The organism is Pedobacter sp. MR2016-19 (assembly GCF_014947265.1).
In the GTDB taxonomy this organism is placed as follows: domain Bacteria; phylum Bacteroidota; class Bacteroidia; order Sphingobacteriales; family Sphingobacteriaceae; genus Pedobacter.
The window spans coordinates 57672-251138 of the sequence record NZ_JADCNK010000006.1 but is presented as its reverse complement, the minus strand read 5'-3'; the positions used below and the strand labels follow the sequence as shown (position 1 = coordinate 251138).

Genomic DNA, 193467 nt, shown 5'->3' with positions numbered 1-193467 from the left:
ACGAGCGAGGATTTGAAGCGATAGCAAGGCTTTTGCAACCGAAATGCACAGATCCCTGTTTTCCTAAAAAATATTTTGACCACCTAAGTCAACTGAGCGTATTTAGGTCTTGTGATTGGTCGTATTGTCATCAGTTATGCTTTCATAGCAATGATCGGTGCTTTTCGCTACAGGGCTTTAAAAACTTTTATTGCATCAACATGGTTTGTTAATGGATTTACACATTGGCAAATTTCGTATCTTTGCTACAATTACATGGGAAAACAAAAAACATACGATACTGCCGTAGTGCAGGAACGGGCAATTTTAGTTGGAGTGGTTACACCTGGCGAAAAAGAAGCCCAAACGAAAGAATATTTAGATGAGCTGGCTTTTTTGGTTGATACAGCTGGAGGAAAGGTAGAGAAGGTTTTTACGCAAAAAATGCTTAAGCCGGAGCGTGCCACATTTGTGGGTACAGGTAAGCTGGAAGAAATTAAAGCTTACGTAAAATCAGAAGAAATTGATGTAGTAGTTTTTGATGACGAATTGTCGCCGTCGCAATTGCGTAATATCGATCGTGAGCTTGGGGTTAAGGTTTTGGATAGAAGTAATTTAATTCTCGATATTTTTGCCAACAGGGCCCAAACTGCACAGGCAAAAACTCAGGTAGAACTGGCACAATTACAATATGTTCTACCGCGTTTAACGGGTATGTGGACCCACCTGGAACGCCAGAAAGGTGGTATCGGAATGCGTGGCCCGGGTGAAACCCAGATAGAAAGTGATAGACGGATTATTTTAAATAAAATCTCTTTGTTAAAAGAGCGTTTAAGGAATATCGACCGTCAGAATGAAACGCAGCGCAAAAATCGTGGTCAGCTGATTAGGGTGGCCTTGGTTGGTTATACCAACGTGGGTAAATCGACCATTATGAACATGCTGTCGAAATCGGAAGTATTTGCAGAAAATAAATTGTTTGCCACTTTAGATACGACAGTTCGTAAAGTGGTGATCGAGAATTTGCCTTTTTTACTTTCTGATACCGTTGGGTTTATCCGCAAGCTGCCTCACCATTTGGTAGAATGTTTTAAATCGACGTTAGATGAAGTGCGTGAAGCTGATTTGCTGATTCATGTGGTTGATGTATCGCATCCAAACTTCGAAGATCAGATTAATACGGTTAATGAAACCTTAAAAGATATCGGCGCAATTGATAAAGACATGATTTTAGTCTTCAATAAAATTGATGCTTATGTTTCGCCAGAGGTTGATGATGAAGAGGATGATGGCAAGCTTACTTTAGAAGACTTCAAAAAAAGCTGGATGAGCCATGATAAAGTGCCGGTTTTGTTTATATCTGCTACAGAAAAAGAAAACCTGGAGGAGTTTAAAACATTATTGTACGATAAGGTTAAAGCTGCGCACGTGGCCAGATACCCGTATGATAGTAATTTATTGTATTGATAGCAAAGAAAGAATAATTTGTCGATTAATAATCAATAACCAATTTTCAATGATCAAACTGTAGCGATGAGCTTAGAAGGATGAGTAAATAAATAACCAAAAAAAAATGTCTTTTCAATTGTAATTTGGTAATTGTGATTTGATCATTGCTAATTGAATATTGTGATTTGTTTATTGTGATTTTTTAATGATCGCATTAAATATCAACATCAATTGATTTGCTTCACTCACTAAAAGTAATTTTGTAGGTTCCAGGTCTTTTTTATCTTCAATATCGATCAGGTTAAGCCAAAGTTTGGTTTCTTTTGCTTCTTTTCTGCAGACTTTTATCCTATAAATAAAATCTGCTTTGCTTAAAGATTCATTGGCTTCGATGTAATTTGCAGAAACAGAGCCAGAGGATCGGACAACTGTTTGATGTCTTGAATATTAATGATACTATGCGTAACCTTTTTGCAATATGACCTAACAGATTGAGCGAATAGAAAAGTTCTTTCTTCGAGATTAAAGTTTGTTCCGTTGCTCATTAATTAAATATAAGTATTTTTACAAAATGCTGAAGGAATACGATCAACTTCAGTTTAATATTTTTTTGAACTTTTATTATCTTTTCCATTTGATATTAATCGGCTATTGATGGTCTGATAATTGATTATTGGCTATTGATAATTTTAAAACCTTATCAATTTAATATTATCTACCTTGTATGGTTTGATAATTGATTATTGGTAATTGATAATTATAACATTATGGAGAGTAAACGTCAGCAGAAATTTGCAGGAGTATTACAAGAGGAGTTGGCACAGGTTTTTCAGCGCGAAGGTGCTGCATTTTTGCCTAATACATTGGTAACCATTACCCGCGTAAGGGTTTCGCCAGATCTGGCCGTAGCCAAAGTTTACCTGAGCTTTTTTAATACCAATAACACTACGCTTTCTATTAATACGGTTAATGCACATTCAGGCGAAATCAGATATAAACTGGGGAGCAGAATCCGTCACCAGGTAAGGGTGGTTCCAGAACTTACTTTCTTTGTGGATGACACGAACGAGTATGTTGAGCGTATGGATCATCTTTTTGATAAAATTGCCAAAGAGCCCAGACAAAAAGACGAAGACAGCGAATAATTTTTTGTGAGGAAGCTAAGGGAACCCGTTAATTTCTTCACACACTTTATCCCGGCATTAATTGCAATTCCGGCCGGCTACATATTGCTTCGGCAATGCAATACGCCTGTTGAATATACTGCTGCCTGGATTTATAGCATTGGCACCTTTATCCTCTTTGGTGTAAGTGCCATGTACCATGGTTATCCTGCTACTGATTATGGTGTGCGCTTTTGGCAAAAATTCGATCATTGCTGCATCTACCTGATGATAGCAGGCTCTTACACGCCAACTGCTTTACTGGTTTTTGATGGCTGGCTGCGATGGGGCTTGTTCGTCATTGTATGGATTATTGCCATTGTAGGCTGTCTGCTCAAAATCTTCAACCGGTTAAAAAGTACAGCCATATCGTTATCCATTTATATCTTAATGGGTTGTTTGATTGTTCCTTTGCTACAGAAAATGCTTGGGACTTTGCCCATCGGTGCAATTTTCTGGTTATTGCTTGGAGGCATTTTTTATATTGGCGGAACTTATTATTATGCGAAGGATAAACAGCTTTCCAGGTGGATGCACAGTCATGAATTATGGCATCTGTTTGTAATCGGCGGAGCTTTATCGCATTACATTTATAACTTCGTATATATCTTTAAATAATTTCAGATGCAAACTTTCGCTCAGGTTATTCAATCAAATGCTGCATTGATCCAAAAAGTTGTTGATTTTGATGTAAAACACGATCGGCTTCTGCCCTTGGATTTTACAGCGGCCAATACGGAATTAACAGACGAAATTTTAGATGATACCGATCTGTTTTCTAATTGGGTAAATGAAAAGCTGGCTAAAAACAATGCCCTTTATGGAATTGGCGGATACAACGAACACCGTACCATCTATTCGAGAAGCGTACATTTTGATACTGAAGAAGAACCCCGCAGGTTACATTTAGGTGTTGATATTTGGGCTCCGGTTGGAACACCTATCTATAATTTTTATGATGCTACCGTTCAGAGCTTTGCAAATAACAACAACTTTGGCGATTACGGCGCAACGATTATTTTAGCTTATGAAATAGATGGTTTTAAGCTTAATGCTTTATACGGGCATTTAAGTTTGGATTCGTTAAATGACCTTAAGGAAGGTAAATTCATCCCTGTGGGAGCCAAAATCGCAACCTTAGGCTCAAAAGAAGAGAACGGCTACTGGCCGCCACACCTTCATTTTCAATTGATCGAAAGTATGGGAGGACTAAAAGGAGATTATCCTGGTGTTTGTAAGTTTAGCGAAAGGGAAAAGTATTTAGCCAATTGCCCTGATCCGAATTTAATTTTAAGGAATACTTTTTATTAGTTTTTAACCACAAATATATTATAGATCTCTCCATTCCGCTACGCTACAGTCGAGATGACGGCTCTGTGATAAAGTTTATCGATGATTTTTCTGTGTTTCCGTGCCTCCGTGGCAATATGATGTTAGAAAATTTAACCACGAAGAACACAAAGTGGAAGGCACTGAGGCCACAGAGAGATTTGTTTGTGATGATGTGCTGCGAGGATCGTCAATGCTGAGAAGGCTTTTTCAACTGACAGCTTGTTCCGATTTTGGGGTAGCTATCTTACAACGATAGCCACCAGCTCGCGCTTTAAGGTTTCCGACTGCGCGGGATGACGATTTTACTATTTAAATTAATTTCTCATTTTCTCTGTGAAAAACTCGGTGTTCCTCTGTGGTAAAATGCTTTCAGCTTTTTTTAGTAAATTAGTACAATGAAACACCTGTTCACCATTAGTTTACTTTTCTGCTGTTCATGGGCCATTGGCCAGGTTCAGTTTAAATCTGGTAAAAGTGGTTTTACAAACTTCTTAAGGGAGAATACCATTTATCCTCAGTTTTCTAAAGATAATTGTATTCAGGGAACGGTAAACGTGAGCTTTAAGCTTAATGCACAAGGCAAGGTTTATTTCTCAAAAGTGAGCAAAGGAATACTGTCTGACCTGGATGAGGAAGCATTGCGGTTAGTGCGTTTAAGTAGCGGTAAATGGCAGGTTCCGGTGGGTTACGATACAACGGTTTCGATTATAGCACCCGTAAATTTTGTGCTATCGGGTTATAATTGTGAAGGGAAATCAAGCGAAGCCATTCAGGAAGCAATCCGCACTTATCTGGCTGAAGAAGGTTTAACGAATTCGGTAATTAATTTCTATAAAAACATCGATCAGGCAAAACCTGGGCAGGAAGCTCAGTTTATTGCCATTAAAAACCAGCTGTGCATTGATGATGAGTATCTGAGCGACCGGATAAAAATGGCGCTAAAGAAAATCAAACAAGGCGACAATCAAGGTGCCTGTGAGGATTTTTTATTTGTTAAATATATGGGGAGTAAAATGGCTGATGATTATTTAGCAAAGTATTGTAAGTAAATGAAAAACGCCAGCAGATTTTTTGCCTTATTGGATATGATCAGTATCCTGTTGCTTGCTAAACAGTTTTGGCAGATTTTAACACACCTTAACGAAATCCCCGATCAGATCCTTTCGCAGGCCAAAGTTATTTTACTGTTGCCTTTGTTTGTCTCGCTTTTTGTATCGGCAGCAGGTTTAATCTTATTTAAGAAATTCGGTTTTATTACCTATTATATTCAGTTTCCATTCCGTTTGGTGGTATGGGTGTTTTCTATTGGCTTTATTACTTATTTACCTGAAGTGTTAAACCTTGGCGAAAGGTGGTTTGATATTTTATTTCGGATCTGTTTCATTGCCGAATTCTTCAGATTGTATTTTACCATTAAAATTCACCGCTCATCTTTCTGATACACTAGGTAGAACCACCGTTATGGCTGCAGGGAGAATTTTTGCTTCTACAGTATTTACGCTGCCAATGTATTCTCCATCAACCTGGAAGTGAGCTTTGTGTTTCGAAGAAATCTTTACTTCAGCAGTTTGAAATACTTCTATTTTTTTAGGGTTGAAAGGTAATTTGGTGATCCAAATTTTTAAGATTTCAAGATAGGAGTAATCTTTTACCAAAACCACTTCGAAAAGTTCGTCGTCTAATTTTCCGTCTGGGTTTATCTTTAATCCGGAGCCATACATAGTTGCGTTGGCAATGGCTACCATGGCTGCTTTAGAGGTAATGGTTTCGTTTTTAAGTTTCAGTTGCACTTCCATTCTGCTGTGGTTCCATAAGGCATGCCAGGTGGCTTTTGCATAACCCCACATACCGCGCTGGGGCAGGGTATCAAATTTCTTCACCAGGTAGGCATTAAAACCTAAATCGGATAAATGAATGCAGATTTCATCGTTAAGTTTAACCACATGGATTTTTTGCAAACTACCTTCATCTAAAATGGCTAAAGCCAGTTCAATATCAGTTGGTATGCCTAATTCTTTCGCCATTCCATTAGCAGAGCCGGCAGGGATAATACCAATGGGAGTTTCGGTATGCAACATACATTCAGCTACCAGTTTTAAGGTGCCGTCGCCACCAACTGCTACCACACGATCTGCTTTTGAACTTTTAATCCGCTCCTTTATTTTTTCTAAAGAGCACTCTTTTGGTAGTTCAAAAAGATCGATTTCTGTATTTTTTGATTCGAAATGGGTAGAAATTACTTCCTTCAAGTTAATGTCATGACTGCCTGAGCCTGGGTTGATGATGAATAATAATTTCATGTGCTACCTAATGGTTTATACATCAACAAACAACTTTTGGTAAACTCTGTTTTAATACAGATGAATAAATCTGTTAGTGTTAAAGTATATCACGGCTATGGCCACACGCATAACCTGGTTGTTTATGGTCATGTTTTTAAACGCAAGGCGAAAACAAAGCAGGTTTATAGCAATAATTTGTTTATTAATATTGTACATCTTTTAAAGCTCTTTATCCTAAAACCTTATGCTTTTGTTGAGGTGCGTTTGCAATTTTTTGATCAGATTGTTTACAATAAAACCGAAGGAGATGGCTTTTTTAAGTTCGAATGGAAAGCCGGGCACGATGTGCCTGCAGGCTGGCATTTTGTAAAAGTGGAAGCTGTTGATAAAGACGGAACAGTTTTAAGTGCCGGAGAAGGCAAGGTATATGTGCCACACATTACGCAATATGCTTTTATTTCAGATGTGGATGATACCGTGATGATTTCTCATTCGGCAACTATAGGAAGAAGGTTGAGAGAATTGTTTATCAAAAATCCACATACGCGTAAAACCTTTCCGGATGCAGCCACCCACTACCAGCAATTGGCCCTGTCGCATACCGAAGCAGGTCAGCCCAATCCTTTTTTTTATGTAAGCAGCAGCGAATGGAACCTCTACGATTATCTGGTTGAGACTTTCAGGTTTAATAAACTGCCAAATGGTGCTTTCCTTTTAAATACCTTAAAACGATGGAAAGATTTAGTTAGAACAGGTAAAACGGGGCATGAGGGTAAATTGTTGAGGGTAATGCGGATTTTAGATGCCTTTCCTAATCAGAAGTTTGTGTTTTTTGGAGACAACTCGCAGCAGGACCCAACAATTTATTCCAAAATAGTGGAGAAATATCCTGAAAATATCGAAGCAGTTTATATCCGTAATATACGTCCTGAAAAAGAATTAGAAACAAGACAATTGCTTAAAAAAGTTGAAGATAAAGGGGTGAGTGCGTGTTTATTTAATAATAGTGAGGAAGCGATTGAACATTCTAAATCCATAGGGCTTATTCAGTAGTTTTTGGAGCGCAATTGTTGTGCGCTTCGGTCGCGGTAGTCCCGCTTTCCTTCCTGCCCCGATGAAATATCGTGGGCATCCATTCAATCGGGGCTAAGCACAGTATTTTTTGCCAATGGGAACAGGCCAAAGTTCAATAAACCTGACAGGAGCGGGCACCGAACGCAGAGCGGTAAAGCGGATGGCAGGACTTTCTGATCCGATAAACACAGAACCCTGCTTTTCAAAAATACAAGAGATATACGACGAAATGTCGTGATTGCAAGGCTGGGATTGGGAGAGCTGAAGCAATCTTATATGTAATTGACAATTGAAATTGCTTCGTCGGCTGAAAAGCCTTCTCGCAATGACGAATAAGTCGTAGAAATGACGGAACTACCTGGATTTATTCAGATTAAGAAATCGATTTCCCAAACGGTGTAAAAGCTAAATTCATCAATTTAAAATGCTGGCGGCCGAATGGAATACCAACAATGGTAATGCAAAGCAGGATTCCGAAAAACAAATGGGTTAAAGCTATCCAGAAACCACCGCATAAAATCCAGATCAAATTCATGACGGTAGACAGGCAGCCCGTATTCGAAGATGTATCGGTTATTTTAACGCCAAAAGGAGCCAGGCCTACAATGGCAAATTTAAAACATTGAATGCCAAAAGGAATTCCTACAATGGTTAGGCAAAGGATTAAGCCTCCGATAATGTATTCAAAGAAAATAAAGATACCACCAAAAATAATCCAGATAATATTGCCTAAAAAGTTCATTGTGTTTTTAGTTTAAGATTTAATACGGAGAATTTTGTTACAGCCTGTTAATGCTTTCTGCTTGTTTTCTTCGTAATTTAGAATCACACACAAATGAAACACAATATGAAAAAAATTATTCTTGCTGCGACATTCGTCGCTTGCTTTGGACTGTCGCGTGCCAAAGCCCAAAATGTAAATGGCGTGAAATTGACCGATATCCATGTGGACTATATCCAGATTCGGGCAACAAAGAGTTTTTTAGCAGACAAACAATGGATAGCGTTGGAGTACGGGCAAAAGGTTGGCGATTATAGCGAACAGTACATCAGAGATGATAATGATAAAAAACTCGAATTTAATTCAGCAATTGATGCGGTGAATAAGATGAAAGCTTACGGATATGCGTTGTTTAGTGTTTACACAGAGCAGGTAGACCAGTCATCAAACCGGCCTGTATACGTATTGAAAAGAAAATAAATAAAAAAGAAGTCAAGTTTGATAGCCAGTTGGTTATTAAACTTGACTTCTTTGTAATAGCTATATAAAATCCAGCGTATTGAATTTTTTGTTCAGGATATCAGCGTTGTTTACATCCAGCCATTTATCTAAAATGGTACCATAAACCTGCCTAAAATCCAGTTGATATTTTAAATCGCCGGTATCGAGATCGCTCAAGTTTGGTGCGGCGTTAAAAATCCCTTGTTTCTTTAATTTTCCACCGAAAACAAACATATTATTTGCCATTCCATGGTCGGTACCGTTACTGGCATTTTGTTCTACCCTGCGGCCAAATTCGGAGAAGGTAATCACCAAAGTATCCTCCAGTTTATTGTTCGATTTCAGATCTTTTAAGAAAGCAGCCATGCCCTCACTATACTGTTTAAGCAGATTACCTTGTTGTCCAATCTGATTCACGTGTGTATCGAAACCGCTTAGCGACACATAATATACCCTGGTTTTTAATCCAGAAGAGATAAATTTAGAAACCGTTTTCAATTGGTTAGCAAAACCCGAAGTAGGGTAAGTAGATTTCGATTGATAAATTTTGGAGGTATTCTGTATATAACTGGCAGAAGATGAAGTTTCAATCATCGTTTTATACAAATAACCTAAATTATCTTCATCTAAATGTTCCTTATCATTCTGCAGCATGGCCTTAAAAAACGGATCGTTCGTATTGCGGAACAAAGCTGCAGGATCTTTTAATGCAATTCCTTTTTTGGTTTGCCCTTTCATGGCCAGAGAAAGTGAGTCATCAACTTCTATTGCCGTATAAGGGAATTTACAGGTTTGGCAATTGCTATCCAAATAACGGCCAATCCATCCGGTTGATAAAAATTGATTACTATCGCTACCGGTTTGCCAGATATCCATGGAGCGGAAATGCGAACGGTCGGGATTTGGGTAGCCAACATCGTTAATGATGGTCATCCAGCCTTGATCGTAAATTTCCTGCAAGGCAGCCATGTTGGGATTTAAGCCCTGCATGTCATTCAGTTTAATTACCTCCTCAGGTTTAATGGCAATACTATTCCTTTTTTGATAATAAATGTCGTTTCCAAAGGGAATAACTGTATTTAAACCGTCATTTCCACCAGAGAGCTGAACCACAACGAGGTTTTTGTAAAGGCTTAACTCATCAAGTGCCATGGCCTCAAGTGGTTTCATAAAAGCCGGAACGAATAGCGAACCTGCTGCAACAAATCCTGTATTTCTTAAAAAATTTCTTCTGTTCATGGTGTAAAGTTTTTTTGTTGATGGTTTATGGCTTGGGCGTTTAGCTAAGCGGCTATTAACCATAAGTCATCAAACCATTAATCAATATTCATCTAGCACAACTGATATTCTGGCATACTGGTAATTTCTACTGCTGTACTTCGCAATCCTTTGTTATCGCTTACCATTGTGGTTATTTTAGTGTTTAATTTCGGTTGCAGTAAAAACTCGGTAAGCGCTAATGGTGTTAATCCTTTTGGTAAAGTGTTTAAAAATTTAGGCCAGTCTGCATTTGCGTTTACATACGATTTTGGTTTCATATTGGCATTTGCATTGGTGGTAGCCGTGCGACTTAAAGCAATTACGGCTTCATCTTCAGGATCGGCTTTACCACTAAAATCGATTTCTCCATCATTTAACACAAGCGAAGGAATGCGCATCCTTAACATTAGCGATGAACTATCAATCCAGCTTTGTCCGCCAGGCCAGCCCGCAACATTAGGCGGGTTAAATAAATATTGCCCTAAACTGCTTTGCAACTGTATTAAAACCTGTGGTTTATTATAAGTAACATAAAACTCACGACTTAAGCCCACTAAAAATTCAGCTGGCGATTTAATTTTTGTGCCTACATTTTCCGGGCTATAAAACCAATCAGAAGTAAACATTTTCTTCATCATTGCAGCAATGTCGTATTTCGAATTGTAAAAATGTGTGGCGAGTTCTTTAACATGTGCTTCATTGGGCTTATCATTAACAAAAAATTGATACACCTTCCTGGCAATAAACTGCGCGGTTTCTGGTTTTTCGAGAATAATATCAATGATGTTTTCGCCTTCAAAATTCCCGATTTTACCAAAAAAGGTTTTTGTTCCGGTATCGTGTAGATTTTGTCTGAAAATAAATGAGCCATCTTTATCATACATCCAGCCTGTAAATGAGCGGGCAGATTCTTTAATATCCTGCTCGGTATAATTTCCCCTTCCTAAAGTGAAAAGCTCCATCAGTTCGCGGGCAAAATTCTCATTTGGCTTCCCTTTTTTATTCTGCTGATTATTCAGGTATTGCAGCATCGCTGGCGACTTCGAAACCTCTACCAACAAGGTTTTAAAGCTACCTAAAGCATTTGCTCTTTGGATATTGTTTAGTTGTTGTGCAAAGAATGGATTATTACTGCGGCAGGCAAAATGACCATGCCAAAAGAGCGTCATCTTTTCCCTCAAGGGAGCATCTGTATTAATCATCTTGGTAATGAAGGCAATATTCAGGTCGCGGCTCACTTCATTTTGCTCGCGTATAATCTGCTGACGCATTTTCTTTTCATCATCCGTCAGGTCTTTTTTAGCATATAAACCTGCCTGTACCAAAAGCTGCCGTTTTGATTCAAAATCGTTTATTAAATTAATTGGATCATCTTTTTGTGAATCTTTAATCAAGTTATCGACCACTTTATCGAGACTTTTTTTGCTTAATTTTTGTAAGTCGGTATAAGAAACCCCGAAGCAGGCCCGGTTGTAAAGATGTTTTACTTTTAAGAAATTATCTTTTGTGCTCATCATAGACTGTTTTACAATATGACTAATTTAAAACGTCAGGGTTTAATCTTTGTTTTCTTTCTTATTTTTGTATATGTTTTTTCAGTTACTTGATGATCACCCAGGCTTTCCGGATCCGGCTTTGGCAGAAGAGGATGGTTTGCTAGCCATTGGAGGCGATTTAAGTACCGAGCGGTTGTTAATCGCCTATTCTAATGGTATATTCCCATGGTTTAGCGAAGGTGAACCAATCCTTTGGTATTCGCCACATGAGCGTTGCGTAATTTATCCTGATAAAATCAAAATCAGTAAAAGCATGCAGAAAATTTTAAAACAGGAGGTTCTCAAAATTACTTTTAACCAGGCTTTTGCCGAGGTGATCCGGAATTGTGCAACTACTGAAAGAAAAGGACAGGATGGAACCTGGATTACCAATGAAATGCAAGATGCTTATATCAATCTCCATCAACAGGGTTATGCCCACAGCGTAGAAGTTTGGCTGGAAAATCAATTGGTGGGTGGATTATACGGCCTAAAAGTTAACCGTGTGTTTTGCGGCGAAAGTATGTTTAGTCATGTAAGTAATGCCTCAAAAGCTGCCCTTATTTTTTTAAGCAAAATGAATATCGATTTAATCGATTGTCAGTTGCCAAACGATCATTTGATGAGTTTAGGCGCTGAAATGATCAGCCGGGAGTTGTATATGGAAATGCTTCAGGCTCCTTGAAGCTAATGTCGGCTTTAAGTTTTAATGTTTCTCTTACTGTCTATGTTCAATAAACCCGGTAGTAGCGTTTCCGATTCTTTACCGATCAATCGGCACTAAATTAGCATCGGAAGTAGCGGATAACGGGACTGCTGCTTCAGAAGCATTACTGAACGCTCATTTTCAAATGAAAAACAATAAATGATATCTCATTTATTGTCATCAGTTAAACCTTGCTCACGCATGGCATTTTCAATTCTTCTATCCGGAATAAACCAGATGCAGGCGACTACGAAATAAAGCGCAACGCCAATCCAGGGGTTGATAAAACTTAATCCTATACCTGCAATATAAAATAGCAAAGAGAATTTTCCTTTAGCATCATTACCGATGGCGTGTACCACCAAAGAGTGCTGACCTTCTGTTTTTTTTATCACAATTACCAATAAGGTATAGGAAATGGCTGCAAGAAGTAATGCAACACCATATAGAATAACAGGCCATAAGGCAAAGTGATGTTCGCCCATCCAGCCGGCTGCAAATGGAAATAGTGAAAGCCAGAAAAGGAAATTTAGGTTAGCCCAAAGCATTGATCCATTTACTTTTTTAACGGCATGTAATAAATGGTGGTGATTATTCCAGTAAATGCCAACATAAATGAAACTGAGGATATAACTGATAAACTTTGGTAAGAGCGGTTTTAAGGTTGCTAAAGTTTCGCCATGTTCTGGTACTTTAATTTCCAAAACCATAATGGTGATGATAATTGCAATTACACCATCGCTAAATGCTTCTAATCTGCCTTTGTTCATAAAAATCCGACCTTAAATAATCTGGTTACAATTATCAGTCAAATTATTGTATAAAACAAAACCTGCAAGCTTTTGGCCTGCAGGTTCCTTATTGTTGTTTTGTTGAAATTATAATTCGCTATCGTCACCGTTTGCGACGGGGATGTATGAGGTTCACATTTTAATGTGACTATTATTCCTTTAAGCGATACAATCGCAATTCTCGTCGATCCTCGTTACAAACGAGGACCATCTAATTATAGTTCTCTAACCCAAATGTTTCTGTAGCTGATTGCAGGGCTTGGGTCTCCGTGATCTTGTAATTTGATTGAAGAAGGGCCATGTTTTTTATATTCAGGAGCACCAATATACCTCGTTGCACCCTTTAATATAAATCCGTTCTGTAAAAGTACGCCATTTAAAAATACGGTAACACTTGCTGGTTTTTGTACTGTTCCATCTTCATTAAAACGTGGCGCGTTCCAAATGATATCATAATATTGCCATTCGCCAGGTTTTTTGTTGGCGTTAGCTAAAGGAATTGCTTGTTTATAAATGCTACCTGTTTGTCCGTTCACATAGGTTTTGTTATTATAAACATCTAAAATCTGGATTTCATAACCATCATCACCACCACCTGTTGAAGCTAAAAATACCCCGCTATTTCCGCGTGCCTGACCTTCGCCAGAAATGTTTTCAGGGATTTTCCATTCCAGATGAAGTTGGTAATCGGTAAACTTTTTATTGGTTTCGATGTTTCCTGTTCCTTTTTTTACGGTGAAAAATCCATCGTCAATTGTCCACGCAGCCGGTTTAGTTGGATCTTTAACAGAATGCCATGCATCTAAATTTCTACCGCTAAAAAGAATGATCGCATCAGATGGTGCATCTTGAGGCAATTTACCTGGTGTAACAATTTTAGGAACTGGCTCCCAAACCTCCGTTGTTTTTGGATCATTGGCAGGGTCTGGTTTCTTATCTTGCGCCATAGCTTGTCCTGCAAAAAGTGCAGGAATAAATAATAGTGTGTACTTGTTCATGATTGTGGTTTAACTTTTTAAAGTTAACCAGTTTATTAAGAAATGGAAATTTAGTATTTAAAATTTTACCCTAAATCGTCAACAACATAGGTTTCACTGATAATTACTTCGTCAGGTGCAACATCTTCCCTGCGTTGTTCTGCTAAATCACGCATTGGGCAATAGCCTGTAATGCCACGGTATAATAGTCCTGCACCAATTGCAGCACCAGTTAATCCAATTACAGGATGTGAAAAAATGCTGGTAATGCCTTTAAAAAGTAAATATGTTCCTGCTGCGCCTGATAACCAACGCTCAGATTTTGAAACATTTTCGAATAATTCCGGGTATTTCCAGGCTTCTTTAACATTATTTACTGCAGTATTAAAATCTTGATTTGTCATGATGGTAGAATTTATGTTCTACTGTATAACAAGTAAGGAGGGAATGAGTTTGAAAAGAATTTTAAATTGTAACGGAGCTATTAATGAGACTTCTTAAAATCTGGCGTCATTTCGACTGAAGCGTAGCGGAATGGAGAAATCTAATTAGTGATCTGCCATCCTGAATGCAATGAAGGATCTATAAACCTGAGTTCGATTAATAATGTGCTTTAATTTGGGTTCTTTGGCGCCTTACATGAACGGTCGTCACCCTGAACTTGTTTCAGGGTCTTTATAGTAAGGCGGTTTAACAGGAAAGATGCTGAAATAAATTCAGCATGACGAAACGGCTAGCCAATTCGTCCTAATAAAGTACATTAATTTTTAAACATTAATCGAACTCAGGTTATAAGCTATGAAATACAGGATCTGAACCTATTCAATAAAGATCCTTCATTGCATTCAGGATGACAATTCAGCTTGTTAATTCAGTATATCCCTAATATCCTCTTTACTCAGCGATTTAAAGAAACTTTCCTCGGTGGTAATTAGAGAGTTTGCCAACGATTTTTTACGGTTCTGTAAAGCCAGGATTTTCTCTTCAACAGTATCTTTTGCAATGAATTTATAAATGAAAACCTTTTTGTCCTGACCGATACGGTGCGTTCTGTCAATAGCTTGTTGTTCTACAGCAGGGTTCCACCATGGATCGAGGATAAAAACATAGTCTGCTTGTGTGAGATTCAGACCTACACCACCGGCTTTTATCGAAATCAGGAAAACCTTTAAGTCCGTATTTTGCTGAAATTCAGAAACGATCTCGCCACGGTTACGGGTTGATCCATCCAAATAAGCAAATGGTATATGCTCTGCTTCAAAATGTTTTTTAAAGATATCCAGGTGTTTTACGAACTGAGAAAAAACCAAAACTTTATGTCCGCCCTTAAGCACATTATCTAAAGTGTGGATTACATTTTCAAATTTGCCCGAATCAGAGATGTACTCTCCATCGATCATCACAGGGTGGTTGGCCAGCTGGCGTAAAGCGGTTAAACCCTGTAAAAGCTGCACCTGTTTTTTCGCAAAAGTTCCATCATCCATACTCTGCAATAGATCGTTGCGGTAGGCCGATTTGGTTTTTTCGTAATAAGCGGCCTGGTCCTCACTCATGTCGCAATAAATTACCTGTTCCGTTTTAGGCGGTAACTCTGCAGCCACTTGTTCTTTCGTTCTGCGGAGTACAAAAGGTTTGATGATTGATTGCAGTTTACGTGCTTTTTCTTCGTCCTTTTTCTTTTCGATCGCCTGCACATATTCTTCGAAGAAAAATGCCTGTGTGCCCAATAGCCCTGGATTTAAGAAAGTTAACTGCGACCATAAATCGCTTACTGAATTTTCTACCGGTGTACCGCTCAAGATCAGTTTGTTTTTCGATTTTAAGCTTCTAACGGCTTTGAACGATTTGGATGCCGGGTTTTTAATGTTCTGACTTTCGTCGAGAATAATATAATTGAAATAGAAATTTTTCATTTCATCTACATCAACTCTCGTAACGCCATAAGTGGTAATGATAATGTCGTAATTGGCAAAATTAGCGACATCTTTATTGCGGTTGGTGCCTGTATGGGCTAATATTTTAAGCTTTGGTGTAAACTTTTTTGCCTCTGTTAACCAGTTATAAATTAAAGAGGTGGGCATAATGATCAGCGAGGTGGTTTGTGTGTCCAACAGTTGATCGTCTTCTTTAACTTTTTGCAGCATGGCCAAGGTCTGGATGGTTTTACCCAAACCCATATCATCAGCTAAACAGCCGCCAAAATTATACTCGCGTAAAAAGCTGAACCAGTTATAGCCTGCCTTTTGGTAATCGCGCAAAGTTCCTTTAAAATGAACGGGCATCTGCGTATCGGCAATATCTTCAAAATCCGAAAGACGCTGAAGTTTACGCTCGAGGGTAACATTAGCCAAACTATCTTCGGCCAGATCGTTGATTAAACCGATATGGTGTTTTTTTAATTTGAGCGTTTGTCCGGCTTCTGCCAAACTAAACAGGCTGCCGTATTGAGTAAACCATTTATCAGGGATAATGGCCACTTCTCCATCAGGTAATAAAAACTCACGCTTTTTATGTAAAATATGCTGTTTTAACGATAGAAAAGGAATCTGATATTTGCCAAACCAAACCACGGCGTGGATATCGAACCAATCGTTTCCTTCCTTAACTTCCAGATCGATTTTACTGGCGCCTAATACAAATTTTTTCTGCCCGGTAGCCTGTTCAATTTCAAAACCTGATGCCTCTAAGATTTCGATATGTTCATTTACCCAATTTATTGCTCCATAACTTGGATTTTCATCCGCTGAAGCTACTTCAAGGTTACTGAATAATGAACTCGTTTTTTTAAGTCCTAAGGATAACAATAAATTAAACTGTTTTTTCTCCCATTCAGCTGAACGTTTAATGCGGTGAAAAATATAGTTATCGGCCGTTTTTTCTAAACGCACGGTTACTTTATGTGCGTTTTCGACAGGGAAAGTATATTCTCCGTATTTAAAGTACAACTGGATTTGCGAAAGACCGCCATCTACATATAAAACCTTGATTACAGGCGTAGCCTCGAACTGTTCCGTCCTGATTTCGAAACCTTCTGCATACACATGGTGTTTCTCGATTAAAGGGGCAACAAATTTTTCGAAGTAGGTGGCTTCGGTTGTTTTCGGTATGGCAATAAAACGTTTATTTAAAAACGGTTGTAGTTTTTTTCCTTCAATATCCTGATCAAAAAAGTATAACACATCGTTCAGCAATAACCAGGCAGGTTTGTTGCTGATGATCTGCGCTTCTTTAAACATAAATTCGATGCGCAGGTTCTGGTATTTGATGGTTGGAAAATAACGTGTTTCAGTTTCATTTCTCCGGAAATGGAAAAGGATAGATGCGGGCTCATCAGCAAGTTCGATTTTGCGTTCTACCGGCCAGCCATCTTTGTCCATTACATAAAGCTCATTTTTGACCTTTAAGATTTCTAAAGCTTCGGCAAGTTTCTTTTCAATTTTAGGACGAACATTTTCATAAAACTTATCGTCGAAAATTTTGGTAAAGAATTCAGTTGGCCTGATTAATTTTTTGTAATACTTTTTAATCAGCGAATCCTGCTCAATATCATCTAAAATTTTAATCAGCTTATAATCGATGTCACTTAAGCAGGCATTGAACTCTTCTGCCGTGTGGGTAAAAATCCGTTGATAGGTAAAAGAAAAGTCGCCCTGTGGATTAAGCTGAACTACGTGTGGTTCAATTAAATAGCCAAGGTACTCATGTTTGCACAAAGAGTATACGACTTTACAGGCTTTAGAGCTATCGACACGTAACATTGATGAATATAAAAATTTTTGAAAGCTAAGCGCTTAAAAAACTTTAAACTTACAATATTTTGAGATTAGATCAAAAGAACTGACCGTTTTTGGGATAAAAAATATATGGATTTTAAACCTGAATTATTCGTATGAGGTAAATACTTCTGGTTTATGCTAGGTAAGTGACGGAACTCATGAATTGCATTGGATATTTTATAAATAATTTCTTAGGGTTAGCATCCTCATTTTTAGGTAACTACAAAAAAAAGGCATCCTGAAATTCAGAATGCCTCAAATGTGCTTGTTAATTTATGTTTATTTCCAGCCACCGCCTAATGCACGGTAAAGGTTAACAACCGACTGTAATTTTTGTAATCGGTCATTAATCCCGCTTAATTGAGCTGTTAACAAACTTTGTTCTGAAGTTAACACATCAGTATAGTTAGTTGCCGAACTGTAACGCAATAACTCTTTGGTAAAATCTACCGCTTTGGTTAATGAGGCGATTTGTTTTGCCCTTGTTTCCTCTTTTTCTGCAGCAGTTTGATAAGCATACAATGCATTTGATACTTCCTGTCCACCAGTTAACAGCGTTTGTTGAAAGTTGTAAAAAGCAATCTGTTGATTAGCTTCAGCTGTTTTTAGGCGGGCTTTATTCGCTCCTCTTGCAAAAATTGGCTGCGTTAAACCTCCTACTAAATTATAGAAGATAGATTTGCTGAAGAAATCCTGTAATTGTAAGCTTGATAATCCGCCTGCTGCAGTAATCGTTAAAGCAGGGTAAAAGTAAGCTTTAGCTACATTGGTATTTTCAAAAGCCGATCTGAAACCAAATTCAGCGGCTATCACATCCGGACGGTTTTTTAGCAATTGTGCAGAAACCCCAGTTTGTAAATTCGCATAAGGGGTTTGCTGATCTAAAGTGGTGCGGTTAATCATGTTTGGTGCTTTGGCAACCAAAACACTTAGTGCATTTTCGGCCTCTTTGATGCTTCTTTTTAAATCAGGCACAGTTACCTGAGCTGCATATAAATTGGCCTCACTTTGTACAACTGCCGCACCATTTACTACCGCTCCCTGTTTTAATTCCCTCATGGTTTCCACGTCCTGCGTTCTAACCTTAATGGTTTGTTCGGTAATGGCCAATTGTTTGTCGAGTGCCAATAAAGTATAATAATTGTTGGCAATAGTGGCAATTAATTGCGTTTGGACAGCTCTTTTTGCGGCATCACTTTGTAATAAAGTTGCATATGCACCACGTTTTGCACTTGTCAGTTTTCCCCATATATCAGCTTCCCAACTGGTACTTAGCTGTGCTTTATAAGTTTGGGTTTCTAAATTAATGTTAATCCCAGGAGGAAAGTTTAAGGAGGCCTGCGATTGTTTATTATCCGTTACGTTTACATCAGCCTGTAGGCTTGGCAATAATGCCCCACGACTCTGTATTAGTGTTGCTTCGGCAATTTTAATCCGCTCAATCGCCTGTTTAAGGTCTAAATTTTCATTTATCCCTTGTTGGATCAGCGATTGTAAAGTGGTATCCGAAAATAATGTTTTCCACTGCAGATCTGCCATCGTAGTGGTATCTGTTGTACTATTATCGCGGTATAAACCTTCGCTTGTTACCTGGGGGCGTTCGTATTTTTTAGTTACGCAGGCACTCAGGGTAATAATGGCTAAACCGGTTAAAAGGGAATGCTTATATCTAAAATTCATTTTCTTAGTATTAATGTTTGCTGTTCGCAGTAGCCAATTCATATTCCTCTGGCGTTTGTTCATGGTCAATACCTTCGTTAAAAGGCGATTTATTACTGATGCGCTCCTGTAAGGATTGGAATATGATAAACAGAGCCGGAATTACGAAAACTCCAAATATTGTTCCGATCAACATACCCCCAACAGCACCTGTACCAATTGAAGTATTACCCGCTGCACCAACACCTGATGACAACATTAAAGGTAATAAACCAAGGATGAAAGCGAACGAGGTCATTAAAATCGGGCGTAAACGGGCTGTTGCACCATCAATTGCCGCATTGGCTATGCTCATGCCTTTTCTTCTTCTATCTACCGCATATTCTACGATCAAAATGGCGTTTTTGGCGAGTAGTCCCACAAGCATGATCAGGGTAATCTGCGTATATATGTTATTGTCTACCCCGAAAATTTTGTCAAACACGAATACACCTGCTAAACCAACTGGTAAAGAGAATAAAACTGCTAACGGTAAAATATAACTTTCGTATTGTGCGGCAAGTAGGAAATAAACAAAGATTACGCAAAGTAAGAAGATGAAGACTGTCTGACTTCCGCCAGCCATCTCCTCACGTGATAAGCCAGAAAATTCATAGCCATATCCTGCCGGAAGATTTTTAGCAGCCTCTTCCTGAACAGCCTTTAAAGCATCACCTGAGCTATAGCCTGCATTTGGATTACCTGTTACCGCAATAGAAGTAAACAAATTGAAACGCGAAATGGCCTGTGGTCCGTATACTTTGGTTAACGTAATAAATTCTGATACCGGAGCCATTTGTCCTGCAGAATTTCTAACAAAAATACGGGTTAACGTTTGCTCGTTTGCACGATACTGGGCATCTGCCTGGTACATCACCCTGAATTGTTTACCGAATTTATTAAAGTTTGATGCATAAACACCACCATAATATCCCTGCATTACACCCAATACATCACTAACCGTTAACCCGGCCTGTTTAACCTTTGCCACATTTACATCAATCTGGTATTGTGGGAAATTTGGGTTAAAAGAGGTAGAAGCATATTGGATCTCAGGACGTTTACTCAACGCGGCTAGAAATCCATTTCCAACTTCGTTGAATTTTTTGATATCTCCGCCAGTTTTATCCTGCAACTGGAACTCAAAACCGCCACTGGTACCAAAACCCTGGATAGTTGGCGGAGCAAAGAAGATAATTTTAGCACCTTTAATACCTGCTGTTTTTGCAAACAACTCGCCAATTATGGCTTTTACATCGCGGCCTTTACGTTCATCCCATGGGGTTAATCGCGAAATTACCATACCATACGAACTGCCCGAACCACTGATCATACTACGACCCACAACCCTTAAAGTGTTTTTAATTTCAGGTATTTTGTGTGCAATACTATCAATCTTTGCAATTACAATATTGGTTTCCTCTTGCGAAGTTCCTGCTGGTAATGAGATATCGCTCATGATGGTTCCCAAATCCTCATTTGGTACGAAACCTTTCGGCGTGGTATTCATTGTCCAAACCAATACTACAGCAAAGAAGGCAATAGCCAATCCAACAATCCATTTTTTTCTGGAAAGAAAGCTTACCGATTTTTTATATTTTCCAGTTACGGCATCAAATGAAGTATTAAAAGCATCGTAAAAACGGTTTAAAAAGTTTTTAGATTTTTTGTGTTCTTCTTTGTGCGGTTTTAAGAATAAAGCACATAATGCCGGACTTAATGTTAAGGCGTTAATGGCCGATAAAATGATCGAAATGGCTAGTGTTAAACCAAATTGTTTGTAAAATACACCAGAAGAACCGGAGATAAAACTCACCGGGATAAACACGGCAGCCATTACCAAAGTGATCGAAATGATCGCTCCACTAATATCGTCCATGGCATCAATAGTTGCTTTTCTGGCATCTGTATAACCTTCATCCAGCTTGGCATGCACGGCCTCTACTACTACAATCGCATCATCCACCACAATACCAATGGCAAGTACTAGGGCAAATAAGGTTAATAAGTTGATGGTAAATCCAAATAAACTCAGGAAGAAGAACGTTCCGATAATCGCCACCGGTACACTAATTGCCGGAATCAAGGTTGAACGGAAATCCTGTAAGAAGATAAACACTACAAGGAACACCAAAATAAATGCTTCGATAAGGGTGTGAAGCACTTTTTCTATCGATGCATCCAAAAAGTCGTTTACGTTAACCAAAGTTGAGTAATGCACCCCTTTTGGAAAAGATTTTTGAGCTTCATCAAGGGTTTTGATAGAGTTTTCGATCACCTCTTTTGCATTTGAACCTGCTGTTTGGTTAATCGCAATACCCAAAGCCTGTTTTCCATTAAATTTAACCGAACTGGCATAACTCTGTGCACCTAATTCGATCCTTGCAATATCTTTTAAACGGAGAATCTGACCGTTATCGGTGGTACGGATAATAATATTACCAAACTGGGCCTCATCTTTTAACCTACCCGTATATTTTAGGGTATATTGAAATGCCTGATCGCCAAGTTCTCCGAATTGACCTGGAGCGGCCTCCACATTCTGATCGGCTAGGGCAACGTTAATATCGTTAGGAACCAATCCGTAGGTTGCCATCACATCAGGTTTTAGCCAGATACGCATGGTATAATCCAACGTTCCGAATGCACTTGCATCACCCACACCATTGATACGTTTAATCTGAGGGATGATATTGATGTTTGCATAGTTTTGTAAAAACTTCTGATCGTAAGAAGGGTCATCGCTATATAAACCAAAGATCAATACGTTACTCGCCTGTCTTTTAGCTGTAATTACCCCCGATTTGGTAACCTCTGCAGGTAATAAACTCGTTGCACGCGCCACCCTGTTCTGTACGTTTACTGCTGCAAGATCGGGGTTGGTGCCCAGCTTAAAGTTTACGGTAATGGTTGCGGTACCATCGTTACTGGCACTGGAGGTCATGTAGGTCATGTCTTCCACACCATTGATCTGCTCTTCCAGCGGAACAACAACGCTATTCATTACCACATCGGCATTTGCACCCTGGTAAGAAGTAGAAACCTGCACCGTTGGTGGGGCAATTTCCGGATATTGTGAAACCGGCAACGTAGCTAAACCTAAAACACCGAGTATAACGATGATGATGGATATAACCGTTGATAAAACCGGTCTTTCTATAAATTTCTTAAACATAATTAATATTGATTACACTGCAATAGTGTGATTGGCAACATGATATTGTTATTTCTTGATATCAGCATAAACTGAATCGGCACTTTTCTCTTCAGGTTTAATTTTCGTTCCGTCTTTTAACGATTGGAAACCCTCTAAAACAACTTTATCTCCAGCCTTAAGTCCTTTAGTTACGACATAGAATTTGCCTTTGGCCAAATCCATAATCTCAATTTCGGTGTTAATGGTTTTAGCAGAATCACCCAAAACATAGACGAATTTTTTGCCCTGTAAATCAATGGTCGATTTCTGAGGAATTAAAATTGCATTCTCAATGTGCTGAGGAATCCTTACAGAAGCACTTGCGCCATTTTTTAATAAAGAAGTAGGGTTGGGGAAGGTTGCTCTTAAACTTGCAGAACCCGTGCTGGTGTTAATCTGTCCGTTGATGGATTCGATTTTACCATTTTGTGCATAAACTGTTCCATCGGCAAGCACCAAACTCACCGCAGGGATGTTTTTCATCTGCTGGGCCAAAGTATTCCCTTTATAGGTTTTAGAAAAATCTAAAAGCTGTTTCTCATTTAAAGAGAAGTAAGCATAAACCTTTGAGGTGTTAGAAACTGTTGTTAAAGGTTGTGTACTGGTACTGCTTACCAAACTTCCATTTCTGAAAGGAATACTGCCAACTACGCCGTCAACAGGGCTTTTAACAGAAGTATAGCCTAAGTTAACCTGCGCATTTACCAATTCGGCTTTTGCCTGTGCCAATGCTGCTTTTCTGCTTTGAAGTGTTAATTGAGCAGCATCAAGATCATATTTGCTGATGATGTCTTTTTCTACCAAAGGTCTGGTTTTATTTACTGTTAACTGGGCGGCATTAACATCGGCTTCGGCACTACTGATGGCTGCTCTTGCTGTGCGTACCTGTTGTTCATATTGTGGCGCATTAATGGTGAAAAGTAACTGACCTTTTTTAACCACTGCACCCTCATCTACAAAAATCTTTTCGATAAAGCCGTCAACTTTTGGGCGGATGTCGATATTTTGGATACCTTCAATCGTTGCAGGGTAATCAGAATCTAAAGTGGTGTTTTGTGTATTTACGGTAAAAACCGGGTAAGCTTGTGGACCAGCTGCTGCTGCAGCTGCGGCTTTTTTAGCAGCATCGTTGTTTCCGCATGATGCTAAGAGCATACCCATGCTCATGCTAAAAAAGAGAGTTGTTACTTTTCTCATGGACTATTTCTGTGTGTGTATAAATTTGAATTTCCGGAATTAAGAGCGTCGTTAAAACTTAGGACTTCAATTTCCGCAAATAATTGTCCAAAAATAGCGCCTAACCAAAAATAAATCTGTCCAAATTCTGTCATTTAATCAATCGATTGATTTATTTCATGTTCTAAACTGCGCTTGTCTTGCTTTAAATTGCTGTTTTTTAGATTTTTAAGTATTATTTTTAACCAGAAATGAATGTGTAAATATCTTGAGACAGATGTTAAATGCTGTTAAAATTGCTTGTATTGATGCATTTTATTGTGATAAATGTTGCGAATTTTGATCAGTCTAACAAGATGTAGTGTCTACGTATCATTCATTTTCATGTTTAAGAAATAGAATCTATTTGTTGTAGTTTTTTGAGATGATTTTGATATCTTCCAGATTATAGCTTTTAAAATAATCAAGACCTAAAACTGAGTTATATTCTTTTGGTATTGATTTTAGATTTTCTGATCTTTTTTTCTTTGATTGAGAATAATGACTTTCATTAGATCTCACGAAGGAAATTTGAATAGTATCGCTTAGGTTAGGATAAATATATTCTATGGTGTCGAGATTTAGTTTATTCCATTTAAACTTATATAAAGAAGCGAGTCCGGGATGATCATAAGTAACGCCTCTGATTGCTTTTTCATTTGAAAAGAAAGTAGGGTTTACAAGCTCAATTTTTGTTGTAGAAATTTCATCGACTTTGGAAATATAAAGATCAAAAATATTTCTCATGCAGCACCCTGATAAAGGGTACCAGTTAATTGAGAGATCTTTTAGCCCATCATTATTTACATCTTTGATTGACCAAATTGGATAGGCATCAGTCATCAAAATTTGGTCGATCAGTTTTTTGAAACCAAGAGCATTAACAGAATAAATAGTTATTTTTGTATAAAGCTTTGAAGAACTTGCAATGAACAAATTTTTATAGTTCTGAGAAAACAGGTGACCGAATTTAACTTCTACATCAACTTTATTATTTAAATATTCGCTTCCTGTAGAAAATTTTTTTCTGAAACTTTCTTTTCCAGCAGTTTTGGCGAGCATTAGTGATTTTTCTAAAGCATCGTGAAAAAGTGATTCTATTTTTTTAGTAGTAGAATCTTTTTTTGACTTTAGTGGGCTGTTTATTTTTTTGATTTCGAATTTTTTGACCTGATTTTTCTGTTTGCATGAAAAGCAGTAGGTCAGACAGAAAAAAAGGAAGATCAATCGCATCACAAGAACCGAAATTTAGTATTACTCTATTTCTCCCTCAAAAACCAATTTGGCCGGGCCACATAAAAATACATTGGTGAATGCTTTACCATCGTAGTCGAATTCTATTTTAATATCACCGCCCAAAACCTTAATATCAGTTTTAACATGGCCGGTTTGGTTTTTATGTTGTGCCATAGCCATGGCCACCGCTGTTACGCCGGTACCACATGCATAGGTTTCATCTTCAACCCCGCGTTCGTAAGTACGAACAAATAAATGATCACCTTTATCTTCAACAAAGTTTACATTTATGCCTTTTTCTGCATAAGTTGTATTGTAACGTATGTTCTTTCCTTCGGTAAAAACGTCAAAATCTTTTAAATCACTTTGCAGAGCAACATAATGTGGCGAACCCGTATTCAATACGTAAGCTTCGCCATCTTTGGTAATGGTATCTACATCAATCATTTGTAAATCAACCCATTCTCCATTTTCTGAAATTCTGGCATAATGAGGGCCATCTACTGCCAAAAAGTTTGTTTCCCGGTCGATAATGCCAAGCTGTTTGGCAAATGCAACAATGCATCTGCCACCATTTCCGCACATGCTGCCCAGTTTACCATCTGCGTTAAAATAATGCATCTCAAAATCATAATTCTCGTGCTTTGTAATGAACATTAATCCATCGGCACCAATGCCAAATCTTCTGTGGCATAATTGTTCAACTAATTGATTGTCAATGTTTTTTAATGGACTGGTAGTGTGGTCTATTAAAATGAAATCGTTGCCTGCGCCCTGATATTTATAAAAATTAATTTTCATGAAAGCTTCATTTTTTAATGCAATATTTGAGTTGCAAAAGGTAATAAACGGATTGTGTTTTTTAATTTAACATTTTTTAACACAAAACTAAGTGCTTTGAGGATACAAATATCGTTTATATGGTATTAAATTTGAATAAACTTACTAAAGAAAATTTAAGCAGATAAAACTGCTGGAGCATCCTGCTTAGATCAAAATGAAAAACGCTCCCGCAAACAATAACATTTAACAAATGAAATATGATAAGCTAAACCATTAGCTAGCAAATTAGTTTATAATAAATCATGGCTTTAAATAAAACAATATACAGACACATGAAACCATTAAAAGCTAACAATTTTAAAGCAATACTAAGCTTTTAATAGCTTCATGACCATTTACAAACAATATACAAACACATGAAAAAAATATTAGGAATTACCGTGTTAGCTGCTTTTATAGGTGGGGCAGCAGCAATTGGAGGTTACAAATTATTTGAGCGTAACCAAACAGGCAGTACCATTACTGAAAAACAGAATTTGTATTTCGCCAATAATCCATTAAAAGTATCATCAGCAGGCGCTACAGATTTTACACAGGCCGCAGCAGCAGTTGCACCAGGTGTGGTTCACATTAAAACAACCTACGCAGCATCGAAAGGGCAGGGTTCTTCTTCTCCTTTTGATATGATGGAAGATTTCTTCGGCGGCGGTGGCCGCCAGATGCAGCGTCAACCAAGGGCTGCGTCAGGTTCCGGTGTAATTATTAGTCAGGATGGTTATATCGTTACCAACAACCACGTAGTAGAAAATGCAGAGAAGGTTGAAGTAGTATTAACCGATAGACGTAAAGTAGAAGCTAAAGTAATTGGCCGCGATCCGAATACAGATTTAGCTTTAATTAAAGTAAATGCAACAGGTTTGCCTGTCGTAAAAATGGGTAATTCGGATAATGTGCAGGTTGGAGAATGGGTATTAGCTGTAGGTTTCCCTTTAGATTTAAATACAACAGTAACAGCTGGTATTGTAAGTGCAAAAAATCGTAGTATTGGTATTATTGGTCGTGAACAACAAGGCAATGAAATTACAGAAGAGGAATACCGCGAATACCAACGTACTGGGAAAAGACCAGATCGTCCGGCAAATACCAGCATAGAATCATTTATCCAGACAGATGCGGCCATTAACCCTGGTAACAGCGGTGGAGCCCTTGTAAATGCAAATGGTGAATTGGTAGGTATTAACTCAGCAATTGCTTCACAAAGCGGTTATAACCAAGGTTATGGATTCGCAATCCCAGTTAACTTAGCCCGTAAAATTGTTGACGATTTTATGAAATATGGTTCAGTTAAACGTGGTTACATTGGCGTTAACTTTGTGCCATTAAGTGGTGAGGAAAAACCTGAAGGTATTAAAACCAACGAAATCAGTGGTTTATATGTGAATGATGTGGTTGCTGGCGGCGGTGCTGCTGCTGCGGGCATTAAATCAGGCGACGTAATTAAAAAAGTTGATGGTGTGGTAATCAACGATTCACCTGATCTTCAGGAAAGAGTTGGTCGTTTAAACCCTGGCGATAAAGTTAAATTAACTGTACTGCGTAATGGTGCCTTGAAAGACTATACGGTTACCCTTAAAGGCGAAGCCAGTGTAGGTTTAACTGCAAATAATAATACAAGTAAAGGTGCCGAAGTAAGTAAATTGGGCGCAACTTTCGCTCCGGCTACTCAAGCGCAGAAATCGAAATATGGCATTAACAGTGGTGTGGTTGTAACATCAGTTACCACTGGAAAAGCTTTCGACAATATTGGGGTGGAAAAAGGTTTAATTATTACCAAAGTAAATGGACAACCTGTAAATTCTGTGACCGATGTTCAAAAAGCATTGCCTTTAGGAAGAAACAATATGGTTAGCATTTCTGGTGTTGGTGAGCAAGGTTCATACAACTACAGTTTCCCTGCACAATAATTATTTTTAATAAATAGCTTAAAAGGCTTCCCAGGATTAAATCCGGGAAGCCTTTTTTTTAGTCTTGTTTTATAGGTTCGTGATTAGCATGGCAAGCGGTCGGCACATTCTTCGCAGGCCACCGCACATTGTCTGCAGTGCTCATGGTCATGTTTGCTACATTCAGCCGCACAAAGCCTGCATATTTCTTCGCAAAGTAGTAGATATTGGTGGCCAATAACTGAATCTCTTTGTAGCAATCTGGCTGCCTGGGTACAGATATCCGCACAATCCCTGTCGAGTTTAATACAATCAATCATCATGTTGATATCTTCTTCTTTTAAACAGGATGATGCGCAGTGTTCGCAAGCTAAAGCGCAATCCAATAAAGCCTTGATCAAAGCATGGTTGTTTCTCGTTTCCATATCTGTAGTTATTTTAGTTATAAATGTTTTGTATAGTAATAACCTGCTGGCAGTTAAACTGTTTTTTAAAAATGAATTGGGGTAATCTCATCGAGTTATTTTTTGCCACGGATGAGCACAGATAAACACAAATTTTAAACATACGCGTTTTGTCACCCTGAGCGTAGTCGAAGGGTCTTTTTTTCTATGGCTTACTATCACTCCATGGCCTGTTTCCTACAGGCTATCGCTTTTTTTTGCCACAAATGAACACGGAGAATTTATTATCCTGCATGTTAATAAAAGAATTGCATCAATTTGTTCAGGTTCGGTATCTCATATGGCAGAGATTCTTCATTGCGTTCAGAATGACAATTGATTTGAGTGTAGTGGAAAGGCTATTTGTTAAAATATCTTAAATCTTTGTTGGTCAGCAACGTTTCTTATACGGAAACTAATATTCATCCGTTTTTCATAATCAAGATTTAGTTTCGCTACTACCGATTGATAATCAACCTTTACCGATACGCTAAATTATTTTTTTATAGTTCCATTTGAATCAGCAACAAAAACCGAATATTATGGCTTTAGCTAAAATTAACCTAAGTGTAAAACAATATTTCAATTTCATGTGCAGAACGGATTTTGAAAGGCGGATATTTCATGATACTTACAAAGAATTTCAAAAAAAATCCAAAATATATAGCTTAGATCAACACCTGCATACCTTTTCTCAGATGCAGCAAGCGAATGATAAGGCAAATACGCTAAATCAAAAACTTCAGTATTCAGTTATGGACAGCATTGCAGCTTTAGAATATAAAATACCTGTTTTAAATGATATTGAAGATCATCCGGTCCTTTTCGATTGGGCCGAATTACATATTTATAATTCTGATCTGTTAAATAAAGCAGCGCATATAGTTTCGATCACCTATACAAGTCCGGATTTAATTTTACACGAAATCGTTGGTGATCTGCTCACCCTAAGCTATACTGCTAAAGCCCACGAAACGTTAGTTGTAAAAATCACAGAAAACCTGATGGTGAATTATGAGCAGCGCGAAAGTCTTGTTTATAGTTAAATTTAAGCTCGGTTGCTATAAGGTAACTTTTGGTTCTGGATTTTCAATGTTATTCATCAATAATTAACAGTCGGAAAAAGTAGTTCATTTTGTTGTTTATGTTTTTTTTACGCAGAAAAGCGATTAGAAAAAGCCTGTTTTGAACATATTTTATGGATAAAACCGGGTGGTACATCAAAAATTAATGGATTAAATTTGGCCGCTAATAGGGCTTAAAAGGCAAATAGTCAATGTATTTAGTATATATTCTACAATAAAAAAAATAAAAAATTGATTTATAGGTATTTAACTCTATCTTTGGTTCAAATTAAAATACAATATAATGCAACAAGGAACAGTAAAATTTTTTAATGAAACTAAAGGTTTCGGATTTATCACTCCATCTAATGGCGATGCCGAAATTTTTGTTCATGCTTCAGGCTTAATCGATAACATTCGCGAGAATGATACCGTAAACTACGATGTAGAAGAAGGTAGAAAAGGCCTAAACGCGGTAAATGTTAAAGTAGCTTAAGAAAACTCGAACACATAAATCGTAAAAAGTTCCGATGCAAATCGGGACTTTTTTTATGCCATTATTTTTTGAAAAGTTAAGTCTTCTTATTATCTAATTTTTCACCATTAAGAAATTAAGATAGTTAAGAGGATATTTGTTATTTTAGTATTAGAATAAGTTCTCAATACCAATTTATTTTATTCATCCCGTAATCATACATACTTAAAAGTTAACGTTGAAAGCATGTTTCAACTAAATTAAATAGGGAATGACTAAAAAAGAGGTTACGCAGTTATCCTATGAGATAACAGGATTCGCAATTAAAATTCATAAAATATTAGGTCCAGGTTTATTGGAAAGTATATATGAACGCTGCTTAAAATATGAGTTGGAAAAAAACGGATATACTGTTGCTCAACAATTTGTGCTTTCGGTAGTGTATGATGAATTGGAAATGGATTTAGATTTACGTCCGGATCTATTTGTTAATAATTGTGTTGTAATAGAAATAAAAGCGATATCGAATATTCTACCTGTTCATCACGCACAACTCCAAACCTATATGAAACTTCTTAATGCTCCTCAGGGATTATTAATTAATTTTTTCACAGAAAATATTACAAAAAGCATTGTACCAATAGTAAATGAATATTTCAGTATTTTACCAGACAGATAACTTTAACAATCTTTACATACACTTAATGCTCTTAATTCCTTAATGGTTAAAAAACGTTAGGTCATGCTGCACATTTAACCAATACTAATAATCGAAACTCAAAATAATCTCCTATTCTTTCGATTAATTCCGAATATGCTTTAGAATGTTTCTAAATAAATGTTTTATCGCTGTTTTGTCATAATCGTTTATAAATTAAACTCATAATTAGATACTTTTGCAAGAAATTTAGATATAAATCCTAATCAAATGAGTGGTTTCGGAAATGCGTTTTCTTCATCAATAGGGAAGAAATTCATAATGGGTATTACAGGTTTGTTCCTGATACTTTTTTTAATTGTACACTGCGGTATTAATGCTTTAATTTTTATTAGCGACGGTGGTTTGACATTTAACGTAGGCGCACATTTTATGGCCACCAACTGGATTATCCGGGCTGGCGAGATTGTGTTATTTATTGGTTTGCTTGCACACATTTTTCAGGCTTTACGTTTAACATTGCAAAATCAGAAAGCACGTCCGGTTAAGTATGCAGTAAACGATGGTAAGGCAAACAGTAAATGGTACAGCCGTTCTATGGGCTTGCTAGGTACGCTTTTGCTGATCTTTTTGGTGGTTCACCTGAAAGATTTTTGGGTAGTTTCCCGTTTTACAGGCATCCCAACAGTTGATGCCAACGGACATGAAGATCTTTATGCGGTAATGAAAGAAAAATTTCAGGATCCGGTAAGGGTTGCCGTATATATTTTGGCTATGTTTTCTTTATGCTATCACTTATTGCATGGTTTTGCTTCTGCATTCCAAACATTAGGATGGAACCACTCAAAATATAATGGTATAATTAAAGGAGCTGGCGTTTGGTATTCGATTATTATTTCGATCCTTTTCGCAGCCATGCCGATTGCAGTTTATTTCGGTCTTATTCAATAATTTTTAGCACAAAAGATATGTCAGATATTAATTCAAATATTCCAGAAGGCGAATTAACCAGCAAATGGACAAAATATAAGTCTTCTGTGCCTTTGGTTAACCCATCGAACAAAAGAACTATTGAAGTAATCATTGTAGGTTCGGGTTTAGCAGGTGCTTCGGCAGCGGCTACTTTGGCCGAGATGGGTTACAAGGTAAAATGTTTCTGCTTTCAGGATTCACCACGTAGGGCACACTCAATCGCTGCTCAGGGTGGTATTAATGCCGCAAAAAACTATCAGAATGATGGTGATAGCGTTTATCGCCTTTTCTATGATACGATTAAAGGTGGCGATTACCGTGCCCGCGAAGCCAATGTGCATCGTTTGGCTGAGGTAAGTGCTAATATTATAGATCAATGTGTGGCACAGGGTGTGCCTTTGGCACGTGAGTATGGTGGCTTGTTAGATAACCGTTCATTCGGTGGTACACAGGTACAACGTACGTTCTATGCTGCAGGTCAAACTGGGCAGCAGTTATTATTAGGTGCATATTCTGCTTTAGAACGCCAGATTGGTATGGGTAAAGTGGAAATGTATACCCGCCACGAAATGCTTGAGGTTGTTAAAATCGATGGCAAAGCACGCGGCATTATTGCACGTAACTTAATTACAGGAGAAATCGAACGTCATTTTGGTCATGCAGTAGTATTAGGAACAGGTGGTTACGGAAACGTATTCTATCTTTCTACCAACGCGATGGGAAGTAACGTTACAGCGGCCTGGAAAGCGCACAAACAAGGTGCTTATTTTGCAAACCCTTGTTATACGCAGATCCACCCAACCTGTATCCCGGTTTCTGGCGATCACCAATCTAAATTAACCCTGATGTCTGAATCGTTACGTAACGATGGACGAATCTGGGTGCCTAAAAAGAAAGATGATAACCGTAAAGCTTCAGAAATTCCTGAAGATGAAAGAGATTATTATTTAGAACGCCGTTACCCTGCTTTTGGTAACCTGGTTCCTCGTGATGTGGCCTCTCGTGCTGCGAAAGAACGTTGTGATGCAGGTTATGGAGTAGGTGCTTCTAAATTGGCAGTATATTTAGATTTTAAAGCAAATACAGAACGCTACGGAAAAATCGAAGCTTCTAAAGCAGGTAACCACAATCCTGACAAAGAAACCTGCATGCGCTTAGGTACTGCGGTAATTAAGGAAAAATATGGTAACCTGTTCGATATGTATGCGCAGATTACAGGTGAAAACCCTTATGAAACCCCAATGCGTATTTATCCTGCTGTTCACTATACCATGGGTGGTTTATGGGTTGATTATAACCTGATGACCTCTGTACCTGGTTTATATTGTACAGGTGAGGCTAACTTCTCAGATCATGGTGCTAACCGTTTAGGTGCATCTGCTTTGATGCAGGGTTTGGCTGATGGTTATTTCGTTCTTCCTTACACTATTGGAGCTTACTTGTCGAAAGAAATTTCGGTAAAAGCAATTCCTACTGATCACCCTGCCTTTGCAGAGGCTGAAGCTAGAGCAGTAGGCATTTTAAATACACTGATCAATATTAAAGGAACTAAGTCGGTAGATCATTTCCACAAACGTTTAGGCCACATTATGTGGGAGAAATGTGGTATGGCCCGTAACGAAAAAGGTTTAAATGAAGCAATTCAGGAAATCAGAGCACTACGCGCTGAGTTTTGGAGCGATGTTCGTGTACCTGGAACAGCTGATGAGTTAAATACCGAACTCGAAAAAGCAGGTCGTGTAGCTGATTTTATCGAACTGGGCGAGTTGATGTGCATTGATGCTTTGAACCGTAACGAAAGTTGTGGTGGTCACTTCCGTGAAGAGTATCAGACAGAAGAAGGTGAAGCATTACGTGATGATGAGAACTATGCTTACGTAGCCGCCTGGGAATTTAAAGAAGGTGTAAACTTCGAACTTCACAAAGAAGAATTGAAGTTTGAAAATATTAAAGTTGCACAAAGAAGTTATAAATAGTAGCAAGATGGTAAGTATCAAGTATCAAGACTTGAATTAAATCTTGATACTTGGTTCTCATTACTTGATACTTAAATCTCAATATCATGAGTACAGGAAATATGAACTTAACGCTAAAAGTTTGGCGTCAAAAAAATAACAATACCAAAGGTGCTTTGGTAGATTATAAATTGGCCGATATTTCACCGGATATGTCTTTCTTAGAGATGTTCGATGTATTGAACGAACAATTAATTAACAAAGGTGAAGAACCAGTTGTATTTGACCACGATTGCCGCGAAGGAATCTGCGGAATGTGCTCGATGTTTATCAACGGGCGTCCACACGGGCCAAAAGATCTGGTTACTACCTGTCAGTTGCACATGCGTTCTTTCAAAGATGGCGATACCATCGTTGTTGAGCCATGGAGAGCAGCTGCTTTTCCGGTAATAAAAGACTTAACCGTAGATCGTTCTGCATTTGATAGAGTTATTGCTGCTGGTGGTTTTATTTCTGTAAATACAGGTAATGCGCAAGATGCCAATAACTTACCAATTCCTAAAATGCAGGCAGATGCAGCTTTCGAAGCGGCAGCTTGTATTGGTTGTGGTGCTTGTGTGGCAACTTGTAAAAATGCTTCAGCAATGTTATTCGTTTCCGCGAAGATCTCTCAGTTGGCGTTATTGCCGCAAGGCCAGCCAGAGCGTTACCGTAGGGTACAAAGCATGGTTGCACAGATGGATGCTGAAGGTTTTGGTAACTGTACGAATACTGGTGCTTGCGAGGCCGAATGTCCTAAAGGAATCTCTTTAGAAAACATTGCTCGTATGAACCGTGATTTTGCATCTGCAAAATTTATTTCAGAAGAAACCATTTAAAAATATACTGTGCACCTGGCTTAAGTGCCGGGTTCTTAAGCCTCCACATTGTGGGGGCTTTTTAGTTTACCAATTCATCGCCGCTAGGGGTACTATCATATTCCTTACTTTATCAGATGGAAATATGCGAATTAATATTTAATGGTTTATTCGTAACCTGGTGATTAAAACTGATACATATTTGACATCTGCCAGCTGTTATGAAAACATATGAAACTTTAGGTTTGAAAATCGAAAGCTTATATAATCAGATTGGCTCGAAATAAAAGTTTGCGAAAGTGGCAATAATCTTATGTTTGCATATTAAATTTTTGCGTATTTGGAAATTTTATTCTGTAATATTTGTATATACATTAAAATTTTTCTAAATTTAGTCTTCCGAGACAGGAGAGAAAACATAAAACCCCGGTAATTTTGCTGGGGTTTTGTGCGTTTAAGCCAATTTCGGATTTACTTCATACTAAAGTTAATATTGATATTGTATTTCACACGAACAGGTTTTCCATTTAACAACCCAGGATTCCATCTTGGCGATTTGTTCAATACTCTTAAGGCTTCGTCATCCGTTTCTTTTGTCAGGCCCCTGGTAATTTGAATATCTGTTAGCACCCCATTTTTCTCTACTACAAAAGAGGCAAATACTTTTCCCTGTGTGCTGTTTTTCTTTGCTATTTCAGGGTACTTAATCTCACGACCTAAGAATTCATAAAATTTCTTAATTCCTCCAGGATAATCTGGTACCTTTTCCAGGGAGGTAAAATCATAAATTTTGTCTGAATTGTCTTGTGCTTTTGCTTGATTTAAGCACATAGCGATGCCAGTTAGGGCTAAAAAGATTAGCTTTCTCATTGTTTTTTTTGTTAAAATGTTGATTATTTAGTTTTTCCTTGGATTTGCTTTTGGTTTTTTGCTGGTAATAATCACCACTCCATTTTTGCCCTTATCACCATGTAAAGTCATAGCAGACGAATCCTTTAGCACTTCTATTGACTCAATAGAATCCTGATCCAAATTGTTTATTCCTGAAACTTCTTTCCCATCTACAACGTAAAGTGGTTTGGCTTTATCATCGAAATCTCTGTTTAGCAAGTATCGCCTTATTACTGGAGTTTCACTATTGGGTAAAGGACGGATGTTTAATCCTGATACTTTTCCTTTCAAATTAGGTTCATCAATTTTTATAGGGGCGGCCTTAAGACCATAATTATTACGCAGAGAACCATTTTTGGTTTTAACCTCTATTACACCAGCAAAACCATCTGCGCCATACCGCGCTGTTGCTAAACTGTCTTTTAAGATATTTACAGCTTCGATGTTATTGGGGTCTACATCGCTAAGTGATGATGTGCCTCTTATATATTGTTTGTTCCCATCAATTACAATTAAAGGTTCAGTACCTAATGTTGAGATTCCCCTGAGTGTAACTTTAGGTGTTCTGGTACTATCTGCCTTTTGGGCAAAACCGGCTAAACTAAAGCCCATCAGCATGGTAAATATAATTACGTTTTTCATATTGAATTTTAGTTAAAATTTTCTTTTGAGTTCGAAAAAATCAGTGTTCTTATCTATCGAAAGCTCTTTTGAGTTAAGTGGCCTGAAAACATTGCTTTTTGCGCCTTTGCTGGTAACTAAAATTACACCACCCCTGGCTTTTGGCCCGTATAGATTCATTGCAGTTTGGTCTTTTAAGACTTCTATTGATTCGATACTGTTTGGGTTTATGGTATTCAACTGACTGTTATCTGATAATTTAACGCCATCTACAATGATTAGCGCATTAAGAGTTTTGCCATCTTTTAATCTGATCTTGTCGGCGGGAATGCTACTTGTTTTAGTGTCTTTTATAAGTACAGGGTCGTTGAGTTTGAAATTAACGTTAATATTATATTTAACTCTTACTGCTAAGCCGTTCCGGATGCCTGGGTTCCACTTTGGCGATTCTTTTATAACCCTCATTGCTTCTTCGTCTGTACCACTTCCTAAACCCCGTGTAATTTGGACATCTGTTAATGAACCATCCCTTTCAACTATAAAACTGAGGAAAACTCTACCTTGCACATTATTATCCAGCGCCATCTTCGGATATTTAATGCTGCCACCCAGGTATTTATAAAATTGGGTTATGCCACCCGGAAATTCCGGCTGTTTCTCAATTGAAACGAAATCATATACTTTATCTGTATTTTCAGGTTTAATGACATTGGTTTCGGTGTCAGTAGTTTTAGGCAGAAAAGACATGATATTAATCCTGTTCAGATTTACATATTCGCCAGATTTAGGTAACAATTTATTCCTGAACGCTTTTGAAGATTCTGGAATTCTAAAGCTAATCGTTAAAGCATATTTACCATCAGCTACAGTTTTAAATCCTTTATAAGATAAAACTGCTTTCATCACTTCTTCATCACAGCCAGCGCCTAGTTCTACATTTGATGTAACATTGGTAACTCTACCACCTTTTAAATTAAACCTTATCTGGGCATTTCCCTGAATCTGATCGCTATTGGCTGCAGTTGGGTATTTGATGTGTTTGCCTAGAAACTGATAAAATCCTGCCCAGTTTGGATCTGTTTTGCCATCAACCGAAATTTTAGGTGCTATAGTTATCTTCTCTGGAGCTGTAACCATGTTTTCAACCAGTTCAATGGGCTTATCCATAGGGATTTGATCGGTAATGGACAACAATTTCTCGTTTTTACGAACAGTAGCCGATGAAAATACAATGAGAAGGGCAAATAGCGGAATAAAGATTCCATACTTCACAATCGCTATCTTTTTAGATCGCTCCTTATGAAGCATGAAAATTCTTTTTTTGATCAATGATTTTTCTAAGAAGCCATTTGTTAAGGTATTTGGTGAAATACCAAATGACTTGCTCAATAACAGCATCGCATATTCAGCTTTATCACCCTGAAATTCGGCGGCAAGTTCATCCGCTAAAAATTCGTGGATATTTTTAATGGCTTTCTTATAAAGATAAATCACCGGGTTTAACCAGGTAATAATCCCTATAATCTCGAAAAATAAAACATCCAGGGTATGCCATTGTTTGATGTGTGCTTCTTCATGAATATCAATCACATCCATTTGTGGTAATTCCTGATCAATTACTTTTTTGCCAAAAAAAGAGAAAGCTGAGCCAGCCTTATTTATAGTAATGAGTTTTTTAACTGCTAATAAATTAAATACCAATCTACCTAAGAAGAACAAACTACCTGCGCAATAAATATAAACGAATGCATTTCCCCAGTTAAAACCGGTATTACGTTCTGTTACAATTGTTGCTTGTGCTAATACAGCCTCCCAATTAACTGAAGTGTAAACCTGTTGCGCTGCCTTCTGTTCGGTAAGCCATTCTAAACGGATAAATGGTATGCAGAGGGATAATGCGCCCGCAGATACTAAATAAATGCGGTTTAAAGTAAAATAGGTCTCCTTATCTAACAGTAATTTGTAAAAGCCGAAAAAAACAATTAAGTATAAGTTCACCTGTAATAGGTAGTGGGCAAAACTCATTTTGGCTTATGTTTAATTTTATTAATCATTTTTAAAATTTCATCAACATCGCTTAAATCCAGTTTTTCTTCTTTAACGAAGAAAGAAAACATACTTTCTACCGAATTTTCGAAGTAATTGCCTAACAACTTTTCTGTTGCATGGCGCTTGTACTCTTCTTTACTGATTAAAGGGTAATACTGATGAGCCTTACCAAAAGCTTCGTGACCAATAAAACCTTTGGTTTCTAAAATTCTAATAATGGTTGATACGGTATTGTAAGCCGGTTTAGGAAGGGGTAGTTCATCAATAACTTCTTTAACGAATGCCTTTTCCAATTGCCATAAAACCTGCATAATCTGCTCTTCGGCTTTGGTTAAATCTTTAATTTCCATAATAGTTAATAATAATAATAATAAGGATGATGGCAAATGAATTGCCTTAACTAAAGTTAAAACTAATTAGTTAGTTATCCAAATTTTATTTAATAATTATTTTGAAAAGTAAATTCGGTGCAAATTTCTTTTACTTAGGGATTATTCTTTACAAATAAATTGTATAATTTTAATTGTATTTATCTGTAATACAGTTCTTTGATTGTATGTTGGGCTAGATGTTAATCAGGTTGTTTTTAATGCCATATACCACTAATCCGGTGCGCGACTTCATGTTTAGTTTAGCAAAAAGAGATTCCCTATAGTTGTCAACGGTGCGCGGACTGACATTCATGAGGTCAGCAATTTCTTTATAGGTAAGCTCAGTGCTGCAATGTTGCAGAAACGTAAGTTCTCTTTCAGAAAATGTTGGTTTAATTCCATTGTCTTTTAAAGCCACCAAAAGCCTGCCTGATACGAGCTCATTTACATAGAACCCTTTATCTATGATTACTTTAATTGCCCTTAATAAATCAGACGGGGTAGATTCTTTCAGCATATAACCTCCGGCGCCAGCTTTGAGCATCCCAATTATTGCTTTTTCATCTTCGAGCATGCTTAGTGCAAGTACATGAACATTTGGATGGTTGGCTTTAACCCATTTGGTGGCGGCAAAACCATCCATTACAGGCATGTTAATATCCATTAAAATAAGCTGAACTTCAGCATGCTGATTAATTTTAGTTTGAAGATCGATTCCGTTCATGGCTTCGAACATAACTTCTATTTCATCAAATTCTGCTAATAAACTAGCTAATCCGGAGCGGAAGAGGGTGTGGTCATCAACAATTGCAATAGAAATACTTTGGTTCTGCATAATTAAGGGTAGGGGATTTCAATTGAAATAGATGTGCCTTCGCCAGGCACCGAATTTAGTGCTAATTTTCCATTGATCATCTCAATTCTTTTATAAATTGAATTTAGCCCCATTCCCGATTTTTTAGCTTTAATCATATCTGGGTCAAAGCCTATACCATTCTCGCTCACCTTTAAATGTAAAGTGCTATTCTCGAGATAAGAATCGATCTGTATATGTTTTGCCTGAGCATGTTTTATAATATTATTGATAATTTCCTGCAATAAACGAATAATGATCAGATCCTTATCAGGAGATGTGATCTGAAGATCTACCAATTGGTTATTAACTTTTAGTTCATACGTTCCTGCTTTATTAAGCCAGTTAATTTCCTGATCTATCGCATGGCCAATGCCATTTTCTACCAGTTGCTCTCCATGTAACAGCTTGGCCAACTCTCTTAATTCTTTGATAGATTTACTAACTAGTGTTAGTGAATTATCGATTTTATTTTTGGCCTTTTCCCCATCATTTAAATTTATAGAGTTTAAGGTGAGTGTGGTAAGACTGAGCAACTGGCCAACATTATCATGTAATTCTGTTGCTATACTTTGCATTGTTTGATCTTGTACTTCAATGCGGGTTTGAAGCATTTCGGACTCAAATTTTTGCTGCATATGCTGTTTTTCCAGAAAATGGTTCTTTTTATGCCGGTTGTAAGACCTGATGTAAATGAGAAGAAATATCGGCATCAATAGAAAAACAAATGATGCCAATAGTATTAATGACATGTTTTCCGTTGACGAGCTCTGCATATAAAAGAATAGGCCCAAAAGCCATATAAAAAAAGGTTTAATGTGGTATAGATGATCAGGCGGGTATTATATTTTCCTAAAAATTTATCCTGGATAATATCGTCAAAAAAATTGGCAAGCGTACTCCCGAAATAAAATATCAATGTTCCGCCAACCCACCAAAATGCAGGATGAAATTTTAAATCAATAAAATCTTCATCTTTAAGTAGCAGGAGAAAATATAATAATCCATAAATAACAAAGATTACTGACATCACGCTTACTGTTAAAACATTATATACATTTATTCCATTTACAGAGGTATAACCAATGTAGATGAGCATTATTGCCGAGTATGTTGCAATTAGCCAATACTTTATATTGGTGTACTGTTTTATAAAATTATATAAGCCGTATGTAATATAAGAAATTTCAAATACGGTATAAATATTATAAATGAATAAATTGGTGTGATATCTTATCGCAAAATACCTTCCAACTATTTCCGTTAGCATTACTAGCACGATGTACCACATGGTTACGCGCCAAAATATTGACTTATCTTTTGCTAAAAAATAGATGGCAAAAAAAAAGCACAGTAGCTCAATGTATGAGCTACTGGTTGGTACAATAAGTTTTAAAGCTGTTGGTATATCAAAATGTAAAACGGTTTTTTCCGTCATTTTAAATTATAGCATTAATCTACTTTCATCATCACATACCTGTGGACATAGTTGAGCCCTGTTATCTGGATCGGTTGGCTGTGATATTGGATCACCGTATTCGGTGGCTTTGTTTATAAAATAATCAGTGCGGGGCTTGCCATCAATTATTTTAGTTACCACAAGCAGTAAAGTATTCATTCCTGCATAGGTTGAAGGGATTTTGTCTCCATAGCCGAGTTTGTTGATCTGGTTAATGATGTCGTCGGTGTATTGGCCAAAGTAAATTCTAATGCCGTCGCCACCAAATTCAGTCATCTTTTTTGTTAAAGATGTAATTTGTTCGGCGGGAAACCAAGCTGCTTCGGTAAAAGTACCTTTTTCTGCGTTTTGGTTTTTGCGAAAAACGGCTGTCATTTGGCTGGCAATGCTTATTGGTATTGTGTTTGTTGTGTTGTTACTGGGATCTTTTTCTAACATTATTTGATGAATTAATAAACTAAATTATAATTTTTTAATTTATTGACAGTAAATATTCAGTAGCTTGATTTAAATATTTTTATTAGCAAGATATTAACTTGCAAAAAAATAATTTGTTAAAAAAACCCAGATAGACTAGCACTCTCGTCGGGTGGATACACACAGCCCCTGTTCTCTAAATATACATTTTTTGTAGATTTAAAAACAAATACTGTGTTTTTTGTTAATTTATTGATTTTTGGTGTGGGCTCAAAATAATCGCTTTTAGCTATTCCATCTATATTTTTAGTTACGGCAAGTATTAAAGTGTTCATATCTTTGTAATTCTCTGGAATTTTCTTGCCGTAAGGCAGTGCATTAATTTGATCGATTATTTCTTCATTATATCTTCCAAAATGAATTCTTAAGCCATCACCTCCATGTTCGATAATATTCTGAGCCATTTTAAGTATTTGGTTAGCAGGAAACCAAACATGCTCTGTATAGCTACCTTTTGGCCCAATTTGATTGCTTTTATAAGCTGCTTTCATCTGTTCAGCAATCTCTAATGTAACAGGATTAGACCCTTCTTCCTTTAGGTCTTCAATAAATTCAACTGAATTGCCAAAAGATCCCTCTTTATCAGTTAGATCGCTCCTCAACTGTTGGTCTGTTGGACTTAGTAATTCATCATAGAGGATAATTTTTTCAAGTTCTTTTATCATAGTTTAAGAATTTAAGTTTCTATAAATTTATGTAAAACAGATGATTTAATCAAGAATTTAATAAAACACAAAATATACCGTAAAAATACCCTTTTATTTAAGGTTTTTTGCGATATCGGTGAACTATGGCGTAGCACTACTTTTGGTATACAGTAGCAGATCAAAAATTTGCACTGCGAAAAACAAACTCAATCTATCCTTAATAAACTCAATTTTTGGACTTATTTAAAAATAAGTCTATTTGATGACGAAGCCGATTAATCTTATAATTAAAATTTAAATTCTTTCAAAAATGATAAACAATATCCTACTACAGGAAAATCATGGTTCGATCAGCGAAAGGGAGGTTGAGATTGTACACCTGTTATCACTGGGTTACAACAGTAAAGAAATTGGCTCAATGCTTTTTATTAGTGAGCATACGGTTAATACACACAGAAGAAACATGGTAAGAAAGCTCGACCTTAAAAATTCTTATCAGTTAATTGTCTGGGCATTCAAAGAAAGAATATTATCTCTATAAGAGTTAAAGATACGTATAACCTCTCATTCTAAACAGCAAAGCCTGCTATTTGATACTAAAGTCAAATTAGCAGGCTTTTGTTTGTAGGTATGTTTATTCGGTTATACTTTGAATTCTGTTGATGATTTAAGCGGGATTACTTTATACTCTTTTTGGTTACGATAAAATAGCCAATGATGAAAAGAACCGAAGCATAAATCAAACTTGTCCATATTTCTTGCGTAAAAACAGGGAAAGCTAATGGATCAGCACCTTTTTTCACTTTCGTTATTCTTAAAGCCAGTGTTGGTAGCGAATAGGGGATAAGGTAGGCATATTTCCAGCCTACATTTGCCGTAATAATGCCCATAATGGTGCCAACAAAACCAATGCCCATTGGTTTAAGGAAATCGCTCCATAACAAACTTAATATAAACTGTAGCGATAAAATGCCTAAAGAAGCTAAAAATAATTTAGCGTAGGAGTTAATCAGAATATTTGATGGGTTGTATTGATTAAAATTAAACTTAGGGATTAATACCTGTAATATGTGGCCAAATGTGTAAGTAAGTGTAGCAAATAAGAATAAGCAGATGAATATTAACAATATTGCATAAAGGTATTTTGCCGCATAAATCGAAAATTTATTTAAGGGTTGGGCAAATAACATTTTCCAGGTATCGTTTTTATGCTCGATATTATTGACTGAAAAGGCCATGAATATGACATAAAAGGGCATGATCAAAAATCCCATTACGCCGAGTGCTGCACCGCTATAATTAGCCCATAAGAGCATTGGAGGGTAATGGTTGGCGATGATTTTTTCAGCGTCGTAATAAAAGCCAAAGCTGATTAAACTGCAAATAATAATAGGTAATAATATGGCTGCCCAGAAAGCTAAAGTTTTTCGGGATTTGTAAAATTCTGATACTAAAGAAATATAAAGAGCGTGCATGTTAGTTTGTTTTAGTAATATCCAGGAATAAATTTTCCAGATCTTTTCGTTGCTGATAAAGACTGCTCACCGTAAAACCATTTTGGATCAACAATGTGTTTAGTTCTCCACTTTTTTGTGATGAAGCATATGGCAGGGTGATCATCTTATCTGTTTTTGCGACAATTTCATAACCAGAATTTGTTAAAAAAGTACCTGCACTTTCGGTATTATCGACCTCGATTTGGAGCATCGGTTTGCTGAGTAGATGAAGTTCGTTAATCGTGCCCTGAAATAATAATTGACCTTTGTTTATAATGCCAACATGGGTTGCTGTTCTTTCTATTTCGGCCAATAAATGGCTTGAAACCAATATTGTTTTTTGGTGTTTTGTGGCTAAATCGATCATCAGGTTCCGAACTTCGATAATGCCATTTGGATCTAAACCATTGGTAGGTTCATCCAATAGCAGTAATTCAGGATCTGAAATTAGTGCCTGCGCAATGCCTAGCCGCTGTTTCATACCCAACGAATATTTGCTGGCTTTTTTATTTGCGGCTTCTGCCAAGCCCACTAGCGATAGCATTTCATCAGCTTTTGCTTTTTTAATGCCTAACAGGATACAACGGTTAACCAGGTTTTCTTTTCCTGTTAAATGACCATAAATGGCTGGTTGTTCAACCAAAGCACCTATGCGTTTAAGAATCGCGATGCGATTACTGTTTATTTCCTTACCAAATATAAATACCTGGTCGGCTGGCGACTTCAGCAGGTTCAACAGGATTTTTATGGTTGTTGTTTTCCCTGCCCCATTAGGGCCTAAAAAACCATAAATGCTCCCTTTTGGTACTTGTAACGATAAATCTTTTACTATAGCCTGGTTGCCAAAGTTAAAGTTCAGACCTACGGTTTCGATAGCGTAATTACCCATTATTCCTATTTGAAAATAGCAGTTGCCTGTTTCACAATAGAACCAGATGTTTTTGTAGTTTTTACAGCTATTTCGGCATCATTCTGATTGGTGTTAACGGTAAGCGTTAAAATAATCATCATAAATACAGGTAATAATAAAAGTAAAAATGGCGAGGTGTTTGCTAATTTTTTCATGATCGATAGTTTTATTTGAGAGGTTGCGAAAAGACCATCAGTAATTACTGTTTGATTTTTGAAGTTGATTGCTGATGATGTTTTCATTTTGTTTTCGTTTTGATGATTCAAAGAAACTGAAGAAAAACAACCTGCTAAAATCTATTATACCAAGTGTTCAAGATTATAGATCAACAGACGTTTTTGGCGTTTGTCGATAAAATTTGCCTATTGGGCCGTTCGTAGAAAAAAAATGCCTGTTGGTAGATTGTATGAGTAAATCGATAAAACTTTATTTATTTTGTGGCTTGAATGATATGCTTTTTGTTAGTGCATATTGGCATTCATTAGAATTTAATAGATATCGAATGAAACAAAGTAGGGGACCTTTAATACTACATGCTATTTTTTGGGGATTTATATGCCTTCTTATTATAGTTATATCTATGATGGGGAGCGAAAAGCGTACCATGAAAGATTACTTTCTGTCGTATTTTGTTTTTGGCATCGTTAATGTTTCTGTATTTTATATCAATTATATTTTTCTGATCCCATCACTGATCAAAAAGAGAAAAAAGTACTGGTTATATGTCCTGTCATTTATTCTTTTAATTGTTGTTGCAACACTTGTTAAAACTGTTATCGCTGTTTTAAACCCCGAGGAGATGCTTCGTTATACCTTCGATGGCAAAAGCCATAATATGTCTGTTAATAATTTTGCTATCAATACGGTTTTTATAATTGGTTTTTTCCTGGTCTCGAGCTGTATAATTAAATTCACTATTGATTGGTTTGCAAGTGAAAGAATTCAGCGCAATTTAGAAAGTGAGCGCCGCGAGATGGAGCTTCAGTTTTTAAAGTCGCAGTTAAACCCACATTTTCTTTTTAATTCGCTTAATAACATCTATTCGCTGGCCTATCAAAAATCGGATAAAACAGCCGATGCGATTATGAAGCTTTCTGAGATTATGCGTTACATGATCTATGAAAGCAATACACCAACTGTAGCATTAAGCAAGGAGGTAGATTATTTAACAAGTTATATTGAACTGCAAAAAATAAGGTTTAAAGATGGTGCCTATATAGAACTTACTTTAAACGGCGAAATTGACAATCAAAAAATCGTTCCTTTAATGCTGATTTCGTTTGTGGAAAATGCATTTAAACATGGTGTGGTAACCGATCCGGCTGAACCGGTAAAAATCAATATTATTGCCAATCAGAAAATTTTGCATTTTAGTGTATTGAACAAAAAGAACCAACAGAATAAAGATGCACAGGGTGGAGTTGGTTTAACCAATGTAGAACGACGATTACAATTGGTTTATCCTGATAGATATAAATTAAATGTTGTAAATTCGGCTACCCATTATACCTGCGAACTGATGATTGACATATAATCCGGGAACTAACCTTACCTGGATTAAAAATCATTAATTAAAATAATAACCTAAAATGAACTTAAACTGCATTGTTGTTGATGATGAGCCTCTGGCGCTTGACATTCTACAGGATTATATTTCGAAAGTACCTTTTTTAACCATGGTTAAAAGATGCGAAAACCCTATTGAAGCTTTACAGATTGTTCAGGGCGGAGGGATTGATCTTGTGTTTTTAGATATTCAGATGCCTGAATTAACCGGAATCCAGTTTTTAAAAATTGCCGGTAATAAATGTCACTATATATTAACTACCGCTTACCCACAGTATGCTTTAGAAAGTTACGACCTTAATGTTTCAGATTACCTGTTAAAGCCAATTGCATTCGACCGTTTTTATAAAGCGGTAGAAAAAGTTCACAATCAGGTAAAACCGGTTGAAACTCCTGCCAGTGTGGCCCAGCCGATTGTTACTCCAGCACCATTTTCTGGCTCACCAAACCCTGTTCAGGATTATATTTTTGTGAAAACGGAACATAAGATTCAAAAAATCTATCTGCACGATATTTTATTCATAGAAGGTTTAAAAGATTACATTTCAATTTTTACAAAGGATGAACGTGTAATTACGTTACAAAGCATGAAAAAGATGGAGGAAGCTTTGCCTCAAAGTCAGTTTATCCGGGTGCACAAATCTTATATTGTAGCGGTAGATAAGATTGAAAGTATTGAGCGTAGCCGCATTACCATCAACCAAAAAATTATTCCGGTTGGAGATACTTACCGCGATGAATTTTTCAGGGTGATTGGAAATAAGAATATTTAGGAAATATGTAAGATGTGAAATGGAAGAGGGAAGGCCATGGCCACGAATCGTCATTTCGACCGTAGTGGAGAAATCTTTAAAGTTGATTTCAATACTTGGTACAAAAGATCTATCCATTTCGCTGCGCTACATCCGATAGATATAGGATCGATAGGACGACCATTCTATGGAAATCTATCTATGGTGTCGAAATTGAAGGATCCTTAATGAGATTAATAAAATTATAAAGTAGCTGGTTGCGCCATTGGTTGACCTAGAACTTTCCTGATTTCGTTTTCTACTTCCAAAGTAATATCGTTTGCTGTTTTTGCGCCCGGTTCTATTGGTTTTAAAACGGTCCATTTTAAGACATTACCTGTGGTTAGGGGAAACATACCAAAGCGGACAATTTTCCATGAATTTTCTATCGCCACCGGAACGATCAAAGCATTAGGAACTACTTTTAATATGGTAGCAATACCTCCAAATTGAAAGGTTTTCAACTGACCGTCTTTTGCCCGTGTTCCCTCTGGGAAGATAACAGTACTCCAGTTATTTTCTTTCATTCTTCGGCCAAGTTTTATGATTTCAGAGATGGATTGCTTATTGTCTTTCCGGTTGATGTTTGCCCCACCGCCTAAGCGCAGGTTAATGGATATGGATGGAATACCTTTAGTAAGCTCAATTTTAGAGATGAATTTTGCACTGTGTTTCCTTAAGAACCAAATTAACGAAGGGATGTCGTACATGCTCTGGTGGTTTGCAGCAAAAATAATCGGTCTATCTGTTGGCAGATCGTATTCATTTTTAAAACTGACTGAATTGAAAAGGAAAATCTGGCAGTAGGTTAGAAAAAAATTAAGGATATCTACCGAAACCTTGTGCGCTTTATATCCAAAAAGCTTAAAACAAAGCCATTGTATAGGATGGAAGATGCAAAGTGTTAATCCAAAGAAAATATAAAATATAGGGCTTAAAATATATCCGAAAAGCTTGCTCATTTGGTTGATTAATACGTGGCAAAGATAATAATAAATTATTCTGGTTCTTTGAAGATATATCTTTCTTCGTATTCAATCTCAAACGTTTTTAAGAAACGGGTGTACTCCTGTAAAAAGCTCTCCTTTTTATGGTGCTGTTCCTGGTTTTGAATGTATTGAATGACCTGTTGAATATGGCTTTTCGAATATGAAAATGCAGCATAACCTTCTTGCCAGGCAAATTTTGTTTTACAAAATCGCTGGTCATTAATCCATTTAGAACTTTCTGTCTTTACATTTTGAATAAGGCTAGAAATAGACTGATGTGGCCGCATACCAATAAAAATGTGAATATGATCGGGCATACAATTAATCTGTATCATTTTATGGTTATTTGCCTGAAATATTCCTGTGAGATATTTTAATAGCCTTTCTTTCCACTCCGGACGAATTAATGAAGCACGAAATTTAACAGCAAAAACAAACTGAATGTGTAGTTGGGTATAGGTATTTGGCATGGCGTTCTAAATTTAAATCATAATCAAACGTTCCTACGGAACGAAAATTGCCGTCTGCAATTTCTACCGAGGAAATGTCCATACTGGACATTAATAATTTTTAGGATGATTTAATATTTAGGGATTGCACTAGCAATTTAAAACAAATGGCTTTATAGAACAAGTGTTAATGCAATATTTTTAGGTATTAGGCAAATTTTATAACAACCCACTGTTAAAAGGACTAATAAGTCGACATTTCTCTGGAACATCAATAATTTTTGGAATGATTTAACATTTAAGGATTGTACCAGCAGTTTAAAACAAGTGGCTCTATAGAACAAGTGCTAATGCAATATTTTTAGGTATTGGGCAAATTTTATAACAACCCACTGCTAAAAGGACTAATAGGCAGATATTTCTCTGGGGCATCAATAATTTTTGGAATTACTTAACATTTAGGGATTGCACCAGAAATTTAAAACAAATGGATCTATAGAACAAGTGCTAATGTAATATTTTTAGGTATTGGGCAATTTTAACCCACTTTTAAGGGGCTAATAAGCCGATATTCCCTGGGATAACAATAATTTTTTGGGATGACTTAACATTTACGAATTGCAGCAGCAATAAAAAAAATGGCTTTATAGAACAAGTGCTTACGCAATATTTTTAGGTAATAGGTAAATTACAACAACCCACTGTTAAAAGAACTAATAAGCCGATATTTCTCTGGGACATTAATAATTTTTAGGATGATTTAATATTTAGGTATTGCACCAGAAATTTAAAACAAATATCTTATTAAATAAGGGTTGATGCATTGTTTTGCAATCTTAAATTAGGTGCAATTTTTGAATTATAAAAGATGTACAATTTTTTATTTGACACGAAACGTTCCTACGGAACGAAAATTGCAATTTGTATTATTTCTACCTAGGATTTGTTCCTACGGAACAGCTTTTGGATTTAGTAACAAAATAATAAGCACTTGGATTAGATATAAAGGTGGACCATTTTTAAAAAGATTTTATAATTCACCCAGATTAACCCTAATGTTCCATAGGAACATATGCCCGGTAGAAAAAATATATAATATTTTTTATGTTCCGTTAGGAACATTTGGTGGTTCACCTGGTTACAATTCACCATTTAGCATCATCAGTTTAGCTTTTAAGATTGCAGCTACGCTCATCGAGTCAGTAATCTGTCCGTTCAAAACCATTTGATAAGCCTCATCAAATGGTAATTTTTTTACCACGAGTTGTTCCGTTTCTTCTGGCATCGCGATACCTTGAATTAAACCAGTGGCAACATAGATTATACTCAATTCATCGCTCACAGAGTTAGAAAGATGCATCCTTTGTATCTCTTTCCAGTTTCTGGCACTCATTCCCGTTTCTTCCAGTAATTCCCTTCTTGCACTTTCTAATGGCGCTTCATGGAATGGCCCACCGCCTTCAGGAATTTCCCAGCTGTAGGCATTTAGTGCATACCTGTACTGACCAACCAGCCAGGTATTGTAGGTTTCATCCAAAGGAAGAATTCCGATGGCCAGATTCTTAAAATGGACTGTGCCGTAAATCCCTTGGCCACCAGATGGATTAATGACCTGGTGTTCGGTTAAACGAATCCAGTTGTTGTCGTATTTTACCTCGCTTTCCAGCGTTTTCCAGGGGTTAATCTCTTCCATTGTCGCAAGATAACAACTTGTTATAATTTTAAGAAGAAAGGACTTGTATTGAAGAAAATTTAGGACAAAAAAAAAGTGCTTAGATTTGTTCTAAGCACCCTTGGTTAAAATTAAAACGATCCTTCATCAGGGCGGTTTTCCTGCTCTTCTTTCTTCTTTTTGTTCGTACCGGTAAATGTAGTTTTTCCAAAGCGGTAAGAGAAGGTTAAATTCCCCATTGTTCCCTGAAACTGGCGTTCAAAATCAACAATTGTTGCTCTATCTTCAGTGGTCATGCTCCATCTTCTGGTATTAAATACATCTCTGACATTGAAACTCAAAGATGCTTTTTTGTTCGGGAAATCATATTTGGCTCCACCGTCAATTCCATACATCGCATTACGTTTTCCCTGTGCCATCACTTCTGGTGCCCTATAGTCGCCGCGTACCTGTAGCGATAGACTTTTAACTACTGTTAAATTTCCGGTTAGGTTGGCGTTCCAGCTAAAGCCACTGCTTGATGGAATGTCAAATCGTGCATCACCAGCAAACTTGGCCTGGTACAAGTTTACGTTGGTAGTGAAGTTTAAAGCTTTAACAAGGTCAAAACGGCCAATTAATTCTAAACCGCTATTAATCTGGTTTGTTAAATTTTGAGGGGTTGAAGTAATAATCCCATTAACTGGTGTACTTCTTACGCGTTGGATCACATCATTGGTCTGACGGAAATACAAGCTTGAAGTTAAGGTTACTTTTTTCCAGTATTTACTATAACCCAATTCAAAAGAGTGTACATCTTCCGGTAATAAATTAGGATTACCGCCTCTGTAGTTTAATGGGTCAGAAACATCTAAAAATGGATTGGTATCCCAAGGCCTTGGACGGTTTACGCGACGGGTATAACTCAGTTGAAGCTGGTTATCGCCCTTCAGTTTCTGTGTTAAGAACACACTTGGGTATATTCTTTTGTAATGGATGTTTCCTTCCGCAGTGGTTAATACATTGTTGGTGTAGCCTTCTAAATGTGTATCTAAACGTGCATCTTCCCCCCTTAAACCTATTTGATAACCAAAATCTTTAATCTGGTTCTGGTAATTAAAATACAATGCATGCACCTGATCTTTGCTATCAAAACCATTAATCAACTTATTGTTGCTGATGTAGATACTGCTATTGGTTAGGATTGAATCTGCATATTGATCATTCTCCCCTAAGCGGATCTGGCTGCGGTAACCCACTTCAATTTTACCCGCTTTACCTACTGGCAATGCATAATCCGTTTGAATATTGTAATTGGTGTTGTTCCCGGTATTAAATACACGTTGTAAACTTAAGGTCTCATCAATGGGTACACCATTGCGGTTAGTGGTGTTTGTGCTATAATACTGATTACTATTATTGGTGCCATAAGAATAACCAAAATTAAAGCTTAGTTCTTCCTTCGGTTTCTTAAACTTTTGCACATAATCTAAATTTGCATCATAACTTGTTCCAAAACCGTCCGTGCTGTTCGCTCTGTTGCTTAGCAGAACTGGCGAATGGTTTTTATCTAATTGTCTGATGTCGAGCTGATCGTTACGCTCATTATCTCTTGAATTAAAACCTCCTGATAAGCTGATTACACTTTTAGGGGCTAAATAATAATCAATACCCGCTTTGGCATTATGTCCTTTATCCAATGATTTGGAAACTGTATTTTGACTGGCAAATCTTGTTCTTAATGAATCTGATTTATAGGTAATATCCTGAAAACCACCTCCAACACGATAGCCGTAACGATAGCCGTAGTTTCCATAAATATTAACTTTACTATTTTGGAAACTTAAGTTGGTATTGGCATTATAGTTATCGCGGTTACCTGCCGTTAGAGCAACTGAACCATTAAACCCAAGTTTTGTATTTTTCTTAAGTACAATGTTAATGATGCCTGACTGGCCTTCAGCATCGTATTTTGCAGATGGATTGGTAATAACCTCCACACTTTCTATGGAGCTGGCAGGGATTGACTGCAGGATTTGCGCAACGTTACCGCCGGCAATTAAAGAGGGCTTTCCATCAATTAACACTTTAACACCTGAAGAACCACGTAAACTAACATTGCCATCCATATCGGTAGAAACAGAAGGAACATTCTGCAATAAATCGCCGGCAGAACCGCCTTCGCTGATCACACTCTGATCTACTGCGAAAATCTTTTTATCAATCCCCATTTGCATGCCCTGTTTTTGGCCGGTTACGGTAATTTCGCTTAATACATTACCTTTTGCAGCATTCATTTTAATGTCGCCAAAATTTAAGGTACCAGTACTGGCAGTTATCGTTACATTGTCCCTAACCATGGTTTGGTAACCAACAAAGCTGATTTTAAATGTAAAAGTCCCGGTAGGGATTTCAGTCATTACAAATGCACCATTCACATCTGTTTGAACTATTTTGGCGTTTTTTGCTGTGGCTTTATTAATTAAGACTGCTGTGGCAAAAGGAATGGTTTCTTGTGTTTTGGCATCTTTAAGTACTCCGGTAATTTTTGCCTTTCCGCCTGTTTGTGCAAAAAGACTAAATGAAAGGGTGAGCAGTAATAGGGTAATTTGTATTGTTCTTGATTGTAAAATTCTCATTAAAAATAAAATTTCGTGTGTTTTATAAAGGGAGACAAAGTAACGGCAAGTAAGTTTAATAAATGGGCCGTAACTATTTTATTACAGCCATTTTATAGTAATATTTTTGTGGGTTAATTTACAGTTGGTAGTTCGTAATTAGCAGTTTTCAGTTTTGCCTAAAACAATGATGGAATATTACAATTGGTGAATGTGCAAAATGTTACTTTTGTTCATTATGAATAAAATATTAATTGTTGATGATTTGCACCCTGTATTTAAAGAGCAGGCCATTGCCATGGGCTACCAGGTTGATGATGAACCTCAGATTACGCGTCAACAAACTTTAGATAAAATAAAAGATTATACCGGTATTGCCGTAAGGACGAAATTTAGGATCGATGCCGAAATTTTTGCTGCTGCGCCGAATTTAAAGTTTGTGGCCAGGGCGGGGGCGGGTTTGGATAATATCGACGATAAAATTGCCTTTGAAAGAAGTATAGAGCTGATTAATGCACCCGAAGGCAACTGTGATGCTGTTGGCGAACATGCCACAGGCTTGCTTTTATCTTTGATGAATAACTTCCGTAGGGCGGATATGGAGATTAGGAACGGTATTTGGGATCGGGAAGGAAACCGCGGTTACGAACTGAAAGGCAAAAAAGTCGGGATTATAGGTTATGGCTTTATGGGGCAGCGTTTTGCGAAAAAACTGGCAGGTTTTGAGGTTGATGTAATGGCTTACGATAAATATAAAACAGGTTTTAGCGATGCTTTTGCCCGTGAGGTGAGTATGGAAGAAATTGTAAAATACAGCGATGTGCTTAGTTTGCATATTCCACTAACTGCTGAAACCAAGCAGATGGTTGATGATGAATATTTCTTCCACTTCAAGAAGCCTATTTTTTTTATTAATACCGCCAGGGGTGAAATTGTGAACACGTCAGCGGTACTTAACGCGATAAAAACAGGAAGGATATTAGGGGCAGGGCTAGATGTTTTACAGACAGAAAAATTCCCTGCTTTAGGTGAACAGCCCTGGTATAATGAATTAAAGAATAACGAAAAAGTGATTTTAACTCCACATGTGGGGGGCTGGACGTTTGATTCTTACCGAAAAATTTCGGAAGTTTTAGTTGAGAAATTAAAGAGGCTTAGTTTTAGCTAATCAAGACCTCGCAGGTTTTTAAAACCTACGAGGTCTATTCTGCAGACTTCGTTAACTAAACCTGATAGAGCGGAAAGCCCACAGCGCAGCGAGGACTTGGAGAGATAGCAGGGCTTTCAGAACCGAAGCACCACCAAACCCTGCTTTTCAAATATTCACCACCTAAGCCATCTTAGTGATAAAAAGGTTAATGTCTTGTCTGGAAGTAGGCGCAAAAACAGGAAATCTCCATTTTATTTTCTTAAATTGGCAATACAATCTAACCAATTTTATCATGCCGAAAGATCACTTATATTCTACCACAGTTACCTGGACGGGCAATAAAGGCTCGGGTACGATGGATTACCGTTCGTACGATCGTGATTATGTAATTTCAGTAAAAGGCAAAGCCGACATTTCCGGTTCATCAGATTCTTCATTTTTGGGCGATAAATCTAAATATAACCCTGAAGACCTCTTGTTGGCCTCAATTTCGAGTTGCCACATGCTTTGGTATTTGCATCTATGCTCTAAAAACGAAATCGTAGTTATCGATTATAAAGATGAAGCAGTAGGTACAATGGAAGAATTGGCTGATGGAAGCGGTAGGTTTAGAGAAGTTACCCTTCATCCACAGGTCTTAATAGCCGATAAAGCACATTATGAACTTGCAGCATCGCTGCATCATGAAGCCAATAAAATGTGTTTTATTGCCAATTCATTGAATTTCCCGGTTAAACACCAGCCGGTTCTTAGTTACTAGTTAGCAGTTTTCAGTTCACAATTTTCAGTTGGCAGTTATATCAAACTGCCAACTGAAAATTACAAGCTGTTAATTATTTTGCTTCCCAAACATTGTCTCTCGGCGTAGCATCTACATAAATGCCGTTATCCAGACTGATTGACGTTATTTTTTTAGTGGTGTTGATAGTGATATTAACTTCTTTCTGGTTTGCTTTCCAAACCGCTGGTGTTTGGTGTATGGTATTAACTTTTCCATCAGCATAAGTGACTACCACATCAAAAGGGATTGCAAAACCACCGACATTTTTAACAGCTACTGTCGATTTTCCTTGTGCAGACGTTACTTTGTTAATCGCTAAATCAAGATAGTTGTTGGTAAAGAACCAGTTTTGGAAAAACCAGTTTAAATCCTGCCCAGAACCTGCATTCATCGAATTAAAATAATCCCATGGAATTGGGTGCTTGCCATTCCAGTTGCTCATATAAGTATGTAATGCTTTTTTGAATAAGTCGTCTCCAAGCATATCCTTTAACGCAAGGTAAGATAATGACGCTTTTCCATAAGAGTTGTTCCCATAACCAGCTCCCGAAACCTGGTCGGACATTGAAATTACCGGTTGGTCTTCTTCTGTAGATTTATCATTAATGTATTCATCAACTCTAAATTTCTTGTAAAAATCATCAGCAGCTTGCTTGCCGTGCTCGGCAATACCAATTAAATATTCGAATGTAGTGGCCCAACCTTCATCCATATAAGCATAACGGGTTTCGTTAATGCCCATGTAGAAGGGAAAGTAAGTATGTGCTACTTCGTGGTCTTGAACCAACTGTGCAAAAATAGGATCGCCAAATTGAGAATCGTTTACCATCATTGGGTATTCCATATCGGCAAAACCCTGAAAAGCAATCGTTTTTACATAAGGGTAGGGGATGCCCGGCCAATTATTTGAGAACCAGTCTAAAGCGTTCAAATTGTATTTAACCGAGTTAACAAAGTCTTTACCGGTGGTTGGATTATAGGCCGCCTGAGCGCTCGATCTGCGGTTGTTTTTTTTATCTACAATTACACTTGCGCCATCCCAAACATAGTGGTTACTTAAGGCAAAAGTAACATCGGTAATGTGGTTAACCGCAAATTTCCAGGTATTCCAGTCTTTTTGCTGGGTTACTTTACCATCTTTCATTTCCTGCTCGGTAGCAATATGGATTACTTCATCACCGTTATATGATTTCTTTAAACGCGCAGAAATTTCAGGTTGTAATACTTCATCCGGATTCAGGAAATCGCCTGTGGCATATACCACATAGTTTTTAGGTGCTTTAATAGAGAATTCGTAATCGTTAAAATCGTTATAAAACTCGGCTCTATCGGTGTGAGGAATGCGGTCCCAACCATTATAATCATCGTATACCGATATGCGTGGATAGCTATAGGCTACAAAAAACGAGTTGGGATCAATCTGCCCTTCGCGGCCACTTTCTTTTGATAATGGGTAATCCCACTCTATTTTAACTGTAATTTTCGATTTTGGCAATAAAGGTTTCCTTAGCGGTACATTACCTACTGTTCCCCAGCTTTTACTATCCACTTTATAGGTTTCGCCATTTACCGAAAAAGCGATAATATTTAGACCCGTACTCAAAAAGTCTTCACTTACAGCGCCACTTCTTGGCGAAGTTGGTTTATGCAGATTGTTTACAAAGCGGATGGCCAGGTTTTTTAAGGTATCGGAACTGTTGTTGCTGTATAAAATTTCTTCTTTACCGCTAACCACTTTGGTTTCAGCATCTACCTTAATATCCATGTTGTATTTACCATGGTTCTGCCAGTAATTTTGACCGGGTTTTCCATTCATTGAGCGTGTGCCTTTGGCGTATGCCGCTTTGATATTTCGAGGCATATAGAGCTCCTGGGCCGAAGCCATATACCCGCCCAGACTGAGGAGCAGAGCGATAGAAAATAACTTTTTCATTTTTTAAGAATAATTTAAGCTAAATTAAAACTAATGATTGGATTTTAAATGGGTTTATATTTAATGTTACGTTTTTAATGGTAAAGTATTAAGGGTAGGTGTTGATTCGTATCTGTTCTCAACTGTCCTATTTTGGGTATATTAAGTCCTATTAATCCTTAAATCGTAAAAATCATGAGTATTTATTTGCTTTTGTAATTTCCACATTTTATCTTCGTTATAATTGAAGCAAGACTATGTAGCAAACCAACTATATAGTCTTGTTTGTTTTTTATAGCGTTTGAATAAAATTAATAGAGCAATGACAGAGGTAACATACTATACCCAAGAAGGGTTAGATAAATTAAAAGAGGAAGTTCATTATTTAACAACTACCGGTCGTCAGCTTATATCTAAAGCAATTGCAGAAGCAAGGGATAAAGGTGATTTATCGGAGAATGCAGAATACGATGCTGCTAAAGAAGCGCAAGGTTTGCATGAAGCTAAAATTTCAAAATTAAAAAATACGCTGGCAAATGCACGTTTAATTGATGAGTCTAAATTAGATTTATCGAAAGTATTGGCATTGTCTATCGTAAAAATAAAAAATGTTAAAAACGGTGCAACCATGACTTACCAGTTGGTGGCAGAAACAGAGGCTGATTTAAAAACCGGGAAAATTTCTGTTAAATCGCCGATTGCGCAAGGTTTATTGGGTAAATCGGTAGGCGAATTTGCCGAAATTGAAGTACCTGCAGGTAAAATGCAGTTTGAAGTGCTCGAAATTTCTAGATAAGCGAATAGCGTTTGGCGGTAAGTGATTATTAAAACGCCTGTCGCCAAACGCTTAACCCTATACCTTCCACCTTTTAACCTTCCACCTTATGACTATCTTTTCAAAAATCGTCGCAGGCGAAATCCCTGCACATGTTGTAGCCGAAACCGTAGAATATTTAGCCTTTTTAGATGTTCAGCCATTAACTGCAGGGCATGTATTGGTGATCCCTAAAATTGAAACCGACTATATCTTCGATATGGATGAGGATTTATATGTTGGTTTATGGATGTTCGCGAAGATTGTAGCCAAAGGTGTAAAAATTGCTTTCCCTTGTAAAAAGGTAGGTGTTTCTGTAATCGGATTGGAGGTTCCGCACGCACATATCCATTTAATACCGATGAATAGTGTAAGTGATATGAACTTTAGCAAAGAAAAATTAAAGCCAACCAATGAAGAGTTGGCCGAGGCTGCTGAGAAAATTAAGCAGGCTTTATTAGCAGTATAAAAAAGGCCGGCTGATACCATCAACCGGCCATTCTACCCGCCTAATTCAATTATTTTTATTGTGCTAGCGCAGCTTTAGTTGAACAAATAATCCTTTCTGTGATAGTCTTATAATCCTACTATCACATAAGTTCTTAATTCATCAAAACTAATCTCTGTAGTTGCCATGCTATTAACCCAATCTCTAATGCCATAGGTATCTAAAACAAAATCATCGTGTATTGCATAGGCAAGTTTACGTTTAGTAGTTTTAATTTTATTGCCATCTGTGTAATCTATGTAAGAGACATCGCCATTAAATAAAAGATAAGTAATATTATTTTTTGGATTTCTGAACTTTTTCATTTGTAATTCATTAATACCGTTCAGTCTTGCAAACCCAGCCACTTTAGTATTGGTGATATCATTCACAATAACATCATCATCATTCGCGATTATGTTTATTTTATAAAAGTTTTTTTTCGACTCTTTATATTTATTGGCCATTCTCATAAAATCATCATGATCACGTGTTAGGTAAGAATTATCAATATCATTATCTGCAATAGCAATATAGTCGCCAAACCTTGTTACGAGATACACACCTAGAAAACCTCCTGCTTCTGTTTTTATTTCTATTCTTGGTTCTATGAAACTCTGTTGATTAGTAGGCCCTATGATATGTCTTCTAATACTTTCCTTAAAGTTTTCCTCTAAAATAAAATCAGAAATAGGTATTAATCCTCCTTGGTTAAATTCAACCAATACAGATTTGCTTTTATCATTTAAAGATGAAGCCCAAGAATTTAAATTAATATTAATGTCGTCTATTTTCTTAGGAATTGTGAATGTCCCAAATCCAAATTCCCCACCATAAGTTTTAACGGATGCTACAAAATCAGAAATCCTATTAGAGGATGCTATTGTACTACCGTTGATGTTACCTATGCCAAAATTAAGACTTCCTCCGTCGGCCCCTTCTTTTTTAAACCCATAAGATGCGCTGATCGAGTTATCCATTGACCGGGCCTTTGTTGCAGAATCATCATTGGAAGTAGAAATACCCGTGAATAGGGCAGTTGCTCTTCCCCCAGAGTTAAAGTTTGTGATGACATAAGAACCGAAATTTTCTATTAATTTACCCATCGGGTTATTATATAGCTCGTCTATGAAATCAGGTCTTAAATAATCTTCTGTTATTTTACTTTTAACATTATCTGTCGTTAAGATTTTATATGAAGCATCTCTTATATATGCATTAAGCTCTCCAAATACTCTATTTGTTTCATTAACTTTGCTTGAAGAAAATACATTTTCATATTTATGTTTTGCACCAAATTTAAAAAGGCCTAAGTTTAAAGAAAATCCACCAGTTGTGGTGGTCGTCTTATTACTTAGTTCAGTATATTTATCAAAACTTGTGAAAGAGAAAGAGATTGCCTCTGCTTCCCGTAAACTTAAGGAAGAATAGTAATCAGGATGATCTGTTAGTAATCTCTCAATATCTATAACCGGAAACCCTACGCCATCAGGGCTCCCAAAATCATTATTCGTGAAATTATAACTTCTGCCTAAATAATACCTTATATCTAATATATCAGGAATACCCGCTAATCCCATTATTCCTTTGCCTTTAGCTGAAAGAACTTTTTTGGAATTAAATTCTTTGTTTGACAAATAAAATGGAGTGTTTGATGCTCTTTTTTGCAAGATTGTTATACCTGGCTGGCCGGAAAGATCACCATTCGATTTTGCATGATTATTTTCTTTTTTACATGCAACTGAAAATAGTAAACCAAAAATGGCTACGGGGGTTAGAATTTTTTTCATAGGAGATATTGTGTTTATTTAATTTTTTTTAAAAAATTAAATGCATTAATAGGATGTAGATGTCACCCTTTTGCATTTGTTAGGAAGTGTTTTATTATAGGAACCTAGTTGGGTGCTACAGTAGCATTTAGTTGTAATACAGGCCAAGTTAAACCTGGCCCTCTTCCGATTACTATGCCCAGGTTATCGCTTCTTTTTACATCTGATATCCAGTAGTATAATGGCCATCCTTTATAGGTTAACTGTTTTTTGCTAATTGTAGCTACAGTAATTACACCAACATCGGTTTTTGTTATCGCAGAAGGTACGTTAAGCACTTCAGATTCATACACTGGCCAGATACCTTCTTGTGTTGCACTCTTGGTGTATGTATTTACGCCATTTTTGTCTGGTGCAAAAGCATACAACGTACGTCCTTTGCTATCGGTTAAATAAATGGTTTTTCCGTCGCCAACAGCATAAGTACTGGTGTAATTGATATTTTTGCCATCAACTACTCCAACCAATTGTGCATTAGCCAGCATTAACGAATAATCGGGTTTGGCTACAAACCAGATGCCACCAACACCATCACCTTTAATTTCACCTTTTGAGGCATCACCAGCGTAATAATAAAGCGGGTAACCACGGTAAGTGCTTTGTTTACGGCCGTCAGCGCGGGTAACCTCACCAACTTCGGCTTTGTTCAGGTTTAAATCGGTACTGGCATCTGCTGAGTAGTAAAGTGGCCAGGCGGTTTCACAACCATCAGTACAGGTTGGCGTACCTGCAGCATCGTTTGCAAAAAAGTATAAGGTTTTGCCGTCTTTGTCGGTTAATACTGATCCGAATTTCGCATCTGTTGCCAGTTGGATACCTTTTTTGTTATTACCCGCGGGTGTAGGGTCTTCTGAATTATTTTTTTTGCAGGCCATAAATACCATGGCTACACATACAACAGCCAATAGGTTTCTTTTTAAGTAGATTAGCATAACATTTCGTTTTTAGTTTTAACTTTAATAAAAATTGATATGCTGCTATTACGCCCTCAAGTTGTAAATGGTTGCTTGCATAATGGAGATTTTTAGACCAAAATGAATAATATAAAATTTTTTAAAAAAAGTAATTTTTGAAGCAACCTTTCGTTGTTCCTCATCGTAATCTATTTTGAAAGGAGAACTTGTGACCGCTAGCCGCGATAGTGAAGGAATTATACAAAAATACATTCAGGGCTGCATTAGAAATGAAAGAGATAGTCAGAAAGCACTATACAAGCATTTCTATAGCTTTGCTATGGGCATTTGTTTGCGTTATACAAACGATCGGTTAGATGCCGCAGGTATATTGAATGATGGATTTTTTAAAGCTTTTAAAAATATAACCAAGTATGAGCCTTCTAAGGCTTTTTTGCCCTGGCTTGGGCGCATAATAACCAATACTGCCATTGATTATTATCGTGCCAATTTAAAATTTGCTGATCACGTAGATATTGAGGATCATGAAAATATTGTGCAGGTAAGTTCTATATACGATAAGCTTGCCTACAATGATTTATTAACCTTAGTTCAAAAGCTGAGTCCGGCATACCGTACCGTTTTTAACCTTTTTGCAATAGATGGTTACAGCCATGAAGAAATTGCCGAAATGCTTGGGATATCGGTAGGTACATCAAAATCTAACCTGTTTAAGGCAAGGCAAAAATTACAGGAAATGTTAAAAGCTACAGATGCGAAAACTTACCAGGTAAGGAATTCGGAAGTAGATAGAAACCTTTTACAGGTAAGGTTAAACACAAATATGCAATGAAAGAGGGAAAAGATATTGATAAATTATTTAAGGATGGATTGGAAAACCCCGACCTGCCTTTTAATGATTTAGATTGGGATAATCTGGAGGAGAGATTGCATCCAACACCAAAAAGGAGGGTTGTGCCCCTAATTTGGTTAACTGCTGTGGCTGGTATAGCCGCAATGTTGCTGCTGGTGTTTTTATTGGTTAAACCGAAAGCTGATCAGTCTGAGAACAAGCCACTGGTTAAAACAAAAAGAGAAACAAACAAAAAAAGTGATAAGCTTTTAAATGATAAAGACAATTTAATTAATAAGCCAGCAGATGAAACCACTTCAAACGAAAATGGGGGAATAAGTTTATTGGCAGGAAATAATAATAAAAATAAAGCCAGGAATTCCCAAAAAGGAGCCGAAATAGGGTTTACGAATCAAATTTCCATGAAATCTGTAGAAATGGGTAGCAGTAATGCGATCAACTATTTAGCCAATGTTATTTATAATCCTGAAATAAGTGCTGAAACAAAACTAGTAGAATTTGAAAAACAAAATCTTACAATTGAACCAGTCAAAGGAAAAATACCAAGGATTAAAGATCCAATTTTTAAGAAAAAATCACGGTTTGTGTTGAGTATTCTGGCTGCGCCAGATTTAACCAGCGTGCAGAAATCCGGGCAAAGTAGCTTAAGTGGTGGTTTCGGCATAGAAGCGACTGTAATCCTGACGAAAAAATTAAGTGTTACTACCGGGGCTTCTTATGCAAAGAAAATTTACGATTCGAACTTTAGTTTATATAAACCCAATACCGACTATGTATTCGGCATAAAACCAACAAATATTCACGCCAATTGCGATGTCATTGATATCCCGATTAATTTAAACTATAAAGTTTTTAATGGCCGTAGAAATTCTATTTTTGTAAGTACAGGCCTATCCAGTTATTTAATGTTAAAAGAAAAATACAGCTATTCTTATAATGGCGCTTATCAAGGTCCTGCAGATTTCGAAGTAAGAAATCAGAACCAGCATTATTTAGGTATAGCCAATGTAGGTGTGGAGTTTCAGCATAAAATAAATAATAATTTAAGTATAAGCGCTAAACCATTTATGAAAATCCCGTTAACGGATATTGGTTATGGAAACTCTAAATTATCATCCACAGGTGTTGCCGTTTCGGTAAATATGAACCTGTTTAAACGGAACTAATGTTTAATGTTTTTAATAGGATCTGGTAAAGGCACAAAACCTGTTTCACCAGGAACGGGTTTGAAACTTTGCTCCAGCCATTTAATTTTGGCTTTTTCAATTAATTCCCTATCCGAGGCAACAAAGTTCCAGTAGATAAAACGTTCTTCAGGGAAAGGCTCGCCGCCGAAAATGTAAACTGTGGTATTTGCGTGCATGGTAAATTCGCACAGTTTGGCATCGTTGGCAATTAAAATCTGGCGGGGTTCGAAAATATGCCCATCGCTCTCTATTGCGCCTTCTAAGATATACAGAGCACTCTCACCGAAAAGATAATCGCCAATATTCACTTTCTGACGATCAGTGCTTTTTAACTCTAAAAAATACAGAGGGCTGTATACCGGAACCGGAGATTTGTGACCAAAAGCTTCTCCTGCAATCAGTTTAAAATTAACGCCATCTTGGGTCCAGCTTGGAATGTCGGCCCCTTCAACGTGGCAAAACTCAGGTTCCATTTGTTCTAAATCTTTAGGTAAAGCCACCCAAATCTGTAAGCCATGGAGCATTTTATCGGTATGACGAAGGTATTCAGGGGTTCTTTCTGAATGTACAATGCCACTGCCCGAGGTCATCCAGTTTACCTGGTCCGGTTTAATTACAATATCTGAACCCAAACTATCCTTATGTGTAATCTCGCCCTCAAAGAGGAAGGTTAGGGTAGATAAGCCGATATGTGGGTGAGGTGGAACGTCGAGGTTTTCGTGATCGCTCATTGCAGCTGGCCCCATGTGGTCGATAAAAGAAAAAGGACCAACCATACGTTTCTCTCTGAAAGGCAACAACCTGCCAACCATAAAATTGCCAATATTTGCGGGTCTTTCTTCAATAATGAGTTTAATGTTCGACATGTGATGATCAATTTTAAAGAGGTGAATTTAAGGAAAAAGGATGGGATTTAAATTGAAATTCTATTCGTCACGTCATTTCAAGCGAAGTGCAATGGAGTCGAAAAATCTGCCTAGATAGATCTCTCCATGCAGCGATGCTCCAGTCGAGATGACGAAACCCGGTACCAAGAGGAGGACCTCTTTTGGGTTTTGGAAAGCAATTGCAGAAGCTTTTGGGTGGTTGTAGTCCCGCTTTCGCTTCTGCCAATTTGAAGGAATTGGCATCCCGCTTTAATCGGGTTTAGGTGGCCACGGCACTGCTGCTGTCAGAGGTCAAATAAACCCGACCGACAGCGTTATTCCGACTTTTTCAGTCGGGATTAAGCAAAGGGCGGGGCTGGAGCAACCGAAGCATTGCAAGCACTGCTTTCCTAATCATAGAGAAAAAAAATCTATTCATTTATCATACAACTCACGAAATTTCTCTTTCGTTGCTGAAAAGCCTGCTCGTAATGACGGACTAGGCGAAAGTGCAACTAACTCCGTGATTTCTGTGCTCTCCGTGGCAAAAACTCTAAATGTCAGATGGTAACATCTGACATCACAAACAAAAAAGCATCTCGAAAGAGATGCTTTTCTAAGTTTAAAAAGAAAAAATATGGTTTTATACCAATTCCATTAAAGCCTCTTTGCTAAAGCCTTTCAGTTCTTCCATGCGGTTATGCTTAATTTTTTCTACCCAGTTTGGATCTGCTAGAAGCGGGCGACCAACGGCTACCAAATCGAAATCACCACGGTCCATTCTGCGTACCAGTTCGTCTAGTGAACTAGGCTGTGAACTCTGACCTGCGAAAGCACCAAAAAAATCGCCGTCCAAACCAACTGAGCCTACTGAGATTGTCGATTTTCCGGTTACTTTTTTGGCCCATCCTGCAAAATTTAAATCAGAACCTTCAAATTCCGGTTCCCAGAAACGGCGCTGCGAACAATGGAAAATATCAATTCCGGCTTCAGCAAGTGGGGTTAACCATTGTTCCATTTCCTGCTCATTTTTAGCCAGTTTAAAATCGTAGGCAGCAGGTTTAAATTGTGATAAACGGATAATTAAGGCGAAATCTTCACCAACCCTTTTCCGTACCTCTTTAATTACTTCAACAGCAAAACGGGTACGCTCGGCTAAGGTTTTACCACCATAAATATCGGTGCGGTTATTTGTACCATCCCAAAAAAACTGATCGATCAGATATTGGTGTGCACCATGTATTTCAACGGTATCAAAACCTAAAGCTTTGGCATCAGCTGCTGCCTGACCAAAAGCTGCAATGGTATCGGCAATAGCCGCATCTGTCATCGGTACACCATTTTCGAAACCTGGACTGTTAAAAGATGACGGGCCTTCAAATGGAGCACTTGGTAACCAGCCAGACGCATGGTTTGCATGAATACCCTGGTGCCAGATCTGCGGCCCCATTTGCCCGCCAGCCTGGTGAACTTCGTTAATTACATGCTGCCAACCTGCTAAAGCTTCAGCACCGTAAAAATGGGGAATGTTGGGATCGGCAGAAGAAGATGGACGGTTAATTACGGTTCCTTCTGATAAAATTAAGCCTACTTCGCCTGTTGCTCTTTTTGCATAATAAGCTGCAACTTCGGGTGTTGGCACTCCACCTGGAGAGAACGACCGCGTCATTGGAGCCATTACTATTCTATTTTTGATATTTAATGTTTTAAGGCTAAAAGGCCTGAATAAACTATCTGTGTTCATATGTTTCTAAATTATAATTCGGTATTGATGATTTCGCTTAATTTTTTTAAGCCTTCTTTATTGCGTTTGTAATAAGTCCATTGGCCCAGGCGTGTTGAACTGATTAAATCGGCACGTTGTAAAATAGACAGGTATTCGGAGATGGTACTTTGTGATAAACCACTTTTAATCTGGATCTGCCCAACACAAACACCAACGTTTTCAAAATCTGCATTTGGCTGTTCTGGAAAATTAAGCTCGGGCTCTTTTAGCCAGCCTAAAATCTGTAAACGTGTTTTGTTCGAAAGGGCTTTAAATATTTCTACCTGATCCATGACACAAATTTATATCGACTTTTCCCGATATGCCAATTAAAAGAATAAAGTTTACAATTGGATGTAAAACTTGATGATGAATAAAAATGAATTATGGTACAAGCTGAAAGATTCTTTGCTGCCTATTATTGACTGATTTTGGAGAACGGTCGTCATTCCCGTGCAGGCCCTATCGTGGGGACACATCTTTTGGTTTGGGTTTTTTATACGTTTTGGTAGCTTGCTTTAATAAATTACAGGTTTTACCGAGGAACGCCGTCAATCCCAAGGGCCGGAGAAATCAAAAAAACAGTTGTAAAAAAGAACAAATACTACTGCCAAACCTAAACGCAGTGGTTTTGTGTTCATAAACGCTAATTTAAAACTTTAAATAATTATGAACACAAAACGAAGTGCGGCTGTTTTTTTGATGCGTGTAGGGCTGTGTAAAAGGCCCATTGCTGGATTGACATAGCGCTTTGGGTACTTTGGCGCTCCAAAGTACCATGCCCCCGCGGCAAAGAGCAGAAAAGACAATGTTTATGTATTAACTTGAGTTCGATTAATAATGTGGCTTTTAGAGCTATTCTTTAGGTATTTTAGTATTAGTGTCGTCACCCTGATCTCGATAGCTATCGGATTCATTTCAGGGTATTAATAGCAGGAAAGATGACCGACTTAATGAATGTGTACTAAAAAAACAAATATGGAATTAACAAAGATGTGTCCACACGATAGGCGCAGGCGGGAATCTTAAAGCACTTGCATTAAGATTCCCAATCAAGTTGGGAATGACGATCTCTCGCAGCCTACCATTTGCCAAAAAGATCTGTCTTTAATATTGATTTTATGAAATAATAATCCCTCAGAATGACAAGGAGATATGCAAGGGCAAAAAACGGCTAAAAAAGAACGGGGATAAATCATACCGACCTATCCCCGTCATCTAAATTAACGCTCTCATATATATAAACAACCAAAAAGGTGATTTATTATATTTGATGTAAAATATTTTTTATTTTTTTGCTGCTGGCTTTTTTGCGACTGCTTTTGCTTTCTTTTCGGCTACTGGAGTCTCTTCAATTGCTTCCGCTTTTTTCTTTGCAGGTGCCTTAGCTTTTTTAACTTCTACAATCGGCTCTTCAACTGCTTCCGCTTTCTTTTTAGCAGGTGCTTTTGCTTTTTTAACCTCGGCAGGTGCTTCTTCAGTTACAGCTTCTTTTTTCTTAGCTGGAGCCTTCGCTTTTTTAACTTCGGTAACTGGTATTTCAACAACAGGTTCTTCTTTAACCTCTACTGCTTTCGGAGCATGATCTTGTTGTAGATAATTTGCCAGGATCTGTCTTAAATATACCTCTGGTTTTGGCATATTGATGATAGTTCCAGGCTCTTTATCCTGAGATTGTTTAATATAAGCTGATTTTATTTTGCCCCAATCTTTAGAGTAAAGTCTGATAAACATCTCTACAAATTGTTCGTCTGTATATTTTTTAGGCAACCTACCCAGCACTGCCTGAATTTTTTCTTCTTTTTTATGTAATACCGCCATCGATTTTATTTTGTACAAAGATAGCCGAATTTTATCATTATCAGTTTTTTGCTTTTTTAGGTGAAAATAGATGGTCTGGAACGTTTAATTTAACTCCTAAATAGAAGCTGTTATCTCTGCTACGGCCGATTCGGTTTTTCTGTTCTTAACTAACCGTTCGCGATGTTTTAGTCCCCAATCTCTTAATTCATTAATTACTTTATCTAATGATTCGCTGTATGGAGTAAGTTCGTAGGTTACGGTAACCGGAGTGGTAGAATATACTTTGCGGATCACAAATTCATTTAATTCCAGATCTTTAAGTTCTTTCGATAATATTTTGGGTGTAATTTCTCCAAGCGATTTTTGGATCTCATTAAAGCGCTGCGGTCCTTCTTGCAAAGAAATAATCAGGGGAAGTTTCCACTTGCCATTTAACACGTAAAGCGCGTCTTTTACCGCGTTTAAACTTGCAGTACAGGTTTCTTTATTGTGGTGTTCTTTTCTCGGTTCCATAATACAAAGGTATAAGCTTTCATAAAGGATATCACTATCCTTTGGGATACTAGTATCTTTTAGATAGTAAAACAACATAGGTTTGCACAAAAAAATAATATGAAGACAAAAACAATCAAAATTATCTACTGGACATCAACCGCTTTAGTTTCGTTAATGATGACTTTCTCAGCCTATTCTTATCTCACTAATGAAACCATTAAACAGGCTTTTCATCACTTGGGCTTTCCTGATTACTTCAGGGTAGAATTAGCCATAGCCAAAATTTTGGGTGCTGTTTTATTACTGTTACAGATAAAGGGGCAATGGAAAGAATGGGCATATGCTGGTTTCGCATTTACATTTGTTTCGGCATTTATTGCACATACGGCATCAGTCGATCCAATCAATAACCGCGTTGGTCCGGTTGTATTTTTAATGGTGTTATTGCTATCTTATTTTACTTATCACAAAGTTAAGGTCAAGTCTGTTTAAATTGAGTGCTGAGAAAATGATTCAGCTTTAAAAGATGTCATTCTTTCTTACTAAAAAAGATAATGAGCTTTTTAACAAAGTAAATTGAGCCTTAAAGCAAAGCTTTGCCTTGATTATCGACCTACCTTTGATTCATAAAATATAGAAAAAATGAAAAAAGTTTGGTTTATAACCGGTAGCTCACGTGGATTAGGACGTGACCTAACCGCACAGGTACTGGCAAAAGGTGATTTGGTTGCTGCAACAGCAAGAAATACTGATGCTTTAAAAGGCTTTGTAGAAAAATATACCGATCAGATTCTGCCAATTACATTAGATGTTACCGATTACGATCAGGTTCACTTGGCTGTTGAATCTGCCATTGCACACTTTGGTAAAATAGATGTTTTAGTCAACAATGCTGGTTTTGGTATTGTAGGTGCTGCCGAAGCTTTTACCGAAGATCAGGTTCGCAGCCAGCTCGAAACAAATTTATATGCACCGATAGAGATTACCAGGGCAGTATTGCCATTTATGCGCAAACAACGTTCGGGCAGAATTCTTCAGATCAGCTCAATAGGCGGACGTGTAGGGAATGCCGGGGTGAGTATTTATCAGGCAGCAAAATTTGGCCTTAGTGGTTTTAGTGAAGCGCTGGCGAAAGAAGTAATTGAGTTGGGTATTTATGTAACCAGTGTAGAACCTGGTGGTTTCCGTACTGATTGGGCAGGCGCTTCTATGTCTTATGCACCAAATATCGAAGGGTATGAAAATACGGTAGGGAAAAGAGCTGATTTTTTTCAGAGTGGTAATTTTGTACCGATGGGTGATCCGGAAAAGGCGGCCAGAGCAATGCTGGATCTTGTGGAAAATCCTGAACCACCGGTACACCTGGTATTTGGAAGTGAAGCCATTGGTATGCTTAAACATGCTGATGCCGCCAGAGCTGCAGAAATGGAAAAATGGATGCAGGTAAGTTTATCAACAGATCATGATGAGGCCGAGAATTTTTTAGCTACTGATCTGGGTAAATCTTTTATCAAGAAGTAACTGGTTGTATCGTCATTTCAAATGGTGTGCAACGCAGTATGGAAATCTATTAAAGATCCACTCATATTTTGAAGTGCTTAATTATAAGCTTTATTGGGAGTCTTAATGCCATTGCTATGGCTTATTGCATTAAGATCCCCATCTGCACGTGGATGACAGTATCTCACTATAAAATCTTAAATTTGATCAACATGCCAAATCAAACCAAACGTCCTGAGATCCTGTATTCCTGCTATTCACAAAAAAGTAGCGAGGGCGAACAGTTTATTCCCAATCATTCGGTAGGATTAGTTATTGCAGGTACTTCTGAGATTTTTATCGGTGGAGAAAAATTTGTTTTCTCTGATGGCGATTTTAGATTTTTCAGGCGTAACCAACTGGCAAGGTATACTAAATATCCACCTGCAGGTGGGGAGTTTAAATCTATCAGTATCAATATTAATCAGGATATTTTGCACAGCATTAGCAACGAATATGATTTGCACATGCAAAAGCCTAATCACGATGTTAAGGGTTTAGCACTCGAGGCGAATAGCTTGCTGAAGAATTATATTGATTCGCTATGGCCGTATTTAGACGGAAATAACGGGTCTAACAAAGCTTTAGTTGATTTAAAGGTTAAGGAAATGGTCATGATTTTATTGCAGACCAATCCGGTGCTGAGAGATGTGCTTTTTGATTTCTCTGAACCTGGAAAAATCGATCTGGAAGCTTATATGAATGCCAATTATAAGTTCAACGTAGATATTAACCGGTTTGCTTATTTAACCGGCAGGAGTTTGGCTACTTTTAAAAGAGACTTTGAAAAAATTTTTAACCTTTCGCCGAACCGCTGGCTACAGAAAAAGCGTTTAAATGATGCCTATTATCTTATTACAGAAAAGGGCTGGAAATCATCAGATGTTTACCTCGAGGTCGGTTTTAAAGATTTATCGCATTTCTCTTTTGCATTTAAAAAGGCTTATGGCAGGTCACCATCACAGATTGGTAATTAATTTTCTTCGTTATACCTGAAGCAAAAAGCACCAACCTTGTAAGATCGATGCTTTTAAATGATTTTTATTAAACTTTTTTAGGAGGAAGATCGAATGCAATGGCTTCATGCTCAAAGTGGCCATTGTGTGCGCCGTCGCAAAAAGGTTTGTTTTTGGATAAACCACAACGGCAGATCGAAAGAACTTCTCTGCCCTGTAGGCCATAAACGTTTCCGTTTCTATCTACAATTTCGAAATCGCCCTCAATTTTAACAGAGCCGTTATTGTTAATGGTAAGTTTTGTTTTAGACATGTTTTGTTATTTGTCTGGCAAAACTAAGCCATAAAAACCGTAATTTTTTTACTGATTTCTATTTAGAAACATTCTCTCTTGAATCTAAAGCCTCTTTTTTGATCACGTAGGCAATCATATCGGTCCTAATTTCGAAACCCAGTTTCTGATAAAGCTTGATAGCAGCCTCATTATCGTTCCTCACGTGCAGAAAAGGGATTTCGTTGCGGAGCAATATGCGTTTGATCTGCTCTTGCAGGATCTTAAAGGAATAACCTTTCCCTAAATGATCGGGATGGGTACAAACCGCGCTTACCTCGCGGTAGGGGCTGGGGAAAAAGCGGTGACCAGCCATAGATGCCAGTTTCCCATTCACGAATATGCCGGTATAATTGCTCAATTCTATGGTTTTGGACAGGAAAGGTCCTGGTTTAGTCAATTCCACAAGATCAATCATCTCGGCAACATGCTCCTGATCCAGATCTGTGAGCTCCGCTCCATCTGTATCAGGAACCTTTACTCCACGGAAAATAAACTGGTACATATCGATATGCGTCAATAATTTCCACTGTCCTGGAATTTCGACCGGTGTTTTTGCGAAAAAAACAAAAAGGCTTTCGGGTGGGCTGATCTGATAAAGTGTATTTAAATTCTCCTGCGAATTATCTTTTAAACCAGCGAAGGCAGTAACATCTTCGGTATAATACTTTACTGTTTCTACACCTTTTGCCAGGTGGTTATGGCCAGAAGTTAAGGCATAATATATGGGATTATCCAATACGTGTTCCATCCGGCAAAGATATTAAATGCTAAATCAGATGAGGGTAATTTTTGGGCGGATTAATCGAACATACTCATCGCCACATCACTATTGGTTTAAAAAAGTTTCCACCAGATGTGCTGTAATCTCAATCGTTTTGTCGCTTACATCCGGGTTCAGGTTTTCGCCGATCATAGCGCCATGCATACCCGGTAAAATAACCAGCTGCGCATTTGCAATCAATCTCGACATTTTAACCACATGTTCCGGCTTAATCACATCTTTATCTGCTACCATTAAAAGCGCATCGGCGGTAATGCCTCTCAAATCATCATCGCTCAGGTCAGTAAAATCGAGCATACGTTGTTTGTCCTTTTCGAACATGGTCTGCAGCGCGTTTTGATCTGTGTTTACTGCTAAAAAAGCTGTTTTAAGCGGTTCTGGCATATGATCGATAGTGGCGTCTCCAAATCCATTATAAAAACCATCAATTAAACCTTCACGTTGGTAATTGGCCGAAATCACAATGATTTTATTCACCACAGTCGGATGGTGTGCTGCAATATGTAAAGTTGTTGTTCCGCCATTGCTGAAACCTAGAAAATTGGCTTTTGTTATTTTTAGCTGATGTAATAACGTAGTCACATCCTCTGCATCCTGCTTAAAAGATTCGGCCTGGTCCCGGTCGCTGGTACGGCCATGTGCTTGGAGCTCAACTGCAATAACCTTCCCCCAATTTTCCAAAAGAGGGATAAGTCTGCCAAATGATGATTGAATGGTAGAGCCACCACCATGTATCAAAACAAGAGGTATTTCTCCTTCACCATAGATTTCGTAATACATCTTAATGCCGTTTACCTTTTCATGGTCTGCTTTTTTATATGTTCCCATCAGTTTCGGTTTAAATAGTTGCTGCACAAATCTAATTAAGCTACCCGAACAATCAGGTACAGATAACAGACAAGTTTAGGGCTTTTTGAGCCAATTAATGCAGTACTTCGTCCATCTAAGGCTTTTATAAAGAAATGGCCGAAGCGGATGATCAGCAATTGGCTATGAAATAATGGCAATTTAAAAGCCCTATTTTTTAAACAGGGCTTTTAAATGATGTGAAAAGTTAACAAAGAAACTTTGTTGCGTCTCAATAGCAATTATGCTTACCATGGACTTATTCCTGTATCAGGCGCGTTGTCATCACTAAAAAATTGACCTGTTGGCCCATCTTGTCCTAGTGTTGCCGCTTTTACTACTCTTGTAGCTGCATCAGGCACCGTTCCCGGACCAGAGTGATGATTAAAATCTGTAGCAGTATAGCCAGGATCAACCGCATTTACTTTAAAAGGGGTATTCAACAGGTTATTGGCCAATAGAATGGTATACGCATTAAGTGCAGCTTTCGAAGAAACATAACCGGCTGGCTTTACGCCATAATATTTCCAGGTCGGATCATTGTGTAGCGTAAGTGAACCTAAACCAGATGTAACGTTCACGATTCTTGGTGCTGCCGATTGCTTTAATAAATCCATAAAAGTTTGGGTGACTGTAATTACTCCAAAAAAATTAGTTTCAAATACCTGCCTGAAGATATTAATATCTGTTTCCAAAGCGGGGTGCATAGGACCACTAATACCTGCATTATTGATCAATACATCAAGCACCTTAATTTTCTTTGTGAGTAGCGTTCCGGCAGCCTGTACAGATTCGAGGTTATCTACATCAATTTCTATAGGCGCTACGTTGTTTAAGCCTTCTAATTTTAACTGGCTTACGGCTTCTTCGCCTTTTTTAATATCTCGGGAGCCTACATATACGTAGTATCCTTGCTGTAATAATTGTCTCGCGGTTTCAAAACCAATACTTTTATTTGCTCCTGTAATCAGTGCTGTTTTCATAATTTCAAATATTTATGGTACAAATGTAGGCGTATTGGTTATCCCGGGTGGAACACATCCAACGGTATTAATGGTACATTTCGCGGATGCTGGCCCTGTAGTCTGCAGGTGTAATGCCCGTTTCGCGTTTAAAGAAGCGGTTAAAATAGGAAGTATCCGAGAAACCCAAATCGAAGGCAATTTCTTTCAAAGGGTTTTGAGTATGAAACAAGAAGCGCTGGGCCTCGAGTATCAATCGTTCGTGAATATGTTTAATTGCAGGTTTACCACTTTGTATTTTCACCACCTCGCTTAAATGTCCGGCAGAAATATTCAATTTCGAGGCATATTCGCCCACTTCGCGCAGTTCGCGATAACATTCATTTATTTTTGCCTGAAAACTTTTCAATAAAAGTTTATCTGCGGAATGATCACCTCCTTTAAACTGTTCAGTATACAGCCGGCTTAAATAGGTAAGCAGCACAGTAAGGTGGGCGGTAAGCATACGCTGTTGCCATTCGCCGGGCTTTTGATATTCTGCATTGATTTTTGCAAGGACGTCCTCAACAAAATTAAGGTCAGCTTCGGTTAGGGCTAATTCATGTCCATTGTGCAGGTTTTCTATAATGGGTAGTTTACTTAATGAAGCATTTTCCTGGAGGGAAAGAAACTCTTTTGTAAAAGCAATGCCGGTGCTCCATAACTGCTTAAAGCCTTCTTTTACAATGATATGGCTTGGCCCCGAAAAGTAGACTGTGTTATCTTTAAGGGTATAAGGCGTCATGTCGATCCATTGTCGGCTATCTGCATGTCTGATCAAAACAACAAGATAATGATCTTTTCGATGGGGGATAAGCAACTCCGACTGGTTTGGTAAAGTTCCTTCAAATTGATATAGCCTAAAGTTTTTATTGCCCGAAATTTCATCGGGTTCTAGCGTGTAAATAGGTAGTTGTTGATTTTGGTTGAATGTCTGCATGGCTTAATACAAATTGAAAGAAAAATCAAATAGGGCACATAAAAATATGCGTTGATTTTTTGTAAAACTTTAGGCATTACCTTTTTTAAAATGTAGCGCTAAAAAAATGATCATACTAATTAAATAATTGGTATGATATATAATACTAAATTGTAATTTCAAATGTGTTTATGTGTAATTTAAAGATATATTTATCACGTCTATTTTTTAATAAAAATAAATTCCGTATCTATGTGTAAACAAAATCTACCTCAATCGTCCCAAACCTTAAAACCGCTCATCAAAATGCAACACGCACTTTCATCAGTTATTCCAATTATTAGATTTTAATTTAATTTTTAACTGTAAATATTTATATATCAGTTATTTGATTTGTATTTGCTTAATTATCGTATCTGAAATTTTGATGTGGTGATAACAGGCTAATTCCTCCTATAGGCTTCGACGTTAAAACGAAATAAGAATATTTTTATCTGTATTAATTTACATTTTTAATAAACCATAAACCAAACAATTGTGAAAAATTTATTATCAGTTATTATTCCTGTGCTCGAAGGGATGGAAGAGTCTCCATTGAAGCACCAGCTCCTGGCCTATTTCCCTCAACAGGCCGAACATTTTGCAACAATAGAAGAAAGTTTTGTGAAACTTACGGCAATTCTGCATGATAGGGATCACCTTAAACCTTTTTTTCATAGCTGGAGCCAAACCAATAATAGTGCGGTTACTGTTGCCGGATTGAGTAACCGCATGACGATGCTGATCCATAAAAACATACCTGTGCCAGATGAAGCGCAGCTTTTCAGATCGGTAGCAAGCCTGAACAGGATTGTTGATGAAGACCTGGCTGTTGTTGGTAAAGTATTACATTCCGATCTATTCTATACCATGGCCACAAATACCTGCGGCGATGATGGATGGTTGCTGAGGCAATACCTTGATCCAAGTGCCCGTGCTTTTAAATATTGGAAAGACCAGAATTCGTTGCGCAATAAAGATTTATTGATTGGCCTTTTAACCACATTGGTACACGAAATTTATACTCATGGCGAAGTGGAATTTATATTGCCAAAGTTTACGCGTTGGCTGGAAGATGATTTTGGCTTTGACAAAGATACCCTTAAGCATACTTTGGCCTGGATAACTGTACACTGTGGACCAACTGAGAAAAACCATTTCTTTTATGCCGTAAATGCCGTTAATTATTATGTTAAGGCGATGGATGTTAATTTGGCTGATTACGACTTACGAGAAATCGTTGCCGATTATTTGAGTAAAAAAGCAGCAGTAATGGAAACCATTAGCGCTAGTTTAGAACCGGTGATGTCTGATGAAGAAATGGCATAAATTATGACGGGGGAACTTATAGAAGAACAGACGATCTGTAGCAGGGAAACACTGAATGAATTGCTGATGAAACACCTCGGCGAAATACCCTGTAATGGTGCCGATTCATTTTCTCCAGTGCCAGTTGCTGTAAACCGTGACGAAATTGTGCGGATGGAGGAACTGTGTCAGGTTTTGAACAAAGCATTAACGAGTGTTGTAAGGGCCTATTTTTCCGATGAAAGGATACGTGCAATCTATAATTTTGATGAGCACCTGAACAATATTTTGAGCATCGCAAACGCGCAGCCATATGAAGTGGGTATGTACCGCCCAGATTTTTTGCAGGCAGAAGATGGCAGTATTAAAATCTGCGAAATAGGAGCAAGGTACCCAATTAATGGGTGGATGTTGAGTTATTACCTTAATGTGATTTCTGAAGATAGTAGTTTGCCTTTATTGGAGGCTGTTCCTCATCAGCGCGACTTCATTAACACCATTTTTGACCGGTTTAACAACAATGAACCTATCGTGCTGGTGCACGAGAAAGAAAAGGGTACAGAGGTATTTTACCTGTTAAATGAATTCAGTAAACAGGGCTTGAATTATATTTCTGCAAGCCCTGATCAGCTAAGCTGCCAAAATGGTGAATTAATGTTGCAAGGCAAAGCTGTTAACCAGTTTATATTGGAAATGGATCGGGAAGAACTGCGTAATTTTGATCCTGAAGTATTGAAATTGATCATCAATAAGGGAAATTATTTTAACGATGTGCGTACGTTAATCCTGGTGCACGATAAGCGTATACTTGCTGTTCTTTATAATGAAGCGATTATGAGGGATCACCTTTCTGAAGAAGAATACCTCTTTTTACGCTCTTTTTTAATACCTACTTATGCCTTGCATACCGCCGAAAAACGGATGGAGGTGAGCAATTCTTCATTAAACTGGGTATTAAAGCGCAACAGTGGTGGCCGTGGTATCGATATGTATGTGAAAAGTGATTGTGAAGCTGCAGTTTGGTCTGATATTATCGCCAAACAATGGCCTGAATACATGATACAGCAATACGTGCCCCAACGCTGGTTTAAATACGGTACTGGCCCTGAGAACAGCCTGATCAACTTAGTAGGGATGCTGCTATGTTACAATAACCGGTCTTTTGGCCCTGGTTTGTTCCGCGGTTCGGCAGAAAGTGTGGTGAATGTTCACCAGGGCAGGGGAGTTATTTTTCCTGCAATGATGTCTACATCATAAAACATGACACATGCCATCGTTATCCCCCTGTTTAATAAAGCTGATTATGTTAGCCAAACGTTAAATTCACTCATTCGGCAAAGTAAACTGCCGGATGAGTTGATTATTGTCGACGACTTAAGTACAGATAATAGTCTTTCTATAGTTCATGATTTTTTGCGTGATCATATTTCCCGCTTCGGTAATTGCAGAATACAGGTGATTGAACTCACCGAGAATAAAGGTCCGGGTAATGCGCGGAATATTGGTTTTGCCGCTACCAATTGTGAGTTAGTCAGTTTTTTAGATGCTGATGACGAATATCATCCAAAGCTGCTGGAAATAGCTTCACATGAATTTAAAGCGCATCAGCTCGATTTTATGGTGCTCAATATCGCTTTTATGCCAGGTAATGAAATATATCCAGATCTGGAACCATTAAAAAAGTACCTGGAGCCGCTTGATAAAGAGCTATACCTGGTTAAAGATCCTTTGATGGCAGTTAGCGCTCCACATTTTATAATGGGGGTTGGCAGCAACGTAATCGTAAAAAGTAAATGGATCGCCAATAACCAATACCAGGCAGAAGCGCAATTAAATGAAGGTATCGATTTTTGGTACCGGGTATTAAAAGGAATACTGAACTCGGTGCCAGGTAAAATAGCTTTGCAAACAGGAGGTTATCTTCATGTTAACGAGGTTCCGGGGAGCCTTTCGCGGAAAAAATATAGCCATTTTAAACAAATCGAATTGCCGCCGGTAATTTCAAGGTATGTAAATAGTAAAGATAAGCACGACCGCCTGTTGATGGGCATGATCGGTGAACGCTGGTATAAACACGCCCTGCAAAATTTGCCGTCAAATACCCAAAAAGCACGGTTTTTATGGCATTATCGTAGCTTTTTGCCAAAATACATTCGCTATCTGCTCATCAAAAGATAAATTTTAAAAATGATCTATTCCCTCCTTAATCAATACTATCAGATTGTTAGGCAGTCTGAGCTTTTCAAATCCTATTATCTTAACCACGAAAATTATCAAAATGCCCCCTTAATAGGTAAAAAGGAATTGATTAATCTGTTAAATGATCATTTTGACCTGCATAGCCAGAAACAAGGTGTTTATTTGGTGCGTTCTGGCGGATCTACCCAAAAACCGCTGGTTTTTCCGGTTGATATTGTAGAAAATCTGGAACAGCGTGCAGCACTTGCTGCCGCACTAAAACAAGCTGGGGTATTTACCCCAACAACCATTGCACTCAATATGTTTGGTTACATGGATATGTACCGTACAGCTGCTATTATGGACGATCTTTTGGAGCGCTGCAGTGCAACCACACTGGTAGCAAGTGCCAGTTTACCCTACGAAGATGCCTACCAGATGGCTTTAAATTTTAAACCCGATTTATTACTGGGTACACCTTCAAAATTATTCCTTTTTGCGCAATACCTTAAAAAGCATCAGCTTAGGTTGTCCATCACCAATCTTGTATTTGGTGGCGAGTTTTTGCCATCCTCACACATCAAACTTTTCGAGGAGGTTTTCGGAACCCGGCAGATCTATTCCTTATATGGTTCTGCAGAAACGGGGATATGGGCCTGGTGCGATTATAGCCGATCGCCATCATTGTTCAGGGTAATTGATGGTTTGATTGTTGAAATCCATGCTCCAGATGCTGATGGTTATGGCAATTTGCTGGTAAGCAATTTGTTCCGGAAGCGTTTCCCTGTTTTTAGATACAATACCGGCGATACAGGTAAATGGCTTGATATTGACAGGCAACTCTACCTGGAGTTAAAAGGACGGGAACATCGGTCGTTTATGTTTAATGAATGCAATTACGAACTGGATGATTTTAATATTGTTTTAGCGGGTGTGGAAAGGTTTCAGATCCAGATTGTTCCTGGTGAAGGACATATGGGAATAAAATTTTTACTGGTAACCGACTTCATGGATAAGGTCAAAGAACAATATATTGAACTAAAACTTCAGCAGCTTTATGAAATATTTGGTTACCAGGTGAAAAACTTAGAGGTATTAGCAGGTAGTGATTTAAATCTTTACACTAATGCTACTACGGGTAAAACACCTGTGATTATTGATCATCGGGTATGATATTGATTGGCAAATTCCATATCCATTTTCTAGATGGAATAAACAAAAAAAAAGCCGCATCAGGTAGAAGCGGCTTTCGTAGCATGGACGGGAGTTTGTTCTAACTTTTTCGGAGCTTTACAGGAATTTTCGATTTTAAATTCTGAATAGTGGAGTTTCTTTATTGATGATCAAAATTTAGGGTATAAGCTTCGCCAGACGCAATTGCTCAAACAAATCATAAAAACTTTCTTCGGTATTTTGGAAAACGGTGAAGCCAAGTTTACGGCTTTTAGACATATCAGTCATCACTTCGATCGGCCTGCTAAGATCAAGATCGGTATGCCATGCAGTTGCTAATCGGCTTAAGTCTTTCTCTTTTAGGTTGTATTTTTTAGCAATCTTTAACCAAACCTGAGCATCTTTAGCCATTTCTTTTTCTAACGATTGAATTGGCCCATTAAACCCAACAGGTGTTATATTAAAGTAGTTTGCTAAACGGTTCCACAAACGGCTCCACCTAAAAACATCGCCGTTTACAATGTTGAAAGCTTCGTTTTGCGCTTGCTCGGTAGTGGAAGCCCAAATCAAGTGTTCGGCTAGCACACGTGCATCAGTTACATCTGATAAGCCACTCCATTGTGCGGCGGACCCTGGCCATATAAATGGTCGACCAGTTTCTTTGCAGATACTTGCATACACAGCTAAAGTAGTTCCCATGTTCATCGCATTTCCGACGGCCTTTCCAATCACCGTATGTGGTCTGTGGATACTCCAGGTAAAACCGTCTCTTTTAGCTGCTGCATAAACCTCATCTTCCTGTGCATAGTAAAAGTTCTCCAATTCTAAACGTGGATGTTCTTCCCTGAGAGGTGTTTCTGGAAGAAATCCTTCTTTTGCATAAGCTTCAAAAGGGCCTAAATAATGTTTAAGCCCGGTTACTAAAGCAACATGTTTAACGGAATTATGGTGTGATAATGCCGCTAAAAGATTACGGACCATCAGACTATTTACCCGAATGTTTTCTGCTTCGGTATCGTTACGCATCCAGGTAGCGATATATACATGTGTTGGTTTAACATCTTTTAATGCCTGTTTTAAGCTATGCAAATCAAGTAGATTGGCCGCAACAGATTTAAGGTTTTTATTTTCTAAATTGTGGTTACGGGCAAGGCCATAAGTTTCCCAGCCTTTGGAAATTAGTTTTTCTGCCAGATTACCTCCTGCAATACCACTGGCTCCAACTACTAATGCTATTTTACTCATCGTGATTAAATTATTTTGCTCCAAAATTAGGATCGCTCACTGTAAAGGCTCTTGACCTGCGTCAAATAATGAACTTGATCTGAGTCAAGATTTTGTTTAGTCCTTAACAGGGAATTTATGTTTGGAAAAAGTATCTTTGTTCCTAAATAGCTAAATGATCGATATTCTTTTTAAACACATTCAAGAAAAGGTTTCGCTCACAGAAAAAGAAAAAGAACTCATACAAACTTTTTTTATTCAAAAGCGATTGAGGAAACACCAGTATTTGTTGCAAGAGGGAGATGTGTGTAAATACCTCGCATTTGTAGCTAAGGGTTTATTACGCACCTACAATATTGATGAAAAGGGCGATGCACACATGAGTGTTTTTGGATGGGAAGGGTGGTGGCTATCTGATTTCAATAGCTTTCTTTCTAGCGAACCGGCAGTATTTAATATTGATGCGATTGAGGAATCAGAGCTGCTATTGATTTCTAGGTTAGATTACGATGCCATCACTATTGAAGTGCCGATTATGGATCGTTATTATCGGATTCTTTACCAAAATAGCCTGGTAACCAAAGAGAGGCGATTGATGAGTTCAATTACGCATACTGCGGAAGAAAAATATTTGCAACTGCTAGCATTAGATCCAAAGATTGTTGAGCGTATTCCACAAAACCTAATTGCCTCTTACCTAGGTATTGCACCTGAAACGCTCAGTCGTATTAGAAAGAATTTAGCATTTAGAAAGTAAGTGGAAGCGTGTTTCAAAATCTGTTATTGTGCTCTTTTCTGCTGATCCGTTTTCTCCAATTTTTATCTTTTACTTCGTTTAATAGCGACTACCTCTTCTACTTGGACAAGTTTAATAATGGAGGTCATAATGAAAGATATACTTGTTGCCGATCATCAAGCATTTGTTCGAAATTCCCATCCTGGTAGAGTAAGGGAGCTGAGTACTGAAAAGTATTTTAATTAATTGATTTTCATTTATTTAATGAATTATTGAAGATCCCTTGATTCAAGGGAATTCATCCAACTCCTTATTAATCAAAAAAGCCGCTCTACTTTCGTAAAGCGGCTCAGTAGCCCGTAGGGGAATCGAACCCCTGTTTCCAGAATGAAAATCTGGCGTCCTCACCCCTAGACGAACGGGCCATTAAATAATTAGAGTGTCTTTCAACTCTTTGGTAGCGGGGACACGACTCGAACGTGCGACCTTCGGGTTATGAGCCCGACGAGCTACCAACTGCTCCACCCCGCACTCTATAGCTTCAAATTTTCTTTGTTTGAAGGAGTGCAAAGGTATATAATATTTTTGCTTTTCAAAAGGCTTCACGAAGTTTTATTGAATTTTTAAATTATCTGCTTGATTTATAGTGAATTATTTTTGCTGTGGCTGACTTTTGTTTTGCTGTTGTAAAAGGGAATAAAGAAAGAACTTGCATCTCAATTGATTATCAATCTTAATCTCATCGGAATAATTTTAATTTCACATCAACTGTAAAGTATTTCTTGTGAACCTCAGTTATACTTAGAATGGCATTAAATAAACTGTTATATAGGGGATTAATTTTTGAATAATTAATAATACAATAAAAGCTAAGTTATAGATGTTTTAATTTGTTCGAGTGCTGATGATTGGAGTTAATGGTTGTTGAACATTTGAACTGAAAATTTAATAAAAATTGCCATATACTAAAATGATAAGCCAATACATTTGAACTGCTAATCAATAGTTAATTTGGCTTTTATGTGTATTCAATCCATTTGGCGATAATTTTGATATCCGTAATTACCTGTGTTAGTTAAAAAATATATGCTTTAAGTTTAAAAGTATCCAGTTTTAGAGATGAGAAATATGTATTATTTGTTTAAATTATTTGTGTAATAAAAAATGTATTATTTGTATTTTAATATTAGCTATATAGTAAATTATTGTTTGAACATACTTTTGAGAGAATGCCAAAACGTATTTTTTTATGGAGTGGTAAAATTATGCAGCGTTTGAAAACTGTCCTTTATAGTTTGGCATAAGACAATGTTTTATAATGATAATGCAGATTTAACAATTGCATAAGATCAGCTAACAATCTACGAGAGAAATACATAGGTTGTAAACATTTTCAATAGTCAATGCCAAAAGAGACCTTTTGGAAATTGTAACAAAATAAAAGGAAACATTTACAGTTATAGCGTTAATGAATTGTTGCGTAAGCTTAATCGAAGATATTTTAGCCAAAACCTTTAAAAGGCTGGTAATCTCAAATAAAACAGGTTATGAACGATTACACATATTCACATACATCATTTACCAATGATAGCCAGGCAGAAATATCAAATATATTTTATTCAACCAAATTGCAGACACTAAAAGAAAGGAGGACATTCAAGTAAGTAACCTTTATATGATTTATTCAAAATAAGTGACTATCTACCTTTAAAAAACCTAAAAAAACAATCATGAAATTTAAAATTTGTGTTATCGCTATTACGCTATTTTTACTACAAGGCTGTGCAAAAGAAAAACAGCAAATTGAAGAAAATAAAGAAAAAAAGCAGATTGAAGAGAATATTGAACCACAGTTAAAAGGGGCGGCAACTATTGATGGTAATACCTATTATCAAACCATTGATGGGCTTGGCTTTTCCAGTGCGTGGTGTGGTACGCTTACTACAGCTAAAAATGATGCACTTTATAATACACTTGGCTTTTCTTTGTTAAGGGTTCGTTTCGACCAGGATAATGCATGGACAGATGAAACGAACAATGCCGCTGCGGCACATGCCCGGGGCGCTAGAGTGTTAGGCTGCCCCTGGAAAATACCTACCGCTTACCGGTCTGGCAATACTATTCCATCTAACCAGTACGTTAATTTCTGCAATTGGCTGGGTAGTGCTGCTTCAGCCATAAAATGTGATTTTGTGTCTATAAAGAATGAGCCTGATGGTTCTTCGGAAGATGGAAATTTGGATGGATCTCAGATACGTGATATTATTAAAGCTGGCGGATCAAATATTGGCAAACCCATTGTTTGTGCTGATGCTATTAATTTTAATGATACCTATACTGACCCAACACTGAACGATGCAACCGCTGTGGCTAAAATTTCTTACGTTTCAGGACATCTTTACGGTGGTGGTAATTATGTACACCAAAATGCACTTAATAAAGGAAAACGCATTTGGATGACAGAATACTATGTTGAAAATAGCCGTGACAATATGGATAACTGTTTAGTTTTAGCTAAAAACATTAATGATTGTATGAACAACCAATTTAGTGCTTACTACTTTTGGTGGGTTAATGACAATGATGCAAGCGTTAACCTGGTTAATCAAAGTGGTACAATTTACAAGGCCGGCTACACCGGTGGTCAGTTTGCCAAATGGATAAGACCAGGAAAACAAAGAATTGCCTGTACCTATAATCCTACCCCTAACATTTATTTAACGGCCTACCGGGGAGGTGGATTGGTAATTGTGGCTGTTAATACAGGCACTTCGGCTGTAAGCCAATCTTTTTCGGTTGCTAATGTTAGTGGTGTTACTTCACTGAATATTCATCGCACATCGGGTAATGAAAACATGTCTTCAATAGGATCAGTTGCTGTTTCAGGTAGTGGATTTACGTATACGCTTCCTGCTAAAAGTATTACTACCTTTCACCAATTTTAACCGGTAGTACGGCTTATTGCTTAGGCCACAAAATGCCGGATACCACCTTCAGGGGCATGAAACATTATTGTTTCATGCCCCTGATATTTCCATAAAGATTTAAGAAAAAGCAAATTTTTATTCATTACGGTATATGCGGCGTATTTTTATCTTGATATATTTATGAAGCTTATCCGCAATTGTTTTTTAGTATTGCTGTTAGGTGTAAAATCTCAGCTGGCCGGAACTTTTACTTTACACTGAAATCCATTCTTTGGTGCCACGCACCCTGTCCGCAAAATCTTCTTTGGGAACCAATTATGCTTTTTAGTATGCCTGTAAATTTAAAAAGGCTGCAAATTTATGATTTACAGCCTTTTTAAATGTTTTGATGTAATAAGTGTAGCCCGTAGGGGAATCGAACCCCTGTTTCCAGAATGAAAATCTGGCGTCCTCACCCCTAGACGAACGGGCCATTTCTTCAGTTTTTAATTTCCAATTTTCAGTGTGCAATTAAAACTGCCAACTGATAACTACCAACTGAATTGGTAGCGGGGACACGACTCGAACGTGCGACCTTCGGGTTATGAGCCCGACGAGCTACCAACTGCTCCACCCCGCACTCTATACAACTCGTTTTTTCTTTGAATTAAATCCTTAACTCTGTTTCCGAATTGGAATGCAAAGATATAATTCGTTTCTTTGTGCTGCAAATTTTTTTTTAAAAAATATTTTAATGGCGCATAAAGCAGGTTTTGTTAGTATAATAGGTAAACCAAATGTAGGTAAATCTACCCTCATGAATGTGCTTGTAGGCGAGCGACTTAGCATTATCACTCCTAAGGCACAAACCACAAGGCACCGCATTTTAGGGATCGTAAATGAAGAAGAATATCAGATCGTTTTCTCTGATACACCGGGTATAATTAAGCCAAAATATAGTTTACAAGAGAGTATGATGAGCTTTGTAAACGGATCTTTGACCGATGCCGACGTACTTTTATTCGTAACCGATATCAACGAAGCGCACGATGAGGAAGACGTTCTGGAAAAAATTCTGAACCGTAATATCCCTACAATTGTACTCATCAATAAAATCGATAAAGCATTACAAGAACAGGTTGATGAGAAGATTGCCTACTGGCAGGAGAAGCTAAATCCGGTTGCTATTTATGCTATTTCAGCTTTACATAAACACAATGTTGACGGGTTATTGGATCGCGTGCTCGAAATGCTGCCAGAGCATCCACCATATTACGACAAAGAAGATTTAACCGATCGTTCAGAGCGTTTCTTTGTTTCAGAGATTATTCGCGAAAAAATCTTTCTTAATTATCAGAAAGAAATTCCTTACAGTACCGAGGTAATTGTGAAGAGTTTTAAAGAAGAGGAAATGAAGAATGGTAAAGGTGCTTTGATCAGGATTACGGCAGAAATTGTGGTCGAACGCGATTCGCAAAAGAACATTTTAATCGGTACAGGTGGGAGTATGCTAAAAAAGGTTGGTACCGAAGCCCGTTTAGAAATCGAGAAGTTTTTAGATAATAAGGTTTTCTTAGAAATGTTTGTGAAGGTAATTCCAGACTGGAGAAGTAAAAAGAATTACTTAAAAAGCTTTGGTTACGATAATTAACCGTACCTTTGCAGCCCGAAATGAATCGGTTAGTAGTTGATAGTCAATGGCTGATAGCCAAATAGTTTGAGCAGCTTGCCTGAACACCACGACCATTAACTATAAGCCATTAACTATCAAAAGAACACCCATGAGTAATATTATAGCCATCGTAGGCAGGCCAAACGTAGGCAAGAGTACCCTTTTTAACAGATTAACAGAAAGCCGTAAGGCAATTGTAGATGATATCAGCGGCGTAACCCGCGACAGGCATTATGGAGTAGGTGAGTGGACCGACAGACAATTTACCGTAATTGATACTGGTGGTTATGTAGCCAACTCAGAAGATGTTTACGAAGCGGCAATCCGCGAGCAGGTAATGATTGCTATCGAAGAAGCCAGTGTATTAATCTTTATGGTTGATGTAACTACAGGTATTACCGATTTAGATGATGATATTGCTCAGGTATTGCGCAGAAGTAATAAGCCCGTTTATGTTTGTGCAAATAAGGTAGACAATACCGCTTTATATAACGAAATCCATACTTTTTATGGTTTCGGATTAGGCGAAGTATATGCATTATCATCAATGACTGGTTCCGGAACAGGAGAGTTGTTGGATGAGGTGGTTAAAAATTTCGAAGATATTCCTGAAGAAGAAAACCAACTGCCTAAAATTACCATCGCAGGTCGTCCTAATGTGGGTAAATCTTCTTTGGTTAATGCATTAATTGGTAAAGAACGTAATATCGTTACCGCAAATGCAGGTACCACCCGCGATTCAATTAAAATCCACTATAACCAGTTTGGTCATGAGTTTATGCTGATCGATACTGCCGGATTACGTAAAAAAACAAAGGTTAAAGAAAACCTGGAGTTTTATTCGGTAATGCGTACCATTAAGGCTTTAGAAGAAGCTGATGTGGTGGTATTAATGATCGATGCCGTAGAAGGAATTGAAAGTCAGGATATCAATATTTTCCATCTGGCTGAGAAAAACAAAAAAGGGATTGTAATTCTGGTTAACAAATGGGATTTGATCGAAAAAAATACACAAACGATGAAAGCTTTCGAAGAGCAGATTCATGAGCGTATCCGCCCGTTTACCGATGTGCCGATCATTTTCACTTCCGTAATAAATAAGCAGCGTATTTTTAAAGCAATCGAAGCCGCTTTAGAAGTTTATAAAAACCGGAGCAAGAAAATTCCTACATCTAAATTGAATGATGTAATGTTGCCGCTGATTGAGAAATTCCCACCGCCGGCATTAAAGGGAAAACACATTAAGATTAAATATATCACCCAGATTAATGCTACTTCGCCAATGTTTGCCTTTTTCTGCAACTTGCCACAGTATATTAAAGATCCGTATAAACGTTTCATCGAGAATAAATTGAGAGAAAACTTCGATTTTTCCGGTGCACCGATCCAGATTTATTTCAGACAGAAATAAGTTTGAGGAGGTAGAAGGTTTAAAGGTGGAGGGCGTAAGGTCGATATGCCTAAAAAACCAATCTTATTTAAAACAGGGCTGTTATGGAATACAGCCCTGTTTTATTTTAATCGACCGTCATTTCGACTGTAGTGGAGAAATCTTTGAACTGTCCAATAACATAGTTTAAAGATGTCTCCACTTCGCTACGCTCCAGTTGAAAGGACGATCCTTCTTATCAGGGGTCAGAAAATACCCTTACCTTTACTTCATGCAATTACAAGTACAAAATAGCCAGTCAGCTGACATCAATACCATTTTCGATTTTTACGATATGGCTATTGAACATCAAAAGAAAGTGTTTAACAAGCACTGGCAGGGCTTTAGTAGAGAAATGGTGCAAACTGAAATTGATGAAAACCGTCAGTATAAAATCTTGGTAGATGGAGTTATTGCCTGTGTTTTTGCTGTTACGTTTAACGATCAGTTGATCTGGGGAGAACGGGATCACGACGCGATTTATATCCACAGGATTGTAACCCATTCCGCATTCAGGGGCTATTCTTTTGTAAAAGAAATTATTAAATGGGCTAAAGTTTTTGCTGCAGAAAACGACATTAAATTTATCAGAATGGATACCTGGGCAGATAATGAAAAACTGCTCGAATATTACACGGGTTGTGGTTTTAATTATGTTGGGGTAGTAAGCATGGAAAAAACCGACGGACTGCCGAAACATTATGAAGGAATCAGTTTAAGTTTGTTTGAGATTGTGCTGTAGCGCATTGCAAAGGTGCATCAAGGTGTCTTGTAACGAAATTTATTCTGTGATAAAATCATCAATAGACTAGAGGATAGTCGTCCTGCTGAACTTGTTTTATTAGTAGTATTTATGTTTTAAAGGCCTAATAGCTACTTCGTGGACAGCATCTTTCATGTAAAAATAACCTTGTTGGATAGATCCTGAAATAAATCCGATAGCTATAGGATCAGGATGACGGTAACAACGTAGATTTCTATCAAGACATATTATAATCCGGGTTGGTATAACTTACTTCAATTCAATTTTCCAGCTTAACATATCGTCTACTTCTCCAATATGGATAAAGTTGTTTTTTTCTAAAATGGAATAAGAGGCCACATTGTCTTTAGTCGTGGTTGCATAAACCGATTTCACTTTAGGTTGCTCCCTTGCCCATTCTATTAATCTTCCAACAGCTTCGGTCATAAAACCCTTGCCTCTAAACTCCTCGTAAGTGCCATAACCTATTTCGATTTCACCATTTGGATCTGGTTCGCCAACAAAACAAATATCACCTACCATCCTATGGTCGGGTTTAGATATGATGGTCCATAAAGTATGGTATAGATAATCTTTATCTTTATCAAAAACGTTAGGTAAGATCGTTTGTTCCAAAGCTTCCTGAAGTGAAGGAGAAATGTTTTTTTTGGTCGGTAGAAGGTCAAATTCTTGTTCTAAAGAGTGATCATCTTTGATATATTTTAAAAGCTGATCGTGCGTTAATGGTTTTAAAATGAGGCGTTCGGTTTCTATCATGCTTGAGTTTATTATATAGACTAATATAAAACTTTGGGTTTTGAATAAGCTAAATTTTACAATAAGCTTTTATTAAAAAAACGTCTTGTTTTTTCGAAATACCGAACATTATTAATAAACCTTTATTACCTGACCTGATAAGATGCCCAGTACACTTTTCTCATAAGCTTTAACCACTTTCTCCATGCTAACCGGAATTTCCCCGGGAAAAGAATCGAAATATGCAGGAGAGTCTTCAACAACATTAGGGCTAATGGCATTGATACGAACGCCATTTTCAAGTTCTGGAGCGGCAGCCAAAACAAATGCATTTAAACCTCCATTTATAGTGCTCAATGCTGATCCTGCAGCAACCGGATTTTCGGCTAATATCCCGGAAGTTAATGTAAATGAACCACCTTTATTGATATAATGCTGACCTATAAGCACCAGGTTAATCTGTCCCAATAATTTATCCAGTAAGCCGCTCTTAAATACTTCGCCCGTCATCTGATTTACAGGCGCAAAGGGGCCTTTACCGCTAGTACTGATCAGGGCATCGAAAGCACCAATCTGCTCGAACATATTTTTAATCGATGTTTCATTGGTAATGTCAACCTGGACATCCCCCTTGGTATTTCCTACACGGATAATCTCGTGTTTTTGCGCAAAAGCTTCAGTTACTTTTTTGCCCAGTGTGCCTGTTGCGCCTACAATTATTATTTTCATCTAAGCTGTTTAATGTTTAATTACTGATTTAGCATTGTTATTAAACATCAGGGTGTATTGAAATGTTTGTATGGTGTCAATCGTGCAATACCATTTCAGCTTTGAGATTGGTAATCAATAGGTCAATATGCAGGGAGGTTTACGGTGATAGCATTCGCATTTCGCCACGCAGTAATGCCAATCTCTTTATGTCTGTTTTATTGAAGGTTAAGGAGTGCTTGTCTTACCGCATTATCGGTTTGGTTTGCAGCCTTATAATAACCAACATCGCCCAGATAATAGCGACAAAGCAGAGCTTTGAGATCATTTAAAATTACATTTTTCGAATTGTACAGTTGAAAGCGATCTATTGTTATGTTTTTGCGCTGAAGAAATCCGATAAAGTCCTTAAAGTCGTTATCGTTTATGGTGAAGATATTGATATTCTGTTCTACAAAACTGGCGCTGTATTTATTGGTAAGTACATTAAACACGTAATCAGAAAGTATTTTCTTACTCACCAGATTACTGTAAAACTTATTGTAGCCATTTGTATCTAATTTCACAAATATATCTGGTTGGATACCGCCAATTGGTTTAACTTTTTTGTTCGACTGAATATTTACGCCTTCAGTTTTCTCAATAGAATCCTGAAAAGAGGTCCGGTCTCCGGTCAACTCTCCATCGGTCATACGTTCATCCAATTCGTGTTTGTAGGCGTCGTAACCTTTTTTATAAGATTTTTGGATACTCCGGCCAGATGGGGTATAATATCTTGCAATGGTTAAGTTCAGTGCAGAGCCATCGCCAAAAGCAAATTGTTCTTGTACCAGTCCTTTTCCAAAAGAGCGGCGGCCAACAATAATTCCGCGTCCTAAATCCTGAATGGCTCCAGCTACAATTTCACTGGCTGATGCGGTATTTTCATTAATCAGTACAGCCAATTTGCCATTTTGAAAGGCGCCTGTGCCGGTGGAGAAATAATCGGTACGTGGCTCATGCTTGCCCTGTGTATACACGATGAGTTTGTTCTCGCCCAAAAATTGATCGGCCAGGCCGGTTGCTGCTGTAAAATAACCACCCCCGTTATCGCGCAGGTCAAGAATCAGTTTTTTCATGCCCTTTGCTTTTAGGTTATTGGCTGCAGCAGAAAAATCGTTGTCAGTATTGGCGCCAAACTTACTGATCCGAACATAACCAGTTTCGTTGTTAATCATATAGGCTGCATCAATACTGCTTACGTTTACTTTACCACGGGTAACCATAATGCGGTTACTTTGTGGCGCTCCCGGGTGTAAAAGCACTACGCTCACGCCAGTTCCAGATTTACCTTTAAAACGACCTGTAAGTTGATCTTTGGGTAGGTTTCGGCCACTTACTACTGCGGTATCGATACTCAGGATCTTATCGCCCAGTTTAATTCCCGCCTGGTATGCTGGTCCATCTTTAACCACACCGGTAACCATCATGGTATCGTTAAGCATGTAATATTCTATGCCTACGCCTTCAAAATTTCCTTCCAGGTTATCGGTCATATCTTGCGCATCAGTCGGAGGCAGGTAAACACTATGTGGATCGAGTTGATGTAGAACACTATCGATAGGTAAGTTTTGAAGCGAATCGGTATTGATGTCATCAACATAATTGCCGTTGATGATGTGTAAGATTTCGTTTAATTTTTCGTCGCTGTTATTGGCTAATTGAGGACTTTTTTTAACGCCAAAGCCTTGATCTTTAATGAATTTTAAGCCCAAAAACATCCCCACTATTAAAATTACAGAATAGCTTACAGCGATCAATATGTTGTTGCGGGTGTTTTTTTTCATTGGCGTTAACGCAAATTTATGAAAATTAGCGAGTTGATATATTTTTTAACCGCATTTTCATGTCTTTTGTTTATAATATTTAACATTAATTAATGCAATGAAGTGATTGGTTAAAATTTATGTCAGATTTTTTGAATGTATAGCGTAGTTTTTAAAAAGAATTTACCGAATTTTATCAAAATTAAATTTATGAATAGAGTTACCGAGCAAGAATCTAACTATGACCACATTGATCAGATGTCGGTGTTAGAAGTTTTGCAGGGCATTAATAACGAAGATAAAACGGTAGCGTTTGCAGTCGAAAAATCTTTGCCTCAAATCGAAAAATTAACATCGGCCATTGCCGGGCGAATGAAAAAGGGCGGCCGTCTCTTTTACATAGGTGCAGGTACAAGTGGTCGTTTAGGCGTGGTAGATGCTTCAGAATGCCCGCCTACTTATGGTGTTCCTTTTGATTGGGTTGTAGGGATTATTGCCGGCGGAGATACAGCGATTAGAAGAGCGGTAGAATTTGCTGAAGATGATGCCGAACAAGCCTGGAAAGATCTTAAGGAATTTGATATTAATGAAAAAGATTGTTTAGTTGGCCTGGCAGCGTCAGGTACTACGCCATATGTAATCGGTGGATTAAACACGGCACGTAAGCATGGTATTTTAACAGGCTGCATTGTTTGTAATGCAGGCGGACCTATTGCTGCAGAATCGGATTTTCCGGTTGAAGTGGTGGTTGGCCCTGAATTTATTACCGGCTCCACCCGCATGAAATCCGGTACGGCGCAGAAAATGGTATTAAATATGCTAAGCACTACTGTTATGGTTCAGCTGGGGCGTGTAGTTGGAAATAAAATGGTCGATATGCAGTTAACTAACCATAAGTTGGTCGATCGAGGTACACAAATGGTGGCCGACGAACTGAATATTGGTTATGATGAAGCCGCCGAGTTGTTAACCCGTTATGGAAGTGTGCGAAAAGCAGTTGAAGCAGGGCACTAAGAAATGAGAGAAGGATAGATTGAGTGAATGAAAGAATTAGTGAGTGATAGCATGTAAGAGTAGCATTAATCATTCCCTCATTCAAAACTCGCTCATTCAATAATTAGAAAATTATGCACGAAATTGAGCCTTATTATCAGTGGAGAGATGATTATATTTCGGCAGAAGATGAGCGTTCGCCATTTTACAATACCGAATATTCAGAACTTTACTTCGATAAGCAGATTTACAATTTTTTACTGCACCCACAATGGGATGAGTTTGGTTCGAATACGTTATACATGAAGGTGTTATATGCTGATTATGACCGCAGTTATGCCATTATCGAATTTATCGGCGAGTGGAATGATGCTATTAACAACGATATTATGCTGATGAAGCGCGATATTTTAGAGCTGATGATGGATGAAGGCATTAATAAGTTTATCCTAATCGGTGAAAATGTCCTGAATTTCCATGCCTCTGATGATAGTTATTACGAAGAATGGTTTCAGGAAGTAGAAGATGGCTGGATTGTTGGGGTGAATTTTCAGGATCATGTAATCACAGAGTTTAGGGATAATAACATCGATTATTACATTAACTTTGGTGGTGCATTTGATGACTTGCCCTGGCGAACATTAAAACCACTGCAGTTCTTTAAAAAAGTTGAAGAATTGCTGACAAAAAGATTAAACTAAATATTTATTTTTATATAGTTAAATACACAAAATTTAAAATGGAACAACAAAATTATCAATATCAGGACAACAGTGTTTTTGTACAGGAAAAATCTGTTTCTAAAAAATTCTTTGCAAACGTTTTCTTATGGATGTTTGTGGCGTTGAGTTTATCAACTGTAGCAGCTTATTTATTTGGCACCAATGAGCAGTTAATGCAATACCTTTTAAATATTAATCCAGCAACTGGTAAAGTGAGCATGTCGATTTTCGGTTATGTAGCGATGTTCGCACCACTCGGATTGGTTTTATTAATGGGATTCGGTTTAAGCAGATTATCATTGCCAGCATTAATTGGCGTTTTTGTCCTTTATTCATTATTGACTGGAGTGAGTTTAAGTTTTATCTTGTTAACCTATACTTCAGGTTCAGTAGTGAGCTGTTTTGCAGGAGCTGCCGGAATATTTGGAATTATGGCATTCATGGGCTACACCACCAATATTGATCTAAGTAAATTTGGGCCGATTTTAATGGTTGGCGTAATTGGTTTAGTGATTGCCAGTGTAATTAATATGTTTGTTCAAAGCGAACAATTCAGTTTGTTTATGGCATTTATTGGTATTGCAATATTTACGGCATTAACAGCCTATGATGTACAAAAAATAAAAAGAATTGGGGAAGGGATCGAAGCTAGCGGCGAACAGGTTCTTCAGATTGAATCTAAAAAAATGGCAATTGTAGCAGCGTTGTCTTTATACCTGGATTTCTTAAATATCTTCCTTTTCTTACTTCGTATTTTCGGAAGCAGAAAGTAATCACTAACAGAACAATATTCTTAAGGCTGCGCAGTTTTGCGCGGCCTTTGTAATTTTATTTGGCAGCAAGGCGATAAATTTTGGAATTGATGTTGCTTTGTTGCATTTTTGTATGCTTATTAAGAAAGACGGAGGGATTAGACCCAACGAAGTCTTAGCAACCTGTAACCATACAAGGTGCTAAATTCTATTCTGCAAATAGCAGAAACAGATAAGTTTAGGATTACGATTCACGTACCAACTTTTTAAATAAGCTATTTAAGTATCAGGTATAAAGTATCAAGTATCAATCAAATCTGGTTAGGTACTATGCTTATTATCTGCGGTTAGGACGCATATCAGGAATCTTGATACTTGCTACTAACCACTTGCTACTATAACAAATGAGCATAAGAGAAGAATTAGAAAAACGTATTTTGGTGATTGACGGTGCAATGGGCACCATGATTCAGCGATATACCTTAACCGAAGAAGATTTTAGAGGGGAACGATTTAAAAACCATCCCTGTGATGTAAAAGGCAATAACGATTTGCTCAACATCACACGTCCGGATATTATTAAAACAATACACTTGGAGTACCTGGCCGCTGGTGCCGATATTATTGAGACTAATACATTCAGTACGCAGCGCATTTCCATGGCCGATTACCAGATGGAAGACCTTTCTTACGAAATGAGTTTTGAAGGTGCACGCGTGGCAAAAGAAGCTGTTAACGAGTTCATGGCTGCAAATCCAGACCGTAAATGTTTTGTTGCCGGTGCCATTGGCCCAACTAACCGCACCCTTTCCATGTCACCAAATGTTAACGATCCTGGTTTTAGGGCAGTTTATTTCGATGAGTTGGAAGCAGCTTATTATGAACAGGTACGTGGTTTAGTAGATGGTGGTTCTGATGTATTATTAATCGAAACCATTTTCGATACCTTGAATGCTAAAGTGGCTATTGTAGCCATTAAAAAATACGAAGAAGTAATTGGGCGTAAACTGGAGATCATGATTTCTGGTACCATTACCGATGCTTCCGGTAGAACACTTTCGGGGCAAACTGCCGAAGCTTTTTTGAACTCTGTAATGCATGCAAAACCATTAAGTATCGGTTTTAACTGTGCTTTAGGTGCCAAAGAAATGCGTCCGCACATTGAAGAGTTAGCGGCAAAAGCAGGCTGCTATGTTTCCGCCTATCCAAATGCGGGTTTGCCAAATGAGTTTGGTGCTTACGATGAGCAGCCGCATGAAACCGCACATCTGGTTGATGACTTTATTGCTTCCGGTTTTGTGAATATAGTAGGAGGTTGTTGTGGCACCACGCCAGATCATATTGGCTGTATTGCTAAAAATGCCCGAAAAGCTGAGCCCCGTAAAATACCGGTTCTTGAACCATACATGCGTTTAAGCGGATTGGAGCCTGTAACCATCACCCCAGATAGTATTTTTGTAAATATTGGTGAAAGAACCAATATTACCGGATCTCCAAAATTCTCCAAACTGATTTTGGGTGGCGATTATGAAGCCGCATTAGCCGTTGCTTTGCAGCAAGTTGAAGGCGGTGCACAGGTAATCGACGTAAACATGGATGAAGGGATGCTGGATTCGGAAGCGGCAATGACCAAATTCTTAAACCTTATTGCGTCTGAACCAGATATTGCCAAATTGCCGATCATGGTCGATTCATCTAAATGGTCGGTTATTGAAAATGGCTTAAAATGTTTGCAGGGAAAAGGAATTGTAAACTCGATTTCCTTAAAAGAAGGAGAAGATAAATTCCGCGAAAGTGCCCGCAAAATTATGCAATACGGCGCCGCGGTTGTGGTAATGGCTTTTGATGAGCAGGGACAGGCCGATAATTACGAGCGTAGAAAGGAAATCTGTAAAAGAAGTTATGATATTTTGGTACACGAAATTGGTTTCCCGCCAGAGGATATTATTTTCGACCCAAATATCTTGACCGTTGCAACCGGATTGGAAGAGCATAATAATTATGCCGTCGATTTTATAAATGCCACCCGTTGGATCAAAGAAAACCTGCCTCATGCGAAAGTGAGTGGTGGGGTTTCTAATATTTCATTCTCTTTCAGGGGAAATAATACTGTCCGCGAAGCAATGCACTCCGCATTTCTTTATCATGCCATTCAGGCCGGTTTAGATATGGGGATCGTAAACGCTGGAATGTTGGAGGTTTATCAGGAAATTCCACCCGAATTATTAGAAAGGGTAGAGGATGTGCTTTTAAACCGAAGAGACGATGCCACGGAGCGATTGGTAGAATATGCCGATACCGTAAAATCAAAAGGTAAAGAGGTGGTTAAAGATGAAGAGTGGAGAAAAGGCCCTGTTGAAGAAAGATTATCCCACTCTTTAGTAAAGGGAATTGTGGAGTACCTGGACGATGATGTGGAAGAAGCCAGACAAAAATATGCCCGGCCGATTCAGGTAATCGAAGGACCATTAATGGACGGAATGAATATTGTCGGTGATCTTTTTGGTGCCGGAAAAATGTTCTTGCCCCAAGTGGTAAAATCGGCAAGGGTAATGAAAAAAGCGGTGGCCTATTTATTGCCGTTTATCGAACAGGAAAAACTGGATAATCCTGATCAGGATCAGAGTTCATCTGCGGGAAGGGTCTTAATGGCCACCGTGAAAGGCGATGTGCACGATATTGGTAAAAACATTGTGGGTGTGGTATTGGCTTGTAATAACTTCGAGATTGTTGATATGGGTGTGATGGTTCCGGCACAGGAAATCATCAAAAAAGCCAAAGAAATAAAAGCTGATATTATTGGTTTAAGTGGATTGATTACACCATCATTGGATGAAATGGTTCACTTTGCAAAAGAAATGGAGCGCGAAGGTTTTACCATTCCATTAATTATCGGTGGAGCTACTACTTCAAGGATACACGCTGCAGTAAAAGTAGCACCGAATTATTCAGGTCCTGCCATCCATGTACTGGATGCTTCCAGAAGTGTTACCGTTTGTAGTACTTTAATGAATCCTGATACGAGAGATGAATATATTGCAGGAATTAGAGCCGAGTACGATAAAGCCCGCGAAGCACATTTAAATAAGCGATCTGATAAGCGTTTTAAAACGTTGGAAGAAGCCCGAAATAATAAGTTTAAGATCGATTTTCAACCCAACTTACCTGTTCCGGAATTTACAGGTACAAGGGTTTTTGATAATTATCCATTAGAAGAACTGGTTCCCTATATCGATTGGACGCCATTTTTCCATACCTGGGAGCTACGCGGAAGTTATCCGAAAATTTTCGATGATAAAAATGTTGGTGATGAAGCAAAGAAACTTTTTGATGATGCACAGACTTTATTAAAACGCATCCTCGACGAAAAACTATTAACAGCAAGAGCAGTAATCGGCTTTTGGCCGGCAAATGCGGTAGGAGACGATATTGTTTTGGATGTAAGAGGTAAAATGGAAAATGGAAGTGAAGACCCATCATCCATCTTACATCAACCATCTTCCGTTACGATTCACACTCTTCGCCAGCAGGCCGAAAAAGTAGATGGGCAGCCTTATTATGCTTTATCTGATTTCATTGCACCGAAAGAAAGTGGTATTCAGGATTATTTTGGTGGTTTTGCTGTAACTGCTGGTATCGGGATTGATGAACTGGTAAATGAGTTCGAATCCAATTACGATGATTATAACAGTATCATGGCTAAAGCACTGGCCGATCGTTTAGCTGAAGCATTCGCTGAGCGGATGCACGAACGTGTGCGTAAAGAATACTGGGGTTATGCACAGGATGAAAACCTGAGCAATCAGGAACTGATAAAAGAAGAATACGCAGGTATCCGTCCGGCGCCAGGTTATCCTGCCTGCCCTGAGCATACCGAAAAAGGCACTTTGTTCCAATTGCTTGATGCAGAGAATAAAATCGGATTACACTTAACAGAAAGTTATGCCATGTATCCGACAGCTGCGGTAAGTGGATTTTATTTCGCACATCCGGATTCGAGGTATTTTGGATTGGGAAAAATTACCAAAGATCAGATTGAAGATTACGCCATCAGAAAGAATATGCCAATTGAAGAAGTGGAGCGGTGGTTAAGTCCAAATTTAGCATATTAGCCCCGGCCCATTAAGGGGAGGGAATTACATACAAATTAAATTTAAGGCCCCTTTAGGGGTTGGGGTATGAAGATTACAGACCATATAAAAAACGCAAAGGGTAAAACCTTGTTCTCTTTTGAATTATTGCCACCTGTTAAAGGGCAAAGCATACAATGGATTTATGATGCCATAGAGCCACTATTGGAGTTTAATCCTCCTTTTGTTGATGTAACCTCGCTCCGCGAGGATTACATTTATAAAGAACAGGCAAATGGTTTGCTACAAAAGGTATCTTATCGTAAACGTCCGGGTACCATTGCCATTTGTGCAGCCATTATCCATAAATATAAAGTTGATGCCGTTCCGCATCTTATTTGCGGTGGATTTACCAAAGAAGAAACCGAAAATGCATTGATCGATCTACAGTTTTTGGGGATTGATAACGTTTTGGCTTTGCGTGGCGATGCCCGTAAGGCAGATGGGAATTTTGTACCAACTCCAGGCGGACATTGTTACGCTACTGACCTGATCGAGCACATCAAGAACCATAACGAAGGTAAATTTCTGCACGAAGATGTAGAAACTTTTAAAAGTGATTTTTGTATCGGTGTCGCTGGTTATCCGGAAAAACATTTTGAGGCCCCTAATATGAGCACGGATTTCAAATACCTTAAAAAGAAGGTAGAGGCAGGTGCGGAGTTTATCGTAACGCAAATGTTCTTCGACAACCAGAAGTATTTCGATTTTGTAAAGAAATGCAGGGAAAACGATATTAACATTCCGATTATTCCTGGATTAAAGCCGATTAGCACCTTATCGCAGTTAAATGTGTTACCTAAGATTTTTCACATCGATTTACCTGATGAATTAACCGATGCGCTATCTCACGCTAAAAACAATAATGAGGCAAAAGAAATTGGTACGGAAGCGATGATCAAACAGTGTAAAGAACTGATCGATTTCGGTGCTCCGGTGCTTCACTTTTATACGATGGGCCGCCCTGAGCAAACCAAAAAGATCGCGAAAGCTATTTTTTAATAAAAGACCACGCAGTTTTCTAAAACCTGCATGGTCTGATCCAAACCATAATTGGAAGCTAGCCTTGTTCTCGTAAACTTGTGGATAGTATCTGGCCAATATTTCAAATTCTTACAGAACTTTAACCTTAAAATTATTGTTTTAAAGCTGAGCAGCTTTATATTTGTGACAATGAAATTGAATGCTTTTAAATATGTGGTCGTTATCTGTGTTACTTTAGCCTTGTTTTTTAAGGTAAGTAATATGATCTCTTATTTAAGCTATTCTACCGATAATGTTGAAGTTTTATCTACAAACGATGACGCGACAGAGAAGGAAGAAAAGAAAGTAGAAACCGAATATGTAGTACAACAGATTGTGTTTCATGAAACGTTATATTTTCCGCTTCAAACTTCAAAAAAGATACTCATTCCTGGTCATTTTTTCCAGTTGGCATACTTCCCTGAAGTTCTAACTCCACCACCCTCCGTATAAACATATTTTGGTGTTTATTTTTTCTGCAAGTCCTGTGGAATAAAGAGTCTATTTTAAAATTTCAAAATTAATATATATGAAACGAGCAATTTCATTTGCAGTGTTATTAGTTGCTGCTTCTTTAAAAATCAGTGCACAGGAAGTTGTGCAAAATAATGTTAAGCCGGTAGAAAATGCCCTTATTCAGGTGACCAAGTTGCAGCCGGTAAGTTTTAATTACGATAAAGCCTGGGCCGAAAAACTAAAGCTATCTGCCAAACCACAGTATGGTTTTGTAGGCGCTGAAGCTAAAGACGCTTTTCCTGAAATTGTTTCTGTACAGGCAAAAAGTTATGCATCAGGCAAAAATGCATTTAAAAATGCTACTATTACCAAGGTAGATTACGAGAGTTTAGTTCCGCTTTTGGTAGCCAGTATTAAGGAGCAACAGCAACAGATTGAAGCACTTCAGCGGGAGCTGAAAAGGCTAAAATCACAACAAAGTGCTAAATAATAAGGAATCCCGATGAAAATCGGGATTTTTTTATTTCAAGTTGATCCAGATTTGTAATCTGGTTTTAGGTAAATTGAATAGGTTTTTTTAAGGAGGATCCTTAGCTCAAAGGACGAAATTACAAATCCCGACTAACCATATATTTGTTTTCGGGTGTTGGTCCGGATTTGTAATCCGGACTGATTGCACACCAGATTTATAAACTTCTAATCATAAATAAAGAACCTCCAATAATCCTAAATCGCCAGCATAGTTTACAGCCGAACTATAGTTATAATGTTCTGCTTCCAAAACAATTCCCGACTCAATGGGATTATTATGAATATAATCTAATTTTTGATCTTTAAATTCATTTGAATATAAAGCAATTGGATGGAAGCCATCCTGTCAAAATTTATATTCTTTGTTTTTGATATTGATTCGGGCAGCAAATGAAAACTTATCTAAGAGCCATTCTCTACTTTCATTAATTTCTCCAATCGTTTTTATTATCTTTTTAGAGGTGAATTTTTTAAAATCCCTGATAATGTCCGAAAGTTTGTAATTTTCTTTAGCACTAACAATCATGTGTAAGTGGCTTGGCATTAAACACCATGCATGAATAATTAACCCCTTATTAGATTGACAGTATTTAAGACTTTCAATAATAACTTCTTCAAGTTCTTTCCATGTAAAAACATCAATCCATCCAATTACTGTTGTAGTGATGAAGTAAATGTCGTTTTGATCAGTTATGGAATATTTGAAAGCCATTGTCAATACCTATTTGCCTGTAATGATAAGGATTACAAATCCTTAGTTCAAAAGTCGGGATTACAAATCCCGACTAACACTAAATACTTTATATTACCCTTTAAGCAAATAACTTTTAAATCCTTCAAAATCCACAGCTAAATGATCAGCGTGTTTAGGTTTACTTTCTAAAGCTTTTACCTGCTCCGGGATTTCGATTTTAGCCGCAATATCTGCCGGAAAAATATCCGGGAATTTACAGGCGTGTGCAGTAGATAAGAAAACTGCGGCACTTTCATCTGTTGGGTTTTCGCTTCTGTATTTTTCAATTGCCAAATACGCAATCGCTGTATGCGGACAGGCAACATAATTTAGTTTACTGTCAAGTTCTTTAATACCTGCTAGTGTTTCATCATCAGTAAAACGATAAGCTGTAACCACATTTTTAACCGCTTCTATATCCTGATCAAAAAGGTCCATAATGCGGACCCAATTACTTGGCGCACCAACATCCATCGCATTCGAATAGGTTTGTGTTGATGGTTTGGTTTCGTAAAAACCACTTTCTAAAAAGCGTGGAACGGTATCGTTAACATTAGTAGCTGCAATAAATTGTTTAACCGGCAATCCTAATTTATAGGCCAGTAAACCTGCACCAATATTTCCGAAATTTCCACTGGGCACCGAAAATACGATATCTTTAAAACCTTGCTTTTTCAGTTGGGCGTAAGTATTGAAATAATAAAATGTTTGCGGAATTAATCTCGAAATGTTAATTGAATTGGCCGAAGTCAACCTGAATTTCGCATTCAGTTCATCATCTGCAAAAGCCTGTTTTACCAAAGCCTGGCAATCATCGAAAGTACCTTTAACCTCAACTGCCCTGATATTTTCGCCATTCGTAGTTAACTGCAGTTCTTGTATAGGGCTCACTTTTCCTTCTGGATAAAGAATCGTTACCCTGGTGTTAGGTACGCCCAGGAAACCCAAAGCCACTGCGCCGCCAGTATCACCCGAAGTAGCAACTAACACATCTAGCAGCTGTTCGCCATCTTTCAAAAAATAAGCCATCACACGGCTCATAAAACGGGCACCAAAATCTTTAAAAGCTAAAGATGGACCATGGAATAATTCGAGTACAAAGGTTTTATCATCCAATTTAACTGCAGGAGCTTCAAAATTAATGGCATCATCAATTAAAGCCTTTAAATCTTCGGCCGGAATTTCATCTTTTAATAGTGTTGAAGCTACTTTGTAAGCAATTTCCGGTAAAGAATATTTTTCAATATTTTCGATAAAATCGGCATCAAGCTGCGGGATTTCTACAGGCATGTATAAACCTTTATCTTGCGGCATGCTATTAAAAACGGCTTCTTTAAAAGAAACGCGTAAATCTTTATTGTTGGTTGAGTATAGTTTCATTGTTTAGAATGGATGAGGTAAGATGGATGATGGGAAATGTGGTTTACATCATCCATCTCCCATTTTACATATTTACATAACTTTCGGTCCTTCCGCATTAACCGGAGAAACAAAAGCTTTGCTGTTAATATTTATTTTATGTAAGTGTTGCTGTTGCGATTTGGTTATTTTTCTGGCTGTTTCTTCATCTTTGGTCAATGCGAAAACAGAAGGACCAGAACCTGAAATTCCGAAACCGATTGCGCCGTTTTCCATCGCCAGTTTTCTCATTTCTTCAAATCCGGGGATCAGGATTGAGCGGGTAGGTTCTACCAGGACATCTTTCATGCTTCTTCCAATTAAGTCGAAATCATTCATGAACAATCCACTTACTAATCCGGCAACATTTCCCCATTGGGTAACCGCATCCTTTAGGGCAACCTTACTGCGGATCATCTGGCGTGCATCTTTCGTCGGTACATCAACTTCCGGGTAAACAATTGCCGCATACATTCCGGCAGGAGTTGGTAAAGAAATTACATCAAGCGGTTCGTAACTTCTTACCAGAACAAAACCGCCTAATAATGCAGGGGCTACATTATCGGCATGGCCGTAACCACAGGCAAGTTCTTCACCTTTCATCGCAAAGGGAACTAATTCAGTAGGTGTTAATAAATCGCCCATTAATTTATTAATGGCGAACAAACCTGCTACTGTACTGGCTGAGCTTGAGCCCAGTCCACTACCAATAGGCATTTTTTTGTGCAGTTCAATTTCTACACCAACATCTAAACGGTTAATGTGCTGCAGGTAATGCTGAACACTTGCACTAACTGTATTTTTAGCGGCATCTAGAGGCAGGCGGCCATCATCACCGGTAATTTTTTTGATCACCACTCCGGGTGTGTCGGTAAAACGCATCTCAACTTCATCGCCCGGTTCGTTTACGGCAAAACCCAGTACGTCGAAACCGCACACTACATTTGCAACCGTTGCCGGAGCGAAAACTTTTATACTATTTTTCATTATTAATTGGCTTAGCTCGTGTTAAGCAGTTATTTGGTTTAAATGATATTTTAAATGCACAACATAATCTTCAATAAAATAAGAAAGTGTGTGAAGTTCTGATTTTCCTTTTCCGGTATCGCAGTTATTCTGAAGCTTTTCTTCCGGGATGTTTTCAATTACCCGGCTAATCTGATTATTCAACAACTTCCAAAGCATTTTAACATCGGCGATAGCTGTCTCCTGATACTTTTGATAAAGTACCCATTCATCCTGATGATAAACAATTTTAACGCCTTGCTCATACTGACCAATAATTAACCGACGGATATTATTCGATGCACTATCGATCAAATGACCTAATAATTCTTTTTTAGACCATTTTGAGGGGTGTGGTTTATCATTCCATGCTTCTTCCGTGAGGTTTTCAAAATCAATCATTGACTGATCAACCAGTTTTTGTATTTCATCTTTATATGCTAAAACCGGATTCATTGTACTAGTTGTTTAAAGTACCTACGTTAATGATATCGGCAAAAACACCGGCGGCGGTAACTTCAGCACCAGCACCTGGACCTTTTACCACCAACGGGCGTGATTTGTACCGATCTGTAGTGAAAGAGATAATATTATCACTTCCCGATAGCATATAAAAAGGATGAGTATCATCCACCATTTGCAGGCTGATTTCTACATTGCCACCTTCCAGTTTACCGATATAGCGTAAAACCTTTCCTTCATTGGCTGCAGTATTCTTTAGATTTTCGAAATAAGCAGCGTTCGCTTGCAATTCAGAATAGAAATCCTCTACAGAATTTGCATTTAAACAGGCTTCAGGTAAAATGTTATCGATTTTCACATCGCTGGCTTCCAATGGATAACCTGCATCGCGTGCCAGGATCAACATCTTACGCATAAAATCTTTTCCGTTTAGGTCGTCACGTGGATCTGGCTCAGTATACCCTAGCTCCTGTGCTTCTTTTACCGTTTCGTAAAAACCGGCTTCACCCTTAAAATTATTGAAGATGTATGAAATGGTTCCTGATAAAATAGCCTCAATCCGGGCAACTTTATCGCCGCTCATCATTAATTCTTTTAGCGTGCGTATAATAGGTAAACCAGCACCAACATTGGTTTCATAATAAAAATCGACACCAAATTTACGGGCGGTATCTTTGAATGATTTATATTGAGCATAATCTGCCGAATTTCCTTTTTTATTGCAGGTTACTACTGAAATGCTGCTTTCGAATATACCCTGATAAAATTCAATTGGCGATTCTGCTGCGGTGTTATCGACAAAAACACAGTTGGGTAAATTTAAAGCTTTCATTTTGGCTACAAAACCGGCTAACTCTGCTTTTTCACCATTCATATCTAGTTCAGTTTCCCAATTTTCGAGGGATAAGCCGTCTGCACTAAAGATCATCTTTCTTGTATTGCTAATGCCTGCAACCTTAACCTGTAAATCATTATTGGCTGCCAGGAAAGGCATTTGCTCCTTCAGTTGATTAAATAAGGTTTTACCAATGTTTCCTGTGCCCAGGCAGAAAACATTTAATGTTCTTTTCAGGTCGGTAAAAAAGGCGTCGTGTACCGCATTAACCGCTTTCGATAAATCATCTTTGCTGATGATTACTGAAATATTATATTCAGATGAGCCTTGTGCAATAGCCCTTACGTTGATACCATTACGCCCTAATGCATTGAATAAACGACCGCTCATGCCTGGCGTACGTTTCATGTTTTCACCTACAATAGCCAATACAGCTAAATTATTTTCAACTTCTGGTAGTTCCAGTTTTTTAGCATCCAGTTCCAGCTCGAATTCTTTTTTGATCAGGGAAATGGCTTGCGAAGCGTCTGTTGGTTTAACCGCGAAAGTAATGCTATGCTCTGATGAAGATTGTGTAATCAATACCACATTGATTTGTTCGCGCGAAAGTAGTGAGAATAATCTTCCGCTAAAACCTGCCTTACCCACCATGCCACTTCCGGTTAGGTTGATAATGCTGATCTGATCAATAGAAGAAATTCCTTTTATAGGTAGGTTTGAAGTTTTTACATCACTTTTAATATAGGTGCCTGCAAAATCCGGTTCGAAAGTATTTTTAATCACAATCGGGATTTTTTTCATAAAAGCAGGAATCATGGTGGGCGGATAAATCACTTTTGCACCAAAATAACTCAGTTCCATGGCTTCTGTATAGCTTAGCTCTGGCAAAGAGAAGGCTTTTTTTACGATCCTCGGATCAGCCGTCATCATACCATTTACATCCGTCCAGATTTCTATTTCCGTTGCATTTAAGGCTGCTCCCCAAACGGCTGCTGTATAATCAGAACCCCCGCGACCTAATGTAGTTACCCTACCTGCCGCATTACTGGCAATAAAACCGGTTACAAAAAGTACCTTATCCTTATTTTCCTGATAAAAATTGTTGATCAGCATTTCAGTCAATTCAGTATCTACTTTGGCCTGACCGAAGTTGTTGTCGGTTTTAATCAATTCAGAACCATTTACATAAAGCGCATCGCCAAAATTTTGAGATGCAATATGACTGATCATAAAAGTAGAACAACGTTCGCCGTAACTTAAAATCTGGTCTTTGGTCTGCAAGCTCAGTTCACGCAGATTGGTCACTGCCTGTAGCAGATCTTCCAGTTCGTTAAAAAAGATCTTTAATCGCGTAAATACAGGGTTCTGTGCCGCCGCAGGCAAAAGCGATCGGATTACCGCAAAGTGTTTTGCTTCAATTTCTTTTAAATGGGCATCGTAATCTTCACCCCGTTCGGCCATTTCGGCCATATCGGTAAGCAAATTGGTTACGCCGCTCATTGCCGATAATACAACTACCGGGCTGTTCTTCTGTTTTTCTTCGCCAACCAGGCGTAAGAGGGTCTTAATGTTCTCGGCCGAACCTACGGATGTGCCGCCGAATTTGAGTACTTTCATTAGTTTATATTGGGTTTAACTGTTTGTTACTGCACCGATCTGTGGTTTAAAATGCTCTTTTGTACAGGTTTCATTCAGCATGGTTTAAAAAAAAAGCGTCCCGACTTTCATCGGGACGCTCTCTGTGTTTTATATTTTTTCAATTTACAACAAATTAGCCCCGCTGGTTTATACCGGTGGTAATAATAATCGTTGTAATAATCGAAGTGTTAAAATTCATCTTGTCTTTGTGTACTTTGTACACCGTAAAGTAGAAGATTATTTTTTTAAAATGCAAATGTTTTTTCAATTTTATTTCGAAATTTCTATTAAAACGTTTAATTAGATAAAATAGCGGCATTTTCTGAACCCGAAACCAGTATTGTTTTTACTGCGATGGCTCCAACTCCCCTCCTTTTTCCAAGGGGGGGTGCCCGTAGGGCGGGGTGGTTGATCAGTAAATTTTAATCATTAGAAAATATGCTGTAGTACTTCTTTAGATAGTGCAACCCTGCTAACCGCTTTAGTCCCGATGGTGGTGCTGTTTTGTTGTTGGTGAGATCGGGAGCTGCCGCTTTTATCAGGTTTATTTAATGCGGGTTGGTGCTACTATTGAAGTGCGTTGCCTTTCCGGCGTCTAATTATTCCCTTCCTTTTTCCAAGGAGGCTGCCCGTAGGACGGGTGGTAAATTGATATTTTTTACCTAAGAACTTCAGTTCGGTTAATATTTATTTATACTGACCAATTTTAAGCCTGTGAAACTAGCGCGATCGTCATGCTGAATTTATTTTACAAGTAGAAATTGTGTTTTCAATTGTCTTGTAGCTACTACGTGGTCAGCATCTTTTCTGCTAGATAGACCCTGAAATAAATTCAGGGTGACGGCTATGAGCGAAAAATGTCTGCAGTATACCTTTAATGGAATATTAATAATCGAATTGAGGTAAGAAGCATAACTTATATTCAATCCCTTATAAGTAGGTATGTATTCAGAAGAATTCAAATAGTAAAACCATTTACCAAATTTAACTTAGTGTATTTATTTAAAATTTTTTATGATCAAAAATTATTTTTAATATGTTGTAAATGAGATATTTAAATCATAGTGTATTTGCTACAATATGTAAAAAATTATGTTTTAAAACTCGTTTTTGTGCAATATAAGTCTTTACCTTTGCTCCACTAACTAACTTATTGTTATGAGCAAAAAGAAACTGCAAACGCCAGATTTAAGCTATTTAAATCTAGGCGAGAACATTGCTGTAAAGTACCAGTTGTCTCCAAAAGAGTTGATTGATGAAGCATTATTAAATAAAGAAGGTACAATGGCAGCGTCGGGAGCGCTGGCCATTGATACCGGTAAATTTACCGGACGTTCGCCAAAAGACAGGTTTATCGTGTGCGACGAGGTAACCGAAAACCAGGTTTGGTGGGGTGATGTAAACATTAGAATCAGTCCTGAAAAATTCGACCAGTTATTCAATAAGCTGACCAATTACCTTGAAGACAAAAAAATCTATGTGCGTGATGCTTCGGCGTGTGCTGATCCGGATTATGCAATATCCATCCGCGTAATTACTGAAACAGCATATCAGAATCTTTTTGCTCACAATTTATTCATCCGTCCTGATGAAGATGCTTTAACAGGCAGTCCAGAGTGGACGATTATTGCCGCTCCGTGCTTTCTGGCCAATCCTGCTGTTGATGGAACCCGTCAGGAAAATTTCTCCATCATCAATTTCACTAAAAAAATGATTTTGATCGGTGGAACCGGTTATACAGGCGAAATTAAAAAGGGAATCTTCTCCGTGCTGAATTTCATTCTTCCAGTATATAAGAATACACTTTCCATGCACTGTTCTGCAAATGTGGGGAGAGATGGAGATACTGCCATCTTCTTTGGCTTGTCTGGAACGGGTAAAACCACTTTGTCTGCCGATCCCGAACGTGGTTTAATCGGAGATGATGAGCATGGCTGGGGTAACGTTTCCGTATTCAACTTTGAGGGCGGCTGTTATGCTAAATGTGTTGATTTAACAGAAGAAAAAGAACCTCAGATTTTTAAGGCCATTAAATTTGGCTCATTATTAGAAAATATCAACTTTTTCCCAGGAACAAAAGATGTTGATTACTCCAATATCGATAAAACAGAAAATACGCGTGTAGCTTATCCAATAGATTATATTGATAATGCTATCCTGCCCTCTGTTGCCGCAGTGCCGAAAAATATTTTTTTCTTAACTGCTGATGCATTTGGTGTATTGCCTCCAATATCAAAATTAAACGTAGAGCAGGCCATGTTTCACTTTATGAGTGGCTATACAGCAAAGGTAGCAGGAACTGAAACCGGGGTAACAGAACCTCAGTTAACGTTTTCGGCTTGCTTCGGAAAAGCTTTTCTTCCATTGCATCCTTCAAAATACGCTGCTTTACTCGGCGAGAAAATGAAAAAGCACCAGGTAAACGTTTGGCTGGTAAATACAGGATGGAGTGGGGGAGCTTATGGTGTTGGTAAAAGGATGAAATTAAGTTATACCCGGGCAATGATCAAAGCTGCATTAAACGGAGATTTAAATCACCACCATTATAAACAACATCATGTGTTTAAATTAATGATGCCCTTAATTTGTCCGGGTGTGCCAGATAATATTTTAGACCCTTCTAAAACATGGGGTAATCAGGAAGAATATTTTTTAAAAGCTTATCAACTGGCAGACGCCTTCTCAGAAAATTTTAAGCAGTTTGAACTGACAAAAGTACCAAAAAGCAGACACGAAGCGTTAAAATTATGTTAAATGCACTTTAAAATGCATTTTTTGAACGAAAAATTTGCAATTCGATTTTTTTTTAGTTTTTATTGTGAAAGAATTGCCTCGGCTGGGGCAATTTTTTTGTTATACACCTATGGTGAATTACCGAAACAAAATTCTAAGTAACGATTTAATTGCTTATTGATTTATTAATTTGTAATTTAAAATCAATTTATAAATTTGTTTTTCGCAACAATTTCGGATATGAAACGTTGAGTGTTGTACAAAAGAAAAAAAACAGCTAAAAATTAAAAACAAGAACTAAAACTAAAATTTCAAAAAAAATGGCAAACGCACCAAAACCAACAACTGTTAAAAAAGAGAGCTCTTCTAGTGCTTCAAATGTATTTGCAACATTCGTTATTCCAATTTGTATTATCATTGGATTCTGTGTTTGGAGATTCGTATTCGGAGAAGGAAGTAACTTTATCGATGGTGACAGAGAGAAATTACCATTACCTGGTAACTATCTTGGAACAGCTTACAAAGGAGGCCCTATCGTAGCAATCTTAGTTGGATTACTATTAGTGGTAATTGTATTCTCTATCGAACGTTTCATCGTTATTGGTAAAGCAAGTGGAAAATCTAGCTTAGATACTTTCATCCGCAAAGTACAAGGTTTATTAAGCGCAGGTAACATCGAAGCTGCAAAAGCTGAGTGTGATAAACAACAAGGTTCAGTTGCTAACGTAATTAAATCTGGTTTGAAAAAATACAGCGAAGTTGAAGCTGATACCAACATGGATGTTGAGCAATCAATTGTTGCCATCCAAAAAGAGGTTGAAGAAGCTACAGCTTTAGAAATGCCAATGTTAGAGCAAAACTTAACCGTAATTGCAACTTTGGTATCAATCGGTACATTGGTAGGTTTATTGGGTACAGTAACAGGTATGATCCGTGCATTCGCCGGTTTAGCAAACTCTGGTGCTCCAGATCAGTCAGCGTTAGCGGTAGGTATCTCTGAGGCGTTGATCAATACTGCAACAGGTATCTTGGTATCTACTGTGGCAATTATCATGTACAATATATTAACTTCTAAAATTGACAAGTTAACTTACGCAATCGATGAGGCTGGTTTCAGCATCGTTCAAACATACGCTAGTTCGCATAAATAAGAATTTTGAAAAAATTTTTACCGGCTTTATGGAAAACCGGAAAAAAGATCATCATTATTAAAAACTAGTAAAAAATATTATGCCTAGAATTAAAGTTAAAAGAACAAGTACAGTAACAGATATGACGGCCATGTGTGATGTGGCATCATTGTTACTTACTTTCTTCATCTTAACTGCTACAGCGAGGCAACCAGAACCACTAGCCGTTTCTACACCTTCCTCAACGTATGAGTTTAAGGTACCAGTAGAAAACAATGCGATTTTAACCATTGGGCAGGGGAAAGTTTTCTTTGAAGTAGCAGGGGTCAAAGTAAGAGCGAAAACATTAGAACTAATGGGCGAACAGTACAAAATATCGTTCACTCCGTTAGAAGTACAACGCTTTTCTTCGATAGGAAGTTTCGGTGTTCCGATCCAGAGTTTAAAATCTCTTATTGCCTTGAATGGAGCTGATCGTATGAAACCAGGGGTTCAACCTGGAATACCTTCAGATTCGACTGACAATCAGTTGAACGCATGGGTGTTAAATGCCCGTAGAGCAACTAAAGAGATTAATAATCAGGATATGCGTATCAGTATTAAAGGTGATGCCAAAGAAGAATATCCGGTAGTTAAAAAGATTATTGATGTACTTCAGAAACAAAGTGTAAACAAGTTTTTATTGGTTACCAACTCTGAAGCTAAAAAGAAATAAGAAATGGCAGAATTAAACACAGGCGGGAAGAAAGCCACCCCAAGGGTTGATATGACTCCGATGGTGGATCTAATGTTTCTTTTGGTAACATTCTTTATCTTAACAACAGTAATCTCTACGCCACAAGCGATGGATATTGCAAAGCCGGATAAAAACGAAAAGTTACCTGAGAACAGATTGGAACTGAAAGCAAGTAAAACAATGACTATTTTATTAGGTAAAAGCAATAAAGTAGCATGGTACATGGGAGTAGCTGGCGAAAGTGCACCAACTATAGAATCTGGTTCACAAATCGAAGATGCTATTGTTAAAAATAGAAAAGCAGCTGATGCCTCAGGCGTTGCTGGAGACTTTGTTGTACTGGTAAAACCAACATCAGGTTCTACATTCCAAAACTTTGTAGATATGATGGATGAGTTGGAAATTCTTAAAGTTAAGGTTCGTCAGATCGACGATGATAACATCCTTGACAATGAGAAGCAGTTCATGAAAGAAAAAGGAATTTTATAATCAGTAAAACCAATTTTATGTCGAAGTTAGATATATTCAGAAAAGAATGGCTTGAAGTGGTTTTTGCAGATAAAAACAAAAACTATGGTGCGTACCAATTGCGTAAAAGTAATGGTGCAAATACCACCAAAGCCTTAATTATTGGATCTATTATCTTCCTTGTATTATTTTTCTCTCCAAAAATCTATAGCCTGATTAAAGGTTCAATGGATCAACAGGAAGATCAGGTAAAAGCACAGGAAGTAATTTTAGCTCCACCACCACCGGTAAACCCGGAAACACCTCCACCGCCACCGGTAGAGCCACCTCCACCAAAGATTGACCAGGTGAAAATGCCACCTCCAATTGTAAAACCGGATATCGAGGTTCGTGATGAACCACCTACAGTTGAAAAATTGAAAGAAGCTGATCCAGGCCAGAGAGATATCAAAGGTGATCCAACAGCTGATATTGTTATCGCTGAACCAGTAGGTGAAGGACCAAAAAGAGAAGCTGCAGTTGCGGTTGATGACAACAAAGTTTATGACTTTGTTAGTATCGAGAAACAACCAGAATTCCCAGGAGGTATTGCTAAATTTTATGGCTACTTAGGTAAAGCAATAAAATACCCGCCAATGGCACAGGAGAACAACGTACAAGGTAAAGTGTTTTTATCTTTCGTTGTTGAAAAAGATGGTAAATTAACAGATATCACAGTTACCCGCGGTTTAGGTAGTGGAACTGATGAAGAAGCCATTCGTGTATTAAAAGCGAGTCCACGTTGGAACCCAGGTATTCAAAACGGTAAGCCTGTAAGGGTAAAATACAACATCAACGTTAACTTTACATTGAACTAATAGTAGATGTTAAATTTTGATATTTTTAAGCAAAAATCGCCTAAACAGCGGTTTTTGCTCATTTTAGGCCTTATCATGTTTGTGTTTTACGTGGTATTGGGTTTGGCGTTCATATTTTATGAACCTATTGCACTTCGTTTAAGCACTATTCCGGAATGGGGTCGTATCGCAATCGGTATCTTCTTAATTATTTATGCTTTTGTAAGACTTTTAAGCCTTGGTAGGCGCGATTAATCATTTTGAATGAAAAATTTCCTTTTAATATTTTGTGTACTAACTTTACTCGTATCCTGCAAACGTAAAAACAAGGCAGATGCAGTTAAAGAAACCAGAACAAGTGGTACCTTAAAAATATTGGTTGATGAAAGTGTTGGACCAATAGTTCAAGATCAGATCGATATTTTTGGTTTAGATTACCCGGATGCAAAATTTGAGGCTACAGTTAAACCTGAAGAAAAATTATTACCTTCATTCCTGAATGATAGCGTAAGGGTAATTGTTTTACCAAGGTTATTAACTAAAGCAGAAGAGAAGTATTATAATCAACGTAATATTAAGATCAACTCTTCACGTTTTGCTATTGATGGTATTGCTTTAATTACAAATCAGGGCAATATCGATAGTACAATTAACGTTAATGAGGTGATTGATATCTTACAAGGGAAGAAGTCAGATAAAAAACTGGTCTTTGATAACGCCTATTCTAGCACCTTTCAGTATTTTAAGGAGTTGGCCCATATCAGCCAGTTTCCAGCTACGGGTGTTTACTCAAAAAATTCCAGCAAAGAAGTAATTAAACTTATTGCTGAAGATAAAAAATTTATTGGTATTTTGGGCGTGAATTGGATCACGGGAAAAGATACAGAGATGAGCGAATACCTTTCTAAGATAAAAGTATTGGGTGTAAAGAATGTAAAGGGAAAGGTAGGAGATGATCAGTTCTATAAACCAACTCAAGATAACTTGATTAACGGCGTTTATCCTTTCTTAAGAAATATAAATATTATAGATTGCGAAGGAAGAGATGGTTTAGGCACAGGATTTGCAACATGGTTAAGAAGTCAGAGGGGACAACTGATTGTACTTAAATCTGGACTTGGCCCACATAAGTTAATGCCAAGACAAATTAACCTGACTAAAGGAAATTAAATTAAAATTTATAAATTGAACCACGAAGTAAATCTAAAGAGACACTTCATTTTTATTAAATAAAAAACAGAATATCCGATGAAAATTTTAAAGAAAGCAATAACCTTAAATGTAGGTTTGGTGTTGATGGGTTCTGCAGTTTTTGCTCAAGATTTAAATGACGCGAAAAAAGCCATCGACGCGGAGCAGTATCAAAAAGCATCATCAATGCTTAAATCATTGGTGAGTTCAAAAGCTTCAGATGGTGAGAACTATTACAATCTTGGATTGGTTTACTTAAAAACCGGTTATATCGACTCTGCAAGAGCTGTATTTACCAAAGGTATTACCGCAGATCCTAAAAACAATTTAAATTTAATTGGTTTAGGTGAAGCAGATATGTTATCTAATAATCCAACCTCTGCGAAAACAAACTTCGACAAAGCTGTTGAACTTGATAAAAAGAATTACAAAACTTATTTGTATATCGGTAAAGCTTATTTAGCACAGGATAAGCCAAGTGACGATGTATCGAAACCTGATTTCACTAATGCTTTAGCTAACATTACTAAAGCAGACGAATTAGATTCTAAAGATAAAGATGCTGAAGTTTTCCTTGCACAAGGCGATGCCTATGCATTACAAAAGAAAAATTCTGAGGCATTAGGTCCATACATGCGTGTAGGTGATATTGATCCTAACAACAGAAGAGCTAAAACGCAGATCGGTAAAATGTATAAAGAATCCAGGGCTTTTCCTGAGGGAGAAAAAGAATTACAGGATGTGATTGCTGCTGATGCAAACTATGGCCCTGCTTACCGCGAATTAGGTGAGTTATATTTACAATGGAGTAGCTTTGGTACAGATAAAGAAAAAGCAGCCAAAGCGATTGAGAATTATAAAAAGTACATGGATTTAACAGATAAGTCTTTGGAATCTCAATTGCGTTTTGCTCAATTCTTATTTTATGCAAAAGATTTCAAAACCTTAGAACAAGTAGCGACTGCATTGCAGGTTCCTGCAAATGATCCTAAAGGAATTGTTGTTTCAAGATTAAAAGGTTGGGCGGCTTATGAGAATAAAAATTATCCTCAAGCCCTGACTTATATGACAGAATTCTTTGCTAAAGAAAAGGATAAATCTAAGATTTTGGGTAATGATTATCTATATCTAGGTAAATCTCAGTTGCAAGCAGGACAAGATAGTTTAGCCGTAATGAATATTATTGAGGCTGCAAAAATTGATTCAACAAATGCAGATGCCTTGGCTGAAGCTGGTTTGTCTTTAATGAAGGCTAAGAAGTATAGTAAATCTGCTGAACTTTTTCAAATGGCTATTAAGTACAATCCAAATGGAAAAGGGTCATTAACAAATTACTATTACCTAGGTCAAACTAGATTCTACGAAGCTTACATCGCTCAGAAAGAGAAAAAACCGTTTAATACTGCTGCATTAGTTGAGGCTGACTCTGCTTTAAGTCATTTAGCTAAAGTTTCTCCAGAATTTGCTTTAGGATACTTTGTAAGAGGAAGAATTGCAAATCTAGTAGATGACAAAGCTAATCCAAAAGGAACCGGAATACCGTACTTTGAAAAATATGTTAGCCTGGTAAAACCTGAAGAAGTAGCTGCAAATAAGACTAACTTATCAGAATCTTATAATAATATTGGAGCTTGGTATTCAGATAAGGATAAAGCTAAGGCCATCGATGCTTTCACTAAAAGTTTGGCATTAGATCCTGCAGACACTTATGCTGCGGCTAGATTAAAAGAGTTACAATCTCCTGCACCTGCTGCAAAAGCAAAAGGTAAAGGCAAATAATTAAAAAGTTAAATAATTTAGAAAAGGCAGAGTTTGGTTACTCTGCCTTTTTCTTTTACTTTTGCATCACAAAATAATAATTATGCAAGCGCAAAGTTCCTCTATAGATTTTTTACCAATTATATTTCAAGTAATTGTTGCTTTAGGGTTTGTGGTAACTACATTGGTTGCTACTCACTTTTTAGGTCCAAAACGCAAAACGAGTGATAAGTTAGAAACCTTTGAAGCGGGTATAAAATCAGTAGGTAATGCCCGTCAGCCTTTCTCTATCAAATATTTTGTCGTAGCCATATTATTTGTGCTGTTCGATGTAGAGGTGATCTTTATGTATCCATGGGCAGTTAATTTCCGTACATTACGGATGGATGGAATGATTGAAATGTTCATTTTCATGGGTACGTTATTGCTTGGTTTTATCTACGTAATCAAGAAAAAAGTTTTAGACTGGAACTAGTCAGTTCACAGTTATCAGTTTACAATTGGCGGTTAATAGTTCTCGGTTTAAAACTGTAAACTGAAAATTGCCAACTGAAAACTGAAATGTGTATCACTTACACTAACTTATGGTGGTTTTGTTTATTTAGAAAGGTTCTAAATCAAGTAAAGCTAGTTTATTTGCCTTTAAAATATTGTAAATTTGTTGCTCATTCTGTAGGGATGAGCGTTTTTTGTTTATAAACATGAGTGAAATTAATATAGTTGATGCGCCTCCAGGAATTGAAGGATCTGGCTTTTTTGCCACTTCTCTTGACAAAGTGATTGGTTTGGCCCGCTCAAATTCATTATGGCCATTACCTTTCGCAACTTCTTGTTGTGGAATTGAGTTTATGGCAACCATGGGTTCTCATTACGATTTAGGTCGTTTCGGTGCTGAACGTTTAAGCTTTTCTCCACGCCAGGCAGATGTTTTAATGGTTATGGGTACTATCGCTAAAAAGATGGCTCCTGTATTAAAACAGGTTTATATCCAAATGGCAGAGCCACGTTGGGTAATGGCGGTTGGCGCCTGCGCAAGTAGTGGTGGTATTTTCGATACTTATTCCGTATTGCAAGGTATTGATGAGGTTATCCCCGTGGATGTTTACGTTCCGGGTTGCCCGCCAAGACCTGAAGCTATTTTAGATGGTTTTCAGCGTATCCAGGATTTAGTGAAAAGCGAATCGGGCAGACGAAGAAATTCTGATTATTACAAAGAACTTTTAGGTCAATACGGCATTAAATAATGGAAGAAACGACACTAAATAACGATATCCACGTTAAGCTGACTGAAAAGTTTGGCGAAAAAGTTACTGCCGTTTCTGAGCCTTATGGCTTACTAACCTTTGTAACTTATAAAGATGTGATCATCAATGTGCTTTTGCATCTTAAAGAAGAATTAAAATTCAATTTCCTTACTGATATTACAGCAGTTCACTATCCAGGTAAAGACCACGGTATTGCTGTTGTTTACCATCTGCATAACATGGTAGAGAAAGTCAGGGTTAGGATTAAGGTTTTCATTTCAGAGCAAAATCCAACTATCCCTACAGCGACAACCGTTTGGAAAGGTGCCAACTGGATGGAACGCGAAACTTACGATCTGTTCGGAGTTAAATTTGAAGGTCACCCGGATTTACGCCGTATTTTAAATATGGATGATTTAGGTGTTCACCCGATGTTGAAGCAATATCCATTGGAAGATCCGAACAGAGTAGATAAAAAAGACGAATTTTTTGGAAGGTAAACTATGAATCATAACCATCCGGTATTTACAGATAACGACCCGCAAAGTGAGCTGGTAACCCTAAACTTAGGTCCAACACACCCTGCAACACACGGCGTTTTTCAAAACGTTTTACAATTAGATGGTGAACGTATTGTAAGCGGCGTTTCTACCATCGGTTACATTCACCGTGCTTTCGAAAAGATTGCCGAGCATCGCCCATTTTATCAAATTACACCGCTTACCGACCGTTTAAACTATTGCTCGTCACCTATTAATAATATGGGATGGCACATGACGGTTGAGAAGTTGTTAAATATTCAAATGCCGAAACGTGTAGATTATCTTCGGGTGATCATTATGGAGCTTTCGCGTATTGCCGATCACATTATCTGTAACACGATTATTGGTCAGGATACCGGAGCAACCACCACTTTCTTATATCTTTTTCAGTTCCGTGAGCACATTTACGAAATCTTTGAAGAAGTTTGTGGCGCACGTTTAACAACAAATATTGGTCGTATTGGTGGTTTCGAAAGAGATTTCAATGATATTGCCTTTGCTAAAATCGATAAGTTTTTAAAAGAATTCCCTAAGGCGTTAAAAGAGTTCGAAAATCTGTTAACACGTAACCGTATTTTTATTGACAGAACGGCTGGTGTTGCAGAAGTAACTAAAGAAACCGCTTTAGAATATAGTTGGACTGGCCCACTTTTACGTGCGACTGGTGTAGATTATGATGTGCGTGTAAGCGATCCATATTCTTCCTATCAGGATTTCGATTTTGAGGTTCCTGTAGGCACAAGCGGCGATATTTATGACAGGTATTTAGTGCGTAACGAAGAAATGTGGCAAAGTGTCCGCATTATCGAACAAGCGCTTGTGAAGTTAAAAACAGAACCAAAAGGTATTTTCCATGCCGATGTTCCTGAATTTTACCTTCCTCCAAAACAAGAAGTTTACAACAATATGGAAGCATTAATCTATCACTTCAAAATTGTGATGGGTGAGATTGATGCCCCAAAAGCAGAAGTTTATCACGCTGTAGAAGGCGGAAATGGAGAATTAGGTTTCTATCTCATTAATGATGGAGGACGTACACCATATCGTTTACACTTCCGCAGACCAAGTTTTATAAACTACCAGATGTTTGCACCAATGAGCGAGGGCATGTTGTTGTCTGATGCCATTATCAACATGAGTAGTATGAATATTATTGCAGGAGAATTAGATGCTTAAAGTAGAAGAACAAACACCTGTAGTGTTTTCATCAGAATTGCTGGCCAAATTTGATGAAGTTAAAGGCCGTTATCCGGCAGATAAAAGCAAATCAGCATTGTTGCCACTTTTGCACCTGGTACAGGCTGAATACCTTTGGGTACCAACATCGGCTATGGATAAAGTTGCCGAATATTTAAATATTCAGCCCATTGAAGTTTATGAAGTGGCCACATTTTATACCATGTACTTTTTAAAACCACAAGGTAAATATGCTTTAGAAGTTTGCCGTACTGGCCCTTGTTGCCTGGTTGGTGCCGAAAAAATATTAAGCCACCTGGAAAACAAGTTAGGTGTTAAAGAAGGTGAAGTTACTGCCGATGGTTTATTCAGCTTTAGAGGAGTTGAATGTTTAGCTGCCTGCGGTTACGGACCGGTGTTGCAAATAAGCCCGGAATATACTTTCTACGAAAACCTGACTGAAGCAAGTGTAGATAAATTGATTGAAGATTTGAAAAATAAATAAGATTTGAGAAACTAGATATGAGATATGAGAATAGGCAATTGGTCTAAAATCTCATATCTCACATCTCATATCTATAAATAATGAGCCGTAAATTACTACTAGAGCATATAAACGTACCAGGCATCAACACGCTTGAAGTCTATCGCCAAAAAGGCGGGTATCGTGCTGTGGAAAAAGCCCTGAAAACTTTAACACCTGAAGAGATTGTTGAAGAGGTTAAAAAATCAGGCTTACGCGGTCGCGGTGGTGCGGGTTTCCCAACGGGGATGAAATGGAGCTTTTTGGCTAAACCTGAAGGTGTTGCACGTTATTTGGTGTGTAATGCTGATGAGTCTGAGCCAGGGACTTTTAAAGACCGTTATTTAATGACTTACATCCCTCATGCTTTAATTGAGGGAATGATTGTTTCGAGTTTCGCATTAGGTGCAAAGGTTTCTTATATCTATGTACGCGGAGAAATGATGCCGCAGATCCGCATTTTAGAAAAAGCAATTGCTGAAGCTAAAGCTGCTGGATGGTTGGGAAAAAATATTTTAGGAACAGGTTACGATTTAGAATTATATGTTCAGCCAGGTGGTGGCGCTTACATTTGCGGTGAAGAAACTGCTTTGTTAGAATCGCTTGAAGGTAAAAGAGGTAATCCACGTATTAAACCACCATTTCCGGCAATTGCAGGTTTGTATGGTTGTCCGACTGTGGTGAATAATGTTGAATCGATTGCTGCTGTTGTTCCGATTATCAATGATGGTGGTGATGAATATGCTAAAATTGGTATTGGTAGAAGTACTGGTACAAAATTAATATCGGCATCTGGTAATTTGGTAAAACCAGGTGTTTACGAAATCGAATTAGGTTTACCAGTAGAAGAATTTATCTATTCTGATGAATATTGTGGTGGTATCGCTAATGGTAAAAGATTAAAGGCAACGGTTGCAGGTGGATCATCTGTGCCTATTTTGCCTGCTAATTTAACCTTAAAATATGCTAACGGCGAACCTCGTTTAATGAGTTACGAATCATTATCTGAAGGTGGGTTTGCTACTGGTACCATGATGGGATCGGGCGGTTTTATTGCTTTTGATGAAGATCAGTGTATTGTTAGAAATACCTGGAATTTTTCTCGTTTTTATCACCACGAAAGCTGTGGACAATGTTCGCCTTGTCGTGAAGGTACCGGATGGATGGAAAAAGTATTACACAAAATCGAACATGGTCATGGCAGCATGGAAGATGTTGATTTATTGTGGGATATTCAGCGTAAAATTGAAGGAAATACAATCTGTCCGCTAGGTGATGCAGCAGCCTGGCCAGTGGCCAGTGCAATTCGTCACTTCAGGGATGAATTTGAATGGCACATTAAAGAACCGGTTAAAAGCCAGAGCCAAAACTACGGTATTGCTAATTACGCAACACCGATTGAGAAAGCTCCGGTAGCGGAAGAGAAATAAAATCATAAGGTCGCAATTTGCGATCAGTTGAATATTTAATTTAAAACCTAAGATCACAATTTGTGATCTTAGAAAATAAACTTGTAAATGCCGAAACAAGAGACATCAATAATTCCTAATGAGGTAATTGTAAACAAAATTTATCTTTTTAGAGGGGTTAAGGTGATGTTAGATTCTGATTTGGCAGAACTCTTTGGTGTTGATACTAAGCGATTAAAAGAACAGGTTCGAAGAAATATAGAAAGGTTCCCTGAACATTTTATGTTCGAATTAACAAAAGAAGAAAATGAAGTCTTAAGGTCGCAATTTGCGACCTTAAGACACGGACAACACTCAAAGTATCTTCCGTTTGCATTTAGCGAACATGGTATTTTGCAACTATCAAACGTTTTAAAAAGTAAACAGGCGGTAGAAGTAAGTATTAAAATTATTGATGTGTTTGTACAGCTTAGAACGATGGTTTTAAGTAATACAGAAATAAGATTAGAGGTAGAAAAAATAAAAAAGAAGGTAGATAATCAAGATAAAAATATTGAAGTTATTTTCAGATATTTTGATGAAATATTAGAACAGAAAGCACAGCCAAGGAAAGAAATTGGTTATAAAATCTCGAAAGAGAAATAATATAAATAGAATTGGTTCATGGAGACACGAACCAGGGCGAGATAAAAAAATAAAAGAATATCATTAACCATGAGTGAAAAAGTTAAGGTTACGATAGATGGGATAACAGTAGAGGTTGATAACGGAACAACCATTCTGAATGCTGCAAGGCAGATCGGAGGGGATATTGTTCCGCCAGCTATGTGCTATTATTCTAAGTTAGAAGGAAGTGGTGGCAAATGCCGTACCTGTATCGTTAAGGTAACAAAAGGTTCGGAAAAAGATCCTCGCCCGATGCCTAAGTTGGTGGCTTCTTGCCGCACAACCGTAATGGATGGGATGGAAGTGCTTAACATTACTTCACCAGAAGTTTTGGAAGCACGCGCAGGTGTTGTAGAGATTTTATTGATTAACCACCCCTTAGACTGTCCTGTTTGTGACCAGGCAGGAGAGTGCGATTTGCAGAATTTGGGCTACGAACATGGCTTGCAAAAAACACGTTATGAGTTTGAACGCCGTACTTTCGAGCGTATCGATATAGGCGATAAGATCCAGTTGCACATGAATCGTTGTATTTTGTGTTACCGTTGTGTTTTCACGGCCGACCAGATTACAAACAAACGTGTTCATGGTATCTTAAACCGTGGCGATCACTCCGAAATTTCTACTTATATCACCCAGGCTGTTGATAACGATTTCTCTGGAAATGTAATCGATGTTTGCCCTGTAGGTGCTTTAACCGATAAAACTTTCCGTTTCAAAAACCGTGTTTGGTTTACCAAACCTGTTGATGCACACCGCGATTGCGATCACGAAAAATGCAACGGTAAAGTAACCCTTTGGTACAAGGGAGCAGATGTTTTACGTGTTACGGCCCGTAAAGACCAGTTTGGAGAAGTAGAAGAATTTATCTGCAATACTTGCCGCTTCGATAAAAAAGCAACTGCTGATTGGGTAATTGAACATCCAACGCACATTGATGATACTTCGGTAATTGCATCAAACCACTACGAAACATTGAAACCTTTGCACGTAATTCAGCCAAATGAGGCGTTACAGGCTGCGAATGAAATTGAATTACATAAAACAGTTAAATACTAATGGATAGCGCTTTTGTTATAGAAAAATTTATCCTGGTAGCTGTAATTTTCGGTATCAGTTTAGTTATTGCCATGTATTCTACTTATGCAGAACGTAAGGTTGCTGCATATTTACAAGATCGTTTAGGACCAGATAGAGCTGGCCCATTTGGTATTTTACAACCATTGGCCGATGGCTTAAAAATGTTTATGAAAGAGGAAATTATTCCAACCTCATCAAACCGGTTTTTATTTATTGCTGGCCCTGGTTTGGCTTTACTTTGTGCCTGTATCGGTACTGCAGTTATTCCATGGGGTAGTCCTGTTTTAATTGCAGGCAAAACAGTTTCTTTACAAGTTGCGGATATCAATGTTGGTGTTTTATACATTTTCGGAGTCGTTTCTTTAGGCGTTTATGGTGTAATGATCGGTGGTTGGGCATCCAATAACAAATATTCTTTGTTGAGCGCCATCCGTGCAGCTTCTCAGAATATCAGTTATGAAATTGCAATGGGATTATCAATCATCGCTTTGCTTTTAATGACGAATACCTTAAGCTTAAAAGAAATTGTTGATCAGCAACATGGCTGGAGATGGAATGTTTTATATCAACCACTTGGATTTTTAATCTTTATGGTTTGCTCATTTGCTGAAACCAACCGTGCGCCATTCGATTTACCTGAATGTGAAACAGAATTAATTGGTGGTTACCATACAGAATACTCTTCAATGAAATTAGGTTTTTACCTATTTGCTGAGTATATCAATATGTTTGTATCATCGGCTGTAATGGCAGCTTTATACTGGGGTGGTTATAATTACCCTGGCATGGATTCGATGGCAGTATGGTTAGGCCCAACCTGGGCACCACTTTTTGGTACAGCAGTTTTCTTCGCTAAAATATGTGCGTTCATCTTTTTCTTTATGTGGGTACGTTGGACAATTCCTCGTTTCCGTTATGATCAATTGATGAATTTAGGTTGGAAAGGTTTAATACCTTTGGCTATTGCCAATATTATAATAACAGGTGTTGTGATTGCGATTATTGAGAAGTTTTAATTATGGAATCATTAAGTAATAAGAAAAAAGTACTGGAACAAAAGCCATTGAGCTTTATGGAAAGGATGTACCTGCCAGCAATTGCTAAGGGTATGGGCATTACCATCAGTCACTTATTTAAAAAAGAGGCTACTATAAGATATCCTGAAGTAGAGCGCGAATTCTCTACCAACTTTAGAGGAATGCATTCTTTAAAACGTGATGAGAATGGTAAAGAGCGTTGTACTGCATGTGGTTTATGTGCTTTATCTTGTCCTGCTGAAGCCATTACTATGATTGCCGCTGAACGCAAACCTGAGGAGAAAGATTTATACCGCGAAGAAAAATATGCAGCAACTTACGAAATCAATATGTTACGCTGCATTTTCTGTGGATTATGTGAAGAAGCTTGCCCTAAAGAAGCAATTTACTTAGATGGACCGATTGTACCTGCTGATTATTTACGTAAAGATTTTATTTACGGAAAAGATAAGCTGGTAGAAGCACCATTAGAAATGAAAAAATAATTATTGTTATCCTGAGCCTGTCTAAGGACTAAACAAGAAAAGCCATTAGGCCTCGGTTCGTGTCTTCACGAAACGAAAGATAAGAACATAAATAAATAAACAATTAATGAGTACACAAGTATTCTATTTCGTAGCCACATTAAGTATCATCTTTTCGCTGCTGGTGATTTTTGCAAAAAATCCGATCCACAGTGTATTGTACTTAATCCTTACCTTTTTTACTTTCACTGTTCACTATGTGCTTTTAAATGCACAGTTTTTGGCAGTAGTAAACTTTATTGTTTACATGGGGGCAATTATGGTACTTTTCCTATTTGTACTGATGTTGCTTAACCTGAACAACGAAACCGAACCAAGTAAATCTCCATTGATCAAGATTGTAGGCGTAATTGCCGGTGGGTGTTTGGTAGTAACTTTAATTGGTTCTTTAAAATCGGCAAGTATTACCAGTCCATTAATTTTGAAAAATCCAGGATTGGGATTGGTAGAAAATCTGGGCAAGGAGCTTTTTGGGCCATTCTTATTGCCATTCGAATTGTCATCTCTATTACTATTGGCAGCAATGGTTGGAGCCGTTTTATTATCTAAAAGAGATGAGGTAGAAGCATAATGGAAAATTTAACATCACAACTTCAGGGCGTTCCGCTAAACCACTACATCTATTTAAGTGCCATTATTTTTTCTATTGGCGTAATAGGTGTACTTACCCGTAGAAATGCCATCGTAATTTTTATGTCAGTTGAGCTGATGCTTAATGCCGTTAACTTACTTTTAACTGCGTTCTCTGTGCATAGCAACGACCCATCCGGACAGGTTTTCGTGTTCTTCATTATGGCTTTGGCAGCTGCAGAAGTTGCAGTAGGCTTAGCGATTATTGTAATGGTTTACCGCAATACGAAATCGATAGATATTAATGTTTTAAATCGCCTTAAGTGGTAAATATATAATAAGAATGACAATAGAACAATTGATTTGGTTGGTTCCGTTACTTCCTTTTTTAGGGTTTGTAATTAATGGACTAGGCAGAAACTCTTTATCTAAAGGACTTGTTGGCATCATTGGAAGCGGAGTAATCTTGGCATCCTTTATCATCAGCGTAGTTATTTTCTTTAGTTTACAAGGCGATACACAAAGATCTCACGAAGTATTTTTATTCGATTGGATTAGCGCAGGCGCATTACACATTCCATTATCTTTCCTGGTTGATCCATTAAGTTCAATCATGCTTTTGATCATCACCGGAATTGGTTTCCTGATCCATTTATATTCAACCAGCTATATGCATGATGATGCAGGGTTTGGTAAGTTTTTCGCTTATCTGAATCTTTTTGTGTTCTTTATGCTTTTATTGGTATTGGGTTCTAACTACATCGTCATGTTTATCGGTTGGGAGGGTGTTGGTTTATGCTCATACCTGTTAATCGGTTTCTGGTATACCAATAATGCTTATGCATCAGCAGCTAAAAAAGCTTTTGTAATGAACCGTATCGGTGATTTAGGCTTTTTACTAGGAGTATTCTTAATCTTTACCACTTTTGGTAGTGTAGAATTTGCTAAAGTTTTTCCTCAGGCAGCCAATATGTTGCCAGGCAATGATACGCTGGTTTTAATCACCATTTTGTTATTTATCGGTGCTTGCGGTAAATCGGCTCAATTGCCTTTGTTTACCTGGTTGCCAGATGCAATGGCCGGACCAACGCCAGTTTCAGCTTTAATCCACGCTGCAACGATGGTTACTGCTGGTATCTATATGATTGCCCGTTCGAGCGTATTGTTCGATCTTGCGCCGCTTACTCAGCACATTATTGCCATTATAGGTGCAGCAACTGCTTTAGTTGCAGCAATTATCGCCTTAACACAAACTGATATTAAAAAAGTATTGGCTTATTCAACCGTGTCTCAATTGGGATATATGTTTTTAGGTCTTGGCGTTGGTGCTTACACAGGCTCGTTTTTCCATGTATTAACCCACGCATTCTTTAAAGCTTTATTGTTCTTGGGTGCAGGTTCGGTTATTCATGCCATGCATCATGAGCAGGATATGCGTCACATGGGTGGATTAAGGCGGAAACTTAAAACTACTTTTGCCACCATGATGATTGGTACCATTGCCATTGCAGGTTTACCACCGTTCTCGGGTTTCTTTTCTAAGGATGAAATTTTAGCACATGCTTTCCAGGCGAGTCCGATTTTATGGGGAGTAGGGGTATTAACCGCATTCTTAACCGCATTTTACATGTTCAGAATGATGTTTTTGACTTTCTCTGGAAAGTACCGTGGAACACATCACGAGGAAAGCCACATACACGAATCGCCAGCAGCGATGACTTTACCTTTAATCATCTTAGCTGTACTTGCTGCAATTGGTGGAGCAATTAATCTTCCTCATGTTTTTGGTGGAAACGAGTGGTTAGCACATTGGCTAGCGGGAGCAGGTGTTGCACAACACGAATTAGATTTAAGCCATACTACAGAATATTCGTTAATGGGTGTTTCGGTAGCAGCAGCTGTAATAGCTTTATTATTTGCTTACACCAGATATGTACAGGGAGCACGCGTTCCTGTTGCTGATGAAGCGCCACGTTCACCGTTGGCAAAATTATCTTATAATAAATTCTACCTTGATGAGATTTATGATTTCATCATCACTAAACCTTTAGATGCATTGTCGAAATTCTTTTATAGGATTATCGATAATAAATTTATCGATGGAATTGTGAACGGACTAGGATGGAGCACAAACGAAGCGAGTAAAGGTGTACGTTTGTTACAGAGTGGAAACGTAGGTTTCTATATATTTATGATGGTATTTGGTATCATCGCATTGCTTGCATATACATTTTATTACATATAAAAAGGGTTCAAAATTAAATAATGGAACAACTTTTACTACTTATATTTATTCCGCTTGTAGGTGCAATTGTTACTGCATTTGCTGGTAAGTCGGCTAAAATCGTTTCTACCGTATTTTCGGTGGCTTCTTTGGTGCTGGCTTTGGTTATCGCCTGTAATTTCATTCCAAATGCAAGTACCCAGTTTGAGGTTAACCTGCCATGGATTGCTGATCTGGGCATTAATTTCCACGCGGGCATTGATGGCATTAGCCTATTGGTGGTATTGCTAACCAATTTATTGGTGCCGATCATCATCTTATCCAGCTATAAACACGATTATAAAAATCCTGCTGCATTTTATGCCCTGATTTTATTCATGCAAACTGGTTTATTATTGGTATTTACCGCATTGGATGCTTTCTTGTTTTATATCGGATGGGAAGCCGCATTAATACCAATTTATTTCATCTGTGCAATATGGGGCGGAAAAGACCGTATCCGCATCAACATGAAATTTTTCGTGTATACCATTGCAGGTTCATTATTTATGTTAATGGGGATTATTTACCTATATCTTCAAAACCCGGCACACAATTTTGATATTCAGGCATTTTACGCTTTAAATTTAGATAGTGTACAACAGGGATGGATTTTCTGGGCGTTCTTTATCGCTTTTGCCATTAAGATGCCTATTTTCCCTTTCCACACCTGGCAGCCTGATACTTATACTGCGGCACCAGCACAGGGAACGATGTTGTTATCGGGTATTATGTTGAAAATGGGTATTTATGGTGTAATCAGGTGGTTATTGCCAATTGTACCATCAGGAGTCCATGACTGGGGACAGTTAGTTATTATTTTGTCGATTATTGGTATTGTTTATGCCTCGCTAATTGCTTTTACGCAGAAAGATGCGAAACGTTTGGTAGCCTATTCATCAATTGCACACGTTGGATTGATCGCAGCCGGTATATTCGCGTTCAACCAGCAAGGTATGCAGGGCGCTATGGTGCAGATGTTGAGTCACGGTATTAACGTAGTAGGTTTATTCTTCGTTTTAGATATCATCTTTAGCCGGGTAAAAACAAATAAAATTGAAGAGTTGGGCGGAATTGCGAAGGTAGCACCTCAATTAGCCATTGCATTTTTAATTATCGTGTTAGGAACAGTTGCTTTACCGGGAACAAACGGATTTATTGGTGAATTTTTATTACTGATGGGCGTTTATAATTATGGTATCTGGGCAGCTGCAATCGCTGGTTTGACCATCATCTTCGGTGCAGTTTACATGTTACGTATGTATCAAAATGTAATGCTCGGCGAAACCAATAGCTTAACCATCACTTTCACCGATATTAAAGGAACTGAAAAATTGGTTCTTTATACAATTTGTGCACTGATTATTGTTTTGGGTGTTTATCCAAAACCAATTTTGCATTTAACAGAGGCATCTGTACAACATTTATTAGAACAGGTAAATCAAAAATTAAACACAGTAAATTAAGCAATGAATATTATTATAACCATTAGTATAACAGCTTTTATAGTGCTTTATGCAGGTTTGTTTAAGGCAAATAAAGCATTACTACCACTTACCGTTGTTGGCTTACTTACTGCATTGGGGTTTACTTTCTGCGCCTGGAACGGCAATGCTGTTCATTTCGGAATGATGCAGACGGATAATTTTGCCCTGGCCTTTTCTGGGATCTGTATTATCGGTACACTATTAATCTTTTTATTAACACAGAACTATTTTCACAGCAAAAGCGATAACATAGCCGAGTATTATACCTTAATTCTTTTCGCACTTGCGGGAATGATTATGATGGTATCCTATAAAAATATGGCCATGCTGTTTGTGGGTTTGGAAATCATGTCGGTGAGTTTATACATCCTGGCGGGTATCCGTAAAAAGGATTTTGCCTCTAATGAAGCTTCTTTAAAGTATTTCCTGATGGGAGCTTTCTCAACAGGCTTCCTGTTATTTGGTATTACCTTAATTTATGGCGCTTCAGGCTCATTTGATTTAGATAAAATACAAGCTTATCTGGTAAACAGTCAGACAGTTTCTCCAATATTTTATCCTGGTGTTATCCTGATGATGATTGGTTTATGTTTCAAGGTTGGTGCTGCCCCTTTCCACTTCTGGACTCCGGATGTATACGAAGGTGCTCCGTCTTTAATCACCACTTTTATGAGTACCGTGGTTAAAACTGCGGGTTTTGCTGCATTCTTACGATTATTTGCTGGTGCATTTGCGCCACTTCATGATTTTTGGGTTGCGCCACTTATGGTGATTGTTTGTTTAACTTTATTCATCGGAAACGTAACTGCACTGTTCCAAAAGAACTTCAAGCGTATGTTGGCATACTCAAGTATTTCCCATGTGGGTTACCTGTTGTTTTCGCTGATTGTACTGACCAAAAATTCTGGCAATAATGTGTTGGTTTATGCAGCGGCTTATACCTTCGCATCAATTATCGCTTTTGCGGTATTAATATTAGTGAAACAAAAGACGGGTAGTGATAGCTTCGAAAATTTCAATGGTTTGGCGAAACGGAATCCATTAGTAGCATTATGTTTAACCGTAGCCATGCTTTCATTGGCGGGCATTCCGCTTACTGCGGGCTTTATAGGGAAATATTTAATGTTCCTGAATGTAATGACCGAATATAAAACCCTTCTTGTTGCATTTGCGATTTTAAATGCGCTGGTTGGCTTCTATTATTATTTTAGGGTAATTGTAGCCATGTGGTTTAAAGATGGTGCAGAAACAGAACTTTCAACACCGGCACAGTACAAAGTGGTTTTATTGGTTTCTGTTGCAATTACATTAGTTTTGGGTATTTATCCGGCAATTATTTTAAACCTCATATAGGTATGCTGTTGTTTAATAATTATTTGTAGTTTTACGAATAATTGAATATGCACGATTTTTGGAATAACCTGCATCAGCTACTTGATCCCGAGAAATTATTGAGGGAAGGCGGATTCTATCTAGTCGTATTCGTTATCTATGCAGAAACTGGCCTGTTTTTTGGTTTTTTTCTTCCCGGTGATTATTTATTGTTTTTAGCGGGAATGTTTGTGGCGACAGGCAAGCTTGATGTGAACATCGCGGTACTCTTGGCTGGTTTATGCATAGCGGCCATTTCTGGGAATTTTACCGGCTATTGGTTCGGTCGGAAAACTGGCCCGGTATTATACACCAGAAAAGACAGTTTCTTTTTTAAGAAGAGATATTTAAAAGCTGCAAAGGAGTATTATCAAAAACAAGGTGCCTTTGCATTAATAATGGGAAGATTTGTACCTATTGTTAGAACTTTTGCACCGATTTTTGCTGGTGTTGTAAAACTAGACTTCAAAAAATTTGCTTTATATAATATCTTAGGTGGGGTACTTTGGATCTGTTCCTTAACTTTGCTGGGTTATTTTTTAGGCAGAAGATTTGAAAAAGAAATAAACGATTATTTATTATATATTATTATTGGCTTTATCCTTATTACAACTATACCATTATTAATTACCTTTGTAAAAAGTAAAGTAGTAAGTGGCCCTGAAGAGGATAAAACAGATTTAAATTAAAAATGGCGAAAGACGATCATCACGCGTGGCATAGCGTATCTCCTGGTTCAAACCTTCCAGAGATTGTAAATGCAATTATTGAAATTCCAAAAGGTTCAAAAGCAAAATACGAAATAGATAAAGAATCAGGTCTGATTAAATTGGATAGGGTTCTTTTTTCGTCAGTAATGTATCCTGCAAATTATGGTTTTATCCCACAAACTTATTGTGATGATAAAGATCCATTAGATATTTTAGTGCTTTGCTCAGTGGATGTATATCCAATGACATTGATTGAGGCTAAAGTAGTAGGTGTAATGCACATGGTTGATAATGGAGAACAGGATGATAAAATCATTGCTGTAGCTGCTCACGATATGTCTGTAAATTACATCAACGATTTAGATGAATTGCCTCCGCATCAAATGAAAGAGATTGTTCGTTTCTTTCAGGATTATAAAGCATTAGAAGATAAAAATGTAACTATCGAACATTTACTTGGTGTTCGTTATGCGCATAAAGTAATTAAAGAAAGCATAGAACTTTATAACACAACATTTAGAGAATTGGCTTAATGGATTTACCCACGGTATGTTTGTTTTTAAATTTTGAGTTAAGTGCAATCCTGCCCACAAACGTAGTTTTGGTTGCTTTACAAGAACCTGATACAGGTTCTGTTGGCTGGCGATTGTTCTTTGCATTATTTTTGGTGTTACTTAATGGTTTTTTTGTTGCTGCAGAGTTTGCAATTGTAAAAGTCCGCGCATCACAAATCGAGATTAAGGCAAAAACAGGCAGCCGTGTTGGCAAAATGGCCAAAGGGATTATTCATAATCTCGACGGATATTTGGCCGCCACACAGCTAGGTATAACGCTTGCATCTCTTGGCCTTGGTTGGGTAGGTGAAGGCGTTATGCATACTATCTTTAAAAATCTTTTCGATAGCTTACAATGGGGCTTAAGCGATGCTTCCATCCATACCTCATCAACAATCGTTGCTTTTTCGCTCATTACCATTATGCACATTGTATTTGGTGAGCTTGCTCCGAAATCGTTCGCTATCCAAAGACCAGTGGCAACAACGCTTTTCGTTGCCATTCCCCTTCAGATATTTTACGTAGTATTGCGGCCTGCAATTTGGACACTGAACAGTTTGGCTGCAATAATCCTTAAACCTTTCGGTATCGATACCTCAGGTGGTCACGAATCAATTCACAGCACTGAAGAATTACATTACCTGCTCGATCAGGGTAAAGAAAGCGGTGCATTAGATAATAATGAACATGAGCTGATTAAAAACGTATTCGATTTTAATGAGCGCGTGGTTAAGAATATCATGGTACCTAGAACCAAGATTTCGGGTATTGAACTCACTTCTCCAAAAGAGGAAGTAATTGATACCATTATTAAGGAAGGATATTCGCGTTTGCCTGTTTATGATGAGATTATGGATAAAATTGTCGGGATTATCCATGCGAAAGACATTCTACCACTAGTTGCAGCAGGTAACCAGCACTGGACATTAAATGATATCATACGTAAACCATATTTCGTTACAGAAACTAAAAAGATTAACGATCTGATGAGCGAATTGCAAAGCAATCGGATACAGATTGCTATTGTATTAGATGAGTTTGGCGGTACAGCGGGTATGGTTACCTTAGAAGATATTGTAGAAGAGCTTGTAGGAGAAATACAGGATGAATACGACGAAGAAAAACCACTTGTAGAAAAGGTTTCTGATAATGAATTTATCGTAAATGCTTTCGCTACCGTTTATGATGTAAATGAACATTTGCCTCACGATTTACCAGAAGATGAAGATTTTGATACGGTTGGTGGATTGGTTTCTCACGTCTTCGAACGTATTCCCGAGGTAGGTGAAAGTAATGAATCATACGGTTATCTATTTACTATCCTTAAAAAGACAGAACAGAACATAGAAACCATTAAATTAGAATTGGTGATTAATAAAGCAGATATGGTTGATAATCATTAATTTCAACTATGCATATTTTTTATACACCAGATATAACCCACAATACTTACACACTAAACGAAGAAGAGAGCAAACATTGCATTAGGGTACTTCGCCTTACTACTGGCTCAATTGTTAACTTAGTAGATGGTAAAGGTGGCTTTTACACTGCTGAAATCACCTCAGATAATCCAAAAAAGGTTTCTTTATCCATTTTAAAAGTAGAAACTGAGTTTCATAAAAGAAACCACTATCTGCATATTGCCGTTGCCCCTACAAAAAATATCGATCGGATAGAATGGTTTTTAGAAAAAGCAACAGAATTGGGCATTGATGAAATTACTCCAATTATTACTAATCGATCGGAGCGCAGAGTAATTAAAGAAGACCGCTTAAACAAAGTGATTACTTCTGCCGTAAAACAGTCGATAAAAGCTTATCATCCAAAATTAAATGATGCTGTTTCTTTCGATACTTTTTTAAAAGTTCCTTTTGATGGTGAGCAATTAATAGCCCATTGTATTGATAACGGTGAGAAGCAATATATTTCCAATCTTGTAACTCCTCATCAAAAATATTTGGTTCTTATCGGTCCCGAAGGCGATTTCACACCTGATGAAGTTAATTTAGCTTTGAACAAAGGCTTTAAAGCATTAACTTTAGGTGATAACAGATTACGCACAGAAACTGCTGCTTTATCTGTTTGTTTTGAAATCAATTACCTTAACCGATAATCAATTTGAAGTTTTCAGTATTTAGTTTTCTTTTTTCCAGGTTTCAGCTTTGGTCTTTAAGCTTTGGTCTTTTAGCTTTCAGCTTTGTGTTTTTCGCTTTCATTCCACCTACTTACCGTATGGCAAAATTAAAGTATAGTGGTGGCGGCGACTGGTATGCAGACAGAACAGCTTTGCCCAATTTAATTGCGTATTGTAATACCAATCTGAAGACTAATTTTTATGCTGAAGAAAGCATCGTAGAAGTAGGCTCAAAAGAGATTTTCAATTATCCTTTTATTTATATGACTGGCCACGGAAACGTCGTTTTCAGTGATCAGGAAATCAAAAATTTAAGACAATACCTCACTGGTGGAGGATTTCTTCATATAGACGATAACTATGGTTTAGACAAATTTATCAGACCACAGATGAAAAAGGTATTTCCTGAACTTAGTTTTGTCGAATTACCTGCCAATCACGCCATTTATAATCAGAAGTTTAAGTTTCCGGGAGGCTTGCCAAAAATCCATGAGCATGATAATAAACGTCCGCAAGGATTTGCTTTGATTTACAAGGGAAGAGTAGTTTGTTATTACACCTATGAGTGCGATTTGGGCAATGGTTGGGAAGACTTTGGTACTTATCCTGAGGATACTCAGGAAACGCGGACAAAAGCACTTAAAATGGGCGCTAATTTAGTTCAGTATGCTTTAACTCAATAAGCTTATGTATAAAGTAAAAGTAAACGATCAGTTTTTATTTGAGATTGAGAATAAGGATTCAGCTTTTTTAGTGAATGGAGAACAGGTTCAACTCGATCTGAGTTCAATTGCGAATAATAGTACGCATGTTATATACCAGAATAAATCTTTTAATACAGAGTTGGTTGAGCTGAACCAAACGGATAAAACCTGTAAAATAAAGGTTAATGGTAATATTTATCAGATCAGCATCGAAGATCAGTTTGATGTTTTATTAAAACAACTTGGTCTGGATAATTTAGCAGCTAATAAAGTTTCAGAAATTAAAGCACCTATGCCTGGTTTAGTACTTAAAGTTTTGGTTGAAGAAAACGCTGAAGTAAAGAAAGGCGATAACCTTTTGGTGCTGGAAGCAATGAAAATGGAAAACATCCTAAAATCATCAACCGATGGTACGGTAAAGAAGGTTTTGATTAAACAGGGGGATAAGGTAGAAAAGAACCAGAACTTGATTCAGTTTAGGTAAACAATCTTTTTACCTCGGAATATCGTCATTGCGAGAAGGCTTTTTCAGCCGACGAAGCAATCTTACACCTATGGGTTATAGCGATCGTTTTAAGGTTGCTTCGTGCCTTACAATTGCGAGAAGGCTAAATAAAAGAAGAGGAGTGCAACGCAGTCGAGAACCACAAAGTGCTCAGCGAAGCTAAATCTATCTATATAGATCTCTCCATTCCGCTGCGCTCCATCCGATACCTAGCTATCGGATGGAGATGACGATTTTTCTTTGAATCTGCCAAACTTCAATTATCTAACAAAAGTATAATGCATAAAAAAGTCCCGATTTTATCCGGGACTTTTCTTTTTTATTTACCTCTACTTACCCTGTAAGGTTTTTGAGGAGGATTTTTAAAACTTCTTTTGCCGACAGTACTAATTTCTGGAGCACCAAGCATGGTCATCGCACAACGGAAGCCGACTTCAGCAGATGATTCATCCTGTTGCATAAAGCGACGGGTTGCCGGGTTTAACCAATAAGCCATATCATTCCATGAACCACCTTTATAAACTCTTGATTTATCGTTTACAAGCGTCACACCTTCTTCATTAAGTAAAGTGTTTTGTCTATCACGATAACCTCTTTGATCGGCTTGATAACTGGTTGAGGCTACTGGAGATTGTGGATCAGTTGATTTTGAAATCGAATCAGAACGCTTCGCTTGTGCCTGTTTTTCGGCCCAGGTTTGTTTTCTTCCAGCGTAAGCATTTTCCTTAATCGGATTCCCATATTTATCTAATGCAATTTTACCGCTTTGAGAATCTTCTAACTTTTTATTGGTGAAATAATTACCTCGGTAAGGGTTAAAGGCATCTGCATCAGTAAATGTTGCTGTTCTGTAAACATCATTCACCCATTCATTCACGTTTCCTGCCATATTATATAAGCCGAAATCGTTTGGTGTGTATTGAATAACCGGAACGGTTAAATCTCCTTTATCGTTTAGCGAACCGCCAACACCCATATAATCACCAGGAGCTCTTTTAAAGTTGGCCTGAATCATACCTCTGGTTTTCTTTTTAGCAGAACTAACACCTAAACCATTCCAAGGGTAGATTTTATTCTGATTGATATTCTCGTATTCCGTATTACCAATTAAACCTAAAGCAGCGTATTCCCATTCTGCTTCTGTTGGTAAGCGGTAAGGTTGCATAATTACACCATCTTCAAGCGTTGCAGTTCGTCTCGGTTGGTTATTTTTTCCAGCTGTTGCAGCTCCGGCAGTTGCTGTAGCAGCACCTGATTTGGTATTATAATCGATCGGTGCATTTTTGCCTTTGTCATCATACTGGCCATTTAAATAGGCATCAGTATTAAAAGGTTTGTCTGGTTTTGGAGCCGCTGCAGCTGTAGTAGCGGCATTCCCTTTTCCGTTACCAGCTAAAGTTTTATAGTCAGTTAAGATTCCCTTTTCGCGTAGAATAAATTCGTTGGCTCTTGAAGTTCTCCACTCACAATAACGGGATGCCTGCTCCCATGAAACACCTACAACAGGGTAGTCACGGTAAGCCGGGTGCCTTAGGTAGTTGTCTACATAAGGTTCGTTATAAGATAATGCACGGCGCCATACTAAAGTATCAGGAAGCTCATTGTAATAAAACTCACGATCTTCAGGATAGTTGTATCTGATCCAGTGTAAGTATTCTAACCAATCGGTATTCGATACTTCAGTTTCATCCATATAAAAGGATGGAACAGTAACCTGTCTTTTATAATTGTAAATATTTGGCTCAACACCAGGAACATCGATGGCACTACCACCAACAACTAAAACCCCGCCTTCAATTGGGATTAAACCAGGCCCTGGTGCTCTTTTATATTGGGTAGCCACAGCAAAAGCACCAGATTGGTTGTTTTTACTTTTCCTATTGGCATAAGGAATACCTGTTTTGCTGGAACTCTCGCTTTTTGAGCTACAACCCGAAAGCAAGGCGGCTAATGATAAACAAGTAAAAGAATATAGTAATAGTTTTTTCATATAGTAAATCGGAGAATATCATCCCTACAAGGATTCAATCGATAAAATTAAACAATTATAAATGAATATATAAATAATATGAGAATAAAATATTGATTTATATACTAAGCAGTAATGTATCTTTTTTTATGATATGGTGTCTGTTTTCTTTTCAACGAAATTTTTGCTAAATAATTATAAATAAGCAAGATGAATTTTTTAAATTAAAATTATTGTATTGTTTTAGAGGTCAATTAAAACTTGCTTAGATGTGAAATTTTACAACATGATAATTGATTAAAATTGGTTTGGCAATTTAATACATGAGCTTTGATTAAGGTTGTGATAATTAGAAAGTAAGATATAATTCACTAACATTTTGATAATGTTATTAATGTTTACTTATTGCTTAGCCGCGATTAAATCGGATAAAATAATAGAATAAAGATGTGGAATCGTAAAAAAAATAGATTAAATTATTTACTAAATCGCTATTAATTTGTGCTTATAGCTTTTCACTAACACCCGTGTGTAAAAAATCGTAGGTTTAATTAGTAAATAATCATAGAATTCGTATTTTGGTGAAATATAAGTTTTGGTTTTACGTTACTGATATATTCTCCAGTTATTGCTAAATACCAAGATCTAAAATTACGTACCTTTAAAGGATGAATTTCAAGTACATCAGTAAACTTGCTTTTTCTGCACTCTCTATGGCCTTGGTGTTTGGTAAAACAAACGCGCAGGTTACTATAGGCAATACCCAAACAAATGGTAGCGAGGCAAACAACATTGTAACAGCAGTTCCATTTCTGCTCATTACGCCCGATGCCCGTGCCGGTGCAATGGGTGATGCTGGCGTAGCTGTAGCTGGTGATGTAAATTCAGCCAGTATTAATGCTTCTAAACTTGCTTTTCTAGATAAACCTTATGGTTTTTCAGTGTCATATAGTCCATGGTTAAAAAGTTTGGTGCCCGATATTAATCTCGCTTATTTAAGTGGCTTTTATAAATTAGATGACCGTAATACCATTGGCGCATCTTTAAGATATTTTTCTCTGGGCTCCATTCAGCTTACAGATATTAACCAGCAGGATCTTGGGATCTCCAATCCAAATGAATTGGCTTTTGATGTTTCTTTTGCCCGTAATTTTGGTAAAGAGTTTTCACTGGGAACTTCATTAAGATATATCTATTCAAATTTGGCTTCCGGTCAGTTTTCTTCTACGGGGCAGGTACATAGTGGAAATGCAGTAGCAGTTGATGTTTCTGGTTTGTATAAAACAGCCACAACGTTGTTTGGTAAACAGGCTATTCTTTCTGCTGGTGCTAATATTTCCAACATCGGAACAAAAATGAGCTATTCCGATGGGGGAGAGAATTTCTTTTTACCTACCAATTTTAAAATCGGAGGTGCATCTACATTTACTGTAGACGATTTGAGTACTTTAACCTTTGCGCTTGATTTTAACAAATTGCTGGTACCAACCCAGCCTATATACGATTCGAACAATAACATTGTAAGTGGAAAAGATCCGAACCGTTCGGTACCCGCCGGAATTTTTGGCTCATTTAGTGATGCACCGGGTGGTTTTAGCGAAGAATTGAAAGAAGTCGGAATCTCAACAGGCCTTGAATACTGGTACAATCAACAGTTTGCGGTTCGCGCAGGCTACAACTATCAGAGCCCAATGAAAGGTGATAGCCGCTATTTTACCTTAGGACTTGGTTTAAAATACAATGTTTTTAACATTGATTTCTCTTATTTAATTGCAAATGCACAGACTAGTCCACTTGCAAATACCCTTCGTTTTGGTCTATTGTTTAACTTTGGCGAAAATAAAAGCAAAAGATAAAAAAAGATTAAAGCAAATAAACATGAAAATTAGAGTAGGTTTCGGATTTGATGTACATCAATTAAAAGATCAGCATCCTTTTGTTGTTGGTGGTGTTACGTTAGATCATCACAAGGGTGCTTTTGGACATTCGGATGCTGATGTTTTACTTCATGCCATTTGCGACGCACTTTTAGGGGCGGCCAATTTACGTGATATCGGTTTTCATTTTAAAAATACAGATGACAGGTGGAAAGGTATTAGCAGCTTAATCCTGCTGAAAGAAACGGTTAAATTACTGGCTGAAAAAGGGTGGCGTATTGGGAATATTGATGCCATGCTTTGTTTAGAAGCGCCAAAAATTAATCCACATATTCCTGCTATGCAACAAAACATTGCTGATGCCATTGGAATTTCTACTGAAGATATCTCAATAAAAGCAACCACCAACGAGCAAATGGGCTTTCTCGGTAGAGAAGAGGGAGTTGTTTCTTATGCGGTTTGCTTAATCGAAAAGTAAAAACTGCTGTTTTTAGATAGTGCAGGAGTTTGGTTAAATGTCTTTCCATTAATAATGATGTTATTATTATGGATAAGGTGGTAGCCAAAGAAGTCAAGTTTTTTTATAACACATTGGCTATTAAACTTGACTTCTTTTAAAAGATCGAAGGTGTATTAGGCTATCTAAAAAATAATTGCTGCCAGCCATCCCATGTTCCGGTAATAAGTGTAGTTAAGAAACCTCTGAAGGGAAATGGATTCTGGTTAAATATCTTTCCATTAATAATGATGTTATTATGGATGAGGTGATAGCCAAAGAAGTCAGGTTTTTTATAACACATTGGCTATAAAAAACTTGACTTCTTCTAATCGATCGGAGTGTATTAGGCTGCCTGTTCCTTAACATTTCCTGTTCTTTTTATGGTACCCCAGGTTTCCAGTTCGCCCTTTATTGCTTTCCTGAACGAACGGAATAGCACAACATACATTAATTGTCTCCAGAAAAAACGCTGAGGGAAAATGTAAAGTAAATTGGTATACTTTTCTTTCTCCATTCGGAAAGCAATTGCAGCAAAGATCATATCTACAAAGATGAAGATAATGTAATAGAAGAGTACCTGGCCAAAACCATTATGAAGGCTTAAAATTCCTGAAAATCCGGTTAACGTTAAATTATTAATGGCGCTTAGTGAAAAAATACCGCTGATTAAAGAAATAAGCATAAAAAGATCGGCAAGCGGCGAAAATAGTGGTAAAATAATCTGATAGATCAGAATATTTGGCATTCCTACCATTCCAAAATAGCCATACTTCTTGTTAAGCAACGTTTTTCTGTTTTTCCAAAAACTTTGCATTACCCCAAAACTCCAGCGGAAACGTTGTTTTAGCAGCATATTTACTGTTTCTGGTGCTTCGGTATAGGCAATTGCACTGTCACAATTCTTAACTTTGTAACCTGCCCTTAAAATGCGCATGGTTAAATCACAATCTTCAGCAAGGGTATCGATAGTAAAACCACCGATTTCAAGGATGACATTTTTTCTAAAGGCACCTATTGCCCCCGGTACAACAGTAATCGTATTTAATAAATCGAAGGCCCTTCTATCCATATTTTGAGCTGTGATATATTCTATTGATTGCCATTTAGTAATGATGTTGTTGGCATTCCCAACCTTCACAGTTCCGGCTACGGCTGCTATTTTATCGCTATAGAAATAGCGCATGAGTTCAGTAACCGCATCGTGTTTTAATTGCGTATCGGCATCTATACAGACTACAAATTCAGCAGTAGCTTTTGATATACCATAATTTAATGCAGACGCTTTACCTCCATTTTCTTTACGGAAAACCTTTACCATAGGGTGATTGCCAAAGTGTTCATGAATGATATCAAAGGTTTTATCTTTTGAGCCGTCATCTACAAAAATCAGTTCAAAATCAGGGTAAGTGGTTTTTAAAAGACTGTTAATGGTTTGCACAGCAGTAACTTCTTCGTTGTAAGCCGGAATGATAATGCTTACCTTTTCTGAAGGATGCTGGATTAATTTATTCACAGTGCGTTTTGCTCTTTTTCGCTGTCTTATAGCTAAATAAGTGATAAATATAGTCCTTAAGATCGCAAGTACAATCGCCACAGAAAATACAATGTTTAAAATCATGTTTCCGTAGTAAAAGAAATTGATGAAAAAGTAATCACCAGAGCCAGAAAAGCCACTGTTTGCGGTAGATTTTACTGCAGGCATGAGTTCTGATCTTTTTTTACCCATTAAATCGCCTACCGTGGTAAATGTATAACCCTTTGCTTTAAAGAATTTTATAATTCGGGGTAAAGCCGCAACAGTCGCTTCACGGTTTCCGCCGGCATCATGCAGTAAAAGGATATTGCCATTATCCTGTTGCTTCACTACTTCATTAAATATCTGATCGGCAGTTTTACCCGGCTGCCAATCTTCGGGATCGATATATTCACCGATATTGATGTAATTCTCTTTGCGGCTTTGAGCAACGGGTAAAATTTCAGAAATGTTTTGTGGCTCGGCATCGGCATTAAACGGAGCGCGGAAAAGGATTGTGCTGTGTCCGGTAACGGCCTCAATTAACCTACGGGTTGCATTCAGCTCAAATTTTACGCGGGTTGGACCAATAGCAGACATATCTGGATGAAAAAAGGTATGGTTTCCAATTTCGTAACCATCATTATATTCCTGCCTTAACAATTCCATGTTCTTTTCAGCCATAATGCCAACCACAAAGAAACAGCCGGGTACTTTTTCCTGTTTCAAAATATTCAACACCTGTGGGGTATAAACAGGATCGGGGCCATCATCAAAAGTTAAAGCAATTTTTTTGTCGGCCTCTCCAAACCTTTTAATTACGTATTGTTCCGGAAGTCTGGTATACTTTTGATCGGCAATAGAGAAATTTTCTTTATTTAAAGTGAATTTCACACTACCTGGCGTAGGAGTAGAAATGAGATCCAGTATTTCGCCATCACCTAAATAGGAAATCCCGCCCATATTTAAAGAAGCAATTTTGCGTAAATCGAAAGGCTTTTTCTTTAGTGTATCCAGACTAAGATCATTAGAAATAAATGACCATAAACGTTTATCTTCCGAACCTAAACGCCATAAGGCTATACCAGCAATATCCCAATCATCAGCTTTTCGGATTAAATTAAAATAGGTTGCTGCATCGGTAAAGTAAACTTCATGTTTAATCCCACTGCCATCGTTGTAAGTGTAGTTTAAATTGGCAGAAGCTGGATCGTAGTTTATTTTACTTTTATAATTAACAGCCGTTGTCATGGCCTGCTCGTAAGTAACCGGTTGCCCAATTCTATTTTTTGGCCAATCGTAACCGTAGCAAGCTAAGGCAAGGATTACTTTACTGGCATCAACTTTACTGCAAATATCATCAAGTTTTTCTTCTACCCATTCCTGATGGGAAATATCGCCTGCATTACTTTGTTCGGTGTGCTGATCATAAGCCATTACTACAAGGTAATCATTGTATTTTTGAAGGATTTCTGGCTGATAATCGTCGTTTTCGGGTGAAATATCCTGAGAAACAATCAGTTTTTTAGCGTGAAACTGGGTATATAGATTCTTCATAAAAGCGTTAAAACCATCGTTATTTTGGAGGTTTAGTTCTTCAAAATCTATGTTGATCCCACTATAGCCATATTTTTTGGTAATTGCTATTAGATCGTTGATCAATTTTTGCTGAGCAGGTTGATCATTTAATAATCTTCTTACTGCTGCACCATCCCAATGATCCTTATTATAATTTGAAACCACTGCAATAGCCGATTTTTTGCCTGCATGTATTACTTTTAACGCCGCTGTATCTGCCTTATCTACAATAGAATCACCATTTAAAAAGAACGATTCTGTAGCCACCATATCCAAATGGCTGATGTTGCGTTTTAGATCGGATATTGATGATTCTTTACTTGCCGCCCAACTTACGTAAAAGGCCATGTTGATACGCTTGTAATTGCCACGATGGGTTAAAATGCGGTGTTCACGATCTTTTTTGATCTTTTGCAGCTTAGATTTTTCTATGGTGAAATCTTTATACCGCTGCGATTTTTTTAATTTCTCTAATTGTTTTTGTGTTAATGGCGTATTTGTGTTGATAAAAGGCAAATTGGGTGCCTGTACTGAAGACAGCGTATACGCTACGCAGATGATTGCGATAATGAAGACTAAAAAAAAAGTACGGCTTACCCATGTAAATGCATGCCAGCGCCTTTTAGTCTCAGTTTGAAATATTTGTTTTCCGGACATTTTTCTTTTCTGATTTATTAATCAAATGTCACTAACGAGTATGAAGATTGGATGAATGATTTAAAATTAAGCGCCGTGAAATTAGATCGTTAGTTCTACCCGAAGATACTATTTTATTGATTGAAGAATGAATTTTTGCATACTCTTTATCATTAATAAATTAAGGATTTTATAATGTGAATTAAAAAGCAATAATAGGAAAACAAGCATGGGCTATGATAGTCCAACTATTCATTCTAGCCGATGAGAAATAGGTATTGGTACGGGTTTAAATTATTCCGGGTCTTGCCACTATGAAGAGTTTTCCTTGCCGGAGGCCTAACCTGTTTAGCCCTTGGCGAAGCGGTACCCTGCAGGCCAGGAGGTACGATGGCCGAAGCGTACAAGCACAGCAAAGGAATAAACGATGTTTCTTGCACGGTACTTGCGCTCCTAAAACCATTTTTGCAGAAAACAATTTAATTAGCGCCATATAACTTCCCGCGCCAATTGGATAAAAGTTTTTTTGAAAATGTACAGTTCTGTGCTTGTGGAGGACCGCAGCCCCGCTATCCCTACTGCCGATAGAAAAATCGGCATTCGTACTATCGGGTTTAGATTACTCCTGTTCTTGCTACTATGAGGGGGATTCCTTGCCAAAGGCCCAACCAGTTTAGCCCTTGGCGGAGCGGTACCCTGCAGGCCCGGAGGTACGACGGCCGAAGCATACAAGCATAGCAAAGGAACAAACGATGTTTCTTGCACAGTCCTTGCGCTCCTAAAACCATTTTTACAGAAAATAATTTAATTAGCCACATAACTTCCCGCGCCAATTGGATAAAAGTTTTTGGAAATGTAAAGTTCTGTGCTTGTGGAGGATTACAGCCCCGCTATCCCTACTGCCGATAGAAAAATCGGCATTCGTACTATCGGGTTTGAATTACTCCTGTTCTTGCTACTATGAGGGGTTTTCCTTACCAGAGGCCCAACCAGTTTAGCCCTTGGCGGAGCGGTACCCTGCAGGCTTGGAGGTACGACGGACGAAGCGTACAAGCATAGCAAAGGAACAAACGATGTTTCTTGCAAGGTACTTGCGCTCCTAAAACCATTTTTACAGAAAATAATTTAATTACCGACATAACTTCCCGGCCAATCGGATAAGAGGCTTTTTGGAAATGAACAGTTCTGTGCTTGTGGAGGAATGTAGCTTATCATAACGCAATGATTGGACTCTGTTGTAAAGTCACAAAAAAGCCGACAATTACAAAAATGCCGGCTAATTTTATCTATTCAGTATGATGGGTGCTGAAACCAATCCGATAACTATCGGATCAGCATGATTTTCCGTTACTCTTCTAAATAACCAAACCTGCCTTGGTTATAATCTTCAATGGCTTGATGGATTTCGGCTTCAGTATTCATTAAAAAGGGGCCGTACTGAGCAACTGGTTCGTCGATTGGTTCTCCGCTCAAAACTAAAATTACACTGTTTTCCAAAGCTTCGATGTTAATTTCTGTGCCTTGGTTGCTGAAGTGGACAAAATCATCTGCTCCTGCGGTTTCCAGTCCGTTTATTTTAATCGAGCCTTCAATCACCATAAATCCGGTATTAAAATTCTCAGGGAAGTTAAACGTAACTTCGCCACCTTTCTTTAGCCGGGCATTATACAGTTCTATGAGACTAAAAGTGTTTGCATTGCCTTTTATGCCTTTATAATTACCTGCGATAATTTCAATTTTCCCTCCATTCTTCGGTAAATCAAAATGGGCCATATCTGCCTGATTAATTGCCTGATATCCTGGTTTACCCATTTTATCCTTCGCAGGAAGATTAACCCAAAGCTGAACCATTTGAAATGGGCCGCCATTAAGGCTGTATTGTTCTTCGTGATATTCTTTGTGTAATATGCCACTCGCGGCAGTCATCCATTGTACATCGCCAGGATAAATCACGCCACTGTTTCCAGAGCTATCGTGATGGGCAACCGCGCCGTGATAGGCAATCGTTACCGTTTCGAAGCCCCTATGAGGGTGAACACCAACGCCGCGTGGTTCTTTCCTTGCTGAAAATTCGATCTTTGAGCCATAATCCATCAGGAAAAAAGGACTCATATCGATTTGATATCCGCTTGGAAAAAAATTGTGTACCCTAAAACCATCGCCAACCATATGTGGCGCCGGAGCTTTTAGTACTTTTTCTATTTGTTTTGTTTCCATTACCTTCAAGTTAAATAAGGCATGGCGCATAGGGCATGGAGTAATAACCCCATGCTTAAATTCCCTTTGCTCTATGCTTGTTTCACAAACTGTAATTCGCCTAAAATGCGAACTTCTTCACTTACCATTACGCCACCAGTTTCTAACGCAGCATTCCAGGTTAAACCGAATTCAGAACGGTTAATTTTTCCACTTAAGGTAAACCCTGCTTTGGTATTTCCCCAAGGGTCGGTAGCAATGCCACCAAATTCTGCGGTTAATTTTACAGGTTTAGTTTCGCCTTTAATCGTTAAATCGCCTTTAACGATATAATCGCCGCCATCTTTTTCTACTGAACTGGATTTAAATTCGATGTGTGCAAATTTTTCTGCATCGAAAAAATCACCACCTTTTAAATGGTTATCGCGGTCAGTATTTCCGGTGTCAAGCGAGCCGATATCACCTTTGAAAGAAATCTCTGCATTTTCAAATTCATCACCTTCAGACAATAATTCTGCTGAAAAAGATTTTAAACTACCTGTTACAGTAGTAATCATTAAGTGTTTTACTTTAAATTGTAATTCGCTGTGGGTTGGATCTAATGTCCATTTCTGTTGTGCCATATCTTTTGTTTTTTGAGCTGTTTAATATTAACAACACAAAAGTACAGCGCAGGTTTTTATTACATATTGATGTATGATAAGAAAGGGAAATTAATTGAATGAGAGAAGGATATAATGATGGAATGATAGAATTATGGAATGTGAGAAAGGTTGAAAGGTTAGATTTAATAATGCCATTCACTCATTCAAAATTCAGTCATTCAATAACTCAGTCTAAGGTCTGAAATGTTTATTCGCAAGTTCCTTTCTCACGCGGCTAAGTGATTCGGGTGTAATGCCCAGATAAGATGCGATCATCCATTGTGGTACACGGAGTGTAAGGTTAGGGTAAAGTTTAATAAAATCAAGGTATCTTTCTTCCGCTGTTGCGCTTAATAACATGTTAATTCTTTTCTGCATAAAGCGGATCGAATTATTTAACAGTTTGATTTGCATGGGTTGTAAGCAAGGTACCTTTCTGGCTGCTTCTTCCATGAAATTGTTGGGCATTAATACCGCTTCGGTTGTTTCAATAGCATCGATAAAGAATATCGATGGCTCATTGTTCATGTTGTTACGATCAGAGACCAGCCAGTTTTCTGGGGCGAACTGAAGGATGTGTTCTTTACCTTTTGCATCAATCGAATAGGCCCGCAACAAACCTTTACCTACAAAATATCCGTGTTTGAAATTATCGCCGGTATATTGAACTATTTCGTTCTTCTCGAATTTTTTAATCTTTAAAACAGACGATATGCTTTCGAACTGTTCATCAGTTATTTCTATTTTTTCCTGTAAGTATTTTTGAAACTGATGAATCATAAAGATGGAATGTTATTTTTTTACGGGCTTAATATCGGAAAAATCTACACCACATTTGCAATTACCGCCACAACCATCTTTTTTTACCTGTAAAGATTTGAAAACCAAACGGCCAACATATACCAGTGCTACCGCAAAAAGTAAAAAGACTAAAATCGTTTGAATATCCATAATGCAAATATAAGGGCTTTTAGCATTTTGGTGTTCAGATGAATGTAAATATATTGGAGTATTATTAATAGTTAACCGCAAAGCGCGCAAAGCATTTCGCAAAGAAACGCTAAGTTTTACCACAGAGATAACCGAGTTTTACACGGAGTTAACAGAGCGGATTTTGAGGTGTTTTGCCACGGATTCACACGAGAGATTGTAACACTGTGCTTTTTTCTTTAACACATTTTTACTACAGCATAGTTTTCCTTGCCATCCGTATTTCCGTAGCTGATGATTATTGAGTTAATAATTGTTTATGTTCGTGGAGACACCAACCTTGGCTTAAGAAAGATTACTCTTTGTGATCCTCTGTGCCTCTTCTCTGTGCGCTCGGTGGTTAAATAAATAATCTTTGGGTCTTCTCTTGACGGTCTTTGCGGTTATAACGAAGAGTTATTCCATAAATCCTATTGTGCCACCAACCCAATCAAAGTCGGCATTGTAACGGACGCCAATCATTTTTCCTTTGCTTAACCTTGCCAGATTAATACAAAGCTGAGGCTCACCACCGTCAGGCCATAGATACATCATCCTGATTTCGGCCTTTACCCCACCATCCGGCGCCTGAACGGCTGGTTCGTAATGTACTTTCCGCTGCAAAATCCAGTTTTCAGGATCTTTGATATTGGTAATATGCGTTTCGCTTACATCGATAATTACGCCCATGCCGGCGAAAGAAAATAATGGCTTTAATACGTAGTTTTCTAAATCGCCGGGAATCGTTTTTACCTCATTTAAAAAACGTGTTTCGGGTACAAATTCGCTTTTTAAAAATGGCATGGTGTACTTGCTGATGCGATAGAACCAGTTGGGGTGCGTTACCCATTCCACATCGAGTTCTTCACGTGGATCGAAACTGTTGTTGAAGATTTTGGTGTTATCGGCAACTTCATCAAATATCAGGCGGTTATAAATTCTTTTTAACTGAATCTGTTGGCCATCTTCTTCATAAAACAATTGTTTTCCTGCTTTTTTAATGTCTTCGAGAGCCAAAATCTTGATGCCTAATAATTTTTGCGTGACAAAAAAATCGATGGCGGTTTTTTGATTGGGTGCATCCACATCCATCAAAGCCACCTCTTCCGGCTGATGTTTACCAATAATCACTTCTTTAAGCAGTTTAATGTATTTTTCTTCGTTAAAGCCGTTCAAAAAATAATTTACGGAAGGATCTATATCGAAATTTGTTTTAAAAGTTTTAGCCAAATGGTGCTGAAAACCATATAACGAGGGGAAACCCTGCATTTCGATCAACATAGGGGTGAGTTCTCCGTTTTTATCTTTACAAATGCCGAAATCGAAGGTTAAAAAGTGTGGCTGCTCATTTTCATTAGGTACGTTCCATTCTGAAGGGATTGCCTTTTGAGTTAGCGCTTTAAAATTGGGTTGCTTAATCAGATTTATAATTTCTTCTCCTGCTGCAATTAATTTTTCTTTTAAAGCTTTCGGAACAAAAACAGGTGTTTCTGCGACCCTGAATGGAATTGAAGGGTAGCCATTTTGTAGTTTAGCGAGGAAGGTTTGGTATTTCTCGTCCGTAAATTGTTGGTTATATTTTTGGCGTTGAGCAGGTATCATAGGTTTTTGTGTTTGATTTCTGTTGCCGAATCCGTCATTACAAAAGAGTGATCGTCATTTCGACCGTAGTGGAGAAATCTATCGACGTTTATCATATACTTTTTTAATAGATTTCTCCATTCCGCTGCGCTCCAGTCGAAATGACGACTAAGCAAAATGCCGGCCTTTTTTACACCGCTTTCAAATCCCCAATTGCTTTTTGTAAAAAATTAGGTAAAATAACGCTTTGCGTAAGCACAATCCTTGCCGGATCGTCTAAACTGTTTAACATATCAAGGTATTTTTGTTCGCCATGCATGTCAACAATTGCTTTTTTCTTTTCTTCCTGAAGCAAATACATTTTCATGCCCACTGGATCGGCTTCTGGATGGAACTGTGTGCCAATAATTTCATCAGAAAAGCGGATCGACATCATGCAGCGTTCTAAATCGACATGTTTACGTTCCTTTTCGATGGCCAACAATTTTGCACCTTTTTTCTCAAAAGCAGCAAAATCTGGTTCTATTACTTGCCAATCTCTACTGTCGACCGAAAAGAAAGGGTTGGTGATGCCATTAAAAATTTCATCTTTTTCTCCATCTTCGGTCAGTGTAATCGGGAAAATCCCAAAAGCATTAGACCGTCTTTCAGTTACGTTACCCAATTCATATTTTCTACAAGCCAATTGAAAGGAATGGCAGATTAAAAAAGCATATTTTTTTCTTTCGTCGCTTTTTTGGTTAAAAACTTCAATCTGATCGAGCAAATTAAAGAAATCATTTTCCCATTGTTCGCCTTTACTTTCAATTGGGCTCCCTGGTCCGCCACTAGAAATATAGGCATCGTAACCAATACCCGGTATTTCGCCTTTTTGCCTTAAATCAAAAATATCAAAGCTTAAATCAACATTGTTTTCCTTTTTAAAACGGGATAAAACTTCCTGAATTCCCCGCATACCCTGATTAGGTGCGCCGTTATTCATGTCAATAACGGCTACCTTTAACGCTCTTTTATCCATTATAAAATTACTTTGCACCAATAAGTGTTTGAGTAGTAATGTAATCTACCACTGACTCAAAGTTACCGGTTTGCTGGTAAACAGCCAACTGTCTGTCTGCACCTGTGCCATGCTCCAGTATTTTATGCACATAACTAATGTCTTCGCGGCAGCCCAAATCGTCCACTACGTCATCTACAAAATCCAATAATTCTAAAACGAGATTGCGGCAATTAACTTCCATTTCTTTACCAAAATCGATCAAATTACCATCAATACCATAACGTGCAGCCCGCCATTTGTTTTCATTGATCAATGCTCTTGAATAACTGATAAACTCCATATTCTGCAAACGCAGTTTATACAGTTTAGCACATAATGCCTGAAATAATGCCGTAAAAGCCATGGTTTCATCAATCAGCATTGGGCAATCGCATATTCTGAATTCTACTGTATCAAAAAATGGATGCACACGGATGTCCCACCAAATCTTCTTTGCATTGTCCATGCAATTGGTTTTGATCAGTAGTTTTACATAGTTGTCATAATCCTCAATGCTATTAAAGATATCTGGAATGCCTGTGCGCGGAAATTTGTCGAAAATTTTAGTCCTGAAAGATTTATAACCTGTGTTCCGCGATTCCCAGAATGGAGAATTGGTGGACAAAGCAAAAACGTGCGGTAAAAAATACCTCACCTGATTGGCGATGTGAATGGCCAACTCACGCGATTGAAAGCCTACATGCACGTGCAAACCAAAAATAAGGTTAGAACGCGCAGCCTCCTGTAATTCGTTCACAATCTCGTTATAACGGGGATGTTCAGTAATTAACTGTTTTTCCCAGTGCGAGAAGGGGTGTGTACCAGCAGCTCCAATTCTTAAGCCTTGTTCTCCGGCAAGTTGAGATACGGTGTAGCGCAATTGAGAAATCTCTTTGCGCGCTTCTGTGGTGGTTTTACAAATACCCGTTCCAACTTCTACTACCGCCTGGTGCATTTCTGCTTTAACCTGGTCTTTGTGAATCTTTTGGGCTGCTTCAACAATTTTTTGATCGTGGGAAGTAAGCTCTCTGGTAACGGGATCAATTACCATGTACTCTTCTTCTATGCCCAGCGTAAACTCGTTCATGTTAATATTGATTAGAATTTAAATCCCAATTATTTTTTTGCTACTGCCTTTTTAGGCTTTGCAGCTTTCTCTGTTGCTGCAGTTTTAGCCTTTTCAGTAGCGGTAACTTTCTTTGGTGCGGCTACTTTAGCAACATTTGAGTTGGCTATTAATGGTTTACCACCAACTGACGATTTGATGTATTCACCCCAGGTTAAATTGTCTTGTCCGTCTTTTTGTGCTTTAGCCCTTTCAATGGCATAATTTGCAGTGGTTTCTACTACCCAGTCAAAATTTTCCTGACCAACACTTTTAATGTCCGCATCAGGTGCAGGGTTACAGAAATCGATTGCAATAGGCACTCCATCGCGCACAGCGAATTCAACAGTATTAAAGTCGTAGCCCAAATATTTGCATAATTTTAAGGTGTATTCTTCTACTGTTTTAAGCAATTTCGGATCCGGCGATTTACCTTCTGTTGCATAACGTAAATGATGTGGATTGCGTGGATCGTACTGCATAATACGAACGTATTTGCCGCCTATACAATAACACCTAAAGTATTCTTCGAAAATAATTTCTTCCTGCAAAAGCATCACCAGTTGTTGGGTGCCACTGTGTTTATCAAAAAAATCTTCTTTATCATGAAGTTTATAAACATCTCTCCAGCCACCACCATCGTAAGGTTTCATATAGGCGGGAAAACCAGTATACTCAAAAATGGCATCCCAATCTAAAGGCATGGTGAGGTTTGAAAACGATTCCCCGGTTGTTCCTGTAGGATGCTCGCGTGATGGGATTAAAGCTGTTTTGGGCACGGGTACACCAATCTGTTCGGCCAGCGCGTTATTGAAAAATTTTTCATCGGCACTCCACCAAAATGGGTTGTTGATTACGGCAGTTCCGGTAATGGCAGCATTTTTTAACGAGGCGCGGTAAAATGGTACATCCTGCGAAATACGGTCGATAATTACGGAATAACCCAGTGGCACATTCTGAAATATTTTGTCTATTTTAACCGCTTCTGCGGTAATGCCTTTTTCTGCTTTTTGATTGATCCTTTCGATTACTGCTTCAGGAAAAGAACGCTCCTGTCCGAATAAAATCCCTATTTTTTTCATTGGTATATTTTAAGTTTAATTGTTTAAGCATTATGGTTAATTGCTTAACTGGTTAATCGATTAATTGTTTGATGATTATATCCTAAATCGACTCGGGACTTAAGATTGCCGACTTTAGACTAAACTAAAGCTGTGCAATATAATTAGGAAACATTTCTCTCCAGATAGGCCAATCATGATCAGCATTTTGTCTAATATCTAACCAGTGGTCAATGCCCTTCTTGTTTAAAATATCCGATAGGCGCTCATTATCTGGTCTGCACATATCACGGTCTGTTGTACCCAACACAATTTTCATGTAATGCAGTTCTGGGTTGCTGTTGTTTAAAAGGTTATCTACAGGGTTATTGAAATAAACATCATCGTTGTAAAAGCCGTCAAGTTGGCCAGAGATATCGAAAGCGCCACTCATGCTGAACATATGGCTAACCAACCAGGGATGCCGGAAAGCGAAATTTGCTGCATGATAACCTCCAAAACTGCAGCCTGCTGTAATAATTTTACTATGTCCGGTTTCGTGCCTTGCCAAAGGCGCTACCTCTTCCAGTAAATACTTGTCGTACCAAATGTGGTTTTTGACCCTGTCGGCAGGATGGATACCTTTGTTGTACCAACTCAATTTGTCAACGCCATCAGGACAATAAATTTTGATTTTTCCTTCGTTGATAAATCCCTCAACAGAATCTATCAATTTGAAATCTTTAGTTTCAAAATATCGACCCATACTTGTTGGGAACAGTAGGATAGGTATACCACCGTGACCAAAGATGAGCATGTCGATTTCGCCGTTTAAATTCGGACTATACCATTTCTTATGTTCTTCTTTAACCATAATAAAAATTGAATGATTAAGGTATAAATTAAAATCTACAAAAGGAATTGTTTAAAGAGTAAAATAATACAAATTAAACGCTATTGTAAAAATTAACCCATGATAATTAATAGTTTACAGAGATTTGTACCTTTGCAGCCTAATTCTGAGGCAATAGCCACGTGATAGGGGATTTGATTATGATGTACACCACAATTTTATCGGTAAAAGTTAACACCAGCAACTTTAAAATACCCTCTGCTTACTTAAAGCATGAGGTAGAAATAGATATTTATACACCTGAAGGTATTTTAGGGAATGAGAAAATAGAGCTTCTTTTATTAAATGACGGGCAGGATGTGGCCAAAATGAATTTCCGCCGGATTTTGGAAGAAGCGCACCATGGCAAAAGAAACCATAGGTTAATTGTTGTTGCCATTAAGGCTTCAGAAGAACGACTGATGGAGTATGGTGTCGCGGGGGTTCCTGATTTTAAGGGCCGGGGTGCAAAGGCTGATTTATACGCCGATTTTGTGATTAAGGAACTTTTACCTTTCGTTAAAAAGAAAATTGCGATGCCGATAACAGGCAAGGTAGGTTTTGCAGGATTTTCTTTGGGTGGCTTATCTGCGTTTGATATTGCCTGGAATAATCCTTCGGCTTTTGATGCTATCGGTGTTTTTTCGGGTGCATTCTGGTGGAGAAAAAAAGACCTGGCCGAGGGTTATACCGATGCTGACCGCATTATGCACCAGCAGCTGGAAAATACTTCTACCAAGCCGGATATGAAATTCTGGTTAATGACGGGAACAGAAGACGAAAAGGCCGACAGGAATAAAAATATGATCATCGATTCGATAGATGATACCATTGATGTTGTTAAAATCCTCCTGAATAAAGGTTACAAAAGACCAGAAAATGTTTTTTATTATGAAAAAGTTGGTGGCAAACACGATGTTCCAACCTGGGAAAGTGTAATGCCAGCCTTTTTGGACTGGGCGTTTGAGGTTTAGTTAGAACTTCGTCAAATCCCAGGAGGTCTTCATCTCTCCATTCCATTGCGTTTCAGTCGAGATGGCGCGTGTTATAAAAAAGTTATTTACTCATACTTCAAAAAAATGCCGGTATCAAATATCGTCCATAAACAACTGCGTTGACCGCAGGCTTTTAATGCTGCATTTGCCCAGGTATTACAGGTTTTAAAAATGCTGTAACTCCCCTCTGCTTCATAAAACGCATCGCCAATATCATAATGGATGTTTGATTTCACGTTGATCAAATGGCCTGCTGCATCTTTTTTGAAACTATTTAAGATATACTTAATAAGTTGTTTGTATTGCGAATGGCTAATCATAATTTTTTTGCAGCTGGCATCTTCCCGTATGTTTTTGTAATAAGTGGTGTGCATCGCCGATGTGCTTAATCCGGATATTGCCCTTAAGCCATTGCTTAATTTAAGGTCAGAAAATTCCGGCGTTTCGAGGTAGAATTTTTTATCACCCCAGCCTATAGCCAGGAATTGATAAGTGCTATCGGCTTCAAGCGTATTTAGATAATTTATTTCTTTTGTCCAGTTGATTTGTTCGGTAACCGCAGGAAGCACAATATCTGTGTGTACGCCATTTGTCATAATATAAATGGCAATTTCTTTTGGGTTTGTTGGATTGGCATTTACGGTAATACGTGAGCAGCAAAAAGCAGTGAGGAAGTAAATCCCAATCAATGCGATAAAAACCATTAAAAATCTGCCTGTATATTTTAAAACCTTTTTATTCATTCTGATCTGTTTGTTACGATTAATACACCAGCGGCATTTTTGGTAACCCAATTTGCAGAATAATTTTGTCTATCGATTTTATTGATGGCAGTATCGAAAAACATGATTTTTTGCGGCTTTAAGTTATTCCTATCTTAACAGCATGATAAAAGGATTATTTGAAACACACATTTACGTAGAGAACTTAGAAAGATCGATCGAATTTTATAGCAATGTTTTAGGTTTAACACAATGCCATTATGAAGAAGAACGCAGAATTGCCTTTTTCTGGATCGGCAAACCTCGGGAAGCCATGTTGGGGATTTGGGAAAAACCAAAAGCCGAAATTGATATCAGGCATTTTGCATTCCGTTGTGAGGTGGATGATGTGCTGAATAAATCAGTTCAATTTCTCGAATCTAAAGGCCTTCAGCCTTATAATTTTCTTAAAAGTGGAAATCACGAACCTATGGTTTTCGCCTGGATGCCGGCTTTAGCTATTTATTTTAACGATCCTGATGGGCATGCATTGGAGTTTATTGCCATTTTGGAAGGAGAATCGAAGCCGGAACTGGGGGTGATTTCTTATTCGGAATGGATGAGCGCTAATTAAGGCTGATTAGCACTTGGTTTGAAAACATTAATAGTATGAGTAGCCGAGTGATTTAAACCCGATGGAAACGGCAGCTCCGAATTTTTTATGAGGACTATAGTGCACAGCGGGGCCGAAGCCAACCTAAGTGCTACTACAATTGCTTTTCTAATTAAAGATGAGATAATTACAACATTATCATAGCATTAAATAGCGAGCCATATAGTAGAAATACCATTTTTAAACACTATCTTTGCGCCAAATTTATAGGCGCATTTTATGCAAAAGATTAGAAATATAGCTATTATAGCACACGTTGACCACGGTAAAACCACTTTGGTTGATAAAATTTTACACTCTTGTTCTGTTTTTCGTGATAACGAACAAAAAGGAGAATTGATATTAGATAACAACGATTTAGAGCGTGAACGTGGGATCACTATCGTATCTAAAAACGTATCGGTACAATATAAAGACGTAAAAATTAACATTATCGATACACCTGGTCACGCGGATTTCGGCGGTGAGGTTGAGCGTGTATTAAAAATGGCTGATGGTGTACTTTTACTTTGCGATGCTTTTGAAGGTGCAATGCCTCAAACACGTTTCGTAACGCAAAAAGCTTTGGCATTAGGTTTAAAACCAATCGTGGTGGTAAACAAAGTGGATAAAGAAAACTGTCGCCCGGAAGAGGTTTATGAGCAGATTTTCGAATTGTTCTTTAACCTTGAGGCAACTGAAGATCAATTGGATTTCCCGGTAATCTATGGTTCATCTAAACAAGGATGGATGAGTACTGACTGGCAGAAACCAACTACAGATATTTTCGCATTGTTAGATGCGGTTGTGGCTAATATTCCACCTGCACCAATTAACGATGGAACTTTACAAATGCAAATTACTTCGTTAGATTATTCTTCTTTCGTAGGTCGTATTGCAATCGGTCGTGTTCACCGTGGTACAATTAAAGAAAACCAACCGGTTACTTTAATTAAACGTGATGGCAAAATCGTTAAAACAAGAGTTAAAGAACTTTACACTTTCGAAGGTTTAGGAAAAATCCGTACTCAGGAAGTTAGTTCTGGCGATATTTGTGCAGTTGTGGGTATTGATGGTTTTGATATTGGTGATACCATCGCTGATTTCGAGGCGCCAGAGCAATTACCAGTGATTAGCATTGATGAGCCAACAATGAATATGTTGTTCACCATTAACAACTCCCCATTCTTTGGTAAAGAAGGTAAATTAGTTACTTCTCAACGTATCAAAGATCGCTTGATGAAAGAAATGGAAAAAAATCTTGCACTTAAAGTTGTTGAAACCCAAGGCGCAGATTCATGGTTAGTTTATGGCCGTGGTATTCTCCATTTATCGGTATTAATCGAAACGATGCGTCGTGAAGGTTACGAGTTACAAGTTGGTCAGCCACAGGTTATCGTTAAAGAAATCGATGGTAAAAAACATGAGCCAATTGAAACTTTAATCGTTGATGTACCGGGTGAGGTTTCTGGTAAAGTAATTGAATTGGTAACCCAACGTAAAGGTGAGTTGCTGATTATGGAGCCAAAAGGGGATTTACAACATTTAGAATTCGAAATTCCGTCTCGTGGTATTATCGGTTTACGTAACAACGTATTAACTGCTACTGCTGGTGAAGCGATTATGGCTCACCGTTTCAAAGCTTACGAGCCTTGGAAAGGTGTAATTCCTGGTCGCTTGAATGGCGTTTTAATCTCTATGGATAAAGGTATGACTACTGCTTATTCTATTGATAAATTACAGGATAGAGGTCGTTTCTTTGTAGATCCAGGAACTGATATTTACGAAGGTCAGATTTTAGGAGAGCACATCCGCGATAACGATTTAGTTATTAACATCGTTAAAGGAAAAGCATTAACCAACATGCGTGCTTCTGGTACAGATGATAATGCTCGTATCGCACCTGCAATTAAATTCTCGTTGGAAGAGGCTATGGAATATATCCAGGCTGATGAGTATATCGAAGTTACGCCGCAAAGCATGCGTTTACGTAAAATTCTTTTAACAGAGCAGCAACGTAAAAATAACGGTAGATAGTACACTTAACCCCTAAATTCCCTAAAGGGGGATTTACAATATAGCTTACTAAAGCCTCGATGTAAATCGGGGCTTTTTTGCGTTTACCAATTAGTATTAATAATAGAGCATAACAAATTGCTGTCTGTTTTACCACCTGAGGCATCTAAGAACATCTGAGCTGGGTGTCTATTTCTAGTGTGAACTAAGATGGCTTATTAGGTGGTCAGAAAGAGAAAAACAAGTTTGCTTTTTGTTTAATCAAGTCTTGGGCGAATTAAGGTGTAAAAATTAATTAGGAAAGCAATTTGAATACCTTTTTTAAAGTCAGTCCTTCTTTTCGCTAAATCCCCGATGAAACCTGTGAAACAATCAAGTACACCATAAAAAAACAAAAAATAGTGCTTAAATCGGGGATACCGCTGCAATAAGGTTTAGAATCGTCAGGGCTGTGCTCATAGGTTTGGCTGTCATTAAGTGTATGGCCTTAGGATTTTAATGGGAAGAACAGAACTTGAGGTGCCTAGTTTGCCAATTGATTTTTAATCAGATCTGCCATTTTCTGTCAGCATTTTTTCATAAAACTTATGGGAATAAAAAACTAACAATCGGATGGCAATTAATTTTGCCCTCTGCTTTAATTTTGTGTCTTTCCAAGCAAACTAATCGTTCCCATCATGATTAATAAAGGGTTATCCAAAATGGGTATATTTTTATTAAATATGCTCTCGCTGTTTCCGCTATTTATTTTATATAGATTGGCAGATGTATTTTATGTGTTAATTTTTTATGTTTTTGGCTACCGTAGAAAAGTGGTTAAAGAAAATCTGGTTAATGCTTTTCCAGAGAAAACCACCGCTGAAATTTATGCTATAGAAAAACGGTTCTATAAATTTTTGGCTTCACTTTTTATCGAAGTGATCAAAATGAAAAGCATCTCCAAAAAAGAGCTTAATAAAAGGGTGAAATTTAAAAATACCGATCTGGTAGAAGCCTATCTTAAAAATAACGAAAGTGTAATTTTCTGTTCATCACATTATGGCAATTATGAATGGGTATGCATGGCTATTGGTTTAAACTTTTCCGGCAAACATTACCCAATTTATAAACCGCTGAGTAGTGAAGCTTTTGATAGTTGGTTCCTGAACATGAGAAGTAAATTCGGTAACAATATGGTGTCGATGCGTCAAACTTTGAGGGCTATTCAATCGAGTAAAAATGAGGCGACCATGTTTACTTTTGGAAGTGACCAGGCTCCTTCAAAAGATGAATCAAACTACTGGACCATGTTTTTAAACCAGGAATCGTCGATCCAATTGGGTGTAGAAAAAATTGCTAAAAAAACCAATCGTCCTGTTTTTTACCTAAAGATAAATCATTTAAAAAGGGGCTATTACGAAGTAGACTGTGTTCCGATCTGTTTAAATCCTGATGAAACTGCTGAATTTGAAATCACTGAAATGCATACCCACTTTTTGGAAGATATGATCAAAGAAGCGCCGGCTTATTGGTTGTGGAGTCACCGAAGGTGGAAATATAAACCAGTGCCGAAAGTTTCGAAAGTTACTGCCGAAGATCAGATTATAATGGATACAATGGCTTAAGGCATTACTTTGTTTTAAGTGATATCTAATATTGTACAGCATAATTTTTAAATATTTTATATTTGAGAACATAAATGCTGCTGATGAAAATCTTCAAAAAAACACTCTTAATCCTGATATATTCCTTCTTTTTATTGCTTTTTATGCTCCTGCTCTGGAAACCATACCTCAGAAGGGTATTAAGATATAGAACGCCCAGTGCCGAAACTTATAAAATTTTTCCACAGGAAGTTTCACATAAAAGTGATTCGGCTTTTCATTTTATCAGACCTATAAAACAAAGGAATGATCTGGATACACTTCATGTATTAGATGGAAATAACCGATCCATTTCCTTAAAAGACTATTTAAAAAATGGACAGGTCAATGTTTTTATCGTAATTAGGAATGATAGTGTTTTATATGAACGATATGATAAGGGTTATAGCGATAGTACCTTAAAGAGTATATTCTCGGGAGCTAAGAGTATGATTTCTATTGCTATCGGTCAGGCATTGGCAGATCATAGTATTAAGAGCTTAGATGATAAAGTAACACAATACATTCCTGAATTAAAATCGAACCCTGCCTTTGCGCAAATTACTTTAAAAAATCTCCTGGAGATGAAATCGGGACTTGAATTTCAGGATGCGTTGGGTGGGATTGTAAAGGCATTTTTCTCTGATGAAGCCAAATATTATTATACTGATGATATGAAAGCGCAGTTGATGAAAGTTAAACTGGTAAATAAGCCCGGTACGGTTTGGGTCTACAAAAGTATCGATCCGATTTTATTAGGCTGGGTTTTAAAGAAGGCAACGGGTAAATCAGTAGCGCAGTATTTTGAAGCAAATGTGTGGAAACAGATCGGCACTCAATATAATGCTACCTGGGGGCTAGATCAGGTAAACGGTTTAACCAATACTGCCAGCCGGTTTCAGGTAACGGCTATTGATTTCGCTAAAATCGGGCGTTTATATTTGAATAAAGGGAAATATCATGGAAAGCAGGTTGTGCCGGAAGATTGGGTAAATCAATCTGTTAATATTGGTGCTGAAAAACCAGCATCCGCAAAAGGCTGGCAAAAATCAGCTCATCATTACCTTTGGTGGATTCCGCAGGAAGGGAACAAGGGAGATTATGCTGCTGAAGGTATGCTGGGGCAAAGGCTGTATATTGATCCGAAAACGAATACTATTATTGTGCAATTCGCCGATCATAGAGCAGGTAATTATCCTTACCGGAAAATCAGCAGGTATCTGAGTGGATTCCCATTCAGTTATCCGAAGGGTTAATAACTACTGAGAACACCGAGTTTTCAAAGAGAAAGATGAGTTAAGCAGACTATTCGTTCGCTACGGACTCAGGAATAGATAATATTTCCGTGTGTTCCTTGCTTTCGTGGCCAATATATTATTTCACATTTAAACATTCTCTGTTTTCTCTGTGATATTTATTCGTGAACTTTGTGATAAAAAAATATATACATATTTCCATAAAACAGTACATTGCCTCTGCATGGAAAACAACGATGTAAAAATTTCAAAAAAGAAGCCGATTTTTCCGGTTACACCTGCTTTGCAGAAATATTTGCGTACTTATCAGCGCGAAGCCAAACTGCCCATCGGTTATAATGATCTGATGCAGTTTAACGAGGCTTTCCCTTTAATGGATAAGTTTGGTAAAGATTCGCTCTGGGAAGGGCCGATTTATGCGCAGGATCTAATTGAAAGATTGCACGATGGTTTGAAAGAAATTTATGCAAATCTTAAAGCATCGGGTAACCTGCGTATTGTTGAACATAAATACATCGATAAAATAGAGTATTGTACTTTTGGCAATACCCATCCTTTCCGTATCCGGATTGTAAACCGTTTGAATGATGTTTATGATTACTTCTACATTAAAAAAGCGGATGCCTCTCGGATTTACGGTTTAGAGATGGAAGAAATCCTGTCACCAAATCAGGTAAATTACCTGGTAGATGGCAATACCTTGGTAGAAGAGCATATTGCCGGGATTCCAGGAGATGTTTTTACAAAAGGACAGTTGTATACTCCAGAGTTTAACCCAACCCGTATTGCAAAAGAGTTTGTGAAGTTTAACGAGCGTTGTTTGATTATGCTTTTGGGCGACATGCGTGCTTATAATTTTGTAGTACAAATTACACCAGATTTTGATGATATCCAGTTCCGTATCCGCGCTATAGATTTTGATCAGCAGTTTTACGAAGGCAACCTGAAGGTTTATTTGCCCCAGTTTTTTAAAGAGAACCTGCCTTATGTAAAAATGAGCATGGAGCAATTGACGGAGAAAACCGTATTGCAATACCAGCAGGAAGAACGCTCGTCTATTGTGCACCGGGTGAGGAGTGAGCGACACCGATTAACTGATCTCCGCGACGTTTCGAACAAAGAAGAACTCACCACGCCGGAAAATATCGCTTTGTTAAAACAGGGCATGAGCGATTATTTTAAGGATACGAATTATCTGCGCTGCAAAACCATGACCGACATTATCGAACTGAATATTAAAAATATCATCAGGCAGGTAAAGCTTTAAGAAATAATTGGTTAAATTACATCTCAAAATCAAACCTTTATGTTATGAAAAATATAATTCTTTACAGTTTTTTTATTTTATTCGTTAGTACTGCTTTTAAACCTGACGTACCACCTGCAAGTGCCGATGCGATATTAACCAGCGCAATTGCCAAAGCGAAAAAAGAAAAGAAGTATGTTTTTGTATTATTTCATGCTTCCTGGTGTGGCTGGTGCCATAAAATGGATGATAGCATGAACGATCCGGAAATTAAAGCTTATTTTGAGAAAAGTTACGTAATTGAGCATTTAACGGTATTGGAATCGAAAGGAAAAGAAAATCTTGAAAATCCTGGTGCTGCCGAATTGTTGAAGAAGTACAAAAGTGATGGTTTCGGCATTCCGGTGTGGTTTATTTTTGATGCCAATGGCAAATTAATTGTTGATTCACATCTCCGTCCCGAGGGCACTGGATTGGAAGTAAAAGGTCAAAATATCATTGGTTGCCCTGCTTCTAAGGAGGAAATAAAGGCCTTTACAGATGCGCTCAAAAAGACCTCTAAATTAAATGATGCAGAATTAGCAAAAATAGCTGAACGTTTCAGAAAAAACGATCCAAAATATAAAGGGTAATTACAAAGAATTGTTTAATCCTCACTGACCTTTTTAGTGGTGTTGGATGTTACATCCAATATTGAAAACGGTTCTGTCAGGTAATTCCATTTTATAGAGAATAATGCTCCATCAGATGGTAACATCTGACGGCACAAAAGAACAGGTTAAAATAAAAACGGCTGGCAATTTGCCAACCGTTTTTGAGTGAATCTAGAAAGAGCGTCCAAAGTTTTTAGGCGTGTTGCCCTTCATGAACACCTTCGGCAAATTCCTCTACAATTTTATCATTAAAAGCAGGTAAATCTTTAGGTGTACGGCTCGTTACCAAACCCTGATCTACCACAACTTCTTCATCTGACCAGACTGCGCCTGCATTGATTAAATCCTGTGAAATGTTTTTCACTGAAGTCATTTTTCTGCCTTGAACCACATCTGCATTAATTAAAGTCTGAGGTCCGTGGCAAATAGCCGCGACAGGTTTTCCATCAGCAAAGAACGATTTTACAAACGCGATCGCATCTTCGTTAACGCGTAACTGATCAGGATTGATTACGCCGCCTGGTAAGAGTAATCCGTTATAATCATCAGCATTTGCTTCTGCAATGGTTTTATCTACATCAACTTCTATTGACCAGTGGTCTTGATCCCAGGCTTTTATTTTTCCGCTTTTTGAGGAGATAATGTGAACGGTTGCTCCTTCTTCTTTTAACCTTTTAACTGGTTCGGTTAATTCTACTTCTTCAAATCCGCTTTCTGAAAGTACAGCAATAGTGCGGTTACTTAATTGTCCCATAATCTTTAATGTTTTTAATAGGTGATGTATTAAAGACAGCTAGGGAAAATTATTGTTTTAGAAATTTGAGATTAGGACGGCATCTTATATAGTCCAAACCATTTAACAGGATCTAATGGGGCGGCGTCATCTCGACTGAAGTGCAACGAAATGGAGAGATCTTTGAACTAAATTAATTTACATAGATTTCTCGGCTGCGCTCGAAATGATACTTCGATATTAACATATTGGGCTAAAATACCTAATCATTTGTCTTACGGTGTTTAACAAAATACAAGGCCAGATTGCCAGCAATAATGATGTGGTTAAAAATATTAGGTATCAAGCCATAATATTTAGTAAATATTTTAAACCGCTCTTTTAAGCTCTCGCGGTGTTTTTTCTTACTCATGCCACCAACCAGGTATTTGGCTACATAACGGTGAACATTAACAATGTTTGAAGCTTTTTTCGCTGCTTTAATAATCCAGTCTACATCGGAACTGTATTTATAGGTTAAATCGTAAGGAGTAATAATGCTGCGGCGGATATAAATTGCCTGATGGCTGATGTTCATGCCATATTTAAAGCTGGTCCAATCAAATTCCTCGGGTGCTTCATGTCTTCTGCGGCCAAGATTTTCCCAGTTATCGTTGTACATTTCTGTTTCCCCGTAGTAAATATCGGCACCGGGAGCAGATGCAAAAATATCTTCTACTGTTTGTTCGTCATAAATCTCATCACCTGAGTTCATGAATAATACATAATCGCCTGTTGCCAGAGCCAAACCTTTGTTCATGGCATCATAAATGCCTTTATCGGGTTCTGATACGATTTTCGAAATCTGATCTTTATAACGCTCAACAACCTGTAGCGTACCATCAGTTGATGCGCCGTCTATTACAATATATTCAATTTTTTTATAGGTCTGGTTAAGAACAGAATGTATGGTACGTTCAATATCGCGAACGTTATTATATACAATGGTGATGATTGTTAATTTGGACATGGGTTAATCCATTAGTTTTTTAAAAGTTTCAGCATCTGGGATTAAACCTTTAAATGCTTTAGGTAATGTTGCACTGGTTTTGTAGGTAGAAACACCCATTGCTTTGTTAAAATCGCGGAATGAAAATTCTACAATTTTGTTTTTCTTTTCTTTGCAAAGTATGATGCCGATTGATGGCTGCTCGTGTGGCTGTTTAACATATTCATCAAGAGCAGATAAATAGAAATTCATTTTGCCCAGATACTCAGGTTTGAATTTTCCGGTTTTTAGTTCGAAAACAACCAAACATTGTAAACGGCGGTTAAAAAACAAAAGGTCTAAGAAATATTCTTCGTCTTCAACAATCAATCTATACTGGTTGCTAATAAATGCAAAATCGGTACCTAACGACATTAAGAACTTTTTGATGTTCTGCACTATGCCACTTTCTAAAACCCGTTCATCTTGCTCGTCAGTATCTTCTATATTAATAAAATCTAACAGGTATTCATCTTTGAAAGATTGTAGCGCTTTGTTCCTTATCTCTTCGTTAGAAATCGTTTTTAAAAAGTTGTTGGGTAAACTACCCGAATTGCTAAAAGATTTGTTTTTAAGTTGATGTTTTAAGGTAGCTAAGCTCCAGAATTCTGTAGCTGTTTTTTGGATGTAGTATATCTTTTCCTCTAAAGTTTCAGTAGCTTGGATGAGCTCTACATGATGTGAAAAGCTTAGTTTAAAAAAATGATTTTCAATTTGGTCCAACAGTGTTGGTCTAATTTTAACTATCTCATTATCATGGTTTTGTATTTGGTCCAACAGTGTTGGTCTAAATTCAATTTCTTCAATATCAATGATGGATAATTGTCCCTTTGCCGATGGCTTGGTGAGGAAATATTCTTCCCAGGATTCAAAAAAGAACCTCATTCTTTTTATGCCTGTAGCTGAGAATCCTCGTAAACCTGGTAGTTCGGCCTGTAAATCGGTAGAAAGGTTATCAATCACCTTTGCTCCCCATTTCTCTTTTTTTGTCTTTTCTGAAATAAACTTACCAACCGTAAAATATAACAGCAAAAGTTCTTTATTTACTAAAGTAGCAGCTTTATACCGGCTCGATAAAATAGCCGATTTTAATGCCTTAATACTTTCAGAATAATTTGCGATGCTTTCCATTAAACAGTTTCAGTTGGTATAAATTTAATAAAGATTGACCAAATTTTTATTTATAGAAAAGAAAATGTGATTTTGCCAACCGAATTGTAAATAGAAACCGTAAATTTTATTAAGATATTGAGTTATTTTGGCTGTAAATCAATCATTGTTTCGTAAAGATGGATATGCTCTGCAGCAATAACTTCTTCAGAGAAATCGGTTAAAATACTCAACCTTGCTGCCTTTTGAATATCTTCTTTATTTGGGCGGTGATACAGCCACTCAATGCCATTTGCCAGATCTTCGGCATTCTGGTATTCGGCCAGGTAGCCATTCTGCATGTGTTTCACCATATCCGGAATCCCACCGGTGGTAAAAGCAACAACAGGCGTAGCGCAGGCCAAGCTTTCCATTACTGTATTGGGTAAATTATCTTCAAGGGAAGGTGTAATAAAAGCATCGGCGGCAGAATAACACTTCGCTAAATGATCGTCTTTATTAATAGTGCCTAAAAAGGTAGTTTTGAAAGGGAATTCTGGCATTTCTGCATTTTCCTTGTTTCCGAAAATAACAAGTTCAATATTCTCTTTTTGTATTCCGGCCCTGCGCGATAGAATTTCCAACGCCTCGATTAAATAGGGCGTTCCTTTGTGTTTGTCGTTTTTTGAAGGCATAAATCCACTCATCAATACAAACTTATCAGGATTGATTTTTAAGATTTTTTTCGCCTCTGATTTCACATAGGGCTTGAAAATTTTAGTTTCGATGGTATTAGGGATAACAGTTGCTTTTCTGGTACCCAATAAACTGCTAAACTTTACTGATGCAGCCATCCATTTGCTCGGTGCCACAATATGAAAATTTAATTCGGTATAAGCTTTTTGTTTACGTAGCCAGGTTTTGTGAGAAATATCGTTTTTTCCACTGATTTTTAAAATCGGGCAATTACCACACTGGTGATGAAAGTTTTCGCAGCCATAACGCACATGGCATCCACCCGTAAAAGCATTGCTATCATGAAAAGTCCACACAATCGGTTTTTCCAGTTCATCAAGTTGTGCTAAAAATTTAGGATTAAGAAAGCCGTGGTTTATCCAATGTAAATGGATAATATCTGCATTTTTAACATCAGGATGGTTTATAACCGAACGGCCAAACCATTGCAGACTAAAGGGTGTTTTCACCGATTTGCTGAGCCATTTGGCGAAATATCTTTCTGATAGGATGTTATAAACGGCCTTGGCTTTTTGAAAGGGTGAATTGCTGAAAGTATCTATTTTGGGGTTTTGACCAAATTTATAGTAAACCAATACTTTTGAATCGATTCCACTCGCCTTTAGGGCGTCACTTAAGCGCAAACAGGCCCGTCCTGCTCCGCCATTTCCATCATAGGTATTTAGGTGTACTACTTTCAAATCGATCAAAAATACATTTTATTGTTTACGAATATAAAATCTGTTGTGTAATTTCATCCTAATATTTTTTATTGCTTTTTAATTGTAGGATGGAGCCTTTGATGTTTATAATCATATCTGAATTTAATGATTATTTTAACAAGAAGGGTTCAGACATCCAAAGCCAAACAAAATAAATCATGATCAAATCCCTGCTAAAATCGCTTGCGACACTCGCATTTTTACTGCCCGTTCATTCATTTGCCCAAGGTCAAACCTACTTTGCAGCATACCCTGCTTTAACGCCCGATGCACAAACAATAGTATTCAGCTATGATGGCGATATCTGGAAAGTGCCGGTAAAAGGAGGTGTAGCATCGCGGATTACCGCCATGCAGGGAGAAGAAATTAATCCAAAAATATCTCCTGACGGTAAGTGGCTTGCCTTTTCATCCAATCAGTTTGGTAATTATGATGTGTATGTTATGCCTTTAACAGGTGGTGACATTAAACAGTTAACTTTTAACGATGCCGCAGATGAAGTAGACAACTGGAGCTGGGATTCGAAAACAATTTATTTCACTTCTGGGCGCTATAATTCTTTTTCAAGCTATAAAGTAAGTGTAAGCGGTGGTACTGCTGTCCGCTTATTCGACAATTATTTCAATACTACGCACCACATTGCCGAATCGCCAACGGGAGAACTGTTTTTTAACGATACCTGGGAGAGCTATCGTTTTACCAACCGTAAACATTACAAAGGGGCTTATAACCCAGATATTCAATCATACAATCCAAAATCAAAAAGCTATAAGCGTTACACCGATTACATTGGGAAAGATTTCTGGACGAGTGTTGATCAGAAGGGAAATGTATTTTTTGTGTCGGATGAGGGAAATGATGAATATAACCTATATACTTTCATTAATGGCAAGAAAACAGGTCTAACCAATTTTGATACCTCTATTAAACGTCCATTTGTTTCTGCCAATGGAACTACCGTTGTGTTTGAAAAAGATTATCAATTGTACATTTATGATGTAGCTTCAAAAAAGACAGAAAAAGTAAATATCAGCACTTCGCGCAATCAAGTGTTGAGTAAAGAGCAAGAGTATGATGTCCGCGGAAATATTTCTGCATTCGATGTTTCTACTGATGGGAAAAAAATGGCTTTTATCTCACGTGGTGACGTGTTTGTGAGTGATGCCGATGGAAAGTTTATTCGCAAAATTACCAATAGTGGCGAACGTGCTCTTGAATGTAAATGGCTGGCCGATAACAAAACGATTTTGTTCAGCCAAACGGCCAATGGTTATCAGAACTGGTTTACCATTACTGGTGATGGCAAAGGATCGGTAAAACAGCTTACCAAAGATAAAGCAAATGTGCGCGACATCACTTTAAATAAAACCAAAACGATGGCGGTATATCTGAGCGGAAGAAATGAGCTCAAACTGATGGACCTTAAAACTTTCGACGCAAAGACATTGGTCACCGATGAGTTTTGGGCTTTACAGAACGCTGCGCCGAGTTTTTCGCCTAATGATGAATACGTACTTTTTACCGTTTACCGTAATTTTGAGCAGGATATTATGGTGCATAATATTAAAGGCAATAAAACCATTAACTTAACCAATACCGGCGTTACGGAAACCGGTCCTGCGTGGTCGCCAGATGGCAAGTATATTTTTTTTACCAGTGCCCGTACAAAACCAGCTTATCCAACGGGGATGCAGAATGCGCATATTTACCGCATGGCCTTAAACAATTACGATGAACCTTATCGTTCTGATAAATTCGACGATCTGTTTAAAGAAAGCAAACCAGCACCAACAGATGTTAAGCCTGCTGCACCTGAAAATAAAAATGATAAAAAAGCAAAATCCGATACGGTTAAAAAGAAAACCGAAGTTAAACCTACACCTAAGCCTGCCAATATAATTACCATTAATACTCAAGATATCCTTGATAGAATAGAATTGGTTGGTCCTTCGTTTGGCGGCCAGTACGGAACTGATGCTTATGCCAAGGGCGATAAAACCTATGTCTTTTATTCCTCTAACCATGAAGGTGGTTCCCCTGGTCTTTATCGTACCACCATTGAGCCTTTTGAAACCAATAAAACTGAAAAAGTTGCCGATGGAGGTGATTACTCCATTATTTCGGCAGGGGATAAATTTTTCGTTTTATCAAGAGGAACAATCAACAAATATAGCTTAGAAGGAAATAAACTTGATCGGGTAGACCACGGTTATAAATTTACCAGAAACCTAAATGCTGAATTTAACCAGATGTTTTATGAAACCTGGGTAGGTTTAGACGAAAATTTTTACGACGAAAAATTTCATGGCGTAGATTGGGATAAAATGAGGACACGTTATGCTGCTTATTTGCCCTATGTAAATAACCGGAGTGATTTGAGAATTTTATTGAATGATATGCTTGGCGAGCTGAATTCTTCACACATGGGTTTTAATAGTGCAGGTACAGAGGAACGCAAAAACCTTAATTACATTACCAATGAAACAGGGATCATCTTCGATAACGAAAATCCTTTAAAGGTAGAACGTATTGCCGCTAAAAGTAATGCTGCCCGTACCGGAACAAATATTTTAGCCGGGGATATTTTAACAGAAGTGAATGGCGTTAAGGTAGACGAAAAAATAGACCGCGATTATTATTTCAGTAAGCCATCATTGGATCGGGAAATGACGTTAACCTTTAAACGCAATGGAAAGGATGTTTATGTAAATGTACATCCTGAAAGTTCTGGCACTTTGCGCGGAAATCTTTATGACGAGTGGATTAGCCAAAATCATAAGAATGTAGACAAATGGAGCAATAACCGGATTGCCTATTCTTATATGAAAAACATGAGCGGTGGTGAGCTGGAAACTTTCCTTTTGGATATGGTTGCACAGGAAGAAAATAAAGAGGCCATCATCCTTGATCTCCGTTACAATACCGGCGGAAACGTGCACGATGATGTGCTGAAATTCCTTTCTCAGCGCCCTTATTTAAAATGGAAATACCGTGGCGGTAAAATGGCACCTCAAAGTAATTTTGGTCCTGCAGCAAAACCGATTGTGCTCCTCATTAACGAACAATCTTTAAGCGATGCAGAAATGACGGCCGCAGGTTTTAAACAACTGAAACTGGGAAAAATTATCGGTACGGAAACTTACCGCTGGATTATTTTTACCTCTGCTAAAGGTTTGGTTGATGGTTCTTCTTACCGTTTACCATCGTGGGGCTGTTATACTATGGATGGCAAAAACATTGAAAAAGAAGGTGTAAAACCCGATATTTTTGTGAAAAACACTTTCGAGGACCGTCTCGCGGATAAAGATCCTCAACTCGAAAAAGCAGTAGCAGAGATTTTGAAGGATTTGAAATAGGTTAATCGGGCATGCTGCAGATTGTTTTATTGCTGGATTGTTATATTGTTGACTACCGATCATAAAGCAATTTTCGTTTTCTAGCTATTTGCCGAATAATCTAGCAATAAAACAATTTAACAATCGAGCAATCGAAACCTTTCAACTTTAACATACTTTCCGTTTCTTTGAGGTTGGAATTATTTAATACATGGCAAATTTATTAACCGACAGGGCTTTTTGGGTAAATTATTGGGAAAGTAAAAAAGGACTCGCGGTTCAGTTACCTTCAAACTATTTATTTCATAGCCAGCTGGCAGATGTTATCCAAAAAGATCAGGTTAAAACGGCCATAGAGCTGGGCGGTTTCCCTGGTTATTATGCTGTGTTCCTGAAAAAGTATTTCAAACTTGATGTTACCCTTTTAGATTATTTTGTTCACCCGCCTGCAGTAAATGAACTTTTGGAGAAGAACGGTTTAACCGAAAAGGATATCCACATTATCGAAACCGACCTGTTTAATTATACGCCTGAGAAACAGTATGATCTTGTACTAAGCTGCGGTTTAATCGAACATTTTAATGATACTGCCGACATTATTAACCGCCATATCGCTTTTGTAAAACCTGGTGGTACTTTATTTATCACGCTGCCGAATTTTAAGGCCGTTAATGGTTGGTTCCAAAAGAATTTTGATAAGGAAAACTACGATAAACACAATATCAATAGCATGGATCCGGCTTTGTTGAAATCAATCTGTGAGCAGGCTGGCCTTAAAGAGGTAAAATCAGGTTATTTTGGCCGTTTTAGTGTATGGCTGGAAAATGAGAGCCAGAAATCTGCTGGTGTTCGTTTATTTAAAAAAGCTGTTTGGCTGACCGGAAAAGTATTTACAAAGATTATCCCATTCGAAAGCAAAAGTCTATCACCTTACATTATCTTAGTAGCGAAAAAAATCTAAATGCACTATGTCAATTAGTTGGGGTTACTCGCCTAAAATTGAAAAATTTATTCCTCTGGCCGATTTTCCGGCAGACAAATATTTAATCGTAGCTAAGCAGGCTATCGAAAATTTGGGCTGGAGCCTTAGTCATGTTTCTGAAAATGGGTTAATTGCATACACGCCCATATCTTTTCAATCGTATAGTGAAGAAGTATCTATCCGTATCCATGGGAATTTCGCTGTAGTAAAGAGTGAGTGTGTAGGTCTCCAGATGTGGTTTAACGATTATGGGAAAAACGATTTAAATCTCGAAAAATTTTTCCATGAGTTTGAATATGTAGAGTTTCACCTGAAAGATGTTTGGGAAGAAAGTTTGTCTAAATTTCAACAGTTCATCTCAACTCAAGATGATTATTATTTCGAGAAAGGGCCTTTGGCAACGAAAAACAAGGTCAAAAATGTTTTCTTCCTGTTTTTTCCTCAAAAAGGCTATGCCGTAACACCAATTATTGTTCTTCTCAATACCTTATATTACCTCTCAATTATCTTTTTTTCGGTTGTGTTTATTGCTCATTTTTCGTTAAAAACCGGAAATGCATCCCAAGATGATTATATTGAAGAAATAAAACAGTTATCGCTAAACTTTGGTGTTAATCAACGAAATCTGGTTCTTGACGGCCAATATTGGCGCTTAATTACCTATCAATTTATACATGGATCGGTTTCGCACTTGTTTTTTAATATGTATGCCCTGGTTTATCTGGGTTTAATGATCGAAAATAAACTGGGCTGGAAAAAGTGCCTCTTCATTTATCTAATGAGTGGAGTTTGCGGCGGTTTAGTGAGTTTGATTTTTCACCAGGAAGGGGTGATGATGGGCGCCTCAGGGGCAATTATGGGCTTATACGGGGCTTTTATTGCTTTATTGGTTAATAAATCTTTTGAGCGCAGGGCAACCCAGGCTTTATTGGTAAGTACGCTTATTGTATCATTATTGGTGCTTATAAATGGCGCATTTGGTAAAAGAGTAGATAATGCAGCACACATTGGTGGCTTTGTTTCAGGCTTTATTTTTACCTATTTGCTTAACTACAAATGGGACAAAACATTCGAAGTTAAAACCTGGGCAAGATATGCGGTATCAGTACTTTTATTTTTAATGTTTTTTAGCGGAGTGCTTCATTTTAGTCCAAAGTATGGAACAGAGGAATACCGCAAATTAAAAGATACTTTTAACGGGAATCTGGGTTCTCTGAACGGTATTATGAATTTAAAAATCTCTTTGCCTAAAGATGTTAAGCTCGCTTCTATCAAAGAAGACGGTATCATCCCCATGGAGCGGAATCTGGCTGTGATTAAGCAAATGCAGGCCTTAAATTTAAAGCCTGAAGATGCTAAAGAACGCACTGAAAAAATAAAACTGAGTAAGGCATCACACCGGGCCGTACTGTTAATGTATAGAGACATTAAAGCCGATAGTACTTATCGCTACAGCAAAGAAACTTCTACTGCGTTGGCTAAAGTATTCGAAATCCTGTATAAAGTAAAAGAATAACTTGTTTACCCAGCTTTTTTATACAGTCCGATTTCGCTTAAAGTAATGCAAACAGGTGATTTAATAATGTTTATTTTTACTTTATTGGTAGTAACAGGGCTATCCAATTTAATCAGGCGTTTCGCACCAATGCTCGTGCCATTGTAAACATTTTTCCAGGTATTATTTTCAAATATTTCAATAGTATACGCCTCTATGCGCTGACCCAAAGGAATGTACTCTTGCAGGCTGATGATATCAAAGGTTTTAGCAGCTTTCAAATCCAATTCTAAACTTGCCTGATGGATCTCGTCCTGAGTGGCCCAGTAGCTCGCTTTTTTACCATCAAGCAGCTTGGCAACATCATACTTTTTTCCTCTGTTATTGCTCGCTTTAATCGATGCATTTTTCGCCAGGTTATTCTCGAAAGTATGTTTAACCATGTTGCCAAAAGTTTTCAAAGCAGTTACATCATCATCATGAAGTTGTCCACGGGTATCGGGTGCTAAACCCAGATCTAAACCTGCCCCACGACCAACACTTTTTAAATACAGATCGAATAAAGTTTCCGGTGTTTTTGGCTTTTCATTAGCATGATAGAACCATCCTTTCCTTAAAGGAACATCGCATTCTGCCGGCATCCAGAATTTACCGTTTCTAATTCCTTCAGGGCTTTGCGGGTAATTGGCTTGTCCGGGTACTGCTACACTTTTGCCATCCGGTGCCATCGGAGTGAAGGTTGCCCAAGAGGTCGGTGCAGCGTGCCCATCTTCATTGCCTACCCAGCGGATATCTAAACCAATGTCGCTAAAAATATTTGCCATGGGTTGCATTTTGCGCGTAATAGCCCAGGTGTTTTTCCAGTCGTAATAAGTTGTATTATCTATCGAGCGTTTTTCTTTTGCTCCACCATAATAGCCATCGCCACCGTTAGCACCATCGTGCCAGCTCATAAAAAGTTCCCCAAAATTGCTGTAAAGCTCTTTTAACTGTGCCTGATAGATGGGCAGGTATTTATCTGTCCCATAGCTTGCATTATTTCTGTCCCATGGCGAGCAATAAACCCCAAACTTTAAACCGTTTTTACGTACTGCCTGTTCTACTTCTTTAACTAAATTTCCTTTTCCCTCTCTGAATGGGCTTTTACTAATATTGTATTCTGTAGTTTTAGTTGGCCATAAGGCAAAGCCATCATGGTGTTTGGCAACTAAAATAATCCCTTTCAATCCACCTGCTTTAGCGGCTTTAATAATCTGGTCGGCATTAAAATCTGTCGGGTTAAATGTTTTAGGGTCAGCATCACCGTAGCCCCATTCTTTATTTTCGAAAGTAGTTGGTGTAAAATGGATTAAGCCATAAACTTCGATATCATGCCAGGCCAATTGCCTTTTTGAAGGTAATGCACCATAAGGTTGAGGCGGTGTTTGGGCGTAAATAGCAGTTGAAAGGAGTAAAAAAAGGATAAATAATGGTTTCATAATTATATAGCTTAGATAAAACTAAAGTACAAATAATTAACCTTGGTAAGGTAAGCGTTATCCCATATTTAACCTCTTGAAAATGCAAGTGCAAGATTATTTTTACATCTTGATCGTTACATAGATCCATGAAACATTTAATTTCTCCTTACGTTATTTATTCATGAGCGCTTTTATCCAGAATCCTCCTGATGGAGGTGCAGTATATACAGAAACCAATCTGAACCAGTTATTTCCAGAGCCTTTTAATACCATAACAAGTTGCTTTTTCCTCGCTATAGCGGTGTATTGGACAATTAAGCTATGGGGTAATTTTAAACAACACACGTTTTTAAGTATTGCGTTGGTGCTGCTTTATATTGGCGGAATTGGCGGTACCACTTATCACGGCTTAAGGCGCTGGCCAATCTTTATCATGATGGATTGGATGCCGATTATGCTTTTATGCCTTTCAGCAGGTGTCTACTTTCTTTCCAAACTAACCGAATGGTATTTTGCCGTTTTAATTGTAGGGGTTTATGCTTTCTTTCAGTTTTATGTGCGGCGACTCTTTAGCAATGGCGATTTTCAGATTTTTATCAATATTAATTATGCTTTTATGGCGGCGCTGGTTTTATTTCCGGTGTTTGGGTACTTACTTAAAACAGACTGGAAAAATGGCAAATGGGTTGGGTTTGCCCTGATTACTTTCATATTTGCTTTAACTTTTCGAATTGCAGATAAGTGGGATATATTAAGTATCGGCACTCATTTTTTGTGGCATACTTTCGGGGCTGTAGCTTCTTTCTGTATGCTGAATTATATTTATTTGGTTAACCAGAAAAAGAATAAGTCTTAAAATATCGTTTTATTATTATAAAGATAGATTAGGCTTGCTGGTTAATTGTTTCAGCAAGCCTAATCTAATTTTAGAATTTCGAATGGGCTTTACTGTAATCTAATTTCTTTTGCCCGCCTATTGCGTATTCAATGCCACCCCATAAATGGTTCTGAAATTTATCATCAGCCCAGCCTTCTTTAGTATGGCCCATACAGGTGTAGAAAGCTCTTCCACCGTCAAAATTGTGGTACCAGCTAAAAGGATGGAAATCGCCATTTTTACCACCAGTATACGATTTCTCGTCTAAATTAATCAGCACTTTAATATCCGGGTTGATATCTTTAAAATTATACAGTTCATCTTTTCTCATCCATATCGAATCGGTAAGGAATTTGGTTGAAGGGTGCTTTTTATCTTTAATGATAAATCTGGCTTCCTGAACAGCAGGGTGACTTATAAAATAAGCGCCAACCAATTTACCATACCAAGGCCAATCGTACTCCGTATCCGTTGCTGCATGGATACCCACATAGCCTCCGCCGGCCTGGATATATCTTTCGAAAGCAACCTGTTGTTTATTGTCCAATACATCGCCTGTGGTATTTAAGAAAATAACAGTGGCATATTTTTTAAGGTTATCTTCTGTAAAAACATCGGCATTTTCGGTAGTATCCACTTCAAAATGATGTTCGGTGCCTAATTTTTGGATTACTTCTTTTCCGGTTTCGATGGAGTTGTGCCTAAACCCCTTTGTTTTGGAGAAAACTAAAACTTTTGCCGATTTCTTTGCTACGGTATAGCTTTGAAATAAAATTACTGTTGCAACTAATAAACATAAGGACAGGTACTTTTTCATTTCTTTAACTTGGTTAGTGATGGATAATGTGCCTTAAATTTAAGAAAGTTGTTTGATAATTTCCCTACATCTTTCTTCAACCTGCTTGCAAACAGGGCTAAACAGCGCATTATCCCAATATGGGTCTGTAACTTCGCCGTTATCAAGGAAAAGTTTAACCTTTTTTCGTTCCTCATCGGTTTTAGCGAGACTTTGTACGTCAGCTAAATTATTCCGGTCCATAACAAAAATAAGATCATACCTGATAAACATTAAGTGGTTAAATTGTTGCGCCCGTTGTTTGCTGATATCGTAACCCAATGCCCTGGCAGCAGAAATACTTCTATGGTCAGGTGCTTTGCCAATATGCCAATTGCCTGTTCCTGCCGAAGCGATTTCCCAGTTTAAGTTTTGTTCATCTGCCAGATGGCGCATAATGCCTTCAGCCAATGGCGAACGGCAGATGTTACCGAGGCAAACCATTAAAATTTTCAATGTTATCTGGATTTATATACATAAACAAATGTATAAATAATTCCTGCTGCAGGGGTTGAAGTGGTCTGGATTAGCCTGTCGCCTTTTAATGTCATCGGCGATTTAGGCATGGCCGATAAAAAAATCTGATCGCCATCTCTTTTCCAGGTTTTTATGCTAGTATCAGATAACATATCGCAAAGTGCTCCATTTGAACTCCAAACGTAAGTTCCTTCCGATGAAAAAGAGATCATTGAATTACTTTCACAACTGCTTAGTCCCATCAATTCCATATAGTTGGTACTCGTTTTTTGGCCAATGGTCATTGCCGGGCTAACCGTAATCGATTCGATGCGCCAGTCTTTTTTTGTTAATGTTTTGTCGAGATCTTTTTTGCAGCCGAACGCTAAACAAACAGTTAAAATAAGTATTAATTTTTTCATGGTTTATAATTGGTTTTGTCTAATTAAACGGATTTTATAGTTGATATGCTACACTGGCAAAAAAAATGCCCCAAGCCTGGAAGCATTGGGGCATCTGATATTTAACAGAAAGGCTTATCCGTAGATATCGTTTAACATTTTAGCCAAACGCACGCCACCTTTTAGTAACTGCTCATTAAGGGTATCCACCCAGTCAAAGTTGTAACGGTAGCTTAATTTAGCATCTGGTTTTGTATTTGCGTAAATTTTGTTGCAGATACCGTACGATTCATAAATACAATCTCTAAGACTTGTATTTTGCCAGTTGCTTAACTGAATAGCCGATGGGTGATTAATTGCCTTAGCATATTCTGTATAACTTAACTGTTGATATTCGATAAGCTGTTCATCCCAAACCCTATGGATATTGGATTTTTCATTGAACCACAATACCGAAATTCGGTTACCGCCCAAATCATCTTTACGGGCAACATGCATAGGTTGGCATAAATCTCCTGCCAGGTGAACCAACATGCGCAAAGCCAGTTTTTTTTCAGTTGCCGAGCTGCTTGTTTTCTTAAGTATAGCAATTAGGTCAGGAATTTTGTTGTAAAGGTTAGGTGATTTTTCAGTTTCTAAAAAGTTGTAAACGCCATCTTTGTTCAGCCCTGCCGGAAGATTAACAAAATGCCAGTTGTACATATAGTTATAAGTAGAATCTGATTTAATGAAATCGCCCCAATTGGCGCTCATGGCCAAAGTTTCATAACCTAAAATACTTTGAATAGCCTTGCGTGTTTTAGCCTTTAAATAACTATCGGCAATTTCGCCAACAACACGATGGCCGATGGTACCCCATGCATTTGCCCGAATAGGTAAATAGGCTAAAAACCCCACTGCTAAAGCAAGGATTAATTTTTGTTTAATTGATGTTAAAATCATTTTTATAATTCTTTTGGTATGCAGGTAATTTTCTCTTTAAGTGTTAGTTTAATTTCACGCTGATCGCTTAAACTTTCTAGAATTAAGGTATCTGCAGATTTTTTTTTGATGAGGAAGTTTTTTTCGTAGCGACCGATGCGGTAACATCCCGATATTTTTTGTTTATAATTAGCGTGTGTAAAGGTTGCGCCTATAAATAACGTATCACCTTTAACCACATAAACACCTTTGGCATATTCTTTCCAAATGCCATTATTATAGCAAGAATCCTCGTAAAAATTTACTTTGCTATGGGTAACCATATCAATATAAACCGAATCGCAGGTGAACTTGAAATGGTGTTGTGTGTAATTGCTCAGTTTATTACTAAAAGCGACTGAATCTTCATTCCAAATACCTTGCATAAACTGTTCGCCTTTGCCCTGCACATTAGGCCGCGGACTACAAGCTATATGTACGATGGATAATGTAAAAAGGAAAATATAACAAAGCCTTAATCCTGATTGCGGTCTAATCATGGTTATAATCGGTGCTTTTAGGGAATTGATTGTGGATCACTGGCTGTTTTTTAACGGTATTGATAACCAGAATTAAAAGACCTGCTGCAAAACAAAGGCTGGCAATTAAACTGATAATACCCACAATAGCATAGTATTTTGAAATTTCTGTATAAGCTAAATGTTGTGTGGATATTATTAATGGCAAAAAACTATATAATATAGTAATCAGCAGGCCAATACCCGATCCAATGGTCATTAAAATGGCTTCAACTGAAGATTTTTTTACTAAAAAAAAGCAGCAGGTTCCAAATACAATACAAGGTGAAATGATAGATGTCAAGCTTAAAAGATTAGAAAGTATTGAATTCATATTGCCTATATTTTAATTAACCCTATTGTATTGTAAAGCCGGAACGTCATGCTGAACTCGTTTCAGCATCTTGGGTACTGAAAAAATCCTGAAATAAATTCAGGATGACGACCGTTATGTAATTAACTTATTTCAAACTTCCAACCATGTCTTCCGGGCGCACCCACTCATCAAACTGTTCGTTGGTCAGCAAGCCCAACTCTACAGCGGCTGCTTTTAAAGTTTTATTTTCTTTATGTGCTTTCTTCGCAATTTTAGCTGCATTTTCGTAACCTACATGTGGATTTAAAGCCGTAACCAACATTAAAGAATTTTGAAGGTGTTTTTCAATTTCAGGTAAATTAGCGGTAATTCCTTCTGCACATTTATCAGTAAAAGAAACGCAGGCATCGCCAATTAAGCGGGCCGACTGTAATACATTGGCTGCAATTAAAGGTTTAAATACATTAAGTTCGAAGTGGCCACTCATACCACCTACTGATACGGCAACATCGTTACCGATTACCTGTGCACAGACCATTGTTAAAGCTTCTGGTTGTGTAGGGTTAACTTTACCAGGCATAATAGAAGATCCCGGTTCGTTATCTGGAATTACAATTTCGCCAATACCACAACGAGGGCCAGAACTTAACATTCTCACATCATTAGCTACCTTCATTAAAGCAACCGCAGTACGTTTTAATGCACCAGAAAGTTCTACCATAGCATCGTGTGCAGCCAGCGCCTCAAATTTATTTGGAGCCGTAACAAAGGGTAAACCAGTTAAATCTGCAATTTTTTTAGCTACTAAAACATCGTATCCTTTTGGCGTATTTAAGCCTGTACCAACAGCCGTTCCGCCCAAAGCCAGCTCAGCAACCATAACCAAAGCATTTTTAATTGCCCGGATGCTGTTATCAATCTGTTGTACATAACCAGAAAATTCCTGTCCTAAGGTAAGTGGGGTCGCATCCATAAAGTGTGTGCGGCCGGTTTTAACTATCGTGCTGAATTCTTCTACTTTTTTGGCTAGAGTATTTCTTAATTTCTCTAAACCTGGGATGGTATTTTCTACTGTAAGTTTATAGGCTGCAATGTGCATTGCAGTTGGATAAGTATCGTTTGATGATTGTGATTTATTTACATCATCATTAGGGTGAAGTACTTTTTTATCGTCAGCTAATGAGCCACCGTTTATTACGTGAGCACGGTTTGCAATCACCTCGTTGCCATTCATATTACTTTGTGTACCTGAACCCGTTTGCCAGATCACCAACGGAAACTGATCATCCAATTGACCAGCAATAATCTCATCACAGGCTTTAGCAATTAAATCGGCTTTTTCTGCAGATAATACACCCAGTTCGGTATTGGCAAGCGCTGCTGCTTTTTTCAGGTATCCAAAAGCATGGATAATTTCTTTTGGCATCGAACCTTCCGGACCGATTTTGAAGTTATTGCGTGAGCGTTCGGTTTGTGCACCCCAGTATTTGTCGGCTGGTACCTGCACCTCGCCCATGGTATCGTGTTCTATTCTGAAACTCATTATATTTTTGATTTTTGTTGTCGCAAATTTAGGTTTTTTGCCTTTTAAAGCGTTGTATTTATGTAAGATATTTGGTAGATAACAAAGAATATAGTTAAAAGTGCTTGTTCTTTTTGCCTGTACGCAAACTTTTATCCGGCAAGGCCACTTCTACCAATGAAATCATATTCATACCTTTACCGCAAATATGCAGGGATTAGTTATTAAATCTACAGGGAGCTGGTATAGTGTTTTGGCCGATAATGGTGAACGCTATGATTGCCGGATTGTAGGCAAATTCAGGATTAAAGGACTTAAAACCACCAACCCGATTGCGGTTGGCGATAGGGTGAAATTTGATCTGGAAAAGGATAGCAATCAGGGTTTGATCAACGAAATGCTGCCGCGTAAAAACTATATCATCCGCAAATCGATCAACCTGAGCAAACAGGCGCAAATACTGGCCGCCAATCTGGATATGGCCATGCTGGTGGTTACACTGGCCTCGCCACGTACCTCATTGGGTTTTATCGACCGTTTTTTGGTTACTGCCGAAGCTTATGATGTACCAGCTGTATTGGTATTTAATAAACTCGATCTGTTTAGTAAAGAAGGATTGGAAATTCTTCAGGAGTTTAAAGATATCTACGAAAATATCGGCTACGCCTGCTACGAAGTTTCAGCCTTAAAAGGCATTAACATTCCGGTTATCCAGGAATTGATTACCGATAAAATTACATTAATATCGGGTCATTCAGGAGTGGGAAAATCAAGTCTGATCAATGCTTTAATGCCCGATCGCGATTTAAGAACAGGCGAAGTTTCAGACTGGAGCGATAAGGGCCAACATACCACTACGTTTGCCGAAATGTTCGAACTGCCGCAGGGCGGTTTTATTGTAGATTCGCCAGGTATCAGAGAACTGGGTGTAATCGATATCGAAAAAGAAGAACTAGGTCATTTTTTCAGAGAAATCTTTAAAACTTCGCACGATTGTCGCTTTAATAACTGCAAACATGTTAACGAACCGGGCTGTGCCGTTATTGAAGCCGTAAACGAAGGTGAAATCGCTGTATCAAGATATGAAAGTTACCTGAGCATTTATCATGGTAACGATACAAGACATTAATTGAGTCAGAAGTCGACAGTCTGGAGTCCGAAGATATGATGTGTGATACTACATCTCATGATTGAATCAATGAATTAGATTGAAAACCCCTGCCAAAAAGCTAAATGATCAAAAGAGTAAATAGCTTCATGCACGACATTTTAATACAAACTGCTTAAAAATCTTTGTGTACTTTGTGCCCTTGTGGTTAAAAAATAATAGAAATGAAATTTAAACTGGGAGATTTTGTGCGTTTTGTTGATGAAAAACGTGAAGGTTATGTAACCAAGATTATCGATAGCCAAACTTTAGGTGTTACCGATGAAGATGGTTTTGAGATTCCTGTTGCGGTAAGTAATTTAACTTCTGTACATGGTCATGGTGTAGTAGCCGAAGAGTTAGATGCACCCAAACCTATCCAGGTGAATATTCCAAGCGTCAGTAAAATTGAAAATGGCATTTACGTTGCTGTTGCTACCGATGATAAGGCTGGTAATGTAGTGCATTTTCATCTGCAAAACCATTCTCCAAATACTTTATTGGTCAGCCTAACCACTGAACGTAAAGAAAAATATGCTGGTGCTTTTCATGGGTTAATAGAATCTTATGGCTCCACTTTAGTTTATTCTGCATCATTGGCTGATCTTGATCTTTGGCCGGAATTTAACTTTCAGGTTTTGGTATTTAGCAAAGCTGATGTGAAACCTATTGATCCATTGGTAATCCGTAAGAAGTTTAGGGCAAAAGATTTTAGTATCGAACAAAAGGAATTGCCTCAATTGAGGAATAAAGGTTGGTTCATCCGTTTGGATGATCTCGTTCCGGTATCCATCGATCCACAGAAATTAAAGGAAAGTTTTTTTAAATCATCAGAAGAGAAAAGAACGGTTGAAGCTCCTCAAAAAGAAATTGATCTGCACATCGAAAAACTGAGGGACGATCATCATTTCTTAGAAGCAGACGAAATGTTGCAGATACAGATCAATCATTTTCAAACGTCGATGGATGCTGCGGTTTTACATCATTTTGATAAAATTGTCTTCATTCACGGCTCAGGTAACGGTACCTTAAGAGATAAAATCCATAAACTGATCAGCAAAAATCCACATGTAAAAACATACATGGATGCGAGGAAAGAAAAATTTGGTTATGGTGCCACTGAAGTAGTGTTTAAATAACATTCAGTTGTCATTCTGAATGCAATGAAGGATCTCTATTGTGTTGGAAGCATTACTAATGTAGGCAATGATTTTAGTGTATTGGTTAAGGTTATGATATTCCTCGATGAAGGATTTTTCACTGCGTTCGGAATGATAAGAAGATTGAGGTACACTTTTTGCTAAGCTGTAATTTCTTTTTATAAAAGATTAAAACTAGCTTTGCCGCTATTAATGAAACACCTCGTTACCATATCACTTGTATTTTTTAGCTTAACACATTTGGCGAAAGCCGAACGCGTTGAAGGGCTAAGGATATTAAATGAATATTGTAATGAGCATAATATCAGCGTAAACGCTACAGGTAAAAGCTCGGTCCAACTAAACGAAGACCGCAATCCTTATTTGTTATCCTATACCAGGCTTGCTTTAATTGGAACTCAGGCTCCGGTAAAAGTTGCAAAATATGTAAGCGTAAATCAAATTATTGCCGATTTAACAATCAGGAAGAAACCAAAGAATAACAGTCCATAGTTATCATTTCCTCAAAAAGATCTTTTACAAGATTTAAGCCCCATTTATACCAATAACTGCCAAACTGACTCAAGGAAGACAATGGCTTGGTTGTTGTAACACACCATTTTTTTAATAATAAATACGATTTAAAATATAATGTTAGGATTTTTAGCGAAGATTTTCGGAAGTAAATCAGAAAGAGATATAAAGGCTATTCAGCCATTGGTTGTCAAAATTAACGAGCAATACAGTAAGCTGTCTGCATTAAGCAATGATGAGTTACGTGGTAAAACCGTAGCGTTTAAAAGCAGGATTTCTGATTTCTTAACCGAGATTGATGGAAAAATTGCAGCTTTAAAAGCTGATGCAGAAAGTGAAAGTTTAGATCTTCACGAAAAAACTGCTATTTACGATCAGGTTGATGCCTTAGGTAAAGACCGCGATACAGAATTGGAAAAAGTACTTTTGGAAATCCTTCCAGAAGCTTTTGCTGTAATTAAAGAAACTTCACGCCGTTTAAGTGAAAACGATTATTTAGAGGTTACTGCTACCCAGTTTGACAGAGATTATGCTGCAAGAAAAAACAATGTTAAAATTGTTGGCGATAAAGCCCAATGGGCAAATAAATGGGATGCTGCCGGAACGGAAGTAGCCTGGAACATGATACACTACGATGTACAGTTAATTGGTGGTATTGTATTACACAGTGGTAAAATTGCCGAAATGGCGACCGGTGAAGGTAAAACCCTGGTAAGTACCTTGCCAGCTTATTTAAATGCATTGGCCGGACAAGGCGTACACATTGTAACGGTGAATGATTACCTGGCCCGTCGTGATAGTGAGTGGAATGGTCCACTATTCGAATTTCATGGTTTAAGTGTTGATTGTATTGATAAACATGAGCCAAATTCTGAAGAAAGAAGAAAAGCTTATGCCGCGGATATTACTTACGGAACCAATAACGAGTTCGGTTTTGATTACCTGCGTGACAATATGTCGCAAACACCAGATCAATTGGTACAACGCAAGCTGCATTTTGCCATGGTGGATGAGGTCGATTCAGTTTTGATTGATGATGCCCGTACCCCTTTAATTATTTCTGGTCCGATTCCACGTGGTGATGAACATGAGTTTTATGAGTTGAAACCACGCATTGAGCGTTTGGTTAATGCACAAAAAGCTTATGTAACCCAGGCATTAAACGAGGCGAAGAAATTAATCAACGCAGGTAACAGCGGAACTGAAGAAGGCGAAGGTGGTTTAGCCTTATTGCGTGCATACCGCGGTTTGCCAAAAAATAAAGCTTTAATTAAGTTTTTAAGTGAAAGTGGTGTTCGTGGTTTGTTATTAAAAACCGAAAACCACTATATGGCAGATCAATCTAAGAATATGCCTAAGGTAGATTCTGAATTGTATTTCTATATTGATGAGAAAAACAACCAGGTTGAGTTAACTGAAAAAGGTATTGAACTGATTACCCAATCAGGCGAAGATCCACATTTCTTTGTATTGCCTGATGTAGGTACTGAAGTTGCCGAATTAGAAAAATCTGATCTGCCTTTAGAAGAAAAAGTGGTTCAAAAAGATGCTTTAATGCGCGATTATTCGGTGAAAGCAGAGCGTATCCACTCGGTAAACCAATTATTAAAAGCGTATACCTTGTTCGAAATTGATGTAGAGTATATCATCGACGAAGGAAAAATCAAGATTGTTGATGAGCAAACCGGTCGTATTATGGATGGCCGCCGTTACTCTGATGGTTTACACCAGGCAATTGAGGCTAAAGAAAATGTAAAGGTTGAAGATGCTACCCAAACTTATGCAACAGTAACCTTGCAGAACTATTTCCGTATGTACCACAAACTTTGCGGTATGACGGGTACTGCAACTACAGAAGCTGGTGAGTTTTGGTCGATCTATAAATTGGATGTGGTAGAAATCCCGACCAACAGAAATATTTCGAGGATTGATGAGCAGGATTACGTTTACCGTACCGTTCGCGAAAAATATAATGCTGTTGCTGAAGAAATACAATACCTGGTTTTCCCGTATTCTCATTACGAGACCGAATATGAAACCGATAAAGAAGGTAATGTAAAACAGAAAGATGGCAAGCCGGTTGTTAAATACGACCAAACAGGTAGAGCTGTACCTAAATTGGATGCTAAAGGTGCCTTAATTCCTGCGGTTAATCCTGAAACGGGGCAATTAGAGCCAAAAGCTGGCCGTCCGGTATTGGTGGGTACCACTTCTGTAGAGATTTCAGAGTTATTAAGCCGTATGCTTAAACTCCGCGGAATTAAACATAATGTATTAAATGCGAAAATGCACCAGAAAGAGGCTGATATCGTTGCCGAAGCTGGTCAGGCAGGAACCGTAACCATTGCAACCAACATGGCTGGTCGTGGTACCGATATTAAATTGGGTGCAGGTGTTAAAGAAGCTGGCGGTTTAGCCATTGTAGGTACTGAGCGTCACGAATCCCGTCGTGTAGACAGGCAGTTACGTGGTCGTGCAGGTCGTCAGGGCGATCCGGGTTCATCTCAGTTCTTCGTTTCATTAGAAGATAACTTAATGCGTTTATTTGGTTCAGAGCGTATTTCTGGTATCATGGTGCGCATGGGTATTGAGGATGGTGAGGTGATTCAACACTCTATGATTACCAAATCTATCGAGCGTGCACAGAAAAAAGTAGAAGAAAACAACTTTGGTATCCGTAAACGTTTATTGGAGTACGATGATGTGATGAACTCACAGCGTACCGTAATTTATGCTAAACGTAAAAACGCTTTATTTGGCGAACGTTTAGATGTGGATATGAACAATATGGTTTTCGATGTTGCTGAAGATATCGTAAGCGAATATAAACAAGAAGCAAATTATGATGGTTTCAAACTGGAAGTCATTAAAAACTTCTCTTTAGATACGGCAATTACCGAAAAAGAATTCTCTTCAACCAATATCCCTCAGTTAACTGAAAAGTTATTTGAAGAAGCAGAAGCATTTTATGCACGTAAATCAGAAGCCATTATTCAACAATCGTTACCGGTATTAACCCAGGTGTACGAAGAGCGCGGAGAGCATATTGAACAGATTGTGGTGCCGTTTACAGATGGGATCCGTGGTATCCAGGTAGCGGTTGATTTGAAGAAAGCAATCGACAATAAGGGAAAAGAGGTCGTTCGTTCATTCGAAAAAACCATTGTTTTAGCCTTGATCGATGATAGCTGGAAAGAACATTTACGCGAAATGGACGATTTGAAACAATCGGTACAAAACGCAGTTTATGAGCAAAAGGATCCATTGGTAATTTATAAAATGGAAGCTTTCAACTTATTTAAAAACATGCTTAACGCGGTTAATAAAGAGGTAGTAAGTTTCTTATATAAAGGTGGTATCCCGGTTCAGCAAGAGCCAGACCAGGTTAGAGAGGCACCAACCCCGGTAAAACAACCGAAGTTGCAAACTACTAAACAGGAATTTGGCAGAGAAGAGCCAGGTATTGAGTTTGGCGATACGCGTGAGGCTGTTCCACAACAACCAATCCGTAAGGAAGCAACTGTTGGTAGAAATGAACCTTGCCCTTGCGGTAGCGGTAAAAAATACAAAAACTGCCACGGCGCGAATTTATAATCAATACATATAATAGCTTATTGAGCCCCGATATTTTTGTCGGGGCTTTTTTTTAAACTAAATTTTTAATTCTCAAATTAACCCTTATATTTAAGGACGGTTAATTTGAAATTGGTAGGCAATTTCTTGCTGACTAATAAACTTAAAAATGGAATCCGGAACCATAAAAAACGGGGCGTAACTGAAAAGCCATAAGAGTAGGAAACACACACAAACACACACAAAATGAAAAGAATTTTAAACATTGCCGCTGTTTCAGCGACATTGCTGCTATCGAGCTGCGCCACTGTTTTTACGGGTACAAAACAAACCGTTCAAATCAATTCTAATCCTCCGGCCGCTACTATCGAAGTAGATGGGGTTAAAGCAGGGGTAACACCTATGGCAGTACCCTTAAAAAAAGGATTTACCGGACAAACCATCTCGTTGAAACTTGATGGTTACGAAACCAAAACATTTAATCCCGTAACTACCTTTAATGCCGTATCTGTGGTAAATGTATTATTCATTCCTGGTTTTATTGTTGATATTGCTACAGGTGCAATGATGAAATACGACCCGACAGTGTACGAATTTACCTTAGAACCTAAAAAGTCGAATTAATCATAACTTACTTGAAATAATGCTAAAAACCCAGGTTTCGAAAAAGAATCTGGGTTTTTTTATTGGAATCATCGCATGGTTGATCGTCATTTCGACTGAAGCGTACCGATTTTTTATCGGCAGCGGAATGGAGAGATCTTTAAATTAACATTAAGAGCCTTTTTAAATTTTTATAACAAATATAATGGCCTTTTGCTGTCACCCTGAGGGATAATTTATTTTATAAAATCAATATTAAAGATATATCTTTTTGGCAAATGGTAAGTTGCGCGAGATCGTCATTCCCAACTCGATTGGGAACCACGGAGTGCTCATGAATGCCTTTGAAACAAGGGAAACTTATGAATAATCTTAAAGCGCTTGCATTACGATTCCCGCGCATGCCTATCGTGTGGACACATCTTTTTATTTACTTTGCGCTTGATATGCATCGAGAATTTACAGATTTAGGGGATCACCGTTTACTTTTAAGATGGAATAAGATTTTAAATGACCTTTTTAGCCGGAGTGTTCATTCGATACGGCAACTTACAGATGATGATTCCTCTGCGAAAGGCTTCTACCGTTTTCTCCTGAATGAACGGATAAGCGAGGATGAACTCTTGTCCAACCTTATTTGGAACTGTAAAGCAGCATGTTCAGGCAGATATGTTATCTGCTTTCAGGACACTACAGAGATTAACCTTAGCAGTCACGGGAATAGGATAAATAAAACCAGTGGCCTAGGTACCACCAATGCAAACAAAGTTAAGGGGCTTGGCTTTTTTATACATCCAAGTCTGGTTGTAGATGCAGAGAACTGCATTCCCTATGGTTACTCTGACATTAAGATATGGAACCGACCGCTTGAGTTTAGCTCAAAATTTGAGCGTCAGTACCAATCGCTACCTATAGAAGAGAAGGAATCCTATAAATGGATCGAGGCTTCGAACAATACCAAATCTGCATTAAGCGATGTTGTAAAGGGTATGCTGATCGTTCAGGACAGAGAGGGGGATATATATGAACAGTTTGCACTCATTCCAGATGGACACACCGATCTATTGGTCCGGGCAAGATCTAACAGAACGCTGGCCGATAAGACCAAGCTTTTCGATTGTCTTTCCGCCTATGAGTCAGCAGGATACTATGAACTTCCTGTAGCCGCCAAGGGAAAACGGAAAAAGCGGACCGCTAAAATAGAGGTCAGGTATAGACCTATCGAAATAAAAAGTACAAAGGGTACCAGCAAGGGGCTGCCCACTACAGTACCGCTCTTTATGGTAGAGGCAAAAGAGGTTGGCTATGCAGGAGAGGACAGTATCTGCTGGAGGTTGCTGACTACCCTTCCTATAGAAAGTATCGAAATGGCAAAGGCCTGTATAGAATGGTATAGCTGGCGATGGACTATAGAGGAGGTATTCAAAATACTTAAGAAAGAGGGATACAACATAGAAGCATCGGAACTTGAATACGCCTCTTCGGTTAAAAAGCTTTCTATATTGATCATGGAAGTGGTGATCAAACTGTTTCTCATGAGACTCTCCTATGCAGAGCCTGAAATAGAACTGTCAGCAGATTCCTGTTTTACTGCCCAGGAACAGGAGTTTCTTGATCATCGGATAATCCGTCTTGAGGGGAAAACGCAAAAGCAGAAAAACCCATATCAAGCAAAAGACCTAAAGAGATATGTATGGGCAATAGCCAGACTTGGTGGATGGAAAGGCTATGAAAGTAAGAGGCACCCAGGAATTACTACCCTTTGGATAGGTATGAAATATTTTAAAGCCTCAATGCAGGGCTGGGATATCCACAGAGATGTGTCCACACGATAGGCGCAAGCGGTAATGACGGCCGTGCTAATGGATTCTCTGTCTATGGTAGCGTAGTCGATTGCTTTATTAATGCGTTTAAATAGTCTTCGACTACGCTCAGACTGACATACAAAATAAATTTTATTTAATTTTTAAACGGATCTAACTATTTAAAAGATTTCTCGACTTCGCAGCGCTCCGCTCGAAAGGACGAACCAAAACCTCCCAAATAATAACTATTTGCTTAACCCATAAAGAATGCCGATTTTTGCAACGATTTCGGCATTCTTGTTGTTAAGAAGAAGTGAGACGATACATCTCCTCATCAAATGCCAATTATTTTGCTCATGAAAACTACAATAACTTTTATATCTTGCTTATTTCTTACCATAACTGCTTTTGCACAAAAGGGCGAAGTAACCGTTATAAAAGATCCTTTAATCGATAGTTTAATTGCCAAACGGTTGCAAGTTTATAAAACTTCAGGTGAGGTAAAACCAGGCAAACCAATTGTTTCTGGCTATGGTTACCGCGTACAGATTTTTTATGGATCAGACCGGCGTGAAGTTTTTAATCAGCAGGCACGTTTTAAAGGACTATATCCTCAGTTAAATACTTACCTCACTTATAAAGAGCCTAACTATTACGTTCGGGTGGGCGATTTTAGAAGCCGTTTAGAGGCACAGCGCCTTATCAATGAACTCAGACCAACTTTCCCTACTCTGTTTATTTTTAGGGAAAAAATAAATGCACCAACTTTAGATACCACTACAACCAATGATCAAAAATAAAGTACAGGAACTGGCCGCTCACATTTTTAACGATGTAGTAGGTTATCGTCAACATATTCATGCCAATCCCGAATTATCGTTCAAAGAATTCGAAACCTCATTGTTCATCAAGGATAAATTAAATAAATGGGGAATTGAATATACCGACTGTGCCAATACAGGCGTAGTAGGTTTGATTAAGGGAAACCTGGCCTCTGACAAAGTTATTGCCTTACGTGCCGATATGGATGCATTACCTATCCATGAAGCAAATGATAAACCTTACCGTTCCAAAAATCATGGCGTAATGCATGCCTGTGGACACGATGTTCACACTTCGTCACTTTTAGGGACAGCGTATATTTTAAACCAGCTGAAAGATAATTTTGGAGGTACCATTAAACTGATTTTTCAACCCGCTGAAGAACTTTTGCCAGGTGGAGCAAGCATCATGATCAAAGAAGGTGTACTTGAGAATCCAAAACCAAATTATATTGTTGGTCAGCATGTAATGCCATTAATTGATGCCGGTAAAGTGGGCTTCCGTTCGGGCATTTACATGGCTTCGACAGACGAACTTTATGTTACCGTAACCGGGAAAGGCGGTCATGGCGCACAACCACACCAAAACATTGATCCGGTTGTAATCGCTTCACATATCATTATTGCTTTGCAACAGGTGGTGAGCCGCAATGCCGATCCACGTATTCCATCAGTGCTGTCTTTTGGTAAAGTAATTGCCAACGGTGCAACCAATATTATTCCGAATGAAGTAAAAATTGAAGGAACATTCAGAACTTTGGATGAAGACTGGAGGGATGAAGCGCACAAACGCATGAAAAAAATGGCCGAAGGCATTGCCGAAAGCATGGGCGGAAGCTGCGATTTTGATATTCACAGAGGATATCCATTTTTAATTAACGAAGAAAAATTAACGGCAAATGCAAGAGCCTTTGCTGAAGAATTTTTAGGTAAAGAAAATGTAGTCGATTTAGATATCTGGATGGCTGCCGAAGATTTTTCTTTCTACTCGCAGGTAACAGATGCCTGTTTTTATCGTTTAGGTACTGGGAATGCAGCAAAAGATACACAATATTCAGTACATACACCAAGGTTTGATGTGGATGAAGACGCCTTAAAAATATCAACCGGATTAATGGCTTATATTGCTTTAAAACAACTAGGAAATTAGGATGGAAAATGTAAATAGTTAAGATGGATGATGGGGGAGTTCAAGTTCCATCATCTATCTTCAATCATTCGTTTTACATTTTCCATCTCACATTTTCCATTTTATATACCTTACTTGCATGAAAAAAGTATTTCTGTTTTTACTGTTAACATCGCTCTTTTATAAAGGTTTTACGCAGGAAATCAACCGTTTTAATCCGGATACCATTAAAACCATTGTACTCGATTCAGCTGTAAATATTAAGGCCGAAAAGTTGAATGTAGAAACATTTATCAGAAAGGTGATGTATGATACTTCCTTTTATCAGTCGTTTAGGGATATGAAACGTTATACTTTTATAGCCGAAAACCGGATTTACAGTTACGATAAAAAGAACAAGGTTGATGGGAAAATATACCGTAAAATCCGTCACAACAATAGCGGACCTTATAAAATGGAATACCTGGTAAAACAGGATACCGGAAAAATTTACAAGAAAAACGGAAAGTACCAGTTATATACCGTAGAAATGTTCGATTACATTTTTATGAATGCTTATAATACTGATTTTGTACCTAATGCACCCAAACCTGATGGAAAAGGTGGAACAAATGAAAGTTATAAAGACAAACTGAAAACCTTGATTTTTAATCCAGGCAGACCTGTAAAAGTGCCCTTTATAGGCAGTAAAACTGAAATATTTTCGGCCAATATGCGTCAGTATTACGATTATGGATTCACTAGTGGTACTTATTTAGATTCTATTCCGGTGTACCGTTTTAAAGTTTCGGTAAAACCCGATTTAAGCAGTTGGACCAAGGATGGTATAATGATCAAAGAACTGGTGACCATTTTCGATAAGCGCAATTTTAATATTCTCGGGCGCTATGTCGACATGAAATACAGCAACATGCTGTTTAATTTTGATGTGCAGATGAATATAGAAATGGGTTATTTTGGAGAGGATAAATTACCAACCAAAATAACCTATCAGGGTAACTGGGATTACCCTTTTAAAAAAGAAGAAAGAGCAAGTTTTTTAATCGTACACAAAGATTATAAACTCGAAAAGGGCAAATAAGGATTCAACTATCGCCTAAAAGATTTATTATCTTTAAACGATTATTTAAACCGATTAATATGCAACTTTTTTCTTCTGTAAAATTCAAAATATCCATTGCTTTATTGCTGTTTTTGGGTATCCATGTGCATGCACAGGTGCTAACTTCAAAACAGATCGATAGTGTTGTGGAAAAAACACTTACCACCTTTAATGTTCCCGGAATTGCGGTTTCTGTAATCAAAGATGGTAAGGTTATTCATTTAAAAGGTTACGGCGTAAGTTCCATCAAAACAAATAAAAAGGTTGATGAAAATACTCTTTTCGGCGTCGCATCCAATACAAAGGCTTTCACCGCAGCCGCTTTAGGTATGCTGGTTGATGAAAAGAAAATTACCTGGGATACTAAAGTGACCGATGTAATTCCTGAGTTTAAAATGTACGATGCCTATGTAACCAGTGAGTTTACCATCCGCGACCTGCTTACTCACCGCAGTGGTTTAGGTTTGGGTGCAGGCGATTTAATGATCTGGCCCGATTCATCAACGGTAGATAAAAAGCAACTGATTCACAACCTTCGTTATCTAAAACCTGTTTCCTCTTTCCGTACCAAATTCGATTACGATAATCTGATGTATATTGTTGCAGGCGATATTGTATCCAGGGTTTCAGGAACAACATATGAAAATTTTATCGAAAGCAGAATCATAAAGCCCTTAGGTATGACGAAAACTGCGGCTTCATGGTATCGTTTAAAAGATAAATCGAATGTAATTGATGGCCATGCACCATATGAGGGCAAGTTAATCCCTGTGGGATTAAGTTTTGGCGAGATTGCGAACGCAGCAGGCGGTATCTATTCAAACGTAACCGATATGAGTAAATGGGTTCAGGCGATGATTAACGGCGGTAAATATGGCGAGAAACTTGATCAGAAATTATTTAGCGATGCTGTATCCCGAGAACTATGGACTCCTCAAACCATTATAGTAGGCGGCAATCAGGGCAGCTTTAACAGCTATGGATTGGGTTGGTTTCTGAGTAACGTGAATGGTAAGTTCCAGGCTAGCCACACCGGTGGTTTGTCAGGGATCGTAACGCAGGTAACGATTTTACCAGAATTAAAATTAGGCATTATTGTTTTAACCAATCAACAATCTGGTGCAGCTTTTAGCGCGATCACCAATTCCATTAGAGATGGTTATCTAGGGATAAAAGGTCGGGATAGAATTAAGTCGTCTAATGATAGCCGCCTTGCCGATGAAAAAGAAGCTAATGAAATGGTGACCAAAGTTTGGGCAGATATTGCTGCTCAACAAAAAGCAATTTCAACCAAACCTGATGTTAAAAGCTTTTATGGAACCTATCATGATACTTGGTTCGGTGACGTTACTATAAGCGAAATAAATGGCAAAATGCATTTTCAGGCTAAAAATGCACCAAAACTGAGAGGTGACATGACTTACTATAAGGGAAACACCTTTATTGTAAAATGGTACGACAGAAGCTTGGATGCTGATGCCTTTGTTAATTTCAGTTTAGATAACAATGCCCTGGCCGATGGTTTTAAAATTGATGCTATTTCTCCATTAACCGATTTCAGTTTTGATTTTCAGGATCTGGATTTTAAAAAGACCGATAAAAAATAACCTAACCAATTATACACGATGAAAACAGTAATAAAAACAAGTATTTTACTAAGCTTTTGCTTAATTGCATTAACCTCAATGACATTTAAACCAAAACGAATTATCTTTTTCGGCGATTCGATTACCCAACAGGGTGTTTCTAAAAATGGATATGTAACCCTGATCAAAAAATCACTCGATTCTACCAAATACGACGTAATTGGTGCAGGTATAGGTGGCAATAAGGTTTATGATCTTTATCTGCGTTTAGAAGATGATGTTTTGAACAAGAAACCCGATTTAGTAGTGATTTATGTGGGTATTAATGATGTGTGGCATAAACAATCTTCTCATACCGGAACCGATTATGATAAATATTTAAAGTTCTATCAGGCTTTGATCAATAAAATCCAGGGTGTAGGCAGCAAAGTGGTATTGGTTACTCCATCAGTTGTTGGCGAGAAAAAAGATGGTACCAATGAGTTAGATGCCGATCTGAATAAATATGCTGCTGGCATCAGAGAATTGGCTGCAAAAAACAACCTTCCGGTATGCGATTTAAGGAAAATTTTTGCTGAATACGAGGCGAAAAATAATCCTGAAGATAAAGAAAAAGGTATTTTAACCGTTGATAGAGTACACCTGAACGAAACCGGTAATAAATTGGTGGCTGATCAGTTATTAACTTTGGTTAAATAATAGGGTTTTAAACCGCAGAGCCCGCAAAGCATTTCGCAAAGAACACAAAGAAATTTCTCTCTGTTCTTTCTCTATTATCTTTGTGGTTAAACAAGCCGATTCGTCATTGCGAACCGAAGAAAATATATTTTACATTAAAAAGAAAGGTAAAAGCCCCTTAAGGGGTTTGGGGTTATGATAAACCGCGAAACGATAGATAAGATAATGGATACCGCCCGTATTGAGGAGGTAGTTGGGGATTTTGTGCACTTAAAAAAACGCGGAACCAGTTTAATTGGCAATTGTCCTTTCCATGGCGAAAAAACCCCTTCCTTTCACGTATCTGTGACTAAAGGCATTTATAAATGTTTTGGTTGTGGTAAAGGGGGCGATTCGGTGCGCTTTATTATGGATCATGAAAAATATTCATATCCGGAAGCACTTAAATTTTTAGCCAATAAATACAATATAGAAGTTGAGGAAGCCGAATTAAGCCCGCAGGACGCCGAAGCACAAAGCGCTAAAGAAAGCCTTTACGTAGTTTCGCAATATGCCGCTGCGTTTTTCGTAAAACAGCTTTGGGAAACAGATGAGGGCAGGGGCATAGGTCTGAGCTATTTTAAAGAGCGTGGTTTTAGAGAAGATATCCTAAAAAAATTCGAGGTTGGTTATTCTCCTGATGTGTGGGATGCGATGACGCAAAGCGCAACCAATGCAGGTCATAAATTAGAGTTTTTAGAAGCCACCGGATTATCGATCAAAAACGATAATGGTAAAATTTACGATCGCTTTCGCGGTCGGGTAATGTTTCCTATCCATAACTTTACTGGCCGGATTATTGGTTTTGGTGGAAGAACGTTAAAAACGGATAAAAACGTTCCAAAATATGTAAATTCTCCTGAAAGTGAAATTTACCATAAATCGAATGTGCTTTATGGTTTGTTCCACGCCAAAAAAGCCATCCGCGATCTGGATAACTGTTACCTGGCTGAAGGTTATGCTGATGTACTTTCTGTCCATCAGGCCGGAATAGAAAACGTAGTGGCCTCATCAGGTACTTCGTTAACGGTAGAGCAGATTAAACTGATTGGCCGTTTTACCCAGAATATTACCATTTTATTTGATGGCGATGCTGCTGGTATTAAAGCCTCACTCCGTGGCTTGGATATGATTTTGGAAGAAGGACTGAACGTTAAAATCGTTTCCTTCCCCGATGGCCACGATCCTGATTCTTATATGCATCATGTGGGGGCCGGGGCATTTAAAACCTATCTTGAGGAGAATAGAAAAGATTTTATTTTATACAAGGCGAATGTGCTGCTTAAAGATGCGGGCAACGATCCGATCAAACGGGCAGGTATTATTCGCGATATTGTAGAAAGTATTGCTAAAATTCCAGATCCTATCAAAGCATCTGTTTTTATCCGTGAGTGTAGCAGTTTGCTCGAAATTGATGAGCATATCTTACTGAGCGAATTAAATAAAATGCGTTCGGCTAAGCTTAAGAAAAGTTTTGATAACAACCAGCGTGCAGCACCTTCTTCAAGCCCAAAGCAATATTCTTCGGGTGCGCCAGAACCGCTTGGTCCGCCAGATGATTTATGGGATGACAGCGTAGGGCCATCAGAACAACAAGCTGTTGATGATGATGAACCTCAAGAAAAAGAAATTCTACGTTTAATGTTGGCTTATGGACATATGCTAGTTACTTGGGATCAGAACGAAGATTTATACATAGGATCTTTTATATTACAAAATCTTACTGATGTTGTATTTAAAAGAAGTCTTCATGATAAAATTATCAAATTGTATTGGGAAAAGGCTGAAAAAGGTCGTTTGCCTACAGAAAAAGATTTCACTCAAAATAGTGATCGGGAAATTTCTGATCTAGCAATAACATTATCTACTAGTAAGTATCAATTAAGCGAAAATTGGTTAAACAGACATCTTATCTATGTTAAAGATGAATCAATGGACTTAAAAAAAACAATTCTTGGAGGGATTTATCACCTTAAAAAAAATAAAATACAAGTGATAAAACAAGGTATTCTTTCAGAATTGAAGAATGAAAAAGATTCTTCTAAACAGGAAGATTTAATGATTAGGTATTCAAATATAAAAAGAATTGAGAAAATTATAGCTGATTTCATGGGGGCTATAATAGTTGAATAATTAGTTGCTAAAGATGATTTAATAAAAATGATCAATTTTTATAGATTATTTTTTGGATATATGTAGTATCGTCACCCTGAATTTATTTCAGGGTCTTTATAGCAGGAAAGATGCTGACCACGCAGTAGCTATTAGGCCTTTAAAACAATAAAAACTGCTAATAATAAATTCAGCATGACGATAGACTAGAATGAGAAGCTAAATATCATTATAGTGAAAATATTAATCAAACTCTAATATTTAATTAGATATGGCACTTCACAATGATTTAGGTAAAGAAGGCGAACGGATTGCAAGGCAATATCTGGAAGATAATGGATACGAGGTTTTAGATGAAAACTGGACACATGGTAAGGCTGAGGTCGATTTAATTGTATATAAAAACGGCATTATGGTTTTTGTAGAGGTTAAATCCCGGAGCTCAATTGCTTTTGGTGAACCGGAAGAATTTGTACACAAAGCGAAACAAATTCAGATGGAATTGGCCGCTAATGCCTATATTGACATCATGAATCATCAAAATGATATCCGTTTTGATATTATTGCGATTACCTTTACAAAAAATAAAAATTATAAATTAAACCATATAGAAGATGCGTTTTGGCCTGAAGATTAACCCCATTAAAAGTTTCTTATTTATCGGAATTGCACTTGCATTCGTGAGTTCTTGTAAAGACAGTTCTACCACAACTTACCGTAGTTTTCTTTCTCCGATGACTGGCCTTAATGTGCCATCAGGAAACGAATTTGATGTAAAAGTGCAGTTTGGAGCTGAACCCAAAGTAGATTCTGTAGTTTACCTGATCGATACTGTTAAAGTAGTTTCAAAAACCGATACTTCAGCCATCAAACTTAAAACAGCGGGTTTAAAATTGGGTAATCACCTGTTAACGGCTAAAATATTTGGAGATGGGAAGTCAGAGGAGTTAACTTCAAATATTAATGTTTTAGCGGCTCAGGCGCCAGTTGAGTATACTTATAAAGTGATTAAGACCTTGCCTCACGATACCTCTTCGTACGTAGAAGGTTTAGAATACCATGATGGCTTTTTCTACGAGAGTGCCGGCGATTATGGCCATTCGAGTCTGCGTAAAGTAGAACCATTAACAGGTAAAATCCTTCAGAAAGCAGATTTGGATAAGCAATATTTTGGTGAGGGCATCACAGTAATCGGCAATAAAATTATTCAGTTAACTTATCGCGAAAAAGTAGGCTTT

Annotated in this window: 174 protein-coding genes, 4 tRNA genes, 3 pseudogenes and 1 riboswitch (1 of these 182 cut by a window edge); of the genes and pseudogenes, 100 read left to right on the top strand and 81 right to left on the bottom strand. The window is 37.9% G+C overall.

Translation table 11 applies throughout. The annotated features are described in order from the left end of the window. Positions 1-255: 255 nt before the first annotated feature. Positions 256-1446, top strand: coding sequence for a GTPase HflX (gene hflX / locus IM793_RS11350; RefSeq protein WP_057931523.1), 1191 nt, complete (start codon positions 256-258; stop codon positions 1444-1446). A gap of 171 nt (positions 1447-1617) precedes the next feature. Here hflX and IM793_RS25125 read toward each other — a convergent pair. After that, positions 1618-1848 (bottom strand): annotated as a pseudogene (locus IM793_RS25125) (four helix bundle protein); the annotation flags it as partial. A 347-nt stretch (positions 1849-2195) separates the two neighbouring features. Here IM793_RS25125 and rbfA point away from each other — a divergent pair. From rbfA to IM793_RS11320, 5 genes are all read left to right on the top strand, one after another. Then, a complete protein-coding gene (rbfA, locus tag IM793_RS11340; RefSeq protein WP_029274533.1) occupies positions 2196-2573 on the top strand; it encodes a 30S ribosome-binding factor RbfA in 378 nt (125 codons plus the stop codon). A 6-nt stretch (positions 2574-2579) separates the two neighbouring features. After that, positions 2580-3209: a hemolysin III family protein gene (locus tag IM793_RS11335; RefSeq protein WP_193421359.1), complete on the top strand. Its 630-nt coding sequence runs from the start codon at positions 2580-2582 to the stop codon at positions 3207-3209. Between the two features lie 6 nt (positions 3210-3215). Further along, a complete protein-coding gene (locus IM793_RS11330; protein WP_193421357.1) occupies positions 3216-3902 on the top strand; it encodes a peptidoglycan DD-metalloendopeptidase family protein in 687 nt (228 codons plus the stop codon). A gap of 416 nt (positions 3903-4318) precedes the next feature. Continuing rightward, positions 4319-4972: a TonB family protein gene (locus IM793_RS11325; RefSeq protein WP_193421355.1), complete on the top strand. Its 654-nt coding sequence runs from the start codon at positions 4319-4321 to the stop codon at positions 4970-4972. After that, positions 4973-5362, top strand: a complete 390-nt coding sequence (locus IM793_RS11320) for a hypothetical protein (protein ID WP_132399345.1) — start codon at positions 4973-4975, stop codon at positions 5360-5362. Here IM793_RS11320 and IM793_RS11315 read toward each other — a convergent pair. Beyond that, positions 5351-6223, bottom strand: coding sequence for a diacylglycerol kinase family protein (locus tag IM793_RS11315; protein WP_193421353.1), 873 nt, complete (start codon positions 6221-6223; stop codon positions 5351-5353). The genes IM793_RS11320 and IM793_RS11315 overlap by 12 nt on opposite strands. Positions 6224-6283: 60 nt before the next feature. On the opposite strand from IM793_RS11315, the gene IM793_RS11310 reads away from it, so the two are divergent. Then, a complete protein-coding gene (locus IM793_RS11310) occupies positions 6284-7258 on the top strand; it encodes an App1 family protein (protein WP_193421351.1) in 975 nt (324 codons plus the stop codon). Positions 7259-7652: 394 nt separating this feature from the next. Here the strand turns inward: IM793_RS11310 and IM793_RS11305 are convergent, their stop codons facing one another. After that, a complete protein-coding gene (locus IM793_RS11305) occupies positions 7653-8021 on the bottom strand; it encodes a YccF domain-containing protein (protein WP_121284390.1) in 369 nt (122 codons plus the stop codon). A gap of 105 nt (positions 8022-8126) precedes the next feature. Here IM793_RS11305 and IM793_RS11300 point away from each other — a divergent pair, with 105 nt between their 5' ends. Then, positions 8127-8480 carry a hypothetical protein gene (locus IM793_RS11300; protein ID WP_193421349.1) on the top strand — a complete coding sequence of 118 codons (354 nt, stop codon included), beginning with the start codon at positions 8127-8129 and terminating at the stop codon, positions 8478-8480. Positions 8481-8540: 60 nt separating this feature from the next. On the opposite strand, the gene IM793_RS11295 is transcribed toward IM793_RS11300, so the two are convergent. Together IM793_RS11295 and IM793_RS11290 are read right to left on the bottom strand one after the other, a co-directional pair. Next, positions 8541-9740 carry a DUF1501 domain-containing protein gene (locus IM793_RS11295; protein ID WP_193421347.1) on the bottom strand — a complete coding sequence of 400 codons (1200 nt, stop codon included), beginning with the start codon at positions 9738-9740 and terminating at the stop codon, positions 8541-8543. A gap of 92 nt (positions 9741-9832) precedes the next feature. Further along, the gene (locus IM793_RS11290; RefSeq protein ID WP_193421345.1) at positions 9833-11275 is read right to left on the bottom strand and encodes a DUF1800 family protein; all 1443 of its coding nucleotides are present in this window, start codon (positions 11273-11275) and stop codon (positions 9833-9835) included. 73 nt (positions 11276-11348) lie between these two features. Between IM793_RS11290 and aat the strand changes: the two genes are divergently transcribed. Next, entirely contained in the window at positions 11349-11981 is a 633-nt protein-coding gene (gene aat / locus IM793_RS11285) for a leucyl/phenylalanyl-tRNA--protein transferase (protein ID WP_193421343.1), read from the top strand. A 188-nt stretch (positions 11982-12169) separates the two neighbouring features. On the opposite strand, the gene IM793_RS11280 is transcribed toward aat, so the two are convergent. From IM793_RS11280 to dapF, 9 genes are all read right to left on the bottom strand, one after another. Beyond that, positions 12170-12772: a TMEM175 family protein gene (locus IM793_RS11280; RefSeq protein ID WP_132399331.1), complete on the bottom strand. Its 603-nt coding sequence runs from the start codon at positions 12770-12772 to the stop codon at positions 12170-12172. A 236-nt stretch (positions 12773-13008) separates the two neighbouring features. Continuing rightward, positions 13009-13791 (bottom strand): DUF1080 domain-containing protein, encoded by a 783-nt coding sequence (locus IM793_RS11275; protein ID WP_193421341.1) that lies wholly within the window; start codon positions 13789-13791, stop codon positions 13009-13011. 65 nt (positions 13792-13856) lie between these two features. Continuing rightward, positions 13857-14174 carry a DUF2892 domain-containing protein gene (locus tag IM793_RS11270; RefSeq protein WP_121284384.1) on the bottom strand — a complete coding sequence of 106 codons (318 nt, stop codon included), beginning with the start codon at positions 14172-14174 and terminating at the stop codon, positions 13857-13859. A 462-nt stretch (positions 14175-14636) separates the two neighbouring features. Further along, a complete protein-coding gene (locus tag IM793_RS11265; RefSeq protein ID WP_132399327.1) occupies positions 14637-17528 on the bottom strand; it encodes a DEAD/DEAH box helicase in 2892 nt (963 codons plus the stop codon). Between the two features lie 297 nt (positions 17529-17825). Continuing rightward, positions 17826-19226 (bottom strand): efflux transporter outer membrane subunit, encoded by a 1401-nt coding sequence (locus tag IM793_RS11260; RefSeq protein ID WP_193421339.1) that lies wholly within the window; start codon positions 19224-19226, stop codon positions 17826-17828. A 10-nt stretch (positions 19227-19236) separates the two neighbouring features. Further along, a complete protein-coding gene (locus IM793_RS11255) occupies positions 19237-22419 on the bottom strand; it encodes an efflux RND transporter permease subunit (RefSeq protein ID WP_132399323.1) in 3183 nt (1060 codons plus the stop codon). A gap of 48 nt (positions 22420-22467) precedes the next feature. Further along, the gene (locus tag IM793_RS11250) at positions 22468-23637 is read right to left on the bottom strand and encodes an efflux RND transporter periplasmic adaptor subunit (protein WP_121284380.1); all 1170 of its coding nucleotides are present in this window, start codon (positions 23635-23637) and stop codon (positions 22468-22470) included. 381 nt (positions 23638-24018) lie between these two features. Continuing rightward, positions 24019-24717 carry a hypothetical protein gene (locus IM793_RS11245; RefSeq protein ID WP_193421336.1) on the bottom strand — a complete coding sequence of 233 codons (699 nt, stop codon included), beginning with the start codon at positions 24715-24717 and terminating at the stop codon, positions 24019-24021. A 192-nt stretch (positions 24718-24909) separates the two neighbouring features. Next, positions 24910-25692: a diaminopimelate epimerase gene (gene dapF / locus IM793_RS11240; protein ID WP_193421334.1), complete on the bottom strand. Its 783-nt coding sequence runs from the start codon at positions 25690-25692 to the stop codon at positions 24910-24912. A gap of 398 nt (positions 25693-26090) precedes the next feature. On the opposite strand from dapF, the gene IM793_RS11235 reads away from it, so the two are divergent. Further along, a complete protein-coding gene (locus IM793_RS11235) occupies positions 26091-27638 on the top strand; it encodes a trypsin-like peptidase domain-containing protein (protein WP_193421332.1) in 1548 nt (515 codons plus the stop codon). Between the two features lie 83 nt (positions 27639-27721). Here IM793_RS11235 and IM793_RS11230 read toward each other — a convergent pair whose 3' ends face one another. After that, positions 27722-28042, bottom strand: a complete 321-nt coding sequence (locus tag IM793_RS11230; RefSeq protein ID WP_193421330.1) for a four-helix bundle copper-binding protein — start codon at positions 28040-28042, stop codon at positions 27722-27724. 560 nt (positions 28043-28602) lie between these two features. Between IM793_RS11230 and IM793_RS11225 the strand changes: the two genes are divergently transcribed. The 6 genes from IM793_RS11225 (at position 28603) to IM793_RS11200 (ending at position 34062) form a co-directional block, all read left to right on the top strand. Next, positions 28603-29106, top strand: a complete 504-nt coding sequence (locus tag IM793_RS11225) for a hypothetical protein (protein WP_193421328.1) — start codon at positions 28603-28605, stop codon at positions 29104-29106. A 322-nt stretch (positions 29107-29428) separates the two neighbouring features. Further along, a complete protein-coding gene (locus tag IM793_RS11220; RefSeq protein ID WP_010599638.1) occupies positions 29429-29620 on the top strand; it encodes a cold-shock protein in 192 nt (63 codons plus the stop codon). A gap of 250 nt (positions 29621-29870) precedes the next feature. After that, positions 29871-30278 (top strand): GxxExxY protein, encoded by a 408-nt coding sequence (locus tag IM793_RS11215; protein ID WP_193421326.1) that lies wholly within the window; start codon positions 29871-29873, stop codon positions 30276-30278. A 249-nt stretch (positions 30279-30527) separates the two neighbouring features. After that, positions 30528-31208 carry a succinate dehydrogenase cytochrome b subunit gene (locus IM793_RS11210; RefSeq protein ID WP_025143313.1) on the top strand — a complete coding sequence of 227 codons (681 nt, stop codon included), beginning with the start codon at positions 30528-30530 and terminating at the stop codon, positions 31206-31208. 17 nt (positions 31209-31225) lie between these two features. Further along, positions 31226-33205, top strand: coding sequence for a fumarate reductase/succinate dehydrogenase flavoprotein subunit (locus tag IM793_RS11205; RefSeq protein WP_193421324.1), 1980 nt, complete (start codon positions 31226-31228; stop codon positions 33203-33205). An 86-nt stretch (positions 33206-33291) separates the two neighbouring features. Continuing rightward, complete coding sequence (locus IM793_RS11200; protein WP_121284372.1) at positions 33292-34062, top strand: succinate dehydrogenase/fumarate reductase iron-sulfur subunit; 771 nt, start codon at positions 33292-33294, stop codon at positions 34060-34062. Positions 34063-34512: 450 nt separating this feature from the next. On the opposite strand, the gene IM793_RS11195 is transcribed toward IM793_RS11200, so the two are convergent. The 9 genes from IM793_RS11195 to IM793_RS11155 all read right to left on the bottom strand — a co-directional run bounded on the left by IM793_RS11195 (position 34513) and on the right by IM793_RS11155 (position 41427). Further along, positions 34513-34911 (bottom strand): energy transducer TonB, encoded by a 399-nt coding sequence (locus IM793_RS11195; RefSeq protein ID WP_193421322.1) that lies wholly within the window; start codon positions 34909-34911, stop codon positions 34513-34515. A 27-nt stretch (positions 34912-34938) separates the two neighbouring features. Next, the gene (locus IM793_RS11190; protein ID WP_227256216.1) at positions 34939-35574 is read right to left on the bottom strand and encodes a TonB-dependent receptor plug domain-containing protein; all 636 of its coding nucleotides are present in this window, start codon (positions 35572-35574) and stop codon (positions 34939-34941) included. Positions 35575-35586: 12 nt separating this feature from the next. Beyond that, on the bottom strand, positions 35587-37578 hold the full coding sequence (locus IM793_RS11185; RefSeq protein ID WP_193421320.1) for a M56 family metallopeptidase: 1992 nt from the start codon (positions 37576-37578) through the stop codon (positions 35587-35589). Beyond that, positions 37575-37952, bottom strand: a complete 378-nt coding sequence (locus IM793_RS11180; RefSeq protein WP_121284368.1) for a BlaI/MecI/CopY family transcriptional regulator — start codon at positions 37950-37952, stop codon at positions 37575-37577. Before IM793_RS11180 ends, IM793_RS11185 begins: the two co-directional genes overlap by 4 nt. 214 nt (positions 37953-38166) lie before the next feature. Then, entirely contained in the window at positions 38167-38808 is a 642-nt protein-coding gene (locus tag IM793_RS11175; protein WP_193421318.1) for a response regulator transcription factor, read from the bottom strand. Between the two features lie 2 nt (positions 38809-38810). Further along, positions 38811-39578: a sensor histidine kinase gene (locus IM793_RS11170; protein WP_193421316.1), complete on the bottom strand. Its 768-nt coding sequence runs from the start codon at positions 39576-39578 to the stop codon at positions 38811-38813. Continuing rightward, a complete protein-coding gene (locus IM793_RS11165; RefSeq protein WP_193421313.1) occupies positions 39569-39925 on the bottom strand; it encodes a hypothetical protein in 357 nt (118 codons plus the stop codon). Before IM793_RS11165 ends, IM793_RS11170 begins: the two co-directional genes overlap by 10 nt. Before the next feature lie 345 nt (positions 39926-40270). Then, entirely contained in the window at positions 40271-40723 is a 453-nt protein-coding gene (locus IM793_RS11160; protein WP_193421311.1) for a hypothetical protein, read from the bottom strand. A gap of 116 nt (positions 40724-40839) precedes the next feature. Further along, positions 40840-41427 (bottom strand): hypothetical protein, encoded by a 588-nt coding sequence (locus tag IM793_RS11155; RefSeq protein WP_193421309.1) that lies wholly within the window; start codon positions 41425-41427, stop codon positions 40840-40842. Positions 41428-41719: 292 nt separating this feature from the next. On the opposite strand from IM793_RS11155, the gene IM793_RS11150 reads away from it, so the two are divergent. After that, positions 41720-41950 carry a response regulator transcription factor gene (locus IM793_RS11150; RefSeq protein ID WP_193421307.1) on the top strand — a complete coding sequence of 77 codons (231 nt, stop codon included), beginning with the start codon at positions 41720-41722 and terminating at the stop codon, positions 41948-41950. Between the two features lie 136 nt (positions 41951-42086). Here the strand turns inward: IM793_RS11150 and IM793_RS11145 are convergent, their stop codons facing one another. The 3 genes from IM793_RS11145 to IM793_RS11135 are packed head-to-tail and all read right to left on the bottom strand — an operon-like array spanning position 42087 to position 44057. Then, entirely contained in the window at positions 42087-42884 is a 798-nt protein-coding gene (locus tag IM793_RS11145; RefSeq protein ID WP_193421304.1) for an ABC transporter permease, read from the bottom strand. Position 42885: 1 nt separating this feature from the next. Next, a complete protein-coding gene (locus IM793_RS11140) occupies positions 42886-43794 on the bottom strand; it encodes an ABC transporter ATP-binding protein (protein ID WP_193421303.1) in 909 nt (302 codons plus the stop codon). 5 nt (positions 43795-43799) lie between these two features. Then, positions 43800-44057 carry a hypothetical protein gene (locus IM793_RS11135; RefSeq protein WP_193421302.1) on the bottom strand — a complete coding sequence of 86 codons (258 nt, stop codon included), beginning with the start codon at positions 44055-44057 and terminating at the stop codon, positions 43800-43802. 338 nt (positions 44058-44395) lie between these two features. Between IM793_RS11135 and IM793_RS11130 the strand changes: the two genes are divergently transcribed. Together IM793_RS11130 and IM793_RS11125 are read left to right on the top strand one after the other, a co-directional pair. Continuing rightward, positions 44396-45349, top strand: coding sequence for a sensor histidine kinase (locus tag IM793_RS11130; RefSeq protein WP_227256215.1), 954 nt, complete (start codon positions 44396-44398; stop codon positions 45347-45349). Positions 45350-45404: 55 nt separating this feature from the next. After that, positions 45405-46154, top strand: a complete 750-nt coding sequence (locus IM793_RS11125; protein WP_055908986.1) for a LytTR family DNA-binding domain-containing protein — start codon at positions 45405-45407, stop codon at positions 46152-46154. 221 nt (positions 46155-46375) lie between these two features. On the opposite strand, the gene IM793_RS11120 is transcribed toward IM793_RS11125, so the two are convergent. From IM793_RS11120 to IM793_RS11105, 4 genes are all read right to left on the bottom strand, one after another. Then, positions 46376-47134, bottom strand: a complete 759-nt coding sequence (locus tag IM793_RS11120) for a 1-acyl-sn-glycerol-3-phosphate acyltransferase (protein WP_193421300.1) — start codon at positions 47132-47134, stop codon at positions 46376-46378. Between the two features lie 35 nt (positions 47135-47169). Further along, positions 47170-47631 (bottom strand): IS200/IS605 family transposase, encoded by a 462-nt coding sequence (tnpA, locus tag IM793_RS11115; protein WP_193421298.1) that lies wholly within the window; start codon positions 47629-47631, stop codon positions 47170-47172. 1117 nt (positions 47632-48748) lie between these two features. Beyond that, the gene (locus tag IM793_RS11110) at positions 48749-49303 is read right to left on the bottom strand and encodes an NUDIX hydrolase (RefSeq protein WP_193421297.1); all 555 of its coding nucleotides are present in this window, start codon (positions 49301-49303) and stop codon (positions 48749-48751) included. A gap of 110 nt (positions 49304-49413) precedes the next feature. After that, the gene (locus IM793_RS11105; protein ID WP_193421296.1) at positions 49414-51900 is read right to left on the bottom strand and encodes an outer membrane beta-barrel family protein; all 2487 of its coding nucleotides are present in this window, start codon (positions 51898-51900) and stop codon (positions 49414-49416) included. A 217-nt stretch (positions 51901-52117) separates the two neighbouring features. Between IM793_RS11105 and IM793_RS11100 the strand changes: the two genes are divergently transcribed. Continuing rightward, positions 52118-53047, top strand: coding sequence for an NAD(P)-dependent oxidoreductase (locus IM793_RS11100; RefSeq protein ID WP_193421295.1), 930 nt, complete (start codon positions 52118-52120; stop codon positions 53045-53047). A gap of 190 nt (positions 53048-53237) precedes the next feature. Next, positions 53238-53789 (top strand): OsmC family protein, encoded by a 552-nt coding sequence (locus IM793_RS11095; RefSeq protein ID WP_370629779.1) that lies wholly within the window; start codon positions 53238-53240, stop codon positions 53787-53789. 73 nt (positions 53790-53862) lie between these two features. Here the strand turns inward: IM793_RS11095 and IM793_RS11090 are convergent, their stop codons facing one another. After that, on the bottom strand, positions 53863-55743 hold the full coding sequence (locus tag IM793_RS11090) for a M1 family metallopeptidase (protein ID WP_193421294.1): 1881 nt from the start codon (positions 55741-55743) through the stop codon (positions 53863-53865). Between the two features lie 301 nt (positions 55744-56044). On the opposite strand from IM793_RS11090, the gene greA reads away from it, so the two are divergent. Together greA and IM793_RS11080 are read left to right on the top strand one after the other, a co-directional pair. After that, the gene (gene greA / locus IM793_RS11085; protein WP_029276724.1) at positions 56045-56518 is read left to right on the top strand and encodes a transcription elongation factor GreA; all 474 of its coding nucleotides are present in this window, start codon (positions 56045-56047) and stop codon (positions 56516-56518) included. Positions 56519-56606: 88 nt separating this feature from the next. Next, positions 56607-57005, top strand: coding sequence for an HIT family protein (locus tag IM793_RS11080; RefSeq protein WP_193421293.1), 399 nt, complete (start codon positions 56607-56609; stop codon positions 57003-57005). Positions 57006-57112: 107 nt separating this feature from the next. Here the strand turns inward: IM793_RS11080 and IM793_RS11075 are convergent, their stop codons facing one another. After that, positions 57113-58813 carry an MAC/perforin domain-containing protein gene (locus tag IM793_RS11075; protein WP_193421292.1) on the bottom strand — a complete coding sequence of 567 codons (1701 nt, stop codon included), beginning with the start codon at positions 58811-58813 and terminating at the stop codon, positions 57113-57115. 104 nt (positions 58814-58917) lie between these two features. Further along, entirely contained in the window at positions 58918-59784 is an 867-nt protein-coding gene (locus tag IM793_RS11070) for a hypothetical protein (RefSeq protein ID WP_193421291.1), read from the bottom strand. A 175-nt stretch (positions 59785-59959) separates the two neighbouring features. On the opposite strand from IM793_RS11070, the gene IM793_RS11065 reads away from it, so the two are divergent. Next, entirely contained in the window at positions 59960-60598 is a 639-nt protein-coding gene (locus tag IM793_RS11065) for an RNA polymerase sigma factor (RefSeq protein WP_227256214.1), read from the top strand. Further along, positions 60595-61785 (top strand): hypothetical protein, encoded by a 1191-nt coding sequence (locus IM793_RS11060; protein ID WP_193421290.1) that lies wholly within the window; start codon positions 60595-60597, stop codon positions 61783-61785. Before IM793_RS11065 ends, IM793_RS11060 begins: the two co-directional genes overlap by 4 nt. Here IM793_RS11060 and IM793_RS11055 read toward each other — a convergent pair. The 5 genes from IM793_RS11055 to IM793_RS11035 all read right to left on the bottom strand — a co-directional run bounded on the left by IM793_RS11055 (position 61782) and on the right by IM793_RS11035 (position 66753). Then, positions 61782-62672 (bottom strand): pirin family protein, encoded by an 891-nt coding sequence (locus IM793_RS11055; RefSeq protein ID WP_193421289.1) that lies wholly within the window; start codon positions 62670-62672, stop codon positions 61782-61784. The genes IM793_RS11060 and IM793_RS11055 overlap by 4 nt on opposite strands. Positions 62673-63315: 643 nt before the next feature. Then, a complete protein-coding gene (locus IM793_RS11050) occupies positions 63316-64416 on the bottom strand; it encodes an NADH:flavin oxidoreductase (protein ID WP_193421288.1) in 1101 nt (366 codons plus the stop codon). Positions 64417-64427: 11 nt separating this feature from the next. After that, complete coding sequence (locus IM793_RS11045) at positions 64428-64730, bottom strand: helix-turn-helix transcriptional regulator (protein WP_138819606.1); 303 nt, start codon at positions 64728-64730, stop codon at positions 64428-64430. Positions 64731-65724: 994 nt separating this feature from the next. After that, a complete protein-coding gene (locus IM793_RS11040; protein WP_193421286.1) occupies positions 65725-66276 on the bottom strand; it encodes a hypothetical protein in 552 nt (183 codons plus the stop codon). Between the two features lie 78 nt (positions 66277-66354). Further along, positions 66355-66753, bottom strand: coding sequence for a helix-turn-helix domain-containing protein (locus tag IM793_RS11035; protein ID WP_193421284.1), 399 nt, complete (start codon positions 66751-66753; stop codon positions 66355-66357). Positions 66754-66852: 99 nt separating this feature from the next. On the opposite strand from IM793_RS11035, the gene IM793_RS11030 reads away from it, so the two are divergent. From IM793_RS11030 to IM793_RS11020, 3 genes are all read left to right on the top strand, one after another. Beyond that, positions 66853-67227, top strand: a complete 375-nt coding sequence (locus IM793_RS11030; RefSeq protein WP_193421282.1) for a DoxX family protein — start codon at positions 66853-66855, stop codon at positions 67225-67227. A gap of 150 nt (positions 67228-67377) precedes the next feature. Continuing rightward, entirely contained in the window at positions 67378-68256 is an 879-nt protein-coding gene (locus IM793_RS11025; protein ID WP_193421280.1) for an oxidoreductase, read from the top strand. 191 nt (positions 68257-68447) lie between these two features. Continuing rightward, the gene (locus IM793_RS11020) at positions 68448-69251 is read left to right on the top strand and encodes an AraC family transcriptional regulator (protein WP_193421278.1); all 804 of its coding nucleotides are present in this window, start codon (positions 68448-68450) and stop codon (positions 69249-69251) included. A gap of 67 nt (positions 69252-69318) precedes the next feature. Here IM793_RS11020 and IM793_RS11015 read toward each other — a convergent pair whose 3' ends face one another. From IM793_RS11015 to IM793_RS10995, 5 genes are all read right to left on the bottom strand, one after another. Next, a complete protein-coding gene (locus tag IM793_RS11015) occupies positions 69319-69543 on the bottom strand; it encodes a CDGSH iron-sulfur domain-containing protein (RefSeq protein WP_010600649.1) in 225 nt (74 codons plus the stop codon). A gap of 58 nt (positions 69544-69601) precedes the next feature. Next, entirely contained in the window at positions 69602-70312 is a 711-nt protein-coding gene (locus tag IM793_RS11010) for a GNAT family N-acetyltransferase (protein ID WP_193421276.1), read from the bottom strand. Positions 70313-70390: 78 nt separating this feature from the next. Then, positions 70391-71173, bottom strand: coding sequence for an alpha/beta fold hydrolase (locus IM793_RS11005; RefSeq protein WP_193421274.1), 783 nt, complete (start codon positions 71171-71173; stop codon positions 70391-70393). A gap of 266 nt (positions 71174-71439) precedes the next feature. After that, complete coding sequence (locus tag IM793_RS11000; RefSeq protein ID WP_193421272.1) at positions 71440-72174, bottom strand: SDR family oxidoreductase; 735 nt, start codon at positions 72172-72174, stop codon at positions 71440-71442. A 67-nt stretch (positions 72175-72241) separates the two neighbouring features. After that, positions 72242-73132 carry an AraC family transcriptional regulator gene (locus IM793_RS10995; protein ID WP_193421270.1) on the bottom strand — a complete coding sequence of 297 codons (891 nt, stop codon included), beginning with the start codon at positions 73130-73132 and terminating at the stop codon, positions 72242-72244. A 516-nt stretch (positions 73133-73648) separates the two neighbouring features. Between IM793_RS10995 and IM793_RS10990 the strand changes: the two genes are divergently transcribed. Genes IM793_RS10990 through IM793_RS10975 form a run of 4 tightly spaced genes read left to right on the top strand, consistent with a single transcriptional unit; the run spans position 73649 to position 77809 of the window. Further along, on the top strand, positions 73649-74479 hold the full coding sequence (locus tag IM793_RS10990; RefSeq protein WP_207908459.1) for a hypothetical protein: 831 nt from the start codon (positions 73649-73651) through the stop codon (positions 74477-74479). Positions 74480-74482: 3 nt separating this feature from the next. Next, on the top strand, positions 74483-75715 hold the full coding sequence (locus IM793_RS10985; RefSeq protein WP_193421269.1) for a hypothetical protein: 1233 nt from the start codon (positions 74483-74485) through the stop codon (positions 75713-75715). 3 nt (positions 75716-75718) lie between these two features. Beyond that, positions 75719-76636, top strand: coding sequence for a glycosyltransferase family 2 protein (locus IM793_RS10980; protein WP_193421267.1), 918 nt, complete (start codon positions 75719-75721; stop codon positions 76634-76636). A gap of 9 nt (positions 76637-76645) precedes the next feature. Next, positions 76646-77809, top strand: a complete 1164-nt coding sequence (locus tag IM793_RS10975) for a hypothetical protein (RefSeq protein WP_193421265.1) — start codon at positions 76646-76648, stop codon at positions 77807-77809. 177 nt (positions 77810-77986) lie between these two features. Here IM793_RS10975 and IM793_RS10970 read toward each other — a convergent pair whose 3' ends face one another. Next, positions 77987-79054 carry an SDR family oxidoreductase gene (locus tag IM793_RS10970; RefSeq protein ID WP_193421264.1) on the bottom strand — a complete coding sequence of 356 codons (1068 nt, stop codon included), beginning with the start codon at positions 79052-79054 and terminating at the stop codon, positions 77987-77989. 154 nt (positions 79055-79208) lie between these two features. On the opposite strand from IM793_RS10970, the gene IM793_RS10965 reads away from it, so the two are divergent. Further along, positions 79209-79790 carry a Crp/Fnr family transcriptional regulator gene (locus tag IM793_RS10965; RefSeq protein WP_193421263.1) on the top strand — a complete coding sequence of 194 codons (582 nt, stop codon included), beginning with the start codon at positions 79209-79211 and terminating at the stop codon, positions 79788-79790. Positions 79791-80122: 332 nt separating this feature from the next. On the opposite strand, the gene IM793_RS10960 is transcribed toward IM793_RS10965, so the two are convergent. Next, positions 80123-80194 (bottom strand) — tRNA-Glu (locus tag IM793_RS10960). Positions 80195-80224: 30 nt separating this feature from the next. After that, positions 80225-80300: transfer RNA gene (locus IM793_RS10955), tRNA-Met, on the bottom strand. A gap of 1199 nt (positions 80301-81499) precedes the next feature. Between IM793_RS10955 and IM793_RS10950 the strand changes: the two genes are divergently transcribed. After that, positions 81500-82714 carry a glycoside hydrolase family 30 beta sandwich domain-containing protein gene (locus IM793_RS10950; protein ID WP_193421261.1) on the top strand — a complete coding sequence of 405 codons (1215 nt, stop codon included), beginning with the start codon at positions 81500-81502 and terminating at the stop codon, positions 82712-82714. Positions 82715-83096: 382 nt separating this feature from the next. On the opposite strand, the gene IM793_RS10945 is transcribed toward IM793_RS10950, so the two are convergent. Both IM793_RS10945 and IM793_RS10940 read right to left on the bottom strand, forming a co-directional pair. Further along, positions 83097-83168: transfer RNA gene (locus IM793_RS10945), tRNA-Glu, on the bottom strand. Between the two features lie 71 nt (positions 83169-83239). After that, positions 83240-83315 (bottom strand) — tRNA-Met (locus IM793_RS10940). Between the two features lie 114 nt (positions 83316-83429). Between IM793_RS10940 and era the strand changes: the two genes are divergently transcribed. The 3 genes from era to IM793_RS10925 all read left to right on the top strand — a co-directional run bounded on the left by era (position 83430) and on the right by IM793_RS10925 (position 86518). After that, positions 83430-84326 (top strand): GTPase Era, encoded by an 897-nt coding sequence (gene era / locus IM793_RS10935; RefSeq protein ID WP_193421259.1) that lies wholly within the window; start codon positions 83430-83432, stop codon positions 84324-84326. A gap of 130 nt (positions 84327-84456) precedes the next feature. Next, positions 84457-85758 carry a ribosome biogenesis GTPase Der gene (der, locus tag IM793_RS10930; protein ID WP_132398808.1) on the top strand — a complete coding sequence of 434 codons (1302 nt, stop codon included), beginning with the start codon at positions 84457-84459 and terminating at the stop codon, positions 85756-85758. 250 nt (positions 85759-86008) lie between these two features. Continuing rightward, entirely contained in the window at positions 86009-86518 is a 510-nt protein-coding gene (locus tag IM793_RS10925; RefSeq protein WP_193421257.1) for an N-acetyltransferase, read from the top strand. Positions 86519-86788: 270 nt separating this feature from the next. Here the strand turns inward: IM793_RS10925 and IM793_RS10920 are convergent, their stop codons facing one another. From IM793_RS10920 to IM793_RS10910, 3 genes are all read right to left on the bottom strand, one after another. Further along, entirely contained in the window at positions 86789-87295 is a 507-nt protein-coding gene (locus tag IM793_RS10920) for a GNAT family N-acetyltransferase (RefSeq protein WP_193421255.1), read from the bottom strand. A 111-nt stretch (positions 87296-87406) separates the two neighbouring features. Then, entirely contained in the window at positions 87407-88003 is a 597-nt protein-coding gene (locus IM793_RS10915) for a short chain dehydrogenase (RefSeq protein ID WP_193421253.1), read from the bottom strand. Between the two features lie 197 nt (positions 88004-88200). Next, positions 88201-89808 carry a S41 family peptidase gene (locus IM793_RS10910; protein WP_193421251.1) on the bottom strand — a complete coding sequence of 536 codons (1608 nt, stop codon included), beginning with the start codon at positions 89806-89808 and terminating at the stop codon, positions 88201-88203. Between the two features lie 189 nt (positions 89809-89997). Here IM793_RS10910 and murQ point away from each other — a divergent pair, with 189 nt between their 5' ends. The 7 genes from murQ (at position 89998) to IM793_RS10875 (ending at position 98353) form a co-directional block, all read left to right on the top strand. Next, positions 89998-90801 (top strand): N-acetylmuramic acid 6-phosphate etherase, encoded by an 804-nt coding sequence (gene murQ, locus IM793_RS10905; RefSeq protein WP_193421249.1) that lies wholly within the window; start codon positions 89998-90000, stop codon positions 90799-90801. A gap of 113 nt (positions 90802-90914) precedes the next feature. Continuing rightward, positions 90915-91481 carry a hypothetical protein gene (locus IM793_RS10900; protein WP_193421248.1) on the top strand — a complete coding sequence of 189 codons (567 nt, stop codon included), beginning with the start codon at positions 90915-90917 and terminating at the stop codon, positions 91479-91481. A gap of 38 nt (positions 91482-91519) precedes the next feature. After that, a complete protein-coding gene (locus IM793_RS10895) occupies positions 91520-92275 on the top strand; it encodes a Bax inhibitor-1/YccA family protein (protein ID WP_193421246.1) in 756 nt (251 codons plus the stop codon). 113 nt (positions 92276-92388) lie between these two features. Then, a riboswitch (SAM riboswitch) is annotated at positions 92389-92493 on the top strand. Between the two features lie 165 nt (positions 92494-92658). Next, on the top strand, positions 92659-96366 hold the full coding sequence (gene metH / locus IM793_RS10890; protein WP_193421244.1) for a methionine synthase: 3708 nt from the start codon (positions 92659-92661) through the stop codon (positions 96364-96366). Between the two features lie 66 nt (positions 96367-96432). Continuing rightward, entirely contained in the window at positions 96433-97386 is a 954-nt protein-coding gene (gene metF, locus IM793_RS10885) for a methylenetetrahydrofolate reductase [NAD(P)H] (RefSeq protein ID WP_193421242.1), read from the top strand. A 171-nt stretch (positions 97387-97557) separates the two neighbouring features. Beyond that, positions 97558-97860, top strand: coding sequence for a hypothetical protein (locus tag IM793_RS10880; RefSeq protein WP_132398825.1), 303 nt, complete (start codon positions 97558-97560; stop codon positions 97858-97860). 76 nt (positions 97861-97936) lie between these two features. Next, positions 97937-98353 carry a tail fiber domain-containing protein gene (locus IM793_RS10875; protein ID WP_193421240.1) on the top strand — a complete coding sequence of 139 codons (417 nt, stop codon included), beginning with the start codon at positions 97937-97939 and terminating at the stop codon, positions 98351-98353. 387 nt (positions 98354-98740) lie between these two features. Here the strand turns inward: IM793_RS10875 and IM793_RS10870 are convergent, their stop codons facing one another. The 5 genes from IM793_RS10870 to thrA all read right to left on the bottom strand — a co-directional run bounded on the left by IM793_RS10870 (position 98741) and on the right by thrA (position 104444). Next, positions 98741-99106 carry a transposase gene (locus tag IM793_RS10870; RefSeq protein WP_227256213.1) on the bottom strand — a complete coding sequence of 122 codons (366 nt, stop codon included), beginning with the start codon at positions 99104-99106 and terminating at the stop codon, positions 98741-98743. A 93-nt stretch (positions 99107-99199) separates the two neighbouring features. Next, the gene (gene thrC, locus IM793_RS10865; RefSeq protein WP_193421238.1) at positions 99200-100507 is read right to left on the bottom strand and encodes a threonine synthase; all 1308 of its coding nucleotides are present in this window, start codon (positions 100505-100507) and stop codon (positions 99200-99202) included. 72 nt (positions 100508-100579) lie between these two features. After that, positions 100580-101512: a homoserine kinase gene (locus tag IM793_RS10860; protein ID WP_193421236.1), complete on the bottom strand. Its 933-nt coding sequence runs from the start codon at positions 101510-101512 to the stop codon at positions 100580-100582. Between the two features lie 21 nt (positions 101513-101533). Beyond that, the gene (locus IM793_RS10855) at positions 101534-101986 is read right to left on the bottom strand and encodes a DinB family protein (RefSeq protein WP_193421234.1); all 453 of its coding nucleotides are present in this window, start codon (positions 101984-101986) and stop codon (positions 101534-101536) included. 4 nt (positions 101987-101990) lie between these two features. Beyond that, positions 101991-104444 (bottom strand): bifunctional aspartate kinase/homoserine dehydrogenase I, encoded by a 2454-nt coding sequence (thrA, locus tag IM793_RS10850; protein WP_193421232.1) that lies wholly within the window; start codon positions 104442-104444, stop codon positions 101991-101993. Between the two features lie 1179 nt (positions 104445-105623). Between thrA and pckA the strand changes: the two genes are divergently transcribed. From pckA to IM793_RS10710, 28 genes are all read left to right on the top strand, one after another. After that, entirely contained in the window at positions 105624-107219 is a 1596-nt protein-coding gene (gene pckA, locus IM793_RS10845; protein ID WP_193421230.1) for a phosphoenolpyruvate carboxykinase (ATP), read from the top strand. A 299-nt stretch (positions 107220-107518) separates the two neighbouring features. Beyond that, positions 107519-108349: a MotA/TolQ/ExbB proton channel family protein gene (locus tag IM793_RS10840; RefSeq protein WP_132398845.1), complete on the top strand. Its 831-nt coding sequence runs from the start codon at positions 107519-107521 to the stop codon at positions 108347-108349. A gap of 79 nt (positions 108350-108428) precedes the next feature. Continuing rightward, a complete protein-coding gene (locus IM793_RS10835; RefSeq protein ID WP_193421228.1) occupies positions 108429-109043 on the top strand; it encodes a biopolymer transporter ExbD in 615 nt (204 codons plus the stop codon). Positions 109044-109046: 3 nt separating this feature from the next. Next, a complete protein-coding gene (locus IM793_RS10830; RefSeq protein ID WP_029274770.1) occupies positions 109047-109553 on the top strand; it encodes a biopolymer transporter ExbD in 507 nt (168 codons plus the stop codon). 17 nt (positions 109554-109570) lie between these two features. Further along, positions 109571-110389, top strand: a complete 819-nt coding sequence (locus IM793_RS10825; RefSeq protein WP_121284286.1) for an energy transducer TonB — start codon at positions 109571-109573, stop codon at positions 110387-110389. Positions 110390-110632: 243 nt separating this feature from the next. Further along, positions 110633-111538, top strand: a complete 906-nt coding sequence (locus tag IM793_RS10820; RefSeq protein WP_193421226.1) for a PstS family phosphate ABC transporter substrate-binding protein — start codon at positions 110633-110635, stop codon at positions 111536-111538. 78 nt (positions 111539-111616) lie between these two features. Further along, on the top strand, positions 111617-113338 hold the full coding sequence (locus IM793_RS10815; protein ID WP_193421223.1) for a tetratricopeptide repeat protein: 1722 nt from the start codon (positions 111617-111619) through the stop codon (positions 113336-113338). Between the two features lie 82 nt (positions 113339-113420). Next, positions 113421-113792 (top strand): NADH-quinone oxidoreductase subunit A, encoded by a 372-nt coding sequence (locus tag IM793_RS10810; protein WP_057931428.1) that lies wholly within the window; start codon positions 113421-113423, stop codon positions 113790-113792. Positions 113793-114018: 226 nt separating this feature from the next. Beyond that, positions 114019-114561 (top strand): NADH-quinone oxidoreductase subunit B, encoded by a 543-nt coding sequence (locus IM793_RS10805; protein WP_057931427.1) that lies wholly within the window; start codon positions 114019-114021, stop codon positions 114559-114561. Then, on the top strand, positions 114561-115061 hold the full coding sequence (locus IM793_RS10800; RefSeq protein ID WP_193421220.1) for an NADH-quinone oxidoreductase subunit C: 501 nt from the start codon (positions 114561-114563) through the stop codon (positions 115059-115061). Before IM793_RS10805 ends, IM793_RS10800 begins: the two co-directional genes overlap by 1 nt. A gap of 3 nt (positions 115062-115064) precedes the next feature. Then, a complete protein-coding gene (locus IM793_RS10795; protein ID WP_057931425.1) occupies positions 115065-116279 on the top strand; it encodes an NADH-quinone oxidoreductase subunit D in 1215 nt (404 codons plus the stop codon). After that, the gene (nuoE, locus tag IM793_RS10790; protein ID WP_193421218.1) at positions 116272-116784 is read left to right on the top strand and encodes an NAD(P)H-dependent oxidoreductase subunit E; all 513 of its coding nucleotides are present in this window, start codon (positions 116272-116274) and stop codon (positions 116782-116784) included. Before IM793_RS10795 ends, nuoE begins: the two co-directional genes overlap by 8 nt. A gap of 80 nt (positions 116785-116864) precedes the next feature. Beyond that, complete coding sequence (gene nuoF, locus IM793_RS10785; RefSeq protein WP_193421216.1) at positions 116865-118232, top strand: NADH-quinone oxidoreductase subunit NuoF; 1368 nt, start codon at positions 116865-116867, stop codon at positions 118230-118232. 87 nt (positions 118233-118319) lie between these two features. Then, positions 118320-118856 (top strand): ORF6N domain-containing protein, encoded by a 537-nt coding sequence (locus IM793_RS10780; protein WP_193421213.1) that lies wholly within the window; start codon positions 118320-118322, stop codon positions 118854-118856. A 69-nt stretch (positions 118857-118925) separates the two neighbouring features. After that, positions 118926-119936: a 2Fe-2S iron-sulfur cluster-binding protein gene (locus IM793_RS10775; RefSeq protein ID WP_121284277.1), complete on the top strand. Its 1011-nt coding sequence runs from the start codon at positions 118926-118928 to the stop codon at positions 119934-119936. Then, complete coding sequence (gene nuoH / locus IM793_RS10770) at positions 119936-120973, top strand: NADH-quinone oxidoreductase subunit NuoH (RefSeq protein ID WP_132398863.1); 1038 nt, start codon at positions 119936-119938, stop codon at positions 120971-120973. The genes IM793_RS10775 and nuoH overlap by 1 nt, the downstream gene beginning before the upstream one ends. A 2-nt stretch (positions 120974-120975) precedes the next feature. Then, positions 120976-121479: an NADH-quinone oxidoreductase subunit I gene (locus IM793_RS10765; RefSeq protein WP_025146332.1), complete on the top strand. Its 504-nt coding sequence runs from the start codon at positions 120976-120978 to the stop codon at positions 121477-121479. A gap of 106 nt (positions 121480-121585) precedes the next feature. Beyond that, positions 121586-122089 carry an NADH-quinone oxidoreductase subunit J gene (locus IM793_RS10760; RefSeq protein ID WP_055908796.1) on the top strand — a complete coding sequence of 168 codons (504 nt, stop codon included), beginning with the start codon at positions 121586-121588 and terminating at the stop codon, positions 122087-122089. Then, entirely contained in the window at positions 122089-122418 is a 330-nt protein-coding gene (nuoK, locus tag IM793_RS10755) for an NADH-quinone oxidoreductase subunit NuoK (RefSeq protein WP_055908793.1), read from the top strand. The genes IM793_RS10760 and nuoK overlap by 1 nt, the downstream gene beginning before the upstream one ends. Positions 122419-122431: 13 nt before the next feature. Beyond that, on the top strand, positions 122432-124333 hold the full coding sequence (nuoL, locus tag IM793_RS10750) for an NADH-quinone oxidoreductase subunit L (protein WP_227256212.1): 1902 nt from the start codon (positions 122432-122434) through the stop codon (positions 124331-124333). 20 nt (positions 124334-124353) lie between these two features. Then, positions 124354-125817, top strand: coding sequence for a NuoM family protein (locus tag IM793_RS10745; protein ID WP_193421211.1), 1464 nt, complete (start codon positions 124354-124356; stop codon positions 125815-125817). 3 nt (positions 125818-125820) lie between these two features. After that, positions 125821-127191 (top strand): NADH-quinone oxidoreductase subunit N, encoded by a 1371-nt coding sequence (locus IM793_RS10740; protein WP_193421209.1) that lies wholly within the window; start codon positions 125821-125823, stop codon positions 127189-127191. A gap of 47 nt (positions 127192-127238) precedes the next feature. Beyond that, positions 127239-127898, top strand: a complete 660-nt coding sequence (locus tag IM793_RS10735) for a DedA family protein (RefSeq protein ID WP_121284272.1) — start codon at positions 127239-127241, stop codon at positions 127896-127898. Positions 127899-127900: 2 nt separating this feature from the next. Then, the gene (locus IM793_RS10730) at positions 127901-128452 is read left to right on the top strand and encodes an inorganic diphosphatase (RefSeq protein ID WP_193421207.1); all 552 of its coding nucleotides are present in this window, start codon (positions 127901-127903) and stop codon (positions 128450-128452) included. Beyond that, positions 128452-129876, top strand: a complete 1425-nt coding sequence (locus tag IM793_RS10725) for a hemolysin family protein (protein ID WP_227256211.1) — start codon at positions 128452-128454, stop codon at positions 129874-129876. Before IM793_RS10730 ends, IM793_RS10725 begins: the two co-directional genes overlap by 1 nt. A gap of 8 nt (positions 129877-129884) precedes the next feature. Then, positions 129885-130589: a 16S rRNA (uracil(1498)-N(3))-methyltransferase gene (locus tag IM793_RS10720; protein ID WP_193421204.1), complete on the top strand. Its 705-nt coding sequence runs from the start codon at positions 129885-129887 to the stop codon at positions 130587-130589. Between the two features lie 119 nt (positions 130590-130708). Then, a complete protein-coding gene (locus tag IM793_RS10715) occupies positions 130709-131293 on the top strand; it encodes a DUF4159 domain-containing protein (protein ID WP_227256210.1) in 585 nt (194 codons plus the stop codon). 4 nt (positions 131294-131297) lie between these two features. Further along, complete coding sequence (locus IM793_RS10710) at positions 131298-131798, top strand: acetyl-CoA carboxylase biotin carboxyl carrier protein subunit (RefSeq protein WP_193421202.1); 501 nt, start codon at positions 131298-131300, stop codon at positions 131796-131798. A gap of 340 nt (positions 131799-132138) precedes the next feature. Here IM793_RS10710 and IM793_RS10705 read toward each other — a convergent pair whose 3' ends face one another. Next, positions 132139-133809, bottom strand: coding sequence for an SUMF1/EgtB/PvdO family nonheme iron enzyme (locus IM793_RS10705; protein ID WP_193421200.1), 1671 nt, complete (start codon positions 133807-133809; stop codon positions 132139-132141). Between the two features lie 647 nt (positions 133810-134456). On the opposite strand from IM793_RS10705, the gene porV reads away from it, so the two are divergent. Both porV and ispF read left to right on the top strand, forming a co-directional pair. Beyond that, positions 134457-135644, top strand: coding sequence for a type IX secretion system outer membrane channel protein PorV (gene porV / locus IM793_RS10700; protein WP_193421192.1), 1188 nt, complete (start codon positions 134457-134459; stop codon positions 135642-135644). Positions 135645-135666: 22 nt separating this feature from the next. Then, entirely contained in the window at positions 135667-136143 is a 477-nt protein-coding gene (gene ispF, locus IM793_RS10695) for a 2-C-methyl-D-erythritol 2,4-cyclodiphosphate synthase (protein WP_193421190.1), read from the top strand. A gap of 364 nt (positions 136144-136507) precedes the next feature. Here the strand turns inward: ispF and IM793_RS10690 are convergent, their stop codons facing one another. The 10 genes from IM793_RS10690 to IM793_RS10645 all read right to left on the bottom strand — a co-directional run bounded on the left by IM793_RS10690 (position 136508) and on the right by IM793_RS10645 (position 149339). Beyond that, a complete protein-coding gene (locus IM793_RS10690; protein WP_193421188.1) occupies positions 136508-139912 on the bottom strand; it encodes a glycosyltransferase in 3405 nt (1134 codons plus the stop codon). Positions 139913-141238: 1326 nt separating this feature from the next. Further along, positions 141239-142108, bottom strand: a complete 870-nt coding sequence (locus tag IM793_RS10685) for a pirin family protein (RefSeq protein WP_193421185.1) — start codon at positions 142106-142108, stop codon at positions 141239-141241. Between the two features lie 71 nt (positions 142109-142179). After that, complete coding sequence (locus IM793_RS10680; RefSeq protein WP_193421183.1) at positions 142180-142710, bottom strand: YceI family protein; 531 nt, start codon at positions 142708-142710, stop codon at positions 142180-142182. Positions 142711-142923: 213 nt separating this feature from the next. Next, positions 142924-143511, bottom strand: coding sequence for a Crp/Fnr family transcriptional regulator (locus tag IM793_RS10675; protein ID WP_121284261.1), 588 nt, complete (start codon positions 143509-143511; stop codon positions 142924-142926). Positions 143512-143523: 12 nt separating this feature from the next. Beyond that, positions 143524-143682 carry a FeoB-associated Cys-rich membrane protein gene (locus IM793_RS10670; protein ID WP_082458743.1) on the bottom strand — a complete coding sequence of 53 codons (159 nt, stop codon included), beginning with the start codon at positions 143680-143682 and terminating at the stop codon, positions 143524-143526. A gap of 435 nt (positions 143683-144117) precedes the next feature. Beyond that, positions 144118-145302 (bottom strand): hypothetical protein, encoded by a 1185-nt coding sequence (locus tag IM793_RS10665; protein ID WP_193421182.1) that lies wholly within the window; start codon positions 145300-145302, stop codon positions 144118-144120. Positions 145303-145471: 169 nt separating this feature from the next. Continuing rightward, positions 145472-146299, bottom strand: a complete 828-nt coding sequence (locus IM793_RS10660; protein ID WP_193421180.1) for a type 1 glutamine amidotransferase — start codon at positions 146297-146299, stop codon at positions 145472-145474. Between the two features lie 7 nt (positions 146300-146306). Continuing rightward, positions 146307-147407, bottom strand: a complete 1101-nt coding sequence (locus tag IM793_RS10655) for a carboxylate-amine ligase (protein WP_193421179.1) — start codon at positions 147405-147407, stop codon at positions 146307-146309. Positions 147408-147436: 29 nt separating this feature from the next. Next, positions 147437-148507: a RimK family alpha-L-glutamate ligase gene (locus IM793_RS10650; protein WP_193421177.1), complete on the bottom strand. Its 1071-nt coding sequence runs from the start codon at positions 148505-148507 to the stop codon at positions 147437-147439. A gap of 124 nt (positions 148508-148631) precedes the next feature. Next, positions 148632-149339 carry an esterase family protein gene (locus IM793_RS10645; RefSeq protein WP_193421175.1) on the bottom strand — a complete coding sequence of 236 codons (708 nt, stop codon included), beginning with the start codon at positions 149337-149339 and terminating at the stop codon, positions 148632-148634. 179 nt (positions 149340-149518) lie between these two features. Here IM793_RS10645 and IM793_RS10640 point away from each other — a divergent pair, with 179 nt between their 5' ends. Further along, positions 149519-150331, top strand: a complete 813-nt coding sequence (locus IM793_RS10640; protein ID WP_121284252.1) for an esterase family protein — start codon at positions 149519-149521, stop codon at positions 150329-150331. Positions 150332-150417: 86 nt separating this feature from the next. On the opposite strand, the gene IM793_RS10635 is transcribed toward IM793_RS10640, so the two are convergent. After that, on the bottom strand, positions 150418-151095 hold the full coding sequence (locus IM793_RS10635; protein WP_193421172.1) for a TIGR02117 family protein: 678 nt from the start codon (positions 151093-151095) through the stop codon (positions 150418-150420). Positions 151096-151237: 142 nt separating this feature from the next. On the opposite strand from IM793_RS10635, the gene IM793_RS10630 reads away from it, so the two are divergent. The 6 genes from IM793_RS10630 to IM793_RS10605 all read left to right on the top strand — a co-directional run bounded on the left by IM793_RS10630 (position 151238) and on the right by IM793_RS10605 (position 158477). Further along, positions 151238-151687 (top strand): VOC family protein, encoded by a 450-nt coding sequence (locus tag IM793_RS10630; RefSeq protein WP_193421170.1) that lies wholly within the window; start codon positions 151238-151240, stop codon positions 151685-151687. Positions 151688-151945: 258 nt separating this feature from the next. Further along, entirely contained in the window at positions 151946-153742 is a 1797-nt protein-coding gene (typA, locus tag IM793_RS10625; RefSeq protein ID WP_121284249.1) for a translational GTPase TypA, read from the top strand. 656 nt (positions 153743-154398) lie between these two features. Continuing rightward, positions 154399-155325: a lysophospholipid acyltransferase family protein gene (locus IM793_RS10620; RefSeq protein WP_193421168.1), complete on the top strand. Its 927-nt coding sequence runs from the start codon at positions 154399-154401 to the stop codon at positions 155323-155325. A gap of 83 nt (positions 155326-155408) precedes the next feature. Then, a complete protein-coding gene (locus IM793_RS10615) occupies positions 155409-156599 on the top strand; it encodes a serine hydrolase (protein ID WP_193421165.1) in 1191 nt (396 codons plus the stop codon). A gap of 223 nt (positions 156600-156822) precedes the next feature. Then, complete coding sequence (locus tag IM793_RS10610; protein WP_132398905.1) at positions 156823-157866, top strand: hypothetical protein; 1044 nt, start codon at positions 156823-156825, stop codon at positions 157864-157866. Positions 157867-157910: 44 nt separating this feature from the next. Beyond that, on the top strand, positions 157911-158477 hold the full coding sequence (locus IM793_RS10605) for a thioredoxin family protein (protein WP_193421163.1): 567 nt from the start codon (positions 157911-157913) through the stop codon (positions 158475-158477). A 214-nt stretch (positions 158478-158691) separates the two neighbouring features. On the opposite strand, the gene IM793_RS10600 is transcribed toward IM793_RS10605, so the two are convergent. From IM793_RS10600 to IM793_RS10585, 4 genes are all read right to left on the bottom strand, one after another. Next, the gene (locus tag IM793_RS10600) at positions 158692-159252 is read right to left on the bottom strand and encodes a type 1 glutamine amidotransferase domain-containing protein (protein ID WP_193421161.1); all 561 of its coding nucleotides are present in this window, start codon (positions 159250-159252) and stop codon (positions 158692-158694) included. Positions 159253-159493: 241 nt separating this feature from the next. After that, a complete protein-coding gene (locus IM793_RS10595) occupies positions 159494-160240 on the bottom strand; it encodes a glycosyltransferase family 2 protein (protein WP_193421159.1) in 747 nt (248 codons plus the stop codon). Positions 160241-160243: 3 nt separating this feature from the next. Next, entirely contained in the window at positions 160244-161389 is a 1146-nt protein-coding gene (locus tag IM793_RS10590; RefSeq protein ID WP_193421157.1) for a YhcG family protein, read from the bottom strand. A gap of 122 nt (positions 161390-161511) precedes the next feature. Next, positions 161512-162792 carry a glycosyltransferase family 4 protein gene (locus IM793_RS10585; protein ID WP_193421155.1) on the bottom strand — a complete coding sequence of 427 codons (1281 nt, stop codon included), beginning with the start codon at positions 162790-162792 and terminating at the stop codon, positions 161512-161514. A 170-nt stretch (positions 162793-162962) separates the two neighbouring features. Between IM793_RS10585 and IM793_RS10580 the strand changes: the two genes are divergently transcribed. The 3 genes from IM793_RS10580 to IM793_RS10570 all read left to right on the top strand — a co-directional run bounded on the left by IM793_RS10580 (position 162963) and on the right by IM793_RS10570 (position 168637). Then, complete coding sequence (locus tag IM793_RS10580) at positions 162963-166160, top strand: S41 family peptidase (RefSeq protein WP_193421153.1); 3198 nt, start codon at positions 162963-162965, stop codon at positions 166158-166160. Between the two features lie 190 nt (positions 166161-166350). Next, positions 166351-167100 (top strand): bifunctional 2-polyprenyl-6-hydroxyphenol methylase/3-demethylubiquinol 3-O-methyltransferase UbiG, encoded by a 750-nt coding sequence (locus IM793_RS10575; protein WP_193421150.1) that lies wholly within the window; start codon positions 166351-166353, stop codon positions 167098-167100. 7 nt (positions 167101-167107) lie between these two features. Next, positions 167108-168637: a rhomboid family intramembrane serine protease gene (locus IM793_RS10570; protein WP_193421148.1), complete on the top strand. Its 1530-nt coding sequence runs from the start codon at positions 167108-167110 to the stop codon at positions 168635-168637. A 5-nt stretch (positions 168638-168642) separates the two neighbouring features. Here IM793_RS10570 and IM793_RS10565 read toward each other — a convergent pair whose 3' ends face one another. After that, positions 168643-170094, bottom strand: a complete 1452-nt coding sequence (locus tag IM793_RS10565; RefSeq protein WP_193421146.1) for an alpha-L-fucosidase — start codon at positions 170092-170094, stop codon at positions 168643-168645. A 163-nt stretch (positions 170095-170257) separates the two neighbouring features. Here IM793_RS10565 and IM793_RS10560 point away from each other — a divergent pair, with 163 nt between their 5' ends. Continuing rightward, positions 170258-170932 (top strand): hypothetical protein, encoded by a 675-nt coding sequence (locus IM793_RS10560; RefSeq protein ID WP_193421144.1) that lies wholly within the window; start codon positions 170258-170260, stop codon positions 170930-170932. Positions 170933-171002: 70 nt separating this feature from the next. On the opposite strand, the gene IM793_RS10555 is transcribed toward IM793_RS10560, so the two are convergent. The 7 genes from IM793_RS10555 to fumC form a co-directional block, all read right to left on the bottom strand. Then, complete coding sequence (locus IM793_RS10555) at positions 171003-171770, bottom strand: ThuA domain-containing protein (protein ID WP_132398927.1); 768 nt, start codon at positions 171768-171770, stop codon at positions 171003-171005. Positions 171771-171809: 39 nt separating this feature from the next. After that, complete coding sequence (locus tag IM793_RS10550) at positions 171810-172244, bottom strand: low molecular weight protein-tyrosine-phosphatase (protein ID WP_193421142.1); 435 nt, start codon at positions 172242-172244, stop codon at positions 171810-171812. Positions 172245-172246: 2 nt separating this feature from the next. Further along, a complete protein-coding gene (locus IM793_RS10545; RefSeq protein ID WP_193421140.1) occupies positions 172247-172666 on the bottom strand; it encodes a hypothetical protein in 420 nt (139 codons plus the stop codon). Between the two features lie 114 nt (positions 172667-172780). Then, on the bottom strand, positions 172781-173587 hold the full coding sequence (locus tag IM793_RS10540; protein WP_193421138.1) for a S1/P1 nuclease: 807 nt from the start codon (positions 173585-173587) through the stop codon (positions 172781-172783). A 2-nt stretch (positions 173588-173589) separates the two neighbouring features. Further along, positions 173590-174105, bottom strand: coding sequence for a fumarate hydratase (locus IM793_RS10535; RefSeq protein WP_193421136.1), 516 nt, complete (start codon positions 174103-174105; stop codon positions 173590-173592). Then, positions 174098-174457 carry a hypothetical protein gene (locus IM793_RS10530; protein WP_193421134.1) on the bottom strand — a complete coding sequence of 120 codons (360 nt, stop codon included), beginning with the start codon at positions 174455-174457 and terminating at the stop codon, positions 174098-174100. Before IM793_RS10530 ends, IM793_RS10535 begins: the two co-directional genes overlap by 8 nt. Positions 174458-174584: 127 nt before the next feature. Further along, positions 174585-175982 (bottom strand): class II fumarate hydratase, encoded by a 1398-nt coding sequence (fumC, locus tag IM793_RS10525; protein ID WP_193421132.1) that lies wholly within the window; start codon positions 175980-175982, stop codon positions 174585-174587. Between the two features lie 187 nt (positions 175983-176169). Here fumC and rsgA point away from each other — a divergent pair, with 187 nt between their 5' ends. From rsgA to IM793_RS10455, 15 genes and pseudogenes are all read left to right on the top strand, one after another. After that, positions 176170-177090 (top strand): ribosome small subunit-dependent GTPase A, encoded by a 921-nt coding sequence (gene rsgA, locus IM793_RS10520; protein ID WP_193421130.1) that lies wholly within the window; start codon positions 176170-176172, stop codon positions 177088-177090. Between the two features lie 203 nt (positions 177091-177293). Then, positions 177294-178247 (top strand): Smr/MutS family protein, encoded by a 954-nt coding sequence (locus IM793_RS10515; protein WP_193421128.1) that lies wholly within the window; start codon positions 177294-177296, stop codon positions 178245-178247. A gap of 213 nt (positions 178248-178460) precedes the next feature. Beyond that, positions 178461-178760 (top strand): hypothetical protein, encoded by a 300-nt coding sequence (locus tag IM793_RS10510; protein WP_193421126.1) that lies wholly within the window; start codon positions 178461-178463, stop codon positions 178758-178760. A gap of 138 nt (positions 178761-178898) precedes the next feature. After that, a pseudogene (secA, locus tag IM793_RS25120) lies at positions 178899-180785 on the top strand (preprotein translocase subunit SecA); the annotation flags it as partial. Between the two features lie 174 nt (positions 180786-180959). Beyond that, positions 180960-182375 (top strand): annotated as a pseudogene (locus tag IM793_RS25115) (SEC-C metal-binding domain-containing protein); the annotation flags it as partial. A gap of 225 nt (positions 182376-182600) precedes the next feature. Further along, entirely contained in the window at positions 182601-182978 is a 378-nt protein-coding gene (locus IM793_RS10500) for a PEGA domain-containing protein (RefSeq protein WP_193421122.1), read from the top strand. Positions 182979-183319: 341 nt separating this feature from the next. Beyond that, positions 183320-184792 carry an IS4 family transposase gene (locus IM793_RS10495; RefSeq protein WP_193421120.1) on the top strand — a complete coding sequence of 491 codons (1473 nt, stop codon included), beginning with the start codon at positions 183320-183322 and terminating at the stop codon, positions 184790-184792. Positions 184793-185118: 326 nt separating this feature from the next. Then, positions 185119-185562 (top strand): SPOR domain-containing protein, encoded by a 444-nt coding sequence (locus IM793_RS10490; protein ID WP_193421118.1) that lies wholly within the window; start codon positions 185119-185121, stop codon positions 185560-185562. Then, positions 185549-186733, top strand: a complete 1185-nt coding sequence (locus IM793_RS10485) for a M20 family metallopeptidase (RefSeq protein WP_193421116.1) — start codon at positions 185549-185551, stop codon at positions 186731-186733. Before IM793_RS10490 ends, IM793_RS10485 begins: the two co-directional genes overlap by 14 nt. 118 nt (positions 186734-186851) lie before the next feature. After that, on the top strand, positions 186852-187793 hold the full coding sequence (locus IM793_RS10480; RefSeq protein WP_193421114.1) for a hypothetical protein: 942 nt from the start codon (positions 186852-186854) through the stop codon (positions 187791-187793). Between the two features lie 59 nt (positions 187794-187852). After that, positions 187853-189421: a serine hydrolase gene (locus IM793_RS10475; protein ID WP_193421112.1), complete on the top strand. Its 1569-nt coding sequence runs from the start codon at positions 187853-187855 to the stop codon at positions 189419-189421. Between the two features lie 18 nt (positions 189422-189439). Further along, complete coding sequence (locus tag IM793_RS10470) at positions 189440-190099, top strand: SGNH/GDSL hydrolase family protein (protein WP_193421110.1); 660 nt, start codon at positions 189440-189442, stop codon at positions 190097-190099. Positions 190100-190273: 174 nt separating this feature from the next. Beyond that, entirely contained in the window at positions 190274-192250 is a 1977-nt protein-coding gene (dnaG, locus tag IM793_RS10465) for a DNA primase (protein ID WP_193421108.1), read from the top strand. Positions 192251-192500: 250 nt separating this feature from the next. Further along, positions 192501-192866 (top strand): YraN family protein, encoded by a 366-nt coding sequence (locus IM793_RS10460; protein WP_193421106.1) that lies wholly within the window; start codon positions 192501-192503, stop codon positions 192864-192866. Further along, positions 192844-193467, top strand: partial view of a glutaminyl-peptide cyclotransferase gene (locus IM793_RS10455; RefSeq protein ID WP_193421104.1) — the 5' portion only. 459 nt of this gene lie beyond the right edge of the window; 624 of the gene's 1083 nt are visible here — the first part of the coding sequence; it begins with the start codon at positions 192844-192846; the stop codon falls past the right edge of the window. Before IM793_RS10460 ends, IM793_RS10455 begins: the two co-directional genes overlap by 23 nt.

Excerpts from the sequence above, each read along its gene's own strand:
- hflX (WP_057931523.1), top strand. The coding sequence starts at position 256 with ATGGGAAAACAAAAAACATACGATACTGCCGTAGTGCAGGAACGGGCA.
- rbfA (WP_029274533.1), top strand. The coding sequence starts at position 2,196 with ATGGAGAGTAAACGTCAGCAGAAATTTGCAGGAGTATTACAAGAGGAG.
- IM793_RS11330 (WP_193421357.1), top strand. The coding sequence starts at position 3,216 with ATGCAAACTTTCGCTCAGGTTATTCAATCAAATGCTGCATTGATCCAA.
- IM793_RS11325 (WP_193421355.1), top strand. The coding sequence starts at position 4,319 with ATGAAACACCTGTTCACCATTAGTTTACTTTTCTGCTGTTCATGGGCC.
- IM793_RS11320 (WP_132399345.1), top strand. The coding sequence starts at position 4,973 with ATGAAAAACGCCAGCAGATTTTTTGCCTTATTGGATATGATCAGTATC.
- IM793_RS11315 (WP_193421353.1), bottom strand. The coding sequence starts at position 6,223 with ATGAAATTATTATTCATCATCAACCCAGGCTCAGGCAGTCATGACATT.
- IM793_RS11310 (WP_193421351.1), top strand. The coding sequence starts at position 6,284 with ATGAATAAATCTGTTAGTGTTAAAGTATATCACGGCTATGGCCACACG.
- IM793_RS11305 (WP_121284390.1), bottom strand. The coding sequence starts at position 8,021 with ATGAACTTTTTAGGCAATATTATCTGGATTATTTTTGGTGGTATCTTT.
- IM793_RS11300 (WP_193421349.1), top strand. The coding sequence starts at position 8,127 with ATGAAAAAAATTATTCTTGCTGCGACATTCGTCGCTTGCTTTGGACTG.
- IM793_RS11295 (WP_193421347.1), bottom strand. The coding sequence starts at position 9,740 with ATGAACAGAAGAAATTTTTTAAGAAATACAGGATTTGTTGCAGCAGGT.
- IM793_RS11290 (WP_193421345.1), bottom strand. The coding sequence starts at position 11,275 with ATGAGCACAAAAGATAATTTCTTAAAAGTAAAACATCTTTACAACCGG.
- aat (WP_193421343.1), top strand. The coding sequence starts at position 11,349 with ATGTTTTTTCAGTTACTTGATGATCACCCAGGCTTTCCGGATCCGGCT.
- IM793_RS11280 (WP_132399331.1), bottom strand. The coding sequence starts at position 12,772 with ATGAACAAAGGCAGATTAGAAGCATTTAGCGATGGTGTAATTGCAATT.
- IM793_RS11275 (WP_193421341.1), bottom strand. The coding sequence starts at position 13,791 with ATGAACAAGTACACACTATTATTTATTCCTGCACTTTTTGCAGGACAA.
- IM793_RS11270 (WP_121284384.1), bottom strand. The coding sequence starts at position 14,174 with ATGACAAATCAAGATTTTAATACTGCAGTAAATAATGTTAAAGAAGCC.
- IM793_RS11265 (WP_132399327.1), bottom strand. The coding sequence starts at position 17,528 with ATGTTACGTGTCGATAGCTCTAAAGCCTGTAAAGTCGTATACTCTTTG.
- IM793_RS11260 (WP_193421339.1), bottom strand. The coding sequence starts at position 19,226 with ATGAATTTTAGATATAAGCATTCCCTTTTAACCGGTTTAGCCATTATT.
- IM793_RS11255 (WP_132399323.1), bottom strand. The coding sequence starts at position 22,419 with ATGTTTAAGAAATTTATAGAAAGACCGGTTTTATCAACGGTTATATCC.
- IM793_RS11250 (WP_121284380.1), bottom strand. The coding sequence starts at position 23,637 with ATGAGAAAAGTAACAACTCTCTTTTTTAGCATGAGCATGGGTATGCTC.
- IM793_RS11245 (WP_193421336.1), bottom strand. The coding sequence starts at position 24,717 with ATGCTCGCCAAAACTGCTGGAAAAGAAAGTTTCAGAAAAAAATTTTCT.
- dapF (WP_193421334.1), bottom strand. The coding sequence starts at position 25,692 with ATGAAAATTAATTTTTATAAATATCAGGGCGCAGGCAACGATTTCATT.
- IM793_RS11235 (WP_193421332.1), top strand. The coding sequence starts at position 26,091 with ATGAAAAAAATATTAGGAATTACCGTGTTAGCTGCTTTTATAGGTGGG.
- IM793_RS11230 (WP_193421330.1), bottom strand. The coding sequence starts at position 28,042 with ATGGAAACGAGAAACAACCATGCTTTGATCAAGGCTTTATTGGATTGC.
- IM793_RS11225 (WP_193421328.1), top strand. The coding sequence starts at position 28,603 with ATGGCTTTAGCTAAAATTAACCTAAGTGTAAAACAATATTTCAATTTC.
- IM793_RS11220 (WP_010599638.1), top strand. The coding sequence starts at position 29,429 with ATGCAACAAGGAACAGTAAAATTTTTTAATGAAACTAAAGGTTTCGGA.
- IM793_RS11215 (WP_193421326.1), top strand. The coding sequence starts at position 29,871 with ATGACTAAAAAAGAGGTTACGCAGTTATCCTATGAGATAACAGGATTC.
- IM793_RS11210 (WP_025143313.1), top strand. The coding sequence starts at position 30,528 with ATGAGTGGTTTCGGAAATGCGTTTTCTTCATCAATAGGGAAGAAATTC.
- IM793_RS11205 (WP_193421324.1), top strand. The coding sequence starts at position 31,226 with ATGTCAGATATTAATTCAAATATTCCAGAAGGCGAATTAACCAGCAAA.
- IM793_RS11200 (WP_121284372.1), top strand. The coding sequence starts at position 33,292 with ATGAGTACAGGAAATATGAACTTAACGCTAAAAGTTTGGCGTCAAAAA.
- IM793_RS11195 (WP_193421322.1), bottom strand. The coding sequence starts at position 34,911 with ATGAGAAAGCTAATCTTTTTAGCCCTAACTGGCATCGCTATGTGCTTA.
- IM793_RS11190 (WP_227256216.1), bottom strand. The coding sequence starts at position 35,574 with ATGAAAAACGTAATTATATTTACCATGCTGATGGGCTTTAGTTTAGCC.
- IM793_RS11185 (WP_193421320.1), bottom strand. The coding sequence starts at position 37,578 with ATGAGTTTTGCCCACTACCTATTACAGGTGAACTTATACTTAATTGTT.
- IM793_RS11180 (WP_121284368.1), bottom strand. The coding sequence starts at position 37,952 with ATGGAAATTAAAGATTTAACCAAAGCCGAAGAGCAGATTATGCAGGTT.
- IM793_RS11175 (WP_193421318.1), bottom strand. The coding sequence starts at position 38,808 with ATGCAGAACCAAAGTATTTCTATTGCAATTGTTGATGACCACACCCTC.
- IM793_RS11170 (WP_193421316.1), bottom strand. The coding sequence starts at position 39,578 with ATGTCATTAATACTATTGGCATCATTTGTTTTTCTATTGATGCCGATA.
- IM793_RS11165 (WP_193421313.1), bottom strand. The coding sequence starts at position 39,925 with ATGCTCATCTACATTGGTTATACCTCTGTAAATGGAATAAATGTATAT.
- IM793_RS11160 (WP_193421311.1), bottom strand. The coding sequence starts at position 40,723 with ATGTTAGAAAAAGATCCCAGTAACAACACAACAAACACAATACCAATA.
- IM793_RS11155 (WP_193421309.1), bottom strand. The coding sequence starts at position 41,427 with ATGATAAAAGAACTTGAAAAAATTATCCTCTATGATGAATTACTAAGT.
- IM793_RS11150 (WP_193421307.1), top strand. The coding sequence starts at position 41,720 with ATGATAAACAATATCCTACTACAGGAAAATCATGGTTCGATCAGCGAA.
- IM793_RS11145 (WP_193421304.1), bottom strand. The coding sequence starts at position 42,884 with ATGCACGCTCTTTATATTTCTTTAGTATCAGAATTTTACAAATCCCGA.
- IM793_RS11140 (WP_193421303.1), bottom strand. The coding sequence starts at position 43,794 with ATGGGTAATTACGCTATCGAAACCGTAGGTCTGAACTTTAACTTTGGC.
- IM793_RS11135 (WP_193421302.1), bottom strand. The coding sequence starts at position 44,057 with ATGAAAACATCATCAGCAATCAACTTCAAAAATCAAACAGTAATTACT.
- IM793_RS11130 (WP_227256215.1), top strand. The coding sequence starts at position 44,396 with ATGATGGGGAGCGAAAAGCGTACCATGAAAGATTACTTTCTGTCGTAT.
- IM793_RS11125 (WP_055908986.1), top strand. The coding sequence starts at position 45,405 with ATGAACTTAAACTGCATTGTTGTTGATGATGAGCCTCTGGCGCTTGAC.
- IM793_RS11120 (WP_193421300.1), bottom strand. The coding sequence starts at position 47,134 with ATGAGCAAGCTTTTCGGATATATTTTAAGCCCTATATTTTATATTTTC.
- tnpA (WP_193421298.1), bottom strand. The coding sequence starts at position 47,631 with ATGCCAAATACCTATACCCAACTACACATTCAGTTTGTTTTTGCTGTT.
- IM793_RS11110 (WP_193421297.1), bottom strand. The coding sequence starts at position 49,303 with ATGGAAGAGATTAACCCCTGGAAAACGCTGGAAAGCGAGGTAAAATAC.
- IM793_RS11105 (WP_193421296.1), bottom strand. The coding sequence starts at position 51,900 with ATGAGAATTTTACAATCAAGAACAATACAAATTACCCTATTACTGCTC.
- IM793_RS11100 (WP_193421295.1), top strand. The coding sequence starts at position 52,118 with ATGAATAAAATATTAATTGTTGATGATTTGCACCCTGTATTTAAAGAG.
- IM793_RS11095 (WP_370629779.1), top strand. The coding sequence starts at position 53,238 with ATGTCTTGTCTGGAAGTAGGCGCAAAAACAGGAAATCTCCATTTTATT.
- IM793_RS11090 (WP_193421294.1), bottom strand. The coding sequence starts at position 55,743 with ATGAAAAAGTTATTTTCTATCGCTCTGCTCCTCAGTCTGGGCGGGTAT.
- greA (WP_029276724.1), top strand. The coding sequence starts at position 56,045 with ATGACAGAGGTAACATACTATACCCAAGAAGGGTTAGATAAATTAAAA.
- IM793_RS11080 (WP_193421293.1), top strand. The coding sequence starts at position 56,607 with ATGACTATCTTTTCAAAAATCGTCGCAGGCGAAATCCCTGCACATGTT.
- IM793_RS11075 (WP_193421292.1), bottom strand. The coding sequence starts at position 58,813 with ATGAAAAAAATTCTAACCCCCGTAGCCATTTTTGGTTTACTATTTTCA.
- IM793_RS11070 (WP_193421291.1), bottom strand. The coding sequence starts at position 59,784 with ATGCTAATCTACTTAAAAAGAAACCTATTGGCTGTTGTATGTGTAGCC.
- IM793_RS11060 (WP_193421290.1), top strand. The coding sequence starts at position 60,595 with ATGAAAGAGGGAAAAGATATTGATAAATTATTTAAGGATGGATTGGAA.
- IM793_RS11055 (WP_193421289.1), bottom strand. The coding sequence starts at position 62,672 with ATGTCGAACATTAAACTCATTATTGAAGAAAGACCCGCAAATATTGGC.
- IM793_RS11050 (WP_193421288.1), bottom strand. The coding sequence starts at position 64,416 with ATGAACACAGATAGTTTATTCAGGCCTTTTAGCCTTAAAACATTAAAT.
- IM793_RS11045 (WP_138819606.1), bottom strand. The coding sequence starts at position 64,730 with ATGGATCAGGTAGAAATATTTAAAGCCCTTTCGAACAAAACACGTTTA.
- IM793_RS11035 (WP_193421284.1), bottom strand. The coding sequence starts at position 66,753 with ATGGAACCGAGAAAAGAACACCACAATAAAGAAACCTGTACTGCAAGT.
- IM793_RS11030 (WP_193421282.1), top strand. The coding sequence starts at position 66,853 with ATGAAGACAAAAACAATCAAAATTATCTACTGGACATCAACCGCTTTA.
- IM793_RS11025 (WP_193421280.1), top strand. The coding sequence starts at position 67,378 with ATGAAAAAAGTTTGGTTTATAACCGGTAGCTCACGTGGATTAGGACGT.
- IM793_RS11020 (WP_193421278.1), top strand. The coding sequence starts at position 68,448 with ATGCCAAATCAAACCAAACGTCCTGAGATCCTGTATTCCTGCTATTCA.
- IM793_RS11015 (WP_010600649.1), bottom strand. The coding sequence starts at position 69,543 with ATGTCTAAAACAAAACTTACCATTAACAATAACGGCTCTGTTAAAATT.
- IM793_RS11010 (WP_193421276.1), bottom strand. The coding sequence starts at position 70,312 with ATGGAACACGTATTGGATAATCCCATATATTATGCCTTAACTTCTGGC.
- IM793_RS11005 (WP_193421274.1), bottom strand. The coding sequence starts at position 71,173 with ATGGGAACATATAAAAAAGCAGACCATGAAAAGGTAAACGGCATTAAG.
- IM793_RS11000 (WP_193421272.1), bottom strand. The coding sequence starts at position 72,174 with ATGAAAACAGCACTGATTACAGGAGCAAATAAAAGTATTGGTTTTGAA.
- IM793_RS10995 (WP_193421270.1), bottom strand. The coding sequence starts at position 73,132 with ATGCAGACATTCAACCAAAATCAACAACTACCTATTTACACGCTAGAA.
- IM793_RS10985 (WP_193421269.1), top strand. The coding sequence starts at position 74,483 with ATGACGGGGGAACTTATAGAAGAACAGACGATCTGTAGCAGGGAAACA.
- IM793_RS10980 (WP_193421267.1), top strand. The coding sequence starts at position 75,719 with ATGACACATGCCATCGTTATCCCCCTGTTTAATAAAGCTGATTATGTT.
- IM793_RS10975 (WP_193421265.1), top strand. The coding sequence starts at position 76,646 with ATGATCTATTCCCTCCTTAATCAATACTATCAGATTGTTAGGCAGTCT.
- IM793_RS10970 (WP_193421264.1), bottom strand. The coding sequence starts at position 79,054 with ATGAGTAAAATAGCATTAGTAGTTGGAGCCAGTGGTATTGCAGGAGGT.
- IM793_RS10965 (WP_193421263.1), top strand. The coding sequence starts at position 79,209 with ATGATCGATATTCTTTTTAAACACATTCAAGAAAAGGTTTCGCTCACA.
- IM793_RS10950 (WP_193421261.1), top strand. The coding sequence starts at position 81,500 with ATGAAATTTAAAATTTGTGTTATCGCTATTACGCTATTTTTACTACAA.
- era (WP_193421259.1), top strand. The coding sequence starts at position 83,430 with ATGGCGCATAAAGCAGGTTTTGTTAGTATAATAGGTAAACCAAATGTA.
- der (WP_132398808.1), top strand. The coding sequence starts at position 84,457 with ATGAGTAATATTATAGCCATCGTAGGCAGGCCAAACGTAGGCAAGAGT.
- IM793_RS10925 (WP_193421257.1), top strand. The coding sequence starts at position 86,009 with ATGCAATTACAAGTACAAAATAGCCAGTCAGCTGACATCAATACCATT.
- IM793_RS10920 (WP_193421255.1), bottom strand. The coding sequence starts at position 87,295 with ATGATAGAAACCGAACGCCTCATTTTAAAACCATTAACGCACGATCAG.
- IM793_RS10915 (WP_193421253.1), bottom strand. The coding sequence starts at position 88,003 with ATGAAAATAATAATTGTAGGCGCAACAGGCACACTGGGCAAAAAAGTA.
- IM793_RS10910 (WP_193421251.1), bottom strand. The coding sequence starts at position 89,808 with ATGAAAAAAAACACCCGCAACAACATATTGATCGCTGTAAGCTATTCT.
- murQ (WP_193421249.1), top strand. The coding sequence starts at position 89,998 with ATGAATAGAGTTACCGAGCAAGAATCTAACTATGACCACATTGATCAG.
- IM793_RS10900 (WP_193421248.1), top strand. The coding sequence starts at position 90,915 with ATGCACGAAATTGAGCCTTATTATCAGTGGAGAGATGATTATATTTCG.
- IM793_RS10895 (WP_193421246.1), top strand. The coding sequence starts at position 91,520 with ATGGAACAACAAAATTATCAATATCAGGACAACAGTGTTTTTGTACAG.
- metH (WP_193421244.1), top strand. The coding sequence starts at position 92,659 with ATGAGCATAAGAGAAGAATTAGAAAAACGTATTTTGGTGATTGACGGT.
- metF (WP_193421242.1), top strand. The coding sequence starts at position 96,433 with ATGAAGATTACAGACCATATAAAAAACGCAAAGGGTAAAACCTTGTTC.
- IM793_RS10880 (WP_132398825.1), top strand. The coding sequence starts at position 97,558 with ATGAAATTGAATGCTTTTAAATATGTGGTCGTTATCTGTGTTACTTTA.
- IM793_RS10875 (WP_193421240.1), top strand. The coding sequence starts at position 97,937 with ATGAAACGAGCAATTTCATTTGCAGTGTTATTAGTTGCTGCTTCTTTA.
- IM793_RS10870 (WP_227256213.1), bottom strand. The coding sequence starts at position 99,106 with ATGGCTTTCAAATATTCCATAACTGATCAAAACGACATTTACTTCATC.
- thrC (WP_193421238.1), bottom strand. The coding sequence starts at position 100,507 with ATGAAACTATACTCAACCAACAATAAAGATTTACGCGTTTCTTTTAAA.
- IM793_RS10860 (WP_193421236.1), bottom strand. The coding sequence starts at position 101,512 with ATGAAAAATAGTATAAAAGTTTTCGCTCCGGCAACGGTTGCAAATGTA.
- IM793_RS10855 (WP_193421234.1), bottom strand. The coding sequence starts at position 101,986 with ATGAATCCGGTTTTAGCATATAAAGATGAAATACAAAAACTGGTTGAT.
- thrA (WP_193421232.1), bottom strand. The coding sequence starts at position 104,444 with ATGAAAGTACTCAAATTCGGCGGCACATCCGTAGGTTCGGCCGAGAAC.
- pckA (WP_193421230.1), top strand. The coding sequence starts at position 105,624 with ATGAGCAAAAAGAAACTGCAAACGCCAGATTTAAGCTATTTAAATCTA.
- IM793_RS10840 (WP_132398845.1), top strand. The coding sequence starts at position 107,519 with ATGGCAAACGCACCAAAACCAACAACTGTTAAAAAAGAGAGCTCTTCT.
- IM793_RS10835 (WP_193421228.1), top strand. The coding sequence starts at position 108,429 with ATGCCTAGAATTAAAGTTAAAAGAACAAGTACAGTAACAGATATGACG.
- IM793_RS10830 (WP_029274770.1), top strand. The coding sequence starts at position 109,047 with ATGGCAGAATTAAACACAGGCGGGAAGAAAGCCACCCCAAGGGTTGAT.
- IM793_RS10825 (WP_121284286.1), top strand. The coding sequence starts at position 109,571 with ATGTCGAAGTTAGATATATTCAGAAAAGAATGGCTTGAAGTGGTTTTT.
- IM793_RS10820 (WP_193421226.1), top strand. The coding sequence starts at position 110,633 with ATGAAAAATTTCCTTTTAATATTTTGTGTACTAACTTTACTCGTATCC.
- IM793_RS10815 (WP_193421223.1), top strand. The coding sequence starts at position 111,617 with ATGAAAATTTTAAAGAAAGCAATAACCTTAAATGTAGGTTTGGTGTTG.
- IM793_RS10810 (WP_057931428.1), top strand. The coding sequence starts at position 113,421 with ATGCAAGCGCAAAGTTCCTCTATAGATTTTTTACCAATTATATTTCAA.
- IM793_RS10805 (WP_057931427.1), top strand. The coding sequence starts at position 114,019 with ATGAGTGAAATTAATATAGTTGATGCGCCTCCAGGAATTGAAGGATCT.
- IM793_RS10800 (WP_193421220.1), top strand. The coding sequence starts at position 114,561 with ATGGAAGAAACGACACTAAATAACGATATCCACGTTAAGCTGACTGAA.
- IM793_RS10795 (WP_057931425.1), top strand. The coding sequence starts at position 115,065 with ATGAATCATAACCATCCGGTATTTACAGATAACGACCCGCAAAGTGAG.
- nuoE (WP_193421218.1), top strand. The coding sequence starts at position 116,272 with ATGCTTAAAGTAGAAGAACAAACACCTGTAGTGTTTTCATCAGAATTG.
- nuoF (WP_193421216.1), top strand. The coding sequence starts at position 116,865 with ATGAGCCGTAAATTACTACTAGAGCATATAAACGTACCAGGCATCAAC.
- IM793_RS10780 (WP_193421213.1), top strand. The coding sequence starts at position 118,320 with ATGCCGAAACAAGAGACATCAATAATTCCTAATGAGGTAATTGTAAAC.
- IM793_RS10775 (WP_121284277.1), top strand. The coding sequence starts at position 118,926 with ATGAGTGAAAAAGTTAAGGTTACGATAGATGGGATAACAGTAGAGGTT.
- nuoH (WP_132398863.1), top strand. The coding sequence starts at position 119,936 with ATGGATAGCGCTTTTGTTATAGAAAAATTTATCCTGGTAGCTGTAATT.
- IM793_RS10765 (WP_025146332.1), top strand. The coding sequence starts at position 120,976 with ATGGAATCATTAAGTAATAAGAAAAAAGTACTGGAACAAAAGCCATTG.
- IM793_RS10760 (WP_055908796.1), top strand. The coding sequence starts at position 121,586 with ATGAGTACACAAGTATTCTATTTCGTAGCCACATTAAGTATCATCTTT.
- nuoK (WP_055908793.1), top strand. The coding sequence starts at position 122,089 with ATGGAAAATTTAACATCACAACTTCAGGGCGTTCCGCTAAACCACTAC.
- nuoL (WP_227256212.1), top strand. The coding sequence starts at position 122,432 with ATGACAATAGAACAATTGATTTGGTTGGTTCCGTTACTTCCTTTTTTA.
- IM793_RS10745 (WP_193421211.1), top strand. The coding sequence starts at position 124,354 with ATGGAACAACTTTTACTACTTATATTTATTCCGCTTGTAGGTGCAATT.
- IM793_RS10740 (WP_193421209.1), top strand. The coding sequence starts at position 125,821 with ATGAATATTATTATAACCATTAGTATAACAGCTTTTATAGTGCTTTAT.
- IM793_RS10735 (WP_121284272.1), top strand. The coding sequence starts at position 127,239 with ATGCACGATTTTTGGAATAACCTGCATCAGCTACTTGATCCCGAGAAA.
- IM793_RS10730 (WP_193421207.1), top strand. The coding sequence starts at position 127,901 with ATGGCGAAAGACGATCATCACGCGTGGCATAGCGTATCTCCTGGTTCA.
- IM793_RS10725 (WP_227256211.1), top strand. The coding sequence starts at position 128,452 with ATGGATTTACCCACGGTATGTTTGTTTTTAAATTTTGAGTTAAGTGCA.
- IM793_RS10720 (WP_193421204.1), top strand. The coding sequence starts at position 129,885 with ATGCATATTTTTTATACACCAGATATAACCCACAATACTTACACACTA.
- IM793_RS10715 (WP_227256210.1), top strand. The coding sequence starts at position 130,709 with ATGGCAAAATTAAAGTATAGTGGTGGCGGCGACTGGTATGCAGACAGA.
- IM793_RS10710 (WP_193421202.1), top strand. The coding sequence starts at position 131,298 with ATGTATAAAGTAAAAGTAAACGATCAGTTTTTATTTGAGATTGAGAAT.
- IM793_RS10705 (WP_193421200.1), bottom strand. The coding sequence starts at position 133,809 with ATGAAAAAACTATTACTATATTCTTTTACTTGTTTATCATTAGCCGCC.
- porV (WP_193421192.1), top strand. The coding sequence starts at position 134,457 with ATGAATTTCAAGTACATCAGTAAACTTGCTTTTTCTGCACTCTCTATG.
- ispF (WP_193421190.1), top strand. The coding sequence starts at position 135,667 with ATGAAAATTAGAGTAGGTTTCGGATTTGATGTACATCAATTAAAAGAT.
- IM793_RS10690 (WP_193421188.1), bottom strand. The coding sequence starts at position 139,912 with ATGTCCGGAAAACAAATATTTCAAACTGAGACTAAAAGGCGCTGGCAT.
- IM793_RS10685 (WP_193421185.1), bottom strand. The coding sequence starts at position 142,108 with ATGGAAACAAAACAAATAGAAAAAGTACTAAAAGCTCCGGCGCCACAT.
- IM793_RS10680 (WP_193421183.1), bottom strand. The coding sequence starts at position 142,710 with ATGGCACAACAGAAATGGACATTAGATCCAACCCACAGCGAATTACAA.
- IM793_RS10675 (WP_121284261.1), bottom strand. The coding sequence starts at position 143,511 with ATGATTCATCAGTTTCAAAAATACTTACAGGAAAAAATAGAAATAACT.
- IM793_RS10670 (WP_082458743.1), bottom strand. The coding sequence starts at position 143,682 with ATGGATATTCAAACGATTTTAGTCTTTTTACTTTTTGCGGTAGCACTG.
- IM793_RS10665 (WP_193421182.1), bottom strand. The coding sequence starts at position 145,302 with ATGATACCTGCTCAACGCCAAAAATATAACCAACAATTTACGGACGAG.
- IM793_RS10660 (WP_193421180.1), bottom strand. The coding sequence starts at position 146,299 with ATGGATAAAAGAGCGTTAAAGGTAGCCGTTATTGACATGAATAACGGC.
- IM793_RS10655 (WP_193421179.1), bottom strand. The coding sequence starts at position 147,407 with ATGAACGAGTTTACGCTGGGCATAGAAGAAGAGTACATGGTAATTGAT.
- IM793_RS10650 (WP_193421177.1), bottom strand. The coding sequence starts at position 148,507 with ATGAAAAAAATAGGGATTTTATTCGGACAGGAGCGTTCTTTTCCTGAA.
- IM793_RS10645 (WP_193421175.1), bottom strand. The coding sequence starts at position 149,339 with ATGGTTAAAGAAGAACATAAGAAATGGTATAGTCCGAATTTAAACGGC.
- IM793_RS10640 (WP_121284252.1), top strand. The coding sequence starts at position 149,519 with ATGATGTACACCACAATTTTATCGGTAAAAGTTAACACCAGCAACTTT.
- IM793_RS10635 (WP_193421172.1), bottom strand. The coding sequence starts at position 151,095 with ATGAATAAAAAGGTTTTAAAATATACAGGCAGATTTTTAATGGTTTTT.
- IM793_RS10630 (WP_193421170.1), top strand. The coding sequence starts at position 151,238 with ATGATAAAAGGATTATTTGAAACACACATTTACGTAGAGAACTTAGAA.
- typA (WP_121284249.1), top strand. The coding sequence starts at position 151,946 with ATGCAAAAGATTAGAAATATAGCTATTATAGCACACGTTGACCACGGT.
- IM793_RS10620 (WP_193421168.1), top strand. The coding sequence starts at position 154,399 with ATGATTAATAAAGGGTTATCCAAAATGGGTATATTTTTATTAAATATG.
- IM793_RS10615 (WP_193421165.1), top strand. The coding sequence starts at position 155,409 with ATGAAAATCTTCAAAAAAACACTCTTAATCCTGATATATTCCTTCTTT.
- IM793_RS10610 (WP_132398905.1), top strand. The coding sequence starts at position 156,823 with ATGGAAAACAACGATGTAAAAATTTCAAAAAAGAAGCCGATTTTTCCG.
- IM793_RS10605 (WP_193421163.1), top strand. The coding sequence starts at position 157,911 with ATGAAAAATATAATTCTTTACAGTTTTTTTATTTTATTCGTTAGTACT.
- IM793_RS10600 (WP_193421161.1), bottom strand. The coding sequence starts at position 159,252 with ATGGGACAATTAAGTAACCGCACTATTGCTGTACTTTCAGAAAGCGGA.
- IM793_RS10595 (WP_193421159.1), bottom strand. The coding sequence starts at position 160,240 with ATGTCCAAATTAACAATCATCACCATTGTATATAATAACGTTCGCGAT.
- IM793_RS10590 (WP_193421157.1), bottom strand. The coding sequence starts at position 161,389 with ATGGAAAGCATCGCAAATTATTCTGAAAGTATTAAGGCATTAAAATCG.
- IM793_RS10580 (WP_193421153.1), top strand. The coding sequence starts at position 162,963 with ATGATCAAATCCCTGCTAAAATCGCTTGCGACACTCGCATTTTTACTG.
- IM793_RS10575 (WP_193421150.1), top strand. The coding sequence starts at position 166,351 with ATGGCAAATTTATTAACCGACAGGGCTTTTTGGGTAAATTATTGGGAA.
- IM793_RS10570 (WP_193421148.1), top strand. The coding sequence starts at position 167,108 with ATGTCAATTAGTTGGGGTTACTCGCCTAAAATTGAAAAATTTATTCCT.
- IM793_RS10565 (WP_193421146.1), bottom strand. The coding sequence starts at position 170,094 with ATGAAACCATTATTTATCCTTTTTTTACTCCTTTCAACTGCTATTTAC.
- IM793_RS10560 (WP_193421144.1), top strand. The coding sequence starts at position 170,258 with ATGAGCGCTTTTATCCAGAATCCTCCTGATGGAGGTGCAGTATATACA.
- IM793_RS10555 (WP_132398927.1), bottom strand. The coding sequence starts at position 171,770 with ATGAAAAAGTACCTGTCCTTATGTTTATTAGTTGCAACAGTAATTTTA.
- IM793_RS10545 (WP_193421140.1), bottom strand. The coding sequence starts at position 172,666 with ATGAAAAAATTAATACTTATTTTAACTGTTTGTTTAGCGTTCGGCTGC.
- IM793_RS10540 (WP_193421138.1), bottom strand. The coding sequence starts at position 173,587 with ATGATTTTAACATCAATTAAACAAAAATTAATCCTTGCTTTAGCAGTG.
- IM793_RS10535 (WP_193421136.1), bottom strand. The coding sequence starts at position 174,105 with ATGATTAGACCGCAATCAGGATTAAGGCTTTGTTATATTTTCCTTTTT.
- IM793_RS10530 (WP_193421134.1), bottom strand. The coding sequence starts at position 174,457 with ATGAATTCAATACTTTCTAATCTTTTAAGCTTGACATCTATCATTTCA.
- fumC (WP_193421132.1), bottom strand. The coding sequence starts at position 175,982 with ATGAGTTTCAGAATAGAACACGATACCATGGGCGAGGTGCAGGTACCA.
- rsgA (WP_193421130.1), top strand. The coding sequence starts at position 176,170 with ATGCAGGGATTAGTTATTAAATCTACAGGGAGCTGGTATAGTGTTTTG.
- IM793_RS10515 (WP_193421128.1), top strand. The coding sequence starts at position 177,294 with ATGAAATTTAAACTGGGAGATTTTGTGCGTTTTGTTGATGAAAAACGT.
- IM793_RS10510 (WP_193421126.1), top strand. The coding sequence starts at position 178,461 with ATGAAACACCTCGTTACCATATCACTTGTATTTTTTAGCTTAACACAT.
- IM793_RS10500 (WP_193421122.1), top strand. The coding sequence starts at position 182,601 with ATGAAAAGAATTTTAAACATTGCCGCTGTTTCAGCGACATTGCTGCTA.
- IM793_RS10495 (WP_193421120.1), top strand. The coding sequence starts at position 183,320 with ATGAATAATCTTAAAGCGCTTGCATTACGATTCCCGCGCATGCCTATC.
- IM793_RS10490 (WP_193421118.1), top strand. The coding sequence starts at position 185,119 with ATGAAAACTACAATAACTTTTATATCTTGCTTATTTCTTACCATAACT.
- IM793_RS10485 (WP_193421116.1), top strand. The coding sequence starts at position 185,549 with ATGATCAAAAATAAAGTACAGGAACTGGCCGCTCACATTTTTAACGAT.
- IM793_RS10480 (WP_193421114.1), top strand. The coding sequence starts at position 186,852 with ATGAAAAAAGTATTTCTGTTTTTACTGTTAACATCGCTCTTTTATAAA.
- IM793_RS10475 (WP_193421112.1), top strand. The coding sequence starts at position 187,853 with ATGCAACTTTTTTCTTCTGTAAAATTCAAAATATCCATTGCTTTATTG.
- IM793_RS10470 (WP_193421110.1), top strand. The coding sequence starts at position 189,440 with ATGAAAACAGTAATAAAAACAAGTATTTTACTAAGCTTTTGCTTAATT.
- dnaG (WP_193421108.1), top strand. The coding sequence starts at position 190,274 with ATGATAAACCGCGAAACGATAGATAAGATAATGGATACCGCCCGTATT.
- IM793_RS10460 (WP_193421106.1), top strand. The coding sequence starts at position 192,501 with ATGGCACTTCACAATGATTTAGGTAAAGAAGGCGAACGGATTGCAAGG.